This window comes from Pelagibacterium sediminicola (assembly GCF_003390885.1).
GTDB lineage: Bacteria > Pseudomonadota > Alphaproteobacteria > Rhizobiales > Devosiaceae > Pelagibacterium > Pelagibacterium sediminicola.
In genome coordinates this window covers 286,502-456,860 of sequence record NZ_QMEL01000003.1, presented here as the reverse complement: position 1 = coordinate 456,860, position 170,359 = coordinate 286,502, and the positions used below count along the sequence as shown (strand labels likewise).

The 170,359-nt window shown below is 62.3% G+C and carries 158 protein-coding genes and 3 tRNA genes (1 of these 161 only partly in view); 89 read left to right on the top strand and 72 right to left on the bottom strand.

The genetic code is table 11. The annotated features are described in order from the left end of the window. The first annotated feature begins 159 nt into the window (after positions 1-159). Both DQG18_RS08360 and DQG18_RS08355 read left to right on the top strand, forming a co-directional pair. A complete protein-coding gene (locus DQG18_RS08360) occupies positions 160-2,604 on the top strand; it encodes a glycerophosphodiester phosphodiesterase (RefSeq protein ID WP_116653762.1) in 2,445 nt (814 codons plus the stop codon). A 91-nt stretch (positions 2,605-2,695) separates the two neighbouring features. Further along, complete coding sequence (locus DQG18_RS08355) at positions 2,696-3,733, top strand: acyltransferase family protein (RefSeq protein ID WP_157970064.1); 1,038 nt, start codon at positions 2,696-2,698, stop codon at positions 3,731-3,733. A 43-nt stretch (positions 3,734-3,776) separates the two neighbouring features. Here DQG18_RS08355 and DQG18_RS08350 read toward each other — a convergent pair whose 3' ends face one another. From DQG18_RS08350 to DQG18_RS08345, 3 genes are read right to left on the bottom strand one after another with little or no spacing between them, the layout of a single operon-like run. Beyond that, positions 3,777-4,025, bottom strand: coding sequence for a sunset domain-containing protein (locus tag DQG18_RS08350; RefSeq protein WP_245958407.1), 249 nt, complete (start codon positions 4,023-4,025; stop codon positions 3,777-3,779). Between the two features lie 25 nt (positions 4,026-4,050). Continuing rightward, the gene (locus DQG18_RS16040; RefSeq protein WP_157970063.1) at positions 4,051-4,302 is read right to left on the bottom strand and encodes a hypothetical protein; all 252 of its coding nucleotides are present in this window, start codon (positions 4,300-4,302) and stop codon (positions 4,051-4,053) included. Positions 4,303-4,309: 7 nt separating this feature from the next. Next, the gene (locus tag DQG18_RS08345; RefSeq protein WP_116653760.1) at positions 4,310-4,978 is read right to left on the bottom strand and encodes a response regulator transcription factor; all 669 of its coding nucleotides are present in this window, start codon (positions 4,976-4,978) and stop codon (positions 4,310-4,312) included. Positions 4,979-5,311: 333 nt separating this feature from the next. Here DQG18_RS08345 and DQG18_RS08340 point away from each other — a divergent pair, with 333 nt between their 5' ends. Genes DQG18_RS08340 through DQG18_RS08325 form a run of 4 tightly spaced genes read left to right on the top strand, consistent with a single transcriptional unit; the run spans position 5,312 to position 6,702 of the window. Then, positions 5,312-5,953 (top strand): YcbK family protein, encoded by a 642-nt coding sequence (locus DQG18_RS08340; RefSeq protein ID WP_116653759.1) that lies wholly within the window; start codon positions 5,312-5,314, stop codon positions 5,951-5,953. Then, the gene (locus DQG18_RS08335) at positions 5,946-6,227 is read left to right on the top strand and encodes a hypothetical protein (protein ID WP_116653758.1); all 282 of its coding nucleotides are present in this window, start codon (positions 5,946-5,948) and stop codon (positions 6,225-6,227) included. The genes DQG18_RS08340 and DQG18_RS08335 overlap by 8 nt, the downstream gene beginning before the upstream one ends. Beyond that, positions 6,212-6,400 carry a hypothetical protein gene (locus DQG18_RS08330; protein WP_116653757.1) on the top strand — a complete coding sequence of 63 codons (189 nt, stop codon included), beginning with the start codon at positions 6,212-6,214 and terminating at the stop codon, positions 6,398-6,400. Before DQG18_RS08335 ends, DQG18_RS08330 begins: the two co-directional genes overlap by 16 nt. After that, positions 6,400-6,702, top strand: coding sequence for a hypothetical protein (locus DQG18_RS08325; RefSeq protein ID WP_116653756.1), 303 nt, complete (start codon positions 6,400-6,402; stop codon positions 6,700-6,702). The genes DQG18_RS08330 and DQG18_RS08325 overlap by 1 nt, the downstream gene beginning before the upstream one ends. 159 nt (positions 6,703-6,861) lie before the next feature. Here DQG18_RS08325 and DQG18_RS08320 read toward each other — a convergent pair whose 3' ends face one another. The 6 genes from DQG18_RS08320 to DQG18_RS08295 form a co-directional block, all read right to left on the bottom strand. After that, positions 6,862-7,056 (bottom strand): hypothetical protein, encoded by a 195-nt coding sequence (locus tag DQG18_RS08320; RefSeq protein WP_157970062.1) that lies wholly within the window; start codon positions 7,054-7,056, stop codon positions 6,862-6,864. Between the two features lie 83 nt (positions 7,057-7,139). After that, positions 7,140-7,376 carry a hypothetical protein gene (locus DQG18_RS08315; RefSeq protein ID WP_116653754.1) on the bottom strand — a complete coding sequence of 79 codons (237 nt, stop codon included), beginning with the start codon at positions 7,374-7,376 and terminating at the stop codon, positions 7,140-7,142. Positions 7,377-7,584: 208 nt separating this feature from the next. Next, positions 7,585-7,661 (bottom strand) — tRNA-Pro (locus DQG18_RS08310). Between the two features lie 352 nt (positions 7,662-8,013). Further along, on the bottom strand, positions 8,014-9,528 hold the full coding sequence (locus tag DQG18_RS08305; RefSeq protein ID WP_116653753.1) for an undecaprenyl-phosphate glucose phosphotransferase: 1,515 nt from the start codon (positions 9,526-9,528) through the stop codon (positions 8,014-8,016). 97 nt (positions 9,529-9,625) lie between these two features. After that, positions 9,626-10,744: a glycosyltransferase family 4 protein gene (locus DQG18_RS08300; RefSeq protein ID WP_116653752.1), complete on the bottom strand. Its 1,119-nt coding sequence runs from the start codon at positions 10,742-10,744 to the stop codon at positions 9,626-9,628. Then, positions 10,744-11,295, bottom strand: coding sequence for a polysaccharide biosynthesis/export family protein (locus DQG18_RS08295; RefSeq protein WP_198669708.1), 552 nt, complete (start codon positions 11,293-11,295; stop codon positions 10,744-10,746). The genes DQG18_RS08300 and DQG18_RS08295 overlap by 1 nt, the downstream gene beginning before the upstream one ends. A 137-nt stretch (positions 11,296-11,432) precedes the next feature. On the opposite strand from DQG18_RS08295, the gene DQG18_RS08290 reads away from it, so the two are divergent. Together DQG18_RS08290 and DQG18_RS08285 are read left to right on the top strand one after the other, a co-directional pair. Further along, on the top strand, positions 11,433-13,493 hold the full coding sequence (locus tag DQG18_RS08290; RefSeq protein WP_116653750.1) for a GumC family protein: 2,061 nt from the start codon (positions 11,433-11,435) through the stop codon (positions 13,491-13,493). Between the two features lie 15 nt (positions 13,494-13,508). Beyond that, positions 13,509-14,510 carry a polysaccharide deacetylase family protein gene (locus DQG18_RS08285; RefSeq protein WP_116653749.1) on the top strand — a complete coding sequence of 334 codons (1,002 nt, stop codon included), beginning with the start codon at positions 13,509-13,511 and terminating at the stop codon, positions 14,508-14,510. A gap of 19 nt (positions 14,511-14,529) precedes the next feature. Here DQG18_RS08285 and DQG18_RS08280 read toward each other — a convergent pair whose 3' ends face one another. Further along, positions 14,530-14,736: a DUF2842 domain-containing protein gene (locus tag DQG18_RS08280; protein ID WP_157970061.1), complete on the bottom strand. Its 207-nt coding sequence runs from the start codon at positions 14,734-14,736 to the stop codon at positions 14,530-14,532. A gap of 91 nt (positions 14,737-14,827) precedes the next feature. Between DQG18_RS08280 and DQG18_RS08275 the strand changes: the two genes are divergently transcribed. The 5 genes from DQG18_RS08275 to DQG18_RS08255 all read left to right on the top strand — a co-directional run bounded on the left by DQG18_RS08275 (position 14,828) and on the right by DQG18_RS08255 (position 18,837). Then, positions 14,828-15,880 carry a COX15/CtaA family protein gene (locus DQG18_RS08275; protein WP_245958406.1) on the top strand — a complete coding sequence of 351 codons (1,053 nt, stop codon included), beginning with the start codon at positions 14,828-14,830 and terminating at the stop codon, positions 15,878-15,880. 180 nt (positions 15,881-16,060) lie between these two features. Beyond that, positions 16,061-16,525 carry a 50S ribosomal protein L13 gene (gene rplM / locus DQG18_RS08270; RefSeq protein WP_116653747.1) on the top strand — a complete coding sequence of 155 codons (465 nt, stop codon included), beginning with the start codon at positions 16,061-16,063 and terminating at the stop codon, positions 16,523-16,525. 1 nt (position 16,526) lies between these two features. Beyond that, positions 16,527-17,009: a 30S ribosomal protein S9 gene (gene rpsI / locus DQG18_RS08265; RefSeq protein ID WP_116653746.1), complete on the top strand. Its 483-nt coding sequence runs from the start codon at positions 16,527-16,529 to the stop codon at positions 17,007-17,009. A 122-nt stretch (positions 17,010-17,131) separates the two neighbouring features. Beyond that, the gene (locus DQG18_RS08260) at positions 17,132-18,079 is read left to right on the top strand and encodes an ABC transporter ATP-binding protein (RefSeq protein WP_116653745.1); all 948 of its coding nucleotides are present in this window, start codon (positions 17,132-17,134) and stop codon (positions 18,077-18,079) included. Then, on the top strand, positions 18,076-18,837 hold the full coding sequence (locus tag DQG18_RS08255; protein ID WP_116653744.1) for an ABC transporter permease: 762 nt from the start codon (positions 18,076-18,078) through the stop codon (positions 18,835-18,837). The genes DQG18_RS08260 and DQG18_RS08255 overlap by 4 nt, the downstream gene beginning before the upstream one ends. Here DQG18_RS08255 and DQG18_RS08250 read toward each other — a convergent pair. Together DQG18_RS08250 and DQG18_RS08245 are read right to left on the bottom strand one after the other, a co-directional pair. Beyond that, entirely contained in the window at positions 18,827-20,188 is a 1,362-nt protein-coding gene (locus DQG18_RS08250; RefSeq protein WP_116653743.1) for an FGGY-family carbohydrate kinase, read from the bottom strand. The genes DQG18_RS08255 and DQG18_RS08250 overlap by 11 nt on opposite strands. 8 nt (positions 20,189-20,196) lie before the next feature. Continuing rightward, entirely contained in the window at positions 20,197-21,006 is an 810-nt protein-coding gene (locus tag DQG18_RS08245; protein ID WP_116653742.1) for a DeoR/GlpR family DNA-binding transcription regulator, read from the bottom strand. A 260-nt stretch (positions 21,007-21,266) separates the two neighbouring features. On the opposite strand from DQG18_RS08245, the gene DQG18_RS08240 reads away from it, so the two are divergent. Then, positions 21,267-23,360 (top strand): bifunctional rhamnulose-1-phosphate aldolase/short-chain dehydrogenase, encoded by a 2,094-nt coding sequence (locus DQG18_RS08240; protein WP_116653741.1) that lies wholly within the window; start codon positions 21,267-21,269, stop codon positions 23,358-23,360. A gap of 185 nt (positions 23,361-23,545) precedes the next feature. After that, positions 23,546-24,838 (top strand): L-rhamnose catabolism isomerase, encoded by a 1,293-nt coding sequence (rhaI, locus tag DQG18_RS08235; protein ID WP_116653740.1) that lies wholly within the window; start codon positions 23,546-23,548, stop codon positions 24,836-24,838. Between the two features lie 19 nt (positions 24,839-24,857). On the opposite strand, the gene DQG18_RS08230 is transcribed toward rhaI, so the two are convergent. Continuing rightward, positions 24,858-25,409 carry a PadR family transcriptional regulator gene (locus tag DQG18_RS08230; RefSeq protein WP_198669707.1) on the bottom strand — a complete coding sequence of 184 codons (552 nt, stop codon included), beginning with the start codon at positions 25,407-25,409 and terminating at the stop codon, positions 24,858-24,860. A 245-nt stretch (positions 25,410-25,654) separates the two neighbouring features. Here DQG18_RS08230 and DQG18_RS08225 point away from each other — a divergent pair, with 245 nt between their 5' ends. The 12 genes from DQG18_RS08225 to DQG18_RS08170 all read left to right on the top strand — a co-directional run bounded on the left by DQG18_RS08225 (position 25,655) and on the right by DQG18_RS08170 (position 41,187). Next, complete coding sequence (locus DQG18_RS08225) at positions 25,655-26,650, top strand: Gfo/Idh/MocA family protein (RefSeq protein WP_116653739.1); 996 nt, start codon at positions 25,655-25,657, stop codon at positions 26,648-26,650. 6 nt (positions 26,651-26,656) lie between these two features. Continuing rightward, on the top strand, positions 26,657-28,258 hold the full coding sequence (locus DQG18_RS08220; protein ID WP_116653738.1) for an acyl CoA:acetate/3-ketoacid CoA transferase: 1,602 nt from the start codon (positions 26,657-26,659) through the stop codon (positions 28,256-28,258). Next, complete coding sequence (locus DQG18_RS08215; RefSeq protein WP_116653737.1) at positions 28,251-29,030, top strand: enoyl-CoA hydratase/isomerase family protein; 780 nt, start codon at positions 28,251-28,253, stop codon at positions 29,028-29,030. Before DQG18_RS08220 ends, DQG18_RS08215 begins: the two co-directional genes overlap by 8 nt. Next, a complete protein-coding gene (locus tag DQG18_RS08210) occupies positions 29,024-30,538 on the top strand; it encodes an aldehyde dehydrogenase family protein (RefSeq protein WP_425454218.1) in 1,515 nt (504 codons plus the stop codon). Before DQG18_RS08215 ends, DQG18_RS08210 begins: the two co-directional genes overlap by 7 nt. A gap of 144 nt (positions 30,539-30,682) precedes the next feature. Next, positions 30,683-31,927: an ABC transporter substrate-binding protein gene (locus DQG18_RS08205; protein WP_116653735.1), complete on the top strand. Its 1,245-nt coding sequence runs from the start codon at positions 30,683-30,685 to the stop codon at positions 31,925-31,927. A gap of 116 nt (positions 31,928-32,043) precedes the next feature. Then, complete coding sequence (locus tag DQG18_RS08200; protein WP_116653734.1) at positions 32,044-32,925, top strand: carbohydrate ABC transporter permease; 882 nt, start codon at positions 32,044-32,046, stop codon at positions 32,923-32,925. Beyond that, entirely contained in the window at positions 32,922-33,803 is an 882-nt protein-coding gene (locus DQG18_RS08195; RefSeq protein ID WP_116653733.1) for a carbohydrate ABC transporter permease, read from the top strand. The genes DQG18_RS08200 and DQG18_RS08195 overlap by 4 nt, the downstream gene beginning before the upstream one ends. Positions 33,804-33,807: 4 nt before the next feature. Further along, the gene (locus DQG18_RS08190; protein ID WP_116653732.1) at positions 33,808-34,917 is read left to right on the top strand and encodes an ABC transporter ATP-binding protein; all 1,110 of its coding nucleotides are present in this window, start codon (positions 33,808-33,810) and stop codon (positions 34,915-34,917) included. 6 nt (positions 34,918-34,923) lie between these two features. After that, entirely contained in the window at positions 34,924-36,432 is a 1,509-nt protein-coding gene (locus tag DQG18_RS08185) for a GMC oxidoreductase (RefSeq protein ID WP_116653731.1), read from the top strand. Beyond that, positions 36,429-37,475: a LacI family DNA-binding transcriptional regulator gene (locus DQG18_RS08180; protein WP_116653730.1), complete on the top strand. Its 1,047-nt coding sequence runs from the start codon at positions 36,429-36,431 to the stop codon at positions 37,473-37,475. The genes DQG18_RS08185 and DQG18_RS08180 overlap by 4 nt, the downstream gene beginning before the upstream one ends. Next, positions 37,472-39,544 (top strand): FAD-dependent oxidoreductase, encoded by a 2,073-nt coding sequence (locus DQG18_RS08175; RefSeq protein WP_116653729.1) that lies wholly within the window; start codon positions 37,472-37,474, stop codon positions 39,542-39,544. Before DQG18_RS08180 ends, DQG18_RS08175 begins: the two co-directional genes overlap by 4 nt. A gap of 53 nt (positions 39,545-39,597) precedes the next feature. Next, on the top strand, positions 39,598-41,187 hold the full coding sequence (locus DQG18_RS08170) for a GMC family oxidoreductase (RefSeq protein WP_116653728.1): 1,590 nt from the start codon (positions 39,598-39,600) through the stop codon (positions 41,185-41,187). A gap of 23 nt (positions 41,188-41,210) precedes the next feature. Here DQG18_RS08170 and DQG18_RS08165 read toward each other — a convergent pair whose 3' ends face one another. The 5 genes from DQG18_RS08165 to DQG18_RS08145 form a co-directional block, all read right to left on the bottom strand. After that, positions 41,211-42,272 (bottom strand): ABC transporter ATP-binding protein, encoded by a 1,062-nt coding sequence (locus tag DQG18_RS08165; protein WP_116653727.1) that lies wholly within the window; start codon positions 42,270-42,272, stop codon positions 41,211-41,213. A 4-nt stretch (positions 42,273-42,276) separates the two neighbouring features. Then, positions 42,277-42,675, bottom strand: coding sequence for a RidA family protein (locus DQG18_RS08160; RefSeq protein ID WP_157970060.1), 399 nt, complete (start codon positions 42,673-42,675; stop codon positions 42,277-42,279). Between the two features lie 29 nt (positions 42,676-42,704). Further along, positions 42,705-43,592 carry a carbohydrate ABC transporter permease gene (locus tag DQG18_RS08155; protein ID WP_116653725.1) on the bottom strand — a complete coding sequence of 296 codons (888 nt, stop codon included), beginning with the start codon at positions 43,590-43,592 and terminating at the stop codon, positions 42,705-42,707. A gap of 1 nt (position 43,593) precedes the next feature. Then, positions 43,594-44,475 carry a carbohydrate ABC transporter permease gene (locus tag DQG18_RS08150; protein WP_116653724.1) on the bottom strand — a complete coding sequence of 294 codons (882 nt, stop codon included), beginning with the start codon at positions 44,473-44,475 and terminating at the stop codon, positions 43,594-43,596. Positions 44,476-44,550: 75 nt separating this feature from the next. Beyond that, on the bottom strand, positions 44,551-45,828 hold the full coding sequence (locus tag DQG18_RS08145) for an ABC transporter substrate-binding protein (protein WP_116653723.1): 1,278 nt from the start codon (positions 45,826-45,828) through the stop codon (positions 44,551-44,553). Positions 45,829-45,979: 151 nt separating this feature from the next. Between DQG18_RS08145 and DQG18_RS08140 the strand changes: the two genes are divergently transcribed. The 7 genes from DQG18_RS08140 to DQG18_RS08110 all read left to right on the top strand — a co-directional run bounded on the left by DQG18_RS08140 (position 45,980) and on the right by DQG18_RS08110 (position 51,742). After that, positions 45,980-47,425, top strand: a complete 1,446-nt coding sequence (locus DQG18_RS08140; RefSeq protein WP_116653810.1) for an aldehyde dehydrogenase family protein — start codon at positions 45,980-45,982, stop codon at positions 47,423-47,425. Between the two features lie 14 nt (positions 47,426-47,439). Further along, a complete protein-coding gene (locus tag DQG18_RS08135) occupies positions 47,440-48,204 on the top strand; it encodes a creatininase family protein (RefSeq protein WP_198669706.1) in 765 nt (254 codons plus the stop codon). Then, entirely contained in the window at positions 48,201-49,193 is a 993-nt protein-coding gene (locus DQG18_RS08130; RefSeq protein WP_116653721.1) for a Gfo/Idh/MocA family oxidoreductase, read from the top strand. The genes DQG18_RS08135 and DQG18_RS08130 overlap by 4 nt, the downstream gene beginning before the upstream one ends. A 74-nt stretch (positions 49,194-49,267) precedes the next feature. Continuing rightward, the gene (locus DQG18_RS08125) at positions 49,268-50,005 is read left to right on the top strand and encodes a FadR/GntR family transcriptional regulator (protein ID WP_116653720.1); all 738 of its coding nucleotides are present in this window, start codon (positions 49,268-49,270) and stop codon (positions 50,003-50,005) included. Positions 50,006-50,089: 84 nt separating this feature from the next. Next, a complete protein-coding gene (locus DQG18_RS08120; RefSeq protein WP_116653719.1) occupies positions 50,090-50,539 on the top strand; it encodes a universal stress protein in 450 nt (149 codons plus the stop codon). Positions 50,540-50,753: 214 nt separating this feature from the next. Further along, the gene (locus tag DQG18_RS08115; RefSeq protein WP_116653718.1) at positions 50,754-51,254 is read left to right on the top strand and encodes a nucleoside deaminase; all 501 of its coding nucleotides are present in this window, start codon (positions 50,754-50,756) and stop codon (positions 51,252-51,254) included. Positions 51,255-51,355: 101 nt separating this feature from the next. Beyond that, positions 51,356-51,742: a DUF983 domain-containing protein gene (locus DQG18_RS08110; RefSeq protein ID WP_116653717.1), complete on the top strand. Its 387-nt coding sequence runs from the start codon at positions 51,356-51,358 to the stop codon at positions 51,740-51,742. 13 nt (positions 51,743-51,755) lie between these two features. Here DQG18_RS08110 and DQG18_RS08105 read toward each other — a convergent pair whose 3' ends face one another. Next, entirely contained in the window at positions 51,756-52,802 is a 1,047-nt protein-coding gene (locus tag DQG18_RS08105) for a LacI family DNA-binding transcriptional regulator (protein WP_245958405.1), read from the bottom strand. Between the two features lie 110 nt (positions 52,803-52,912). Between DQG18_RS08105 and araD the strand changes: the two genes are divergently transcribed. Genes araD through DQG18_RS08080 form a run of 6 tightly spaced genes read left to right on the top strand, consistent with a single transcriptional unit; the run spans position 52,913 to position 59,886 of the window. Beyond that, positions 52,913-54,655 (top strand): L-arabinonate dehydratase, encoded by a 1,743-nt coding sequence (araD, locus tag DQG18_RS08100; RefSeq protein ID WP_116653808.1) that lies wholly within the window; start codon positions 52,913-52,915, stop codon positions 54,653-54,655. Between the two features lie 12 nt (positions 54,656-54,667). After that, positions 54,668-55,453, top strand: a complete 786-nt coding sequence (locus DQG18_RS08095; protein ID WP_116653716.1) for an HpcH/HpaI aldolase family protein — start codon at positions 54,668-54,670, stop codon at positions 55,451-55,453. Between the two features lie 3 nt (positions 55,454-55,456). Further along, positions 55,457-56,338, top strand: coding sequence for an SMP-30/gluconolactonase/LRE family protein (locus DQG18_RS16315; protein ID WP_198669705.1), 882 nt, complete (start codon positions 55,457-55,459; stop codon positions 56,336-56,338). Positions 56,339-56,341: 3 nt separating this feature from the next. Then, positions 56,342-57,097 (top strand): SDR family NAD(P)-dependent oxidoreductase, encoded by a 756-nt coding sequence (locus tag DQG18_RS16310; protein WP_198669704.1) that lies wholly within the window; start codon positions 56,342-56,344, stop codon positions 57,095-57,097. 14 nt (positions 57,098-57,111) lie between these two features. Continuing rightward, entirely contained in the window at positions 57,112-59,103 is a 1,992-nt protein-coding gene (locus DQG18_RS08085; RefSeq protein ID WP_425454221.1) for an alpha-glucosidase, read from the top strand. Continuing rightward, on the top strand, positions 59,104-59,886 hold the full coding sequence (locus DQG18_RS08080; RefSeq protein WP_116653714.1) for a TSUP family transporter: 783 nt from the start codon (positions 59,104-59,106) through the stop codon (positions 59,884-59,886). Here DQG18_RS08080 and DQG18_RS08075 read toward each other — a convergent pair. From DQG18_RS08075 to bglB, 7 genes are read right to left on the bottom strand one after another with little or no spacing between them, the layout of a single operon-like run. Continuing rightward, the gene (locus DQG18_RS08075; protein ID WP_116653713.1) at positions 59,883-60,929 is read right to left on the bottom strand and encodes an ABC transporter ATP-binding protein; all 1,047 of its coding nucleotides are present in this window, start codon (positions 60,927-60,929) and stop codon (positions 59,883-59,885) included. The genes DQG18_RS08080 and DQG18_RS08075 overlap by 4 nt on opposite strands. Positions 60,930-60,938: 9 nt before the next feature. Then, positions 60,939-61,994 carry a carbohydrate ABC transporter permease gene (locus DQG18_RS08070; protein WP_116653712.1) on the bottom strand — a complete coding sequence of 352 codons (1,056 nt, stop codon included), beginning with the start codon at positions 61,992-61,994 and terminating at the stop codon, positions 60,939-60,941. After that, positions 61,991-63,001, bottom strand: a complete 1,011-nt coding sequence (locus tag DQG18_RS08065) for a carbohydrate ABC transporter permease (RefSeq protein WP_116653711.1) — start codon at positions 62,999-63,001, stop codon at positions 61,991-61,993. Before DQG18_RS08065 ends, DQG18_RS08070 begins: the two co-directional genes overlap by 4 nt. 3 nt (positions 63,002-63,004) lie before the next feature. Continuing rightward, positions 63,005-64,276 carry an ABC transporter substrate-binding protein gene (locus DQG18_RS08060; RefSeq protein WP_116653710.1) on the bottom strand — a complete coding sequence of 424 codons (1,272 nt, stop codon included), beginning with the start codon at positions 64,274-64,276 and terminating at the stop codon, positions 63,005-63,007. 56 nt (positions 64,277-64,332) lie between these two features. Further along, a complete protein-coding gene (locus DQG18_RS08055) occupies positions 64,333-66,819 on the bottom strand; it encodes a hypothetical protein (RefSeq protein WP_116653709.1) in 2,487 nt (828 codons plus the stop codon). Beyond that, entirely contained in the window at positions 66,816-67,655 is an 840-nt protein-coding gene (gene kduI / locus DQG18_RS08050; protein WP_116653708.1) for a 5-dehydro-4-deoxy-D-glucuronate isomerase, read from the bottom strand. The genes DQG18_RS08055 and kduI overlap by 4 nt, the downstream gene beginning before the upstream one ends. Then, entirely contained in the window at positions 67,652-68,737 is a 1,086-nt protein-coding gene (bglB, locus tag DQG18_RS08045) for a beta-galactosidase BglB (protein WP_116653807.1), read from the bottom strand. The genes kduI and bglB overlap by 4 nt, the downstream gene beginning before the upstream one ends. Positions 68,738-68,843: 106 nt before the next feature. Here bglB and DQG18_RS08040 point away from each other — a divergent pair, with 106 nt between their 5' ends. The 5 genes from DQG18_RS08040 to DQG18_RS08020 all read left to right on the top strand — a co-directional run bounded on the left by DQG18_RS08040 (position 68,844) and on the right by DQG18_RS08020 (position 73,798). Further along, complete coding sequence (locus tag DQG18_RS08040) at positions 68,844-69,848, top strand: LacI family DNA-binding transcriptional regulator (RefSeq protein ID WP_116653707.1); 1,005 nt, start codon at positions 68,844-68,846, stop codon at positions 69,846-69,848. Between the two features lie 22 nt (positions 69,849-69,870). After that, complete coding sequence (kduD, locus tag DQG18_RS08035) at positions 69,871-70,614, top strand: 2-dehydro-3-deoxy-D-gluconate 5-dehydrogenase KduD (protein WP_116653706.1); 744 nt, start codon at positions 69,871-69,873, stop codon at positions 70,612-70,614. Positions 70,615-70,812: 198 nt separating this feature from the next. Beyond that, entirely contained in the window at positions 70,813-71,757 is a 945-nt protein-coding gene (locus DQG18_RS08030; RefSeq protein WP_116653705.1) for a Bug family tripartite tricarboxylate transporter substrate binding protein, read from the top strand. Then, complete coding sequence (locus tag DQG18_RS08025) at positions 71,754-72,254, top strand: tripartite tricarboxylate transporter TctB family protein (protein ID WP_116653704.1); 501 nt, start codon at positions 71,754-71,756, stop codon at positions 72,252-72,254. Before DQG18_RS08030 ends, DQG18_RS08025 begins: the two co-directional genes overlap by 4 nt. Beyond that, on the top strand, positions 72,251-73,798 hold the full coding sequence (locus DQG18_RS08020; RefSeq protein ID WP_116653703.1) for a tripartite tricarboxylate transporter permease: 1,548 nt from the start codon (positions 72,251-72,253) through the stop codon (positions 73,796-73,798). Before DQG18_RS08025 ends, DQG18_RS08020 begins: the two co-directional genes overlap by 4 nt. A gap of 113 nt (positions 73,799-73,911) precedes the next feature. Here the strand turns inward: DQG18_RS08020 and DQG18_RS16305 are convergent, their stop codons facing one another. From DQG18_RS16305 to DQG18_RS08010, 3 genes are all read right to left on the bottom strand, one after another. Continuing rightward, a complete protein-coding gene (locus DQG18_RS16305) occupies positions 73,912-74,085 on the bottom strand; it encodes a hypothetical protein (RefSeq protein ID WP_198669703.1) in 174 nt (57 codons plus the stop codon). Between the two features lie 129 nt (positions 74,086-74,214). Next, the gene (locus tag DQG18_RS08015) at positions 74,215-76,689 is read right to left on the bottom strand and encodes a sensor histidine kinase (protein WP_116653702.1); all 2,475 of its coding nucleotides are present in this window, start codon (positions 76,687-76,689) and stop codon (positions 74,215-74,217) included. Next, positions 76,686-77,357: a response regulator transcription factor gene (locus tag DQG18_RS08010; protein WP_116653701.1), complete on the bottom strand. Its 672-nt coding sequence runs from the start codon at positions 77,355-77,357 to the stop codon at positions 76,686-76,688. Before DQG18_RS08010 ends, DQG18_RS08015 begins: the two co-directional genes overlap by 4 nt. 42 nt (positions 77,358-77,399) lie before the next feature. Between DQG18_RS08010 and DQG18_RS08005 the strand changes: the two genes are divergently transcribed. After that, positions 77,400-77,861 carry a P-loop NTPase family protein gene (locus DQG18_RS08005; protein ID WP_116653700.1) on the top strand — a complete coding sequence of 154 codons (462 nt, stop codon included), beginning with the start codon at positions 77,400-77,402 and terminating at the stop codon, positions 77,859-77,861. A 165-nt stretch (positions 77,862-78,026) separates the two neighbouring features. Here the strand turns inward: DQG18_RS08005 and DQG18_RS08000 are convergent, their stop codons facing one another. The 3 genes from DQG18_RS08000 to DQG18_RS07990 form a co-directional block, all read right to left on the bottom strand. Beyond that, positions 78,027-78,242, bottom strand: coding sequence for a hypothetical protein (locus tag DQG18_RS08000; protein WP_116653699.1), 216 nt, complete (start codon positions 78,240-78,242; stop codon positions 78,027-78,029). 234 nt (positions 78,243-78,476) lie between these two features. Beyond that, positions 78,477-80,303 (bottom strand): sensor histidine kinase, encoded by a 1,827-nt coding sequence (locus DQG18_RS07995; protein ID WP_157970059.1) that lies wholly within the window; start codon positions 80,301-80,303, stop codon positions 78,477-78,479. A gap of 53 nt (positions 80,304-80,356) precedes the next feature. Next, entirely contained in the window at positions 80,357-81,019 is a 663-nt protein-coding gene (locus DQG18_RS07990; protein WP_116653697.1) for a response regulator, read from the bottom strand. A 227-nt stretch (positions 81,020-81,246) separates the two neighbouring features. Between DQG18_RS07990 and DQG18_RS07985 the strand changes: the two genes are divergently transcribed. The 4 genes from DQG18_RS07985 (at position 81,247) to DQG18_RS07970 (ending at position 89,337) form a co-directional block, all read left to right on the top strand. Further along, complete coding sequence (locus tag DQG18_RS07985; protein WP_116653696.1) at positions 81,247-83,088, top strand: patatin-like phospholipase family protein; 1,842 nt, start codon at positions 81,247-81,249, stop codon at positions 83,086-83,088. A 161-nt stretch (positions 83,089-83,249) separates the two neighbouring features. Continuing rightward, the gene (locus DQG18_RS07980; protein ID WP_116653695.1) at positions 83,250-84,959 is read left to right on the top strand and encodes a ShlB/FhaC/HecB family hemolysin secretion/activation protein; all 1,710 of its coding nucleotides are present in this window, start codon (positions 83,250-83,252) and stop codon (positions 84,957-84,959) included. A gap of 8 nt (positions 84,960-84,967) precedes the next feature. Next, positions 84,968-88,825 (top strand): YDG domain-containing protein, encoded by a 3,858-nt coding sequence (locus DQG18_RS07975; protein ID WP_116653694.1) that lies wholly within the window; start codon positions 84,968-84,970, stop codon positions 88,823-88,825. Continuing rightward, on the top strand, positions 88,822-89,337 hold the full coding sequence (locus tag DQG18_RS07970; protein ID WP_116653693.1) for an invasion associated locus B family protein: 516 nt from the start codon (positions 88,822-88,824) through the stop codon (positions 89,335-89,337). Before DQG18_RS07975 ends, DQG18_RS07970 begins: the two co-directional genes overlap by 4 nt. Positions 89,338-89,788: 451 nt before the next feature. Here the strand turns inward: DQG18_RS07970 and DQG18_RS07965 are convergent. Next, positions 89,789-89,862, bottom strand: a tRNA-Gln gene (locus DQG18_RS07965). A 97-nt stretch (positions 89,863-89,959) separates the two neighbouring features. After that, entirely contained in the window at positions 89,960-90,376 is a 417-nt protein-coding gene (locus tag DQG18_RS16035; RefSeq protein ID WP_157970058.1) for a C40 family peptidase, read from the bottom strand. 401 nt (positions 90,377-90,777) lie between these two features. Between DQG18_RS16035 and DQG18_RS07955 the strand changes: the two genes are divergently transcribed. The 4 genes from DQG18_RS07955 (at position 90,778) to DQG18_RS07940 (ending at position 94,638) form a co-directional block, all read left to right on the top strand. Beyond that, the gene (locus DQG18_RS07955) at positions 90,778-91,986 is read left to right on the top strand and encodes a Ppx/GppA phosphatase family protein (protein WP_245958404.1); all 1,209 of its coding nucleotides are present in this window, start codon (positions 90,778-90,780) and stop codon (positions 91,984-91,986) included. Continuing rightward, complete coding sequence (locus DQG18_RS07950; RefSeq protein WP_116653691.1) at positions 91,976-92,692, top strand: RlmE family RNA methyltransferase; 717 nt, start codon at positions 91,976-91,978, stop codon at positions 92,690-92,692. Before DQG18_RS07955 ends, DQG18_RS07950 begins: the two co-directional genes overlap by 11 nt. Positions 92,693-92,833: 141 nt before the next feature. Continuing rightward, positions 92,834-93,775: a diacylglycerol/lipid kinase family protein gene (locus DQG18_RS07945; RefSeq protein WP_116653690.1), complete on the top strand. Its 942-nt coding sequence runs from the start codon at positions 92,834-92,836 to the stop codon at positions 93,773-93,775. Beyond that, on the top strand, positions 93,775-94,638 hold the full coding sequence (locus DQG18_RS07940; RefSeq protein WP_116653689.1) for a metallophosphoesterase family protein: 864 nt from the start codon (positions 93,775-93,777) through the stop codon (positions 94,636-94,638). The genes DQG18_RS07945 and DQG18_RS07940 overlap by 1 nt, the downstream gene beginning before the upstream one ends. Here DQG18_RS07940 and DQG18_RS07935 read toward each other — a convergent pair. Both DQG18_RS07935 and motA read right to left on the bottom strand, forming a co-directional pair. After that, positions 94,620-95,540 carry a flagellar motor protein MotB gene (locus DQG18_RS07935; RefSeq protein ID WP_116653688.1) on the bottom strand — a complete coding sequence of 307 codons (921 nt, stop codon included), beginning with the start codon at positions 95,538-95,540 and terminating at the stop codon, positions 94,620-94,622. The two genes, DQG18_RS07940 and DQG18_RS07935, sit on opposite strands and share 19 nt — an antisense overlap. A 3-nt stretch (positions 95,541-95,543) precedes the next feature. Continuing rightward, positions 95,544-96,404 carry a flagellar motor stator protein MotA gene (gene motA / locus DQG18_RS07930; RefSeq protein ID WP_116653687.1) on the bottom strand — a complete coding sequence of 287 codons (861 nt, stop codon included), beginning with the start codon at positions 96,402-96,404 and terminating at the stop codon, positions 95,544-95,546. Positions 96,405-96,581: 177 nt separating this feature from the next. Here motA and DQG18_RS07925 point away from each other — a divergent pair, with 177 nt between their 5' ends. The 4 genes from DQG18_RS07925 to DQG18_RS07910 all read left to right on the top strand — a co-directional run bounded on the left by DQG18_RS07925 (position 96,582) and on the right by DQG18_RS07910 (position 100,380). Next, positions 96,582-96,884 carry an alkylphosphonate utilization protein gene (locus DQG18_RS07925; protein WP_116653686.1) on the top strand — a complete coding sequence of 101 codons (303 nt, stop codon included), beginning with the start codon at positions 96,582-96,584 and terminating at the stop codon, positions 96,882-96,884. Between the two features lie 135 nt (positions 96,885-97,019). Further along, a complete protein-coding gene (gene guaB, locus DQG18_RS07920) occupies positions 97,020-98,525 on the top strand; it encodes an IMP dehydrogenase (protein WP_116653685.1) in 1,506 nt (501 codons plus the stop codon). Positions 98,526-98,562: 37 nt separating this feature from the next. Beyond that, positions 98,563-99,855: an RsmB/NOP family class I SAM-dependent RNA methyltransferase gene (locus DQG18_RS07915; RefSeq protein ID WP_198669702.1), complete on the top strand. Its 1,293-nt coding sequence runs from the start codon at positions 98,563-98,565 to the stop codon at positions 99,853-99,855. A 36-nt stretch (positions 99,856-99,891) separates the two neighbouring features. Then, positions 99,892-100,380 (top strand): TspO/MBR family protein, encoded by a 489-nt coding sequence (locus DQG18_RS07910; RefSeq protein WP_116653684.1) that lies wholly within the window; start codon positions 99,892-99,894, stop codon positions 100,378-100,380. Here the strand turns inward: DQG18_RS07910 and DQG18_RS07905 are convergent. Beyond that, positions 100,373-100,996: a flavodoxin family protein gene (locus DQG18_RS07905; protein ID WP_116653683.1), complete on the bottom strand. Its 624-nt coding sequence runs from the start codon at positions 100,994-100,996 to the stop codon at positions 100,373-100,375. The genes DQG18_RS07910 and DQG18_RS07905 overlap by 8 nt on opposite strands. 342 nt (positions 100,997-101,338) lie before the next feature. On the opposite strand from DQG18_RS07905, the gene guaA reads away from it, so the two are divergent. Then, the gene (gene guaA / locus DQG18_RS07900; protein ID WP_116653682.1) at positions 101,339-102,901 is read left to right on the top strand and encodes a glutamine-hydrolyzing GMP synthase; all 1,563 of its coding nucleotides are present in this window, start codon (positions 101,339-101,341) and stop codon (positions 102,899-102,901) included. Between the two features lie 15 nt (positions 102,902-102,916). Here the strand turns inward: guaA and DQG18_RS07895 are convergent, their stop codons facing one another. The 4 genes from DQG18_RS07895 to DQG18_RS07880 all read right to left on the bottom strand — a co-directional run bounded on the left by DQG18_RS07895 (position 102,917) and on the right by DQG18_RS07880 (position 107,946). Further along, positions 102,917-105,643 (bottom strand): sensor histidine kinase, encoded by a 2,727-nt coding sequence (locus tag DQG18_RS07895; protein ID WP_116653681.1) that lies wholly within the window; start codon positions 105,641-105,643, stop codon positions 102,917-102,919. After that, the gene (locus DQG18_RS07890; RefSeq protein WP_116653680.1) at positions 105,640-105,876 is read right to left on the bottom strand and encodes a hypothetical protein; all 237 of its coding nucleotides are present in this window, start codon (positions 105,874-105,876) and stop codon (positions 105,640-105,642) included. The genes DQG18_RS07895 and DQG18_RS07890 overlap by 4 nt, the downstream gene beginning before the upstream one ends. Before the next feature lie 20 nt (positions 105,877-105,896). After that, positions 105,897-106,277, bottom strand: a complete 381-nt coding sequence (locus DQG18_RS07885) for a response regulator transcription factor (RefSeq protein ID WP_116653804.1) — start codon at positions 106,275-106,277, stop codon at positions 105,897-105,899. Between the two features lie 103 nt (positions 106,278-106,380). Next, the gene (locus tag DQG18_RS07880) at positions 106,381-107,946 is read right to left on the bottom strand and encodes a helix-turn-helix domain-containing protein (RefSeq protein ID WP_116653679.1); all 1,566 of its coding nucleotides are present in this window, start codon (positions 107,944-107,946) and stop codon (positions 106,381-106,383) included. 173 nt (positions 107,947-108,119) lie between these two features. Between DQG18_RS07880 and DQG18_RS07875 the strand changes: the two genes are divergently transcribed. The 8 genes from DQG18_RS07875 (at position 108,120) to der (ending at position 117,824) form a co-directional block, all read left to right on the top strand. Next, the gene (locus tag DQG18_RS07875) at positions 108,120-109,475 is read left to right on the top strand and encodes a substrate-binding protein (protein ID WP_116653678.1); all 1,356 of its coding nucleotides are present in this window, start codon (positions 108,120-108,122) and stop codon (positions 109,473-109,475) included. Positions 109,476-109,544: 69 nt separating this feature from the next. After that, complete coding sequence (locus tag DQG18_RS07870) at positions 109,545-110,573, top strand: branched-chain amino acid ABC transporter permease (protein ID WP_116653677.1); 1,029 nt, start codon at positions 109,545-109,547, stop codon at positions 110,571-110,573. Between the two features lie 5 nt (positions 110,574-110,578). Beyond that, the gene (locus DQG18_RS07865) at positions 110,579-111,724 is read left to right on the top strand and encodes a branched-chain amino acid ABC transporter permease (protein WP_116653803.1); all 1,146 of its coding nucleotides are present in this window, start codon (positions 110,579-110,581) and stop codon (positions 111,722-111,724) included. 12 nt (positions 111,725-111,736) lie between these two features. Then, on the top strand, positions 111,737-112,507 hold the full coding sequence (locus DQG18_RS07860; protein ID WP_116653676.1) for an ABC transporter ATP-binding protein: 771 nt from the start codon (positions 111,737-111,739) through the stop codon (positions 112,505-112,507). Then, on the top strand, positions 112,504-113,256 hold the full coding sequence (locus tag DQG18_RS07855; RefSeq protein WP_116653675.1) for an ABC transporter ATP-binding protein: 753 nt from the start codon (positions 112,504-112,506) through the stop codon (positions 113,254-113,256). Before DQG18_RS07860 ends, DQG18_RS07855 begins: the two co-directional genes overlap by 4 nt. 96 nt (positions 113,257-113,352) lie before the next feature. Continuing rightward, complete coding sequence (gene acs, locus DQG18_RS07850) at positions 113,353-115,284, top strand: acetate--CoA ligase (protein WP_116653802.1); 1,932 nt, start codon at positions 113,353-113,355, stop codon at positions 115,282-115,284. A gap of 377 nt (positions 115,285-115,661) precedes the next feature. Continuing rightward, entirely contained in the window at positions 115,662-116,354 is a 693-nt protein-coding gene (locus DQG18_RS07845; RefSeq protein WP_116653674.1) for a tetratricopeptide repeat protein, read from the top strand. 27 nt (positions 116,355-116,381) lie between these two features. Then, positions 116,382-117,824, top strand: coding sequence for a ribosome biogenesis GTPase Der (der, locus tag DQG18_RS07840; RefSeq protein WP_116653673.1), 1,443 nt, complete (start codon positions 116,382-116,384; stop codon positions 117,822-117,824). Positions 117,825-118,134: 310 nt separating this feature from the next. On the opposite strand, the gene DQG18_RS07835 is transcribed toward der, so the two are convergent. From DQG18_RS07835 to DQG18_RS07780, 12 genes are all read right to left on the bottom strand, one after another. Continuing rightward, on the bottom strand, positions 118,135-118,866 hold the full coding sequence (locus DQG18_RS07835) for an SDR family NAD(P)-dependent oxidoreductase (RefSeq protein ID WP_116653672.1): 732 nt from the start codon (positions 118,864-118,866) through the stop codon (positions 118,135-118,137). Positions 118,867-118,868: 2 nt separating this feature from the next. After that, complete coding sequence (gene purF / locus DQG18_RS07830; protein WP_116653671.1) at positions 118,869-120,392, bottom strand: amidophosphoribosyltransferase; 1,524 nt, start codon at positions 120,390-120,392, stop codon at positions 118,869-118,871. Between the two features lie 112 nt (positions 120,393-120,504). Beyond that, positions 120,505-121,113 carry a CvpA family protein gene (locus tag DQG18_RS07825; protein ID WP_116653670.1) on the bottom strand — a complete coding sequence of 203 codons (609 nt, stop codon included), beginning with the start codon at positions 121,111-121,113 and terminating at the stop codon, positions 120,505-120,507. A 315-nt stretch (positions 121,114-121,428) separates the two neighbouring features. Continuing rightward, positions 121,429-122,832 (bottom strand): DNA repair protein RadA, encoded by a 1,404-nt coding sequence (radA, locus tag DQG18_RS07820; protein WP_116653669.1) that lies wholly within the window; start codon positions 122,830-122,832, stop codon positions 121,429-121,431. 81 nt (positions 122,833-122,913) lie between these two features. Next, positions 122,914-124,047, bottom strand: coding sequence for an alanine racemase (alr, locus tag DQG18_RS07815; RefSeq protein WP_116653668.1), 1,134 nt, complete (start codon positions 124,045-124,047; stop codon positions 122,914-122,916). Positions 124,048-124,144: 97 nt separating this feature from the next. Beyond that, the gene (locus tag DQG18_RS07810) at positions 124,145-124,417 is read right to left on the bottom strand and encodes a helix-turn-helix domain-containing protein (protein WP_157970057.1); all 273 of its coding nucleotides are present in this window, start codon (positions 124,415-124,417) and stop codon (positions 124,145-124,147) included. Continuing rightward, on the bottom strand, positions 124,407-124,670 hold the full coding sequence (locus DQG18_RS07805; RefSeq protein ID WP_116653666.1) for a BrnT family toxin: 264 nt from the start codon (positions 124,668-124,670) through the stop codon (positions 124,407-124,409). Before DQG18_RS07805 ends, DQG18_RS07810 begins: the two co-directional genes overlap by 11 nt. 50 nt (positions 124,671-124,720) lie before the next feature. After that, positions 124,721-126,214, bottom strand: coding sequence for a replicative DNA helicase (locus DQG18_RS07800; RefSeq protein ID WP_116653665.1), 1,494 nt, complete (start codon positions 126,212-126,214; stop codon positions 124,721-124,723). 210 nt (positions 126,215-126,424) lie between these two features. Then, on the bottom strand, positions 126,425-127,045 hold the full coding sequence (rplI, locus tag DQG18_RS07795) for a 50S ribosomal protein L9 (RefSeq protein WP_116653664.1): 621 nt from the start codon (positions 127,043-127,045) through the stop codon (positions 126,425-126,427). Positions 127,046-127,155: 110 nt separating this feature from the next. Then, on the bottom strand, positions 127,156-127,410 hold the full coding sequence (gene rpsR, locus DQG18_RS07790) for a 30S ribosomal protein S18 (RefSeq protein WP_116653663.1): 255 nt from the start codon (positions 127,408-127,410) through the stop codon (positions 127,156-127,158). Between the two features lie 16 nt (positions 127,411-127,426). Continuing rightward, positions 127,427-127,810, bottom strand: coding sequence for a 30S ribosomal protein S6 (gene rpsF, locus DQG18_RS07785; RefSeq protein WP_116653662.1), 384 nt, complete (start codon positions 127,808-127,810; stop codon positions 127,427-127,429). Between the two features lie 436 nt (positions 127,811-128,246). Next, positions 128,247-128,693, bottom strand: coding sequence for a universal stress protein (locus DQG18_RS07780; protein WP_116653661.1), 447 nt, complete (start codon positions 128,691-128,693; stop codon positions 128,247-128,249). On the opposite strand from DQG18_RS07780, the gene DQG18_RS16500 reads away from it, so the two are divergent. The 12 genes from DQG18_RS16500 to DQG18_RS07720 all read left to right on the top strand — a co-directional run bounded on the left by DQG18_RS16500 (position 128,680) and on the right by DQG18_RS07720 (position 137,053). Continuing rightward, on the top strand, positions 128,680-129,081 hold the full coding sequence (locus DQG18_RS16500) for a helix-hairpin-helix domain-containing protein (protein ID WP_245958403.1): 402 nt from the start codon (positions 128,680-128,682) through the stop codon (positions 129,079-129,081). The genes DQG18_RS07780 and DQG18_RS16500 overlap by 14 nt on opposite strands. Positions 129,082-129,206: 125 nt before the next feature. After that, positions 129,207-130,154: an ACP S-malonyltransferase gene (gene fabD / locus DQG18_RS07770; RefSeq protein ID WP_116653660.1), complete on the top strand. Its 948-nt coding sequence runs from the start codon at positions 129,207-129,209 to the stop codon at positions 130,152-130,154. Between the two features lie 20 nt (positions 130,155-130,174). Continuing rightward, positions 130,175-130,912: a 3-oxoacyl-[acyl-carrier-protein] reductase gene (gene fabG, locus DQG18_RS07765; RefSeq protein ID WP_116653659.1), complete on the top strand. Its 738-nt coding sequence runs from the start codon at positions 130,175-130,177 to the stop codon at positions 130,910-130,912. Positions 130,913-130,964: 52 nt separating this feature from the next. Next, positions 130,965-131,243: a BrnT family toxin gene (locus tag DQG18_RS07760; RefSeq protein ID WP_116653658.1), complete on the top strand. Its 279-nt coding sequence runs from the start codon at positions 130,965-130,967 to the stop codon at positions 131,241-131,243. Next, a complete protein-coding gene (locus DQG18_RS07755; protein WP_116653657.1) occupies positions 131,218-131,496 on the top strand; it encodes a BrnA antitoxin family protein in 279 nt (92 codons plus the stop codon). Before DQG18_RS07760 ends, DQG18_RS07755 begins: the two co-directional genes overlap by 26 nt. Positions 131,497-131,742: 246 nt before the next feature. Further along, the gene (locus DQG18_RS07750; protein WP_090595791.1) at positions 131,743-131,979 is read left to right on the top strand and encodes an acyl carrier protein; all 237 of its coding nucleotides are present in this window, start codon (positions 131,743-131,745) and stop codon (positions 131,977-131,979) included. Between the two features lie 36 nt (positions 131,980-132,015). Then, positions 132,016-133,278, top strand: coding sequence for a beta-ketoacyl-ACP synthase II (gene fabF / locus DQG18_RS07745; protein ID WP_116653800.1), 1,263 nt, complete (start codon positions 132,016-132,018; stop codon positions 133,276-133,278). A gap of 310 nt (positions 133,279-133,588) precedes the next feature. After that, positions 133,589-134,734, top strand: a complete 1,146-nt coding sequence (mltG, locus tag DQG18_RS07740; protein ID WP_116653656.1) for an endolytic transglycosylase MltG — start codon at positions 133,589-133,591, stop codon at positions 134,732-134,734. Next, complete coding sequence (locus tag DQG18_RS07735) at positions 134,731-135,624, top strand: YicC/YloC family endoribonuclease (protein WP_116653655.1); 894 nt, start codon at positions 134,731-134,733, stop codon at positions 135,622-135,624. The genes mltG and DQG18_RS07735 overlap by 4 nt, the downstream gene beginning before the upstream one ends. Positions 135,625-135,691: 67 nt before the next feature. Continuing rightward, positions 135,692-136,333 (top strand): guanylate kinase, encoded by a 642-nt coding sequence (gene gmk, locus DQG18_RS07730; protein WP_116653654.1) that lies wholly within the window; start codon positions 135,692-135,694, stop codon positions 136,331-136,333. Between the two features lie 58 nt (positions 136,334-136,391). Next, positions 136,392-136,646, top strand: coding sequence for a plasmid stabilization protein (locus DQG18_RS07725; protein ID WP_116653653.1), 255 nt, complete (start codon positions 136,392-136,394; stop codon positions 136,644-136,646). Next, the gene (locus tag DQG18_RS07720; protein ID WP_116653652.1) at positions 136,643-137,053 is read left to right on the top strand and encodes a type II toxin-antitoxin system VapC family toxin; all 411 of its coding nucleotides are present in this window, start codon (positions 136,643-136,645) and stop codon (positions 137,051-137,053) included. Before DQG18_RS07725 ends, DQG18_RS07720 begins: the two co-directional genes overlap by 4 nt. Here DQG18_RS07720 and rsmA read toward each other — a convergent pair. The 6 genes from rsmA to DQG18_RS07690 all read right to left on the bottom strand — a co-directional run bounded on the left by rsmA (position 137,050) and on the right by DQG18_RS07690 (position 144,377). After that, positions 137,050-137,898: a 16S rRNA (adenine(1518)-N(6)/adenine(1519)-N(6))-dimethyltransferase RsmA gene (gene rsmA, locus DQG18_RS07715; RefSeq protein WP_116653651.1), complete on the bottom strand. Its 849-nt coding sequence runs from the start codon at positions 137,896-137,898 to the stop codon at positions 137,050-137,052. The genes DQG18_RS07720 and rsmA overlap by 4 nt on opposite strands. Next, a complete protein-coding gene (gene pdxA, locus DQG18_RS07710) occupies positions 137,895-138,887 on the bottom strand; it encodes a 4-hydroxythreonine-4-phosphate dehydrogenase PdxA (RefSeq protein WP_116653650.1) in 993 nt (330 codons plus the stop codon). Before pdxA ends, rsmA begins: the two co-directional genes overlap by 4 nt. A gap of 3 nt (positions 138,888-138,890) precedes the next feature. Further along, positions 138,891-139,811 carry a peptidylprolyl isomerase gene (locus DQG18_RS07705; protein ID WP_116653649.1) on the bottom strand — a complete coding sequence of 307 codons (921 nt, stop codon included), beginning with the start codon at positions 139,809-139,811 and terminating at the stop codon, positions 138,891-138,893. A gap of 89 nt (positions 139,812-139,900) precedes the next feature. Continuing rightward, entirely contained in the window at positions 139,901-142,213 is a 2,313-nt protein-coding gene (locus DQG18_RS07700) for an LPS-assembly protein LptD (RefSeq protein ID WP_116653648.1), read from the bottom strand. Then, positions 142,210-143,289, bottom strand: a complete 1,080-nt coding sequence (locus DQG18_RS07695; protein ID WP_116653647.1) for an LptF/LptG family permease — start codon at positions 143,287-143,289, stop codon at positions 142,210-142,212. Before DQG18_RS07695 ends, DQG18_RS07700 begins: the two co-directional genes overlap by 4 nt. Next, entirely contained in the window at positions 143,286-144,377 is a 1,092-nt protein-coding gene (locus DQG18_RS07690) for an LptF/LptG family permease (RefSeq protein WP_116653646.1), read from the bottom strand. Before DQG18_RS07690 ends, DQG18_RS07695 begins: the two co-directional genes overlap by 4 nt. Before the next feature lie 237 nt (positions 144,378-144,614). Here DQG18_RS07690 and DQG18_RS07685 point away from each other — a divergent pair, with 237 nt between their 5' ends. Then, entirely contained in the window at positions 144,615-146,108 is a 1,494-nt protein-coding gene (locus DQG18_RS07685; protein ID WP_116653645.1) for a leucyl aminopeptidase, read from the top strand. 179 nt (positions 146,109-146,287) lie between these two features. Further along, positions 146,288-146,737, top strand: a complete 450-nt coding sequence (locus tag DQG18_RS07680; protein WP_116653644.1) for a DNA polymerase III subunit chi — start codon at positions 146,288-146,290, stop codon at positions 146,735-146,737. A 4-nt stretch (positions 146,738-146,741) separates the two neighbouring features. Here DQG18_RS07680 and DQG18_RS07675 read toward each other — a convergent pair whose 3' ends face one another. Further along, a complete protein-coding gene (locus DQG18_RS07675) occupies positions 146,742-147,596 on the bottom strand; it encodes a DUF4344 domain-containing metallopeptidase (RefSeq protein ID WP_198669701.1) in 855 nt (284 codons plus the stop codon). Between the two features lie 63 nt (positions 147,597-147,659). Beyond that, entirely contained in the window at positions 147,660-149,537 is a 1,878-nt protein-coding gene (locus DQG18_RS07670) for an ABC-F family ATP-binding cassette domain-containing protein (RefSeq protein WP_116653642.1), read from the bottom strand. Between the two features lie 107 nt (positions 149,538-149,644). Between DQG18_RS07670 and DQG18_RS07665 the strand changes: the two genes are divergently transcribed. The 3 genes from DQG18_RS07665 (at position 149,645) to ndk (ending at position 150,717) form a co-directional block, all read left to right on the top strand. Then, a complete protein-coding gene (locus DQG18_RS07665; protein WP_116653641.1) occupies positions 149,645-149,932 on the top strand; it encodes a CopG family ribbon-helix-helix protein in 288 nt (95 codons plus the stop codon). Next, on the top strand, positions 149,929-150,201 hold the full coding sequence (locus DQG18_RS07660) for a type II toxin-antitoxin system RelE/ParE family toxin (RefSeq protein WP_116653640.1): 273 nt from the start codon (positions 149,929-149,931) through the stop codon (positions 150,199-150,201). Before DQG18_RS07665 ends, DQG18_RS07660 begins: the two co-directional genes overlap by 4 nt. Before the next feature lie 93 nt (positions 150,202-150,294). Next, positions 150,295-150,717: a nucleoside-diphosphate kinase gene (gene ndk / locus DQG18_RS07655; protein WP_116653639.1), complete on the top strand. Its 423-nt coding sequence runs from the start codon at positions 150,295-150,297 to the stop codon at positions 150,715-150,717. Positions 150,718-150,973: 256 nt separating this feature from the next. Here ndk and DQG18_RS07650 read toward each other — a convergent pair whose 3' ends face one another. Next, positions 150,974-151,585 (bottom strand): MarR family winged helix-turn-helix transcriptional regulator, encoded by a 612-nt coding sequence (locus DQG18_RS07650; protein WP_116653638.1) that lies wholly within the window; start codon positions 151,583-151,585, stop codon positions 150,974-150,976. Between the two features lie 80 nt (positions 151,586-151,665). Between DQG18_RS07650 and DQG18_RS07645 the strand changes: the two genes are divergently transcribed. After that, entirely contained in the window at positions 151,666-153,183 is a 1,518-nt protein-coding gene (locus DQG18_RS07645; RefSeq protein ID WP_245958402.1) for an MFS transporter, read from the top strand. A 66-nt stretch (positions 153,184-153,249) separates the two neighbouring features. Continuing rightward, positions 153,250-154,284: a heparan-alpha-glucosaminide N-acetyltransferase gene (locus DQG18_RS07640; protein ID WP_116653637.1), complete on the top strand. Its 1,035-nt coding sequence runs from the start codon at positions 153,250-153,252 to the stop codon at positions 154,282-154,284. Here DQG18_RS07640 and DQG18_RS07635 read toward each other — a convergent pair. Beyond that, positions 154,249-155,022, bottom strand: a complete 774-nt coding sequence (locus DQG18_RS07635) for a sulfite exporter TauE/SafE family protein (protein WP_245958401.1) — start codon at positions 155,020-155,022, stop codon at positions 154,249-154,251. The genes DQG18_RS07640 and DQG18_RS07635 overlap by 36 nt on opposite strands. Before the next feature lie 486 nt (positions 155,023-155,508). Here DQG18_RS07635 and DQG18_RS07630 point away from each other — a divergent pair, with 486 nt between their 5' ends. Next, positions 155,509-155,952 carry a glyoxalase superfamily protein gene (locus DQG18_RS07630; protein WP_116653797.1) on the top strand — a complete coding sequence of 148 codons (444 nt, stop codon included), beginning with the start codon at positions 155,509-155,511 and terminating at the stop codon, positions 155,950-155,952. A gap of 82 nt (positions 155,953-156,034) precedes the next feature. Beyond that, positions 156,035-156,742: a glutathione S-transferase N-terminal domain-containing protein gene (locus DQG18_RS07625; protein WP_116653636.1), complete on the top strand. Its 708-nt coding sequence runs from the start codon at positions 156,035-156,037 to the stop codon at positions 156,740-156,742. 136 nt (positions 156,743-156,878) lie between these two features. Here the strand turns inward: DQG18_RS07625 and DQG18_RS07620 are convergent, their stop codons facing one another. After that, on the bottom strand, positions 156,879-158,201 hold the full coding sequence (locus DQG18_RS07620; RefSeq protein WP_198669700.1) for a glycerate kinase type-2 family protein: 1,323 nt from the start codon (positions 158,199-158,201) through the stop codon (positions 156,879-156,881). Positions 158,202-158,357: 156 nt separating this feature from the next. On the opposite strand from DQG18_RS07620, the gene DQG18_RS07615 reads away from it, so the two are divergent. Then, positions 158,358-158,447: transfer RNA gene (locus tag DQG18_RS07615), tRNA-Ser, on the top strand. 35 nt (positions 158,448-158,482) lie between these two features. On the opposite strand, the gene DQG18_RS07610 is transcribed toward DQG18_RS07615, so the two are convergent. The 8 genes from DQG18_RS07610 to DQG18_RS07575 form a co-directional block, all read right to left on the bottom strand. Then, a complete protein-coding gene (locus DQG18_RS07610; protein ID WP_116653796.1) occupies positions 158,483-159,019 on the bottom strand; it encodes an invasion associated locus B family protein in 537 nt (178 codons plus the stop codon). Positions 159,020-159,120: 101 nt separating this feature from the next. Then, positions 159,121-162,993 carry an autotransporter domain-containing protein gene (locus DQG18_RS07605; RefSeq protein ID WP_116653634.1) on the bottom strand — a complete coding sequence of 1,291 codons (3,873 nt, stop codon included), beginning with the start codon at positions 162,991-162,993 and terminating at the stop codon, positions 159,121-159,123. An 885-nt stretch (positions 162,994-163,878) separates the two neighbouring features. Further along, positions 163,879-164,841: a polysaccharide pyruvyl transferase family protein gene (locus tag DQG18_RS07600; protein WP_116653633.1), complete on the bottom strand. Its 963-nt coding sequence runs from the start codon at positions 164,839-164,841 to the stop codon at positions 163,879-163,881. Then, on the bottom strand, positions 164,838-166,061 hold the full coding sequence (locus DQG18_RS07595) for an adenine nucleotide alpha-hydrolase family protein (protein ID WP_116653632.1): 1,224 nt from the start codon (positions 166,059-166,061) through the stop codon (positions 164,838-164,840). Before DQG18_RS07595 ends, DQG18_RS07600 begins: the two co-directional genes overlap by 4 nt. After that, positions 166,058-166,825, bottom strand: coding sequence for a WecB/TagA/CpsF family glycosyltransferase (locus DQG18_RS07590; protein WP_116653631.1), 768 nt, complete (start codon positions 166,823-166,825; stop codon positions 166,058-166,060). Before DQG18_RS07590 ends, DQG18_RS07595 begins: the two co-directional genes overlap by 4 nt. Beyond that, positions 166,818-168,350 carry a hypothetical protein gene (locus DQG18_RS07585; protein WP_116653630.1) on the bottom strand — a complete coding sequence of 511 codons (1,533 nt, stop codon included), beginning with the start codon at positions 168,348-168,350 and terminating at the stop codon, positions 166,818-166,820. Before DQG18_RS07585 ends, DQG18_RS07590 begins: the two co-directional genes overlap by 8 nt. Beyond that, the gene (locus DQG18_RS07580; protein WP_157970056.1) at positions 168,340-169,647 is read right to left on the bottom strand and encodes a lipopolysaccharide biosynthesis protein; all 1,308 of its coding nucleotides are present in this window, start codon (positions 169,645-169,647) and stop codon (positions 168,340-168,342) included. The genes DQG18_RS07585 and DQG18_RS07580 overlap by 11 nt, the downstream gene beginning before the upstream one ends. Continuing rightward, on the bottom strand, positions 169,644-170,359 hold the 3' portion of the coding sequence (locus DQG18_RS07575; RefSeq protein WP_157970055.1) for a glycoside hydrolase family 5 protein. It continues 292 nt past the right edge of the window; 716 of the gene's 1,008 nt are visible here — the last part of the coding sequence; its start codon lies beyond the right edge, outside the window — the gene reads right to left on this strand; its stop codon occupies positions 169,644-169,646. Before DQG18_RS07575 ends, DQG18_RS07580 begins: the two co-directional genes overlap by 4 nt.

Here is a 170,359-nt window from a genome sequence, read left to right as displayed (position 1 = left end):
CCTGAAGGGCGCGAACCAGTTGCCTTTGCTCATCGAAGGCGTCACATTCACCGACGGCGTAGCCACCAGCGTCGCCGAAAATCGCGCCGCTTGATCAGGCCGTATCACCCAAAATCCCGCATAGCTCCCGTCCCGGCTACATCAAACCATAGGTAAACCATGCTCATCATCGAGAAACTGCCCACTCGGTATTCCGAGGGGAGCGCTACCGTTGTGGCCAATGAAGTCACCGTCACCCCGACCGACGCGCTTTGGTACGGTAACGTCTGGGGTGACGATCTTTTCTTTGATCCGGCCCAGCCTCTCGTGCCGCCACAGCGGATCGCCTCGGTCAATGAGGATGGCACGCTGACGCTGGCCTATCCATGGCCGGGCGATACGATGACGGAGGCACCATACGAAGTCCGCTACATCGGCATCATCGAGCGGTCCACGGCCCAGACCCGGCGGGTTCTCGAGGAGCTTGGCAAGATCAGTCCGTATTATGACGTGCAGGTCGATACGCTTGCCGACCGCGACGATTATGATGACCGTCCCACCGGCTTTGCTGTTCTGGTAGCGGACACCGGCGATGGGCGGTCCGCGATCTATTCAAAGAACAGTGCGGCAAGCGGGGACTGGTCTGATCCGGCCTATGTGACAGGGCCAGCGGCTACTCTTGATGTGGGCTCGGTCACGCCGGTTGCGTTCGGCAATGATCCCGATGTGACGCTTACCCCTGTAGCGGGCGGGTATGAGTTCGATTTCGAGATGCCGGAGAACGCGACATTCCAGTCCGGAACGATCACGACCCTCGATCCGGGCGAGGATGCAACGTTCAGCCTTTCGCCTGTTGCGGGCGGATATGCGCTTAATCTCGGTGTTCCGCGCGGTCCTGCAGGGGATATCGATGGGGTGACTCCGTTCTGGCAGGGGCGGATTACGGTTGATGCGACGGCGGCGCAGGCGCGGGCGGGGTTGGGGGCTGGAGACGTTAGCGGCCCAGCCAGCGCAGGTGATGGCCACATCGCGCTTTTTGACGGCACCACGGGAAAGCTGCTCAAGGACAGTGGGTTAAAGCCGGAAGATATTGGCAGCGTCGATCAGCTCTTTACCGACGATTTGACAGCAGAGTTTGACGTCAATGAGAAAGCGCAGGCGCGGGCGAATATCCACTCTATCTCCAAAGACGCATCGGACGTCGGTGATGAGGCCGCGCAGGCTGTCTTCCGCGAGAATATTGGCGCGGCCCCCTTGCGCGGCCCGAAGGTGCAGGACTTTACCTTTGCCTGGATGGCTCACCGAGGCGCTCCAATGTATAACCCAGAGGAGACCGTTGCGTCGTATTCCGACTGTCTGGCACGCGGCTTTCCGATGATCGAGATGGACGCGCACATGTCGTCGGACGGGAATGTGTTTCTTGTCCATAGTCCCACACTAGATGGTGAGACAAACGGAACCGGAACGGTTGTTAGCAAATCGACCAGCCAACTCAAATCCTTGAGTGTAAAAGGGTATGGGTCGATACTAGGTGATGGGCAACCGTTGGCGACCCTGAGTGAAGTGTGTGAAGCGTTCAAGGATCGCGCTATCTTCGTCATTGAAGGGAAGATTGATGGCGTAATTCCGAGAATAATGGGCACTTTTGCGGCGCATGGGGTGGCGAAAGATCAGGCGATCATTTCTGATTTTACGATGTCCAGGCTCGCGCCGGCCATTAAGGAAGGGTACATCACAGAGGCTCTGAAACAAACGACTAGTGATTTGGGCGAAGCGCAATCGTTTATATCAGATGCCATCACCCTCGGAGTTGATCGGCTTGGTGTGAATCATCAATCATCCGGCACTGTGATTGCTGAATATGTAAGTTCGGGGCTGCCCGTGTCGGTGTTCACGGTTGATCGGCGTATTGATCGCGACAGAGTGTTAGGTCTTGGCGTAGCTGGAATCTACACAGACGATCCAGTGTACGTGTCTGCCGATGCACCCCTTTTTACCGAAGATCAGTTCCACCTCCAATCGTGGTTGCCGGGGATGCTGGGCGCGTCTAATGGGCGCGATGTTCGTGCAAGGGGCCGATTCTTCGATGGCGGATGGGGCTGGCCTACAGTCCCGGCGTCGAGTCCGGACTTCAATACGCTGGCCGTACTTCAAGGGTGGGCCTGCCCGGTGGTCGAGAACCCTGCCACCGATAGTTTTGAAATCGAGTTCACGGCCGAGTTTTATGGCGTGGCCAATACTGGACGCTGGTTCGGAATTTTTGTGGCTGACGAGTCGATGTTGGACGCGGAGATTATCAATAGTATTACCCTTTCACTTGCGAGTGAGAAGAGCATTTCTGGCCTCATCCGCCAAACAGGGGCTATGGAGCTGTATGTGCAAACGGGGACAACGATTGTCGGGAGCGGGTCCAGTTCGAGCGCTGCAATCAGCCTTAATAACCCTGTGCATGTGCGCTTTACCGTGACGCCATCGTCGTTCACCATGGCACGATTGGATGCGCCGGGCGGCAATGTCACACACTCGGTATCCAGCAGCGATGCGAGCCATCGCGGGGCCTATTTTCATCTGGCCGTGAACGAGGCGGCGGTCAAATTCTCCAACGTCAAGGTTATCGCGCTCTAGCAGCCTTGAGCTATTGCAGAATGGTAGCGGCCAGGTATCTTTGTGCTGCGATAAGACGAGACGCATAAGGGGGGCGATGTTGGGGGAGGCGTTGACGCATTCGAGCAGAATTGCGCCTCTGGATGGCGTACGAGCCGTCGCCGCATTGGTCGTCCTAGCCTTTCACGCCCAACTTCCGGGTTTCAAAGGGGCGTTCATCGGGGTCGACGTGTTCTTTGTGCTCAGTGGCTATGTGATTACTCGCAAGCTGCGGGGGGAGTTAGCCACAACGAGCCGTATCGATATGGGCCGGTTCATATGGGAGCGCATCGCGCGCCTGTGGCCGCTCCTTTTGCTGATGCTGACGGTGTTTGTAGCCGTCAGCCCCTGGCTTTATCCAGATGCTGACGTGCTCAAAGAGTTTGTTCTATCCGCCCTGTACGTTTCAGATTTTACTAGGGCGTACTGGCTCAAGCCTGATTACACTAACCACAGTTGGTCACTCGCTGTGGAAATGCAGTTCTATTTGCTCTGGCCATTGGTGCTAATTTTGCTCAGCCGGCGTCCGCGAGCAGCGCTGACGGTGCTTCTGGGGCTATTTGCTGCAGCCGCGCTGTGGCGGATAACGGTTTTCTTAGAGTCCGGCTGGGTCCGATCCTACTACGCTCTAGATACTCGCATGTCCGGACTCATTCTCGGGTCCGCCTTGGCGTTCGTGTCGTGGCGACCGGGTGAGGCGGTTGCGACATTTGCAGCATCGTGCGCTTTGGTAGTTTTGGCCCTGTGCGCAATGTATTTGAATGGAAACTTCGGGCGGGCCTCTGTTTGGGGTGGCGTTGTCGATCTGGCCACAGTTGTGCTGATTGCTTGTCTGACGGTCGAGCGTTCAGTGGTTGCTCGAATATTCGCATGGCAGCCACTTCTGCTGCTTGGTGCATGGTCATACGCAATCTACATCTGGCACTATCCCATCGCTCGCCTGACACGAGTGTCGTTCGATGGCTACACTTCCTTTGCGCTGACGCTGGTTTTGACCCTAATTCTCGCCGGAGTCAGCCACGAGTATTTTGAAAAACCGGTCGGGCGGTGGCTGCGGTCCTTGAGGGTAAGTCGAAGACTAAAGGCGGCATACGGAGACCGGCGCGGGTAGGTGAATGATCAACGCTCCGCGCGCCCTCCTACATCACAGAGGCTCAAACCTTGGACTTCCGCCATCCAGCGGCTCGCGCTTCGGCCTCGCTGCAAAACCAGCGCTCGCCATGTGAATAGCTGATCACCGTGTCATTGTAATAGCGCTGGCCGGGGACGTGGTAGATGCGCTCACCGCGTGTGTTGACGTTGCCTTTGATGACGCAATCGCCGGACTGAGCGAGCGTCGGCGCCGCTGAGAACGCAAGCGCCGCGACTGCCAGCAGACCGGCGAGTAAGAAGTTCAGTTTCATGAGCAATCCCCGGAGCCAAGGCGATTTAGATGCAAGGAAACATCTCTCGCCGCAGCAGTTCATCATCGATGACCTTGAGCCAATAATCCGACTTCTCGAAAATCGGTGCGGTTAAAGCTTCTTTGGCAGCGACCAGGTCATTATCGGAAAGTGATAGAACACGAATGCGACGGTCGATGTCATCAAGGCCGTCATGCAAGTTGAGAAGAAACTTTTGTCCCACCGGCGTCCACTCCAAGGTCGCCGGTGGTGTGAGGCAAAGCGGCGTCTCTGTCAATTATACATTAGGACGTAAGAGCAATGCGGATTAAATCCGCTGTATTACGTGCGCCGATCTTTTCCATGATCCGCGCTCTGTGCACCTCGACAGTTCTAGGTGATATCTTGAGCCGGATTCCTGCCTCTTTGTTCGAGAAGCCGTTGATGATCAGTTGGACAACTTCTCGCTCTCGCGGCGTGAGCTGTGGGAAACCGCGCACGATCACCTCGCGATGGCCGTTGACTGGTGGCATGACGTACGTGTTCGCGCGCATCAGTTCGCCGACGCTCTTGATCAGGCGTTCGGGATTGATCGGTGCTTGAAGTACATCATAGGCGCCGGCGCGCATGGCGGCGACGGTCTCATCAGTGGTGTAATCTTTAGCGATGAGGAAAACGCCGATACCGAGATATTGCGATCGAGCGATCTCAAGAAGTGCGGACGCGTTCTGTGCGTCGAGGCTTACGATGAGGGCGCTCACCGGGCCGCTTTCAAGCACGGATAGCGCGCTGGATGGGTCTCGGACCGGGATCACGTTGAAGCCCTCAAGTCGAAACAGGGTCACCAGCGCCTTGCTGTCCTCCTCGATATCGCAAGCGACAATTACGGTTCTTTCTCGATTCAGTGCGGGCCGGTAAACGACCTCGTTGCTTGCTGCATAGATTGCATCGCGGTGCTTTGGATCGATTCGCATCTTAATCTCCCCCTCATATGCAAAACTACTGTAGGCCGGAAATCGCCGTTTAACGATAGTACAAGTCCGTACCCGCAATCACGGCCATTTGATTGATATTGTATTCATGCATCTTCGCTCACTCTTGAGTCTCGCTTGGCGGACTCTCTATGCAATCTCGACATATTACCGACTTTGTTTTGCCATCTTTCAGGCCGTGCGCGGGCCGGTGAGGTCGAAAAGTATACATAGCGGTAAAGCTGAATTCTACTGTCCAGATTGTATCATCTGGCGCTCATAGCCGAGCAGCCTCTCTCCCACTCGATAGAATCACTACGAAAACAGGAGGCCGATATGGCCCGTGAATATCGCAACTGGCGGGATGTCCCCGCCAGCGTTTGGCGCTGGCCGAATTTCTCTCCTCAGGAGATCGCCTGCAAAGGCACAGGGCGGGTCAAGATCGACCCGGCGAGCATGGACGCGCTGCAAGCCCTCCGCACCCGTCTCGGCAAGCCGTTGCTCATTACGAGCGCCTATCGCTCGCCCGAGCACAATCGCGCGGTCGGCGGCGCGACGAACAGCCAGCACCTTTACGGCAAGGCGTTCGACGTGGTGATGACGAACCACAACCCGGTCACCTTCGAGGCAGTTGCCAAGGAGTGCGGCTTTCGCGGCATCGGGCACTATCCGGGCTCGAACTTCATGCACATCGATACGCGCGCCACGCCCGCCCGCTGGAAGGGGACGGGGCGCAACAATGCCTGGTTCCAGGCCCGGCCCGAGACGCCCGGATTTACCCCGCCCACGCGGTCGCCTGCACTGACCGAGACCGTCAAGGAGCTGGCCCCTGTCGTCTCGCCCATCATCGTCGGCGGCGGGGCCATCGCTCAAGGCAACGGGCCGGTGCAATGGGCAATTGGCCTTATCGCCGTGGTCGGGTTCGTCGCCGCCGTCTTCTGGTTCATGCAGCGCAAGCGGGGAGGCGAGAATGCTTGATCTGGCATGGTGGCTTATCCAGCACTGGTATCTCGTGCTGTTCGGGGCGGCGATTATGGTCGCTTACATCGTCGGTGGCTGGCGCGCGGCGCTGGCCGTCGCCACGCTGGGGGCAGGGGCACTCATCTACCGCAAGGGTGGATCGGATGCCGAAGCGCGCTATCGGCAGCGGCAGGAGCGCGCCAAGCGAGAGCGGGAGGAAGTCGAACAGAACGTCGGTGCCATGGGCGAGGAAGACGTGCAGCGGGAGTTGGGCAAATGGAACCGAGACTGATCCTTGCTACGCTGGCCGTGCTGCTGGTTTCGGCCTGCGCTTCGGCAGGCAGTTTTTGCGACATAAGCGCGCCGATCCGGCCATCATCCGAGGACGTGCTGACCGAAGGGACGGCGCGGCAAATCCTTGTTCATAACCAGACCGGAGCGGGTCTTTGCAGGTGGAGGCCGTGATGCAAGACTGGTGGCACCACATCGCCAATTCCGGCGCTGCCATGCTGACGGCGGGGGCAGGGGCCGTTCTTGGCATCCTGCTCGACTTCCGCCGTCATACATGGGCAACGGCGGGCCTCGCGCTCATATCAGGCGTCTTTGCCGCCTATGTCGGGACGGATGCTGTCGTGGGGCTCACTGGACTGCCAAGCAATGCGGTTGCCGCGCTGCTTGGCATATCGGGCCGAAACCTGATCGCGTGGCTGCTATCAGCCTCTCGCGATCCGCTCGCCGTTTGGGATCGGATCAGAGGCAAGAAGTGAACACCGTCACATGCCCGCTCTGCTCCAAGCCCATCCGCCACTGGCAACCCGCAAACATCGCCAAGCCCGGCAATGTCGAGGAAAGGACGCTGGTGATCATGTTCCGGTGCTGTGGGCAGGGTCACATGCTTGCCGCTGACTTCGAGGTCAGGGTGGTGCCTATCGGGTCTGCATCGTCCGAAGCTCGTCCAGAAGGGCAGGGTTGTCCTCGACCTCTTTGAGCACTGCCGCCTTCACCTCTGCCAGCGCTTCATCGAGCGTATCGGTTTCGCCAATCACCAGCCCGCTCCACATCGAAGCCCATTTCCATTTGCCTTCGCGTGGGCCCCATTCCTGACGCGTGATGCGGGCCACCGTGACGCCATCGCAGATCACAGCGCGGTCGGTGTCTCGTCGCTCTGGTGCATCAGCCCATGTAGGGCGGTGAGAGAAGTGCATCAATGCGCCCGTCGCTTTTGCTTGCCCGCAAAATCCTGCCACGCCTCAATGAGCAGCTCGATCGATTCCGCATTCTTGGGCACGTCTCTGGCGATCTGTTCGAGGATGGCGATTTCCTCGCTGACCTGCTTGAGCAGCCATTCCGGTTCGTCGCCGGTGCCTTCGGGCAGCGAACGGTACTTGTAGAGCGTCTGGCGGGAGAGCGTGACGCGGGCGAGGGGGTTGGGCTTGGTCATCTGGGCGTCCTTTCGCGGGCATCATAGCGCGGGGAAGGAGGGGTGGGGATAAGCTGACCGATGCGAGAACGCAAAAAGAACACCCGTGGGAGATTCCGTGGGACTTTCGGTTCCGATCTGTACCACATGGCACCGATCTTTCCGTTTCGTTCTTTTTGAGAGCAGGGCGCCTGAAACCCTGAGAACCCCAATAACCTTGGGAAGTTTTTGGTCGGAGCGGCCGGATTTGAACCGACGACCCTTTGTCCCCCAGACAAATGCGCTACCAGGCTGCGCTACGCCCCGACTTGGCACTTCACCTATATAATCGTGACGCGGAGTTCAAGTGCATTTGCGAATTATCAGGGGTGCGGGAGGAAGAGGGGTCGCCCTCCGCCTTGCCGGGTTCGCGGCAAACCCCGAATTGGAGATATTGGCGCCCCATATGATCCCGCGATCGCATAGGACGAGCCGGAAGCCGCGGAACGACCCATCATCAAGTTTGAGGGCGGTGAACGGCGCGTCGAACTCGTCGGGGAACGAGTCGGGGTGAGGAGGTCCAGCGCACAGCTCGATGCATTCGATGCAGGGCTCGCGGTCCGTTCGGGCGGTTTCGGTCGCCTTGGCGGTGCGCAGAGAGGCATGCGTCGTGGTGTCCTCAATAGGCGTTCTCGGAATTGAACAGGCTGAGCGGGGTCATGATGAGAATGTAAAGATCGAGCAGCACCGACCAGTTCTCGATGTAGTAAAGGTCGTGATCCACCCGCTGCATGATCTTCTCAACCGTATCGGTCTCGCCGCGCCAGCCGTTGATCTGCGCCCATCCGGTGATGCCGGGCTTGACCTTGTGGCGTGCGAAATAGCCATCGACCGCTTCGTGATAGAGCGTGTTGGCGGCCTTGGCCTCAAGGGCGTGGGGGCGGGGGCCCACGATGGAAAGCTCGCCCTTGAGGACGTTGAAAAGCTGCGGCAACTCGTCGATCGAGGCCTTGCGGATGAACCGGCCCACCGGTGTAACGCGGGGGTCGTCGCGCGTCACGAGCCGCGATGCCCTTGCGTCGGACATGTCGGTGTACATCGAGCGGAACTTGTAGATCTCGATCAGCTCGTTGTTGAACCCGTGGCGCTTCTGCTTGAAGAAAACCGGGCCCTTGCTGGTGGCCTTCACCGCAATCGCGGTTGCGATCATCACGGGCGAAAGCGCGATGATCGCCGCAAGCGCGACCGACTTGTCGAAAACCCACTTGAAGACCAGGTTCCAGTCCGAAATCGGCCGGTCGGCCATGTCGAAGACGGGCAGGTCGCCGACATAGGAATAGGTTTTGTCGGTAAAGCGCAGCTTGCTCATATGGGCCGACAGCCGGATATCGACCGGCAACACCCAGAGCTGGCGCAGCATTTCGAGCACGCGCGCTTCGGCTGAAAGCGGCATCGAGACAATCACGAGGTCGATCTTGGCACGGCGGGAAAATTCCACCAGATCCAAAACGCGCCCGAGCTTGCGCAGCCCCTTCACTTCATCGGGCGAACGCTCGCCGTCCCGGTCATCGAACAGTCCCACCAGTTCGATGTCCCCGTTGGTGCTCTTGTTGATGGCTTCGATCAGCGCCGCCGCTGCGTCGCCACCGCCCACGATAACGGTGCGGCGCTTGAGCCTTCCCGTAGCCGACCAGCGCAGGACGAGGTGGCGGAGCCCCAGCCGGAACACAAGGAGCGCCGCCGCGCCCGAAAGATACCAGCTCAGCAGCCAGACGCGGGAAACCATGTCCCCGGCCTTGAAGAGGAAAATGCCGACCATGAGGGTCAGGAACACCGCAGTCCAGCCGCCAAAGACGCGCAGGAGCTGTTTGACTGTAGTGCGATAGGCCGGCATGCGGTGGGTGCGGGCGAGGTTAAAGGCGATATTGGCGAGCAGCACCGCGCCAAGGATCAGCGGAATATAGAATTCGGGCGTAGCGCCCTCGACATAGACGGCAAAAATGACAAGCCCGAGAATGGCCAGGATTGCCGCTTCGATGAGTTGGGCCAGCCCGGAAATGACCGTGTGGGAATACCCCGTCTCGACCGGACGTGAGGCGACGATTTCGGCTTCGGGCGAAAGCCCGTCCTTGGTCGTCTGGCCGCCCGTATTCAGGTGATCGATAACGGCCTGCTTCGGATCGACCCGGAACATCGCGAACTATGCCTCTTCCCATTTATGGATTTTATGGGCGGCCATCATGTGTTCCAAGGTATGAAGACTAGGTGAAAACCTTAATGTAAATCCGGCATTACCGCTCTGTCAGCGTGCGATAAAGCGCCTCTATTTCGCTGGCCATCGGCCCCACCGCGAAACTCTGCGCCACATGGTCGCGGCGCGCCACGGCCTCGGTTTCCATGGTCTGGGGATTGTCGAGCCATGCCTGCATGGCCTCTCCGAGCGCTTCGACGGAATCGGGGGTGACGAGGCTGGGTGCGGTGGGCCCGAAAATCTCGTTTATCCCGCCCACATCGGTCGCGATGATGGGCCGGCCGGCAGCGGCGGCTTCGAGCACGATATAGGGCAGGGATTCTGCCCGCGACGGGACGACGACGCACTGACCGCGCGCAAACATGGTGCGCGCCGGTTGCACGCCCGCCAGTGTGACGCGGTCTTCGAGCCCGTGTCGTGCAATCAACGCCTGCAAGTGCTCCTTGTCGGGACCATCGCCTGCCATTACCAGCGTTGCGGGGTGGTCCAGCCGGGCCAGCGCTTCGATGATGAGATCGATACCCTTGAGCAGACGCAGTTCGCCCACGAAGACGAAATCGGCGGCGTCGGGGGATGGGACGACAGGCTCGAACTCGGACTCGCGCAAGCCATTGTGGATGACGAGGTTCATACAAGAGGGCGTCGCGATCTTCTCGGCAAAGACGCGCTGTCCATAGGTGCTCTCGAAAATGATCGCCTCGGTTGTCTTGAGCAGGTGGCGCTCGATGCTCATGAAGAGCGCGCCGGATAGCGTTCGGGTGTCGAAATGCAGCACGCCGCCATGGGGCGTATAGAGCGCGGCTACATCGCGATTGCCGATCCGCGCGATCCGAGCGCCGAACCCGCCCTTCGCGCCGTGACCGTGCAGAACGGTGACTCCGAGGTTGCGGGCGAGCCGCCGGATGCGCAGGGGCGTAACGAGATCGTTGGACCCCAATACGCGCGGCATCTTCATGCGGTGGATGCCGAGCCGGGCGAACTGCCGCAGCGCATCGAGCCGGGCCTCGGTCTGCGCATCGCTTGCAAGGCTGTCGACGACGATGCCGATCTCATGTCCCTTGCCCGCGAGAGCTTCGGTGAGATCGGCGACATGCCGGAACAAGCCGCCGACCGGCGCGCGCATGATCTGGAGAATGCGGATCGGTGCAATGCCGCCCATCAAAGCCAGCGTTCGGAGATGACCACGGTGTCGCCCGGCAGGATCGGGAAATCGAGGCCAACCGTGCCCTTGACCATCTCGGCGCCCTGCCGCCGATAAAGGATCGCGTTGTTGCGGTTGGCGGTTTCGGTGTGCCCGCCCGCCGCGCTGATCGCCGCACGCACGCTCATGCCATAGCTATAGGAGAACTGCCCCGAATTGCGCACCGCACCCTGAATGAAATAGGGCCTGTATTCGGCCACTTCCACCGCTACATTCGGGCTGCGCATGAACCCGTTGGCCAGCGCCCCCGTGATGCGCGACGCCAGCATCCCCGTGGTTGATCCGCGCGCCGGCACGGTGCCGATGAGCGGCATGGCTATCGCCCCGGAATCGTCGACGCGGTAGGTGTTGGTGAGATCGGGCTCCCCGAACACCGTGACACGCACAGCGTCCCCGCTGTCGAGCCCATAGGGTCCGGGCTGTTCGACCAGATACGTCGCCGGACGGCCATGCGCGCACGCTGCCAGAAACAGCGGCAAAAGCACCACAAACCACCTTGCAATACGCATCGCACAATCCTGACCCATAACCCGGCCAGAACTCCCACGTTATGGTTAAGATTCTCCTTACTCGAGACGGGCCGATCTTAACCGAATGCTTACCATGATGCTCCCATAAGAAAGGCTCAATAAGGGGCCGTGGTTAAATGAATGTTCCGGCAAATCTGGTCAACGAACCGGATGCCAGTATCGATGTTGGCGTGATCTTGGGGGCTGTGCTCCGGCGTTTGCCGCGCATTCTCCTCGCCACACTCATTGTTTGCGCCGCGACCTATGCGGCGTTGCTCTTTGTGCCCCGGGTCTATGAATCTTCCGCTGGCCTTTTGATCGAGCCACGCACCAATCCATTCACACGCGCCACCAACGATGTGCTGAGTGCAACGATCATCGTCGATGAGGCGACCGTTGCCAGCCAGATCGAACTCATCAGGTCGCGCGACACCATCGTTGCGGTGATCGACGAGGCCGGGTTGCGCGACGTGCCCGAATTTGCGGCCGGAGGAGGGCTCTTATCCTTCATCGGCCTGGGTGGCAGTCCGAGCGAGCAGGGGCTTATCGCGGCGGTCGCCGGCAGCCTCGATGTCGCCCAGGAGCGCAATTCGCGCCTCGTCTCCATCACCTTCCGCTCCGAGGACCCCGAGCTTGCGGCGCGTGTCGCCAATGCTTTTGCAAGGGTCCATGTCAATCGCCGCGCGGGCCAGCAGATTGCCGATACCGTCGAGGCGACGGGTTGGCTGGAACAGGAAATCGACCGCCTGAGCCGCAGCGTTTCCGAGGCGGAGCGGCGCGTTGCCGAATTCAGGGTCCAGAACGATCTGTTCACCGGTGCCAACAACACCTCGATCATCGATCAGGAACTCTCCAACTACACGGCCCAGATCACCGCGGCGGCCGAACGCAGCAGCGCCGCCGAAACGCGCGCGCAGACGATCCGTTCGCTGCTCGAATCGGGCCAGCCGGTAAACGGGGTCAGCGAGGTGCAGGCCTCGCCGGTCGTCCAGCAACTCAGCAACGAACTGGCGCGGCTGCAGGGCGAGCGTGCCCAGCGCTCCGCAACACTCCTCTCGAACCACCCCACCATCAGGGCTCTCGATGCCCAGATCGGTGAACTCAACACCCAGATCGCCGCCGAGGGGCGGCGTGTCGCCCAGGCGCTGGAGCGTCAGGCGCAGATGGAAGCCGATCTCGTCCAGTCGCTCGAGGGCGAACTGGCCCGCGCCAAGATTTCCGCCGGCTCCGCATCGCGCGATAACGTGACGCTGGCTGAACTCGAACGCGGAGCCACCGCCCAGCGCGATTTGCTTAACGCCTACCTGCTGCGCTTTACCGAGGCGACGGCGCGCTCGGACGCCAATTCGGCGCTGCCGGATGTGCGGATCGTCTCCCAGGCCGCGCCCACGGTCACCCCCGTTTTCCCGCGCACCGGTCTGATCCTCATCATCCTGGCCTTCGTCTCGATCGCCTTGCAAGTAGGCGCCATCATCTTCCGCGAGCTTTTGTCGGGACGGGCGCTCATAGAGTGGCCGCAGGCAGATACCGTGGCCGAAGATGCGTTCGAGACCCCGCCGCTTGACGAAACGCAACTCCCCGATGCCGAGGATGACGACGGCCAGCAGCCTGAAGTCCCCGAGCCGATCCGTATCACCGCGCCTGCGCCCAGCCGGTCCGATGTTGAGCTCGAATCTCTGGCGGCCACCATCCTTGCGGGCAATATGCGCCGCATCACCATCGCCTCGCTGGAGGGCTGGGAGGACAGTATCGGCCTTGCCGAGCGCCTGAGCGCGAAGCTGATCGACAGCGGGTTGAGCGTTGCCGAGATCGATGCCGCCAGCCGCCAGCAGGGAATCGAGCTGGGCTTGACCGATTTGTGCGCGGAAGAAGCCGATTTCGGCGATGTGGTGCACCGTGGCGTCGAAGAGCGCTTTGCGTTCGTGCCGTGGGGGCAGGGCGGTGCATTGCAGCGCAATACCGAGCGCGCGGCAACTCTGGTTGACGCGCTGGACGATATTTACGAGGCGGTCATCGTCGTGACCGGCGGGGTGGGGATGACCTCGGCCCTGCCGCTATTTTCCGGGGCTGGTGGCGCCTGCGCGCTGATCGCCCCCGAGGGGGCAGTGACGGATGGGGCGCGCAAGGAAATCGAAGCGCTCGGCTTTTCGCCCGTATTGCTGGTGACCGGCGGCGTCCGGCGCTCCGAAGTCGCCTGAAGGGCCGGGTAGAGCGTGTCGCGCTACGGACTGTTCAAGGCCGCGTTCGAGACGCTCTCGGCTCTGCGTCTGCCGCCGCTGATCCGGACATTCTCGGCCTGCCGGGGCGTGATCTTCACGCTCCACCGCGTACTCCCCGAGCCGCCCGCCGCCTTCGCGCCGAACGCGATTCTCCAGATAACGCCGGGTTTTCTGGAAGCCGTCATCCTCAAGGCCCGCGCGGCGGGTTTCGATATCGTATCGATGGACACGGCCATCGCCCGGCTACAAGAGCCGGACGCAAGGCCGTTCACTGTCCTCACCTTCGATGACGCCTATCGCGACAACCTCGTCCACGCGCTGCCGATCTTGCGCAAATACAATGTACCCTTCACGCTCTACGTCCCCACTGCTTTGGTGGACGGGGCAGGGGAGGTCTGGTGGCAGGCGCTGGAAGACATCGTGGCCGGCGGCAGCGGGACGCTTGAGGAGAAGTATGAGCGGTACAATGCGCTCTATTGGCACTACCGCAAGATTCCCGAAGCCCAACGAGTCGAGGAAATGTCGGCGCTCGCCCGGGAAAACGGCCTCGACCTTGCGGCCCATTGCCGGTCCCTCATCATGGGTTGGGATGAACTTCAAACCTTCGCCGATGAATCGCTCTGCACGATCGGTGCGCACACCATCCATCACTTCGAGCTTTCAAAGCTCGATGAAGCCGAAGCACGGTGGGAAATGGCGGGATCGGCCGATATCCTCAAAACTCGTTTCGGAACCCGCCCGCGCCATTTCTCCTACCCCATAGGCAGCCGGCAGGCGGCAGGCGAGCGGGAATATCGGCTGGCTTCCAAGGCCGGGTTTGAAAGCGCGGTGACGACGATACCGGGCGGGCTTTACCCGGCCCACGGCCAAGGCCTCCATGTCCTGCCGCGCATTTCTCTTAACGGCAATTTCCAGAACGAACGCTATATCGACGTGCTGCTGACCGGCGCGCTGTTCACGCAGATCGCGAAACTGGACAAGGGGCCGCGGCAATAGGCACGGCCGCCCTACATCTTCATGCGTCCGGCTTGACCATCCAGCGGATGACCGCGCGGGCGGGGAAAATCCAGGCGAGACCGAAGCAGACAAAGAAGATGAAGTGCCAGAGCTGCGAGGCGCCGACGAGGAACCAGTCGTAGAACCACATGCCGATAGTTGCCCAGACGATGAGCGACACGATCGTGATGATGGTTCCGACGGCTTTGCGTTGACGCTGGTTCAATCCGATACCGGCCTGCGGCGATTGGGGTTATTGTAAAAGTACACCGTAAACGATAGCAGATTGCCACGATCTCACAAACCCGGTTCGTGCCTTGACCGCCGTTTCTTCTCTCCCCGTCTATAACGAAACCCGCATCCGCCCGGTGCGCATATGGCTTTATGTGCTCGCGGCCATGGTGTTGCTGATGGTGCTTGTGGGCGGTGCGACGCGGCTAACCGAATCGGGGCTTTCGATCACGAGCTGGAAGCCGGTTTCAGGCATCCTGCCCCCGCTCTCCGATGCCGACTGGCAGGCCGAATTCGAGGCCTATCAGCAGATTCCGCAATATCAGCAGGAGTTTTCCGGCTGGATGGGCGTGAACGAGTTCAAGCTGATCTTCTGGTGGGAGTGGATACACCGCCTTCTCGGGCGGCTGCTTGGCTTTGCCTTTGCCATTCCTTTCGCCATCTTCCTCATCCAGAAGCGCATCCCGAAATCGTTGACATGGCCACTGGCCGGGCTGTTCGTGCTCGGTGGCTTCCAGGGGTTTCTCGGCTGGTGGATGGTTACGTCCGGCCTCTCGGATCTGGCTTACGTCTCTCAGTACCGCCTGGCAGTGCACCTTGCGGCGGCCTGTGTACTCTGGGTTGCGCTGCTCTGGGTCGCGCGAAGCCTGCATGAACCGATAAAGGGGGGGCAACCTTCTTCGGGCTGGGTGCTGGCGCTCTGGGGGCTGTTGGCATTGGTATTCGTCCAGATTGTCGCGGGGGCCTTCGTGGCCGGCCTGTTCGCTGGCGCGGCCTACAACACATGGCCGCTGATGGACGGACGGCTGATCCCCACGGGCCTTTACGGCATCGTTCCGTTCTGGGTGAACCTGTTTGAAGACGTACTCACGGTGCAGTTCAACCATCGCCTCATAGCCTACGGTCTTACCCTTTACGTTCTGGCGATGTGGTGGGTGGGGCGCAAGTCACCGGGCTTTGCGGGGGTGCATGGATGGCTGCCGCGCATCGCGTTGATCACTGTCTTGCAGGTCGTTCTGGGGGTCGCGACCCTGCTCACGGTCGTCAGTATTCCGATCGCGCTCGGTCATCAGGCGTTGGCCTTCATGTTGATCGGAATGGTGACGGCCTATCTGGCTGATATCAAAAGACTTTATTGACGGTATTATAATACCGAGTAGCTAGTGCACTGAAATCAAACGATAATTTAAATGTGCTTGACGGCATTTTCGCGCGCCTGTAAGACGCGCAGCGAATGGGACGTTTCTCAGACGTCCGACGGGAGGCCGCCGGTTCCGGCGGCTTTGTTCCGTCAAAGAGTCACCGAAGGAACAAGAACAATGAAAACCTACTCCGCCAAGGCTGGCGAGATCGAGAAGAAGTGGGTTCTGATCGACGCGGAAGGCCTTGTGGTTGGCCGTCTCGCCGCGATCATCGCGACCCGCTTGCGCGGCAAGCACCTGCCGACCTTCACGCCGAACCAGGACATGGGCGATAACGTCATCGTCATCAATGCCGACAAGGTGAAGTTCACCGGCAACAAGCTCGATGATAAGCGCTTCTACTGGCACACCGGCTACCCGGGCGGCATCAAGGACCGCACCATGCGCCAGTTGCTCGAAGGGCGTTTCCCCGAGCGCGTCGTCGAGAATGCCGTGCGCCGCATGATGCCCGGCGGTCCGCTGTCCCGCGCCCAGTTGAAGAACCTGCGCGTCTATGCCGGTGCCGAGCATCCCCATGAAGCCCAGCAGCCTCAGGTGCTCGACGTTGCCGCGCTCAACACCAAGAATGTGAGGGTGAAGTAATATGTCCGAGACCACCATCAACACCCTCGAAGACCTCGGGACCGCGACCCAGACCGAAGTGTCCGATGCGCCCGTGCGCGTACAGAAGATCGACGCGCAGGGCCGTGCCTACGCCACCGGCAAGCGCAAGGACGCCGTTGCCCGCGTGTGGGTCAAGCCCGGTTCGGGCAAGGTCACGATCAATGGCCGGGAACTGGCGACGTATTTCGCCCGTCCGGTTCTCCAGATGATCGTGCAGCAGCCTATCGTCGCCACTGAACGCGTCGACCAGTTCGACGTTGTCGCAACGGTCGCCGGCGGCGGTCTTTCCGGCCAGGCCGGTGCGGTGCGCCACGGCATCTCCCAGGCGCTGACCCATTACGAGCCCGCGCTTCGCAGCGTACTCAAGAAAGGTGGCTTCCTGACCCGCGACAGCCGTGTGGTCGAGCGCAAGAAGTACGGCCGCGCCAAGGCCCGCCGTTCGTTCCAGTTCTCGAAGCGCTAAGTTTCGCAAAATACAAGCCAAGTTAGGAAAAGGCCCGCTTCGGCGGGCTTTTTTTGTCGGGACCAGCCTAGGCAATCCGTTATATCGACCTATATAGGGCTCCCTATGCCGGAGGGCGGACAATGAACATGCACGTAGAGACTGCGCAACCCGCGGTCTCGATCTCCAATCTTTCCAAAACATACGATACCGGTTTCGAGGCGCTCAAAAGCGTCAACCTCGACATACGCAAGGGAGAAATCTTTGCGCTGCTGGGGCCGAACGGCGCGGGCAAGACGACACTTATCGGGTCTGTCTGCGGCCTCGTGAACCCGACCTCGGGAACGATCCTCGTCAACGGGCACGACGTCATCGAGGAGTTCCGCAAGACACGCGCGGTGATCGGACTGGTGCCGCAGGAGTTGACCGGCGAGCGCTACGAAACGGTCTGGGACAACGTCTCGTTTACGCGCGGGTTGTTCGGCAAGCCGCGCAACGATGCGCTGGTCGAAAAGATCCTCAAGGACCTTTCGCTCTGGGACAAGCGCAAGGAGCGGGTGATCACGCTGTCGGGCGGCATGAAGCGGCGCGTGCTGATCGCCAAGGCCATGAGCCACCAACCCGCTATCCTGTTTCTCGATGAACCGACCGCTGGCGTCGATGTGGAACTGCGCCGCGACATGTGGCGGGTGGTGCGCGATTTGAAGGAAAGCGGCGTCACCATCATCCTCACCACCCACTACATCGAGGAAGCCGAGGAAATGGCCGACCGGATCGGGATCATCTCCAACGGCGAGATCATTCTGGTCGAGGAAAAGAACGAGCTTATGGCCAAGCTCGGCAAGAAGGACCTCACGATCGAACTGCAGGACCCAATCGCAACGCTGCCCGAACATCTTGTATCGCTGGGCCTGCGGCTTGAACGGGAGGGTACCCAGCTCGTCCACTCCTATGACACGCAGGCCGAGCGCACCGGCATCGCCAGCCTCATGGCCGCCGTCAGTGCCGAAGGATTGCGGATCAGGGATCTGAGCACATCCCAGAGTTCGCTCGAGGACATCTTCATCGGCCTTCTGAGGGACCGGACATGAATCTTTACGCGATCAAAGCCATCTATACCTTTGAAATGGCACGCTGGTGGCGCACCGCGCTCCAGTCGGTGGTTTCCCCAGTCGTATCGACCTCGCTCTATTTCGTGGTGTTCGGCGCGGCTATCGGCTCGCGCATCGATTCGGTCGAAGGGGTGAGTTATGGCGCGTTCATCGTGCCGGGCCTGATCATGCTGTCGCTGCTCCAGCAGTCGATCTCCAACGCATCGTTCGGCATCTACTTTCCGAAATTCTCCGGCACGATCTACGAAATCCTGTCCGCCCCCATTTCCCACGTGGAAACGGTGATCGCCTATGTCGGCGCTGCGGCCACCAAATCGGTGATCCTGTCGCTCATCATGCTGGCAACGGCGGGCTTTTTCGTCGACCTCACCATCGCCCATCCCGTCTGGATGGTCGTTTTCCTCATCCTCACCGCGACGACCTTCTCGCTGATCGGCTTCATCATCGGCATCTGGGCGGACGGGTTCGAGAAGCTGCAACTGTTTCCGTTACTGATCGTCACGCCTCTGGCCTTTCTCGGCGGCACCTTCTATTCGATCACCATGCTGCCCCCGGTCTGGCAGACCATTTCGCTTTTCAACCCCGTGGTTTACCTGGTGAGCGGTTTTCGCTGGTCCTTTTACGGGGTGGCCGATGTGGATATCGTTGTCAGTCTCGGGATGACGCTGGGCTTTCTTGCCGCCGCGCTCACGGTCGTCACCTGGATGTTCCGCACCGGGTACAAGCTCAGGACGTGACCGCTTGGCGCCAGCGCGCCGCGTAATCGGCAAGCGCAGGCTCGGGCGCATGACGGGCGCCCGGCGCTTGCGGGGCCGCCGCGCCCAAGTCCAGCAGCATCGCGGCGCCGATGCTCGTCCCGGTTGCGCTGGCGGAAATCTCGACGGCGCGCCCCGAGGCAGCGGCCAGCATCCGGCAATAGGCGCCATTGCGGGCGAACGGGCCCTCGACGATGACGGGGCCTTGCCCGCTGGTCATCGCCAGACTGTCGGCTGTCATCAGCGCAAGATAATAGGATATGGCCGCAACCCTCTCGGTATCGGAAAGCAAGGCCGGATCGACGGTCCATGACGATTGCCGGTCGGGGTAGGGGCCGCACCCCCGGACAACCGAAGGCAGCAGCATGATCTCTCCTGCCGCGATGCTCTGCTCGGCGATCGCATCGGGCGCAGCCTCGATGCCTTGGGTGAGCATCGAATATTCCCTCCCGCCCATGAAGCGCGCGGAAGGCACAGCGCGGCCCAGCGCATCGATATTGGCAAGGCAGTCCCGGGCCGGATCGAGCTTGTCGAGTCCTGCCCCCGGCGATGCACTGATGACCCAGGTCCCCGTCGAAACGACCGAGAACGCGCCATCCTGCCCCACGATATGCGGAACGAGCGAGGCGTTGGAATCGTGGATGCCGCACAGCACCGGAACGTCGCCGGCAAGCTCCAGTTCGGCGGCAAGAGCCGGTTTGACCGGTCCGAGCCTGTCTCCCGCCCGGCGCAGCGGGGGAAACTTGTCCCGCCAGCCTTGCGATGTCACCAGCGACGACCATGACCAATGAGGAAAATCCCAAAGGTCCGTGTGGCAGCCGAGCGAAGTTGATTCGCTCGCGGCAATACCAGTCAGCAGGAAGGCCCAGTATTGCGGATAGGTCAGAATCCAGCGCGTGCGTCTGAAGGCGTCGGGAAAGGCGCGCGCCTGATAGAAAAGCTGTGCCCCCAGATTGAGCCCCTGCGGCAATCGCGGGGTGAAACCGGTGGCAAAATCGGGCCGGACCGCTTCGTACTCCTGTGCAAAAATCTCAGGTAGGCCGCTCTCATAGTCGAGAACCGGCAGCGCCAGTTGGCCCTGGTCATCGACCAGCGCCGCGCTGGCGCCATGGGTCGTGATCGAAATGGCGGCAAGAGGATGGCTGGCGTTGAGATCGCGGATCGCCGAATAAAGAAATTTCCGGATCGCCCTGATGTCGTAGTGCGGGTAGGGCGGACCTTCGACCACCGTGTTGGGGGTCGTGCGCACCGCGACCTCTGCCATTGTCTCGCGATCGACAACGGCGAATTTTGCGTTGGTCTTGCCGATATCGATGACGCCGACGAACCGCATTGTCTGGTTCAGGCGACCGATGAGGCGCTTTGCTTCGCGTCGTCCCGCGTCTCGGCGATGATCACCTGGATTTCTCTGTCTTCGAGCATCTGGCGCTCTTCGTCGCGAATGCCACGGTCGGTGATCACCTTGTGGATTCGATCGAGGCGGCACAGGATCAGGCTCGACCGCTGCCGGAATTTCGAGGAATCCGCAAGGATGACGAGTTCTTCTGCCTGGTTGAGCAGTTTTTGCTCGGCCTGAATGAGCAGCGGGTCGGCTTCCGTCAACCCATGCGGGCCAATGCCCTGCGCGCCCATGAACATGCGACGGGCATAAAAATGCCTCGTCACATCGCTCTCGAACGGTGAGAGGATGATGTTCTGCTCACGATAGATCGTGCCGCCGGGAACAATGACGCTGTTCTTGGAATGGGTGAGCAAATGGCTGGCGATGGGAAAGGAGTTGGTGAACACCTGGCAGCGCCGGTTCGTCAGATGGAACACCATCTGGTAGGTCGTGGTGCCGCCATTGATGATGATGGAATCCCCTTCCTCGCACAGAGCCACGGCCTCGCGCGCGATGGCGCGCTTCAATCCGACATTGATCGTTTCATTGACTGAGAAGGGTCGCCCGATCAGTCCACCTTGCGTCGGCGGCGTCAGGGCTTCGGCGCCTCCGCGCACCCGCCGCAGCCGCCCTTGCACGTGGAGTGCAGCGATGTCGCGCCGTATCGTTGCTTCCGAGGTCTCGGTCAGTTCGACCAGTTCCTGAACGGTCGCGACGGGGCGGGATTGCACCGCCGAGAGAATGACGCGATGGCGTTCGCGTTCGTGCATGGACAATCCTCCCCGGATCTCTTGTTTTATTGGTGCAGCATCATCGGCGGATGGCTGAATCAGCGGTGGAAGGCCGATTGTCTGCTATCACCGATTGACGCAAGGCACCATGCTTCCTACCAGTTTCGATCAATGTCAATCATATCCTTGCGCAAATTTGCACGTTTATGATCGTATGTGATTGACATTGTAGTGTGAGCGGGTGCACATGATTGAGCCTGCGGGCGCGTCCCGCAAAGATCCCATGGGAGGTCCATTTCATGTCAGCCGGTACTGTGCCCTCGCGCCTTTCAGACCTGTGGGACGACGCTGAGGCGGGGAAAATGAGCGAGGCTGACCGGCTGGTTTACCGCTCCAATCTGCTCGGCTCGGACAAGCGCATCACCAATTACGGGGGCGGCAACACCTCCTCCAAGATTACCGAAAAAGACCCCCTGACCGGGGCCGATGTGGAGGTGTTGTGGGTAAAGGGCTCGGGTGGCGACGTCGGTTCGATCAGGCGCGACGGTTTTGCCACCCTTTATATGGACAAGCTGCGGGCTTTGAAGGGTCTTTATCGCGGTATCGAGCATGAAGACGAGATGGTCGGCTACCTGCCGCACTGCACCTTCGACCTCAATCCGCGCGCTGCGTCCATCGATACCCCGCTCCATGCGTTCGTGCCGCATCCGTTCGTGGATCACATGCACCCGGACGCGATCATCGCCATTGCGGCGAGTGCGGACAGCAAGACGCTGACCGGGGAAATATTCGGGGATGAAATCGGCTGGCTCCCATGGAAGCGGCCCGGCTTCGAGCTTGGGCTATGGCTCGAAAAGTTCTGTATGGAGAACCCTCAGGCCAAGGGCGTGATCCTCGAAAGCCACGGCCTGTTCACCTGGGGTGATACGCCGAAATCCTGCTACGAGACCACCATCGCCACCATCAACAAGGCGATCGCCTGGCTCGAGGAAAAAACAGCCGGCAAGCCTCCGTTCGATGGTCCAAGGGTGGACGCGTTGCCCGCAAACGAGCGCCGCGCCATCGCTGCGCGCCTGATGCCGGTCATTCGCGGCCATATCTCCAGAGACAGCCACAAGGTCGGCCATTTCGACGACAGCCAGGCGGTGCTCGATTTCGTCAATTCCAGCGCACTCGATACGCTCGCCCCTCTCGGCACGTCTTGCCCCGACCATTTCCTGCGCACCAAGATCGCGCCTCTGGTCGTGCCGTTTGATGGCGATGTCGACGCGACCCTCGCCGGACTCGAAAAGGCGATCGCCGATTATCGCGAGGGCTACGCGGCCTATTATGAGCGCTGCAAGCGCGACAACTCCCCCGCCATGCGCGACCCCAATGCGGTGGTCTATCTCGTTCCGGGCGTCGGGATGCTGACTTTTGCCAAGGACAAGGCCACCGCCCGCATTTCCGCCGAGTTCTATATCAACGCCATCAACGTCATGCGCGGCGCATCCGCCGTTTCGACCTATCGCGGGCTGGACGAGCAGGAAGCCTTCGACATCGAATACTGGCAGCTTGAGGAAGCAAAGCTCCAGCGCATGCCAAAGGCAAAATCGCTTGCCGGGCGCGTCGCGCTGGTCACCGGCGGGGCAGGGGGCATCGGCAAGGCGACGGCGGCAAGGCTTTTAGAGGAAGGCGCCTGCGTTATCCTCGCCGATATTGACGAGACGGCTCTTGCCGAGGCCAACGCCGAACTGGCGGGCGCTTTCGGCAAGGATGTCGTCCGCTCGACCCGCACCGACGTCACCGATGAATCCGCCGTCATCGCCAGCTTTGCCGAAGCCGCGACCGAATTCGGCGGGCTCGACATTCTCGTTTCCAACGCCGGGCTTGCGTCTTCCGCGCCCATCGAGGAAACGACGCTTGCGCTCTGGAACAGGAACATGGATATTCTCGCGACGGGCTATTTCCTCGTCAGCCGCGAAGCGTTCAAGCTGTTCCGCACCCAGAAGATCGGCGGCAATGTCGTGTTCGTTGCGTCCAAGAATGGGCTTGCCGCGTCGCCCAACGCCTCGGCCTATTGCACCGCCAAGGCCGCCGAAATCCACCTCGCCCGCTGTCTCGCGCTCGAAGGCGCCGCCGAACAGATCCGCGTCAACGTGGTCAACCCGGATGCCGTGCTGCGCGGCAGCAAAATTTGGTCCGGGGAGTGGAAGGAACAGCGCGCAGCCGCCTATAACATGGCCACGGACGAGCTTGAGGAACACTACCGCCAGCGCTCGATGCTCAAGCGTTCGGTGCTGCCCGAAGATATCGCCGAGGCCATCTATTTCTTTGCCTCCGAGATGTCGGCCAAATCGACCGGCAACATCGTCAATGTCGATGCGGGCAACGCACAGAGTTTTACGCGGTAAGGCAGGGGAAAAACCGGCTTGCTTTCGCATCCAGCCCCCCCCCTCCAATGTCACTCCGGGATTTATTCCCGGGGTCCAGTCTATGCTGGCCGCACGCACTGATGTTGAGGAAATATCGCGCTGGATTCCGGCAATAAATGCCGGAATGACAACGGTGGGAAGTTGAAGATAGAGGGAGGGTCGGTATGACGGAAAGAGGCATTTCAGCCGAGCATGTCGGGGTGCAAAACGAGCGTTTGGACAAAGGCTTGCGGTCCGATTTTGAATCGCTGGGCGAGAATCTCGACCGGCGCGGGGTCGAGATCGAGAAAATCGTCGAAAAGGTCTCCGGTTACGGTGTCGCCATCCCCTCCTGGGGCGTCGGCACCGGTGGTACACGCTTTGCCCGTTTCCCCGGTGAGGGCGAGCCGCGCGACATTTTTGACAAGCTCGAGGACTGTGCCGTTATCCACCGGTTGACCGGTGCGACCCCCAATGTCTCGCTCCACATTCCCTGGGACAAGGCCGACCCCAAAGCGCTGCGCGGGAAGGCCGATGAACTCGGTCTCGGTTTCGATGCGATGAATTCCAACACCTTCTCGGACGCAGCCGGGCAGGTCCATTCCTACAAGTTCGGCTCGCTCACCCATGCCGATCCGGCAACGCGCAGGCAGGCCATCGAGCACAACATCGAGTGCATCGAAATCGGCAAGGCCATCGGCTCGAAAGCGCTGACCGTGTGGATCGGGGATGGCTCGAACTTTCCCGGACAGACCAATTTCACCACCCAGTTCGAGCGCTATCTTGAATCGATGCGTGAAGTGGTCAAAGCCCTGCCATCCGACTGGCGCATCTTTTCCGAGCACAAGATGTATGAGCCGGCCTTCTATTCAACGGTCGTGCAGGACTGGGGCACCAACTATCTCATCGCAAAGGAGCTTGGCCCGCAGGCGTTCTGCCTCGTCGACCTCGGCCACCACGCGCCCAACGTCAATATCGAGATGATCGTCGCGCGGCTCATCCAGTTCGGAAAGCTCGGCGGTTTCCATTTCAACGACTCCAAATATGGTGATGACGATCTCGACACGGGCGCGATCGATCCGTTCCGCCTGTTCCTCGTCTTCAACGAACTGGTCGATGCGGAAATGCGCGACGCGAAGGATTTCGATCCCGCGCACATGCTGGACCAGAGCCATAACGTCACCGACCCCATCGAGAGCCTCATGCAGAGCGCCATGGAGGTGCAGCGCGCCTACGCTCAGGCGCTGCTGGTCGACCGTGAAGCGCTGAGGGGTTATCAGGACGGCAATGATGCGCTGATGGCCGCCCAGACGCTCAAGAAGGCGTTCCGCACCGATGTGGACCCGATTCTGGCCGAAGCGCGCCGGCGCGAGGGCGCCGCCATCGATCCGGTCGCCGCCTATCGTGCGTCCGGTTACCGCGCCAGGGTCGCGCGTGAACGCCCGGCGGTGTCGGGCGGATCGGGCGGCATCATCTGACTAGAAGGCTCGGTCGCCGCTACATGCGCTCGATGTTGCCGGCCACTTCATCGATCATGCGCGCCGCCTCGAGCATGTGCTTGTCGGTCGTTCCGGGTTTTGACAGCCGGTCCATGAGCACGTGGCGCAGATTGGCCATGGCCCGCCGCGTTGGCGCGCTGTCGGCCCGGCCCGCCTTGTTGCCGATGGCGTCGAGCCGCGTTTGCAGCATCTCGACCTGGCCGGAGCGCTCTTCGAGCAGCGTGCGTCCCTCGTCCGTGATCCGGAACGTTTTGCGGGTGCCGCTGGCCGCCGTTTCCTCGATCAGGCCCATATCGACCAGCAGGGTCAGGGTGGGATAAACGACGCCGGGGCTGGGCGTATAGATGCCGCGCGTGCGCTCTTCGATCTCCCGCATCAGTTCATATCCGTGCCGTTCCCCGTCCCCGATCAGGCCCAGCAATATGAGCTGGAACTGCCCGGAATCGAACAGCTTGCCGCGCCGCGAGCGCCCGCCACCAGCCAGCCCGCGCAGCCGCTCGGCACCCTCGCGGCTTCGATGATGATGTGCGTGACAAGTATGGTGTGTCATGTGAAGGGCTCCAGTGATCGTTACAGTCAAGATATATCTTAGATATAAAAATGTCAAGAATTGGGAGGCGGGGGCGATCAGCGTGTGCGGAAATTTCCACAGCGGTTTCTGGTGACCAAATTTCTCGGCAATCTGCCTGTTGACATATTGGAACGTTCCAAATAACGTTTCGGCCAATGAACGGACCTCCTTGGGAGGATTGACGCGGGGCTGGCGTCAGAATTGAGTTACGGGAGCAGGTGACGATGACGACTTGGGGTTTGATTGGCGCATCCACGATCGCCAGCGAATGGGTGATCGGTGCTATCCGCGCAAACGGTGGCGAGGTGGCCTCTCTCATGAGCACTGGCGGGGAGCGTGCTGCTGCTTACGCCAGCAATCACCGTATCGCCAGAACGGTCGCGAGCGTTGAGGACCTCGTTTCCGATCCGGCGATCGATGCGGTGTACATCTCGACCACCAATGAATTACACCGCGATCAGGCTATCGCGGCGGCGCGGGCCGGCAAGCACGTCTTGTGCGAAAAGCCCCTTGCGCTGACGGTTGCCGACGCGGTCGCCATGCGGGACGCTGCGCAGGAAGCGGGCGTGGTGCTGGCCACCAACCATCACCTGCGTGGCGCCGCCTCCCACCGGGCCATGCGCGACGCGATCGCCGAGGGCAGGGTGGGTACACCTTTAGGTGCCCGCGTCTTCCACGCCGTTTACCTCCCCGAGCACCTTCAGGGCTGGCGGCTGACGCGCCCTGAGGCGGGCGGCGGCGCCATTCTCGATCTTACCGTCCACGATATCGACACCTTGCGGTTCGTGCTGGGCGCGGACCCCGAAGAGGTCGTTGCCATGACGCAAGCCGGTGGCATGAGCGCGGGCGGCCTCGAGGACGGTGCGATGAGCGTTTTCAAGTTTTCCAATGGCGTTCTCGCCCAGTGCCACGACGCCTTTACCACCAAATATGTCCAGACCGGGTTTGAGGTGCACGGCACCGAGGGGTCGCTGATCGGTACCAATGTGATGACCCAAAAGCCGGTAGGCGATGTGATCTTGCGCAACGCGGAGGGTGAGCGCGCGCTCGAACTCGACGGCGTCAATCTTTATGACCGCGCGCTCGCCGCGTTCCACGGCGCGATCAAGGGCGAGGGCAAGCCTTTGGCCAGCGCCGAGGACGGCATCTGGTCTCTCGCTTCGGCGCTGGCGGCGCAGGAAGCGGCGCGCGCCGGCGCATCAGTCAGGATTGAGGTTTAAGCTCCGATGAGCAAGCAGATTTCACTCGCCGAGGCCGCTGGCCTCATTCCGGATGGAACGATCGTCACCGTGTCCTCGTCGAGCGGCCTTGGCTGCCCCGATGCCATGCTCAAGGCGATCGGCGAGCGGTTTGAAGCGACGGGCCAGCCCAAGAACCTCACGACGCTGCATCCCATCGCGGCGGGCGACATGAGCGGCATCAAGGGCATCGACCATATTGCGCGGCCGGGTCTGCTCAAGACCATCGTCGCCGGTTCCTTTCCTTCCGGCCCCTCATCGGCGGAGCCGCCGCTGATCTGGCAGATGGTGGGCAAGAACGAGATCGCCGCCTACAACATTCCATCGGGCATCCTGTTCGACATGCACCGGGAAGCTGCTGCCAAGCGCCCGGGGGTGCTCACCAAGGTGGGGCTCGAAACGTTCGTCGATCCCGACCAGCAGGGCTGCGCGATGAACGAGGCAGCCGCCGCCGACCCGGTGGTGAAGAAGGTGACGTTCGAGGGCGAGGAATGGCTCTATTTCAAGAACATCGTCCCGCAGGTCGCCATCATCCGCGCCACGACCGCCGATGAAAACGGCAACCTCACCTATGAACACGAGGGCGCCTATCTCGGCGGCTACGAACAGGCGCTGGCCGTGCGCAACAATGGCGGCATCGTCATCGCCCAGGTCAAGCGCGTGACGGCCAATGGCAGCCTCAAACCCCACGATGTGCGCGTGCCGGGCGTTCTGGTCGATTATGTCGTGGTCGATCCCGACCAGAAGCAGACCACGCAGACATCGTACGACCCGGCCATTTCGGGCGAGATCTTCCGCCCGCTCGACAGCTTCCGTCTGGCTGAATTCAACATCCAGAAGGTCATCGCGCGCCGCGTCGCGCAGGAACTCGAAGCCGGATCGGCGGTCAACCTTGGGTTCGGCATTTCCGCCAACGTGCCGCGCATCCTTCTTGAAGAAGGGCTCGATGGCGCGGTCACCTGGGTGATCGAACAGGGCCCGGTCGGCGGCATGCCGCTGCTCGACTTCGCCTTCGGCTGCGCAGCCAATGCGGACGCCTACGTCCCCTCGCCGCAACAGTTCATCTATTTCCAGGGAGCAGGCTTCGACGCGTCCCTGCTTTCGTTCCTGGAGATCGACAGGACCGGGTCGGTCAACGTCTCCCAATTGAGCTTCCGGCCTCACGTTACCGCGGGTGCGGGCGGGTTTGTCGATATCACCTCGCGCGCGCGAAAAATCGTCTTTTCGGGCATGTTCAATGCCGGGGCCAAACTTGCCGTCGAGGATGGAAAGCTGCGCATCGAGAAGGAAGGCAAGGTCAAGAAACTGGTGGACAAGGTCGAGCACGTCACCTTCTCCGGTCCGCGCGCCGTCAGGCAAGGACAGGACATAACCTATGTCACCGAACGCTGCGTGATGGCCCTGCGCCCGCAAGGGATCGTCGTGACCGAGATCGCGCCGGGCGTGGACCTCCAGACCGGTATTCTCGATCAGGCGGAATTCCCCCTGACCGTTGCCGATGATCTCAAGCAGATGGACGCCGCCCTGTTCGGCGCCGGGCCCTTCGGCCTCAAGCTCCCGCAAAAGCCGCGGAGGGTGGTCAATGGCTGACCCGCGCATCGAAACGACGATCGAGGGCGCTGTCGCGACCATCACGGTCAACCGGCCGGACAAGCTCAACGCCTTCGATATCGATATGCTCGTGGCGCTCGATGCCGCGTGCGACCGGATCGAGGCGGATGGGTCGGTGCGCGCCGCCATCGTCACCGGCAGCGGCAAGGCGTTTTCGGCGGGCGGCGACATCAAGGCGTGGGGAACGATGGAGCCCCAGGAGTTCGGCCATCAATGGGTCCGCATGGGCCATCGGGTCTTTTCGCGCCTTGCCGGTTTGCGCGTGCCAGTGATCGCGGCCCTCAATGGCCATGCGCTGGGTGGCGGACTGGAACTGGCGGGCGCCGCCGATATCCGTATCGCTGAACAGGGCATCAGGATCGGCCTGCCCGAGACCTCGCTGGGCATGGTTCCGGGGTGGTCGGGCACCCAGCGGCTGGTCCGCCGCTTCGGTACGCAGGTGGTGCGCCGCATGGTGCTGGGTGGCGAGATGTTTACGCCCGATGAGGCGCTTGCCCTGGGGCTGGTCGATCGCGTTGTCGAAAAGGGCGAGGCGCTCGCCGCAGCCCGCGACTATGCCGGCGCGATCGCTGAACGCGGCCCGGCGGCTCTCGAAATCACAAAACTGATGATCGGCATAGCGGCCGGGGAAGACGATGGCTCGGCGGTGGAAGCGCTGGGCTCGATTCTCGCCGCAAAGACGGGCGACATGCGTGAGGGGGTTGCCGCCTTCACCGAAAAGCGCCCGGCACGCTTCAAAGGAGAATGGTAATGGGCATTTTCGTGCGCCCGCAGGCGTTGGACTACAAGGCCCGCAACTTCAAGATGCTGATCGCCGGCCAATGGGCCGATGGCGCGGAGGGCAGGGAACTCGACCGTAATTCGCCCGCCCATGGCGTGCTCGTCAGCCGTTACGCGTCCGCGACCAAACAGGATGCCGAGCGCGCCATAGCGGCTGCGCGGAAGGCGTTCGATGAGGACCACTGGCCCAACATGACCGGTGCCGAGCGCGCCGCGATCCTGCTCAAGGCCGCCGACATGATCGATGCGCGGCGTGAAGAACTCGCCACCCTCGATGCGCTGGAAGCGGGCAAGCCGATCAGCCAGTGTCGTGGGGAGATCGAAGGTGCAGCCGATATCTGGCGCTACGCCGCCGCGTTGGCGCGCGACCTTCATGGCGAAAGCTACAATACGCTTGGATCGACGACGCTTGGAGTCGTGTTGCGCGAGCCGATTGGTGTGGTCTCGATCATCACGCCATGGAATTTCCCCTTCCTGATCGTATCGCAAAAGCTGCCTTTCGCGCTCGCCGCCGGCTGTACGACGGTCGTCAAGCCGTCCGAGCTTTCCTCGGGATCGACGCTCGTTCTGGGCGAAATCCTCATGGAAGCGGGCGTGCCCGAGGGTGTGGTCAACATCATCGTCGGGACCGGCCCGGAAGCGGGCGCGCCGCTTCTCGAGCATCCGGACGTCGACATGATCTCGTTCACCGGCTCGACCGGCGTCGGCAAGCTTGCCATGCGCAATGCGTCGGCGACACTAAAGAAGGTCTCGCTCGAACTGGGCGGCAAGAACCCGCAGATCGTATTCCCCGACGCCGATCTAGACGCCTTTGTCGATGCCGCCGTTTTCGGGGCCAATTTCAACGCGGGCGAATGTTGTAACGCGGGCTCGCGTCTCATCCTGCATGCGTCCATCGCCGACGAGGTGACTGCGCGTATCGTCGAGCTTTCAACCAAGGTACGGGTGGGCGACCCCATGGACCCGGCCACTCAGGTCGGCGCGATCATCACGCCTCAGCACCTCGAAAAGATTTCCACCTATGTCGCGGGCGCGTCCGAAGCGGGGGCTTCGGTGGCGCTGGGCGGGGAAAGCATTGATCTGGGCGCGGGCGATTTCATGGCGCCGACCATTATTTCGGGAGTTACGCCCGATATGGCGGTGGCGCGTGAGGAGGTTTTTGGGCCGGTGCTGTCGGTGCTGACCTTCAACACCGAGGCTGAGGCCATATCGATCGCCAACGCTGTGGACTACGGGCTTTCGGCAGCGGTCTGGAGCCGGGATTTCGACACCTGCATCACGATCGGGCGCAAGGTACGCGCGGGAACCGTGTGGGTGAATACGTTCATGGACGGCGCGTCGGAATTGCCGTTCGGTGGCTATCGCCAGTCGGGCCTCGGCCGGGAACTGGGCCGCCATGCGGTGGAGGATTACACGGAAACCAAGACGCTCAACATGCACACCGGGCCGCGCACTAACTGGTGGGTGCCCCGGAGTTGAGATGTGACCGAACGAGTCTATTTGCGTTTTGCAAAACCAGCATTAGACTTTAGTTGGAGATAACGAATTCCACCCGGCAATTGTGCCGGATGGTTTGAGCCGGCGGCGAGAACGTCCGCCAAGACCCTGAATGGGAGGATAAATATGAAAAAGCTTCTACTTGGCACCGCCGCCGTCGCGCTCATGAGCGCATCGGCAACGGTAGCGAATGCGCAGAGTGTGGAGGTTCTGCACTGGTGGACCGCTGGCGGCGAGGCCGCGGCGCTCGACGTGCTGCGTCAGGATCTGGAAAGCCAGGGTATTAGCTGGCAGGACATGCCCATCGCCGGTGGCGGTGGTTCGGATGCCATGACCGTGTTGCGCGCCCGCGTCACCGGTGGCAACCCGCCCACTGCCGTGCAGATGCTCGGCTTCGACATTCTCGATTGGGCCGCCGAAGGCGCGCTGGGCAACCTCGATGACATCGCCAGCGAGCAGGGCTGGGATGAGGTGGTTCCCGAGGCGCTCCAGGCGTTCTCCAAATATGACGGCCACTGGATCGCCGCCCCGGTCAACGTGCACTCGACCAACTGGGTATGGATCAACAACGATGCGCTCGAAGCAGCCGGTGGCGAGTTGCCCGAGAGCTGGGAAGACCTCATCGCGCTGCTCGACAATTTCCGTGAGCAGGGCATCATCCCCATCGGCCACGGCGGCCAGGACTGGCAGGATGCGACCATTTTCGATGCGGTCGTGCTGTCCATGGGTACGGACTTCTACCAGTCGACCATGATCGATCTCGATCTCGACGCCCTGCGTTCCGATACGATGGTCGAGGTCTTCGACCGCATGGAAACCCTGCGCGGCTATGTCGATGACAACTTCTCGGGACGTGACTGGAACATCGCCTCGGCCATGGTCATCACCGGTGAAGCCGGCATGCAGTTCATGGGCGACTGGGCCAAGGGCGAGTTCCTTGCCGCTGGTCTCGTGCCGGGTGAGGATTTCCAGTGCATCCGTTATCCGGGCACGCAGGGCTCGGTGACCTTCAACGCTGATCAGTTCGCCATGTTCAACGTGGACGCTGCCCAGGTTGAAGCCCAGCACGCCATGGCGGCCTCGATCCTGAGCCCGGAATTCCAGGTTGCGTTCAACACGGTCAAGGGTTCGGCTCCGGCCCGCACCGACATCGACGATTCCGCCTTCGACGCCTGCGGGCAGAAGGCCATCGCCGACCTCGCCGAAGCAAGCGCCAATGGCACGCTGCTGGGTTCCATGGCCCATGGCCACGCCAACCCCGCCAGCGTCAAGAACGCCATGTATGACGTCATCACCGGCCACTTCAACGGCGAATATACGTCCGAGGAAGCTGCCGAGGAACTGTCGCTCGCCGTTGAAAGCGCAATGTAAGCCATTCTGAAGGCTGCGCGGCGGGGGATACGTTCCCCCGCCGCGTCCTTGATGCCGATACATTCAAGCCGCTCGCGGACGCGATCGGCCTGCGGCCCTGGCGAGGAACACTGAAAATGATGACGCGCAACCGCATCCAGGACTGGATACCCAAGCTGGTGCTCAGCCCCAGCTTCTTTCTGATGCTGATTTTCGTATATGGCTTTATCGCCTATACGGGCTATCTCTCGTTCACCAACAGCCGCATGTTGCCCAGCAACGAGTGGATCGGCTTTGATAATTACGCAAGACTGTGGTCGCTTCCGCACTGGAACCGCGCCGTCATGAACCTTGCGATATTTGGTTCGCTCTACATCGCCATCTGCACGGTGATCGGCCTGGGGCTGGCTATTCTGCTCGATCAGAAGATCCGCGCCGAGGGCGTGTTGCGACCCATCTATCTTTATCCCATGGCCCTCTCGTTCATCGTCACGGGTACGGCCTGGAAGTGGTTTCTCGATCCCGGCGTCGGGCTGGAGCACACCATGCACCTGTGGGGCTGGGAGAGTTTCAGCTTCAACTGGATCAAGGACCGCAATTTCGCGATCTATACCGTCGTCCTCGCCGCCGTCTGGCAAACTTCCGGGTTCGTGATGGCCATGTTCCTTGCCGGATTACGCGGCGTGGACAACGAGATCATCAAGGCCGCGCAGATCGACGGCGCGTCCAATGTCACGATTTACCGGCGCATCGTCATTCCGCTGATGCGGCCCGTTTTTCTCTCGGCCTTCGTGGTGCTCGCGCACCTCGCCATCAAATCCTACGATCTCGTCGTGGCGCTGACCGGCGGCGGGCCGGGACAGGCGACCGAACTGCCCGCGACGTTCATGTATTCCTATACCTTTACCCGCAACCAGATGGGCGTGGGCGCGTCCTCGGCCATCATCATGCTGATCATGATCTTTTCGATCATCATCCCCTATCTTTATTCCGAACTGCGCGGGGAGAAGCGGACATGAGCGTTCCGAGCACCCAGGTCGCCTTCAGCCATTCGCGGCTGACGCGCGCGCTGATCTATACGGCTCTTTTGCTGTTTGCGGCATTCTACATGCTGCCGCTCTACGTGATGATCGTAAATTCGCTGAAACCCCTCGACGAAATCCGGGGCGGCGGCATTCTCGATCTGCCTGAGATGTGGACCATCGAGCCATGGCTCAAGGCATGGTCGACAGCCCAGATCGGCGTCCAGCCTACCGGCTTGCGTCCCTATTTCATCAACTCGATCATGATGGTGGTGCCCGCCGTCGCCATCTCGACGGTGCTTGGTGCGTTCAACGGCTATATTCTCACCAAATGGCGCTTCCGGGGAGCCAACATCGTATTCGGCATGTTGCTGCTGTCGTGCTTCATTCCGTTCCAGATCGTCCTCATTCCCATGGCGCGTATCCTTGGGCTCTTTGGGTGGTCGGGGACGCTCCAGGGGTTGATCCTCGTCCACATCGTCTATGGACTGGGCTTCACGACGCTTTATTTCCGCAATTACTACGAAGCCTTCCCGACCGAACTGGTCAGGGCCGCCCAGATCGACGGCGCCGGGTTCTTCCAGATTTTCTGGCGTATCCTGCTGCCCTCATCGGGACCGATCATCGTGGTTTCGGTCATCTGGCAGTTCACCAATATCTGGAACGACTTCCTGTTCGGCGCATCGTTCTCGGGTTTCACCTCGACGCCGATGACCGTGGCGCTCAACAACCTCGTGAGCTCGTCCACGGGGGTTGCCGAATACAACGTTCATTTCGCGGGCGCGATCCTAGCCGCCCTGCCTACACTCATCGTCTACATCGTTTCGGGCCGCTACTTCGTGCGTGGCCTGATGTCGGGCGCTGTAAAGGGATAGTCCCATGTCATTTCTCGCCATCAAGAATCTCTACAAGTCCTTTGGCTCGCTCGAGATTCTCAAGGACATAAATCTTGAAATCGAAGAGGGCGGCTTCCTCGTGCTGGTCGGCCCCTCGGGGTGCGGCAAGTCCACGCTGCTCAACACCATCGCCGGTCTCGAGCCGATCACGTCCGGTGAGATCGAGATCGCCGGCAACTCGGTCGAGGGGTTGCACCCCTCCAAACGCGACATCGCGATGGTGTTCCAGTCCTACGCGCTCTATCCCAACATGACGGTGCGCGGAAACATCGCCTTCGGCATGGAAATCCGCAAGGTGCCGGCCCCCGAGCGCGAAAAGGCGATCAAGGAAGTGGCCGACATTCTGCAGATCGGGCACCTGCTCGACCGCAAGCCCAGCCAGCTTTCGGGCGGCCAGCGCCAGCGCGTCGCCATGGGGCGCGCGCTCGTGCGCAACCCGCAGGTGTTCCTGTTCGACGAGCCGCTGTCCAACCTCGACGCCAAGCTGCGCGTCGACATGCGCACCGAGATCAAGCGCCTGCACAACCGTATGAAGACGACCATCGTCTATGTGACCCACGACCAGATCGAGGCCATGACGCTGGCCACAAAGATTGCGGTGCTCAAGGACGGGATTCTCCAGCAATTCGGCACGCCCGCCGAAATCTACAACAACCCCGCCAACATGTTCGTCGCCGATTTCATGGGCTCGCCGGCGATGAACCTGTTGCCCGCGCGCGTGATCGAGCACGGAGGCGCCACTACCATCGAGTTGGCCCGCCCGGACGATGATCCCCTGCGGCTGCCCCTAAAGAACGGCACGCTTTCGGAACATATGGGCCGCGATATCGTCTTCGGCATTCGTCCCGAGGCGCTGACCGATCCCGATGGGGCGGACCGCAACGCCGATGCGCTGATCGAGGGCGAATGCCTGATCGATGTTGTGGAGCCGGCTGGCTCTGACACCTTCGCGGTCACCAAGATCGGCGACAAGGCCGCCGTGGCACGCCTTCGTGCCGACGCCCGGATCATGGCGGGGCAGAAAACGCCGCTCGCGTTCAATCTCGACAAGGCGGTGTTTTTCGATCCCCAGACCCAGCAGCGGATCGCTTGATCACCGATGCCCGCGTCTCCAGACATCGTCATCATCGGCTCAGGGATAGGTGGCGCGACCATCGCGGCGGGGCTCGCCCCGTCGGGTGCGGACATATTGATCCTCGAGGCCGGGGATCACTTGCCCGATACGCCCCATAACCGCGACCAGCGCGCCATTTTCCAGCGTGGCCATTTCCGGCCCAGGGAAGAATGGTTCGATGCCAGCGGCGCGGCGTTCAATCCCGGAAATTATTATTATGTCGGGGGCAATTCAAAGTTCTACGGCGCGGTGCTCTCGCGCTACCGCGCCGAGGACTTTGCCGAGCTTCGCCACCGCGAGGGCGTGTCCCCGGCATGGCCCTTCGCCTACGAAGAACTCGAACCCTGGTATGGGCTGGCGGAAACGCTTTACAACGTGCGCGGGACGATCGGCGAGGACCCGACCGAACCGCCTCATTCCACACCCTATCCCTTTCCCCCTATCGCCGAGGAACCGGCCATCGCCAGGGTCCGTGCGCGGCTCAAGGCCAACGGGCTCCATCCCTTTTCGCTGCCGCTGGGGCTCGATATCGACAAATGGCTCGCCAAGGCCAAGACACCATGGGACGCGCATCCCAATTGCGATGACGGCAAGATGGACGCTGAAACCGCTGCTCTCGCGGTGGCCCGCTCACATGACAATGTGCGGCTCGAAACCGGCGCGAAGGTGCTGAAGCTCTCGACCGCCCCGGACGGCAAGGCCGTCACCGGCATCCATTACGAACAGAAGGGCGAAGTGCACGAGATCACGCCAAGGCTGGTGATCCTTTCGGCGGGCGCGGTGCAATCGGCGGCCCTGCTGCTGGCCTCGGCGGACGACGCCAACCCCAATGGCCTTGCCAACCGCTCCGATCAGGTGGGCCGCAATTTCATGAACCACAACGCGAGCGCGGTGATCGCGGTCGCGCCGGGGTTCATCAACGACTCCATCTACCAGAAGACCTTCGCCCTCAACGACTTCTACCTCTCGGATGGGGAGGGTGGGGCCCCGCTGGGCAATGTGCAGCTTCTCGGCCGCGTATCGGGCGCCATCCTCAAGGCCAATATGCCTTTGGTGCCGGAATGGATGCTCGATCAGGTCGCGCGCCACGCCATCGATTTCTATGCCATGAGCGAGGACCTGCCGTCCCCCGATAGCCGCGTGCGGGTCGATGGTAAAAGAATTGTCCTCGAGTGGCAGCGTACCAACTGGCAGGCCCATCTCGATCTGGTCAGGAAGCTCAAGACTGTGCTGAAACAGGCCGGGTTTCCGCTCGTTCTCGCGCGTGCCTTCGATAAACGCACCCCGTCCCATCAATGCGGCACCGTGCGCATCGGCAACGATCCTCGGACCGCGCCGCTCGATGTTTATTGCCGTGCGTTCGACCATCCTAACCTCTTCGTCGTCGACGCCTCGTTCCTGCCCACCTCGGCCGCCGTCAATCCGGCGCTGACCATCGCCGCGCAGGCTCTGCGTGTTGCCGACCACATAAAGCAGACGGATATTGCGGCATGACGGGCAGCGATCGCAGGCCGACCATCATCGACGTGGCGCGGCAATCGGGCGTTTCCAAATCGACGGTCAGCCTCGTGTTGCAGAACAGCCCGCTGGTCAAGGAGGAGACGCGCCAGCAGGTCCGCGCCGCGATGCAGGAAATCGGCTATGTTTATAATCGCTCCGCCGCCAAGCTCCGGGCCGCCAACCCCGATCTGATCGGACTCGTCATCAACGATCTGCGCAACCCGTTCTTTACCGAATTTGCGACCTCGCTGCAGATGGCGCTTTCCGAGCGCGGCTATGCCGTCGTCATCGCCAATACAGACGAAAACTCCAACCTCCAGACCGATGTCGTGGGAGCGATGATCGAGCATGGGGTCGCGGCCCTCATCATTTCGCCCGCCTATGGTGAGGACCTTGCGACCTTCGAGGCGATCGAGCGCGCCGGGATACCGGCCATGCAGGTCCTGCGCAGTGTTGAGACGCGAACCGATGTCTTCCCGTTCGCCGCCCCCGACTATGTCAGCGGAAGCCGGGCGGCGACCGAACACCTGCTCGCCGGCGGCGCAAGGAAAATCGCTTTCGTCGGCGGGCTCGAGGGCAGGGGGGTAACGAGCGAGCGCCTCTCGGGCTACCTCTCCTTGCTCGAGGAAAAGGGCATTGAGCCGATCGTCCTGACGGGCCGCTCTACGCGCGCTTTCGGCAGGGAAATGGCCCGCACGCTGGCCGAAAACTATAGCGACGTAGATGGCGTCATCTGCTTCAACGACCAGGTGGCGCTGGGGCTTTTGTCGGGATGCGCCGAGATCGGCAGGGCCGTGGGCACCGATCTCAGGATCGTCGGCTTCGACGACATCGAGGAGGCCGCCCAGACCTGGCCCACCGTCACCTCGGTCAGATGCGACATTGCCGGGTTTGGCAGGACGATTGCCGAAACCGTGGTCGACTGGCTCGAAGAAGGAAAGGTCCCGCCGCCTGAATACAGGTCCGGCGTCTCCCTCATGGTCCGGCAATCGAGCGGCGGCACGCCCGCGCCGGAAACCTTACGGAATGCGATATGACCATTGATGTTCCCCAGTCCATCCTTGATGAACTGACCGATGTCGACATGCCAAGGCTCGCCCCCGAGCCGCATTCGGAGGAAGCGTTGACGTTCGACGGCGTGAGTGTGCCGGTCCATCGCTATGGCTGCGTCGTCGTCGGGTCGGGCGCTGCGGGTTTGCGCGCGGCGGTGGAACTCAAGCGGCGCGGCGACAGCGTCGCCGTCATCAGTCAGAGTGCGTGGGGCGGCACGTCCGCCTGTTCGGGTTCGGACAAGCAGACCCTCCACACCGCCAACACTTCCGATCATGGCGACGATTATCACGCAATGGCCCGCGCCATCCGGGCGGGCGGGGCGATGGATGCGGACACCGCCTATGTCGAGGCCATCGGCTCGGCCAGGATGATGGCGAGCCTCCAATATCTCGGGCTGCCGCTGCCGCAGGACCGGCTGGGCGGCACGTTGCGCTACCAGACGGACCATGACGAGGTTGGCCGCGCGACCAGTTGCGGCCCGCGCACCTCCCGGCTGATGGTGAAGGTGCTGGCCGAGGAGGCGATCCGACTCGAGGTTCCGATCTTCAACCAGACGACTGCGGTCAGGATCGTGACCGCAGGTGAGGGCAAGAACCGCCATATCGCTGGCGTCCTCGCCTTCCGGGTCAAGGAGCGGTCGGAGGCCAACCCCATGGGCCTTGTGCTCTACCGCTGCAACGTCCTCGTTCTCGCCGCCGGCGGGCCGGGAGAGCTTTATCGCGACAGCGTCTATCCCAATGGCTGCTTCGGGTCTCTGGGGCTCGCGCTCGATGCCGGGATCGAACTGGTGAACCTCACCGAGAGCCAGTTCGGCATCGGGACGAGGCGGGAGGGGTTTCCCTGGAATCTCTCCGGCACCTATGTGCAGGCAATGCCGCATATCTATTCGGTCGATGAAGCAGGGAACGAGCATCACTTCCTTGCCGACTATTACCGCTCGACACGGGAGCTTGCCTCCAACGTCTTCCGCAAGGGCTATCAATGGCCGTTCCACGCCACCCGGATGCTCGGTTTCGGCTCCAGTCTGGTCGATCTTGCCATCTACCGCGAGCACGCCGCCGGCCGTCGTACCTTCATGGATTTCAACCGCAATCCCCTGCCGGTGGAAGGCGATCAGCCGTTCGATCTCGAACGGCTCGATGACGACGTCCGGCAATATCTCGCCAACGCGGGGGCGACCCAGACGAGCCCCATTGAGCGCCTTGCGCATATGAACCCCCTGGCAATCGAGCTTTACCGCCGGTACAAGATCGACATCGCCACCGAACCCCTCGAATTCGCCGTCAACAACCAGCACATGAATGGCGGCGTAATGGTCGACGTCTGGGGGCGCAGCAATCTGGCGGGGTGCTACGCGATTGGCGAAGCGGCGGGCACGCACGGCGTTACCCGTCCCGGCGGGGCGGCGCTCAATGCGGGGCAGGTTTTCGGCACCCGCGTTGCCGAACATATCGCGGCGGGCGGGCAGGCGAGGGCAATGCCCTCGGCAGACCCTGATGGACTGGCGACGGAAGCGCTGACGCATCTGATTGGTACGGTGAGGGCGGAAAGCTCCGTTGCGGTGAAATCAGTCCGCACGGAGGTGCAAAACCGCATGAGCGATCATGCGGGGCTGTTTTGCACCCCCGAGGGGATCGGCGCCGCGCTGGAGGACGCCAAAAAGCTTAACGCCACGATCTGCGAGCAGGGGGTTGCCCACGGGCACGCGGGGGAGGCGGTAAGGGCGGCCCAATGGCAGCAGATGGCGCTTGCGTCCGAAGCTGTCCTTGCAGCGCTCGATCACTATATCCGCCAGGGCGGTGGCAGCCGGGGCGCGCGCGCCATATGCGCGCCGGACGGCGAGACGGCACCCCGGACGCGCCACGGCGAACTGGAAGAATTCCGTTTCCGCGAGGAGCGCGAGGCGCACAAGGGCGAGCAGATCGTCGTCCGCTATGAGGACGGAAAGATGATCGTCTCGACGCGCCGCAACAGGGAATTCGATGAAACAGCGCGCCCATTTTTTGAACGCGATTGGCCCGATTGGCTCACGGGCCGCATCTATGCCTCGTGACTTGGATTTTGGAACGTTCTAAAAGAACGCGCATAAGCGCTCAGGAGAAGATCATGGCGCAAACTTACGACTTCATCATTGTGGGCGGCGGCTCGGCGGGCTGCGTGCTGGCGGCACGGCTCTCCGAGAACCCCGACGTCAAGGTCCTGCTGCTCGAAGCTGGCGGGCGCGATATCCATCCCTTTTACCACCTGCCTGCCGGGTTTGCGAAGATGACCAAGGGCATCGGGAGCTGGGGCTGGCAGACCGTGCCGCAAAAGCACATGAACGACATGGTCATCCGCTACACCCAGGCCAAGGTGATCGGTGGCGGCTCGTCCATCAACGCGCAGATCTATACCCGCGGCAACGCCCTCGACTACGATGAATGGCGGCAGATGGGGTGCGTCGGCTGGGGCTATGACGACGTGCTCGAATATTTCCGCAAGGCCGAGGACAACGACACCTTCAACGACCGCTACCATGGACAGGGGGGGCCGCTCGGCGTCAGCAAGCCCGCCGCGCCCCTGCCGATCTGCGAGGCGTTCTTTGACGCCGCGGGCGAACTGGGCATCCCGCGCAATGCGGACATGACCGGTGAAAAGCAGGATGGCGTGGGTTACTACCAGCTCACCCAGCGCAATGTCAGGCGCTCGTCGGCGTCGATGGCCTATCTCGCCCCCATTCGCGGCAAGCGCCCGAACCTGACGATCCGCACCGGCGCGCAGGTCCTGCGCATTCTCGTTGAAAACAACAAGGCTGTGGGCGTCGAGCTTGCCGATGAGGGCGTGATCCGGGCGGGAAGGGAAGTGCTGCTGTCTTCGGGTGCCATCGGCTCGCCGCGCCTGCTCCAGCTTTCCGGTATCGGGCCCGCCGATCACCTCCGCGAAGTCGGCGTCGAGGTGGTTTACGACCATCCCGAGGTCGGCGCCAACCTGCAGGACCATCTGGATCTGTTCGTCATTGCGGAATGCACCGGCCCCCATACCTATGACCGCTATGCCAAGCCCCATTGGTCCGCCATTGCCGGTCTGCAATATCTGCTGACCCGGGGCGGGCCGGTCGCTTCGAGCCTTTTTGAGACGGGTGGGTTCTGGTACGCCGACACGAACGCCCGCTCCCCCGACATCCAGTTCCATCTGGGCCTCGGCTCGGGGATCGAGGCGGGTGTCGCGGCGATGAAACAGGGCGGGGTGACGCTCAACTCGGCCTATCTGCGCCCGCGCTCGCGCGGCACCGTGAGGATCGCCAGCGCCGATCCCAACGCAGCGCCGCTCATCGACCCCAATTACTGGGCCGATCCCCATGACCGGGAGATGTCCATCAAGAGCTTGAAGCTTGCCCAGGAGATCATGAGTCAGGACGCGTTGAAGCCGTTCATCAAGGCGGAGCGTTTGCCCGGTCCCGACGTGCGGACCGATCAGGATTATTTCGATTATGCCTGCCGCCACGCCAAGACTGACCACCACCCTGCCGGAACCTGCCGCATGGGCGCCGATGACCGTGCCGTCGTCGACAGCGAGTTACGGTTCAACGGCATCTCCGGCCTACGGGTGATCGACGCCTCGATCATGCCCACGCTGGTATCGTCCAACACCAATGCCACGGCCATCATGATCGGCGAAAAAGGGGCCGACTTCGTCCGCCGGTCACACGGAATCTGAACGAGGGAAAAGCGGGAGGGCCGTCAGATGGCCCGCCCGTTGGCATCGAAGACATGGACCCGGTCCGGGTCGATGCTGAGATGGATGTCCCGGTTCGATGCCTCGGGGTAAATCCCCGCGACTTCGGCGGTAAGCATGGTCTCGATCCCCGCTACCCGCATATGGACGAGGCTCGACCCGCCGAGCCTTTCGACCAGCACGATGCGGGCAGGTAGTCCTCCAGCTTCCCCAAGGGTAATGGCGTCGGGCCGGATGCCCAGTTCCAGTTGCGTGCCGGTGGCGATTCCCTGAAGGGGGCGGGCTGGCAGCAGGGGGCCGTCAGCCCCCACCCGTACACCGTCCGCCGCTGCCGTTACCGGCACGAAATTCATCTTGGGCTGGCCGAGGAAGCCGGCCACGAACCGGTTGGCGGGCTTCTGGTAGAGATCGAGAGGCGTACCTTCCTGCTCGATCCGCCCATCATTGAGGATGACGATGCGGTCGGCAAGCGTCATGGCCTCTACCTGATCGTGCGTGACGTAGATCATCGTGGTCTGAAGCTCATCGCGCAGGCGCGCGATCTCGACGCGCATCTGCGCGCGCAAATCCGCATCGAGGTTGGAGAGTGGCTCGTCGAACAAGAAGACGTCAGGCGAGCGCGTGATGGCCCGCCCGATGGCGACACGCTGGCGCTGCCCGCCGGAAAGCTGGCCGGGCTTGCGCTCCAGCAGCGCTTCCAGTTGCAATATCCTTGCGGCCTCGCGCACCTTGTCCTCGATCTCGGCGCGGCCCACCCCCGTCATCTTGAGGGCAAATCCCATGTTCTCGGCCACCGTCATGTGCGGATAGAGAGCATAGCTCTGGAACACCATGGCGATGCCGCGATCGGCGGCAGGCACGGTGTTCATCACCTTGCCGCCGATGCGAAGCTGGCCCGCCGTGATGTCCTCGAGCCCCGCGATCATCCGTAAGAGGGTCGATTTTCCGCAGCCCGAAGGGCCCACGAACACAACCAGTTCCCGGTCGGCGATCGACAGGGAGACGTCGTGCACCACCTCGACCTTGCCGAAGGATTTGTGAATGTTCTCGATATCTATAGACGCCACGTCCTCAGTCCTTCGCCTTTACCGCCCACATTTCGATTTCAACAAGAAAGCCCGGCAGCAGTACCGCCTGCACCGCCGTGCGAACCGGCAACGGCTTGGGCATCGCCTCCTCGTAGACCGCATTGAATCTGTGCCAGTCACCGAGGTCCGCGAGATAGACATTGACCTTGAAGACATCCGCGAGTGAGCAGCCGGCCGTTGCGAGCTGGTTTGCGCAATTGCGCAGGGTCGCAACGGTCTGCTCCCCGACCTCGTCGCCGATGACGGTCCCGTCGGGGTTGACGGCAACCTGTCCCGAAAGGACGACCAGATGGCGCGCATCGACCTCGAGCACGGGGGAGTAAGGCCCGGCCGTCGCGTGCTGGCTTGCATTCTCTGGTCGTGTCATGAGCGGATGGGTCACTATCTGTCCCGCCTCTTTCTCTATCTGTTTCATCCCTTTACCGCCCCCGACAGAAGGCCCTCGACGACGAAGCGCCACACAAGGACGACAAGGATCAGCGTCGGGACGATGGCTATGAATATGGCCGTGTTGAGCAGGCTCCAGCTCACATCGGTGTTGCGTGCCAGCGCAGCCATCACCACCGACACGGGCCGCGTGCTGCTGCTGCCTGAAAGGAGCATTGCGAACATGAACTCCGAATAGCTCAGCATGAAGGCGAAAAGCCCCGTGGCGCCGATCGAGGGTAGCGCCAACGGCACGGCCACGCGCCAGAACGTCTGGAAACGGTTGCAGTGGTCGAGCAGGGCCGCCTCGAAAATCTCCGCCGGTATCTTGCGGAAGAAAACCGACAGGATCAGCACTGTGAACGGCAGCGCCCGCGCCGTATGAACGAGAATGATTCCTATGGGCGTGCCCACCAGGTTCATCGCCTGCATGAGTATGTAGATGGGAGTCACCAGCGCCACCGCCGGAACCAGCGGTGAAAGGATGAGATACAGAAAGCTGACCTTTTTACCCGGAAAGGCATAGCGTGCGAAGATGAATGCCGCCGGGGCGCCCAGAATCAGGTTGAGCACCATCGAAGCGAGCGCGTTCACCGAGGAATTGACCAGCGCCTGCGGCACCTGCCGTGCCGCGTCCGAAATCATGGCGCGGTTGGCGCTCTCCATGTTGTAGCTGTCGGGCAATTGCCCGGTAAAGACATAGCGGTATGTCTCGAAATTGGGGCCCTCGGTGAAAAGGCTCTGGCCTTCTGTCAGCAGTACCCGGTCGGGCACGAGGCTTCCATAAAGTGAGAGCAGCACCGGGCCGCCGCTGAACAAAAGGATCAGGGCGGCAAAAACAAAGGTGGCGAGCCCGTTGAATCTGCCCGTCATCTTACTCACTCCCCGCGAAAAGGTCCGAAGGCAGTGCCTTGGTGATGGCAACGATCAACAGTGCGCTGATGAGCACGACGATGAAAGCGACTGCCGAACCGGCGCCGAAATCGTACATCGAGAAACTTTCACGCCAGATCTGGAAGCTTAGGAGCGTGGTGGCCGTGCCCGGCCCGCCCCCTGTCATGGCGTAAACGATGTCATAGCTCGTGAACGCGGTCAGCGCGTTATAGACGAGCAGCACAACGACCATGGATTTGATTTCCGGCCAGACGATATAGCGGAAGCGCTGGAACGGGCTGCGCGCGTCGATCACCGCCGCTTCCAGTACCTCGCCGTTGATGGCCGAAAGTGCCGCCATCATCAGAACGACCGCAAAGGGAATCTGTGTCCACACATGGGCGACGATAACCGCGCCCAGTGCTGTGCGTGGATTGGTCAACCAGCCGATGGGGCTGCTGATGAGGCCCAGGTCGAGCATCAGGCCGTTGAGAAAGCCAAAGCTGGGATGGAACACCCACACCCACAGCACCGCTGAAATCGCCCCCGGCAGCACCCATGGCAGAAGTACAACCGACCGGACCACCTGCGATCCCAAGAAACGGCGCTGCAGGAACAACGCCATCAGCGTGCCGATGATGACTACGGAAGGCGCGGCGATCAGCGTGAAAACGAGGGAGTTGCGCAGGGCAACGCCAAAATAGCTCCCGCTCATCACCCGCTCGTAGTTCCTTAAGCCCACGAACGGTTCGCCGGGAAACAGGATCATGACCTCGTGCAACGACGTCCACAGTGCGTGTCCGATCGGATAGACGGTCATCAGGATGACGGGCAGCAGCGCCGGCAGAAGCCAGAAGCCCGGATAGCGATTGATGGTCCACATGCTCAAGCCCGCAGGAAGGAAGGGGCGGGCGGCAATGGGCCGCCCGCTTGGCTCTCTTGTACGTTCGAACCGCGATCAGCGATTGGCGAACTGCTCCTTGAGTTCGCTCCAGCGCCGTGCGCCGTCTTCCATCACGTCCGCGACCGGCGTTTCACCGACCATGGCCTGAGCCAGAAGCGGCCGGAAATAGGCGGCCCAGATCGAGGAATATTCGGTGTAGTCACCGGCCCGCGCGATGGCGGCCTGCTCGCCAAGTGCGGCAACGTCCGCCCACTTGCCCCAGGCATCGATCACGTCCGGGTCCTCGAACAGCGGCAGTTGGCCGAAGCCAAGACCCTTTTCGACGGCCCAGCGCTTGGCGACCGTATAGGGCTTGCCGGCCATGAACTCGACGAACTTCCAGGCCGCTTCCGCCCGTGCCGGGTCTGCGGCGGCGCTTGCCGTCACGACATAGGACTTGGCAAACCCCAGCGTCTCATGGGTTTCCCCCGGCATGGGGGCGATGGCGAACTGGCCTGCCAGCGGTTGGGTCGCCGCATCGTTGAGCGCGGCCAGCACGTAGGTATAGACGATCGTGAAGGCGTGATTGCCGGTGTTCATTGCGGGGATGATGGTGGACTCATGGGGATCGGGCTGCACCAGATCCTTGCTCCACGCATCGGCCAGCCATTCGAGCTGCTGGAAAGCCCCGTTCCCGGGATCGGCGAACAGCGGTTCGCGGTTGTCGTCGAACATTTCGGCCCCGCGCCCATAGGCCTGGGCAACGAACGCATCGTAGAAGTTGGGCAGTTCCTGATCGTACTCGTAGATGATCGGCTTATCCATGCCACCGGCCTTGAGCTGCTCGGCAGCCGCCGTCACTTCCTCCCATGTGGTGGGAACCGCGATCCCGTTATCCTCGAGGATCTGCTTGTTGTAGATGAAGCTGATCGTGTCGGAATAATAGGGCAGGCCGTAGACTTCGTCATTATAGGTGACGTCCGAGAGCGCGAAGCCCGCGATGTCCTGACTCAGTTCCTCGATGGCGCCCTCGGGGGCGATGGCGTCAAGCGGTGCAATGAAGCCGGCGGCGCCCCATGCGGGCAACCAATCCTGACCACCATAGACTACATCGGTGGGCGTGTTGCCCCGGATGCGGAGAATCAGGCTGTCATTGTAGTCGGGCCAGGCATAGTCCGTGACGTTGACCTTGATTCCGGGGTTTTCGGCCTCGAACTGTGCGACGTTGTCCTGAACCGTTTCGAGTGAATAGTTCCAGACGACGAATTCGAGCGTGATATCCTGTGCCAATGCTGGCTGAACGGCAAGGCTACCGGCTAGCGCGGTAGCGGCCAGAAGTTTCCTGACGTGCATTTGGGTCTATCCTCCTTGACTTGACGAGCCGTCGTGTGACGGTTCGGGCTCGGCAGCGAAGGCTCCCATTTGTCATTGACACCTTCGCTCGCTGGCAGGATTATATGAACCACTTATGATCAATTGCAACCACTTTGTGAATGAGAGTGTGATGGCTGGCGACGAGCGGACCAACTTTATCGGTGGACAGTGGCGCGGAGATGCGCAGGGCGAGGTGAGGGCGCAGCTTTCCCCCATCGATGGCAGCGAGATCGGCCCGCTCACCTGGAGCACGCGCGCTACTGCCCGGGACGCCATCGAGGCCGCTCGCACCGCGCAGAAGGGCTGGCGTAAGGTCTCCACGTGGGATCGCGCCAGGGCCATGCGCCGTATTGGTGACGTAATCGGCTCACGGCGCGAGGAACTTGCCCGCCTGCTGACGCTCGAACAGGGTAAACCCTATGCGGAAGCCTATTTCGAGGTCGGAAAATCCATCGACGGCTTCAACCTGGCCGCCGATCTGGTGAAATATCTTGAAGGGACCACCATCCCCACCGAAGACCCCACCAAGCGCGTGATGACGTTCTACCAGCCGCGCGGCGTCTACGCAGTGGTGACGCCGTGGAACTTCCCGGTGAACATCCCCGTCGAATACATTGCGCCGGGCCTTGCGGCGGGCAACGCTATCGTCTGGACGCCGGCTCCGACCACCTCGCTGATTGCGGTGGCGCTGACTAGGGCCATCGAGGAGGCGGATCTGCCCCCCGGTATCTTCAATCTCGTGACCGGTGCGGGCAAGGAAGTGGGCGACGAGATCGTTTCCAACCCCGGAACGGACGCCGTGGGCTTTACCGGCAGCGCCCTTACCGGCAAGATCATCAGCCAGCGTGCCGCCGGAAAGCCGCAACTGATGGAACTGGGCGGTAATGGCCCGGTGATCATCCTCGATGACGCCGACCTCGACCGCGCCGCCGCGGCCACTGCTTCGGGATCATTCGTCAATGCGGGGCAGGTGTGTTCGTCTTCCGAGCGCATCCTCGTCCACCGCAGGATTTACGACGCCTTCGCCGAGCGCATGGCGGAGGAGGCACGCAAGGTGGTGCTGGGCGATCCGCGCAAGCCCGAAACCACAATGGGGCCGCTCAACAACCCCGCCGTTGCGCAAAAGGTCTCCGACCACGTGGCCGACGCCCTCGACCGGGGCGCGCAGGCGATGACCGGCGCGCGCCGGCCCGAGGGGGCGTTGAGCCCACTTTATTATGAGCCGACCATCCTTACCGGTGTTTCGCGTGATGCCGTGATCAACAGCGAAGAAACCTTCGGCCCCGTCGCCCCGCTCATCGCGTTCGATACCGACGAGGAAGCGCTGGAGATGGCCCATGACAGCCGCTACGGGCTCGTATCGTCGGTCTTTACCCAGGACATCAACCGCGCCTTCCACTTCGTCGAGGAAATGCCCACCGGCATCGTCAACATCAACGATACCTCCAACTATTGGGAGTTGCACATTCCCTTCGGCGGGGTGAGCGGCAAGGACAGCGGTATCGGGCGCGTCGGCGGCCGCTACGCGCTGGCTGCCATGTGCGATCTCAAGACCGCTACCTTCACGGTGCGCTGATGCGTTGGGAAGAAATGACATCGCCCGAGATCGGGGCGCTCGACCGGGAAAAGACGGTTGTGATCCTGCCCATCGGCTCGGTGGAGCAGCACGGCAACCATATGCCCGTGGGAACCGACACGATCCTCTCGCACGCGGTTTCGCTCGCCGCCGCCGAGCAGGCAGGGGATGCTGTGGTGTTGCCTCCGCCCTGGTACGGGTTTTCCGCCCATCACATGCGCTTTCCCGGTTCGGTGACGCTGCGCGCTGAGACGTTGCTTGCGCTGACCGGCGATATCGTCGATTCGGTGATTGCGCACGGCTTTAAACGCGTTCTCGTCGTCAACGGCCATGGCGGCAACGCAGGAGCGATCGATGTGTTGGCCTCGACCCTCGGCCATCGCCATTACGGGGCGGCCCGGATTGCGACGCTCACCTATTTCGCGCTGGCCCGCGACGCTATCGCCGCCTTGCGCCGTTCGGAGCCCGGCGGCATGGGGCACGCCTGCGAGTTCGAGACCTCGCTGGTCCAGCACCTGCGCCCCGAGCTGGTGAAGATCGAGCGCGCCGAAGCCACTTATCCCGATCCCGAGTCGGCCTATCTCACCACCGATCTCATCGGCGGGCAGGTGGTGCGCGTCTATCACGATTTCGCCGACCTTTCGCCCACTGGCACGCTTGGCGATCCGGCGCTGGCCAGCCCCGAGGCAGGCGAAAAGTTCTTTGCCACCTCGGTAAAGGCCCTTGGCGAGTTCATCGCCGATTTCCGCTCCTGGCAGATTCCGGAGGTTAGCAAATGAAACTTCGCATCGGAGTGATCGGGCTGGGCTTTTTCGGCAGCCGCCACGCCCGCGTTTTCAGCGATCACCTTTCCGCAGAACTGGTTGGTGTCACCGATCTCGACAGCGCCCGCACGGCGGAAGTCGCTGCCCTCACCGGCGCAAAGCCATACGCGGATTATAAGGACCTGCTCGCTAGCGATATTGAGGCAGTCAGCATCTGCCTGCCCGATCGCCAGCACGAGGAAGTCGCCATCGCTGCTGCCGAAGCGGGCAAGACAATCCTGCTCGAAAAGCCGCTGGCTCACAACGCGGACGCCGCAAGGCGCATTGTCGAGGCGGTCGATGCCAATGGCGGGCGCATGATGGTCGGCCATATCCTGCGCCACGACCTGCGTTATGTGCAGGTCTACGAGGCGGCCGCCCCCGAAAAGCTGGGCGAGCCCATCCACCTCCGCGCCAAGCGCAACGGTGTCCGCTCCACCGCAAGGCGGCTTGGCGCCAGCTCCTCGATCCTCTTTTACATGGGCGTTCATGATGTCGATGCCATGCAGTGGATCGCGCGCTCCAGGATCACCCGGGTCTATGCGCAAAAGCGCGAGATATTGGGCACGGGCAATGAGGATGTACTTTATGCGATGCTCAGTTTTGCCAATGGAGCTATCGGCATCCTCGACTACTCCTGGGCCTGGCCCGATGGGCTGATGAACGGCTTCCGCTCGGCATTCGAGATCGTGGGGACGCGCTCGGCAGCCGAGCTCGACGTGGCCGATCAGGGACTCTATTTCGTCGATGATGCAACGACGACCGGTGGCGATACCCATCTCTGGCCCGAGATCAACGGGCGGGTGGCGGGCGCGCTTGCCGACGAGTTGGACCACTTTGTCAAGGCGACCTTGCGTGGCGTGCCCTATGTCCAGCACCATCACGAAGCGCTGGATGCCATCCCCGTTCTCGACGCGTTGGCCGAGTCGGCCAGTACCGGCGTTCCCGTGGAGGTCTTGCGTTAAATGCCCTTGATGGCGCAAATGGTTGACAGGCGGTGTCCGATTCTGCTCATTGCGGACCGCTTCCGAGGGTCACCATGAATAGCCTGCACACCACAGCCCAACGCGCCTCTATCTCCACCAACGACCGCGCCACGCCGTCGCTGGTGTACCGGGCGCTGCTGCGCTCGATCCGGGACGGGCTGATGGTTCCCGGCGCTAAATTGCCCAATGAACGCGAGTTGGCGCTTCAGCTTAACGCGAGCCGCACCGCCGTACGCGCGGCGCTGGCCATGATGGAGCGGCAAGGGCTGGTCCATCGCCGGGTCGGCTCGGGCACCTTCCTCACCGACGATGCCCATGCCGTCTTCGAGCGCATGGACCAGACCAGTGTTGCCGAGCACGAGAATGTCCCGTCCTTTGCCGAGATCGTCGAGGGGCGACTGCTGTTCGAGCCTGCCATGATGCACCTCGTCGTCAACCGCGTTCAGGATGCGGAAATCGGAAAAATGCGGCGCCTGCTGGATGAAATTCTCACCGCCCCCACCTGGGAGGATTTCAAGGAGAGTATCTACGCGCTACACCGCGCGATGTTCGCGGCGACCAAGAACAAGTTTCTCATCCAGATCATGGGTTCGATCCTCGACGACCGGCGGGCCGTGCTGTTCGATGGTCACGATACCGACAAGCCCGCGCCCGACCTGGTTCGCCAGCAGACACACAAGGACCTCAAGGCAATCGTCGACGCCATCGATGCCCGTAACGGCAGGCGGGCCGAAGAACTGGTTTCTGATCACCTGATGCGTACGCTCGCGACTATCAATATCTGGCAGTAGCTTCGATCGCTGCATCCGCCTCGCTTCTGGACACCGCAACCGTTGTTCGACACTATCGGTTCAGTCTGCGCTTCAGGAGGATATATGTACAAGCACATACTAATCGCCACCGACGGATCGGATCTGTCCGACAAGGGGATCGATCATGGTCTGGCGCTCGCCAAGAGCCTGGGCGCGGCCGTTACCGTCGTCACCGTGACGGCAAACGAGATCATGCCATATTCGCAGATGACGGAAGAAATCCGGCGCGGCAATAACCCGTTGGAAATGGTCCGCGCGGCCATGGAAAAGGAAGCAAGCGGGATTCTGGATGCGGCGAGCGAAAAAGCGCGCGCCGCCGGCGTCGAGATAAAGACCCTGCACATTCCCGAGCGGCACGCCGCCGAAGGCATCCTTGAAGCCGCCAGGGAAAACAACTGCGATGTGATCATCATGTCCTCGCATGGCCGGCGCGGCTTGAGGCGGCTGATGCTGGGCAGTCAGACGGCGGAAGTGGTGACGACGGGCACGATCCCGGTTCTCGTCATCCGATAGGGCTGCCAGTCACGATTTTATTGAAATACCCTTGGTGGGAACGCGGTTTGCGCCCCACCTTGGCCGTATTTGTTCACGAACTTGTGAGGACCTGTTGCGGCGGACCTCCAAGGTAACAGGGTAGGTCGGTCCTGTTGCTGTCCCCCACAGCGGCAGGACCGGCTGAGCCAGCCGCCGCCAGCGACGGGTTGGTCAGGGGATGGGAGGTATCAAGATGATCGATGACGTGGATCGCAAGCACCTGCGGCGTTGCGTGGATTTGGCGGCCGAGGCGGTAAGGACAGGCAACGATCCCTTCGGTTCCGTTCTGGTTTCGGCGGCGGGCAAGGTCCTCTTCGAGGATCACAACCAGATTGCCGGCGGCGATCCCACCCAGCATCCTGAATTCGCGATTGCCCGTTGGGCGGCGGTCAACATGTCCGGCGAAGAAAGGGCCGCGGCAACGGTCTATACATCCGGGGAGCACTGCCCCATGTGCGCTGCAGCGCATGGCTGGGTCGGCCTTGGGCGTATCGTTTACGCCAGTTCGTCAGAGCAGCTTGTCAAATGGCTTGGCGAACTGGGTGTGGCGTCGTCGCCGGTGCGTCCGCTCCCCATCGATGAGGTCATAGAAGGCGTCGAGGCCGAGGGCCCGGTCGAGGAATTTTCCGCCGAACTGCGTCAGTTGCACGCCGGCTACCACGCAAAGGTGGGCACCGCCGGCCGCCTCGCCTGATCCTTGCCGCCGATTTCGGCGTCTTGCCATGTGCGCCCAGATGAGAAACTATCAGGACGCTGATATCGCGGCGATGATGCGATGCAACGCGAAAGAAGGCGATGGCTGAACTCAAGGACGAGCAACCCGAGGGCCGCCATATCCTCCGCTCCATCGGAAGGGGACTGGCTGGCCGATGTCCCAATTGCGGCAAGGGCCGGATGTTTTCGGGGTTCCTTACCCTTAAGTCGTGCGACGTCTGCGGGGAGGATTTGGCGCAAAGGGACCCGAGCCTGCTTCTCCCGCTGGTCGTGGGCCTCGTCGTCGTAGCCATTTTCGCGCACATATATTTCGTCATGGAGATATTCGGCATCGGCTCGCCGCTGATCTATATTTCCATCCTCTTTCCCGTAACAATCGTCGTGTCCCTCCTGACCATCCGGCCCTTCAAGGGTGCGCTGGTCGGCCTTGCATGGGCAGTACGCTCTGGCAGAACGTCGCAGGAATAGGGTCAGGCATCGGTCACGTCGTTTGCCGCTGGACAACCCTGAAGCCTGTGTCGATGATCGACGTCCGGTCAGTGTCCTCAAGCCCTGCGCGCCTGCCAAGGATCAGCCGCGCGGTTTCGCTGCCGATGACGTCCCCGAAAGGGCGAATGGTCGAGAGGGCAGGGGCGGCAGAGGAGGCGAATTCGAGATCGCCGAAACCCATGACGGCATAATCGCCGGGAATGGATCGCGCCTGCCGCTGCGCCTCGAAAAGAACGCCCAGTGCGATATGATCATTGGAACATCCGATCCCGACCGCGTCCTCATTGCCAAGTTCGGCCAGCACCCGGTTGAACAGGATGCCGCCCAACTCGGTGGTGGCCGGGGCAGGGTGATCGAAATGGCGGGCCGGTAGCCCCAGCGCTTTTGCCTCGGCCAAGAAGCCCTCGGCACGGCTGGCGGCCCTTTTGTCCTCGTGGACGCGTCCGCTCAAAAAGACGAGGGAGCGCCGCGCCCGCGACGCAAGATGGCGGGCCGCCGCTGCGCCAACTTCCCGGTGGTCGAAACCCACCGCCATATCGAGCGGAGTTTCCCCGCCGAGTTCCCAGATCTCGACCACCGGCACACCCGATGCCTTGAGCAATTGGCGTGTCGCAGCGCTGTGATCGGTTCCGGCGACGACCAGAGCGGCCGGTGCCCATGAAAGCGTGGTGCGCACCAAAGCATCTTCGACCGATTGGTCATATTCGGTCTGCCCGAGCATGATCTGCAGGCGTGCGGGATCGAGTCCGCGCTGCAGGGACGCGATGGTTTCAGCGAAAAAAGCGTTACGGATCGAGGGCACGATGACCCCCACTACGGGCGAACTGGCCGAAGCCAGCCCGCCGGCCATGCGATTGGGTGCATAGTTGAGATCGCGAACCGCAGTCCGTACGGCGTTACCCGCTTTGGCGGAAACTGCGTCGGGATTACGGAAAAAGAGCGACACGGTGGATGGGGAAACGCCCGCCCGTTCGGCAACGTCCATCATGGTCACGCCCTGAACCTTGCGGCGCTTGCGTGGGGTTTCCGATTTCGCCAATCCGGTTCTCCGCTGCTCGACCTTGCAAGTGATACGCCATCGTGCCAGTTTCGTAGCGCTATTATTTATAGGCGATGGTGCCGACGCACCGCAACATGGGAACTGGGGCGATGAGCCGAAAACCGCGCAGGACTTTGGAACAGTTGCGCTCCCAGCGCTGGTTTGCGTCGGGGGACATGCGCGGCTTTGCCCATCGCCAGCGCACCCAGCAGATAGGCATGCGCCGCGAGGAGTTCATGGACCGCCCGGTGATCGGCATCATCAACACCTGGAGCGACATGAGTCCGTGTCACGCCCATCTGCGCGACAGGGCGGAAGCGGTAAAACGCGGCGTTTGGCAAGCGGGCGGCTACCCGGTGGAACTGCCCGCGCTATCGGTGGGCGAAGTGATGGTCAAGCCCACGACCATGCTCTATCGCAACATGCTGGCTATGGAGGTTGAGGAGCTTCTGCGCTCGCACCCGCTCGATGGCGCGGTTCTTCTGGGCGGTTGCGACAAGTCTACACCCGGTCTCCTGATGGGGGCCATCTCCATGGATTTGCCGCTGATCTTCTGCCCGGCCGGCCCCATGTCCAACGGACAGTGGCGCGGCCAGAAGACGGGGGCGGGCACGCATACCAAGAAATATTGGGATGAATTGCGGGCCGGAACGATAACGGATGCCGACTGGGTGGACCTTGAAAGCCGCATGACGCGCTCCTTTGGCACCTGCAACACCATGGGCACCGCCTCGACCATGACGTCGATCGTCGATGTCATGGGCCTGACCCTGCCCGGCGCCAGTTCCATTCCTGCCGTCGACTCCGGCCATGTGCGCATGGCGTCGGCCTGCGGCGTGCGCATTTGCGAAATGGTCTGGGAGGATTTGCGGCCCTCGGAAATCCTCAACCGGGACAGCTTCCTCAACGGCGCGGTGGCCTATATGGCGATGGGCGGATCGACCAATGCGGCGATACATCTGATCGCCATGGCGGGGCGCGCCGGTGTGGAACTGACCCTCGACGATCTTTCCGAGGTTGCCACGCGGATACCGGTGGCCGCCAACCTTTTCCCCACCGGCCAATACCTGATGGAAGATTTCTATTTTGCCGGTGGCATCCTTGCGCTGATGCGCAAATTTGCCTCGCACCTCACTCTCGACCGCCCAACGGTTGCTGGAGTGACGCTGGCAGAAGCGCTCTCAGGCGCGGAATGCTGGAACGACGATGTGATCCGTGGCGAGGCCGATCCCGTCATTCCCCTCGACCGGGGCAAGACGTTGCAAGTGCTGCGCGGCAATCTGGCGCCCGACGGGGCAGTGATGAAATCATCGGCTGCCGACCCAAATTTTCTCCGCCATCGTGGCCCGGCCATCGTTTTCGATAATCCGGCCGAAATGAACCGCACGCTGGACGATCCCGATCTCGATATCACCGCCGATTGGGTGATCGTCTTGCGCAATGCAGGGCCGGTCGGCGCGCCGGGCATGCCCGAATGGGGTAATCTTCCCATCCCCAAAAAACTGCTGCGGGAGGGGGTGCGCGACATGGTGCGCATCTGCGACGGGCGCATGTCGGGCACCCATTACGGCACCTGTATCCTGCACGTCGCGCCTGAAGCCGCCATCGGCGGGCCGTTGGCCCTTATCAGGACCGGCGACATCGTTTCGCTCGACATCCCCGCCGGCAGACTCGACATGGAGGTGGACGCCGCCGAGCTGGACCGGCGCCGCGCCGAATGGAAACCGGCCGCGCCCCTTTACGAGCGCTCCTTTGCAGCCCTTTATCAGCGCCATGTGAGCCAGGCCGACAAGGGGTGCGATTTCGATTTTCTCGAAGGCACCGCTCCGGTTCCCGAGCCGGTCATTTACTAAAAGGACGCGCCCATGAAAGCCTTTCAGACCCTTTTGACCGGAAAGACGCCGCTGGGCACATGGCTGATGGCGGGCGCGCCCAATACGGCGGAAGCGCTGGGCCATGCCGGGTTCGATTTTCTGGTGGTCGACATGGAGCACGTCACCATCGAATTTTCCGATCTCGCCCATATCCTGCGGGCCATCGGGTGCACGCCAGCGGTGCCTGTCGTGCGCCTAGCCTGGAACGATCAGGTGCTGATCAAGCGCGCCATGGACGCCGGGGCCGAAACCCTGATGCTGCCTTTCATCCAGTCGGCGGAAGAAGCAAAACTGGCCATTTCCTATATGCGCTATCCGCCCCACGGCGTGCGCGGGGTCGCGGCGGTGCATCGCGGCTCACGTTTCGGCACGCTGCCGGGCTATCTGGCCAATGCTCATGAGCGGGCCTTTTCCATCCTGCAACTGGAAACGCCCGAAGCCATCGCCAATCTCGATGCCATCGCGGCCGTCGAGGGCATCGATGCGATTTTCGTGGGGCCGGGGGACCTCTCGGCGTCCATGGGCCACATCGGCGATATCGGCCACGGGGAAGTGCAGGATTTGATCGCCCACGCGGCAAAGGCGGCCAAAAGGGCCGGAAAGCCGGTGGGGATCGTCGGCCCCAACCCTGAGATGGTGCAGCGGTTCATCGATTACGGCTACAGCTTTGCCGCGGTCGCATCGGATATGGGGCTGATGACCGGCCGCGCCGCTGAATGGCTGGGTCAATTGCGTAAAGCCGCTGCCCCCTCCGCCACCTCGCAATCGGCCTATTGAATCATGGATAGCCCTTTTTTATGTATCAGCGATCTCGGGGCCCGGCTGGGTGAGGGCCCGGTATGGGAAGCGGATCGCGGAACGCTGCGCTTTACCGATATTGCTGGCAAGCGCCTCCATCGTCTCGATCCGGGATCGGGCAAGCTCGAAACGCTGGAACTGTCCGAAGAACTCGGCTCGTTCGCGCCCATCACCGACGGGTCGATCATCGCCGCCCAGCGCACCGGCATCTGGCGTATGAAGGAAGACGGCACCCGGCAGATGCTTGCTGCCAACCCCGAAGCCCATGAGGGCAGCCGCTTCAACGATGGCGGCACCGATCCGCGCGGGCGGTATATCGTGGGGACCGTCGATCCGGGTAAGCAGGGCCGCGCAACGCTCTATCGCTTCGACCAACGCGGGCTGGTCCAACTTGTCGATGGGCTGATGACCTCGAACGGGGTCGCCTTTTCACCCGATGGCCGCACGCTCTATCATTCCGATACGCCACGCTTTGCCATTTATGCCTATGACTACGATCCCGACGCGGGAGAAATCACCGGTAAGCGCGTTTTCGCCCGGCTCGAGCCCACCGAAACCGATCAGGGCCGTCCCGATGGGGCTGCCGTCGATGCCGAGGGTTGCTATTGGTCGGCTCTCTATCAGGGTGCGCGGGTCAACCGTTATGCGCCGACCGGTGAACTGCTCGCGAGCTACCCCGTGCCCGCGCAATCGCCGACCATGCCCTGTTTCGGCGGCCCGGACATGCGGACCCTGTTCGTCACCTCGGCGCGCGACGGGTGCACCGATGCACAGCTTGCCGAATACCCGCAATCTGGCGGCGTCTTCACCATGCGTGTCGATGTTCCCGGGGTTGCACGGCCTTTCTTCAACCCCGAGGTGTGAGCGATGTATGACACCGTGCGCTATAGGAGCCTTGCGGGGCGGCATGTGGTGATTACCGGTGGGGCCTCGGGCATCGGCGCAGAAATGGTCCGCGCCTTTCGGTCGCAGGACGCAACGGTCGGATTTCTCGATATCGATGGCGATGCAGGACAGGCGGTGGCTGAGGAAACCGGCGCGCGGTTCTTCGCCTGCGATGTCACCGATATCGATGCCTTGCGAGCAACGCTTGGGAGGATTGAGGCGGAAGATGGCCCGGTCCGCGTGCTCGTCAACAATGCGGGCAGGGACGACCGGCACGAGATGGCTTCCGTCGAGCCCGATTACTGGCGCCACGTGCTGTCCCTCAATCTCGACCACCAGTTTTTCGCTACCCAAGCCGTGAGCGCGGGAATGGCCGGGGCAGGCGGGGGATCGGTCATCATGCTCGGTTCGATCTCCTGGATGCGCGGTCGGGCGGGGATGGTGGGCTATACGACCGCCAAGGCGGCGATAAACGGGCTGACGCGCACGCTGGCGCGTGAACTGGGGCCACAGGCGATCCGGGTCAATTGCATCGTCCCCGGCGCAATTCTCACCGAGCGCCAGAAAAAGCTCTGGCTCACGCCCGAACTCGACCGGCAATTCATCGACCTTCAGGCACTCAAGTTCCGGCTCGATGCCAGCCATGTAGCCCGCATGGCGCTGTTTCTAGGCTCGGATGAAAGCGGCGGTGCTACAGGCGCCAACTTCATTATCGATGCCGGATTGACGCAGAATTGAGCGACAAACCCATGATCCAGTTCCACGCCATTCCGTCCGGCTTTGAAATCCGGCTCGGGGACAAGCCGATCCTCGTCCATAGCACGGACGCTCCGGCCCTTTTCGTTGGGCGGGGCGAGGCGCGGATGGATATGTATCGAGGCAATTTCGATATCGAGGATTATGTCTCCGAACGTATCGCATTGCGCGGGGCGAGCGTGCAGGGCAGGGACATCCTCTTTTCGGCGGGGGAAGGCGATGCACCGCTGCTCGCCCTGAAGGTCATGGACGATAGTCTTGTGTTTGAAGCGCACGATCCTTCCCTCAACCGGTTCTGGCTGCGCATCGTTGCGGAACCCGGCGAGCATATCTGGGGCGGCGGCGAGCAGATGTCCTATTTCGACATGCGGGGTCGCCATTTCCCCCTCTGGACCTCCGAGCCCGGCGTCGGGCGGGACAAGAGCACCGAGATCACCCGGCTGTCCGATCTCCACAACAAGGCGGGCGGGGCTTACTGGAACACCAACTATCCCCAACCCACATGGGTTTCTTCGCGCCGCTATGCGCTCCATGTCGACACCACCTGCTATTCGTCCTTCGATTTCCGTCACGAGGGCTTTCACGAGATCGAGGTGTGGGAGGTGCCGGAACGCATCGAACTGTTTGGCGCTGACAGTTTCATTGCGCTCGTTGGCGAGCTTTCCTCCCGCTTCGGGCGGCAGCCCGAGCTTCCCGACTGGGTTTATGGCGGTGCGATCATCGGGCTCAAGGACGGGGCCAATTCGTTCTCGCGCATGGAACGGATGATCGCGGCGGGCGTGAAGGTATCGGGCCTATGGTGCGAGGACTGGGTGGGGCTGCGCCACACCTCGTTCGGCGCGCGGCTGTTCTGGGATTGGCAGGCCGATGAGCGCCGCTATCCCGGCCTTGGCAAGCGCATCGCTGAACTGCACGAACGCGGCATCCGCTTTCTGGGCTACGTCAATCCGTATCTGGCGGCGGACGGGCCGCTGTTCGCCGAAGCCGAAGGGCAGGGATTTTTCGCGACCGACGCGAAGGGGGATACGGCCCTCGTTGATTTCGGCGAGTTCGATTGTGGGGTTGTCGATTTCACCAACCCCGATGCCGCCGCATGGTTCGCCGAGCGGGTGATCGGTCAGAACATGCTCGATTTCGGCCTCTCGGGCTGGATGGCCGATTTCGGCGAGTATCTGCCCATCGACGTCAAGCTCTTCAACGGCGTCGATGCGCGCGAGATGCACAATGGCTGGCCCACGCTCTGGGCCGAGGTCAATGCGCGAGCGGTGGAAAGCCGGGGCAGGACCGGCGAGGTCTTGTGGTTCATGCGCGCGGGGTTCACCGGCGTAGGGGCGCACTGCCCGCTGCTCTGGGCGGGGGACCAGTCAGTGGATTTTTCCCGTCACGACGGCCTGGTGACCGTCATCTGCGGGGCGCTGTCATCGGGGCTTCTGGGCAATGCCTACCATCATTCGGACATTGGCGGTTATACGAGCCTTTTCGGCAATGTGCGGACGGCGGAACTTTTGATGCGCTGGTCGGAGATGGCCGCCTTTACGCCCGTGATGCGCAGCCATGAGGGCAACCGCCCGGCCGAGAACCTGCAACTTGATCAGGACCACGAAGTCCTTGCTCATTTCGCCCGCATGACGCAAATCTATTGCCTGCTTGCGCCCTATCTCAAGCATCTTTCCGCCGAGGCGGCGGCGACCGGTTTGCCGGTGCAGCGCCCGCTGTTTCTCCATCACGAGGCCGACCGGGAAACCTATGCGATCCAGGACCAGTATCTTTACGGCGCCGACATGCTCGTCGCGCCGGTCTGGCAGGCGGGGGAGAATGCGCGGCGCGTATACCTTCCCCAAGGGCACCGCTGGGAACAGCTCTGGAGCGGCGAGACGGTGGATGGCGGCCAATGGATCGAGGCCGCGGCACCGATCGGCCAGCCGGCTGTCTATTTCGATCCGGAAAGCGGGTTTGCCGATCTCTTCCGCCGGGTGCGTACACTTTAGATGATCTTTTGGAGCGAAATCCTTACCCCGCAACTGGTTTTTCTCTGGCTGGTTGCCGGTGGAGCCGCGTGGGTCCAGACGCTGACGGGCTTTGCCTTCGGGCTGATCCTGATGGGGGCGGTCGGGCTGTTTGGACTTGTCCCGCTGCCCGAGGCGGCCATTGTTGCCAATCTGTTGGTGATCTTCAACGGCATGATGGTGCTGCGCAAGGACTGGCGCGAGATTGACCGGAAGGGGCTTGGCCTGTTGCTGTTCGGCACTCTGCCGGGGCTGGCTATCGGTTACGGCCTCTTGCTCTATCTCGCCGCGACCGCGCTTTCCGCACTGGCGCTCATCCTCGGGGCGCTGATCCTTTTTGCATCGCTCCAGATGCTGAGCCGGCCGCAGGCGCGGGCAGAGCGGAGCGGGCCGGTTTCGTTCATTGCCACGGGGCTGGTCGGTGGCGTCATGGGCGGGCTGTTCTCGACCGCCGGGCCGCCGATCATCTGGCAGATGTATCGACAGCCCTTTACCCACGCTATGGTGCGCGCAACGCTGGTCAGCGTATTCTTCATCAACGCGGTGGTGCGGCTTGGGCTCGTGCTTGTAACGACGGGCGTTTCCGCGCCCATCTGGCTGGCCGCCGCCGGCGCCGTGCCCATGGTCTGGCTGGGTACGTTCGCCGCGCAGAAATTTCCGCCCCCGGTGCCCCCCGCGATCCTGCGCCGAATCGCGGCGAGCCTGCTCCTTGCTTCGGGGCTGGCACTGTGCGCGCCGCCCCTTGCAGCACTGTTGATCGGTTAGCCGATCCTTTGCCCGTCCGCGTCGAAGGCGTGGATGTTTTCATCATCGAAGGCCAGGCGGATTTCCGCGCCGCGCTCGATCAGCGGCTGGCCCTCCAGCACGGTGAGGATCGAACCCGCGCCTTCCGCCGAGGCGTGCACCACCGTTTCTGCGCCCAGCGCCTCGACCAGATGGACCTTGGCCGCGATGGCGCGTTCGCTATCCTGGGCAAGACGCAGGTGCTGGGGGCGGATACCGATGGTTACCGGCCCGGCATGATCCAGCACGACCTCGGCCCCGCCCGGCAGCGCGGCACGTCCGGACTTTGCTTCGGTCACAAAGAAATTCATGTTCGGAGCCCCGATGAACCCGGCGACGAACAGGTTCTGGGGCCTGTTGTAAAGATTGAGGGGCGTATCGACCTGCTCGATCCTTCCCTTGCGCAGCACGACGATCCGGTCGGCCAGCGTCATGGCCTCGATCTGGTCGTGGGTCACGTAGATCATGGTGGTGGCGAGCCGGGCGTGGAGCGCCGCCAGTTCAGCGCGCATGGTGCCGCGTAGTTCGGCATCGAGGTTGGAAAGCGGTTCATCGAGGAGGAACGCGGTGGGGTTGCGCACAATGGCGCGGCCGATGGCCACCCGCTGGCGCTGCCCGCCCGAAAGCTGGGTGGGGCGTCGCGTGAGCAGCTCGCCGATGTCGAGCATGCGGGCTGCTTCTTCGACGCGCTGGTCGATTTCCGCCTTGGGCATGCGCGCGTTTTCGAGCCCGAACGAGAGATTCTGGCGCACCGTCATATGCGGATAGAGCGCGTAGGACTGGAACACCATGGCAAGGCCGCGATCGGCGGCGCCCTTGCGCGTCACGTCCACGCCATCGATCTCGATTTTCCCCGAGGTCGGCTGGTCGAGCCCGGCGATGAGCCGGAGCAGCGTCGATTTCCCGCAGCCCGACGGCCCGACGAAAACCACGAGTTCCCCTTCGCCGATCTCCAGGTCGATCCCGTGGATCACGTCGACCGTGCCGAAGGACTTGCGGATACCTTCAAGTGCGATGCGCCCCATGCGCCCCTCCTATTTGATGCCCGCCCCGGCAATGCCGGTGGTGATGAAGCGCTGCAGGAAAATGAACACCAGAACCACGGGGATCATCGTCACCACGGTCATGGCGAGGATGTAGTGCCACTGGACGTTGAGTTCCCCCGCATAGGTGTTGAGCCCGATCTGCAGCGTATAAAGCTCGCGGCGCGACAGGACGATCAACGGCCAGAGGAAATCGTTCCAGCGCCAGACGACCGAGAAGATGGCGAGCACGGCGAGCGCCGGTGCGGCGAGCGGCAGGATGATCCGCCAGTAGATCTGCCATTCGGAGGCGTGGTCCATGCGGGCCGCCTCGATCAGTTCGTCGGGGATGGTCAGCATGTATTGGCGCAAAAGGAACACGCCGGTGGGCGTTGCGATGGTGGGCAGGATCACCCCCCAGAGCGAGTTGAGCAGCCCCACGGCGCTCACCACTGAATAGAGCGGCACGAGGATCACCGAAAGCGGCACCATCAACGTGCCGATGATCAAAAGCATCACCGCGTCGCGCCCGCGGAAGCGGTATTTGGAGAGCGCGTAGGCGGCCATGGAGTTGGTGAGCAGCGTCAGGAAGGTCGCGGCCATCGTCACGAACACCGAATTGCCCAGATAGCGCATGAAATCGAACGAAAGGAACGGATCGACGTAATTGTCTACTGCCAGTCCTACCTCGCGCAGCGGCGTCCGGTCGGTGAGGCGCACGCTGATCCTTTCGCCGGGATCGGCGGGATCGACCATCTGCGCCGAAGTCCCGATGCGGCGTATTTCGGCCAATATGCGTGTCGTGCCGTCTTCCATGGTAGCTTCAAAGAGCGGCAGGGGCGCATCGTGGCCCTCGACTGTTGCCACCTCCTGCACATAGGGCAGGAGGGTTGGCGGGAATTCGGCGAGTTGGGCCGGGCCCTTGAACGATGAGGACACCAGCCACAGGGCGGGGCCGAACATGAGAATCGTGCCGCCGATCAGCCAGACCCAGGTGACGATGTCGGTCCAGTGCCAGCCACCGTCGCGGCCGCGCCTGCGAAAGATGAAGTTCTTGATCGCGCTCATCGTGTGTTGCCCCTTTCGGCGCGCCTCGACAGTCCGAGCTGGATCAGCGTGAGGACGACCAGTACGAGCCCCATGAGGATCGAGGCGGCAGCGGCCAGCCCCGGATTGCGCAGGAAGGAAGCAAAGCCCACCTCATAAATATACTGGGTGAGGAACAGCGTGCTGGTGCCCGGCCCGCCGCCGGTCAGTACATAGGCTTCATCGAAAATCTGGACGCCCCGGATAAGCGCCAGCACCAGAACCACGGCCAGGTTCGGCCCGAGCAGCGGCAGCGTGATCCGCCAGAAGACGCGCGCCGGTGGCGTCGCGTCCATTTCGGCGGCCTCATAAAGATCCTTGGGGATGGCCTGCAATCCAGCCAGCAGGATGAGGGTATAAAACCCCATATGCGCCCATGTGGAAACGCCGATGGCGGCGGCAAAGGCGAAGAACCGGTCGTTGAGCCAGACGACGGGATCAAAGCCCAGATTGGTAACGATCAGGTTCATCAGCCCCTGTCGCTGGAGAATCCAGCGCCAGATCAGGCCGACGACGACCGGGGATAAAAGGACGGGAAAGAAAAAGACTGCACGAAAGAACCCGCGCCCCGCGATGTTGCGGTTGAGGATCAGCGCCGTGATCATGCTCACGCAGACCATCAGGCTCACCTGAAACAGCACGAACAGCGACGTATTGCGCACCGCTGTCCAGAACTGGTCCTCGCGGCAGGTGAGCGGCTGGAGATAATTGCCGCATTCAAGCAGGCGGCCATATTGGCCAAAGCCGATGAAACTGCGGTCTCCCAACAGGATATTGGTGCCGCCCGTCAACGAATACACGAAGTTGAGCACCAGCGGAATGATGACGAACACGCCGAAGATCGCCATGTTCGGAAGGAGGAAAAATGCGACCATCCCGCCGGTGCCCGTTCCGCGCTGCCACAGACGCAGCACCGGATCGAAGGCCCGGGCAATGAGGACGAGTGGCAATGTTGCCACCCGTCCCACAGTTTCACCGAACCGTGCCATGGCTTACTGCCCGGCTGCCTCGACCTGATCGGCAACATCGCTGTCGATCAACTCGCGTGCCTGTTCCATGGTGAGTTCGCCGGCCATCACCTGACTGATGCGGGTGACGATCGCACCGTAATAGGTGTTGGCCCAGACCCAGGCCGGCATGGCGTCGGCGGCGGGCATGGTTTCGGCGGAGGCCGCCACGAACGCGTTGAGCGCAGGCGGAACGAGCGGGTCGTCCGACTGGAACTCGAGCCCGCCCTTGGCGACCACGCCCGCATGGGCAGGAAGGAACAGCGTGCGTTCGCTGAATTCACGCAGGATATCCTCGGAAGCAAGGAAATCCATCACGCGCGCGACTTCTTCTGGATGCTGAGTATACTTGATTCCGACAAGCGCCGCACCGCCCGCCATGCCCGAACACCCGGCATCGCCGCAGGGCGAACCGATCATCACCCAGTCAAAAGCGTCGCCGATCTTGCTCGACAGGTTCGAGACTTGCCACGAGCCCGAATAGTAGAACGGGATCTGGGCGTTGATGAAGTCGTCGGCCGCGGCGCGATAGGTAGTGCCGGCGGCAGAGACCCACACTTCAGGAAGCATCAGGCCCTGTTCGGTCCATTCCGCGAGGCGGGACAGATACGCCATGGCGCCATCGTCGATCGGGGCGGGCATCCCGTCATCGGCTATGAAATTGGCGCCATAGGAGATGGACGGTCCGGCAACGCGATGGCCCGAGCGATCAATGGCGAAAGCGGCAGGCAGCCCCTGATCTTCCATCACCTGCCGGCTGGCTTCGATCCATTCGTCCCAGGTCGCGCCCGGTCCGGGAAGCTCGACGCCCGCCTGCTCGAACAGGGTCGCATTGGCAAAACCGCCGGTAAGGGTGAGCTGGGTCATATAGCCGGGGATGGCATCGGACCCGTCTTTGCGTATCCAGTCGAAGCGGCCGCCGAAGTTCTCGTCCCAATAGGCCGGATCGGCCACATGGGGGCGCAGGTCAATCCAGTGTTCGGCCTGGGCCTTGAGGTTGGTCACCCGCGCGATGTCGGGGCCTTCCCCGGCGGCGAGCTGGATGGGAAGCTGCTCCATGATCACCTGATAGGCGACATTGTCGAGCACGATATCGATATCGGGGTTATTCTGCTCGAAGCGGTCGAGAAGGTCGGCGATGACCTCGCCTTCATTGCCGTCTGAATACCACATGATGCGCACTTCCGTGACATTCTGTGCAATGGCGCCCGAGGCCAGGACGGCCAGTGCGACGCCGGAAAGCAAAATCGTCTTCATTGTGTGTCTCCTCCCTGAGACTGTCGGCCCAAACGGGCCACCATAGGACGCCCTGCCTATGAAATAGGGCCGCGGGGCAGGGCCTCCCGCGTACCCGAAACCGTCATTTCGTCAGGATCGATGCGGCGGCCTTCGGCCTCCACCACCCCATCGGCGTGAAATATGACCGGCCCGTAATCGGGATCATCGATCACCAGCCGTCCATGCTCCTCGCGCGGCGCGAACTGGCCGAACCGCGTGGCAAAGCCTGCCTCCCCGCCGTGAATCGCTTCGGACCCAAGCCGGACCAACCACCAGCCCTTGCGGCCCGCGAGCCGCAATTCGTGCCCGCGCGTCGGGCCCTCGGTGACCATTTCAAACGGGCCGGACCCGCGCAACAGCAGATGGGCGCTGCCCGAGCACGCCAGCGCGGTATCGCCCGACAGGCTCGCCCGGTCGAAATCGGGCATGGGGAACCAGCAATGGGTGAAATCGGGCTGGGGCTCGACCCCGTTAAAGACGACGATGGCCAGATCGCGATATTGCTGCACGCGGGGGATCGAGGCCGACCCGCCCCAATACGAGGGGCGGCCATAGCCCGAATGGATAACCTCGCCGGGGTGGTTGATCCACACCTGCGCCTGCGCGTTGGTGCCGAGCCGGGCGTGGATGAGCGTTTCCTGATAGCCCCATTCACCCCAGCGATAGGCGACGGTGCTTCCCATCGCATGGTCAGCGCTCTTGTGATGGTAAAGGCGCGCAAAGCTGTTCTCGCCCTGCGCAAAGCGCCATTCCTGCGCCTCGTCGCCCGAAAGGCACGCACGGTCCTTGAGTTCGGGTAGGTCCAGCTCATGATCCCTGAGGCATAGTGCAAGCTGGGGTGTTGCATGAAAGCGCGCGCCATAGCTGCCCTTGCCCCACAACATGCGTGCGATCGCGGAAAGCTCAAGCGTAGTCGTCCCGCGCAGGGTGTGCTCGTAGCTGCGCCCCTGGGCGGCAGTCAGCACGCCCTGATGGGCGGAATTGGCGACCAGTTCGATGAGCCGCGCGATGCCGCGTCCGGCCCGTTCGCGCAGGCGCGCATCGGGGGATAGCGCAAAGAGCGCCGTCAGCCCCTTGAGATCGATGGGGAAATAGGGAGCCGAGTTGAATTCGGCCATTTCCCACGCCTCGAAATGATCCATCCACTTTTCGAGCCGTTCCAGCCCGATTCGCGATTGCTCGCGGCCCGTGCGGCCCGAGCGCCTGAAGGTGGCGTCGGGCAGGAGTGCCCCGCCCAGATGGGCGGCGGTATGAAACAGCAGCGCGTGGTTTTCCGAAAAATACCACTGCACGTCATTGCCCGGCTCGTCCATCCAGTAGCGATAGCCAAGGATCGTCTCGTCGATGCGTGCGCAGAATTGCTCGCCCAGCAGTTCGGGCCAGCGGGTGCGGCACCAGATGAGCGGCACGAGTGCGAAATCGGCGCAATCCCAGCACGCATCGATGCGCTCCACCGCCGCGCCGATCATGGCACGCGTCTTTTCACCCCCATCGCCCAGCGCGAGGCGGGCCAGCGCGCCCACGGCATCGGCTTCCCCGCCCTCGGCGACTGCAGTCAGCGCTTCGGCGATCCGTGCCGCAATGGTATCGGGGGCCTGGCCTTGCTTGCGGGCGTGAGAAATTTCTGTGCCGAACACCCGGCTTGCGGTGAATCCGCCGGTGGAAAGGCGCAGGATGAAATGGCGGAAATCGGCGGGCAGTTCGTCAGCCGGGCCGAGATCGATCACTGTGGCGTCGGACGACAGCGTGTGCCGGATCGGCGCCATGGGATCGTGCGACATGAAATCGCCCTCGACCGTAATCTCGGCTTCCGCCGCGACACCGAGCGGATGGGGCAGCACGAGGCGCACATCGACCCCGTCATGGGTAGCGCGGGGGAAGTGAAACGCATCGAGCGCCGCTTCGATGGCCGCCGCATCCTCGGGCGGGCAATCGACGGGAATGGCCTGATCGGCAGCGGGCCCGGCGAGATAGTCGAGCTCGATATAGAACCGCGTATCGCGCTCGGCCAGATCGTCGAAAAACACCTCGATGCGGTTTTCGCCGGCCTGGAGATCGACTTCGATTTCAGCACCGGTCTCGAAATTGCGACGATATTCCCCGGTCCACAGCACTTCGTTTCCGTTGACCTTGAGAATCGCGCCGCCGCAGGTGGCGAGCCGGAAGTGGGCAGGGCCGGCGGCCTTGGTCCGGACCAGCGTTTCGGCGCGGGCGGCGATGCGCGTGGCGCGGAACCAGAAGCCCGAAAGATCGAGACGCGGGGAGCCGAACCCCAGCCAGACTGTGTCGGGGGCACCGGTTGTGCGCTCGTCGGGCCGCTTGTCGCGGTAGATTTGGGCAAAATCAGTACGGCACGGATATTCATGGGGGATGAAGTTCTTTTCCCGCGTGAGAAAAAAGAACGGGTCCATCTCGCCTTCCATGGGGCGCTCGGGCACGTCGAACGGCTCCGCGCTGACGGCTGAGTGCCGCCAAAGCGTGACCGGTTCGCCAATATCGAGCGTCCGCGCCAGTCGTGTCATCTGAGGTCCTTTACCGGCACGGGATCGACATCCTGATAGACTTGGTTTTCCCCCGTCATGCCCCAGACGAAGGCATAGGGACCGGTGCCTGCGCCCATATGGATCGACCATGCGGGAGAAAGGACGACATCGCCGCTGGCGACGACCAGATGGCGGGTATTGTCGGGGCGGCCCATGAAATGGAACACCCGGTCCTCCTCGGACATATCGAAATAAAGGTAAGCCTCCATGCGCCGCTCATGCAGGTGCGGAGGCATGGTGTTCCACACATTGCCCGGAGAGGGATCGGTGATCCCCATCAGCAATAGACAGGAGGGCGCGACCTCGGGGTGGATGTACATGCGCAGATCGCGGTGGTTGGCCTTTTCGGGCGTTCCGAACGAAACCATCTTCGATTGCGCCCGCGTGATCAGCCGGTGCGCGATATCGGCACCCGCCGGGACCGAATTGAGATAGAACAGCGCGGGATTGTCGGCATCGGCTGAACGAAGCTGCACATCTTTGGCGCCGCGCCCGATATAAAGCACGTCGCGCGAGGCAAGCTCAAACGTCTCGCCGTCCACCGTGATGGCCCCCGTGCCAAGGCCGAGATTGGCAATGCCCGCCTCGCGCGCATCGAAGAAATGGTCCGTTCCCACTTCCGTGCCGTCGCTGATGGCGATTGGCTGGCGGGTTGGCACGATGCCGCCCACCACCATCCGGTCGATATGGGTATAGCCCATGCGCGCCTCGCCGGGCACGAAGATCGATTCGATGAGAAATTCGCCGCGCAGCGCGGACGTGTTCATGCTGTCGATCTGGTCGGGCGAAGCGCCGTAGCGTGTGGTCCAATTCATGTCGGCTCCATGTGATTGAGGCCTTCGGCAAGGCAAAGAATGGCGAGCGACTGGCCGTAGCCGGTCGGCTGCACCGGGATATCGCGGTAAAATTGCAGGTCGTGGCCCATGCGGGTGCCGTAGGAGACGCCCTCGACCACCCCGTCGGGCCCGATCTGGCCCATTATATAGGAGAGCGCCCGCTTGCCTGCCGCCAGCGCCCGGGGTCCGGCGCGGCCGGTGCGCGCGGCCTTCATCAGCCCGTAGGCGATGCCGGCGGTGGCGCTGGTTTCCTCATAGGATTGCGGGTCGTCGAGCAGCGTGCGCCAGGCGCCGCTTTCGGTCTGGAGCGGCAACAGCGCCTCGATCTGGGTGGCCAGGACCCCGTTGAGGAAGCGCTCGATCGTGGGGTCGAGCTTGCAGAGTTCGGGCAGGTCGGCCAGCCCTGCGGTGATCCAGGCATTACCCCGTGCCCAGCGCGCGCCTGCAAAATTGTCCCGCCGCTCAAAACTCCAGCCGTGGAACCACAGGCCCGTTCTCACGTCGCAAAGGTAGCGCGCATGGACGAGAAACTGGTGCTGGGCTTCCTCGACCAGTTCACGCCGTCCCGATGCCTCTCCATAGGCGGCGAGAAACAGCCCGACCATGAAAAGGGTGTCGTCCCAAAGCTCGCCGTCATTGACCTTGTCGGAAACATCGTGCTGGAAGCCGTCCTCGCCGGTGCGCGGCGCCTCGGCCATCAGCCGGTCTGCCCAGCCATCGAGCATGGGCTGCCAGCGCGGATCGCGGGTGCGGTTCCAGAGCAGCGTAAGCGCCAGCATGGGCGCGGTGGTGTTGATGTTGAGTGGGGGCAGGCCGTGTTCCCGATAAGGCGCGTACCAGTCCTCGAGCATCTTGCGCAGGCGCTCGTCGCCGGTGTGTAGCCAGAGCCGCGCCAGGCCGTAAAGCCCGACGCCTTGCGGCCATTCCCAGGACTGAAAGCTGATGTAGTCGCCTGCCGTGCCGTCGAGGTTGGGTTCGTGGAACCGCCCGTTGTTGCGCAACGCGGTCAGCCCCTCGACAAGACGCTCCAGCACCGGACCGACATTTTGACCTGCCGGCATATTGTTTCCTCCCTTTGAAATACGATAGCGCAACGAAAACTGTTTGCAAAGAACGTAAAAAATTTGCAGATTGATAAATGAAGGCGCCATTGGAGAAGAAAGTCGGATGGCATCACGTCGGGTCAGGATGGAAGATTTGGCCGAGCAGTGCGGGGTTTCGGTCGCAACGGTCAGCCGCGTGCTATCGGGAAAGCCCGGAGTGCGCGACGATCTGCGCACGGCGATCCGCAACACCGCCTCCGCCATGGGTTATGCCATGTCGTCCTCGGTCGCCGGGCAGCGCGCCGTCCTGATCGCCAGCCGCGACGCGATGGTCGATCTGGCGCGCGGACAGTTCACGCTGCATCTGATCGAAGGCATGCGAGCCCGGGCGACGGTCTTGGGGATGGAACTCGATATCCGCACCGCCACGGGCCCGATCGATGAAAGTTTCGATGCGGGCGATGCGGCCGGATTTATCCTGCTTACCCCGGAAGGGGATGCTGAGATCGCGGCGGCAGCGGCGCTTGACAAGCCCGTTGTGCTCGTCAACGCCGATGACCCCAGGATGCGGCTGTGCTCGGTTTCCCCCTGCAACCGCAGCGCTGCGGCTCATGCCACCGAATACCTCATCAATCTGGGGCACAAACGTATCCTCTTCCTCTCAAAGCCGGGCCGGCGCACTATCGAGCGGAGGCAGGAGGGGTGGTTCGATCGCATGCGTGCCGAAGGCCTTGAGGTCGGCCCCGACCTGCTCGTCGAGGTCGATGACTGGCTGCCCGATCTTGCCGCCAAGGCCATCAAGGAGCGGCTCGCCAGTGGGAAGCGCGATTTTACGGCCATCCTCGCCGCCGGGGACAGCCTTGCCTTTGGCGCGCTGATCGGACTGGCCGAAGCCGGGGTCGATACGCCCGGCGAGGTCAGCGTCATGGGGTTCGACGGTCTGCCACAATGCGAACTGCAATCGCCTCCGCTCTCGGCGGTGGAAATTCCCATGCAGCAGATCGGGGCGCTGGCGCTTGACCTGCTGCGCGACGAATTGAGCGAATTCAATTTTCCGCCGCGCCGGGTCGAACTGGCTTGTCGTATCGTCGACCGGGCTTCGGTCGGCCCCGCTTCACCGCTTCCCTGATTCCTGCCCACGGAGACCTGCCATGGACAATCCCTTTTCCCTCGATGGCCGCCGCGCGCTTGTGACCGGTGCCAATACCGGCATCGGCCAGGCCATCGCCGTCGCCCTCGGTGTTGCCGGAGCGGATGTTATCTGCGCCGCCCGCCGCTCCTGCGAGGAAACGCTTGCCCAACTGGCCGCACGAGGGGCGCGAGGAATCGAATTGAGGCTCGATTTTGCCGACCCCATGGCCGCCACCGGCGTCTTTGCCGAAAACCAGGTGGATATTCTGGTCAACAACGCCGGCATCATCCGCCGCGACGACAGCATCGATTACAACGAAGCAGACTGGGACGCGGTGATGGACGTCAATCTCAAGGCGCTGTTCTTCACCACCCAGGCGTTTGCCAAGGCAGTTCTGGCGCGCGGCGGGACCGGAAAGGTGGTCAACATCGCCTCGCTGCTCTCGTTTCAGGGCGGTATCCGTGTCCCGGCCTATACTGCCGCCAAACACGGCGTTGCCGGCCTCACCAAGATTCTCGCCAATGAATGGGCAGCAAAGGACATCAACGTCAATGCCATCGCGCCGGGCTATATCGAGACCAACAACACCGAGGCCCTGCGCGCCGATCCGGAACGCTCCACCGCCATCCTCGACCGCATCCCGGCGGGACGCTGGGGCAGGCCGGGCGATATCGCACAGGCCGCTGTGTTCCTCAGCGCCCCGGCCTCCGATTACATTCAAGGCGCGGTGCTGAATGTCGATGGTGGCTGGCTGGCCCGATAACGCTGCGAACGTCAATTACGATAGTTGACCGGTCTGAGGCGGCCCTCGGCTCAACGGCATTGGTCTGTGTTCCCGGAACGGTATCCGTATTGCGCGCCCATTAAAGGCGGACGACCGTATGGTGACAGGACGATGACAGGGAGAGCCATTAATCTGGGGCATGAACGTAATGACGTTCGGTTTGTCATGGGAGGTTTTATGAACAAGCTGCTAGTCGCGGCGCTGATTACCGGCGCCCTTTCCGCCCCCGCCTTTGCCGCGGATTATTCCATTGTTGCCCCCGCCGGCCCCGGCGGCGGCTGGGATCAGACCGCCCGTACCATGCAAGAAGCCCTCACCACTGAAGGCATTTCGGGCAATGTGCAGGTCACCAACGTTCCTGGCGCTGGCGGCACGATCGGGCTTGCCCAGTTCGTCAACCAGGAAAACGGCAACCCCAACGCTCTCATCGTTGGCGGTTACGTGATGGTCGGCGCGATCCTCACCAACGTTTCGCCGGTCTCGCTGGCCGACGTCACCCCCATCGCCCGTCTCACCGGCGAGGCCGTGGGCGTCGTGGTTCCCGCCAGCTCCGACATTCAGACCATGGATGACCTCGTGGCCCGTCTCAAGGACAATACGGGCGCCGTATCCTGGGCCGGCGGCTCGGCCGGTGGCGCTGACCACATCACAGCCGGCCTCATCGCCAAGGCCATCGGCGTCGATCCCACCCAGGTCAACTACATCGCCTATTCGGGCGGTGGCGAAGCGCTTGCGGCCATTCTCGGCGGTCAGGTGACGGTGGGCGTTTCCGGCGTCAGCGAGTTCGCTTCGCAGATCGAAGCGGGCGAGTTGCGCCTTTTGGCCGTTTCGACCGATACCCGTGTGCCGGGCTTTGATGCGCCCACGCTTCAGGAAGCCGGTGTCGATACCGCCGTCCAGAACTGGCGCATGATTGCTGCCGCGCCGGGCCTGACCGACGAGCAGGTTGCCGCGATCACCGCCGATATCAAGGCGATGGCGGAATCCGATACCTGGCAGACTGCCCTCGAAACCCGTGGTTGGGTCGATACCTACCTTGACGGCGAAGCGTTCGAGGCGCAGCTTGAAGCCGATACTTCTGCGACAGAAGCCATTCTGAGAGATATCGGCCTCGTAGAATGAATACGGGTAATTCAGGAAATATGCGCCGCCCCGATGGGGCGGCGCTCGTTATTGCCGCCATTCTGGCAGGCATAGCGGTCGTGATCTTCTGGCAGACGAGCCTGATGCGCGTGCCGCCGGTCCAGCAGCGCGTCGGCCCCACCGTATTTCCCTATGTTGTGGCCACGGGCCTTGTCTTTCTTGCTATCGGGACCGCGGTTTCGGCGTTTCGCAACGGCTTTCCCGCGCGCAGCAAGGATGACTTCCGGCCCATCGTGTGGATTGTCGGCGGCCTGGTCGCGCAGATTCTTTTGCTGTCCACCGCGGGCTTTTCCATCGCCACGGGAGTATTGTTCGGCTTTACGGCCAAAGGCTTCGGGCGAGGGCCGCTGTGGAAGACGATCCCTGCGGGGGCCGTCTTTGCCTTCATCGTCTGGTTCATATTCGCAAAGGGCCTGCAACTCTCGCTGCCCACCGGCGTCCTTGAACGTCTGCTGACGACCGGAAGTTTCCAATGAGCACCTTCGATCTTCTGGCACAGGGCCTGATAGCCGCCCTGCAATGGCAAAACCTCCTCTATGCGCTCATCGGCGTGACACTGGGCACCGCTGTGGGGGTGCTGCCGGGAATCGGGCCGGCGCTAACCGTGGCGCTGCTGCTCCCCGTCACCTACAAGCTCGATCCCGCCGGCTCGCTCATCATGTTTGCGGGTATCTACTATGGCGGCATGTATGGCGGCTCGACGACCTCGATCCTGCTCAACACGCCCGGCGAAAGCGCATCCATCGTCACGGCGCTGGAAGGCAACAAGATGGCGCGGCAGGGCAGGGGCGGCCCGGCTCTGGCCACCGCCGCCATCGGCTCTTTCATCGCCGGATTGCTCGCCACTATCGGTCTGGCTTTCATCGCTCCCTGGGTGGTGCGTTTTGCCCTTTCGTTCGGACCAGCCGATTATTTCGCGCTTATGGTACTGGCCTTCGTCACCGTCTCGGCGGCGTTCGGCGACAGCGCGTTGCGCGGGCTCACTGCGCTCTTCATCGGGCTTGGGCTCGGGCTGATCGGCATAGACCTGCAAACGGGCCAGACACGTCTCGCCTTCGGTATCCCCGATCTCCTCGACGGTATCGAGGTGACGACGCTGGCTGTGGCGCTGTTTGCTATTGGCGAGACGCTCAAGACCAGTTCCGATCCCGCGCAGATCAACACCCAGTTTACCGCCATCAAGGGATCGGTATGGATGACGCTGGAGGACTGGAGGCGGAGTTGGGCGTCCTGGCTTCGCGGCACTGTCATCGGATTTCCTATCGGCGCGATGCCGGCTGGCGGCGCGGACGTTGCAAGCTTTCTGTCCTATAGCGCCGAGAAGAGCTTTTCCAAAAAGCCCGAGGAATTCGGTCATGGTGCCATCGAAGGTGTTGCCGGACCCGAAGCGGCCAACAACGCTTCGGCGGCGGGAACGCTGGTGCCCCTTTTAACGCTCGGCCTGCCCACCACGGCGACCGCCGCCATCATGTTGGCCGGCTTCCAGCAATTCGGCCTTCAGCCAGGTCCGCTGTTGTTCACCAATAACGCACCGCTGGTCTGGGCGCTGATCGCCAGCCTGCTGGTCGCCAATCTGATGTTGCTGGTGCTCAACCTGCCGCTCATCGGGGTCTGGGTGCGGTTGCTGACCATTCCCAAGCCATGGCTCTATGGCGGCATTCTGGTGTTCGCCACGCTGGGCACTCTGGGCGCGAACGGCGCAATGTCGACGGGGTTCGGTCCGGTACGGATTTCATTCGAGTTGGTCCTCCTGCTCGCGTTCGGCGTTCTGGGTTATATCCTGCGCCGCTTCGACTACCCCATCGCGCCGGTGGTCGTGGGGCTTATTCTCGGTCCCATGGCCGAACAGCAGTTGCGGCGCGCGCTGGCCATCAGCCAAGGCGATGTGGGCATCCTGCTGGCCTCTCCCGTATCGATGGTGCTTTACGCCGCCGCCGCCGCCGCGATCATCATACCGCTGATCATGCGGCTCCGTGGCAAGGGCGCTGTACTGGGGCAACTGGCGTCCGACGAGGACTGATCGGAGCTGTAAAAAAGAGAAAAGCCCGGACGCCAGGGAGGAACCGGCGTCCGGGCTTTCTCATGTCGGCAGGGGGCGCCGGTCCTCGCCCCCGGAAGGGGGCAGGCGGCAGCTCAATCCCTGCCGATCGAGCGAAAAGCGTCCGGGGCAATGCCCAGAGACCTGAGGTCGCGCGCCCGGGGGAGCCGGTTGGCCTCGACGGCCGCCGCAACGGCTACCGCGCTGCCGAACATCGTGGCAGCGTTTCCAAGGGTTGCAAACAGTTTGGCATTGCGCAGAGCGCTCATGGTCGTGGTCCTTGTTTGGACCGGCGAAATTACCGGCCGCTTTCCATGAGCCATAGATGGTTGGGGCAGGAAAAAGCGGTAGTGGCGCTTTGGGTAACCCTGCCATGCGCCCAGCGAAGGGCAACGTCCTTACGGGGGAGAGACGATCTCGCTCCAGGTGCTCAGGAACCGTTGCCGTCGCAACCGGTCGAGCGCCACGAGCAGGCCGGGTCCGAGCGGAATGGGCTGTACGACCCCCCGCCCACGCGCGGCGATCGCCGCGCTGGACCATTTCCCCTCACCGCCCCGCACCACCGAACCGAGCGCCGTTTCTCCAGCGGCGACCGCTTGCCCTGTGGGTGAAAGCGCGAAATCGACGAAGGCGCGTGCCAGTTCGGGATTGGGCGCATCGCGCGGGATCAGCATGGACCGGCTCAGGACCAGCACGTAATCGTCGGGAACCACGATCTCGATGTTGGCCCCGTCGGCCTGCCGCGCAAAGGCGTAGGAACCGAGCACATTGTATCCCAGCGCCAGCGTGCCCTCGGAAACCCCGTCGAGGATGGCGGGACTGGACCCCGAAAACCGCGCGTTCACCCGTCCGAAAGCGTTGGCGAGTCGCCAGAAGGTCGAGGATATGGCCTGATCCTGCGCGGCGAGCAGGTAACCGACGCCTGAAATCGCGATATCGTAGGTGGCGATCTGCCCGCGGAACCGGTCGGGACGGGTTTCGAGCAGTTCGGCGAGGGTAAGATGGGTGCGCGGCACGTCCGCTGGCGCGATGCGATCAGGATTGTAGATGATCACCGCAGGCTCGAAGGTGAACCCGAACACCTCGTTGCGCCAGTGGGCCCAATCGGGCAGATCGGCGAGATAGGGGCTGTCATAAGCCAGCGCATACCCGTCATTGGCGAGCTTGACCTGAAGGTCCGAGGCTGAACTGACGAGCAGGTCGGGCGTGAAAGCGAGCGTACCGCCGACATAATTTTCGTAAAGCGGCAGCGTGTCGGTTTCCTCGTAGTGGACGCTCACATCGGGACGCAATATCTGGAACTCGCCGATGAAGGCGGCAAAGAGCGGCGTATCCGTCGTCCCCAGAATGGTCAGAACCGTCGTGTCCGAACCGTCCGGCGCGGGGTAATGGGTGGTGAGCGCCTGTGCATCGTCCGTTGCGGCCATCGTTACCAGGGCCAGCATCGCGGCAAGACCGAGTGCAGCGCCGCGCGCGGTGGAGGATTGGCGCTGAAGCCGGGGCAGGGCGATTTCGACGCTCAACCCGCCCCCTTCGCGGTCCTTGAGCTCCAGCCTGCCCTTGTGCGCTTCGACCACGCGCGCCACGATGGAGAGCCCCAGCCCCGAACCCGCCGTCCTGCCGCTCTGCCGCCCGCGCCGGAACCGCTCCAGAACGGCGGATTTTTCATCCCCCTCGATGCCGGGCCCACGGTCGCTGACGGCAAGCAAAAGCATCGTTGCGCCCACGCGGCCCGTTATCTCCACCCGCCCCGTCGAATAGACCAGCGCGTTGTCGACGACATTGCGGATCATCTCGCGCAGCGCCACGCGGTCACCGCGCAATTGTGCTTCGGCAAATTCGGGTGAAAGGTCCACGATTACCCGCTGCGCCTGGTCGGGGTCGAGCCGCTGGCGCATGTCCTCGATAACGGTGGCGAGCGTGCTCGTTTCGATTTCCTGATTTTCCATGCGGTGAGAGATCGTTGCTTCCATCAGCAACTGGTTGACCAACTGGCTCGCCTGCACAGCCTGCTGATGGATGCGCGCCACCCGCCCGCGCAAGGCGTCCAGGTCGGGCTCGTCCATCGCCACTTCCGCCTGTGCGCGTAGTGAGGCGAGCGGCGTGCGCACCTCGTGGGCGGCCTCGGCCACAAGGCTGCTCACCCGCGTCATGGCGTTGCGCAAGCGGGCCATGAACCCGTTGAGTGCCGAGACGAGGTGCCCGACTTCAGTAGGTACGGGCACGGTGATGGGCGAGAGCTCGTCCGGCGCGCGAGCCCTCAGTTCGTGTTCGAGCCCGGTCAGCGGGGCGAACATGCGCGAAATGCCGAACCACACGAGCCCGACAGCCAATAGCGTCAGGGCAATGACCGGTATGATGGCGTTGGAGAGAATCTCGTTGGCCAGTGCCTCGCGCTGGTTCTGTGTTTCTGCGACATGGATCGTCACCCAGCCCGTATCGCTTGCCGTTGAAATCAGCCGCCCAACGCTTGCAACCCGCACCGTCTCGCCCCGGTATGCCACATCGGCGAAATGGGGCTCGCCCGATACGGTTTCCGGCATCAGCGCGGCAAGATCCTCATAGCCGGTGACCGTTTTCGCATCCGGGTCCTCGACCGCATAGAACACCCGGTCCCGGCCGGAAAACATCGCAAAGGAGGCGAATGGCAATTCGACGATCACCGCCTCGTTCTCGACCTGCACCGCCCCCGCGATAGTGAGGGCGGATGCCGCCAGCAGCCGGTCGAAGGCACGGTCCGACGCCCGGTCGGCATAGTCGCGAATGAACACCACGAGAATTACCGCCGCCGCCAGCAACAGCGCCACGGCCAGCGCCAGAATGCGCCGGTGGATGGAAAAGGAGCGGACCGGCGGAACGAGTGCCCCGCTCATCGGCCCGAGGCTCGCATCGTATAGCCCACGCCCCGCACGGTCGCGATCTTGACGTCCGCGTGTTCGAGTTTCCGGCGCAGGCGGGAAATGTGCAATTCAAGCGCATTGACCGATACGCTTTCATCGAAATTGAATAGCTGGTTCATCAGCCTTTCCTTGGCAACGACCTTGTCGGCATGGGTCACCAGAATTTCGAGCAGCCTGAACTCGCGCCGCCCCAGATCCAGGATTTCCCCGTTGATCGTTGCGTTGAGACCGGCAAGATCCAGCTCGAGATTGCCAACCCCGATGACACTCGATGTCAGCCCGCCGGTGCGCCGCATCAGCGCCCGCAAACGGGCTTCGAGCTCGCGCAGGTCGAAGGGCTTGACGAGATAATCATCCGCCCCCAGATCGAGCAGGCTCACCTTGTCGTCGATTTCCGAGCGGGCGGTGATAACGAGGATCGGTGCGTTGAACCTTCGGCGGCGCAATTCGGCGATCAGGCTGATTCCGTCCCGATTGGGCAGCATCAGGTCGAGCACCATGGCGTCGAACTCATCCCCTTGGGCGCTCTCGGCCACATGCGCTCCATCCCGTACCCATTCGACCGAATGGCCCGCACTTCGCAAGCGCTTTTCGATCGCCTCACCCAGATCTTCATTGTCTTCAACAAGCAGAATGCGCATGGACACCCCGATTTCCCGCGCTATCCTAATTGATCCGCCGCCATGGGAACATCCCTGCTGGACGAGGATTACCCCAGTCGGCAAGGCATGGTAACCGCCAGACAGGATACCCGCGGTTATGCGGACAAGGAGGACTACGATCTCGTCATTATCGACACTGCGGGACATGACAATGTGGTTATGCGTGCCGCGCTGAAGCACATCAATCTTGGGCTGGTGCCAGCCGGCCACACACGTCTCGATCTCAATGCGACCCGTGGGATTTGCAGGGTGGCGCATGAGGCTGGCGTTCCGGCGCCGGTGGTTCTCAATCGCGTGCATCGGGAAGAGAGCAAGAGAACCCGGTGGTATATCGATAAATATGCTGCCGATGGCCGCATCCTGCCTGGATGTATCCTGAGCGGGGTGCAACGCACGACGCCTACACGCATGGCTTGGGGGCGATGGAATACCAGCCGGGGCATCCGGCGGCCAAAACCATTGCCAGCCTGTATTCCTATGTGAGCCACACCTACGCCAGAGGGAACGCCCATGCCTGAGACCGGCAAGAGGAAAGCAGGGTTTCGGTTTGGTGAACGCGAACCCGCTCGCGCGGCTCCGGCAGCGCTTCGCTCGCGTGCCTCGAGACCGCCACGTGAGGCCGAGGACGTTCGGGAGGTCCGGTTGCGTCTATCGGTTGCGGTTGTCGAGCAGTTGCGTGATGTAGCGCGCGTCGAGCGCTGTTCGATGAACGCGCTCGTTGCCGATTATCTCGACCTTGGCTTTCGGCGGGAAGGCCACAAGGGTATCGATGAACTCGCTCCCGGCTTTGCCGGCTATTTGCGGGGCGACCGGAAGAACCACCGTCAGGCAGTTGATCCGGCTACCCAGCAATCTGACGTTCATGCTGAGCCAGAGGAAACGTCAATCCTGCCCCTGAAGTTCATGCGAGGCTTCCGTCTCGATTTAGCATTGCACACTTGGCTCGGTGAGCGCCGGAATGAGAGTCCAAATCGGACAAGGCTTATGTATGTAATTCAATTCTTTAAGATTGAATTGGGCCAGTTGGCATTCGACCCTAAAAGCCCCATGCAAGCGTAAGATATGAATTTCCTGATGACTGAGCGGTGTCGATCGGCGCTATCTTTGTTGGGGTGCAGACCTGTTGAGGTTGGACCATTTCCGTAGATCGGTCGGCAGCACCAGTGAGAGGTTGGCGCCATTATCGATGGCCGTGAGGTTGACACAGCCGCCAAGATCGCGGGCTCGGCGTTCCATATTGCCAATCCCCTTGCCCTTGCCCTTGCCGAAATGGGGCAGCGGAGCGCCGTCGTTCCGTACCTCCAACATTGCCCTGCCGTCATCGGTCTTTTTGCCCTCGATATCGATCCGGCGGGCGGGGCCGTGCTTGATGGCGTTGGTCACGGCTTCCTGGAGGATACGCAGCACCGAGAGGGCGATTTCTGGTGTGATCCCTATGACCTCCGGCAGTTTCTCGGTTGACCAGCCGAGTTCAACGCCCAGCCGGCGAAGCTGAGGCTCCAGTTTTTCGCGGAAAGCGGCCAAAGCTATTCGCAGATCGCCATCGCTCAGATCCAGCGAGTTGACGACCAGTCTTAGGTCGTCGAGCGCAGCGCGCGCGGCCCGCTCGATGGCTTCCCCTTCGCCGGGATTGCGTTCGGCAAGCGCAATGATGGAGACCAGATGCCCGCTCAGGCCGTCATGGAGATCCCGCATCAGGCGCTGGCGTTCATGTTCGCGCACGAGTTCGCTCGCATGGGCGCGTTCCTTCTCGTGGAGCAGCACCAGTTCCGCCTCCTGGGCTGCAAGCCGCTGCCGCAGGGTTTCATTTGCATTGTCCAGCCCGTTGAGGCTGTCCGCCAGCCGGCCCATCAGGATGACCATGATGGCGAGTAGCATCATGGTGCGGACATAAGAGACGATGAGGAAGGGGGCATCATGAAGGCCGGTTACGACCAGAATGTCATGAAGGCCGAACCAGGCCGTGAGGGCGCAGGGAACCGCCAGTATCGCCGCGTTCCAGTTCCGTCGTACGGCAAAGTCATGTGCAAGGATGCCGGCAGCCGCCAGGTAGGCCACAAGCGCAACCGTAGCGCTAAGCAATCCCACGATGGGGAAACGAACCAGGCCGCACAGCCCGATAACCAGAAGGACTGCCGGCACGATCACAACGGCCGGCAACAACAACCGCGGGCGCGGCCTTCCGATAATGGCTAGGGCCATGCCAAGCGCCATGAGACCCACGGCTGAAAAGGCCGCCGTGACCTGAAAGTGTTCCACGGCCCCCAGGGGCAAGCCCGGCGCCTGAGTAAGAACGACCAACAAGCTCGCTATCGCTATCAGGGCCAACCACCGGAATACGGGATCGTGCCGGCGCGCGGTCCAGACGGTCGCAATTCCGATGGTCAGGACAATGTGCAGCGCGAATGTCATGGCGCGCACTTGATCGATCAGGAGATTAGATAGCTTGTAGGCGGGCATGATGGTGCTGGCAGGGCCGATGCTTACCGGGGAGAGCCGCCCCGGAAGCCACCCGACCTCCCGGGATTGCCGGAGCATGATTTCGTTGTCGCCCTCTCGAATCGAGCCTTGCGGGATAAAGGCGAGGAAGGAATAGCCGCTGGTAGGATTCGACCACGCCGTATCGAGCGCCGACATCGCGCGCTGGCCATTGACCCAGGCTTCGATGTGGTGCCGGGCGGATGGAATGAAAAGGAAGAGCGGCTCGTGCGTGGGACGGGCGCTTTGGAAGGTGAGGTGGTAGGTGCCGGTAACGACGTCATAGGGCGATGCCGGCATCCAGGTGTGGGGCAGGGAGACGGTTTCCTCAGCGTCACTCCCTTCCAGGCCAAATTGCGCTTCCAATATGGTGGGGGCATTGGGAGGAGAGGAAATGCGGAAGAGATTGGGAAGAAACCCGATCGTAACGATCAGGATCGTCAGCATCACCCAGGACAGCAGCTTTAGGGCGGGGGAATTTCTTGCTGCCTGCTCGTGCATCACAATTTGATCAGGCCCAGTCTCGCCGCCTCGAAGACCGCCTCGGATCGGTTGGAGGCCTGAAGCTTGCGATAGATGTTGCGAATGTGCACGGGAACGGTCTGCCTGGAAATGGCAAGTTTATCCGCCAGTTCACCATAGGTGAACCCCTTCGCGATACCCCAAAGAATATCTGTCTCGCGCGTGGTGAGTGTAGGCCTGTCGATTTCCTCAGCCCCGGATTCAGCCTTCCGATCGGACAGGCGGCGCACGAGAACGCGGGCGATGCGCGAGGAGATTGGTGAGCGGCCTGCCATCACATCCTTGATCGCGTCAATAAGGTCGATCGAGTCCGCATCCTTGAGTAGATATCCCGACGCACCCGCCTCGATCGCATCGAGCACGGAACGTTCATCCGCAAGGACGGAGATGACCATGGCTTCGGCATTCGGATGCTTTCCGGCCAGCGCGCGGATGGCCTCGATCCCGCTGCCGTCCGGCAGTCGCAGGTCAGTTATCAGAAGATCGATTTCCCGGTTTTCGATTGCTGCAAACGTTTCCTCGAGATTTGAACAGGATGCGCAGAGCTCCGCCCCGGACCAGGCGCCAACAATGCTGGCGAGACGCTCCCGGATCGGGTCATCGTCTTCTGTGAGTATGATTTTCAGCGGACGCGTCGCCATCGAGAGTTATCCGTTATTCTAAGCGCGCCGCATTGAACGATAGCAGCACCATGTCCTCAGGCAAAAACATCGCCACTGCGTCGATGGATGCAGAGCACTATATATACTGCGCCGCCACCCACCCATACCATGTTCATGGTATTTGGTCTGTCCCCCTGGATGAGTAGGTTCTGCACGCGATCGACGTTGACTGCGCGGGGCACAATCCAATTTGGGGGGACGGATATATGGGCGGCACCATGGGGACACGCCGAACCGGGACGGCGCGAGTGTTGGGAGATGCACTCGCCGCACATGGGCGCAGACGCTCAATCAAGCGCGGCGATCTGCTGTTCAGGGCCGACGAGCGCTGTGAGTCATTCTTTCTGGTCGAGCGGGGCGTGTTTGCGGCCTCTTCCGATAAAGATGCCCCGGCGACGTATCGGGAGTTTCAGACCGGAGACCTCATAGGTGAGTTGGCGTTCTTCGGAGAGGGGTGCCATGGGGAGACGGTGGCGGCATTGCGCGATTGCGAGGTGCTGGAAATTTCCCGTTCCGCCTACGCTGCCGCATTGGGGGAGCGCCCCAGTATCGCCACTGAGCTTCTTGGTCATTTGGCCAAGCGCGCTAGTGCTGGAGATGTTGGGCGCCAACGGAAGCCTGGGGGACGGCGCCGCACCATTGCCTTTGTCAGAGGCGGGCATGAGCCGGTGCCTCCGGCATTTATCCAGCGGATGCAGGACCGGTTGAAGCGGGATGGTCTGCTCTCAGTCGATCGCGCCATGGTTTCTGATCACTTCGGCGCACTGCCTCTAGACGATCCAGCGGTGGCTGAATGGCTCGATCGGATCGAGAACGATGCCACGCCTGTTTTCTATTTTGGCGACGATACGCTTACGGGCTGGACTGAGTTTTGTATCCGGCAGGCAGATGAAGTAGTCTTGGTGACGAGTGGCGATGCACCGACGGCGGAGTTGTCGGCGGTCGAAAAGCTGGTGGAAAAATTCCACCCGCAATCCGCCTGCAGGCTCGTCCGCCTGCATCGACGCCGGTGCGGCGTGGTTGAGGGCACGGCGGCATGGCTGGAGCGTACGCCGGTCTTTCTTCACCATCATATGTCCCTGGAAGACAATGCCGACATCGACGCACTGATCCGTTTCCTCACCGGGCGGGCGCTAGGTTTCGTGGCCGGTGGAGGCGGGGGATACGGTCCCGCCCATGTGGGGATCTATCGCGCGTTTCACGAGCAGGGTGCTACATTCGACATCTTTATGGGCACGAGTGTGGGGGCCGCCATGCTCGCGGGTTTTGCGTTCCTGGGCGATCACGACACCCTGACGGCCGGCACCCAGGACATCTTCGTCAAGAGCGGCAGCTTCAAACGGCCGACCTGGCCGCGCTATGCGCTCCTCGACCACAAGGCCTTCGATGATGCCCTGGCGCGTGCCTATGGGGCGGATACGCGGGTGGAGGATTGCTGGAAACCCTTTTTTGCCATTGCAACCAATCTGTCGAGCAACCGCATGGAGATTATCCGATCCGGGCTGCTATGGCAGGCGGTACGGGCATCGAGTGCTATTCCTTGCGTGCTGCCGCCCTTCTTTGCCGAGGACGGCAGGATGCTGGTCGACGGTGGGGTGATGGATGATGCGCCGCTGGGCCCAATGCAGGAGATCAAGGCCGGTCCTAATCTGGTGGTCCATTTCGGGCGCGAGGGCGACCAGCGTTTCAATATCGCCTATGACTCGTTGCCGGGGCGGGCGAAACTTCTGATATCGCTCATCAATCCACGAGCACGTCTGCCGCGCGCGCCGCGCCTGATGAGCATGCTGTTCCGCACTATCCTGGCGCATCAGCGCTACGACTTGCCGGTCACACCGCAGGATCTGGTTCTGAGCCCACCTCGATTTTCCGGTGCCAGCGTCATGAGCTTCGACCGCCATATGGACGTATTCAATGCCGCTCATGCATGGGCGCTCAATGAGATTTCAGTACGTAAGGACAAAAATGAAGAAGTGATAGATGCCGTCCTCGGACGTGGAGCTAACGGGAAGATGCCTCTCGCTCCGGAGATACGCCAAGTGGCGTAGCCAGTCCGAATGCCAAAGCCGATTACCTGAGCGCAGTCATGCGAGACCAAAGGCTCAATACCATATCCATGGTATTGAGCCTGCACCATGTTCCTTCTTAAATCCGTGCCGCCCTCGCTCATTCATGGAGCCAGGATTCACCCTTGGAGGTCCGGGAAGTCATGCACGAGAGGCTATTTCTGCGGGTGCTGGCATGCGCGGGCATGTGGGTGTTTGCGCCTCTGGTCCTGGCGCAGGACGCGGGGTCGCTTTTGCGTGAGCAGCAGTTGAGGGAAGTGCCGCAACAGGAACAACTGCCGGAGAGGGAAGATGAACCGCAAGCGCCATCAGGTGTCGCCAAAGACGAACGCGGCGCGACAATCATTCTCCGTGGGGTGCGGTTTACCGGCCATGCGGAATTGTTGCCGGTGGAGGAGCGGACACGGCTGCTTGAGGGGGCCATCGACGAGCGCCTTGGCATCAACGGGCTTCATGCACTGGCCGATGAAGTGACGGCGACCTTGCAACGAGAGGGGATGCTTCTGGCCCGCGCGGTGCTTCCGCCGCAGGACATTACGGAGGGCATACTCACAATTGAAATTGTGGAGGGAAGGCTGGCGAACACCGCGTTCCAGCGCGCTGGGGACGTCCGGGCGAGTGAGGAGCGGCTGGCAACAATCGCAGCCTCCCATATTGCCGTGAACGCAGTCCGCAAAGAAGATCTGGAAGAAGCGCTGTTGCGGATGAACGATCATCCCGGCGTCACGGCGCGGGCAAAGCTGAAACCGGGCGAAACGGCAGGCACCAGCGATCTGGTGGTGGATGTCACACAGACACCGCGCTTCTCGGCACGCGTTTCGAGCGACAATTTCGGCGATCCGGCCACCGGCGTGGTCCAGGGCAACGTCGAAGTCACGCTGACCGACCTTTCCGGGCTCGGTGATCTTACCAATTTGTCCATTGCGGCTTCCCAAGGACAGCAATTCGTCTCCACCGCCTTCAGCATGCCAGTTGGCCCTTCGGGCCTTACGGCCGAGGCAAACTATTCTTTTCTCACCTACCGTAATATCGATGATGTCGGGGGGGCGCTCGAGCTTGAGGGATATGCTCACAGTGCCGGACTGGGACTGGACTACGCCCTCGCACGAAGCCGCGATTTCAATCTGGAGATCAGCGGCAGCGTCAACGGAAAGGTACTCGTCGATGACAGCATCTTCGGGCGCCTGGCGGACAAACGCGTGATCTCCGGCACGCTGGGGCTTTCCGGCGATGCGCGGGATAGCTTGTTCGGCGGTGGCCTTTCTTTCTTTTCGCTCGGCTGGACCTATGGCGGCCTCGATCTTTCGCGTGAAGCGTCGTCACTGACGGCGGATGAGGCGGGACTGCAAACGCAGGGCGCGTTTCACCGCGTCAATGCCTCACTGGCACGCCTGCAGGATCTTCCGGGCGATTTTTCGCTCTTCGGCCGGATTTACGGGCAGTGGGCGAACAAGAACCTCGATTCATCACAGGACTTTTCACTCGGTGGTCCCCACGGCGTCCGCGGCTGGCCCGTCGGCGAAGGGCGGGGCGACATGGGCGTGCTGGGCACGGCGGAACTACGCTATGACGCCCCGATTCCAGAAGACTATGGGGACCTGCAGCTCGCGGCTTTCCTTGACGGCGGACACGTGTGGATGAACGCCGGCTCCAATGGCGTGCCCAACGCCAATGCCTGCGGCTGTAACGCCTACGGATTGGCGTCTGCCGGAATGTCGGCCCGCTGGGCACGCGAGAACCTTAGCTTTTCGGTAAGCTACGCCCACAGTCTTGGCTCCAATCCTGGCCGCGATGTCACCGATGACGCGGGCGGCAATCAGCAATTCTGGCTCACCGGCGCCGTTCGGTTTTAGGAGGCTCCATGAACCACGCCCACAAGCATGTCTGGTCGAAGGCCCTCGGGCGTCTTGTCGTCCTTGCGGAATGCATGCGCGGTGGGGGCGGCAAGGCGAAGAGTTGTCGTGGCAAGTTCGCGCCGTTGCTGGTGGCAGGCGCAATGCTCAGCATGCCGGCTCTTGCCGGGGATCTGCCGTCCGGCGGGCAGGTGATTTCCGGATCTGCCGCGATTGCCGTCGATGGCAATGCCATGACGATCTACCAGTCCACCGATCGGATGATCGCCAACTGGCAGGACTTTTCGATTGGCGCGGATTACTCGGTCACCTTCAGCCAGCCCGGCAGTTCCTCGGTGGCCCTCAACCGGGTGACGGAGCAGGATCCGAGCCGGATTCTGGGCAGCCTCAGCGCCAATGGTCAGGTCTTTCTCGTCAATCCCAACGGCATCGCCATCGGCAGGACGGGCAGCGTGCAGACGGGCGGGTTCGTCGCCTCCACCCTGGGGGTCGGCAACGAGGATTTCCTGTCCGGCACCTATGATTTCAGCGGCAATGGCGGCGCCATCTTCAACGAGGGCAATCTCTCCGGCGGTGTGGTGGCGCTGATCGCGCCGAGCGTCATCAATGAGGGCACCATCACCGGCGATACCGCGCTGGTAGGCGGCACCGACGTTCTGCTCGATTTCGACGGCGATGGCCTGCTTTCGGTTGAAGTCAAAGCCTCGGATGTTGCGACGCTTGTCGAAAATCGCGGTCTCGTTCAGGCCGATGGCGGGCTTGCGGTCCTGACTGCCAGGGGCGCCAGCGAGGCCATGCAAGGCGTGGTCAACAATTCGGGCACGGTGGAAGCCAAAACCATCGCCAACAGGAATGGCCGCATCCTGCTGCTCGGCGATATGGCCCATGGTGAAGTGCAGGTGTCCGGCACTCTGGATGCTTCCGCCCCCGATGGCGGCGATGGCGGCTTTGTGGAAACCAGCGCGGCGCGGGTGGAAATCGCCGAGGACGCCCGCGTCACGACCCTTGCCGCAGACGGCGAAACAGGCGACTGGCTGATCGACCCCACCGACTTCACCGTTGGCGCGGGCGGCGCGGCACAGACCGAGAGCGGCATAGGCGCCGATACCCTCAGCACCAACCTGGCTAGCACCAATATCACCCTGCAGACTGCCGAAACGGGCAGCGAGCCTGGCGACATTCGTATCAACGCGGCGGTGAATTGGGACGCCCCTACCACACTTACCCTCGACGCCCATGACGATATCCATATCAACGCACCCATCACGGTAGCCAACAGCGGCGGCGGTCTTGCGCTCAACTACGGCGGCAGCGGCTATCACCTCGGCGCCCCGGTTAGCTTTACCGCCGGCTCGGGCGGCAGTTTCAGCGTCAACGGCGATGCTTTCACGCTCATTCACGATGTGAATCAGTTGCAGGCCATGGGCAACGACCTAGGAAGTTATTGGGACCCGGTCTTCTATGCCCTGGCCACGGATATCGACGCCGTGGCGACCGCCGGCTGGAACAGCGGCGCGGGTTTTCTGCCGATTGGAAATCTTGACGACCGTTTCAGCGGCATTTTCGACGGCCTCGGCCATGTCATCAGCGATCTCACCGTCAACCGCCCCGGAAGAAGTAATACCGGCCTGTTCGGCTTCACCTATTACGCGGACATCCGTCATGTGGGGCTGGAAAACGCCCAGGTGACGGGCAAGGACACCGTGGGGGCGCTGGTGGGCAGGCTCCAAAGCGGCTCTACGATCACTCAAAGCTACGCGACGGGGACGGTGACCGGTAGTGACTTTGTCGGTGGGCTGGTGGGTTACAACGGCATTGGCGGCTATATCATTCAAAGCTATGCCGACGTCGCGGCAATCGGCACGCGCTACGTCGGTGGCTTGGCAGGCTATCAGAATAGCGATGGTCTTATTCGCCAGAGCTACGCCATGGGCAGCGTGACAGGCGCAAACGATGTTGGCGGACTGGTGGGCGCGGGTTCGGGGCCTATAAATCAGAGCTTCTTTGCCACCACCGATGCCGGCGGAAGTTCCATCATCGGTGGCTACTCCAACAACCGGGGCGAAGGCAGGACGATGGCCGATTTGCAGCAATTGTCCACCTTCGCCAACTGGGGCGGCGATATTGACGTCCAGGGTGGCACCGGTAGCGCTTGGCGCATCTACGATGGCCACACCACCCCCTTGCTGCGCGCCTTTTTAACGCCGTTGGCGGTCGACCTCGGTGATGTGGCTCAATCAGTGACCTATAATGGTGCGGAGCAGTCTGCCACCGGCAGTCATACCGTCATCGAAAGTCATGACGCAGCTCTTTTGCTCGGCGATTCCGCCTATTCCGGCAGCGGCACCAATGCCGGCGACTATGCCATCGGTCTCGGTGGGCTTTATTCCACCCAGCAGGGCTATGACCTGGTCATCAACCCGGGCACCCTGACCGTCGACAAGGCATCCCTCACCGTAATCGCGAACGATGACAGCAAGACTTACGACGCTCTGGCCTATAACGGCGGCAACGGAGTCAGCTACACCGGTTTCGTCGGCGGTGAGGACGAGGCGGTTGTCACCGGCAGCCTGGCCTATGGCGGCAGTGCCCAGGGTGCTACCAACGCCGGCGGCTATGCCATCGCTCTGTCGGGCCTCGTTTCCGACAACTACGATATCGGTTATGTCGACGGCACCCTCACGATCGACAAGTCGGCAGCGACGGTGACCGCCAACAGTGGTACCGTGACCTACAATGGCGGCACGCAGAGCGTCTCCGGGTTTACCGCCACCGGCCTGGTGGGTGGCGAAGACGAAAGTGTGCTAGATGGGGTTACCACCAGCGGCGGCAACGGCACCAATACCGGAATCTATGCGCACACCGCCAGCGGCAACGACGAAAACTACGAGCTGACCTTCGTCGGTGGGAGTTTGACCATCGACAAGGCATCCCTCACCGTTACTGCGAACGATGACAGCAAGACCTACGACGCTCTGGCCTATAGCGGTGGCAACGGGGTCAGCTATACCGGATTCGTCGGCGGCGAGGACGAGGCGGTTCTCACCGGCAGCCTGGCCTATGGCGGCAATGCCCAGGGTGCTACCAACGCCGGCGGCTATGTTATCGCTCTGTCGGGTCTCGTTTCCGACAACTACGATATCGCCTATGCGGATGGCATATTGACCATCGACAGGGCGACCATCACCCATATTGCAGGCATTACGGCGGAAGACAGGGTCTATGACGGCACGACGCTCGCGACGCTCGACACCTCCGGCGCGAGCTTTGCCGGCATCGTGGCGGGCGATGTTCTGACGGTGTCCGGTGGCACCGGCGCCTTCACAGACAAGAATGCTGGAACGGGCAAGGCGATCAATATAACGGACTTGGCGGTGGGCGGCGCTGACGCGGGCAATTATGTCCTGGCCGACGATACTGCGGTAACGGCAGCCGATATCGCCAAGGCGACCATCTCCGCCGTTACCGGCATTGAGGCGTTGGACAAGATTTATGATGGCACGACCGCCGCCGCGCTGAATCTTTCCGAAGCGGGTTTCACCGGAATGGTGGCGGGTGACGTGCTGAACCTTGCTTCGGCGACTGGCAATTTTGCGGACTCCGATACGGGCGCGGGAAAAAAGGTGATGATCACCGGCCTGTCGCTCGGTGGCGTCGACGCGGACAACTACACGCTCGCAGCCACCACCGCGAGCGCCATGGCCGACATCAACGTCATGGTTGATCCACCTATGCCAATGCACGGCCGATCATTCGGCGCGGACACATGCATCGGTTGCTTGTTCTCGCTCCCCACAAGCGACGTCCTGTCCGCTGATGCCGGCATCATTGATCTGGACTGGGAAACGGAGGAAGAGGTCGAATGACGATGCGCGCACTGTTTGCCGCTGCATTTTCCCTTGCTGCATCCAGCTATGCATTTTCTGGCCCCTTGCCGGGCGGAGCGGAGTCGCTGGTCGAAACCTATCAGGACTGGGTGATCGCGTGTGAAGCGCCCGAGGGGGACACCATCTGCCTCATGCGGCAGGTACAAAGCAGCACGCAAACCGGCCAGCATGTGCTGACGGCAGAGTTTCGCGCTGGCGCGGACGGCGGTATCGAAGGTGCGTTGCTCCTCCCGTTCGGGCTGGCACTGGCGCAGGGAATCTCGCTCGCAATCGATGAGCAGCCGGGTCCGCGGTTGGCTTTCTCCACATGCCTGCCCAATGGCTGCATCGCGCCGGTGCGCTTCGAGGCTTCCACCATCGCTGACCTCGAGGCAGGGAATGTCCTCAGAGCTGCCGCCGTGGCGGCCAATTCCGCTCAGCCTGTTGCTTTCGATATCTCGTTACGCGGTTTTACGGCGGCGCTGGGCCGCATGACGGAACTGATATCATAGAGGATCTGAATGCCGAACTGGCACTACGCAATGTCATGGTCATCTGGTTACTGTCAGGACTGACAGCTTCCGTGGGTCCGTGGGTCCGTGCAGGCATATGACGCCGGCGGACATGCCCGCGCCCTTGCCACCATCGTTCAAGCCCTGTCCCAAGCAAATGAGGCCGGTCTCGCCCCTGGCGACCTCAACACAGCCCTGACGATGGCGAATTGGGGCCCGGAAGATGGGGGGCGGCTTAAAGGATAGGGACGGCTATCCCTCGCGTTGCATGTCCGCGAAAATGGCTGGGGCAAGTCGTGAGTGCCCGAAAACCACGACAGGATGCGGCGGGCTGCCGTGTCCAAACTGAGAAGCCCGGAAACAGGCGAGTTTAGACTGCAACATGACGCGACATGAAATCTAAGCTACGGATCGCAATTTCCACCGTAGTATATTGATTTTAATGATAAAATGGCTGGGGAACCTGGATTCGAACCAGGACTAACGGAGTCAGAGTCCGTGGGTCTACCGTTAACCTATTCCCCAACGCGCGCGGTGTGGGCCGCGTCGATGTGGCGCCTGTTTAGCCGCAGATGATGTCGATTTCAAGCCTGCAATTGCACTTTGCCGCTTGACCCTTCGCTTAATGCCGGACAGGAGCTCGCCAGGCGATTGCGCGGCCGGGATTGTAGCAGCCCAGTGCGACCCGATTGGAATAATTGCCCGAGACGATCCGGGTCTGGCCGTTCTCGCATTGCCCTACGACCACGCCCACATGATTGTTCATTACCATGATGGCGCCGACCGCGCCCGGCTGAGCTTCCTGGCCGTAGCTGGCAAAGTCGCGGGCACGATTAGTGCCGTGGGGTAACAGCCCCGTGCGGGCGAGTACGGTGTCCATGTAGCACGCGCACCACCGGCTGGGACATCCCTGAGGGCGCCGTTCTCCCAGTTCGGCAAGCATGGTGTTTATCACCGATTGAGCATCTCGGGTTTGCCCGCTGCCCGTAAAGGAAAAGAACGCAACCGCCGCGAGCACGGCGGAAAGAACAAGACGCATTTGTTTCAATCCCTGATGGCGGCGCGTGTGTCTGGCCAGCAAATGCCGGATGCGCCGGTACGCTGCTCGATACCTGTGGTTTGACCATCGACGGCGGGAAGGCCGTCCGCTCGGCAAAGGCAGCGGGACGGGAAATGCGCCAGGGGAGACGAAGCCCGTTCAAGCTGCCCCCTTGCTGAAAAGGGCATAAACAGCGCGTTTGTGGCGAGAAGTTGACGGTGCAAACCCCGCCGCCCGCCCGCCCCAAGGCGTAACGATTGCTTTGGCGGGTACGATCGTCTACCGTGGTACATGAAAATGAAACGCGTCTGCCATGGGGCGCCGGTGCTGGCTCCGCCTGCTGGATTCGCAGCAAGCGGCGGCTGGACGCGGGGCGACCGGGCAGCCTGGAGACAAGAACAGTGACCGATCCAAATCGGTCCGCCGCACTCTCGCAGGCCGGGGTTCCGGTCGCGGATGCCGTGCCTGGTTCGCTCGATACCGGTCATGGTGGAAGTGTCCACAAGCTCCGCCGCCCCGGCGGGGACAGGGGACAACGGTGGACCTCAGCGCAAAAGCCGCAAGGGCCGCGCCGGCGACGCATGCCGGTTTATGCTGCGCTTGACCTTGGCACCAACAATTGCAGGCTGCTGATCGCACGCCCAACCGAGCACGGTTTTCGCGTTCTCGATGGTTTTTCGCGCATCGTCCGGCTGGGCGAAGGCCTTTCGCAAACCGGCCGGCTGTCCGATGCGGCCATGGAGCGGACCATCGAGGCGCTCTGGATGTGCCGTGGCAAGCTGGCCCAGCATGAGGGCATTCGCACCCGCATCATCGCGACGGAAGCCTGCCGTTCCGCTGGCAATTCGCAGAGCTTTCTCAACAGGATCAAGCGCGAGGTGGGCCTCGAATTCGAGGTGGTCGACCGCAAGACCGAGGCCGAACTTGCAGTGATCGGCTGCGCGGATCTGATCGATTCCGATGCATCGGGCGCGTTGCTCTTTGACATTGGAGGAGGGTCGTCGGAACTGGCCTGGCTCGATTTTCGCGGTGGCCGGCCGAAAAACCGGGGCAAGACCGCATCCTCGATCCGGTCCTGGCAATCGCTTCCGGTTGGCGTCGTCTCCATCGCCGAGAAGTTCGGTGGCGTGGATGTCACCCCCGAAATCTTCGAGGCGATGGTCGATTATGTCGCCGGGCATCTGCGCCAGTTCCGGGGACGTGAAAAGCTCCGCGCGATGCTGGTCTCGCACCCCATTCCGTTCCTTGGAACCTCGGGTACGGTCACGACGCTGGCGGGCCTGCATCTCGGGCTCGACCGCTACGAACGTGCCAAGGTCGATGGCTTGTGGATGCGGTCCGAGGACGTCGATGCCACGATGCGCGTGCTGCTCGCCATGAATTACGAACGCCGCATGGGCAATCCATGCATCGGTCGGGAGCGCGCCGATCTGGTCATTCCCGGCTGTGCGATCTTCGAGGCGATCCGGCGCGAATGGCCCTGCCAGCGCATTCGCGTGGCCGATCGCGGTCTGCGCGAAGGCATCCTGATTTCCATGATGTCGGAGGACCGCGTCTGGAAGCGGGGGCGTCCGCCTCGCGGACGCCGGGGAGGCCCCAATGCCGGATAAGCCGACAGGCAAGGGAAGCGGGCGCCGTGGCGACCGCGATCTCAAGACGCGGGTGAAGACTGCACGCAAGCGCTCCATGTCCTCGACGCTTTGGCTCCAGCGCCAGCTCAACGACCCCTATGTTGCCCGCGCCCGTGCCGAAGGGTATCGCGCCCGGTCGGCCTACAAGCTTGTGGAACTCAACGAGAAATACAATCTGCTCAAGCCGGGCATGCACGTGGTCGATCTGGGGGCTGCGCCGGGCGGCTGGTGTCAGGTTGCCGCTAAAGCCGTTAAGTCAGACCCCGAAAATCCCACCGTTGTCGGCATCGACTATCTCGAGATGGACCCGGTGCCGGGCGCCATCCTGCTCCAGAAGGACTTTACCGACGACGACGCGCCCCAGGCGCTGTTCGACGCGCTGGGCGGGCATAAGGCCGATATCGTCCTTTCCGATATGGCCGCACCCACCACCGGCCACAAGGCGACCGATCATCTGCGTATCATCGCGTTGGTCGAGATAGCGGTCGATTTCGCGCTCGACGTGCTGGCGCCCGGCGGTACCTTCGTTGCCAAGGTCTTTCAGGGCGGCACCGAGCACGAACTGCTCGCGATGCTCAAGCGCAATTTCGCATCGACCTTTCACGCCAAGCCGCCCTCCAGCCGCCAGGAATCCGCCGAAACCTATCTCATTGCGCGAGGTTTCAAGGGTACGAGGCAGGATTAGCGCGAGCCTTCCTGTTTCCACGGGCAACTGCCGTCCCGACATTGCCCGGCCGCCGATCCTACGCAAATTCCCTCACGCGATGAACCAATCGGGGCCATCGCGGTTATCTTGTCGATACTTGCCTTGCCGCTGGACGCTGAAATGACGCGCTATCGATACCATATCCTGCTCAACGTGAATTCGGGCAGCGTGGACGCCTCGGGAATCACGGGGGAAGGGCTCATCGCCGCGCTTGCCCAGCGTGGGATCGATGCTGTGGTCGACGCCGATTCCGACACGCTGCTCAACCGGCGTATCGAAAAGGCCATCGCCTCGGACGCGGAGGTGATCGTGGCTGCGGGTGGCGACGGCACCGTCACCGCCATTGCCGGCGCGGTATGTGGTGCGGGAAAGATACTCGGCATCCTTCCGCTCGGCACCGCCAACCTGCTGGCCCGTGATCTGGGCATACCGCTCGAAGCCGAGGCCTGGGCCGATGCGCTTGCGGCGATGGAGCCGCGCCCCATCGATGTCGGGATCGTGAACGGGCGGATATTTCTGCACAAGGTCGTTATCGGCGTTTTGCCCGCGCTCGCTGCGGGCCGCGAGCACATAAGGGGGGAGGGAGGTGGCGCAGCGTTCGGCTTTTTGCGCTTTCTGGCCCGTCGGCTGGCACGCGCGCGCCCGCTTGCGGTCGCTGTCTCCGCCGATGGCCGCCCGGCTCATGCCGAGCGTATGCAGGCTCTTGCGGTTGCGTCCAACGCATATGACGAGGGGGTGGGGATGTTCTTTTCGCGTTCCCGGCTCGATACCGGTAGACTGACCATATATCGCCTCAAGCATCTGACCCTTGGCGACATGGTGCGCCTGGCCTTGCGCATGGTGCTCGGCCGCTGGCGGGACGACGAAGTACTGACCATCGAGGAGGCGCGGACCGTGACGATCATCAGCAAGAAACCGGCTCTCAAGGTGATGTTCGACGGCGAGGTGGAAATGATGCCCACCCCGCTCGAATTCAGCATGCGCCCGTGCGAGCTTGAAATTCTCGCCCCGCCTCGGCAACAGGCCGACACGGACCTGCAACAGACGAGCGCCACGGTCTGATGCGGCTGCTGCACCTTTCCGATCTGCATTTTGGCCGCCATGACGATGCGGTGGTTGAAACGTTCGCCGCCGAAATCCGTGGGCAATCTCCCGATCTGGTCGTCGTATCCGGTGATTTTACCCAGATTGGCAGCCGGAGCGAGTTCGAGCGGGCCCGCGCCTTTCTCAATACGCTGCCCGTGCCGATCCTTGCCGTTCCGGGCAACCACGATGTTCCCGAACGCAATCTCGTCCGGCGCTTCCTGAATCCCTATGGATACTACAAGACCTATATCAGCCCCGAACTGGAGCCGTTCACCGTGATGGGCTCGGTTGCCATCGCCGGGCTCAAGACCTCACGCCGCGCGCGTTGGGGCCTCAACTGGTCGGACGGCACGATCAGCCTTGGCCAACTCGACAGGCTCGAGCAGCGCTTTGCCGCACACTCGGATGCGACATGCCGCGTCGTCGTGGCCCACCATCCGCTCATGCACCCCGAAGAGCCGATGGTGCGTTTCCAGCGCCGGGTGAAGCGCGCCGACAAGGCGCTGGAAGTCTTTTCGCGCATCGGTGTCCGCCTCGTCCTTTCCGGCCATTTTCATCTCAGCTACGTCCGGCGGCACGAGGCGCAGGGCGAGGTGAAGGAAGCCGCCCCTGTGGGGCCGCGCTACGCGGCGGCGGCGCCCATCCTTGTCGCTCAGGCATCCTCGGCCACCTCCACGCGGCTGCGCGGCGAGCCCAATGCCTATAACATCATCGATTTCCGTGATGGCGAGATCAACATCGCCGTCCGCGAATGGCTCGGCGAGAAATGGGTCACACGCGAAAAAGCGCATCAGGCCGAGTCGGAAACGCCGTTACCTGCTCAGGGCGTCAGGTCGTAAGGCACCGGCGGTGCGTTGTTGAGGATGGTGATCCTGATGCGCTCGTTGGCGGCAAGGTACGGGTCGTTGGCGAAATAGGGCTCTGTCGCCGCCCGTCCCACGACCGAATGGATGCGGTCATCGGAAAGCCCGAACTCGCCGAGCAATGCGCGAACCACATTCGCCCGGTCGGCGGACAGCTCCCAGGCCCCGTAGCGCGGATCGGCATAGTTTCCGCCAGCCGATGTGTGGCCGGAAATGCGTACCTGATGGGGAAGCTGTTGCAGGATGGGGCCGAGCACGGTGATCGCACTCCTCGTGCGCTCGAACGGATATTTCGACCCTTCGGGGAACATGGGCCGACCCTCGTGATCGACGATCTGGATGTCGAGACCTTCCTCGGTCTCCTCGATGATCAGGTTGTCCGCGATCTCGTTGATCTCGGGCAGCGCTTGCCAGGCCTGCCGGATGCTGGCCGCCGCGCTGTGAAAGACCTGCTCGTAGCTGGAATTGATGTCGATCTGCGATGCATTGATCGCATCGTTGAGGTTGCCCGTCTCCCCGTCCTTACCCGTGGCGGCGGACTGGAGTGAGGGCGGACCGTCCCGTTCGGGTACCAGTGAGACACCGCCCGCGGCATCGTTTGACGAGCCAGCCATCTGGGCGCCGGTGTGGTCCAGCGCGCGGCCGCTGAGCACGCCATCCGAGCCACTGGTGGTCTCGGCGATGTTGGGGGGTGCGAAATAGTCCGCCAGCCCCTGCTTTTGCTCCGGCGTCGTCATCGAAATCAGCCACAGCAGCAAAAAAAAAGCCATCATCGCCGTCACAAAGTCGGCATAGGCGATCTTCCAGGCGCCGCCATGATGGGGGTGCTTGGCCTTTCTTGTCCGCTTGACGATGACGATTTCGTTCCCCCGCGCCATCGATCAGGCCCTCTTGAGGTTGGCGGTTGCCCTGTCGATTTCGGCAAAGGAGGGGCGGTCTTCGGACATCACGGCCTTACGCGCGAATTCGATGGCGATGACCGGGGCGTAACCGGCCACATGGGCGAGAAGCCCGGCTTTCATCGAGAGGAAATACTTGGCTTCCGCCTCATTGGTGTTGCGCAATGCCTGCGCCATGGGGCCGAAGAAACCATAGGCGCAGAAGACGCCAAGGAACGTGCCGACCAGCGCGCCGCCGATCAGGTGTCCCAGAACTTCCGGTGGCTGGGTGATTGAGCCCATGGTCTTGATGACGCCGAGCACAGCGGCAACGATCCCGAGGGCCGGAGTGGCATCCGCCATCGACTGAATGGCGGCGACGACGCGCTCTTTTTCCTGATGGTGAGTTTCGAGTTCCTCGTCCATGAGCGATTCCAGCTCGTGAACCGCATAGGAGCCCAGCGTGATCATGCGCAGATAGTCGCACATGAACTCGACGGCGTGATGATTGCCCGCAAATGTCGGAAAGCGCGCGAAAAGGTCTGACTGCTGGGGATTTTCGATATGCTGTTCGAGGGCCAGGAGGCCCTTGGCCTGTATCAGCTTGAAAATCGAGAACTGCAACCCGAGCAGTTCCACATAAGCCTGCTTGTTGTATTGCGATCCCTTGAACAGCCTCTTGAAAATGTTCCCGGTTTCCATCAGCACCGCCTTTGGGTTGCCGATGATGAAGGCACCCAGTGCCGCGCCGAGGATGATGACGGCCTCGAAAGGTTGCCAGAGGATTTCCAGGTGCCCGCCCATCGCCGCATAGCCGCCTAAAACGGATGCGAACACGATCACGGCGCCGACGATAACCCGCATACGCTTTTAACTCTCGTTCCGGCCCGCCGGTACGCCGCGGGCGATAGCATTCTGCTCGTATCCGGAGCTTGTTCAATCTGATGTATAACGGGGTAAAGTTACCGAAGTCTGATCGTGTTGCGCCGCGTCCCCGTTGCGGCTAGGAGATGACGAGGGAAATTGGGAAAAAGGAATGGCATGACGGGAAGCGGCGACGAATACGTATATGACGAGGTTTCCGGGGAATGGATACCGGCTTCCGAACATGCGGCCAACGCAGCTGCATCGCAGGTCGTAAGGGACGCATCGGGCAATGAACTGGCCGATGGCGATTCCGTGACGCTGATCAAGGACCTCAAGGTCAAGGGTACGAGCCAGACACTGAAGCAGGGGACGGTGATCCGCTCGATCAGGCTCACCGACAACCCCGAGGAAATCGACTGCCGCCACGAAAGCGTAAAAGGATTGGTGCTGCGCACCGAGTTTGTGCGCAAAAGGTAGCGCCATTCCACTTCCCAAACGCCGCCCCCGGTGCTATTGACCCTCGCCAACCCGAAACCGGCAGGTGAGTCTTCCGCCGGTCATCGAACCATCAAAAATTCATCCGATAGATGAAGGGCAAGAAGGGGTCTGGCCTTGGCGAAGATTATTTCCTCCATCACTGGTGAAGCCGCGCTCACCTTCGACGACGTGCTGCTCCAACCCGCCCGCTCGGACGTTCTGCCCACCGAGGCCGACATCCGCACCCGCGTCACGAGGGACATTGCCCTCAACATCCCGATCCTCTCCTCGGCGATGGACACAGTGACCGAGGCGAAAATGGCCATCGCCATGGCGCAGGCGGGCGGAATGGGCGTCATCCACCGTAATCTCACCCCCGAACAGCAGGCCGAACAGGTCAAGCAGGTCAAGCATTTCGAGAGCGGGATGGTGGTCAATCCCATCACCATCGGCCCCGATGCGACGCTGGCCGACGCTCATGCACTGATGGACCGCTATCGCATTTCCGGCATTCCTGTCGTTGCCAATGGCGGGACCGGCGGGCGTAATACGGGCAAACTGGTGGGCATCCTTACCAACCGCGATGTCCGCTTTGCCAGCAATGAACGCCAGAAAATCTCCGAGCTGATGACCCGCGAGGGGCTCATTACCGTGCGCGACGGCGTGAGCCAGGAAGAAGCCAAAAGGCTCCTCCATCAGCACCGCATCGAAAAACTTCTGGTCGTCGACGAATACCAGAACTGCGTCGGCCTCATCACCGTCAAGGATATGGAAAAGGCCCAACTCCATCCGTCCGCCATCAAGGACGAAGATGGCCGCCTGCGCGTAGCCGCCGCCTCGACCACAGGCGACGAGGGCTTTGAGCGTTCCATGATGCTCATCGAAGCCGGTGTCGATCTTCTCGTCATCGACACCGCCCACGGCCACTCGGTCCGCGTTTCCGAGGCGGTCGAAAGGATCAAGCGCGAAAGCAACGCCACCCGCATCCTGGCGGGCAACGTTGCAACGGCTGAAGCCACCAAAGCCCTGATCGATGCAGGCGCTGATGCCATCAAGGTCGGCATCGGCCCCGGTTCGATCTGCACCACCCGCATCGTTGCCGGCGTCGGCGTGCCCCAGCTTTCCGCCGTCATGGCCTGCGCCGAGGAAGCCGACAAGCAGGATATTCCGATCATCGCGGATGGTGGAATCAAGGTCTCAGGCGATCTTGCCAAGGCATTGGCGGGCGGCGCTTCCTGCGCAATGGTCGGCTCGCTCCTTGCCGGCACCGACGAGAGTCCCGGCGAGGTCTATCTCTATCAGGGGCGGTCATACAAATCCTATCGCGGAATGGGATCGGTCGGCGCCATGGCGCGCGGTTCGGCGGACCGTTACTTCCAGCAGGAAGTCAACGATGCGATGAAACTCGTCCCCGAGGGTATCGAGGGGCAGGTGCCCTACAAGGGCCCGGCTGGCGGCGTTCTCCACCAGCTTGCGGGCGGGCTGCGCGCGGCCATGGGGTATACCGGTGCGAAAGACCTTGAAACTTTCCGCCGCGAAGCGACTTTCGTAAGGATTTCTGGCGCCTCGCTCAGTGAAAGCCACGTCCACGGCGTCACCATCACCCGCGAAAGCCCCAATTATGGCGGGGCGGCGAGGTGACAGGCGCAGCCTTTCCCGTGACGTTGGAGACCATCTGATGCGCCTGCCCGGACGCATGGCGGCGGCCATGGAGATTCTGGCCGATATGGAGGCGCGCAAGCGCCCGGCGTCCGAAGCGCTCAAGGGCTGGGCGCTCGATCATCGCTTTGCCGGGGCAGGGGACCGCGCCGCCATCGGCAATCTGGTCTATGACGCCCTGCGCAAGCGCGCGTCCCATGCCTTCCGCATGGGTGAAGACACTCCGCGCGCGCTCATCCTCTCGGTAGCGGTCAACGACTGGAATCAAGATGTGAAGTCCTTGAACGAGGACTTGAGCACCGACCGCTTCGCGCCCGAATCGATCTCCGAAGCGGAAGCTGCAAGGCTTTCAGATGATTCGGCTTTTTCCAGTGCGCCCGATCACGTGCGCGCCGATGCGCCCGAATGGCTCGCGCCCTCACTCGAGCGCAATTTCGGCACCCGCTGGATCGAGGAAGGGCAGGGCATGACCCACCGCCCGCCCCTCGACATGCGCGCCAATACGCTCAGATCGAGCCGCGAGCGCGTGGCCAGAAGCCTTGCGCGCTTCTCGCCGCAACCCTGCGCCATCGCGCCCGATGGCCTGCGGATTCCCGCCGGTCCCGCCGCCGCCCGCACGGCCAATGTGCAGGTGGATGAGGGATACCAGAAAGGCTGGTTCGAGATTCAGGACCAGGGGAGCCAGATCGTCTCCCTCCTGGCGGGCGCAAAACCGGGCGAACAGATCCTCGATCTTTGCGCAGGCGCAGGGGGCAAGACCCTCGCGCTCGCCGCCGCCATGGGCAATTCGGGCCAGATTTTCGCCTATGACAGCCAACGCCCGCGCCTTGCACCCATCCACGAGCGTCTCAAGCGCAATGGTGTGCGCAACGTTCAGGTCCGCAATCCCGATCCCGGCGCGCTCGATGATCTCGTGGGCAGGATGGACCGCGTCATCGTCGATGCGCCGTGCACCGGTACCGGCACATGGCGCCGTCGCCCCGATACCAAATGGAAGCTCACCCCCGCCCAGCTCGAGGCGCGCATCGCCGACCAGATCGCCGTGCTCGATGAAGCGGCGCGTTTCCTCCGGCCGGGGGGCGAACTCGTCTACATAACGTGCTCGATCCTGCCCGAAGAAAACGACGATCAGGTTGCGGCCTTTCTCGCTCGCCACCCCGATTTCGAGGCCGTCCCGCTGCCCGAAATCTGGCCGCAAATCTTCCCCGCCGCACCGCACCCCCTGAGCGGCGACGGCAAGACCCTCACTCTCACCCCGGCATCGACGGACACCGACGGCTTTTTCTGCGCCCGGCTAAGGAAAAACCCCTAGCGGTGAACCGAAAGCTTCCGGTGACGTTGTTGGGCCATGAGCAAGAACATCTCCATGCAGCAGCGACAGCCCCGGTCCCTTCTCCTTCTTTGCGGCTTTCTGGTCGTCGTCATCGGCGCCGGCGCCTTCATCGGCACCCAGACAACGCCCGGCGCGTGGTACGACGCGCTCGACAAGCCGCCGTTTAATCCGCCCAGTTGGGTATTTGCCCCCGTGTGGTTCACCCTTTACGTGCTAATTGCCATTGCGGGCTGGCGCACTGCGCTGCGCGAGGGTTTTCTTGGCGCGGGAATGAGTCTGTGGGGCTTGCAGATGGTGCTCAACTGGGCGTGGTCTCCGGCCTTTTTCACCGCTGAAAACCTCTGGCTGGCCGTCCTCATCATTCTCCCCATGCTCGCAACCATCCTCGCCTTCATCGCCTATAGCTGGCTGCGTGACCGGCTCTCCGCCTGGCTTTTCGTGCCCTACGCGCTCTGGGTGGGCTTTGCGAGCTTTCTCAATATTTCCCTTGCGGCACTCAATTGACCGAGGGAAACGGGTGCTGCTTGAGGAGCCCCGCCATATGCACGGCACAGACCGCCGCCATGTGGACCGCCGTGGAAACGCCTTCGGGAATGCTGTCGAGATCCTTGAAATCGGTACTGCCCATCGCTTCGCCCACCCAATAGCCAACGGCATTGGGCGCGAGCGAAAAGCCGACATCGTTGAGGGCCTGGTAAAGTTCCGCCGAAACGTGGTGCGCGCCATCCTCGTTTCCCACGGTGGCGACCAGCGCGACCTTGCCGTAACTGGGCATGCGGCCGCTCTCATCGGTGTCCGACAAAAACGCATCCATCCGTTCGAGCACTCTTTTGATGACGCTCGAGGGCTGGCCCATCCACACCGGCGACCCCGCGATCACGATATCCGCCGCGACAATTCGGCGGCGGATATCGGGCCATTGATCCCCGCTGCCCTCATCGGAGGAAACGCCGGGTTTGATGTTAAAATCGGCGAGACGGACCCGTTCCATCGTGCAATTGAGCTTTTTGAGCTCGGCCTCGAAAAGATCGAGCATCCGGTCGGTCGATGACGGGGAGCCGGCGCTGCTGGATTTGAGCGTTCCGTTGAGCGCAATGGCTGTAAGTTCCTGGGAAGGCATTGAGGATTCCTTGTCGGGCCGGGGCCGGCTTTCATGGGAACCACCCCGAATGCGAGGGACATCCGGGGTGGCCGCCAAAGACCGCTGGTATGGGACCTAACGGTCTTGTGACCGGTCTGATCGGGCTGGGACGCGGAGCCCGTTCAACCGGCTTGGAGCGTTTCCGGCCGGGACGAAACCGCCCTTGCCGCATGGAAACCGTCTCATTCCGAGAAAGCGCCTTTAAGGGCTGCCCCGTCCATCTCAAACGCCCTCGCACTCGATGGGTTGCAGCGGTCCGGAAATTTCATATGAGTTCGCCAGACCATTGCCCCCTGACGCGATTCCGATTAAAGCGTCGCCATGCAGAACGCCGCGCCTTCCGACACCATTCTCATCGTCGATTTCGGTTCGCAGGTAACCCAGCTCATTGCGCGCCGGGTTCGTGAGACCGGGGTCTATTGCGAAATCCATCCATTCAGCGCAGCCGTTGCAGCGCTCGAAACGCTAAAACCCAGGGGCATCATCCTTTCGGGCGGACCCGCCAGCGTCATCGAGGAAGGCTCGCCCCAGGTCGATCCGAAACTTCTCGATTACGGCGTGCCGGTGCTCGGCATCTGCTATGGCCAGCAGGCGATGTGCGTCGCGCTCGGTGGGGTCGTCGAGCCCGGCTATGTGCGCGAATTTGGCCGCGCCGAGGTGCGCATCGAAAAGGATTGCGCGCTCTATGAAGGCGTCTGGGCGCTCGACCATTCCTATCAGGTGTGGATGAGCCACGGCGACAAGGTTGCCAAAATCCCCGAAGGTTTCGAGGCCGTCGGCACATCGCCCGGCGCACCCTTTGCGATCATCGCCGACGAAACCCGCAAATTCTACGGCGTCCAGTTCCACCCCGAGGTGGTTCACACCCCGGATGGCGCAAAGCTCTACGCCAATTTCGTCCACGCCATCTGCGGCTGCGAGGCGAACTGGACCATGTCGTCCTATCGCGAACAGGCCGTCGCGGCCATCCGCAAGCAGGTCGGGAGCGAAAAGGTCATCTGCGGGCTGTCGGGCGGCGTCGACTCCTCGGTTGCGGCCCTGCTCATCCACGAGGCCATCGGCGACCAGCTTACCTGTATATTCGTCGACCATGGCCTGATGCGGAAAAACGAGGCCGACGAAGTCGTCTCGATGTTCCGCAATCAGTACAACATTCCGCTCGTTCACGTTGATGCGTCGGACGCTTTCATCGGCGAGCTCGAAGGCGTCGTCGACCCCGAGGCCAAGCGCAAGATCATCGGACGCCTTTTCATTGAAACCTTCGAGCAGGAAGCCGGCAGGATCGGCGGGGTCAAGTTTCTCGCGCAGGGCACGCTCTACCCCGACGTCATCGAATCAGTCTCCTTCACCGGCGGCCCCTCGGTCACCATCAAGAGCCACCACAATGTTGGCGGCTTGCCCGAGCGGATGAACATGGAACTTGTCGAGCCCTTGCGCGAGCTCTTCAAGGATGAGGTGCGAAAGCTCGGCCGCGAACTGGGCCTTCCCGAGCATTTCGTCGGTCGCCATCCGTTCCCCGGGCCCGGCCTCGCGATCCGCCTGCCGGGCGGCGTCACCCGCGAAAAGCTCGACATTCTCCGTCAGGCCGACGCCATCTATCTCGAGGAAATCAGGAAAGCCGGGCTCTACGACACCATCTGGCAGGCCTTTGCCGTCCTGCTCCCCGTCCAGACCGTCGGCGTCATGGGCGATGGCCGCACCTATGAAAGCGTCTGCGCTCTGCGCGCCGTCACCTCGGTCGACGGCATGACCGCCGATTTCTTCCCCTTCGACATGAACGTCCTGGGCCGCACCGCCACCCGCATCATCAACGAGGTCAAGGGCATCAACCGCGTCGTCTACGACGTGACATCAAAGCCCCCGGGAACCATCGAGTGGGAGTGACACCCCCAAACAAATTCAGCCTGACTGGCTGACCTCCTGCTCATCCGACAGGGGGAGTGTAATCCTGAAGCATGCGCCTTCGGCACCCGAAACGAGTTCGAGCTTGCCGTTCATGCGCAGGATGATTTCCCGGCTGATCGGTAAGCCCAGGCCCGCTCCCGCATAGGGCGTGGCGTCCCCGCTGCGGCCGCGATAGAACTTGTCGAAAATGTGCGGTTTTTCCTCCTCGGGGATGCCCAGGCCGTTATCCTGCACCTCCACGACGTAGTTCCGGCCCCTGATGCGCGAGTGGATCTCAACCTCGGGGTGGGGCGCTTCGTTGTATTTTATGGCGTTGGACACGAGGTTGATCATCACCTGGCTCAGTCGGTAGGGGTCCGCAAGAATGATCGCCTTGCCCACCCGCGTCCCGCTTTTGACGGTGGTGTTGTTCTGCCGAGCCAGCGCATCGCACACCCCCAGGGCCTGATCGAGCGATTCCTCGGCATCGATCGCATAGTTCTCCCAGACTCGCTCGCCGCGTTCGAGTGTCGAGAGATCGAGGATTTCATCGAGCAGCGATGTCAGCCGCAGGCTTTCCTTGTGGATCGTGCCGACAAAACGCTCGCGTGCGTCGGTGGCAAGGTTCCTGTGCGACATCAGGATTTCCGTGAACGCCCGGATCGCTGTCATCGGTGTGCGCACTTCATGGCTGACCTGGCTCAGGAACTCGTCCTTTTGCATGTCGACCCGGCGCAATTCCCGGTTGGCCACTTCGAGTTTTTCGGCCGTGGCGCGCAGTTCTGCGGACGTGCGTTCGAGTTCCTGTGAATATTCGATGGCCTGCTGGGTCTCGTCGGCCATCTGCATGACCTCCTCGAGCGAGACCGTATCGCCCGAAACCACCTTGGAGAGCATGACGTGCGCCGAGGCAGCGCCGATCGAGCCCGCCAGTTCGCGTTCGAGTTGGCGAATGAAGGCGGTACTGGGCTCGAGATTCGTCCACGGCATCCGCGTCTGTTTCGCTTCCTCGGAAAATAGGTTCACGGCCCGCTGGTGGCCCAGGACGCGCCGCGCGACGAGGAAAAGATCGTCCGCCGTGGCGGTGCTGCGGATGGGATTTGCCTCGCCCGCCTGCTTGCGGAAAACGTTGAGGAACAGCGCGGCCTGCACATGTTCGAGCGCCGACTGATTGGTGATCAGCGACCCCACGATAAGGATGGTCGTGTTGAGGAACAGGCTCCAGAACGCGGCGTGCGCCAGCGGGTCCAGTCCTTCGAGGCCGAACAGGCTTTGCGGACGCAGCCAGCCGATACCGAACGGCCCGTCCGCCATGATCGCCGCGACCGTGGCAGAAGAGGACGAAAAGCTCGGCATGAAGCTCGACCACAGCCACACCAGAAAGCCCACGAAAATCGCGACGGTCGCCGCTTTCGCCGTCGCATCGCGCCAGAACAGCCCGGCAAGCACCGCCGGCAAGAACTGGACGACACCGGTAAACGAGATTAGCCCGATTGGGGCCAGTGCGTCCGACCCGCGCGTGAGGTAAAAATAGGAAAAGCCCAGGAACAGGATGAGGATGATGGAAAACCGTCGGGCGTTGAGGATCAGCCGGCGCACGCCCAGTCCGTCCCCGATACCATCGCCTGCTGTCATGCGCAGCATGATCGGGACCACTATATGGTTCGACACCATGATCGAAAGGGCGATGGATTCCAGAATGATCATCGAGGTCGCCGAGGAAAACCCACCGATAAAGGCGAAAAGCGCCAACCCATCGTTGCCGGCGGCCAGCGGCAGGGTGAGGGTGAACATGTCGGGGTTGGAACCCGTCGGCATTGCGGTCAGCCCGTAAAGCGCTATCGGCAGGATGAAAAGGCTCATCGCCACCATGTAGGTGGGGAACAGCCAGCACGCGGTCCTGAGATGATTCTCGTCCGAATTTTCCACCACCGTCACCTGGAACTGGCGTGGCAGGCAGATGATCGCCCCGGCGGCCAGCAGGGTGGAACTGATCCAGCGGTCGGCGGCAGTATAGGTGGAATGAACTTCGATGCCCGCGGCGGCGGCATTGGCAAAGATCGCATCCGCGCCACCGCTTATGTAAACGACGAAGACCCCGACCGTCACCAGCGCGGCCAGCTTGACCACGGCTTCGAACGCGATGGCGGCCACCACCCCGTGGTGCTGTTCCTTGGCGTCCACGTTGCGCGTGCCGAACAGGATGGTGAACATGGCCATGCACGCGGCCACGCCGAACGCCAGTCCGGTATCGTCCCAACCCTCGAGGCTTCCCCGCCCGAATTCGGACGCCCCGGCGATGGCCTCGATCGAGGAGGTGACCGCTTTGAGCTGAAGGGCGATGTAGGGGGAAATGACGATCACCGCGAGAATGGTGATGAGCACGGCCAGCCGGCTCGATTTTCCAAAGCGCGACGAGACGAGGTCGGCGATCGAGGTGATGCGCTGGTCGTGGCTGATCCGCACGAGACGGCGCAGGATGAACCACCACCCCACGAAAACCAGCGTCGGGCCCAGATATATGGTGGCGAACTCAAGCCCCGTCCGCGCGGCTGAGCCCACTGCCCCGTAAAACGTCCAGCTCGTGCAGTATACTGAGATCGAAAGCGTATAAACGAATGGCGAGCGCAGGAAACCGCCGGTCCGATTCCTTGTGTGGCGGTCACCCACATAGGCAATGAGGAACAGCAGGCCGACATAGGCGACAGCGGTGGCGATAACCAGATCGGCGGTCAACGTCATGATGGGTGATCCTGCCGCGTCGGTGGGGTTGGCTCGTCATGGGGCAGGTAGCGCGCCAGCACGACAGCGCCGACGATCATCAGTATCCAGATCGTGAAGACATAGACCATGGCGACGGGTATGCCGAGGAGATCCATGTTGCCCCCGGCTACGAACAGCAATGGGGGCATGATCGCCGCGGTGCCGAACAGCGTGACGAACAGGGCGGCTCCGATGATCTTGCGGCGTGTCATGACTGGTTCTGTTGGGCGCTCTAAGTCTTCGTCGAGCCGTTCAGCAGGGTACGTACGGTGCTCACGACGTCGGCGTTGGAATATGGTTTGGTGATGAACGCATCGGCGCCCAGTTCCTCGGCGATCCTGCGGTCCTGCTGTTGCCCCTTGGCTGTCAGCACGAGTACGGGCAAGCTCGCCGTGACCTTGTCGGCCCTGATCTGCTTGAGAACCTCGAACCCGCTTCGCTTGGGCAGCATCACATCGAGCAATAGCACGCGCGGGCTCTGACGGCGCACGGCGTCGAGGATCTCGTCCCCTTCCGTGACGGTGTTCACACTCCAGCCAGCCCGTTTGAGCACGAAATCCAGCGCCTCTATTATACTCGGCTCGTCTTCCGCAATAAGAATATCAATTGCCAAAATAACCCCTCCGGGCTCTTCCTCCAAAGAGCACGGCGGACAGATAAGCGCAAACTTCCCGTTTCGCCAAGCCCTTGTCGCTTCCTCTCATGGAAAGGTACGGTCAGTGTAGGGCTGCTTCGTGCGGCATGAACGGTTCTTCCTGGCGGCTTGCGCATTTGGACCGGATGCACAGGCGGCAGGTGGGCCCGACCGGTACGTCCGCCGTCGGATCGTTGATGTTGAGACCGGCCGTATAGACCGTGCGGTCTGCGTGGAGAATGTCGGTGACCAGCAGGATTGCGTGGGGAAGAATCTGGTCGGCAAAGCCCGAGGACCGCCGCGAGACGGCCTTGGCAACGAACAGGAAGCGCGAGCCATCCGAAAACTGTGCCACCTGCCGCACGATCTGGCCCGATGAACGGAACGCGGTATAGATGGCCCAGAGAGGGCAGGCGTGTCCCGTGTGGGGCAATAGCAGGCCGGGCAGGGGGAAATGCTTGGTCAGCCGCCCGGCGGGGTCGGCGCGTAGAAAGCCGAACGGAACGCCCTCGGCTCCCTCACGCCGCAGGGTCACGAGCCGGTGGGCGATCTGCTCGAAACTGGCGTTATAGATTTCGCTCAGCGCCTCGATATCGTAGCGCAGCCGCTCGGCATCGTCCCTGAACTGCTCATAGGGAAACAATACCGCCCCTGCGATGTAGGACGAGAGATAACGCCGCGCACGCTCGCGCGCTTCCGGGGAGGTCAGAAGCGGAACGCTGGCGGCGGCAGTCAGCGCATCGTCGCTGGTCAACTCGGCTGCCAGCCTGACCATCTGGAACTGGCGGGTGGATTGGGGCGTGGTGTTGCGGAACCACAGCGTCCGTGTCGCCCTGTCATAGCTGTAGGGCCGTGCGGAGGGTGTCGCCGAGGCCCGCTTCACCGTGATGCCGTGGCCTTTTTCGAGCACGCCGACGATCGTGGCTTCGGTGAGAGGTCCTTCTGTGTCGAGCACCTGCCTGATTTCGGCGGCCCGGTCCTCGAGATCGGCAAAGTAGTTGTGTGCCGCAAAGATCATGTCGTCCAGTTCCCGACGCACCGAGCCGGTGCGGGAAACGGTGCTGGCCTGATCGAACTGCCCAATGAGATTCTGCGCAACGGCGGTCAGGCCGCGTGTTTCTCGGGTGATCGAGCCGATGAAGCGCCCGCGCTCCTGCTGGCTAAGATCGGAAACGTCTTCGAGAATCTCCGCGCTGGCCCGGACGGCGGTGATACCCGACAGGACCTGATGGAGAATCTGGCTCAGCAGCGGATCGGCCTGCAGCCGGTCGGCATAGGCATCGGTATTGGCGGCGGCGGCGGTATAGGCCCGATAGAGCCGGGCGATCAGTTGCGCCATTTGGGGCTGGGTAGCAACCAGTGCACGCGCATCCTCCATTCCCATGCCGCTGCCCGCCAGCACCGGGTCGGCAAAGGCCTCGACCAGTTCGTGAATCAGCCGGTGCTCGGCTTCGCCCGTCAGTTCATCGATGGGGACGCCCAGTTCGGCGGCGATGCGCTGAAGCAGTGAACCGCCCACCTGGCGCTTGTTGGCTTCGATGAGGTTGAGATAACTCGGCGACACTTCGACCGAGCGGGCCAGTCCTGCCTGGGAAATGCCTAACGCCTTGCGCAGCGTACTTATTCTCAGTCCGATCGGTGCCCGCATTTCGCCTCGATTGTCAACGAATTGACGATTCAGCGCCAAAATTAGTGCAACAATTTACAGAAAATCTGTTTTATTTCAATAGTATATTGCGCCGGCATTAACTGCGCTCAATACTCCCCGAAGCGGTGAATGGCGTATGGAGGTACGCGCGCCGCGCCAAAAGGAGGAGAAATATGAGCGATTTGAAGCGCGGAATCAGCCGCCGTCGCGTGATCAAGACCGGCATGGCCGGCATTCTCGCAACCGGCGTCTCGCCGCTGATCATCTCAAAGGGCGCCTGGGCGCAGGAGTTCTGCAACAATCCCGAAGTCACCGGCAAGGCCGTGTTCGGCTTCAACGTGCCTTTGACCGGCCCTTACACGGAGGAAGGTCTTGATTCGCTGAACGGCTACCAGCTTGCCGTCAAGCACATCAACGGTGAGGGCGATGGCGGTATCCTCAAGACACTCAAGCCGCTTGCGCTCGAGGGGAACGGTGTACTCGGCAAGAAGATCGAGTTCGTGACGGGGGATACCCAGACCAATACCGACGTTGCCCGCGACGGTGCGCGCCGCATGATCGAGCGCGATGGCGCCGTGGTGGTCACCGGGTCGGTCACCTCGGGCGAGGCGATCGCCCAGCAGGCGCTGTGTCAGGAAATGGGCGTCATCTACATGTCCGGCCTGACGCACTCCAACGATACCACCGGCAAGGACAAGCGCAGATATGGCTTCCGCCATTTCTTCAACGCCTACCAGTCCGGCGTCGCCATTGCCCCGTTCCTTGCCGCGGAATATGGCAACGAGCGCCGGGCCTATCACCTGACGGCGGACTACACCTGGGGCTGGACGCAGGAAGAGTCGATCAAGAACGCGACCGAAGCGCTCGGGTGGGAGACGGTCAATGCCGTCCGCACCCCGCTCGGTGCGGGCGACTATTCCCAGTTCCTCACCCCGGTGCTCAATTCCGGCGCCGACGTGCTGATCCTCAACCACTATGGCCTCGACATGGTGAACTCGCTGCCCCAGGCAGTGCAGTTCGGCCTGCGCGACCGCCAGGTGAACGGCAAGCAGTTTGAAATCGTCGTCCCGATGTTCTCGGAACTGATGGCGGTGGGTGCCGGAGAGGCGGTGCGCGGCATCATCGGCACGTCCAACTGGCAGTGGGGCCTCGAGGATGAGGGCACCAAGGCCTTCACCACGTCCTATGGCAGTGAGTACGGTGTGCCGCCCTCCCAGGCCGCTCACACCAGCTACGTGCAGGCCATCCTCTATGCGGATGCCGTCCAGCGCGCCGGCACCTTCTATCCGCCTGAGGTCATCCGGGCCCTTGAGGGCTTCGAGTTCGACGGCGCGGGCAACGGCCCGACCCTTTACCGTGATGCCGACCACCAGTGCTTCAAGGAAGTTCTCGTGGTGCGCGGCAACGAAAACCCCACCAGCAACTTCGACGTGCTCAACGTTATCGGCCAGACCTCCCGTGAGGAGGTCATCTACGATCCGTCGATCTTTGGTGGCGAGTTGGGTCCATACGAACCCAACCAGTGCTGACGATGGTCTTTCCGGTCGCGCCCTGAGCGCGACCGGCCCTGATAGGCTTCGCACGGAAGAGTTACATCGATGAATGTTTTCCTAACCCAGTTGCTGAACGGGTTGGACAAGGGGGGCGCCTACGCGCTCATCGCCCTTGGCCTCACGCTCGTTTTCGGCACGCTCGGTGTCGTGAACTTCGCCCATGGCGCGCTGTTCATGCTTGGCTGTTTTTGCGCTGTGGCGTTCAGATATCTGCTGACGATTGAAACAGTCACCATCGACCCTGAACAGCTATCTCCATGGGGAGCGCCTCTCGAGGTCAAGACGCCCGTCATCCAGGCATGGCTGGGCGATTTCGGCGCCGTGCTGGTCGATTATTCCGTGCCCATATCGATATTGCTCGCGGTCCCGCTCATGCTCCTGATCGGCATTGCCATGGAGCGCGGCCTGATCAAGCATTTCTACAAGCGCACGCATGCCGAGCAGATCCTCGTGACGTTCGGCCTTGCCATCGTTCTCGCCGAGATCGTCAAGACCTTCTTCGGACCCAACCCCATCCCGCAGCCGATCCCCACCGCCCTGCGCGGCGCGGCGGATGTGGGAAGCTGGCTCGGCTTTGCGCCCCACGCTATCACCTATCCCTGGTGGCGGTTGATCTATCTCATGTTCTCGGGCGTCGTGATCGCCGGAGTCTTCGCGTTCCTGCAGTTCACCACCTACGGCATGGTCGTTCGTGCCGGCATGGCGGATCGGGAGGCCGTATCGATCCTGGGCATCAATATCGACCGGCGGTTCACCGTGGTCTTCGGGCTCGCGGCGGTCGTCGCTGGCGTGGCGGGGGTCATGTACACGCCATTGCTTGCGCCCAACTACATGCTGGGCATGGACTTCCTCGTCCTGTCCTTCGTGGTCGTGGTGGTGGGGGGAATGGGATCGCTGGGAGGGGCGGTCGCCGCCGGGTTCCTGCTCGGCATTCTCCAGTCCTTTGCGTCGATGAATGAGGTGAGAGCCATCTTCCCGGGCATCGATCAGGTCATCATCTATCTCGTTGCAGTCGTCATCCTGCTCGTCCGGCCTCGCGGCCTCATGGGCCGGCGCGGCGTCATGGAAGGGTGATCGGCATGCTTTCACTGTCCAGAAAAGACCTCATCAGTCTCGTCATCTTCGCCGCGGTGGTCGTCGCCATGCCGCTCTGGCTCGCCCCGTTCGGGGCGGCCTATCCCGGCCTCATGCAGAAATTCGCGATCGCCGCGATCTTTGCGATCGGCTTCAACATCCTGTTCGGGCTCACCGGCTATCTCAGCTTCGGTCACGCAGCTTTCCTGGGCGTCGGCTCGTACACGACCGTATGGACGTTCAAGCTGCTGGGTATGGAAATCCTGCCCGCCATCATCTTCGCCATCATCGTCGCGGGGCTGTTCTCGCTCATCATCGGCTATTTCAGCCTGCGCCGCACGGGCATCTATTTCTCGATCCTGACACTCGCCTTCGCGCAGATGAGCTACAGCCTGGCCTATTCGGTGCTGACGCCGATCACCAATGGTGAAACCGGCCTGCTGCTGGCGCGCGGCGACCCGCGCGTCCTCGATATGGCGTTCGGCAATCAGGTCGACGGCGCGGGCCTGCCGTTCCCGACCCTGTTCGGCATGGAACTGGGGGGATATGGCGGCTTTTATCTCTGCGCGGTGGTCCTGATCCTGTCGTTCTTCATCTCGCAGAAGATTTTCGCTTCGCCCTTCGGCATGGCGCTGCGCAGCATCAAGTCCAACCAGATGCGCATGAGCTATACGGGCTTTGACATCAAACCCTACCTGCTCACCGCGTTCGTCATCTCGGGCATGTTTGCTGGGCTCGCCGGCGCGCTGATGTCGGTCACCGATCCCCTGGCAGGCGCCGAGCGCATGAAGTGGACCGAGTCCGGCAACGTCGTGCTCATGACCATCCTGGGTGGTGTGGGAACGCTGTTCGGGCCAGTCATCGGCGCCTGGCTGATCGAGTATTTCGAGAACATCTTCTCGGCGATCAACTACAACATGCTCAACGGCTTCTTCGGCTTCCTGCCCGATGGCGTGCGCGATGTAGCGGTAACCGTCTCGTCCAAATTCGTCGGCGAGGGCTGGCACCTGACGCTCGGCCTGCTCTTCGTGGTGGTCGTCGTATTCCTGCCGGGCGGCGTGATGGAAGGTGTGCGGCGATTGAGCGCGTACTTCAAGGATCGGACCGGGCGAACGCCGGAGCCGGTCACCAAGGCCTCGGCCGCGGAATAGGGAGACGATACAATGGAAACCAAGGACAATGTCGTTCTCCACGTCGCCGATGTGCACAAGCGCTTTGGCGGGCTCCATGCCCTTGCCGACATCGATCTCCAGATTGAGGAAGGCAAGACGCACGCGATTATCGGCCCCAACGGGGCCGGAAAATCGACCCTGCTCAACGTCATCATCGGGCGGCTTGCACCGACGTCGGGGGCGGTGGTTTTCGACGGAACGGTGCTGACGGGCAAGAAACCGCACGAGATAAACCAGCTCGGGGTCGCCCGCGTGTTCCAGACCCCGGAGATATTTGCCGATCTCTCCGTCCTGCAGAACGTGATGACGCCGGCCTTTGCACGCCGCGACGGAGCGTTCAGGATCAACATGTTCCGCTCGACCGATAACGAGACGGAAATCCGCGAGGAAGCCGAGGCGATACTCGAGGATGTGGGGCTGATCGAAAGGCGGGGCGTCAATTCCGGGGCGCTCTCGCGCGGCGACAAGCGGCGGCTGGAACTGGCCATGTGCCTTATCCAGAAGCCGCGCCTGCTGCTGCTCGACGAGCCTACCGCCGGCATGAGCCGTCACGACACCAACACCACCATCGAGCTTTTGAAAAAGATCAAGGCGCGCGGCATGACCAAGGTCATCATCGAGCACGACATGCACGTCGTGTTCTCGCTGGCCGACCGGATGTCGGTGCTCGCGGGCGGGCGCATCATCGCCGAGGGTCTGCCCTCGGAGATCAAGGGCGACCCGCGCGTGCAGGAAGCCTATCTTGGAGGAGCCTACACATGAACGCCCAGGCAACTGATATCAGGCCCGCCGCCGCCACGGAGACCGCCTCGTTCTTCAAGGTGGACAATATCCACGCCTATTACGGGGAAAGCTATATCGTCCAGGGCGTGTCGCTCTCGGTCAATCACGGCGAGATCCTTGCGCTTCTGGGCCGCAACGGCGCGGGCAAGACCTCGACGCTGCGGACCATCGCCCGGCTCGACAACCCCCAGCTTCAGGCTGGTGAAATCTGGCTCGATGGCCAGCCGGTTCACGCCATGAAATCGTTCGAGGCGGCGCAGGCCGGCATCCAGCTGGTCCCCGAAGACCGCCGCATCATTCAGGGGCTGACGGTGGAGGAAAACCTCACGCTGGCCCAGGTCGCGCCGGGGAAGGGGTGGGAGCTGGACCGCATCTATGGTCACTTCCCGCGCCTTGCCGAGCGCCGAAGGCAGGAAGGAACGACGCTTTCGGGCGGCGAGCAGCAGATGCTCGCCATCGCCCGGGCGCTGGCCCGCGACATCAAGCTTTTGCTGCTCGATGAACCCTATGAAGGGCTGGCCCCGGTCATCGTGCAGGAGATCGAGGGCATTCTCAAGGAGATCAAGGAACTGGGCATCACCTCCATCATCGTCGAGCAGAACGCGATTGCCGCGCTCAAGCTCGCCGATCGGGCGGTGATCCTCGATACGGGCGAGGTCGTGTTCGTCGGCTCCGCCCAGGACGTGCTCGACAACGCGGAACTCAGGCGCGAATACCTCGCCGTCTAGCCCCGCGTTCCCGAACCGGATGCCTGTGCTCTTAACCGGGTGCAGGCTGCGGAGGGCCCCACCCCTCCGCACCCTATTGCAGTCAAGGATATGGAAATGAACAGCCACGCTTTCCTCACCCGGCACACGCGTCTAACCCCGGAAAGCTTTGCGGAGAAATACGAGGCCTCGATCGCCGATCCCGAAGCGTTCTGGATGGAAGAGGGCAGACGCCTCGACTGGATCAAGCCGTATTCGAAGGCCAGGAACGCAACGTTTGCCTGGCCCGATATCTCCGTCAAATGGTTCGAGGACGGCGTCCTCAACGTATCCGCCAACTGCATCGACCGGCACCTGAAAGAGCGGGCCGATCAGACGGCGCTCATCTGGGAGCCTGACGATCCGGCTGACGAAGCCCTCAACATCACCTACCGGCAGCTTCACGACGAGGTGTGCCGCCTCGCCAATGTGCTCAAGGGGCTGGGCGTCAGGAAAGGCCATCGCGTCACCATCTATCTGCCGATGATCCCGGCCGCCGCCTATGCCATGCTGGCCTGCGCGCGCATCGGGGCGGTGCATTCGGTGGTGTTCGGCGGATTCTCGCCTGACGCGCTGGCCGGACGCATCAACGACTGCGATAGCCGCGTCGTCATCACCGCCGACGAGGGGCGGCGCGGCGGCAAGACGGTGGCGCTCAAGGCCAATGTCGATATCGCGCTCGAGGATTGCCCTGGCGTCGAGAAGGTGATCGTCTTCGCCAATACCGGCAACGATATCGCCATGAAAGGCAGTCGCGACATGTGGTGGCACGACGCGGCGGCCGCCGTCGAGCCGGTCTGCGAGCCCGAGCCGATGAACGCGGAGGACCCGCTGTTCATCCTTTATACCTCCGGGTCCACCGGCAAGCCCAAGGGCGTGCTGCACACCACCGGCGGCTATCTCGTCTGGGCCGCGATGACTCACGAGATGATCTTCGATCCACGCCCGGGCGACGTCTATTGGTGCTCGGCGGATGTGGGCTGGGTCACCGGCCACACCTATATCGTTTATGGCCCGCTCGCCAACGGCGTCACTTCGCTGATCTTCGAGGGCATCCCCTCATGGCCCGACGCCTCGCGCTTCTGGCAGGCCGTCGAGCGCCACAAGGTCAGTATCTTCTATACCGCCCCCACCGCGATCCGCGCGCTGATGGGGGCGGGTGAGGAGTTCTTGAAAAAGGCCGACATTTCGAGCCTGCGTTTGATCGGTACGGTCGGCGAGCCGATCAACCCGGAAGCCTGGCACTGGTATCACAAGAATGTCGGGCGCGGACGATGCGAGATCGTCGATACGTGGTGGCAGACCGAAACCGGCGCCACGATGATCACGCCGCTGCCGGGCGTCATCCCCACCAAGCCGGGGTCCGCGACGCTGCCGTTCTTCGGGATAAAACCCGTGATCCTCAATCCCGAAACGGGCAAGGAGATCACCGAGACGGAAGCCTCGGGGGTGCTGGCCATCACCGATAGCTGGCCGGGGCAGATGCGCACCGTCTGGGGCGATCACCAGCGCTTCAAGGAAACCTATTTCCAGCAATACAAGGGCTATTACTTCACCGGCGATGGCTGCCGCAGGGATGCGGATGGCTATTACTGGATCACGGGGCGGGTCGATGACGTGCTCAACATCTCCGGGCACCGGTTGGGAACGGCGGAAATCGAAAGCGCGCTGGTTGCCCACCCCAAGATTTCCGAAGCCGCCGTCGTGGGTTATCCCCATAAGCTCAAGGGGCAGGGCATCTATTGCTACGTGACGCTGATGGCCGGTGAAACCGTGACGCCAGAACTCGAAGCCGAACTCAAAGCATGGGTACGCAAGGAGATCGGCCCCATCGCGACGCCCGACCTTATCCAGTTCGCCACGAACCTGCCAAAGACCCGTTCGGGCAAGATCATGCGCCGGATCCTGAGGAAAATCGCGGAGAACGATTACGGCTCGCTCGGCGATACCTCGACGCTGGCCGATCCTGCGGTTGTCGACGATCTCATCGAGAAGAGGCTAAACATCTGACAACCGGTTGATGAATTTAGCTTTTTTCGACCTGCTTGCGCGCGGCCCTGCTGCACGCCGGCGGGGCAAAAATATTTTCACGCGACGGGACGAGAACGCCGCCCCGTCCCCCTCAGTGCTATCGCATGTGAATCTGCGCTTGTGGCTTCACCCCTCCCCAGCCCTCCCCATCAAGGGGAGGGTGCTTTCTTTTCCTGGGCGCTCTCATACGCACAAGGCCAGCACCTCCCTCCTTGTGGGGGAGGTTGGGAGGGGGGATTCGGCGAAAGCCGAAGCATATGAGATTGCCCTGTCGTCCTCCCAAGCCGTGATTGCATTATGAGGGCGGGGACACTATTGTCCGCCCCGATTTGCAAAGAATTTCAGGGCCGAACCCGATGAGTGAAGATTCCTTCCTGCGCGAAGTCGAAGAAGAACTGCGGAGCGACAAGCTCAAGGCGTTCTGGAAGCGCTATGCGCCCTTCATCATCGGCGCGGCGGTGTTGATCGTCTTGATCGTCGCGGCCAACGAGGCCTGGAAGTGGTGGCGCGACAGCTCGGCCGCCGAGGCGTCAGAACGTTATTACACCGCGATCTCGCTGGCCGAGCGCGGCGACCTGTCCGGAGCGCAGGCCGCGCTTGAAGCCATCGCTGCCAATGACCCCAACGGTTACGGCATACTTGCACAGTTCCGCGCAGCATCGCTGCTGGCCGAGGAGGGCAATCCTGACGCTGCGATCTCGGCTTATGATGCGCTATCCTCTTCGCTCAATGAAATCCGCCTGCGCGAGCTGGCGCTGATCCTAGGCGCCTATCTTGCGGTCGACCATCTCGATGTGGCCGCTGTCGAGGCGCGCGCCGGGACCCTGACCGGGGAGGAAAGCCCGCTGCGCAACCAGGCCCGCGAGGCTCTGGGGCTGGCCTATTTCAAGGCGGGCGATCTTGAAGCGGCGAGTGCCAGTTTCGAGGCGATCGCCGCCGACCAGGCCGCCGGGCAGGAGATGCAGCTTCGCGCCCATGTCTATCTCGAGCAATTGGCCTCGGCTGGCATCGAGATCGCTTCGGAAGCCGAACCCGAGCCGGCCGAATAACCGCGCGTCGAACGCCGAAAGTCAGATATGTCCGTTACCGTCGCCATCGTCGGGCGCCCCAATGTCGGCAAGTCCACGCTGTTCAACCGGCTGGTGGGGAAAAAGCTTGCCATTGTCGATGACACGCCCGGCGTCACCCGCGACCGCCGCGAGGGGCTGGGCCGCATCGGCGACCTGACGTTCACCCTGCTCGACACCGCCGGTTATGAGGATGCCAACGACGACAGCCTCGAAGCCCGCATGCGCCGCCAGACGGAGATGGCCATTGCCGAGGCCGACATCATCTTGATGATGATCGACGCCCGCGCCGGCGTTACGCCGACCGATGAACATTTCGCCCGCCTTCTGCGCCGGGCCGGCAAGACCATCCACCTCATCGCCAACAAGGCCGAGGGCAGGGCTGCGGACGCCGGGCTGATCGAGGCCTATAGCCTGGGATTCGGCGAGGCGATCCCGCTTTCCGCCGAGCACGGGCTGGGGCTGGCCGATCTTTATACGATCATCTCGCAGGCCGTGGACAAGGCGGAGGCGGTGAAAGCCGAAGAGTTCGACTACGAGATGGTGCAAAAGCCCGCCACCGACGTCGACGTCGATGAGGACGAGGGCGAAGATCAGGCGGGCGACACCGCGCCCATGCGCTGGAACCCCAACCGCTATCTGAATGTGGCCATCGTGGGCCGCCCCAACGCGGGCAAGTCGACGCTCATCAACCGCATGGTGGGTGCCGAACGCCTGCTGACGGGGCCGGAAGCAGGCATCACCCGCGATTCGATCATGGTGCCGTGGGAATGGGAAGGCCGGGTCATCAACCTCGTCGATACCGCCGGTATCCGCCGCAAGGCGCGTGTGCAGGGCAAGCTCGAAAAGCTCTCGGTGGCCGATAGCCTGCGCTCGATCCAGTACGCCGAGGTGGTGGTGCTGCTGCTCGATGCGACGGTTCCTTTCGAGAAGCAGGACCTTGCACTGGCCGACCTCGTCGAGCGCGAGGGGCGGGCCATGGTCATCGCCGTCAACAAGTGGGACCTCGTCGAAGACAAGAACGCCAGGCTGGCCGAACTGCGTGAGCAGTGCGAGCGGCTGCTGCCCCAGCTTCGCGGCATCCCGCTGGTGACGCTGTCAGGCTTGCAGGGGCGCAATATCGACCGGCTGATGAAGGCCGTCTTCGATATCGAACGGGTCTGGAACGTCAAGATCAGGACCGCCAAGCTCAACCGCTGGCTCGCCGCGCTGATCGAGCACCATCCGCCCCCGGCGGTCTCGGGGCGCCGGCTCAAGCTGCGCTACATGACCCAGGCCAAGACGAGGCCCCCCAGCTTCATCGTCTTCGTCTCCCGCCCCGATGCCCTGCCCATGGCCTACCAGCGCTACCTCATCAACGGGCTGCGGCAGGATTTCGGATTGTTCGGCACGCCGATCCGGTTGTGGGTCCGTGGCGGCAAAAACCCGTATGTGGACGATGACGGTAAGTAGTTTTACCAGGCCATAGTTGAACGGGAAAACGATTTCCGTTCAATTCGTTCAGTCAAATTTTTGCGGGCACCCCTCCGAATGGCCCGAGCCCACGCCAAGGCAACCGGCGATTGTCGCGCAGGTTGGATGGAGCGGCGATTTCTTTGCAGAAAAACGAGCTTTGACGATCAGGGCGGCATCGCTCTGGACTCCGGCAACAAATGCCGGAATGATAATGGAATGTCTGGCTAAAATTTGCCCCAGTTCCGATGTTACCCCGGGATTTGTTCCCGGGGTCCATACGGTACTGGCGACAAACGCGGGACTGCTGTTAAAGCGGCTCCTCGCCGGTCAGTACATCCACCCGCATGCCGGTCTTGTCGTAGGCCGGGGAGATGAGGTCGACCATTTTGGGGGCGATCTCGTCGGGGGCGGGGAGGGTTTCGGGGTCTTCGCCGGGCATGGCCTTGGCGCGCATGGCGGTCCGGACCTGGCCGGGATAAAAGACGTTGGCCTTGACGTTGGTGATGGCCATTTCCCCCGCATAGCTTTTGATCATGGCATCGAGCGCGGCCTTGGAGGCGGCGTAAAGGCCCCAATAGGGCTTGGCGGAAAGTGCGGCACCCGAGGAGACAAAAACCGCGCGCCCGGCATCGGATTGGCGCAACAGCAGATCGACCGAGCGGATCAGCCGATAGTTCGCCCCGACATTGACGGCAAAGACCTTGGCAAATTCCTTGGGCGCGATGTGGGGCAGGGGCGAAAGCACGCCCAGAGCCCCGGCATTGCCGATCAGCCCGTCGAGCAGGCCCCAGCGCTCGAAGATCGCCGCGCCCAGCCGGTCGATGGCATCGCCATCGGTGAGGTCCATCGGCACCAGTGTCGTCGAGGAACCCAGCGCCTGGATCTCGTCGTCGAGGTCTTCGAGCCCGCCAACGGTGCGCGCCACGGCAACAATATGGGCGCCGCGTGCAGCGGCGTTCTTGGCGGCGGCATAGCCCAGGCCACGCGAGGCCCCGGTGACCAGGACGACGCGTCCGGCCAGATCCTGATTTACAGACATGCTCAAACGGCTTCTCTCAGCATTGAGACCTGCTTGGGATCGCGCTTGCCGCGCCCTTTGAGGTCGGTGAGCGGGGTGGGATAGTCCCCTGTGAAGTAATGATCGGTGAACTGCGGCGCCTGCGCGTCGCGCTTCTCGCCGCCAACGGCGAGGTAAAGCCCGTCGATGGAGAGGAACTGGAGGGAATCGGCCCCGATATAGCGGCACATCTCATCGATGGTCGCATACTGGTTGGCCAGCAGCTTTTCGGGGTCGGGGGTGTCGATGCCGTAATAATCGGAATGATAGATCATGGGGCTGGCGACCCGGAAGTGAACCTCGCGCGCGCCCGCGTCGCGGATCATCTGCACGATCTTGAGCGATGTCGTGCCGCGCACGATGGAATCATCGACCAGCACGACGCGCTTGCCCGCGATTGCGGTGCGGTTGGCCGAATGCTTGAGCTTCACCCCGAGCGCCCGGATCGACTGGGTGGGCTCGATGAAGGTGCGTCCGACATAGTGGTTGCGGATGATGCCGTATTCAAAAGGGATGCCCGAGGCCTGCGCATAGCCGAGCGCGGCGGGGGTGCCGCCATCGGGCACCGGCACGACCACGTCGGCCTCGACCGGCGCTTCCCCGGCCAGATTGATGCCCATGTTCTTGCGCGCGCCATAGACTGAACGCCCGGCGACTACCGAGTCGGGGCGGGCGAAATAGACGTACTCGAACAGGCACACCCGCTCGCGGCGCGGCGGAAAGGGCTTGAAGCTGTCGATGGTGATCTCGCCATCCGGCTGCATCTCGCACACGATCACCTCGCCGTTCTCGACATCGCGCACGAAATTGGCGCCGATGATGTCGAGTGCGCAGGTTTCCGAGGCAAAGATGGGCCTGCCGCCCAATTCGCCCAGCACCAGCGGGCGGATGCCGTTGGGGTCGCGCGCGCCGATCAGCTTGGTGCGGGTCATGGCCACCATCGCATAGGCGCCCTCGAGGGCGCCCAGCGCGTCGATGAAGCGCTCGGCGGAACCGGTGCGCTGGGAACGGGCGATCAGGTGCAGCACGGCCTCGGTGTCTGAAGTCGACTGGTAGATAGCGCCCTGCGCGATGAGGCGGCGGCGCAAGGCCAGCCCGTTGGTGAGATTGCCGTTGTGCGCAATCGCGATGCCGCCGACTTCCAGCTCGGCAAAGAGCGGCTGGACGTTGCGCAAGACGGTTTCCCCGGTGGTGGAATAGCGCACATGGCCCATGGCGAGGTTGCCGGGCAGGCGGGCAAGGGTGGCGGCGTCGGTGAACCTGTCGCCCACCAGCCCCAGATGGCGCTCGGAATTGAAATGGACGCCATCGAACGAAACGATGCCGGCCGCTTCCTGTCCGCGATGCTGGAGGGCGTGAAGCCCCAGCGCGGTGAGGGCCGCGGCATCCTCATGGCCTAAAATGCCGAACACGCCGCACTCTTCGCGCAGCGTGTCACCATTCATGTCGAGATCGAGTCCGGTGAGATGGTCTGTCGTCGCGCGGGGTTGGGCCAAATTTTCCACCATGGGGTGCGAGGACTGCATGGGGACGGGGATTACGCTCCGCCGCCGTCCAAGTCAACATGACACGATCCCGGGGCTCGCCCGATCACGCGAGGGTGACCCGATACCGCAAGGCTCAGGCCTGAGGGTCGTTGGCGCCTTCATCGTTGATGATCGTGCCGTCTGCGGGCGGGGTCACCTCGCCCGGCGGCGGGGGCACGCCGTCATCGGGCGCGACGCCGCGCTGGAGGATGTCGTTGACCTGCTCCTCGAGATTTTCCGGCAGGAACGAAATGAGGCTGTTGCCCAGATTTTCAAGCGTGGGCAGCGTCTGTGCCTGTGCCGCCCAATCGGGCAGGTTCGAGCCGAGCAGCCACGTGCCGAAGATGACCACCACGATCGCGATCAGGACGCCGCGCAGGGCGCCGAAGACGAACCCAAGCGTACGGTCGAGCGGACCGAGCCGGCTGTCGGTGATCCAGTCCCCGATGCGCATGGTGAGAAGATGCAGGATAATGAGCGCGCCAAGGAAGCTGACGACGGCGGTAGCGACGTCGGCCCAGATTTCGGGCGTGATGTACTGGCGCGCGATTTCGGGGTGATAAAAGAACATATAGGCCGCAAAGGCAGCCGAGCCCGCCCACGTGACCAGCGAGAGCACCTCGCGGGTCAGCCCGCGCGTTGTCGCCAGCAGCGCCGAAACCAGAACGAGGATACCGACACCGATGTCGAAAGCGGTCAGCATAGGGGATGTCTCCACCAACTCCGGGATTTTGCCCCGTTTAGCGGCTAAATGTGTCAAAGCCAAGCATTTGCTTGGGATTATGCTGGGGAAATCGGTTTGTGCGGGGGGCGCAGGGCTGCTTGCGCCCGGACTGGCGCTGGGCAATGACGAAAGGGGTGGTGGGACTGGCCCTGGATCGTTTCAGTTTTTGATGGAAGCGATATGCCTGGATGGTTGGGCTGGGCTCGCACTGGACCCCGGGACTCGTTCCCGGAATCCAGCGCGGTCCAACCCCAACCGCTCCGGCAGGCTGTTTCCATCAGAACCTGAAACATTCTAGGCCTCGCCGTCATCACCCCCGGTCTGCGGCTGCCGATTGGCTGCGATGCGGCCGACCAGTTCGGCCAGGGCGGAAAATTCGTGGACGAGGACGCCTTCGGCGTTGTCGGCCTTGCCCAAACGGGCCGTGTGGACCGAGCCGAAGCCGAGCTTGGCGGCCTCGCGGATGCGCAGATTGGCGTGGACGACGGGGCGCACGCCGCCCGACAAGCCGATTTCGCCGAAATAGACTGCATCGGCCGGGAGCGGGGCGTTGGTGAGCGAGGAGATGAGCGCGGCGGCGACCGCGAGATCGGCGGCGGGTTCGTTGACCTTGAGGCCCCCCGCGACGTTGAGGTAGATGTCGTTGGCCCCGATCCTCACCCCGCAGCGGGTTTCGAGGACGGCCAGCACCATCGAGAGCCGTGCCGAATCCCAGCCCACGACTGCCCGGCGGGGCGTACCGAGCGGGGAGGGGGCGACCAGCGCCTGGATTTCGACAAGCACGGGCCGCGTGCCCTCGACGCCCGCAAAGACCGCCGAACCGGCGGCGCCGCTGTCGCGCTGGTCGAGGAAAAGGGCCGAGGGGTTGGGCACTTCGCGCAGGCCCGAGCCGGCCATCTCGAAAACGCCGATCTCGTCGGTCGCGCCATAGCGGTTCTTGACCCCGCGCAGGATACGGTAGGTGAGGGACGTGTCGCCCTCGAAATAAAGCACGGCATCGACCATATGCTCGACGACACGGGGACCGGCGATCTGCCCGTCCTTGGTGACGTGGCCGACCAGAACTACCGCCGCCCCGGTCTTCTTGGCAAAGCGGGTAAGCGCCTGTGCGCTGGTGCGCACCTGCGTCACGGTGCCCGGCGCGCTCTCGACGCGCTCGGTCCAGCAGGTCTGGATGGAATCGATGATGACGAGATCGGGCGCCTCGCCTTCCTCTATGGTGGCAAGGATGGTTTCGACATGGGTTTCGCTGGCCAGTTCGACCGCTGCGTCGGCAACCCCGAGCCGCGCGGCGCGCAGGCGGACCTGCGCGATGGCCTCCTCGCCCGAAATATAGACCACCCGCTTGCCCTGCCGGGCAAGGGCGGCGGCGGCCTGCAACAGAAGCGTCGATTTACCGATCCCCGGATCGCCGCCAACGAGGATCGCCGAGCCCATCACGAACCCGCCGCCCAGCACGCGGTCGAGTTCGCCATTGCCCGAAACGATGCGGATGGCGTCCTCGCTCTCCCCCGACAGCGTCACCAGTTCCACCGGCCGGCCCGAGGACACGGCGGCCTTGGGCCCTCCGCCCACGCCGGAGGACGCGACTTCCTCGGCGATGGTGTTCCATTCCCCGCATGCCTCGCACCGCCCGGCCCAGCGCGGGGTGATGTTGCCGCACATCTGGCAGATATAGGTGCTGCGGGGTTTTGCCATCGATACTCTGCGAAAGAGAACAGGTCCTGATTGCTCATGGCGCGAAAGCCATGCGCCTGTCAAGAACAAAATAAGAACATTTTAGTCGATCGAAACCCCGTTGGGCACGTTTACATACCGTCGCGGGAACCGTCCGTTGAGCGTCGTGAGGATTTCATAGCCGATGGTGCGTGCCGCGTCGGCCACATCGTCCACGGTGACGTTGGGGCCCAGCACCTCGACCAGATCGCCGGGCTGAACGAAGCCGGGCACGTCGGTGATGTCGATAGCCGTCATGTCCATCGAGATGCGGCCAAGGATGGGGGCGAGCGCGCCATTGATCGCCACCTTGCCCCCCATCTGTCCGCCAATGCCCGAGAGCGAGCGGAAGAACCCGTCGGCATAGCCGATGCCGACGATGGCAAGGCGGGTGTCGCGCCGCAGCCGGTGCAGCGCGCCATAGCCGACGGTTTCACCGATCCGCGCTTCCTTGATCTGAAGGATCGGCACATCCATGGCAATGACCGGGGCCATCGGGTTGGAGCGGCTGTTGATCGCCCGCCCGCCATAGACGGCGATGCCGGGGCGCACCATCTGGTAGTGATAGTCCTTGGACGTCATGATGGCCGCCGAATTGGCGAGCGAGGCGGGGATATCGGGGAAAAGGTTCAGAATGCCCTGGAACAGCCCGTTCTGCTTGCGCGTCATCTCATGGCTGGGCTGGTCGGCGCAGGCAAGGTGACTCATGATCATCTGCGGCTCGAACCGGGTTTGCGAGAGCTCGCGCTGGACCAGTTCGGCCTCCTTCATGCGGAAGCCCACGCGGTTGAAGCCGGTATCGAAATGGAGCGCCGCGGGCGCCGCTTCGCCCCGGTTGAGGCAGAAATCGAGCCACTCGGTCAACTGCCCCATCGAGGCGAGCACCGGCATCAGATTGTGCGCGGCATAGTCGCGCGCCGTGCGGGGGACGAGCCCGTCGAGAATGAAGATATGCGCGCGGGGCAGGGCGGCGCGCAACGCCACGCCCTCATCGGGGGTGGCAACGAAAAAGAACCGCGCGCCCGCCTGATAGAGCGTGCGCGAAACGGCCCTGAGCCCCAGGCCATAGGCATCGGCCTTGACCACGGCGGCGGTCAGCGCCTGCCCCGAAATCGTATCGATCGCCTTCCAGTTGCGTGTGATCGCATCCAGATCGACGCTGATGCCGCCGCCGAGCAATGTGGAATTGGTGGTCATGGCGCCTCGGACGAATCCCCAGTCTCCGAGACATGAACCAGAGCGACCGGAACTGCAAGGGAGTGAGGCCGATTGTCTGCGTCTTGCAGGCTCGCTTTCATGCAGCAGGCGTCAGACGGGCCTTGATGTCCTCGGGATCGGCATAGAGCAGAGCTATAAGTGTTTTTGCTGCATCGTCGGGCATGGTCCGGCGTTGCTCCCAGTTGCGAAGGGTCGCGACCGGCAGCCCCAGCATCCTGGCGGCGGCTTCCTGCGACAATCCCAGACGCGCTCGTGCAACTTTGAGCATGGCCGCATAGTCGAGGGGCGAAAGCGCGACCGTGCTCCAATCCGGATTGTCCTCGAAATCTTCGGGTAGATCAGCGGCCATAGCGTTCCTGCTCCCTTTCATTGGCCTTGCGCACGCTTATGGCGCGGACATCTCCATCACGCTCGGTCCAGACCGCAACGTGAAGGCGGCGCTCGACATAGCCGAATGTTATGAATCTGTCCTCATCATAGTCGAACCGTGTGTCCAAAAAGGTCGTGACACCGTTTTCGATGACGAGAGCGGCGACGCTTAGTGGAAGTCCATGCTTGGCGCGATTTGCAGCGTCTTTTTCTACGTCGAAGATAACCCGCATCAGGCCTCTGGCTATCATACGCTACAAGCGTAGTGTATTCAACTATGGCGTTATTCCTGCCGCGTCGGCAGGTAGTCCTCGCGGGCAAGGTTGGAGAAGCGTGTCAGATTCGCCTGGAAATGCAACTGGACGGTGCCGGTGGGGCCGTGGCGCTGCTTGGCGATGATGACTTCGGCGCGCCCGTGGACCTTTTCCATCTCGGCCTGCCATTCGAGATGTTCCTGCGTGCCTTCCTTGGGCTCCTTGTTGCCGAGGTAGTATTCCTCGCGATAGACGAAGAGCACCACGTCCGCGTCCTGCTCGATCGAGCCCGATTCACGCAGGTCGGCAAGCTGGGGGTGTTTGTCCTCGCGCGCTTCCACCTGGCGGGAAAGCTGGGAGAGGGCGATGATGGGGACTTCGAGTTCCTTGGCCAGCGCCTTGAGGTTGGTCGTGATCTCGGTCAGCTCCTGCACGCGGTTCTCGCTGGCCTTTTTCGATGAGCCGGACAGCAATTGCAGGTAGTCGACGATCAGCAGGTCCAGCCCTTTCTGGCGCTTGAGGCGCCGGGCGCGGGCGGCGAGCTGGGCGATCGAGATGCCGCCGGTGTCGTCAATGAAGAGCGGCACCTGCTGCATGAGCTGGGAAACGTCCATGAGTTTTGAGAACTGGCTCTCATGGATATTGCCGCGCCTGATGTCGGACGACGAAATCTCGGCCTGCTCGGCGAGAATACGGGTGGCGAGCTGCTCGGCGCTCATTTCGAGCGAGAAAAAACCGACCACGCCGCCATTGAGGGTCTTCATGTGTCCGTCGGGCATGGGCTCGGCCTTGTAGGCGCGGGCGACGGAAAAGGCGATGTTGGTGGCAAGCGAGGTCTTGCCCATGGCGGGACGCGCGGCGAGGATGATGAGGTCCGAGCGCTGCAAGCCGCCCATCAGGCGGTCGAGATCGGTCAGCCCCGTAGCGGTGCCCGAAAGCGAGCCGTCGCGCTTGAACGCTTCCCCGGCCATGTTGATCGCGTCGGTCAGCGCCTGGTTGAAGCCCTGGAACCCGCCATCGTAGCGGCCCTTTTCGGCAAGATCGAACAGGCGCTTTTCAGCCTCCTCGATCTGCTTGGTCGCGGTCGTCTCGACCTCGGCGTTATAGGCCTCGTCGATGACCTCTTCGCCGATCAGGATGAGGTTGCGCCGGATGGCGAGATCGTACACCGCCTGCCCGTAGTCGGCGGCGTTGAGGACGGTGGTCGCCTCGGCCGCCAGCCGCGCGAGATACTGCGCCATGGTGACGCCTTCGAGAAGGTCGTCGGGCAGGTAGGTCTTGGCGGTGACGGGGGTCGCGGTCTTGCCGGTGCGGATGATCTTGCCGCATACCTCATAGATGTCGCGATGGATGGGCTCGTAGAAATGGCCGGGCTCGAGAAAGTCCGAAACCCGGTAGAACGCCTCGTTGTTGACCAGAATCGCGCCCAGCAGCGCCTGTTCGGCCTCGATATTGTGCGGGGCGAGCTTGTATTTCGCTTCTGGTTCGGTCGGTACGGGCGTGAGCCGCCGGACAGCTTCCATCGTTCATCCTGAAAGGGTCGTTCATCCTCTCTTAACCACCCCGGCGTGCACCGAGGCAAGAGGAACGAGCGGACAAATTGTCCTCGTCGAGCTTACCCTGAGTCGGCCCATGTGATCTTCGCAAACTGCGGGGATAACGAATTTCATGCTGGACAAACAAAAAGGCCGGGCGGGGGCCCGGCCTCTTCGATTCGGTGCAAGGGCCCGCGCTTATGCGGCGGGCTCTTCCCCGGTTTCCTGGTCGGCGGGCTCTTCTTCGCCATCCGCCGCTTCACCGGCCTGATATTCGTCCTCGTCCATATCGGCGAGCGAGACGAAAGCCTCTTCCTCGTCGTTATAGTCCTTGCGGGCAAGGTTCTCGCCCTTGGCCTGGCGCTCGGCTTCGTCGGTCGAACGGGCGACGTTGATGGTGACCGAGACGGAAACTTCGGCGTGCAGGGTGATGGGGATGACGTGCAGGCCCACGGTCTTGATCGGCGCGCCAAGATCGATCTGGTTGCGCTCGACCTTTTCCCCGTCGGCAACGAGGGCTTCAGCGATATCGCGGGCCGAGACCGAACCATAAAGCTGGCCCGTTTCGCCGGCCTGGCGGACCATCACGATGGTCTTGCCGTCCAGCAGGTCCCCGATCTTTTCGGCTTCCGAACGCCGTTCGGCGTTGCGGGCCTCGATGGTCTGCCGGTTGGCCTCGAATTTCGCACGGTTGGCGTCCGAAGCGCGCAGGGCCTTGGCCTGGGGCAAAAGGAAGTTGCGGGCAAAGCCGTCCTTGACGTTCACTTCATCGCCAATGCCACCGAGGCGGCCAATGCGTTCAAGCAGAATAACTTTCATATGACTTCTCCAATGCTGTCCCGTTCCGGTTTTGCCGCGGCTCTGGCGAGCGCTCCGGAGGAACGGTTAGAGGACGCGGACCATCCGCGTCCCCAACGAACGGGGGCCGCTTATTTTACGGCGTAGGGCAGAAGCCCGAGGAACCGGGAGCGCTTGATGGCGCGGGCCAGTTCGCGCTGCTTCTTGGCCGAAACGGCGGTGATGCGCGAAGGCACGATCTTGCCGCGCTCGGAAACATAGCGCTGGAGCAGGCGGACATCCTTGTAGTCGATGACCGGTGCATTGGCACCCGAGAACGGGCAGGTCTTGCGGCGGCGCTGGAAAGGACGGCGCGCCTGGGAGGTGGTGAGATCACGAATAGCCATGTGTCAGGTCCTCGGCTTAGAAACGGCGCGGGCCGCGCGGGCGATCGCCGCCGGGGCCGCCACGGTCAGGACGATCGTCGCGCTTCTGCATCATCACGGAGGGGCCTTCCTCATGGGTGTCCACGCGGATGGTCATGAAACGCAGCACGTCTTCGTTGATGCGCATCTGGCGCTCCATCTCGGCAACGGCGGTAGCCGGGGCTTCGATGTTGAGCAGGGTGTAGTGCGCCTTGCGGTTCTTGTTGATGCGGTACGAGAGCGACTTGACGCCCCAGTATTCGCTCTTGGCGACCTTGCCGCCGTTCTCGGCGAGAAGGTCGGTATAGGTCTTGGTCAGATCTTCGACCTGCTGCGCCGAAACGTCCTGGCGCGACAGAAAGATGTGCTCGTAAAGGGGCATGGAGTGCCTTTCTTCAAGCGTTGAAACAACACGTATCCTCTGGCGCGGAGCCTCTTTGAAGCCTTTGGAAAGGCTGACAAAGGTTCTACTTCAAGAGCGGGAACACGGGAGGCCAGACCCATTTCCAAAGGTCTTATCCGGCAACGCCGAACCCTCCGTTCAGCCCCCGGCCAAACGAATACGAGGCGGTCTCTATAATGGGAGAGCCTGAATTGCAAGGGATTTGTTGGTTTGCGGGGTGGGGATTTTATGGTTCGGGAGGGGACGACTGGATTGCCCAGACGAGCCGGGCAATGACGGATGGGGTTGGCGGTGAGGGGAAGGAGAAGGTCAGTTGGGCGCGGGCCGTGCAACTTCGTGCCGGCCCCTGATTTTCCTCCGTCTTCACCCGGTTTATCCGGGTGATCCAGCGCGCGAAGAGCGATGATGAAGGGTCCTAGCGCACCACCAGTACGGGGATGGCCGTGTGCACCAGCACTTCGGCGGTCTGGCTGCCGAGCAGCATCTTGCTCAGCCCCCTGCGGCCATGCGAGGCCATGACGATCAGGTCGACGCCGCTGTTCTTTGCCAGACGCACGATGGCTTCGGCGGGCAGGGTGTCGGTTTCGCGCGCGGTCTTGAGACTGATGCCCATTTCGCGGGCCTTCGCCTCGATGGGCGCACTGATCGTCTTAAAATGCGCTTCCATCTGTTCTTCGTAGCGGATGAGCGGGTTGGTCATCCCGCCCGAGGCGGCCAGTCGCAGGTCGGAAAGGGGAATGGGTTCGTTTACATAGAGCAGCGTGACTTCGGCCCCCGCGGCCCTTGCGATGGCCAGCCCGTGCTCCACGCCCTTGGCTGCCAGTTCCGATCCGTCGGACGTCAGCAATATGTGCGAGTACATGAATTCTGCCTCCCTGATGATGTTCGGGGTTATCGTAAACCTTTACGGCGTTGTCCGGGTGGATTTCCTTGATCTGGGTCAAGCATGTGGGCATCGGTGGCCGAAAAGCCGCTACAGCGCTATATTTCATCGCAAATGCAATGCAAAGGTGATCCATGAAAACCGCGATGCTGCCGTCCATCCGTGTCGAGCCGGATCTGTGACCGATCTCCCAAAGCTCTCTCGCCCGGCCGGAAGCGCGCTGGCCCATGTCGGCATCAATTCCCTCAAAGACCTGACTCGGCTGACCGAGAAGGAATTTCTTGCGCTGCATGGCGTCGGTCCGGCCTCGCTTCCTGCGATCAAGGCCGCGTTGAGCGCGGCGGGGCTTGATTTCAGGGAGAACTAGGCCCGCGCTTATCCGCAGCTTTATCTGGCCCCGCCTTGACTTCGCCTCCCATTGCGGGCAGTTGCGCGGCCCATCGGCGCGCCATAAAGTTCAGCGCATAAAGGAACGAGACGCGAGAGAGGCCAATGAACAAACCCGCATTCACCTTTCCGGGGCAAGGCAGCCAGGCCGTGGGCATGGGCCGCGATCTTGCGGACAGTTTTGCCGAGGCGCGGGCCGTGTTCGAGGAAGTCGACGATGCGCTCGGTCTGAAACTCTCGGCCATCATGTTCGATGGCCCCGAGGACACCCTGCGGCTGACGGAAAATGCTCAGCCCGCGCTTATGGCCGCCTCGATCGCGGTCGTTCGGGTGCTGGATGCGCGTGGCGTGAAGGTTGCGGAAGCCGCCAGCCATGTTGCCGGGCACTCGCTGGGAGAATATTCGGCGCTTTGCGCGGCGGGAACCTTCTCGCTGTCCGACACCGCGCGGCTCCTTCAGATCCGCGGCCGCGCCATGCAGCAGGCCGTCCCGGTGGGGCAGGGGGCGATGGCCGCGCTGCTCGGGCTGGACATGGATGTGGTCAAGGAGATTGCGGCGGAAGCGGCGCAGGGCGAGGTTTGCGACGTCGCCAATGACAATTCGCCCGGGCAGGTGGTCGTGTCGGGCAATCTGGCCGCCATCGACCGCGCCATCGAGATCGCCAAGGCAAGGGGCGCGCGGCGCGCGCTGGCGCTGCCGGTGAGCGCGCCGTTCCATTGCGCGCTGATGGCGCCCGCCGCCGAGGCCATGCGCGAGGCGCTGGGCAATGTGGACATGAAGGCGCCCTCCGTGCCGTTGGTCGCCAACGTGCTCGCGCGGCCGATTTCCGATACCCAGGAGATACGCACCCGGCTCGTCGAACAGGTCACCGGCATGGTTCGCTGGACTGAAAGCGTAAGCTGGCTGGCAAAGGAGGCGGGCGTTACCGAACTTTATGAACTGGGCACCGGCAAGGTGCTGACCGGGCTTGCAAAACGCATCGATCCCGCGCTTTCGGGGCAGGCTGTCGGGACGGCGCAGGATATCGAAGCCTTTATTGCCGCGCGCGGCTAATCAAACTAAGGACACCTATCATGTTCGACCTCACGGGCAAGAAGGCGCTGGTCACCGGCGCGAGCGGGGGCATCGGCAGCGCGATCGCCAAGACGCTGGCAGCGCAGGGCGCCGAAGTGGCGCTGAGCGGCACGCGGCTGGGCGCGCTCGAGGACGTGGCCAAGGACATCGTGGGCACGGCCCACGTCCTGCCGTGCAACCTTTCCGATCTCGATGCCGTGGAACGGCTGGTGCCCGACGCCGAGGCCGCCATGGGCGGGCTCGACATCCTCATCAACAATGCCGGCATGACCCGGGACAATCTGTTCATGCGCATGAAGGACGAGGAGTGGGACGATGTGCTCAAGATCAACCTCACCGCGCCCTTCCACCTCACCCGCGCGGCGGTGAAGGGCATGATGAAGCGCCGCTTCGGGCGCATCATCTCGATCACCTCGGTGGTCGGCGTCGTCGGCAATCCGGGGCAGGGTAACTACGCGGCGACCAAGGCGGGGCTGGCGGGCATGTCCAAGGCCCTGGCCCACGAGGTCGCAAGCCGCGGCATTACCGTCAACATGATCGCGCCGGGCTTCATCGCTTCGGCCATGACCGATGAATTGAACGAAAAGCAGCAGGAAACCATTCTGCAAAAGGTGCCCGTCGCCCGCCTCGGCACCGCTGACGAAGTCGCGGCCTGCGCCGCGTTCCTCGCCAGCGATGCCGCGGCATACATCACGGGGCACACGCTGAACGTTAACGGTGGGATGGTGATGATCTAGCTATTTGTAGCGACAAAAAGATGGAAACATCCTGGGGGAAGGATTATATGTAATGAAAATTGCGTTCGACCCGAACAAGAACGAGCGCAATATTCGGGAGCGGCAATTGCCGTTCGACAACGCGGCGGATTTCGATTGGGAAACCGCCATGGTCGCGATCGATGACAGGTTTGACTATCCCGAGGCGCGTTATGTCGCGGTCGGCTTCGTGCGGGAGAGGTTGCACGTATTATGCTTTACCCTGATCGCGGATGGAATCAGGGTCATCAGTTTTCGCAAGGCCAACAGCCGGGAAGTGAAACGGTATGAGCAAAAAGCCACTGACCGATAAGGAAGGCGAGGTCCGGGAACTGACTGCAGAGGATTTTGCATCCATGCAGCCGGCGGAAAACGTGCTTCCCTCCACCCTGCTGGATGTGATCGCAAAAAGGCGGCAGGGCCAGCGCGGGCCGCAGAAATCGCCGACCAAAACCCGGGTAACACTGCGCCTGGACACTGATATCGTCGAATATTTCCGGGACAACGGCCCGGGATGGCAAACCCGGATCAACCGGACCCTGCGTCGGGCCATGGGAGAAAAATAATAGAGTGATTTTTCGGGGCAAAGTGCACAAGATCACCCTTGCTTCCCGAACCGTCGGCGATATGGTCATCGCCAATAAAGTGTGTTAAGTGCGCCGGCACATTGTAGCCGGCACCCTTGGAAAGAGAGCCAGAAACCCTTTCATCCCGGCACTGCGACGGAACTTTTTATTAGCTTTGAGTGTAACGCTCCGCGCAGGAACAATGCCAAAGATCAACAAACGATTGTCTGCAAGAAGGAACTCAATATGAGCGACATCGAAGATCGCGTCCGTAAGATCGTCGTCGAACACCTCAACGTCGAAGCCGACAAGGTCACTGAAAAGGCCAGCTTCATGGACGACCTGGGCGCGGATTCGCTCGATCAGGTCGAGCTTGTGATGGCTTTCGAGGAAGAATTCGGCGTGGAAATCCCCGATGACGCCGCCGAATCCATCCAGACGTTCGGCGACGCCGTCGCATTCCTGACCAAAGCAACCGCTTGATCCGGCTTTGCGCCGATAAAGCGTAAGCTCATGTCCATGCGTCGCGTCGTCGTAACCGGTCTCGGGATCGTCAGCCCTCTGGGCGTCGGTCACGAGACTGTCTGGTCCAACATGCTGGCCTCGAAAAGCGGGGCGCAGCGCGTCACCGATTTCAAGGTCGATGACATTCCATGCCAGATCGCCTGCCGCATTCCGGTTGGCGACACTGCCGAGGGGAAATACAACCCCGACGACTGGATGGACGTCAAGGAACAGCGCAAGGTCGATCCGTTCATCACCTTTGCGATGGCGGCATCGACCCAGGCCCTGCGCGACGCGGGCTACGAGGCACGGACCCAGGAGCAGCAGGAGCGCACAGGCGTCCTGATCGGCTCGGGTATCGGCGGGATAGGGGGCATCTACGATGCCTCCATCACGCTGGCCGAAAAGGGTCCGCGCCGTATCAGTCCCTTTTTCATACCCGGGCGCCTGATCAACCTGGCGTCGGGGTATGTTTCCATAGAACACGGCCTTAAAGGGCCCAACCACTCGGTCGTCACCGCCTGTTCGACCGGCGCGCATGCCATTGGCGATGCGGCCCGGCTGATCATGCTCGACGATGCCGACGTGATGGTGGCGGGGGGAACCGAATCCCCCGTCAACCGGCTTTCGCTGGCAGGCTTTGCCGCCTGCCGCGCGCTTTCCACCGGTTTCAACGACACGCCCGAAAAAGCCTCACGCCCCTATGACAAGGACCGCGACGGATTTGTGATGGGCGAGGGAGCCGGCATCGTCGTGCTCGAGGAATACGAGCACGCGAGGGCCCGGGGCGCGAAAATCTATGGCGAGATCATCGGCTATGGCCTTTCGGGCGACGCGCACCACATCACCGCGCCCGCCGAGGATGGCAATGGCGGCTTCCGCTCGATGTCCGCGGCGATAAAGCGGGCGGGAATTTCCGCATCCGATATCGACTATATCAACGCCCACGGCACCTCGACCCCGTTGGGCGACGAGATCGAGCTGGGCGCGGTTACCCGCCTTCTGGGCGAACATGCCGCCAATGTCGTCATGAGCTCGACCAAGTCCGCGACCGGGCACCTTTTGGGCGCCGCCGGTGCGATTGAGGCGATCTTCTCGCTGCTCGCCATGCGCGACAATATCGCGCCGCCCACGCTCAATCTCGACAATCCGTCCGTCGAGACGGTGATCAATCTCGCTCCGCACAAGCCGGTGGAAAAAGAGATCAACGTGGCACTGTCCAATTCCTTCGGGTTTGGCGGCACCAACGCTTCGCTGATCTTCGGCAAGGTGGGCTGACGCGGCCCAAACCTCTTGTTTTCGCCGGAATTTTTCGACCATATGGCGACTGGAGCACGTCAGCGTTTAATGGAATCGTGCAAGGTATAGCAGCGCGGCTGCATGGCACTGGACCCCGGGAACAAGTCCCGGGGTGACATTGGAGGTGGGGAAGATCGCGCCAAAACACCGATGTCATTCCGGGATTTATTCCCGGAAACCAGAGCGATCTTGCTAAGGCCGCCGGAGCGCCATTTCCATTAAAAGCTGACACAATCTAACGACGCCCGCCCGCCAAGCGGAGGCCAAGAATCAGGGATGAGCTGCCGTCATGGCTGAACGAAAGAGAAGGGCGCGCCGCCGCTCCGGAAACGGTTTTTTCGAGGCGCTCAACGGACTTCTGACGCTGGTGCTGATCGTGCTGATCGCCATAGCGGGCGTGCTCGTCTATGGCGTCATGACGTTCAATGCCGACGGCCAGTTCGAGGAGGACCGCACCTTCGTCGTCGAGCCGGGAAATGCCGTGACGACGGTGGCCCAAAGGCTCGAAGAGCAGGGCTTTATCTCCAACGCCCTCATTTTCCGGCTCGGCGCGCGCGCGCTCGACCGTGAAGCTGCTCTCAAGGCGGGCGAGTTCAATATCGCGGCCCGGTCCTCGATGAACCAGATCCTGCGCGAACTGACCGAAGGCCGCGCCATCCAGTATCAGGTGGTGATCCCCGAGGGCTTCACCTCCTGGCAGGTGGTGGAGCGTGTCAACGCCGACGAGAACCTTACCGGCAACATCTCGGTCCTGCCGCCCGAGGGCAGCCTTTTGCCCGGGGCCTACAGCTATCGCCGGGGCGACACTCGTGAGAGCGTCGTCTTGCGGATGACCGAAGCCATGGACGCCGCGCTGGCCGAGGTTTGGGAGGGCCGCAACGAGAGCGTGCCGCTCGAAACGCCCGAAGAACTGCTCATTCTCGCCTCGATCGTCGAAAAGGAAACCGGCCTTGCCAGCGAGCGCCAGCGGGTGGCGGGCGTGTTCGCCAACCGCCTGCGCATTGGCATGCGGCTTCAGTCCGATCCCACGATCATCTACGGGATCACGCTTGGCCAGTCGACGCTGGGACGCGGGCTGCGCCGCTCGGAAATCGACGAGGTGACGCCCTATAACACCTACCAGATCGACCGCCTGCCGCCGGGGCCGATCGCCAATCCGGGTATCGAATCGCTGGAAGCCGTCGCCAATCCCGACGACCACGATTATCTCTATTTCGTCGCGGCGGGTGCGATCCCCTCGGATGGGCACGTCTTTGCCCAGACCTATACCGAGCACCAGCGCAATGTCGCCGCCTATCGGGAGATCGAGCGGCAGGCCGCCGAAGCGCGTGCCGAGGCCGAGGCGCAGGCCGCAATGGACGCGCTGGCCGCCGAGGAGGCCGAGGAAGCCGGCGTAACCGGCGAGGACGCCGAAACCGAAACGGACGGCCAATGAGCAAACCGCTCGCATCGATGACCGGGTTCGGTCGCGCCTCGGGACAGGCCGAGGGCGCGACGATCCTCGTGGAAATCAAGTCGGTCAACGGGCGCGGGCTGGATATCCGCACGCGGTTTTCGCCCGGCCTCGACAGCCTCGATGCCGATGTCCGGCGTTTGGTGAGCGAACGCGCCGCGCGCGGATCGTTTTCCGTATTCGTCAATCTCCAGCGCGATGCCGCCTCGACCGAACTGGTCATCAACCAACAGGCGCTCGATGCGATCCTCGAGGCGATGAACGCGCTGGGCGAAAGGATCGACGCCCGCCGCCCGAGCCTCGATGGCATTTTTGCGCTCAAGGGTGTGCTCGACACCAAGGAGGCCCCGCTGCTGCCCGACGCGGAGGAGCGGCTCAACGCGGCGGTGTTGTCCTCTGTCGACCTCGCCATGGTCTCGCTGGTCGAAAGCCGCCGGGTGGAAGGCGAGCGGATCGGGGCCGTTCTTGGCGCGCGGCTGGACGAGATTGAGGCGCTGACCGCCGCCGCCGAGGCGCATCCGGGGCGCTCGCGCGAGGCCATTCTGGCAAAGCTTGCCGAACAGGTGGCAACGCTTGCCGATTCCGCAAGCATGCTGTCCGAGGACCGGCTGCACGCCGAGGCGCTGCTGCTGGCGACCAAGGCCGATATTCGCGAAGAACTCGACCGGCTGACCGCCCATGTAAAGGCGGCGCGGCAATTGCTTTCTCAGGGTGGCCCCATCGGGCGCAAGCTCGATTTTCTGTCCCAGGAGTTCAACCGCGAGGCCAATACACTCTGCTCCAAGAGCAATGATGTGGGCCTGACCGCCATTGGCCTTGACCTCAAGGCGGCGATCGATCAGTTACGAGAGCAAGTGCAAAATCTCGAATAGGGGGGAGCGCTTCCAGGAAAAGTGGACACCGGTTTTCCGGTTCGGAAGCGCGACAACGGAAAAGCCAATGGATTTCGCCCGCCGCGGTGTCATGCTGGTTATCGCTTCGCCGTCGGGCGCGGGCAAATCCTCGATTTCGCGCGCGCTGTTCGCGCAGGACCCCAATATCGAGCTTTCCGTGTCGGTGACGACGCGCCAGCGCCGGACCGACGAGGTGGACGGCACGCACTACCATTTCATCGACGTGCCCGAATTCGAGGCGATGCGCGACAAGGGCGACCTGCTCGAATGGGCCGAGGTGCACGGCAATTACTACGGAACGCCCCGCAAGAGGGTGGAGGAACGCCTGGCGGCGGGCAAGGATATCCTGTTCGATATCGACTATCAGGGCACGCTCCAGCTCTACGACAATTCCCGCCCCGACATGGTGACGGTGTTCATCCTGCCGCCCTCTATCGCCGAACTGCGCGCCCGTCTGGAGCGCCGGGCGCAGGATAGCAAGGAAACCATCGACAAGCGACTGCGCAACGCGCTGATCGAACTCGGCCACCACAGGGAATACGACTTTGTCCTTGTCAACGAGGATCTCGAACAGTCGGTGCAGATGGTCGGCTCCATCCTCGCCAGCGCCCGCCTCACAAGGACGCGGCAGACAAAACTCGATGAATTCGTCGAGGATCTGAAGGCCCAGATCGCGGCGCTGGAATAGCCTGCCATCTTGATGGCAGGGTGCCCTGGGCCTATATTGAGGCCAAAGGAGAACGTCCGTGGCCCAGCCTCAACTTTCAGTCAGAAGCGCCAAGGCGCGCGACCTCGCGCACCGTCTTGCCGCGCGCGAGAATCGGACGATCGCGGAAGTGGTCGAGCGGGCGCTGGAGATGTATGCGGTCGGTGGAAAAACACAGAGTCCAGCGCCGGATTTCTTCACACGGCTGGTTGAGGAAAATCCCATCGAAGAGGATTTTGACTGGGACACTTTCCTTGCTGAACAGCGCAAGCCCCATAAGGGCATCGACCTTTGATCTTTCTTGACACCAACGTTGTGTCGGAAACGTTCCGCAAGATGCCCGATCCGAAGGTTTTGCACTGGCTCAATGTTCATCGTTTTGAACTCGCTATTCCATCGATGGTAATTGCCAAGCTCAATTTCGGCATTGAACGGAAGCCTCCTGAACAGCGTTCTTCGTATCTGGCCGAACGGTACGCCGGATGGAAAATGCAGTACGAGCATTCGATATTCGACTTCGATGGCCGGGCGGCTGTGGCGTATGGCCATTTGATGGGGCACGCAGAACGACTCGGAAGGCCGATGTCCGTTCCCGACGGCATCATCGCGGCCATTGCCCTCGTCAACGGAGGCCGCCTCGCGACACGCAATCTGCGCGATTTCGAGACGACCGGGCTCGACCTTATCTCGCCCTGGGATTAACCCCGCCGCAGCCTTGCGACAGTCCGCGCCAGTTCCACATAGGTTGAAACCGGCAGATTCTCCGCACGCTCGTCACCCTTCAATCCCGTCGCATCGAACAATGATTCCAGCGGCACTCCCAGACCCTTTAAACTTTGCCGGATCATCTTGCGGCGCTGGCCGAAGGCGTGGCGGGTGATTTCTTCGAGCGCGCGGACGGGAACGTCCGGATCGACCGGCCTGGGAACGAGATGAACGACGGCGGAGGTGACCTTGGGCGGCGGGGTGAAAGCGTTGTGATCGACCTTCATGACCATACGCGCATCGGTGCGCCAGCCGCACAGCACGCCGAGGCGGCCATAGGCGGCGTCTTTTTCCGACGCGACGATGCGGTCGGCCACTTCCTTCTGGAACATCAGGGTCAGCGAGGAAAACCATGCCGGCCACGGCTCTTGCGAGAGCCAGCCAGTGAGAAGGGGCGTTGCGATGTTGTAGGGGAGATTGGCGATGATTTTCGTGTCGCCATCGGCCAGCGCGCGGTAATCGACCTCGAGCGCATCGGCTGAAATCACTTCCAGGCGGCCCGGAGCGGCGGCGGAAATTTCCGCGAGGGCGGGCAGGGTGCGTTCGTCGCGCTCGATGGCGATGATTTTTTTCGCGCCTGCCGCCAGCAGCGCGCGGGTTAATCCGCCGGGCCCCGGTCCGACCTCGATGACGGTGGTTTGCGACAGGTCGCCCGCCGCGCGCGCGATGCGCATGGTGAGGTTGAGATCGAGCAGGAAATTCTGCCCGAGTTCCTTTCTGGCGCGCAGGCCGTGCTCGGCGATCACCTCGCGCAAGGGGGGCAGGTTATCGATTCCGCTCATACAATCGCATCCGCAAGCCGGATGGCGGCCAGCATCGAGCCGGTCGAGGCCTTGCCCGTGCCTGCCAGCGCAAAGGCCGTGCCGTGGTCTGGCGAGGTGCGCACGAAGGGCAGGCCGAGCGTGACGTTGACCCCGGCGTCGAAGGCGACGGTCTTGATGGGGATGAGCGCCTGATCGTGATACATGGCGATAACCACATCATATTGCCGCCAATGCGGGGGATGGAAGAGGGTATCGGCGGAAAGCGGGCCGGTGACGTCCAGCCCGTCCTTGCGTAGAGCATCGAGGGCGGGCGCGATGATCCTGACTTCCTCAAGTCCAATCGTGCCGTCCTCGCCCGCATGCGGATTGAGCCCGGCGACGGCGATGCGCGGGCGGGCGATGCCGAACCGCTCGCGAAGGTCCTTTTCGACGATGCGTACGGTTTCATCGATCAGTTTCCCGCTGATCGCACCCGGCACCTTTGATAGCGGGATATGGATGGTGAGCGGCACGGTGCGCAGGTCGTCATGGGCGAGCATCATCACCGGGCGGGGCGTAACCTCGTCTTCGGCGGCAAGGGCGGCGAGAAACTCGGTATGGCCGGGGTGATCGAACCCGGCTTCATAAAGCGTTGCCTTGTGGATGGGGGCGGTGACCAGCGCGCGGAAACGGCCATGACGGATGCCGCGCACGGCGGCGGCGATGGCGCCGACAACGACCGGGGCGGCGTTGGGATCGGCAATGCCGGGCGTATCCTCAATACTGCCTTCGACCGAAACGACCGGCAGCGCCGCATCGAAACCGGTGAAGTCGTCCCCGGCCATCGTTTCAATGGCGATGTCGAGCCCGAGACGGGCGGCGCGGGCGCGCAGAAAACCGGCATCGCCGAAAACCGCGAAGGGGGGCAGGGCGAGGGACTGCCCCCCGGCATAGAGCGCGAGGATCAGGTCGGGGCCGATGCCTGCGGGCTCGCCCATGGTGACGGCGAGCGGTAGCGGCCCCGCCATCGTCTACCTGCGCACGATCGCGGCCTGCTCGCGCAGCCGCGTCAGATAGGCTTGCGCTTCGGCCTGGAGAGCCTCGGTGCCCTGTTCCTCGCGCAACTCGTCCTTGATGAAGGCGAGGTCGCGCGCTTCGGCCTTTTCGCAGATCGCCAGCATCGAAACGCCGGTCTCGACGACCCGGGGGCTGGAAATCTGACCGACATTGAGGCGGGCCAGCTCGTTGGCTATCGCCTCGGGCAACTGGGTGGCATGGCGGCGGCCAAGATCGCGCACGGCGGCATCATTGAACTGAAGTACCAGATCCACCGCCGTGTCGCATCCGGTAAACCGGCTGCGATACTGATTGGCCTCAGCGGTGCGCCGCGAGGCGGAAGCGCCCGATCCGGGCGCGATGACGAACAGGACTTCCTTGAGAATATAGTCGAAGCTCGAAGTCTCGCGCACCTGTTCGGCGGCGCGCAGGTCGAGGTCGAGTTCGGAAAGCTGGATGCGCGGCGAGATCGCGGTCTGCACCACAGCCTGCCACGCCACCGCCGCCTCGAGCCGGTTGCGCAGCGTCTGGGGGTTGACCCCGTTCTGGGTGAGGATCTGGGTGAGGTTGGTGACGCTCACGTTCATGTTGCGCGCAATGCTCGACACCGCGTCATCGATCTGGCTTGAAGAGACGTTGATGCCCAGGCGCCCGGCTTCGGCCAGCTTGATGGTGTCCTCGATCAATTCGTTGGTGGCTTCGCTGGAGCGGGCCGCATTGGTCGCGCCCCGGCCCTCGATCCGCAGGAGCTGGGCGCGCTCGTTGATCATCTGGTCGGTGATCGGCGTGCCGTTGACGGTGACGCGCACTGCCTGCGCCTGCGCCGCCGTGGCCGCGAAAAGAAGGCCCAACGCGAGAAAAGCCGTTGCGAACCGTGCTGCAAATGCGCGTACCATAGTTCAAACTCCCGGGCGCCCAATGAATGTATCGCGCCTGTCCTTAACCAAGAATGCGGCCAAAATCCGCTTCCGCCGGGCACCGAAAACTAGCGGAAGCTCTCCTGATCCCAGCTATAACCCAGCCCGACGACTTCCCTGTTGGCCGCCGCGCGCAGGCGCAGGTGGAACTCCACCCTGAAATTGTTCGACCAGCCATCCACCGGACCCTTGAAACGGGTGCCGACGCCAAAGGCCAGATACTTATCGTCATACTCCAGCGCGCCGGTGGTTGTCAGCAGTTGATTGCCCACGAGATCGTAGGAGGTGCCGAACTTGATCCGCCAGTAGTCGGAAACCGGAAGGGTGACGTTGGCGCCGACATCGTGGCGTTCGCGCGTGATGCCCAGCGCCGGATTGACGTCCGCCCAGGCATAGGTGCCCGAGACGGTATAGCCCTCGTGAGAGACCGAGGCGCGGGCGTTGGCGGCGGGAATGGTTCCCGTGACGGGATCGAACTGGGCGCTGCCGCCGCCGCTCAAGGCCCCGATGCCACCTTCGAGGCTGGCAACGATATAGGAGGAGGCGCGGTCGAGGCTCGTGCCGATGCCGGCGGTCGACCCGTCGGAAACGGTATAGCCATTGAGTCCGGCAAGATGGTGGGTCTGGCCGATACTCGCCGCAAGCCACCCGCCATGGTCAAAGCTTGTATTGAGCGCCAGCCCGACATTGCCCCTCAAGCCGGTCTCCTGCCGGTCGGCGCCGGAAAACCGGTTGAAGGAAAAGAGGTTGGAGGTGTGGAGCACAACGTTCTGGGAATCGTCGTTCGTGATCCCCGGCACCACGGGGCCGTCGCGATAGACCAGTTGCGCGATGGGTTCGATGACTGTGGTTGTGCCGCCGGTGCGCATCATCAGGGGATAACGGATATCGAGGGCGGCGATGGGCGTGGCGGAAAAAAGGGTCTGCGCGGCGGGGGTGCTTGTTCCATCGTAGTCGGCAGCCTCCGCGCGGACGCCCAGATAGGGCGAAACCTCGAAGCCGCCCGGCACGACATACTGGTTTGTCCATCCCGCCTGAATCATCAGGTGGGCGGACTGGCCCTCATATCCGTGGACATAGCGCTGGCCGCGGAAAGTGGCTGAGCGATGATCCTGCAGGCGCGTCAGGCCTAGAAGGCGGGCCGAGAATTCGACCTGCCCATTGCCGGGGCCGAGATTCTCGACGTACTCCACCCTTGAATTGGGATGGGTAAGCGCCTGCCGCTCCACGGCGTTCCGATGGTTAGTGGCCGTCCAGGTGGAAGCTGCATCGCCTACCGGCACGAACTGCTGGATTCGCGTATCGGCAAAGGTCGCGTCGTTGAGATAGGTCGCATAAATCTCGTTGCGGACCGTGCCTGTCGCGATCCGGTAATCGGGGAGATAGCCCGGATCGGTGAAGGCCGTATAGGACCAGCCCAGCGTCCATTCATCGGTCGGTGTGAATGTGCCCGTGGTCTGCGCGTATCCGCGCCAGTCCCGATCCGCAAGGCCGTTGTAAACGGAAGGGTCGAGCTGATAGATCGCGGACCCGCGCACATTGTATTGAAGGTCGCCCACGCGCTGTCGCCATTCGGCGCCCAGCATCACGCCCTGCTTTGAAAACAGGGTCGGGGTCAGAAGGACAGTGCCGCCCGCCACCTGATAGCGGAAGAACGGAAACGACATCCCGACGCCGTAGTTCTGGTCATAGCTGAGGACCGGCATCTCGAAATCGCCATCGGCGGGCAGGACGAGCCATGGCAGCCAGAGCACCGGTACGCCCAAAAGCTCGAGCGATGGCTGCTCGTAATAGACCACGCGGTCGATTTCATCGGTGGTGATGCGGGCGGCGCGCACCTTCCAGCCGATCGTATTGCCGTTGGCGTCGATGCAATCGCCGCATGGGGCATAGGTGCCCTGCTCGTAAACGCGGTCCACGCCTTCGGAGAACCGGGTTTCGGCTGCAGTCACCCATGTGCCGTCGGGATAGGCAACGGTCAGGCTTTCAAGGAATCTCTGCTTGAAACCGTCTTCGAGCTCGACGCGGTCGGCCACATATTCAAGCCCCTCCGCGTCGATGAAGGCGACATTGCCGACCAGTTCCACCTTGCCCGAGCGCTGGTAATAGACCGCGCGGTCGGCCGTGACGCTGATGCCGGCGTACCGGATGCCGACATTGCCTTGCGCGACCACGGCATCGCCGGCCTGATCGAACACCATAGTATCGGCTTCGAGCGAGAGCCTTCCAGGCACCTCGGCGGGAATGCGCGAAAAGAAATCGGGCGGGATGATCTGCTGGGCATGGGCGGCAAGGGTGGGCGCAAAGGCAAGCGCCGTGGCGCACACAAGGGTGCGCGCAAGGCGTCGTGCGCCTTTGCTGGGCGGCCATGCCCCCATCATACCGTCCCGTCTTCACGCCTGAGGATGATCGTCAGCCCGATGCCGATGGCACCGACCGCCGGCCCCCAGGCTGCCGCTATAGGATCGAGAACGCCGGCCGAACCTGCCCGGTCGGCCATCTCCATAACCAGAAACACAATCAATCCTAACGCGATACCATAGAGAATTGTCCACCCATAATGCCCTGCTCTTCGATAACCGGCGGTAAAGGCAAACGCAATCAGCAATGATCCTACGAGAACGAAGGGAATGGCGTTGAGCTTCTGAAACCGCGTTTCCGCCGCCGCGCGCGCGAAGGGGTCGGCAATGCCCGTTCTAAGAGCGCTGCGAAGGCCGAACCACGAAAGGTCCTCGGCGGTGCCGAGCTTGAGGCTGAGTTCGGACGGGGTGGCTGTCGTTGAAAGGGCGAGGATATCGAAGGGCTCGGGTGCCCGGTCGACATCAAGCACCGTTCCAGTGTGCAGCACCCAGCGGCCCGGCTCGAGGATCGCGCGCTCGGCGTGGATGCGCGATCCGGTCTCCCCGTCATCGAGCAGTCGGAACACAGAGATATTGCGCAATTCCTCCCCGCCTTGCAGGACGTTGCGCGCAAAGAGCATGTAGTTGCCGTCTTCGCCAGCCTGATTGAACCACGTCGCCCGATTCTGCACGCCATAGGCGCGGCCCCATCCGATCTGGGCGGCGTCGAGCTGTTGATAGATGCGGATGGCGTAGGCATCGACCACGGTCGTGACGAGCGTTCCGAAAACCAGCGTCATCAGGATCGGCCAGCGCAGCGCTGCCCAGATCGAATGGCCCGCAGCGTTGATGATGACCATTTCCCGGTGTGTCTGAAGGTCGATCAGCGCTACGATCGATCCGATCAGCACGGTGACCGGCAGCCCCAGCAGACTCCAGCGCAGGGCACTCAGGAATGCGAGCCCCGTCGCCGTCCACGGGCCTGCCAGCGAGGCAGTCTGGTTGAACCGTCCCGTGTCGAGAAATTCGACCAGCAGGATGATGCCGAAGAAAATGCCGACGACCAGCCCGATACGTGCGGCAAGACGACGGCAGAGAAGGCGCCCGATCCTGCTCATCGCGCGCGCCTCAAAAAGTGAAGGCCCCAATCGGCCCGCGATGCCTTGCGCCAGAGGAGCAGGAGGCTGGCGAAAAGGATGAGGGCAGGGGCGGTGTAATGGTTCGCCCCGCCACCGGCGAAGGCGCTCACGGCCTGTTCTCCAAAAGCCACCAGCAGCACGACCAGTTCGAGCGGCACGCGTTTGGCCGCCCGTTTGCCGTCCGGGAACGCGCAAAGCGCGGCAACGAACGCACAAAGGGCGAGCGCACGCAGGGTATCGGCGAGGCGGCTGTGGATCGCATCGATGGTCGGCTGGGGAGTGTCCAGTTCCCCGGCGGCAAGCTGGCGGAAAAGGCGGATGGTGTCGGCCTGATCGATCCCGCGCGTTTGCGATCCCGCTTCGATGAGGCTGGCGAGACTGACATGGTACTGCACGAAGCGGATCTGGCTCAACCCCTGCCGCCCGCCGCTCTCATACTGGATGGCGCCGTCGTTGAGGATGAGCTGGTAGCCGTCCTCATCCTGCAAGACGCTTGCCGTTTGGGCGAAATAGGTGCGGCGTGTGTCGGGATTGGTGGAATCGTCGAAGAAAAAGTCGACAAGCGTGCCGTCCGGCTGCCGCCCCGAGATGGAAAAGACCAGCCCCGCCTCAACCTCGGAAAAGCGGCCCGGAACCAGCGCGCGCCCCACGATGTCGGCGGCGATCTCGGCGGACCAGTCGGCCGCGACGCGCCGCGAGTGCGGCTCGATCCAGTTGGCGACCAGCGTTACGGCGGCGGCGCCCACCAGCGTGAAGGCGAGGATGGCGCGCCAGAGCGCCCCGGTGCGCTGGGCCGCATGGATGGTGTGCAACTCGCGCGACTGGTGCAGCGCCCGCAGGCCGCGTACGAGGCCAATGGCAAAGCACACATAAAGGATGGAGCGCGCGAAGGTGGGTGTCGTCAGCGCGCTCTGGCCCATGAGGGTGAAAAAGTTCTGTCCCTTGGCCGAAACCAGATCGAACAGCCGCAGGAGCTGCATCAGCCAGATCAGCACGCCGCCCGCCGCAAAGATGGTCAGCGCCTGCGCGAGAAACTGGGTCAACAGGTAGCGGGAGAGGCGATCCATAGTTTCCTTCGCTTTCGCCACGCGGGCGATAGCGCGCAATGCGTCAATACGATTCAATTTCAACGTTTTACCCCATGGGGGAAAGTGGCGGTAGCGCCCGAAGGCAACAGAGGGAAAGAAACGGGAAATTGAGCGGAAAAACGCCGCCCGTTCACAAAGGGGAGATTGACCTTGCGCGGGGCGATGCCGATGTTTGAAACGATTTGTCCCTGACCATACCCCCGAGTCGCTTCCCTCATGACCCAGTCCTTGAACGTCGCCGTCACGCAAAAGCGGGTCGCCCGCACGGGTGCCATCGTCATTTATGTCGCCGAGGGCGGCGGGCCGTCGGGGGCTGCGGAAACCATCTGGTCGCGCACCGGCCTCGATTTCAAACGGACCGCCGAGGCGACGGGGTTCGAGGGCAAGCCCGGCCACATGATCGATCTCGTCACGCCCGCCGGCCTCGACTGCGACCGGCTGGTGGTTCTCGGGCGCGGCAAGGACGAGGACATGAACGCCAGCACCGTGTGGTCCGACCGGGGCGGATCGCTTCTGGCCAAGCTCGATTCCCTCGGCGTGTCCGAGGCGGCGGTGCTGATCGACGAGCCGGGCCAGACGGCGGATGGCATCGCCGAATTGCTGGCGGGCGTGCGCCTGCGCCAATACGGTTTCGACCGCTATAAATCGGCGGCCAAAGCCAATGGCAAGCCTCAAACCCTGACGGTGACGGTGCATGTTGCAGATGATAGCGGCATCGAGGCGGCGATGACCCGGCGCATGGCGGCGGTCGAGGGAACGCTATTGGCGCGCACTCTCGTCAACGAGCCGCCCAACGTGCTCGGTCCGGTGGAATGCGCTGCGATCGCCAGTTCGCTTTCCGACCACGGCGTCGAGGTCGAGGTGCTGACCCCGGCGGAAATGGAAAAACTGGGCATGGAGGCGCTGCTGGCCGTGGCGCAGGGCTCGGAACGTCCGGCGCGTCTCGTCGTCATGCAGTGGAAGGGCGGCGCAAAGGGCGCGGCCCCCCTGGCGTTTGTCGGCAAGGGCGTGATTTTCGATACGGGCGGGATTTCGATCAAGCCCGCTGTCCCCATGTACGACATGAAGGGCGACATGGGCGGTGCGGCGGCGGTGATCGGGCTGATGAAGACGCTTGCCTTGCGGAGCGCCGGGGTCAATGCGGTGGGCGTCATCGGGCTGGTCGAGAACATGCCGGACGGCAAGGCCTACCGCCCCGGCGACATCGTGACGGCGATGAACGGCAAGACCATCGAGATCATCTCGACCGATGCGGAAGGGCGCCTGGTTCTGGCCGATGCGCTCTGGTACACGCAGGAGCGCTTCAAGCCCGCCGCGATCATCGATCTTGCAACGCTCACGGGCGCGGTGGTCGTGGCGCTGGCCCATGATTTCGCAGCGGTTTTTTCCAACGACGATGCGCTGGCCGACAACCTGATGGACGCCGGGTCCGCCTCGGGCGAAAAGTGCTGGCGGATGCCCATGGCGCCGGCCTACGCCAAGCTGATCGAAAGCCGGTTCGCCGACCTCAAGAACTCCGGCGGCCGGCCGGGAGGTTCGATCACGGCGGCGCAGTTTCTGGCCAATTTCGTGGGCGAGGTGCCCTGGGCGCATATCGACATCGCCGGCACGGCATTCGGCGCGCCGAACTCGGAGACCAACACGTCGTGGGGAACGGGCTATGGGGTGGCCTTGCTCGACAGGCTGGTGAGGGATTGTTACGAAGGGTAGAGTGGGCGGATACATCGCTGGCCCCTCATCCGACCTCCGCTTCGCTCCGGCCACCTTCTCCCACAAGGGGAGAAGGAGAATTGGGGCTCCTTGGTTCTTGAGCCCCCCTCTCCCCTCGTGGGAGAGGGGTTGGGGGTGAGGGGGCTGCGATGTCAGTGTTTGGGTAGGAGGCTACCGCCATGACAGAACTCCTTTTCTACCACCTCGAAACCCGGCCGCTCGAAGCCGTGCTGCCGGTGCTGCTCGACAAGACGCTCGAGCGTGGATGGACGGCGGTGGTCGAGGTGGGGTCGGCGGAGCGGCTCGAGGTGCTCGATGCGGCGCTGTGGACTTATACGGACGACAGCTTCCTGCCCCACGCAGTCGCCACTGGCGGCGAAGACGACGCCATCCAGCCGGTGCTCCTGGCCAACGGGAAGAACAATCCCAACACGGCCAATGTGCGCTTTTATGTCGACCGCGCCACGCCTTCGGCGGGACAGGATTATGAGCGGCTGGTCTATATCTTCAATGGCCACGACCCCGATGCGGTGACCGAAGCGCGGGGCATCTGGCGCGAGCTCAGGGAAACCTACACGCTGACCTATTGGCAGCAGGACGGGAACGGGCGTTGGGCCAAGAAGGCCTGACGGGTCAGCGCTCCATCTTTTCGAGCTTGAGTTCGCGTATCAGGGCAAAACGCTCTCGTACCGGCATGACATCGTTGACGAAAAGCTCGAAGAAATAATCGGCCCATTCGTAGCAGAGGATGACTTCGCGGGTGGAGGGATCGTAAAAGGCGTTGACCTGCCCGCATTCCTCGGCGGTCAGCCGGACAGGGCGCGGCAGGACGTAGGACTTGCGCAGCCAGTCTGCCGTGTTTTCGAGAATCCGGTTCTGCTTGAGGATGGCGACGATCTCGTCATAGGTCTCGTCATGGTTGCGGTAAACCACCGATACCTTGCGATTGGGCGAATAGTCGTCGCGGACATGCGGCGCCAGCACATCGCGCCAGCCGTTCCGGGCGAGGCGCAGATCCTCGACGCAGGTTTCCTGCCGGTCGTGCGGAAGGCCCACGCGGGTCGCCAGCCAGGTGAAGCCGTCATAGTCATGGGCGACCATCAGGCAGGCCATGGCAAACGAGCGCTGGATGTCGAGGCTGTGCATGCCGTAGAAATCGGAATTGGAATAGCCGCGCCGGGGCGTCTGCCTGTCCGTATAGACCCAACCATCCATCGTATCGACGAGCCCTTCGATACTGGCGGGCGTGCTCTCCTCGAGCATGACGAGCGTGGCAAAGGTGTCGACCGCATCCTCCTCCTTGCCCAGAACCGGCAGGGCTAGCTGATCGACGAACATGTGGCCGATCTCGTGCAGAAGGGTGTGCCTTGTGTTGTTGAGCGTGAAGGTGATGGCCGCATCGCGCTGGGCGTTGGTCAGCTCTGCGGCGACGGCGGATGCTCCCGATATGGCGAGCATGGTGAGCGAAACGATGGTTTTGCGCAGCATTTTCATCGCTCCCTCAGACCATGCCCATAAACGGGCGCAGCAAAGCGTGCCGCGCCGCCGTCGTCAATTGCCCGCCGCCTCTTCGAGCGCGGCGCTCTTTTCCAGCCAGGTATCTTCAAGCGCGCCGATCTCGTCCTCGATCCGGGCTTTGTCGATCCCTAACTGTATGGCCTTGTCCGGCTCTCCGGTATAGATTTCAGGGTCGGCGAGGCGGGCATCGAGCTTGGCGAGGTCCTTGCGCTTCCAGTCAAGTTTTTGTTCGAGATTCTTGATTTCCTTGCGCAAGGGCGCCAATTCGGCGCGCCGCGCGGCAGCTTCCTGCCGCTCCTTCTTGCGGTCGGAAGCCGAAACGCCGTTGCCGCCAGCATTGCTGCCGCCCGAACCGCCGGTGAGCGAGCGCTGATAGCCATCCAGATCGTCATCGAAAACGCTGATCGTGCCGTTTTCCGCGATCCAGAGCGTATCGCAGGTCGCCTCCACAAGATGCCGGTCGTGGCTGATGATGAGGACGGCGCCCTTGTAGTCGTTGAGGGCGTGGACCAGCGCGTCGCGGCTGTCGATGTCCAGATGGTTGGTGGGTTCGTCAAGGATCAGCATGCCGGGGCCGTGGAAGGTGATGAGTCCCATCAGAAGCCGCGCCCGCTCGCCGCCGGAAAGGTCTTTTGCCCGTGTGTCCATACGCGAGGTCGACAGCCCCATCTGCGCGATGCGCGACCGTCTTCTGGCCTCGCTTTCGAGCGGCATCAGGTCGATGATGTGTTCGTAGGGCGTCTGCTCTGGCTTGAGCTTGTCGAGCTGGTGCTGGGCAAAATAGGCGACTTCGAGGGTTTTCGCGCGCTGCAGCTTGCCGTCCATGGACTTCAACTCGCCCGCGATCAGCTTGGCGAAGGTCGACTTGCCGTTCCCGTTGATGCCGATCAGCGCGATCCGGTCGTCGGGATCGATCCGGTTGGTGATCCGCTTGAGGACGGGGGTATCGCCATAGCCGACCGAGACGTCATCGAAGGTGATCATCGGCGAGGCAGGCGCCTTTTTGGGCTGCGCGAAGGAGAAGGGGGCCGAATGTTCATCGAACAGGGCTTCGGGCGGACGCAGTTTGGCGATCGCCTTCACGCGGCTCTGGGCCTGCTTGGCCTTGGTCGCCTTGGCGCGGAACCGGTCCACGAATTTCTGCATGTGCTCGATCTGGGCAAGCGTCTTTTCGCGCGCCTTGTTCTGCAACTCCATCTGCATGCGGCGCGTTTCCTCGAACGTGTCGTAGGCGCCCCGGTAGAAGGTCAGCTTGCCCCGCTCGAGATGGATAATGGAATCCACGGCCTTGTTGAGCAGGTCGCGGTCGTGCGAGATCATGAACACCGTATAGGGATAGGTGGCCAGATATTTTTCGAGCCACAGGGTCCCTTCGAGGTCGAGATAGTTGGTCGGTTCGTCGAGCAGCAGGAGATCGGGCTGCGAGAACAGCACGCCTGCAAGCGCCACACGCATCCGCCAGCCGCCGGAAAGCTCCGAGCAGGGGCCGTTCTGGCGATCGAGGCCGAAGCCCAGCCCCTTGAGGATGGAGCTTGCGCGCCCTTCAGCCGTATGGGCATCGATATCGGCGAGACGGGTATGGATTTCCGCGATCCGGTGAGGATCTTCGGCTGTCTCGGCTTCCGCGAGGAGTGCGGAGCGCTCCCGGTCGGCCGACAGCACCATGTCGAGCACGCTCATCGCACTGGCCGGCGCTTCCTGCGCGACCGCGCCGATGCGGGCGCGCCGGGCCATTTCGATCGAGCCCTGCTCGGGGGAAAGAAAACCCTGGATCAACTGGAACAGCGTCGTCTTGCCCGACCCGTTCTTGCCCACAAACCCGGTTTTGGCGCCGGTCGGCAGCGTGACCGATGCCCCGTCGAAAAGGGAGCGGCCCTGGATTTTGTAATGAAGGTTGGAAATCGTGAGCATGATAGCCGCTACCTATGGCGCGTCCGCGCCGAGCGCAAGCCCTTGCTGTTAGCGGAATTCATATCGATGTGTTACAATCTACCTACAGCGTACCCAGGAGAGAACACATGTCCGAAACCACTTTTACCTTCCGCGTCGATGAAGACCTGAAAAAGAAGTTCGCCGAGATCGCCAAATCCAAGGACCGCACGGGCGCCCAGCTTCTGCGTGACTTCATACGGGAGACAATCGCAAAGCAGCAGGACGAGGCGGAGTACGACGCTTGGTTCAAGGCGAAGGTTCAGCAGGGGCTGGATGATGCCGACGCAGGGCGAGTTTATACAGCAGAGGAAACGGAGGAATATTTCAGGAAACTCCGCGAGGAACTGCTCTCCCGTGAGGATATAAAGGTGTGAGGGTAATATGGACTGCTACCGCTCGAAGAGACCGTGAGCGAATAGCGCGGACCATTGCCGAAGACGACAGGCAGGCGGCGGTAAAGCTTGATGCAAAGTTTGGGAGAGCCGAAAAAGCTCTCTCGGTTCATCCGCATAGAGGACGCTTGGGCCGTAAGCCGGGAACACGGGAACTCGTGGTGCATCCCCAATATATTCTCATATACGTTGCCGACGCCCAAACCGTTACGATTCTGACTATCCTCCACGCCGCCCGGCGTTGGCCGTAGGCCAGCCGCCCCGTCTTGCCACCGCCATGCAGTGACGTTAAAAGGCGCCACCTTTTCCATTTCTTCCTTTATCTTTCAGGGACCACAGACCAGATGGCCATTCAGCGTACCTTTTCGATCATCAAGCCGGACGCCACCAAGCGGAACCTCACCGGCAAGATCATTGCCAAGTTCGAGGACGCCGGGCTGCGCATCGTCGCTTCCAAGCGCATCCGCATGACCCGCGAGCAGGCCGAGGCCTTTTACGGCGTGCACAAGGAACGCCCCTTCTTTGGCGAACTGGTCGATTTCATGATTTCCGAGCCGGTCGTCGTGCAGGTGCTCGAAGGCGAGGACGCCATTGCCAAGAACCGCGAAGTGATGGGCGCGACGAACCCGGCGGACGCTGCCCCCGGCACCATCCGCAAGGAGTTCGCGCTTTCGGTCGGCGAGAATTCGGTCCACGGCTCGGACGCGCCGGAAACGGCAGCCGAAGAGATCAGGTTCTTTTTCAAGGACGAAGAAATCGTCGGCTGATTGCCCGTACAATCGCTTAGATCGTTTCAGGTTTGATGGAAGCGCAGACTCCGGTAATTGCGGAATGATCGCCCTGGATGCCGGGAACGAGTCCCGGAATGACATTGGTGGCTTTGGCCGATACCTGCCCTATTCCGCCCGTCACCCCGGGATTCATTCCCGGGGTCCGGACCGAACCCGCCGCAATCGCGGGAACCTCGACGATTCCGTCAAATACTGACCTGCTCTAAGGGCCGTCCGGAAAGGGCGGCCTTTTTTATGCGCTCCGGACCTCGTCCGGCTTTTCCGCCGCCGCCGCGCTTTCGGCGATGGCCGAAATTTCACGAGCCAGGCGCTCCTCGCTGGCGGCAACGTCCCTGAACCAGTCGCTATAGCGTTCGAGCAGGGGAACGAAGGCGGCAAGGTCGTCCTCGGACCAGCCTGAAAAATAGTCCGCCATCATCAGCCATTTATAGGACCGCACCGCATCGGTGACCGCTCGGCCCTTGTCGGTCAATTCGACGATGGTGCGCCGGGCGTCGGCCTGGGAAACCGCGCGCCGGGCATATCCGGCGTTGACCATGTCCGAGACGATCCGGCTTGCCCGGGACGGGTCGATCAAAAGGCGTTCAGCGATGGTCCCTACCGTGTTCTCGCCGTCTGCGCCGGTTTCGTGAGGGGGCGAAGCGATGGCAAAGAGTACGTCGAGTTGGCTCTGCTCGATCGGCAGACCGAGCTTTTCGACCGCGCGGCGGCCAAGCGCGCGCTTGGACATCTGGCGCCGCCAGTGCTGGGTCACGGCATCGAGCCGCATCACGGCGTCCACCACTTGCGGATTGGCGCCGATGCGCCCCAGGACGGCTTCGAGATGATCGGACTTGGGTTCCATGATGCCCTCAAATTACATGCTATTGACATGTAAATGCGCAAGGCAGATATATCAACCTCGTTCGCCCCGGGAGTTCCATTTTGTCAGCCAATACCGCCGCCACGCAAAGCCAGCAGCCCGCCAACGTCAAACTCGTGATGGGCGCGGTGATGGCCACCTTCCTGCTCGCGTCGCTCGGCCAGACCATCATTACCACGGCCCTGCCGATCATTGTGAGCGATCTGGGCGGCATCGAACATATCTCGTGGGCCTTCACGTCCTATCTGCTCGCCGCCACGGTTGCCTCGCCCCTGTTCGGCAAGCTGGGCGACATGTATGGGCGTAAGCTGATCCTGCAGATCGGGATCGGTATCTTCCTTGCCGGATCGCTGCTTGCGGCGATTGCTCCGAACCTGCCGCTACTCGTCCTTTGCCGCTTTATTCAGGGGTTGGGGGGAGGCGGACTGATCGTGACCGCGATGGCCGCCATCGGCGATGTGCTCCCGCCGCGCGAGCGCGGCAAGGCGCAGGGCTTCATCGGCGCGGCCTTCGGCGTTTCCACCGTCGTGGGCCCGCTGATCGGTGGTGTGATCGTCGAAGCACTCTCCTGGCGCTGGCTTTTCCTCGTCAATGTTCCCATTGGCATCCTCGCCTTCACGGTAATTTCCATGGTCTTCAAGAGCCCGGTGGGGGGCACCAGGCGCAAGGTCGACTATGTCGGGGCGACACTTCTGACGACGGCACTTTCCGCCTTCGTCATCTATGCCAGCATTGGCGGCACCGTGATTCCCTGGCTCGCCCCCGAGGCGCTGCTGCTGCCGGTGATCGGAACGGTCGCGCTGGCCGCCTTCATCATCGCCGAACACCGGGCCGCGGAGCCGATCCTGCCGATGTTCCTTTTTCGCAACAACGCCTTTCTCGTCAGCAACGCTGTGGGCTTCGTCGTGGGCACGGCGATGTTCGGCACCATCACCTATCTCCCTTCCTACCTGCTGATCGTTCAGGGCTTTACCCCGACGGCGGCGGGGCTGGCGCTGCTGCCCATGATGCTGGGGATCATCAGCGCATCGACATTGTCCGGTATCCTCATTTCCCGGACGGGGCGCTACAAGCTCCAGCCGATCCTTTCGACAGCCATCCTGGCCTTGGGCATGGTGCTGCTGACGACGCTGGGCACCGATACGCCTTTTGCGCTGGTGGTGCTCTATGCGCTGCTGGTGGGCATCGGCATCGGGCCGGTGATGAGCGTGGGCGTCACCGCCGTCCAGAACGCGGTGCCGCCATCGGTGCTGGGAGTGGGCACGGCCAGCGTGCAGATGTTCCGCCAGATCGGCGGTTCGCTCGGGGTCGCCGCGCTCGGCGCGCTGTTTGCCAACCGGCTTGCCGCGGAAACGGCGGCGATCGGCTATCCTGAAGGCACCGCCGCTTATGCGACTGAGGTCCTTGCCGCACTGTCGCCAGACGGAAGGCTCGCCATGCTCGAAGCCTATGCCGCCGCGCTCCACCCCATTTTCTGGGTTGGGGCGATCGCGGCGGTGCTGGCTTCGCTGCTCGGCTGGCTGCTGGTCGAAGTACCTCTGACCGACAGGCGGGCGCCTGAACCCGCCGCAGCCGAATAAGGCACTGACAGGATAGGGCTGTCGCCTTACAATAGCCGGTAATCGAAGAGAGCAGGGGATCGATACATGGCTGCCGACATGACCGCCGGGGCCGTGCCGCCCGCGCGCAAGAGGCTCGCCGTGATCGACATGGCGCGCGGCGTCGCGATTCTTGCCATGATCGTCTATCATTTCGCGTGGGATCTGGGCTTTGTCGGCCTCGTAACGTTCGATGTGACGCGCGAGGCGGGCTGGATCGCGTTCCAGCGCCCCATCGTTTCGAGCTTCTTGTTCCTGACCGGGGTTTCGCTGGTACTCGCCCATGGCGAAGGCATCCGCTGGCGTCCTTTCTGGCGGCGATTTCTGCTGATCGGCGGCGCGGCACTGTTGGTGACGGCTGGAACGTGGTTCTTTTCGTCCGAAACCTTCGTCTATTTCGGCATCCTGCACGCTATCGCTCTGTTCGGGCTGATGGGGCTGGCCTTCCTGCGCCTGCCCGTCGCTGTGACGGGGCTGTGCGCGCTAATCATCCTCGTGTTGCCGCTGTTTTTTAAGAGCGATGTCTTTTCGATACGGCTCCTCTCATGGATCGGCCTATGGGATGTGCCCCCGCCCAGCGAGGATCTGGTGCCCGTGCTGCCGTGGTTCGGGGTAACGCTGGCGGGTATCGCCACCATGCGTGCGGTCAAGGGCACGCGGCTGTTGGCGGGGCTGGCCGGTATCGGCACGGCGGGCCTGCCGGGGCCGGTGCTCGTCTGGCTGGGGCGCTGGAGCCTCGTCATCTATCTCGTCCACCAGCCGGTCATGCTTGGCGGATTGATGCTCCTGACGGGTGGCGGTGTCGTCACCGAGCAGAACCAGACGCAAGCTTTCGAGTTCAGTTGCCAGGCGAGCTGTGCGGACAGCGGCGGCGAGGCGGGCTATTGCACCCGATACTGCGCCTGCGCGCTCGAGGAAGTTGCTACCCGCGATCTCTGGGCGATGCTCGAAAAGCCGGTGCGCTCCGAGAGCGAGGAGGCGTTGCTGCAGACGCTTGTCGACCAGTGCGCCATCCGCGTGATCGAGGAAAGCCTACCCGCGCCGGGGTCAGCCATAGGTGACGAGGAAGAACCAGACCGTTAGGCCCGCGCCATAGACGATGACGAAACCGCGAATGAATTTTGCCGGAATGAGAGTGGCGAAATAGGCGGCGCCAAAGCCGCCGACCACGGCGCCGGCCAGCGCGGCGGATCCCTCGACCCAGGCGATGGAGCCGGTTGCCGCAAAGCGGATGACCGCAACGACCGACACCACGGCCGACATGAGCAGTTTGAGCCCGTTCATCTCGTGGACATCGTTCAATCCCGCCAGCGCGAGGTAGGCGAGGAGGATAATCCCGAGCCCGGCATTGAAAAAGCCACCGTAAAAACTGACGACGAGCAGCAAAAGCGCCAGACTGATGGCACCAGCGGTCCGTGCGCCCCTGCCGCCCCGCGACCGGGCGGCAAGAAACCGGTTTATCCGTGCCCCGAAAATGTAGATGACGACGGCAAACAGCATCAGCCACGGGATGATGACCGAGAACTGCGCGTCGGTGACCCGCATCAGCAATTCAGCTCCGAGATAACCACCGGCAAGGCCCACGATGCAAAAAAGGACCAGCTTATCCTTGTGGGCGGCGATCTGCCGCCAATAGCCGAGGGCGCCGCTGACATAGCCCGGCAGGCAGGCATAGGTGTTGGACGCGTTGGCGAGCACCGGCGGAACGCCGGCAAGGAGCAGGGCAGGGAACATGATGAACGAGCCCCCGCCGGCGAGTGAATTGATCATTCCGCCGACAAGCCCGGCGGCAAACAGCATCAAAAGCGTCAATTCGTCCATCCCTATCCCGCCGCAGGTGTGCGGCTGGCAGAACCTGACCGGCTTTGAGGCTCAATGCAAAGCCAAATATGCGCGCTTTGCGCAGGGTGGAAACAGGGCCATCGCATATGAATCTGCGCTTGTGGCTTCACCCCTCCCCAAGCCTCCCCATCAAGGGGAGGGTGCTTCCTTTTCTTGGGAACTTTTCTACGCACAAGGCCAGCACCTCCCCCCTTGTAGGGGAGGTTGGGAGGGGGATCCGGCGAAAGCCGAAGCATATGCGATCGCCCTGAGGGTGGAAACGCCGCGCCTTGACGTTTGGCGATCGCGCGCCTATCTCTCGCCTCGGTTGAAGCGCCAGCCGTCCGCGTGGAGCCTTGGGCTCCTGTGGTGAAGGCTTCCACGTCGAACCCGTGCCGGCGTGCAACAAAGCTCGACATCGTTTCCCTTTTGGGCGGTGCCTGGCAATGCGGACCCCCAGGATCGATGACCGCCAAGGAGAAGACGATGCGCAACTCTGCATCCTTTCTGACGACGTCCGACCTCAAGGCCGAGGCGCGCTCCTGGCGTGCCGAACAGGCTCAGGCAGGCCATCCCGTAACCAACTCCCAGGCGCTCGAAATGGTCGCGCGCTTTCACGGCTTTCGTGACTGGAACACGGCCAGCGCCGTGCTTCCCGCAACGCGCGCGCCCGCTTTCGCGGTGGGCCAGGCGGTGAAGGGTACCTATCTCAAACAGCCCTTTACCGGGGTGATCATGGCGGTCGCGGCCATGGGCGGCGGCAATCTTTTCAGGATTACCGTGCAGTTCGACGAGCCGGTGGACGTGGTCGCGTTCGAGAGCTTTTCGGCCTTTCGCCACCGGGTGGTGGCGACGGTGAACCGGGAAGGCGTCTCCCCGAGCAAGACCAGTGACGGCGCGCCGCATATGGTAATGGCCGCCGCCGGCTAGGCCACGCCAGGTTGGGGGGTTGCCTTTATCGTCAATTTACGATGAAGTGTACCCCCCTTCCCAATCTTCCCGCGAGGACATCATGGCCCAACAGACCAAGCCTATCGACCTTTACTATTTCCCGACCCCCAACGGGCACAAGGTTTCGATCATGCTTGAGGAGCTGGGCGTGCCCTATGCGGTCCATCCGATCCATATTGGCAAGGGCGATCAGTTCAAGCCTGAATTCCTCGCCGTTTCGCCCAACAACAAAATTCCCGCGATCGTCGATCCCGAAGGTCCCGGCGGCCAACCGATCTCGGTCTTCGAGTCCGGTGCGATCCTCAAATATCTCGCCGAAAAGTTCGACCGTTTCTATCCCGAAGACGCCCGCGCGCGGGTCGCGGTGGACGAATGGCTGTTCTGGCAGATGGGCGGCTTTGGGCCGATGCTCGGCCAGAACCATCATTTCGCGCTCTACGCGCCTGAAAAGATTCCCTACGCCATCGAGCGCTACCGCAACGAGACGCACCGGCTCTACGGCGTGCTCAACAGGCAGCTAGAAGGCCGGGACTATATTGCGGGCGAATATTCCATTGCCGACATTGCCTCGCTGAGCTGGTCGCTGGGCTGGGAGCGGCAGGGGATAGATCTCAAGGAGTTCCCCAACATCGCCGCCTGGCAGGACCGCCTCAAGGCACGCCCCGCCGTCGAGCGTGGGCTGGCGTTGGCGCTGCCCGAGGATCAGAAGATGGACCTTGCGGACGACAAGGGCGCCCAGAACGTCCTGTTCAACCAGCGGGCGCGCTAAAGCCGGTCTGGCTTTAATGGAATCGGCAATCCCTCTCCCGCTTCTCCGGCGAAAGTGTACACTTCGTTCTGGATTTCGGTTATCACCGGAAGAGCGAGGGAGAGGGGGGGCTGCTTCCGTCAGGATCTGAAACGATCTAACGGTGACCTGACCCGATCAGGATGGCGCGGAAATCGTTGACATTGGTGCCCGTCTGCCCGGTCACGAACAGGTCTCCGGCTGCGTTGAACGCGGTCCAGGCGTCGTGCCGGGCAAGACTGGCGCGCGGGTTGAGGCCCGCCGCGATCATGCGCTCGAAAGAAGCGCCATCCGCGAATGCCCCGGCATTGTCTTCCGACCCGTCGATGCCATCCGTATCGGCGGCAAGGGCTTGGATGCCGTCCATGCCAGCAATGTCACAGGCAAAAGAGAGCAGGAACTCTCCATTGCGCCCGCCACGGCCAGAGCTGTCGTTGCCGAGCGTGACGGTGGTCTCGCCGCCCGACAGCAGAACGAGCGGAAAGGGGTAGGGCGAAGCGCCCCGCGCGAATTCGCGCGCGAGCGCGGCGTGCATCCGCCCGATGTCCCTGGCTTCGCCCTCGATGTTTTCGGACAGAATGACCGGGGTCACGTCCAGCGCTTCAGCCCGCCGCGCCGCTGCTTCGAGCGACACCCGCGCCGAGGCGATGATATGGACCTCGTTGCGGGCAAAGGCAGGATCGTCGGCAGGCGGGGGCGGGGTGGTGCCGGCCTCGATATGGGCGCGCACGGTGGCGGGCAGTTCGATGCGGTATTGCTCGATGGCCGCCAGCGCCTCTGTGGCGCCGGCCTGCCCCGGAACCGTGGGGCCGCTGGCAACCAGTGCCGGATCATCGCCCACCACGTCGGAAACGATAAAGCTCACCACTTTCGCCGGGGCGGCGGCCTTGGCGAGCCGGCCGCCCTTTATGCCCGAAATCTGTATGCGGATGGCATTCATCGCATCGACGGGCGCCCCCGAAGCCAGCAGCGCCCGGGTGGCCGCCGCCTCACCCTCGAAGGAAAGACCGGGAGCAGGGCAGGGGAGCAGGGCCGATCCGCCGCCTGAGATGAGCGCGATGACCAGATCATCCGCGGTGAGCCCCTCGACAGCCCGCAACAGCGCCTGGGAGGCACTATGGCCGGCGCGATCGGGCACCGGATGGGCCGCATGGAACACCTTTATATGCCGTGTTGCCGCCTGCGCGCCATGGCGGTCAACCACCACCCCGCTGATCGGCCAGTCGACAAGCGATTCGAGCGCCTGCGCCATCCGCGCCGCCGCCTTGCCCGCACCGACAACGATCGTGCGTCCTTTAGGGCGGGCCGGCAGATGCGAACGCATCGCCGCAAGCGGATGCGCCGCCTCGACGGCGGCCTCGAAAAGCGCGGTCAGAAATGCGCGATCGTCCATGGTGATACGTCCCGATCCGGTGAATGCCATACCGGCTAGAGACGCCATCGAACCGCCCGATGCAAGTGGCAAGGGCCCGTCGTCGATAGGTGAGGACAAGTCGGGCAGGGGCAAGAAACAGCAAATGTGGAAAATCGCGCTATCTTCCGCCCTGCACAAAAAAGCCCTTGCCACCCATGGTTCTTACGGGCTACCACCCGCCTCGGAGAGGTGGCCGAGTGGTCGAAGGCGCGCCCCTGCTAAGGGCGTAGGCGGGTAACTGTCTCGAGGGTTCGAATCCCTTCCTCTCCGCCACAACATAAGCCCCCTTCCGGTCGGCGGTCGGGCAATCAAGGCCCACCGAGTTCTACCGCCCTTGCGAGGGCAGAGGTGAAGCCGGAAAGCGAGATTGAGAAGTCGACTTCCTGACTGTTGCCGTTAGCCACCGCCTTGGCCTTGAGCATCGTGCCTGCCCGCATGGCCGTCAGCGCAGCCTGATCGAGTATCAGCGGTACGAGGCATCCGGCGGGAAGGCATGTGGAGAAGCCAAGCGCCGGCATTGCCGTGCCTTGGTCGATCGACAGGACGACGCCATTATCGAGCGCCAGCCCGAACGGTAGAACAAGTATGCCCTCGGCACTGTTGCCGCGTTCGGTGGCCCGCAGCTCGACCGTGAGGACACGCTGGCGGTTCTGATTGTTGACCTGAACCTGCGAGACGGTGCAACCAACAATATTTTCCTGCGCCGCGCAGGTGACGAGCCAGTCGCCATGGGTTTCGTTCAGGGAGGTCGCGCCACCGGGTAGGTTCGTCTCCTGGGCGACAGAGACCGAGATCGAAAAAATGAGCGTGGCAATGGCCGCAAGGCCGGGTTTTATACTGGGCATTGTGATGGCCTTCATGTTTCTAAAGCAATGACGCCCGCCGCCGGATATCTGAAGCGGCGGGCGCCATATATTTGGAAGCGCACCAACAATGGCGCTGGCGGTCAAAACCGTACGTTCAGGCTGACCTTTGCGGAATGGTCCTGCACGCCTGAGCCGAACTGGCCGCTGTAGGCAATGCCCAGCGCGGCGTTGTCGGTCAGGTCAATATCGATCCCGGCGTTGAGGACCAAGCTGTCCTGTGCCAACGGTGCGCCCACGATGGTGAAGGCATTGCCGCCCGAGGCGAAAGTCATTTGCGCAGTCGGAGCGCCGCCGAACGCATGCCGCCAGCCCACCATGCCATGCAGCCTGGCACTCATGTCACCGAGCGCCACATCGGTTTCGGCGCGCACTCCAAGGGTTGCAAACGCCGCATCCACGACATTGGAGGCGGAGGTCAGTGCCGCAGCTCCGCCAGTCTCCGTGAAGCTGTTCGTCGAGAGGGTGAGGTAGGCAAGGTTGGCGAAGGGCTCAAACCGGGACGCACCCGCCTCGAAACTGTATGCGGCCTCTCCCCATGCTTGCAGGGTACGGGCGCTGTAAGCGACAGAAAGGTTGTCCGAGAAACCAGTGAAGGCCACTGAGCGCGACATATCGAGGCTATGCCAACTATGGGCCAATCCGCCAGACAGGGCAAAAGCGTCCCATTTCCCGCCTCCATAGGCGCCAAGAGTATAGGTATCCGCCGTGCCGGTGGACAACAAATTGCCGGTGCTGAATCCCGAGCGGGAGTAGCCGCCCAGCACACCGAGGCGCATATTGTCCCAAACAAGCGCGTCCCCGCCCATCAGGAACCCGCCGATGGAGCGGTCCATTCCCGACGCATTGCCGTTGCCGCCCTGCCGGCTCCACGACCCGAATCCCTGGCCCCAAAGGCCGAAGCCTTCGGATATCCGTTTTTCGATCTGGGCGCTGTCATTGGCGGCTGTGCCGCCGAGCGCTACGCGCAGCCGATCCATTGCCGCCTCGCGCAGGAAGCGGCTGTCTTCCAGGAGCGCCGTCCGGGCCGAAGCGTGGATTTCACCGGAAAGCTGGTCGAGGGCGACGGGAGCCTCGGCGTTGGAGAGTGTCAGCACCGCATCATACACGCTGTTTCCCGCACCCATCGAAAAGGCGCCATTGCCGGCAGCGCATTGATTGAGGGACATGCCCGGCACGCAAAAACCTGTCACCGGCGTCACCGAAAGCGCCGAAATCAGGTCAACCTGATTTGCGGTGGAGTAGTCGAGGATGAAATCGAGAAACGCATAATCGTCGGTGACCACGGCGTCGAACCCCGCGCCTGCCACGCCCGTCGCGGCCGTGATGATCGTGTAGGTGCCGGGCGTATAGGTCGAACCGTCGTCGGTTCCGTTCTCCGGCGTCACATGCACCGTGCCGCCGTTGATGGTCACCGTTCCGGTGGCGTTGAGCAGATCGTTATTGGTGCCGGCAATGAACCCGCCATCGTCGAGTTCGACTTCGTAGATCGATCCGGGATTGAACGTATAGTTGACGACGTTCATCGTCCCGATGGAATTGCCGGGCGTAAGCCTTGCACCGCTTTCCAGAATGACATTTCCCAACGAACCCGAGCCGCCGAGCGCGCCACCGTTCATGTTCAGAATGCCGCCCAATGCGCCGTTGACGACCAGTTCTCCGCCGAAGACCGTCGTGGTGCCGGCAAAAGCAGAGGAATCCTGGGTCAGCGTCAGCGCGCCGGTTCCCTGCTTGGTCAGTGTGCCGCTGCCGGAGATGATGCCGGCATAGGCACCGTTCGCCGCCTGGTTGAACACCAGAGATCCCTGGTTGTTAATGTCGCTGGCCTGACCCCCGGCATGAGTGATGAATGTGCCGCCTAAGACGTCTATGGGGCCGTTGACGGTGCCGGTATTGGTCACCGTGCCGTCATTGATCGTCAGGCCATCGTTCAAGGTGCCGGCATTGGTCAGGCTGCGCCAGTTGTCAACTCCGCCATTGATCGTGCCGTTATTCTGAACGGTTCCGATATTCGTGATCGTGTTTGCTGCCGTCAGCGTTCCGTTGTTGAGCAGGACCGCGTTGACGAAAGTGTCGCCAATCCCGACGCTGTCAGCGCTGAGCGTCCTGCCCGCCGCGATGGTGATGCCGTTCGCCGCAGTGGATTGGTGGCCGAGCGTACCAGAAACGCTCAAGTCGCCGCCGGTGACATTGAGCAGCGCGGTTTCGCGCAGATCGAAACCATGAAAGGTGTCAAGATCGCCGGTAACGTTGAACACGCCTGCATCACGATTGATAATGTCGTAGCTTATCGCGCCCTCGGCGTTTGTCGTTCCGCGATTTTGAAAGAAGCGGCCGCCGCTTACCAGCCCGGTGCTAGTGATGGTTCCACCGGCGTTGTTTTCAACATCTCCATACAATTCACCGGCATTGGTGATCTCGCCACCGGCATTGTTGAAGAGACGCCCCGTCTCCAGCTTTCCGGCAGAACCGATGTCTATCCCGCCGATCCCCCCAGCTTCCGCTCCGGGGGAGGAGTTGACCACCTGGTCCTCAACAAACAGATAGCCGTCATTGACGTTGACCCTGCCGCTGCCCTGATTGACCAGTTCATCCCCGATCAGAACCGTATATGTATTGGCGCCATTGATATTGATGGTTCCATCATTGACGGTATTTTCTATTCCGCTGTCTTCACTACCATCATTATCGGATGCCAACTGCCCGTTGCCCGCGAAGTTGATAACGCCATCAGCAAGATTTCTGATGTCGCCCGCACCCGTGATCAGCCCCAGATCATCGACATTGATGACGCCGCTATTGTTGAGCGTATTGCCGGTGCCGCGCAGCGTCGCATCCGTGGAGACATTGATCGTGCCGCCGGCTTCGTTGGTGATGCTCGCGGCGTTCACGTGGCGGCTGGTGCCGATACTCAACGTGCCCCCGCTTTCGACCGTGAGGCTGCTGCCGTTGGCGCCGCCTGAATTGTCGCCAAGCGTGCCGCTGACAGTCAGCGTTCCGTCCGAGATGGTCGTGGCGCCGATAAAGCCGGCGGAATTGCCGGAAAACGTAACGTTCCCCGTTCCCCGCTTGGTGAAGGTGCCCGTGCCCGACATGTTGCCGGCATAGGTGCGGTCCGTGACCTGATAGAAGATCAGCGCGGCGTTGTTGGCGATATCGCCTTGCAGGCTCGTCGTAGTGCCCCGAAGGGTGCCGCCGGAAATCGTGGTGCCGCCGGAATAGCTATTAATGCCCCCAAGAACAGTGGTTCCGTTTTCCACCAGGACAGATCCTGCGCCGGAAATGCTGGAAGAGAAGAAATATGCGCTGTCGGTGTGGTTGAAGACAATCTGCCCAACGCCTGCGCCGAAGTGCACGCCGCCGACGTTGAGCGTGCCAGCGGCCGCAGCCGCGTCACCTGATTCTGCACCGATGGTCAGAGTACCGATGGCGGAGTCCCGTTCGGCAATTCTTACATGGGGTGCGCTGACTAGACCGCCATCAGTGAGGAAGAGCTCCGCAACGCCTTCATCGCCAACATATAGCCAGCCCGTATTGGTCCAAGTGCTGTCCGCACCGGTGACGGTTACCGTGCCGTTTCCGGTAGAGGTCACGCCGATCTTTCCTTGGAGGCTGCTAACGATGCCCCCGTTTCGTATGTCGAGTTCTCCGGCGTTCGAGACGCCGACGGAAAGGTCGGCGGCTGTGTTCCAAGGAGTGTCCCGAGTAGAGGGGGGAGCCCCCTCGCCCAGCCCGTCCCCGTCGACGATCTCGTGGGCACCACCGTCGATAAGCACCTGCGCCGAGGCGGTTCCTGACATGAAACAGCCAGAGGCGATGAGGAGGGTGGCAATCGCCAGTTGGAGTTTCCGCCGCCGCCTGCCGCCCTTGCGAGCCCCGCCGCCCCTGACGCACTCTGGAACCACGATCGCGCACCCCGGCGCCTTCGACCAGATATGACGGTAAATCCTGTTCATGCGCTGTCGCCCTCGCCCCCAACAATGAAAGGGTCCGGCCCGAATACAAGGCGCCGCACCCCACCGATATCGGCAACAATGATGGGCCGCCGTGCTACGGGCAATTCGTGCAAATGTGCTAATTGACTCTGATTGGCGAGCAGGATATTCATATATGTTGAATCGAGTTCGATTTATCCCCCACACTCCATTGCCCGAACGGTCGCGAGTACAAGCGTGCCGGATCGTTTCAGGTGCTGGCGGAAACGTCTGCCGGGCCTGCGGCTTGGGGCGGTCGGCCGAGCGCTGCCGGCCGGACGTGGCTCAGGCCGCGAAGTCGTAATCCGGCGCGAGCTTTTGGGCCAGGTCCGCGAACCGCCTGGCCAGCGGGTTCATTTTACGCTCGCTGAGGAAATGCAGGCCGAAGACGCGTTCCACAGCTCGCAATTATGGAAGGGGCAATTTTCACTATTGGATGCAATCGATCGGATGGTATCAAGGTCTGAAACAAGGGCGCCATCCGGCGCCGTTCATCCAGACAGACAAGCCGATCATTGGTTGACGGAATCGTCAAATCTCCCGCGGTTGCGGCGGGTTCGGTCTGGACCCCGGAAATGAATCCCGGGGTGACATGGGGCAGGTATCGGCCAAAATCACCGATGTCATTCCGGGACTCGTTCCCGAAATCCAGTGCAGTCCAACCCTAGAGCAATTCCTGTTTTGACGGAATCAAAACAGGAGCTCCAAGTCTTTGATTTGTCGCATTTCCGAACCGGATAAGTGGTGCCCACTTATCCTGGAAGCGCTGTAACCGCCCCGGCGAAAGCCGGGGCCCATGCTGCAAACTCCGCCGTGTTGGAGGGTTCGCTATGGAGCCCGGGATAGCGACGGAGGCAAGCTGATCGTTTAGAGCGCGCCGATCAGTTTGGCCTCGGGGTCCCACTGCCGGAAATACCGGCTGTTCTTGCCGTAGGAATTGTCCATGAGCGTCACATCCTTACCCATCAGCAGGCCGAAGATGGCGCCATGCAGGCGGTTGGTCTTCCAAGGTCCGCTCGCTGTGAACTGGTCGGCGATTGTGTCGATAAGGGCGTGGGTGGTGGAGCGATAGGCAGTGAGCGCCTTGGCGTCATGGCGGTTCAGCCTGCCGCGCAACTGGGCAAGAAGACGGTGCCGGCCCATGCGGATCTTGTCGATAAAGCCCACCATATCGCGCCAATCGGCGCCTTCGGCGGGATCTGAGGTGGCCTCCACGTCGCGGCGGATGAGTGAAAAGGGAGCTCCAGCCTTATCGGCCCTGCCGCGCCACGGCGCGAACCGGTCGTGAAGGCGGTGAGCCATGTCCGGCATGAGCTGCACCTTCTCGCTGAAATGCTTGCGCGCGATTTCGAAGCTGGGCGCGTCGCGCACAAACAGGGTAACATCGGCGTGCCGCCGGAAAATTGCAGCGCTTTGTTCCAATGCCGCCTCGGAACCGAACGAGATCGATTGCGGCATGATAACGATGGGCTTGTCCGGGAAAGCCTTGAGGATCGTTTCCCGCAGCATCTGATGGCGCGGGTATATATCGCCAAAATTGCCTCCGCCATGGCAAACGATGACGTCTGTTGCTTCCATCGCCTCCAGAGCGCGCTTGCCGGTGTCGAAAACGGATGATGTCGCGCCGATGACGTTGCGGTTGGCGTCGAAGAAATCCATTGCGCCGAGAAGTATCAGCAGGTCCCCGACATTGATATGCAGGGGATAGTCGACAAAGGCGATGGCGGCGCCCGTCGGGATGGCTGCGGAGATGGCGTCGGTGCGTGCGCCGAGTGCCAGCATGAGGTCGTCGGTTGGTGTTGAAACGTGATCGGGTGTGAGCGCGCTCATGTGTCCTTCCCCAAAATTCGCTTCCTTACGGCCCAATAGAGCCGTTCATTGCTGCGGATCAGGCGTTTGAGGCGGTTGCACAGAATAAACCAGGGGTTGAGCAGCCAGTTCTTGACGATCGCGATGCGCGCTGCGTACCGCCAGGGACCGCCCACGCCCCGACGCGCCGCCGTGCGAAGTGAATCACGCAAAAAATAGACCGCGTCGGCGTCCTTGCCTGTATAGAGAGCGATGCGAACAAACCCGGCCCGCTGGGCAAACCCTTTCGGCGCGACCCCTGCCGCGAGCAGATTGATCTGCGTGCGGATGCATTTCTCGCACACGCCGCAGTTCATGAGGCCTTCGATATTTTTCCAGCAGACGCGTAGCGATCCTGCCATATCGCTCTGGCCGGCGATATAAGCGACGCGCTCCGCGCGCGAATGTCCCATGGCCTCCGTGCGAATGGCAAAACTCCCGCTCGAGAGCAGTCCGTTGGTGATCGGCGTCGACCCCCAGGGTATGTTGATCCACTCATAGCCTTCGTCCCCGCCAACGACGCCTGTGGCTCCGAGTGCGGAAAAATTGGCGAGGCAGGCGACAACCCCCGCGCCATGCTCCATTTCCCAGTCGTAGCAGATGTCGCGCCAGTTCGTCCTTATGGTGGCAAGCGGCGTCCCGATACTTTCGAGGACTTTCCCGGCCTGATCGCGGGCAGCGGAAAAAGCCGCCTTGTTGGGCAAGGGGATATCAAGCCCGTGCGCCAGCACCGCTACCGCCGGTTCGAGCGTGCGACGGCCGACATGGCGTTTATGATGCAGCAACAGCGAGAAGGTCGCGTCCACTCCTCCAGAGAAAGCAAAGACCCCTTTTTCGGTATTTTCGGGCGCTTGGTCGGTCTCGACAGCAGCGCTTACCGGGACGACCCGGTATCGCTCGGGCATCCAGTTCGACCAGACTTCCTGGAATTCCTCGATATTGGCCAGCAGCGAGCGGCTGACGGCCCCCTCGACATAGAGGGGCTGCCCGCGTCTCATGGCGAGGAAGATCGTTGCGATGACCGCGAAATCGAGGTTTTCGAGCGGTGGAAGGGGAACTGCGGACTCGATTTCGTAAACAATGTCCGGGTGCCCGGCGATATGGACGGTGCGCAATATGCGGCCCGGCTCATGGCGTTCTTCCACGCCGATGCGCAGCACCTCTTTGGTTGCGGGGGCAAAGTCCCAGGTGTGAGCGTTCATTTGGTTAGCGCCAGATAGAGTGCATGGGGGTTGGTGATGAGATATCGCATGAAGAGGCTTTTAGGCCGGGAGGCCATGCGGTGCAGCCATTCGAGGCCGGTTTTCTGCATCCAGCGGGGCGCGCGCCGGTAGTCTCCGGTGACGAAATTGAAGCAGCCTCCGCAGGTGACGATCCAGCCGGCATCGAGCCGATCGCGATTGCGGGTCGAAAAAACCTGCTCGCGGGGTTTGCCGAGGCCAACCCAGACGATGTCGGCCTCCGAGGCATTGATCTGGGCTATGATCCCGGCTTCCTCTTGCTGTGAGAAATAGCCATTCCGTGTGCCCGCGATCTTGAGGCCCGGGTGGCGGGCGCGAAGACCTTCAGCGGCGCGTTCGGCAAGGCCGGGTTCTCCGCCAAGCAGGAAAAAGGAAAGCCCGGCCCGTTCGGCGCCCGCTGCGGCCTGCCAGATGAAATCCGTCGTCGCGGAACGCTCCGGGATCGGGATGTCTCCACGCAGCCGCGAAATGCCGACGATGAATCCGCCGTCTGCGTGCACGATGTCGGCGGCGTCGAATGCCGTCCTATAGTCGGAATCGGTCTCGCGCATGGAGAGGGCCTGCCCGTTGATGTCGAAGACGGTTCGCGCCCGTCCCGGACGGCGCGGTGCGCGGCAGTCCATGATCATCTGCTCGGTAAGCTCGGCCATGGAGAGGGCGGCGACCGGCACGCCCGCAACCGTTGTCGTGGGGATTTTAGGGGATGCGAACGCAATCTTATTCATCGGATCGATCCTTCCAGGATTCGTTTAGAGCGTCTTCGCGCCAGCTTGCCGCCAGCGGCACGGAAACGAGCAGCAGGCAAAAGCCGATGGCCAGGGGTGAATAGATAGCTTCTTCCTGAAGCACCGCATTGGCGGTGATGACCGCGATAGAGGTCAGGCCAAAAAGAAAATCCGTGCGTCCCGTTTGCGCGAAACGGCGGGCGCATTCGATGCAGAGCGCGAGCAGCAGCCCCAGGACAGCAAAGGCGCCGACGCCCATCTGGTACAGCATGACCCCGATGGCGCTCTCGACCGGAATGTCGGCCACACCCATATCCTGAGCGCGGCCCCAGTCCAGGGTGCCCTCGATCGAGCTCGACAGATTGCCCCCAAGGCCAAGGCCCTGGCCGATGGGGTTACGTGCAAAGTCGCGGATTCCGGCGAGAAAGCCGAGCACATGATAGTCTCCGGTGGCGCGTCCGTAGACGATGGCGCCGGCAATATAGGTGCCGAGCAGAGCGCAAAAACCGATCAGTGTCAGCCGGAAGCCAAACAGCACGACGCCGAGCCGCATGACGATAGCAAAGCCGACCAGAACCAGCGCTCCCTTGGACCCGATCACCAACAGCAGCGGGAGCGCAGCCAGAAGAAACAGCACCCGACCGGAAAAGAACTGCCAGACCGCGATGATCGCGATGGCATAGGCGAAGCTGATGGGGTGAAAGTTGGGTCCTCCAACCCTGAATACCTGAATGTCGCCGAATATCGGCAGGTTGAGAAAGGGCACGATCATCACGTCTTCGAGCCCGCGCAGCACGAAGCCGGTCTGGCTGAGCACCCGTTCCCAATATCCGGACTCGATGGAACCGCGAATATTACGCTCGATATAGAGGTCTCCATTGAAGATGGACAGGAAGTCGAGGGTGAACAGTAGTTCGAGATAGCCGAAGACGAGGGCCGCGATGCCGAACCAGAGGATGGGAAGCCGCATCGGCACACGATAAAGCGAAGCCAGCACCAGTCCGATGCCGAGACAGCCAAGGGGTGTCAGCGTATTGCGGAAATAGACCAGCGCGTCACGCGGGTCGCCGCGCAGGACCCCGAGCCCGAAATAGACCCCGACCACACCCACCACCGCGAGAACCGCCAAAATCCACCTGCGTGACTTTTCGGGCAGGCCGCGCGCATCGAGCAGCGTAGCGAGCACAAACATACCGCAAGCGGACATCAGGATGACGAAATTAGCTCCCCGCATCGTATCGAACGCATCGCCCGACGCCATGACGGGCGCAAAGAGGGCAACGATGGTGTTCTGGAACAGGAAGCTCGCCACGACGAGTGCCGGCACGATCTGGGGCCGGGCAAGACAGACGGCTACCATTGTTCCGAAGGCGATGACGATGCCGCACAGCGTCGAGATCGCGAACCCGGCGATGATGACGGCGAGGAGCACGGCGACGATGGCGACCTGCGCGATGGCGTCACCGGTCTGGGGTGAAAGATGCGGGCTATTGGGCGCGGCATGGCCAATGGGACTATCGTACATCGGCCACCTCCGTACCTGTTGCCGAAGGGAGCACCGCGCCTGCCATCAGCCTGCGGTAGCGCAGATGCAGCAGAGGCATGGACGTCAGCCGCGCGGCAACAAGCGCTATAAGGACGCTCGTCGCGTCGACACCGCGCATGAGGCCAAGGGCGGTCAAGCATGCCGTCCCCACGGCCAGCCCGGCGAGATGGGCGAGCATCAGGAAACGCGTATCGCGCAGCACGGTCAGGCCGATGTCGAGCGGGGCGACGCAGATCAGCGGGACGAAGATGAGAACGCGGAGCTGTAGTTCGGTGGTGGCGCCGGCATATTGCGTCCCATAGATCAGCTCGAGAAAGAAGCCGGGAAAGATGATTAGCAGCGCGACAGGCACCATGGTAAGCGCAGCAGCGCTGAGCCAGACGCTGCTCACGACCTCGGCGAGACCGGGCCGCCCCTCGGCGGCGTATCGGCGCGACGCGCGAGAGAGGTCCACGTCGATCAACGTCGAGAGCACCATGCTGACCGGACGCACCAGCGTACGCGTGATCGAATAGATGGCGACCGCCGCCGGTGTACCGAAAATGCCCAGCGCCAGCAGCGCGCCGGAATAGCTCGCCTCCCAGATTGCGCCTGCGGCAGCGAGTTGGGTGATGAGCTTGCGCGACTTGCCGATGCGGAGAAAGCCGGAACGATCGAACCGCGCCTTGCCGAGCATGCGCAGGGAGAAGAGCATCGCCGGTACGCCATAGGCCAGCGTCAGGATCAGCGCGGCCGATAGCGGCGTCAGGCCGATGGAAAAGACGAAGAAGGACGCCAATGCAGTGGCATAGGAGGCGCCGTAGAGCAGGGTTTGAGCAATCAGAGCGCGCCGCTCGCGCAAATGATAATGGATGCGGCGCACGAACATGTAGAGCATGCCAGAAAACGCGATGGGTGCGGACAGCAAAAGTCCCTCGCCGAGCCAGGGCTGGAGCGGCAGCGCGATCAATCCGGCAAGCAGCAGGACGACGACAGAGCCAATGCCGACGGTGAGATTCCAAAACATCCAGGCCCCAAACTCCTCGGGAGCATCGAGCGGGGCGGGGCAGGAGACGATGAAGGGGCTGATGACGGCGGAATGCTGCAACATCTCAAGCACGAGCCATACGCCCACCGCAAAGGCGAAAATGCCGAACGCATCGATCGGCATGAGGCGCGAAAGTACGATCAGCCCGCCCATCGAAATGAGGCTGGCCAGTCCTTGCTCGGCCCCCCCCACGATGCGGTCGCGGTTGGATGCGACAAGGTTTGCGAGCTTGCGGGACATAGCCATCATGCGGCCTGTGCCAGTGCCGAGAACAGCAGGTCGTCTGAAACGGCCGGGTCCGTGCGCCCCGCCAGAAAACCGAACCCGCGGTCGAATTCCCAATAGGACCAGCCAATGCCATTGCTTTCGGCGGCCCGGCGCACGGCACGCGTCCACGCCGCCCGGGCGCCACTCTCGACGCAATGGCCCAGAACGCCGAACTCGTTGAGAACAGCGGTCGTCCCGGTCCTTGCCGACCAATGGGCCAGGCGTTCAAAATCCCCGATGATCTCGCCGGGCGACCAATGGGATGCCTCGATGTCGGAACTGGCTTCCGGGGCGCCCCAGTTCTGGCAACGGTGCGTGAGTTCCATGGGGCTGTAGTAATGGACCGCGACAAGCGCATTGGGATCGACGAGCGGCGGGCAGTCGATGGTTTCGGCAATCGATTGCCAGCGGTTTGCCCCCCAGATGATCGTATGATCCGGCGCGGCCTCGCGAACGGCGGCTGCGAGACGGTCCCTTAGCGGAAGCCAGCGGTTGCGCCACATCGGCGGCTCGTTGAGCAGTTCGAGATAGATCCTGTCCGCCGGGTGATGTCCGGCGAGCCCTGCGACATGCGTCCACGCTGCGGCAATCCCGAGTTCGGCATCCGGGCCTGCAGCCAGAGCCTTGCCCAGAACGCCCATGGGGTGCATGTCGAGAGTGACTGAAAAGCCCAGGTCGAGAAGCGTCGTAAGGG

Coding starts and splice junctions, on each gene's coding strand:
- DQG18_RS08360 (WP_116653762.1), top strand. CDS start 160: ATGCTCATCATCGAGAAACTGCCCACTCGGTATTCCGAGGGGAGCGCT.
- DQG18_RS08350 (WP_245958407.1), bottom strand. CDS start 4,025: ATGAAACTGAACTTCTTACTCGCCGGTCTGCTGGCAGTCGCGGCGCTT.
- DQG18_RS08345 (WP_116653760.1), bottom strand. CDS start 4,978: ATGCGAATCGATCCAAAGCACCGCGATGCAATCTATGCAGCAAGCAAC.
- DQG18_RS08340 (WP_116653759.1), top strand. CDS start 5,312: ATGGCCCGTGAATATCGCAACTGGCGGGATGTCCCCGCCAGCGTTTGG.
- DQG18_RS08335 (WP_116653758.1), top strand. CDS start 5,946: ATGCTTGATCTGGCATGGTGGCTTATCCAGCACTGGTATCTCGTGCTG.
- DQG18_RS08330 (WP_116653757.1), top strand. CDS start 6,212: ATGGAACCGAGACTGATCCTTGCTACGCTGGCCGTGCTGCTGGTTTCG.
- DQG18_RS08325 (WP_116653756.1), top strand. CDS start 6,400: ATGCAAGACTGGTGGCACCACATCGCCAATTCCGGCGCTGCCATGCTG.
- DQG18_RS08315 (WP_116653754.1), bottom strand. CDS start 7,376: ATGACCAAGCCCAACCCCCTCGCCCGCGTCACGCTCTCCCGCCAGACG.
- DQG18_RS08305 (WP_116653753.1), bottom strand. CDS start 9,528: ATGTTCCGGGTCGATCCGAAGCAGGCCGTTATCGATCACCTGAATACG.
- DQG18_RS08300 (WP_116653752.1), bottom strand. CDS start 10,744: ATGGGCGGCATTGCACCGATCCGCATTCTCCAGATCATGCGCGCGCCG.
- DQG18_RS08295 (WP_198669708.1), bottom strand. CDS start 11,295: ATGCGTATTGCAAGGTGGTTTGTGGTGCTTTTGCCGCTGTTTCTGGCA.
- DQG18_RS08290 (WP_116653750.1), top strand. CDS start 11,433: ATGAATGTTCCGGCAAATCTGGTCAACGAACCGGATGCCAGTATCGAT.
- rplM (WP_116653747.1), top strand. CDS start 16,061: ATGAAAACCTACTCCGCCAAGGCTGGCGAGATCGAGAAGAAGTGGGTT.
- rpsI (WP_116653746.1), top strand. CDS start 16,527: ATGTCCGAGACCACCATCAACACCCTCGAAGACCTCGGGACCGCGACC.
- DQG18_RS08260 (WP_116653745.1), top strand. CDS start 17,132: ATGAACATGCACGTAGAGACTGCGCAACCCGCGGTCTCGATCTCCAAT.
- DQG18_RS08255 (WP_116653744.1), top strand. CDS start 18,076: ATGAATCTTTACGCGATCAAAGCCATCTATACCTTTGAAATGGCACGC.
- DQG18_RS08250 (WP_116653743.1), bottom strand. CDS start 20,188: ATGCGGTTCGTCGGCGTCATCGATATCGGCAAGACCAACGCAAAATTC.
- DQG18_RS08245 (WP_116653742.1), bottom strand. CDS start 21,006: ATGCACGAACGCGAACGCCATCGCGTCATTCTCTCGGCGGTGCAATCC.
- DQG18_RS08240 (WP_116653741.1), top strand. CDS start 21,267: ATGTCAGCCGGTACTGTGCCCTCGCGCCTTTCAGACCTGTGGGACGAC.
- rhaI (WP_116653740.1), top strand. CDS start 23,546: ATGACGGAAAGAGGCATTTCAGCCGAGCATGTCGGGGTGCAAAACGAG.
- DQG18_RS08230 (WP_198669707.1), bottom strand. CDS start 25,409: ATGACACACCATACTTGTCACGCACATCATCATCGAAGCCGCGAGGGT.
- DQG18_RS08225 (WP_116653739.1), top strand. CDS start 25,655: ATGACGACTTGGGGTTTGATTGGCGCATCCACGATCGCCAGCGAATGG.
- DQG18_RS08220 (WP_116653738.1), top strand. CDS start 26,657: ATGAGCAAGCAGATTTCACTCGCCGAGGCCGCTGGCCTCATTCCGGAT.
- DQG18_RS08215 (WP_116653737.1), top strand. CDS start 28,251: ATGGCTGACCCGCGCATCGAAACGACGATCGAGGGCGCTGTCGCGACC.
- DQG18_RS08210 (WP_425454218.1), top strand. CDS start 29,024: ATGGTAATGGGCATTTTCGTGCGCCCGCAGGCGTTGGACTACAAGGCC.
- DQG18_RS08205 (WP_116653735.1), top strand. CDS start 30,683: ATGAAAAAGCTTCTACTTGGCACCGCCGCCGTCGCGCTCATGAGCGCA.
- DQG18_RS08200 (WP_116653734.1), top strand. CDS start 32,044: ATGATGACGCGCAACCGCATCCAGGACTGGATACCCAAGCTGGTGCTC.
- DQG18_RS08195 (WP_116653733.1), top strand. CDS start 32,922: ATGAGCGTTCCGAGCACCCAGGTCGCCTTCAGCCATTCGCGGCTGACG.
- DQG18_RS08190 (WP_116653732.1), top strand. CDS start 33,808: ATGTCATTTCTCGCCATCAAGAATCTCTACAAGTCCTTTGGCTCGCTC.
- DQG18_RS08185 (WP_116653731.1), top strand. CDS start 34,924: ATGCCCGCGTCTCCAGACATCGTCATCATCGGCTCAGGGATAGGTGGC.
- DQG18_RS08180 (WP_116653730.1), top strand. CDS start 36,429: ATGACGGGCAGCGATCGCAGGCCGACCATCATCGACGTGGCGCGGCAA.
- DQG18_RS08175 (WP_116653729.1), top strand. CDS start 37,472: ATGACCATTGATGTTCCCCAGTCCATCCTTGATGAACTGACCGATGTC.
- DQG18_RS08170 (WP_116653728.1), top strand. CDS start 39,598: ATGGCGCAAACTTACGACTTCATCATTGTGGGCGGCGGCTCGGCGGGC.
- DQG18_RS08155 (WP_116653725.1), bottom strand. CDS start 43,592: ATGACGGGCAGATTCAACGGGCTCGCCACCTTTGTTTTTGCCGCCCTG.
- DQG18_RS08150 (WP_116653724.1), bottom strand. CDS start 44,475: ATGTGGACCATCAATCGCTATCCGGGCTTCTGGCTTCTGCCGGCGCTG.
- DQG18_RS08145 (WP_116653723.1), bottom strand. CDS start 45,828: ATGCACGTCAGGAAACTTCTGGCCGCTACCGCGCTAGCCGGTAGCCTT.
- DQG18_RS08140 (WP_116653810.1), top strand. CDS start 45,980: ATGGCTGGCGACGAGCGGACCAACTTTATCGGTGGACAGTGGCGCGGA.
- DQG18_RS08135 (WP_198669706.1), top strand. CDS start 47,440: ATGACATCGCCCGAGATCGGGGCGCTCGACCGGGAAAAGACGGTTGTG.
- DQG18_RS08130 (WP_116653721.1), top strand. CDS start 48,201: ATGAAACTTCGCATCGGAGTGATCGGGCTGGGCTTTTTCGGCAGCCGC.
- DQG18_RS08125 (WP_116653720.1), top strand. CDS start 49,268: ATGAATAGCCTGCACACCACAGCCCAACGCGCCTCTATCTCCACCAAC.
- DQG18_RS08120 (WP_116653719.1), top strand. CDS start 50,090: ATGTACAAGCACATACTAATCGCCACCGACGGATCGGATCTGTCCGAC.
- DQG18_RS08115 (WP_116653718.1), top strand. CDS start 50,754: ATGATCGATGACGTGGATCGCAAGCACCTGCGGCGTTGCGTGGATTTG.
- DQG18_RS08110 (WP_116653717.1), top strand. CDS start 51,356: ATGGCTGAACTCAAGGACGAGCAACCCGAGGGCCGCCATATCCTCCGC.
- araD (WP_116653808.1), top strand. CDS start 52,913: ATGAGCCGAAAACCGCGCAGGACTTTGGAACAGTTGCGCTCCCAGCGC.
- DQG18_RS08095 (WP_116653716.1), top strand. CDS start 54,668: ATGAAAGCCTTTCAGACCCTTTTGACCGGAAAGACGCCGCTGGGCACA.
- DQG18_RS16315 (WP_198669705.1), top strand. CDS start 55,457: ATGGATAGCCCTTTTTTATGTATCAGCGATCTCGGGGCCCGGCTGGGT.
- DQG18_RS16310 (WP_198669704.1), top strand. CDS start 56,342: ATGTATGACACCGTGCGCTATAGGAGCCTTGCGGGGCGGCATGTGGTG.
- DQG18_RS08080 (WP_116653714.1), top strand. CDS start 59,104: ATGATCTTTTGGAGCGAAATCCTTACCCCGCAACTGGTTTTTCTCTGG.
- DQG18_RS08075 (WP_116653713.1), bottom strand. CDS start 60,929: ATGGGGCGCATCGCACTTGAAGGTATCCGCAAGTCCTTCGGCACGGTC.
- DQG18_RS08070 (WP_116653712.1), bottom strand. CDS start 61,994: ATGAGCGCGATCAAGAACTTCATCTTTCGCAGGCGCGGCCGCGACGGT.
- DQG18_RS08065 (WP_116653711.1), bottom strand. CDS start 63,001: ATGGCACGGTTCGGTGAAACTGTGGGACGGGTGGCAACATTGCCACTC.
- DQG18_RS08060 (WP_116653710.1), bottom strand. CDS start 64,276: ATGAAGACGATTTTGCTTTCCGGCGTCGCACTGGCCGTCCTGGCCTCG.
- DQG18_RS08055 (WP_116653709.1), bottom strand. CDS start 66,819: ATGACACGACTGGCGCGGACGCTCGATATTGGCGAACCGGTCACGCTT.
- kduI (WP_116653708.1), bottom strand. CDS start 67,655: ATGAATTGGACCACACGCTACGGCGCTTCGCCCGACCAGATCGACAGC.
- bglB (WP_116653807.1), bottom strand. CDS start 68,737: ATGCCGGCAGGTCAAAATGTCGGTCCGGTGCTGGAGCGTCTTGTCGAG.
- DQG18_RS08040 (WP_116653707.1), top strand. CDS start 68,844: ATGGCATCACGTCGGGTCAGGATGGAAGATTTGGCCGAGCAGTGCGGG.
- kduD (WP_116653706.1), top strand. CDS start 69,871: ATGGACAATCCCTTTTCCCTCGATGGCCGCCGCGCGCTTGTGACCGGT.
- DQG18_RS08030 (WP_116653705.1), top strand. CDS start 70,813: ATGAACAAGCTGCTAGTCGCGGCGCTGATTACCGGCGCCCTTTCCGCC.
- DQG18_RS08025 (WP_116653704.1), top strand. CDS start 71,754: ATGAATACGGGTAATTCAGGAAATATGCGCCGCCCCGATGGGGCGGCG.
- DQG18_RS08020 (WP_116653703.1), top strand. CDS start 72,251: ATGAGCACCTTCGATCTTCTGGCACAGGGCCTGATAGCCGCCCTGCAA.
- DQG18_RS16305 (WP_198669703.1), bottom strand. CDS start 74,085: ATGAGCGCTCTGCGCAATGCCAAACTGTTTGCAACCCTTGGAAACGCT.
- DQG18_RS08015 (WP_116653702.1), bottom strand. CDS start 76,689: ATGAGCGGGGCACTCGTTCCGCCGGTCCGCTCCTTTTCCATCCACCGG.
- DQG18_RS08010 (WP_116653701.1), bottom strand. CDS start 77,357: ATGCGCATTCTGCTTGTTGAAGACAATGAAGATCTGGGTGAGGCGATC.
- DQG18_RS08005 (WP_116653700.1), top strand. CDS start 77,400: ATGGGAACATCCCTGCTGGACGAGGATTACCCCAGTCGGCAAGGCATG.
- DQG18_RS08000 (WP_116653699.1), bottom strand. CDS start 78,242: ATGAACGTCAGATTGCTGGGTAGCCGGATCAACTGCCTGACGGTGGTT.
- DQG18_RS07995 (WP_157970059.1), bottom strand. CDS start 80,303: ATGCTGACGATCCTGATCGTTACGATCGGGTTTCTTCCCAATCTCTTC.
- DQG18_RS07990 (WP_116653697.1), bottom strand. CDS start 81,019: ATGGCGACGCGTCCGCTGAAAATCATACTCACAGAAGACGATGACCCG.
- DQG18_RS07985 (WP_116653696.1), top strand. CDS start 81,247: ATGGGCGGCACCATGGGGACACGCCGAACCGGGACGGCGCGAGTGTTG.
- DQG18_RS07980 (WP_116653695.1), top strand. CDS start 83,250: ATGCACGAGAGGCTATTTCTGCGGGTGCTGGCATGCGCGGGCATGTGG.
- DQG18_RS07975 (WP_116653694.1), top strand. CDS start 84,968: ATGAACCACGCCCACAAGCATGTCTGGTCGAAGGCCCTCGGGCGTCTT.
- DQG18_RS07970 (WP_116653693.1), top strand. CDS start 88,822: ATGACGATGCGCGCACTGTTTGCCGCTGCATTTTCCCTTGCTGCATCC.
- DQG18_RS16035 (WP_157970058.1), bottom strand. CDS start 90,376: ATGCGTCTTGTTCTTTCCGCCGTGCTCGCGGCGGTTGCGTTCTTTTCC.
- DQG18_RS07950 (WP_116653691.1), top strand. CDS start 91,976: ATGCCGGATAAGCCGACAGGCAAGGGAAGCGGGCGCCGTGGCGACCGC.
- DQG18_RS07945 (WP_116653690.1), top strand. CDS start 92,834: ATGACGCGCTATCGATACCATATCCTGCTCAACGTGAATTCGGGCAGC.
- DQG18_RS07940 (WP_116653689.1), top strand. CDS start 93,775: ATGCGGCTGCTGCACCTTTCCGATCTGCATTTTGGCCGCCATGACGAT.
- DQG18_RS07935 (WP_116653688.1), bottom strand. CDS start 95,540: ATGGCGCGGGGGAACGAAATCGTCATCGTCAAGCGGACAAGAAAGGCC.
- motA (WP_116653687.1), bottom strand. CDS start 96,404: ATGCGGGTTATCGTCGGCGCCGTGATCGTGTTCGCATCCGTTTTAGGC.
- DQG18_RS07925 (WP_116653686.1), top strand. CDS start 96,582: ATGACGGGAAGCGGCGACGAATACGTATATGACGAGGTTTCCGGGGAA.
- DQG18_RS07915 (WP_198669702.1), top strand. CDS start 98,563: ATGCGCCTGCCCGGACGCATGGCGGCGGCCATGGAGATTCTGGCCGAT.
- DQG18_RS07910 (WP_116653684.1), top strand. CDS start 99,892: ATGAGCAAGAACATCTCCATGCAGCAGCGACAGCCCCGGTCCCTTCTC.
- DQG18_RS07905 (WP_116653683.1), bottom strand. CDS start 100,996: ATGCCTTCCCAGGAACTTACAGCCATTGCGCTCAACGGAACGCTCAAA.
- guaA (WP_116653682.1), top strand. CDS start 101,339: ATGCAGAACGCCGCGCCTTCCGACACCATTCTCATCGTCGATTTCGGT.
- DQG18_RS07895 (WP_116653681.1), bottom strand. CDS start 105,643: ATGACGTTGACCGCCGATCTGGTTATCGCCACCGCTGTCGCCTATGTC.
- DQG18_RS07890 (WP_116653680.1), bottom strand. CDS start 105,876: ATGACACGCCGCAAGATCATCGGAGCCGCCCTGTTCGTCACGCTGTTC.
- DQG18_RS07880 (WP_116653679.1), bottom strand. CDS start 107,946: ATGCGGGCACCGATCGGACTGAGAATAAGTACGCTGCGCAAGGCGTTA.
- DQG18_RS07875 (WP_116653678.1), top strand. CDS start 108,120: ATGAGCGATTTGAAGCGCGGAATCAGCCGCCGTCGCGTGATCAAGACC.
- DQG18_RS07870 (WP_116653677.1), top strand. CDS start 109,545: ATGAATGTTTTCCTAACCCAGTTGCTGAACGGGTTGGACAAGGGGGGC.
- DQG18_RS07865 (WP_116653803.1), top strand. CDS start 110,579: ATGCTTTCACTGTCCAGAAAAGACCTCATCAGTCTCGTCATCTTCGCC.
- DQG18_RS07860 (WP_116653676.1), top strand. CDS start 111,737: ATGGAAACCAAGGACAATGTCGTTCTCCACGTCGCCGATGTGCACAAG.
- DQG18_RS07855 (WP_116653675.1), top strand. CDS start 112,504: ATGAACGCCCAGGCAACTGATATCAGGCCCGCCGCCGCCACGGAGACC.
- acs (WP_116653802.1), top strand. CDS start 113,353: ATGAACAGCCACGCTTTCCTCACCCGGCACACGCGTCTAACCCCGGAA.
- DQG18_RS07845 (WP_116653674.1), top strand. CDS start 115,662: ATGAGTGAAGATTCCTTCCTGCGCGAAGTCGAAGAAGAACTGCGGAGC.
- der (WP_116653673.1), top strand. CDS start 116,382: ATGTCCGTTACCGTCGCCATCGTCGGGCGCCCCAATGTCGGCAAGTCC.
- DQG18_RS07835 (WP_116653672.1), bottom strand. CDS start 118,866: ATGTCTGTAAATCAGGATCTGGCCGGACGCGTCGTCCTGGTCACCGGG.
- purF (WP_116653671.1), bottom strand. CDS start 120,392: ATGGTGGAAAATTTGGCCCAACCCCGCGCGACGACAGACCATCTCACC.
- DQG18_RS07825 (WP_116653670.1), bottom strand. CDS start 121,113: ATGCTGACCGCTTTCGACATCGGTGTCGGTATCCTCGTTCTGGTTTCG.
- radA (WP_116653669.1), bottom strand. CDS start 122,832: ATGGCAAAACCCCGCAGCACCTATATCTGCCAGATGTGCGGCAACATC.
- alr (WP_116653668.1), bottom strand. CDS start 124,047: ATGACCACCAATTCCACATTGCTCGGCGGCGGCATCAGCGTCGATCTG.
- DQG18_RS07810 (WP_157970057.1), bottom strand. CDS start 124,417: ATGGCCGCTGATCTACCCGAAGATTTCGAGGACAATCCGGATTGGAGC.
- DQG18_RS07805 (WP_116653666.1), bottom strand. CDS start 124,670: ATGCGGGTTATCTTCGACGTAGAAAAAGACGCTGCAAATCGCGCCAAG.
- DQG18_RS07800 (WP_116653665.1), bottom strand. CDS start 126,214: ATGGAAGCTGTCCGGCGGCTCACGCCCGTACCGACCGAACCAGAAGCG.
- rplI (WP_116653664.1), bottom strand. CDS start 127,045: ATGAAAGTTATTCTGCTTGAACGCATTGGCCGCCTCGGTGGCATTGGC.
- rpsR (WP_116653663.1), bottom strand. CDS start 127,410: ATGGCTATTCGTGATCTCACCACCTCCCAGGCGCGCCGTCCTTTCCAG.
- rpsF (WP_116653662.1), bottom strand. CDS start 127,810: ATGCCCCTTTACGAGCACATCTTTCTGTCGCGCCAGGACGTTTCGGCG.
- DQG18_RS16500 (WP_245958403.1), top strand. CDS start 128,680: ATGTGCGAGTACATGAATTCTGCCTCCCTGATGATGTTCGGGGTTATC.
- DQG18_RS07780 (WP_116653661.1), bottom strand. CDS start 128,693: ATGTACTCGCACATATTGCTGACGTCCGACGGATCGGAACTGGCAGCC.
- fabD (WP_116653660.1), top strand. CDS start 129,207: ATGAACAAACCCGCATTCACCTTTCCGGGGCAAGGCAGCCAGGCCGTG.
- fabG (WP_116653659.1), top strand. CDS start 130,175: ATGTTCGACCTCACGGGCAAGAAGGCGCTGGTCACCGGCGCGAGCGGG.
- DQG18_RS07760 (WP_116653658.1), top strand. CDS start 130,965: ATGAAAATTGCGTTCGACCCGAACAAGAACGAGCGCAATATTCGGGAG.
- DQG18_RS07755 (WP_116653657.1), top strand. CDS start 131,218: ATGAGCAAAAAGCCACTGACCGATAAGGAAGGCGAGGTCCGGGAACTG.
- DQG18_RS07750 (WP_090595791.1), top strand. CDS start 131,743: ATGAGCGACATCGAAGATCGCGTCCGTAAGATCGTCGTCGAACACCTC.
- fabF (WP_116653800.1), top strand. CDS start 132,016: ATGCGTCGCGTCGTCGTAACCGGTCTCGGGATCGTCAGCCCTCTGGGC.
- mltG (WP_116653656.1), top strand. CDS start 133,589: ATGGCTGAACGAAAGAGAAGGGCGCGCCGCCGCTCCGGAAACGGTTTT.
- DQG18_RS07735 (WP_116653655.1), top strand. CDS start 134,731: ATGAGCAAACCGCTCGCATCGATGACCGGGTTCGGTCGCGCCTCGGGA.
- gmk (WP_116653654.1), top strand. CDS start 135,692: ATGGATTTCGCCCGCCGCGGTGTCATGCTGGTTATCGCTTCGCCGTCG.
- rsmA (WP_116653651.1), bottom strand. CDS start 137,898: ATGAGCGGAATCGATAACCTGCCCCCCTTGCGCGAGGTGATCGCCGAG.
- pdxA (WP_116653650.1), bottom strand. CDS start 138,887: ATGGCGGGGCCGCTACCGCTCGCCGTCACCATGGGCGAGCCCGCAGGC.
- DQG18_RS07705 (WP_116653649.1), bottom strand. CDS start 139,811: ATGGTACGCGCATTTGCAGCACGGTTCGCAACGGCTTTTCTCGCGTTG.
- DQG18_RS07700 (WP_116653648.1), bottom strand. CDS start 142,213: ATGATGGGGGCATGGCCGCCCAGCAAAGGCGCACGACGCCTTGCGCGC.
- DQG18_RS07695 (WP_116653647.1), bottom strand. CDS start 143,289: ATGAGCAGGATCGGGCGCCTTCTCTGCCGTCGTCTTGCCGCACGTATC.
- DQG18_RS07690 (WP_116653646.1), bottom strand. CDS start 144,377: ATGGATCGCCTCTCCCGCTACCTGTTGACCCAGTTTCTCGCGCAGGCG.
- DQG18_RS07685 (WP_116653645.1), top strand. CDS start 144,615: ATGACCCAGTCCTTGAACGTCGCCGTCACGCAAAAGCGGGTCGCCCGC.
- DQG18_RS07680 (WP_116653644.1), top strand. CDS start 146,288: ATGACAGAACTCCTTTTCTACCACCTCGAAACCCGGCCGCTCGAAGCC.
- DQG18_RS07675 (WP_198669701.1), bottom strand. CDS start 147,596: ATGCTGCGCAAAACCATCGTTTCGCTCACCATGCTCGCCATATCGGGA.
- DQG18_RS07670 (WP_116653642.1), bottom strand. CDS start 149,537: ATGCTCACGATTTCCAACCTTCATTACAAAATCCAGGGCCGCTCCCTT.
- DQG18_RS07665 (WP_116653641.1), top strand. CDS start 149,645: ATGTCCGAAACCACTTTTACCTTCCGCGTCGATGAAGACCTGAAAAAG.
- ndk (WP_116653639.1), top strand. CDS start 150,295: ATGGCCATTCAGCGTACCTTTTCGATCATCAAGCCGGACGCCACCAAG.
- DQG18_RS07650 (WP_116653638.1), bottom strand. CDS start 151,585: ATGGAACCCAAGTCCGATCATCTCGAAGCCGTCCTGGGGCGCATCGGC.
- DQG18_RS07640 (WP_116653637.1), top strand. CDS start 153,250: ATGGCTGCCGACATGACCGCCGGGGCCGTGCCGCCCGCGCGCAAGAGG.
- DQG18_RS07635 (WP_245958401.1), bottom strand. CDS start 155,022: ATGGACGAATTGACGCTTTTGATGCTGTTTGCCGCCGGGCTTGTCGGC.
- DQG18_RS07630 (WP_116653797.1), top strand. CDS start 155,509: ATGCGCAACTCTGCATCCTTTCTGACGACGTCCGACCTCAAGGCCGAG.
- DQG18_RS07625 (WP_116653636.1), top strand. CDS start 156,035: ATGGCCCAACAGACCAAGCCTATCGACCTTTACTATTTCCCGACCCCC.
- DQG18_RS07620 (WP_198669700.1), bottom strand. CDS start 158,201: ATGGCGTCTCTAGCCGGTATGGCATTCACCGGATCGGGACGTATCACC.
- DQG18_RS07610 (WP_116653796.1), bottom strand. CDS start 159,019: ATGCCCAGTATAAAACCCGGCCTTGCGGCCATTGCCACGCTCATTTTT.
- DQG18_RS07605 (WP_116653634.1), bottom strand. CDS start 162,993: ATGAACAGGATTTACCGTCATATCTGGTCGAAGGCGCCGGGGTGCGCG.
- DQG18_RS07600 (WP_116653633.1), bottom strand. CDS start 164,841: ATGAGCGCGCTCACACCCGATCACGTTTCAACACCAACCGACGACCTC.
- DQG18_RS07595 (WP_116653632.1), bottom strand. CDS start 166,061: ATGAACGCTCACACCTGGGACTTTGCCCCCGCAACCAAAGAGGTGCTG.
- DQG18_RS07590 (WP_116653631.1), bottom strand. CDS start 166,825: ATGAATAAGATTGCGTTCGCATCCCCTAAAATCCCCACGACAACGGTT.
- DQG18_RS07585 (WP_116653630.1), bottom strand. CDS start 168,350: ATGTACGATAGTCCCATTGGCCATGCCGCGCCCAATAGCCCGCATCTT.
- DQG18_RS07580 (WP_157970056.1), bottom strand. CDS start 169,647: ATGATGGCTATGTCCCGCAAGCTCGCAAACCTTGTCGCATCCAACCGC.